This window comes from Amycolatopsis sp. FDAARGOS 1241 (assembly GCF_016889705.1).
Taxonomy (GTDB): domain Bacteria; phylum Actinomycetota; class Actinomycetes; order Mycobacteriales; family Pseudonocardiaceae; genus Amycolatopsis.
The window spans coordinates 1,299,893-1,521,284 of the sequence record NZ_CP069526.1; the positions used below are offsets into that span (position 1 = coordinate 1,299,893).

226 protein-coding genes and 12 pseudogenes (2 of these 238 cut by a window edge) are annotated in these 221,392 nt (G+C 70.9%); 126 read left to right on the forward strand and 112 right to left on the reverse strand.

The window, feature by feature from the left end; genetic code table 11:
* Positions 1-945 carry the 5' portion of a lytic transglycosylase domain-containing protein gene (locus tag I6J71_RS06350; protein WP_204093863.1) on the reverse strand. 294 nt of this gene lie to the left of the window's left edge, so the window shows 945 of its 1,239 coding nt (coding positions 1-945); it begins with the start codon at positions 943-945; the stop codon falls past the left edge of the window.
* Positions 946-1,090: 145 nt separating this feature from the next.
* Positions 1,091-1,588, reverse strand: a complete 498-nt coding sequence (locus tag I6J71_RS06355; RefSeq protein WP_204093864.1) for a GNAT family N-acetyltransferase — start codon at positions 1,586-1,588, stop codon at positions 1,091-1,093.
* Positions 1,589-1,647: 59 nt separating this feature from the next.
* Between I6J71_RS06355 and I6J71_RS06360 the strand changes: the two genes are divergently transcribed.
* Positions 1,648-2,232: a TetR/AcrR family transcriptional regulator gene (locus tag I6J71_RS06360; protein ID WP_204093865.1), complete on the forward strand. Its 585-nt coding sequence runs from the start codon at positions 1,648-1,650 to the stop codon at positions 2,230-2,232.
* A gap of 155 nt (positions 2,233-2,387) precedes the next feature.
* On the opposite strand, the gene I6J71_RS06365 is transcribed toward I6J71_RS06360, so the two are convergent.
* A complete protein-coding gene (locus I6J71_RS06365; protein WP_204093866.1) occupies positions 2,388-3,353 on the reverse strand; it encodes a helix-turn-helix domain-containing protein in 966 nt (321 codons plus the stop codon).
* Positions 3,354-3,405: 52 nt separating this feature from the next.
* On the opposite strand from I6J71_RS06365, the gene I6J71_RS06370 reads away from it, so the two are divergent.
* The 6 genes from I6J71_RS06370 (at position 3,406) to I6J71_RS06395 (ending at position 8,989) form a co-directional block, all read left to right on the forward strand.
* Complete coding sequence (locus I6J71_RS06370) at positions 3,406-3,801, forward strand: cupin domain-containing protein (protein WP_204093867.1); 396 nt, start codon at positions 3,406-3,408, stop codon at positions 3,799-3,801.
* Between the two features lie 52 nt (positions 3,802-3,853).
* The gene (locus tag I6J71_RS06375; protein ID WP_204093868.1) at positions 3,854-4,366 is read left to right on the forward strand and encodes a helix-turn-helix domain-containing protein; all 513 of its coding nucleotides are present in this window, start codon (positions 3,854-3,856) and stop codon (positions 4,364-4,366) included.
* Positions 4,367-4,507: 141 nt separating this feature from the next.
* Entirely contained in the window at positions 4,508-5,020 is a 513-nt protein-coding gene (locus tag I6J71_RS06380) for an SRPBCC family protein (RefSeq protein ID WP_204093869.1), read from the forward strand.
* A complete protein-coding gene (locus tag I6J71_RS06385) occupies positions 5,020-6,057 on the forward strand; it encodes an LLM class flavin-dependent oxidoreductase (protein ID WP_204093870.1) in 1,038 nt (345 codons plus the stop codon). The genes I6J71_RS06380 and I6J71_RS06385 overlap by 1 nt, the downstream gene beginning before the upstream one ends.
* On the forward strand, positions 6,057-8,363 hold the full coding sequence (locus I6J71_RS06390; protein WP_204093871.1) for a molybdopterin-dependent oxidoreductase: 2,307 nt from the start codon (positions 6,057-6,059) through the stop codon (positions 8,361-8,363). The genes I6J71_RS06385 and I6J71_RS06390 overlap by 1 nt, the downstream gene beginning before the upstream one ends.
* Positions 8,364-8,440: 77 nt before the next feature.
* Positions 8,441-8,989, forward strand: coding sequence for a dihydrofolate reductase family protein (locus tag I6J71_RS06395; RefSeq protein ID WP_204093872.1), 549 nt, complete (start codon positions 8,441-8,443; stop codon positions 8,987-8,989).
* Here the strand turns inward: I6J71_RS06395 and I6J71_RS06400 are convergent.
* Positions 8,982-10,508 carry an AMP-binding protein gene (locus tag I6J71_RS06400; RefSeq protein ID WP_204093873.1) on the reverse strand — a complete coding sequence of 509 codons (1,527 nt, stop codon included), beginning with the start codon at positions 10,506-10,508 and terminating at the stop codon, positions 8,982-8,984. The genes I6J71_RS06395 and I6J71_RS06400 overlap by 8 nt on opposite strands.
* Before the next feature lie 91 nt (positions 10,509-10,599).
* Positions 10,600-11,424 carry a response regulator transcription factor gene (locus I6J71_RS06405; RefSeq protein ID WP_204093874.1) on the reverse strand — a complete coding sequence of 275 codons (825 nt, stop codon included), beginning with the start codon at positions 11,422-11,424 and terminating at the stop codon, positions 10,600-10,602.
* A 105-nt stretch (positions 11,425-11,529) separates the two neighbouring features.
* Between I6J71_RS06405 and I6J71_RS06410 the strand changes: the two genes are divergently transcribed.
* Positions 11,530-12,363, forward strand: a complete 834-nt coding sequence (locus I6J71_RS06410) for a hypothetical protein (RefSeq protein WP_204093875.1) — start codon at positions 11,530-11,532, stop codon at positions 12,361-12,363.
* 205 nt (positions 12,364-12,568) lie between these two features.
* On the forward strand, positions 12,569-13,663 hold the full coding sequence (locus I6J71_RS06415) for a DNA alkylation repair protein (RefSeq protein ID WP_204093876.1): 1,095 nt from the start codon (positions 12,569-12,571) through the stop codon (positions 13,661-13,663).
* Between the two features lie 18 nt (positions 13,664-13,681).
* Here the strand turns inward: I6J71_RS06415 and I6J71_RS06420 are convergent, their stop codons facing one another.
* The 3 genes from I6J71_RS06420 to I6J71_RS06430 all read right to left on the reverse strand — a co-directional run bounded on the left by I6J71_RS06420 (position 13,682) and on the right by I6J71_RS06430 (position 15,748).
* A complete protein-coding gene (locus I6J71_RS06420; RefSeq protein WP_204093877.1) occupies positions 13,682-14,413 on the reverse strand; it encodes a pyrimidine reductase family protein in 732 nt (243 codons plus the stop codon).
* Complete coding sequence (folP, locus tag I6J71_RS06425) at positions 14,413-15,282, reverse strand: dihydropteroate synthase (RefSeq protein WP_204093878.1); 870 nt, start codon at positions 15,280-15,282, stop codon at positions 14,413-14,415. The genes I6J71_RS06420 and folP overlap by 1 nt, the downstream gene beginning before the upstream one ends.
* 166 nt (positions 15,283-15,448) lie before the next feature.
* The gene (locus tag I6J71_RS06430) at positions 15,449-15,748 is read right to left on the reverse strand and encodes a YciI family protein (protein WP_204096907.1); all 300 of its coding nucleotides are present in this window, start codon (positions 15,746-15,748) and stop codon (positions 15,449-15,451) included.
* A gap of 200 nt (positions 15,749-15,948) precedes the next feature.
* On the opposite strand from I6J71_RS06430, the gene I6J71_RS06435 reads away from it, so the two are divergent.
* Positions 15,949-16,857 (forward strand): hypothetical protein, encoded by a 909-nt coding sequence (locus I6J71_RS06435; protein WP_239154470.1) that lies wholly within the window; start codon positions 15,949-15,951, stop codon positions 16,855-16,857.
* On the opposite strand, the gene I6J71_RS06440 is transcribed toward I6J71_RS06435, so the two are convergent.
* Positions 16,833-17,396 (reverse strand): TetR family transcriptional regulator, encoded by a 564-nt coding sequence (locus I6J71_RS06440; RefSeq protein ID WP_204093879.1) that lies wholly within the window; start codon positions 17,394-17,396, stop codon positions 16,833-16,835. The genes I6J71_RS06435 and I6J71_RS06440 overlap by 25 nt on opposite strands.
* A gap of 72 nt (positions 17,397-17,468) precedes the next feature.
* Between I6J71_RS06440 and I6J71_RS47710 the strand changes: the two are divergent.
* A pseudogene (locus I6J71_RS47710) lies at positions 17,469-17,876 on the forward strand (SDR family NAD(P)-dependent oxidoreductase); the annotation flags it as partial.
* Positions 17,877-18,071: 195 nt separating this feature from the next.
* Here the strand turns inward: I6J71_RS47710 and I6J71_RS06450 are convergent.
* The gene (locus tag I6J71_RS06450) at positions 18,072-19,622 is read right to left on the reverse strand and encodes a helix-turn-helix domain-containing protein (protein WP_204093880.1); all 1,551 of its coding nucleotides are present in this window, start codon (positions 19,620-19,622) and stop codon (positions 18,072-18,074) included.
* 166 nt (positions 19,623-19,788) lie between these two features.
* On the opposite strand from I6J71_RS06450, the gene pucL reads away from it, so the two are divergent.
* The 9 genes and pseudogenes from pucL to I6J71_RS47715 form a co-directional block, all read left to right on the forward strand.
* Positions 19,789-20,679 carry a factor-independent urate hydroxylase gene (gene pucL, locus I6J71_RS06455; protein ID WP_204093881.1) on the forward strand — a complete coding sequence of 297 codons (891 nt, stop codon included), beginning with the start codon at positions 19,789-19,791 and terminating at the stop codon, positions 20,677-20,679.
* A 13-nt stretch (positions 20,680-20,692) separates the two neighbouring features.
* On the forward strand, positions 20,693-21,577 hold the full coding sequence (locus tag I6J71_RS06460; RefSeq protein ID WP_204093882.1) for a xanthine dehydrogenase family protein subunit M: 885 nt from the start codon (positions 20,693-20,695) through the stop codon (positions 21,575-21,577).
* The gene (locus tag I6J71_RS06465; RefSeq protein ID WP_204093883.1) at positions 21,568-22,038 is read left to right on the forward strand and encodes a (2Fe-2S)-binding protein; all 471 of its coding nucleotides are present in this window, start codon (positions 21,568-21,570) and stop codon (positions 22,036-22,038) included. Before I6J71_RS06460 ends, I6J71_RS06465 begins: the two co-directional genes overlap by 10 nt.
* Positions 22,035-24,344 carry a xanthine dehydrogenase subunit D gene (gene pucD / locus I6J71_RS06470; RefSeq protein WP_204093884.1) on the forward strand — a complete coding sequence of 770 codons (2,310 nt, stop codon included), beginning with the start codon at positions 22,035-22,037 and terminating at the stop codon, positions 24,342-24,344. The genes I6J71_RS06465 and pucD overlap by 4 nt, the downstream gene beginning before the upstream one ends.
* Before the next feature lie 33 nt (positions 24,345-24,377).
* Positions 24,378-24,866, forward strand: coding sequence for a nucleoside deaminase (locus tag I6J71_RS06475; RefSeq protein ID WP_204093885.1), 489 nt, complete (start codon positions 24,378-24,380; stop codon positions 24,864-24,866).
* 236 nt (positions 24,867-25,102) lie between these two features.
* Positions 25,103-26,545 (forward strand): NCS2 family permease, encoded by a 1,443-nt coding sequence (locus tag I6J71_RS06480; RefSeq protein WP_204093886.1) that lies wholly within the window; start codon positions 25,103-25,105, stop codon positions 26,543-26,545.
* A gap of 21 nt (positions 26,546-26,566) precedes the next feature.
* Entirely contained in the window at positions 26,567-26,947 is a 381-nt protein-coding gene (locus I6J71_RS06485) for a gamma-glutamylcyclotransferase (RefSeq protein ID WP_204093887.1), read from the forward strand.
* A gap of 8 nt (positions 26,948-26,955) precedes the next feature.
* Positions 26,956-27,303: pseudogene (locus I6J71_RS06490) on the forward strand (glycerate kinase); the annotation flags it as partial.
* 54 nt (positions 27,304-27,357) lie between these two features.
* A pseudogene (locus I6J71_RS47715) lies at positions 27,358-27,465 on the forward strand (IS5/IS1182 family transposase); the annotation flags it as partial.
* A 34-nt stretch (positions 27,466-27,499) separates the two neighbouring features.
* Here the strand turns inward: I6J71_RS47715 and I6J71_RS06495 are convergent.
* The 5 genes from I6J71_RS06495 to I6J71_RS06515 all read right to left on the reverse strand — a co-directional run bounded on the left by I6J71_RS06495 (position 27,500) and on the right by I6J71_RS06515 (position 30,099).
* Entirely contained in the window at positions 27,500-27,901 is a 402-nt protein-coding gene (locus I6J71_RS06495) for an NUDIX hydrolase (protein WP_370542088.1), read from the reverse strand.
* A complete protein-coding gene (locus I6J71_RS06500) occupies positions 27,898-28,623 on the reverse strand; it encodes an SDR family oxidoreductase (protein ID WP_204093889.1) in 726 nt (241 codons plus the stop codon). Before I6J71_RS06500 ends, I6J71_RS06495 begins: the two co-directional genes overlap by 4 nt.
* Positions 28,613-29,320 carry an RraA family protein gene (locus tag I6J71_RS06505; protein ID WP_204093890.1) on the reverse strand — a complete coding sequence of 236 codons (708 nt, stop codon included), beginning with the start codon at positions 29,318-29,320 and terminating at the stop codon, positions 28,613-28,615. Before I6J71_RS06505 ends, I6J71_RS06500 begins: the two co-directional genes overlap by 11 nt.
* A gap of 2 nt (positions 29,321-29,322) precedes the next feature.
* The gene (locus I6J71_RS06510) at positions 29,323-29,670 is read right to left on the reverse strand and encodes a VOC family protein (RefSeq protein ID WP_204093891.1); all 348 of its coding nucleotides are present in this window, start codon (positions 29,668-29,670) and stop codon (positions 29,323-29,325) included.
* 201 nt (positions 29,671-29,871) lie between these two features.
* Entirely contained in the window at positions 29,872-30,099 is a 228-nt protein-coding gene (locus I6J71_RS06515) for a hypothetical protein (RefSeq protein WP_204093892.1), read from the reverse strand.
* Between the two features lie 229 nt (positions 30,100-30,328).
* Between I6J71_RS06515 and I6J71_RS06520 the strand changes: the two genes are divergently transcribed.
* From I6J71_RS06520 to I6J71_RS06565, 10 genes are all read left to right on the forward strand, one after another.
* Complete coding sequence (locus tag I6J71_RS06520; RefSeq protein ID WP_204093893.1) at positions 30,329-31,477, forward strand: EfeM/EfeO family lipoprotein; 1,149 nt, start codon at positions 30,329-30,331, stop codon at positions 31,475-31,477.
* Entirely contained in the window at positions 31,474-32,703 is a 1,230-nt protein-coding gene (gene efeB / locus I6J71_RS06525; RefSeq protein WP_204093894.1) for an iron uptake transporter deferrochelatase/peroxidase subunit, read from the forward strand. Before I6J71_RS06520 ends, efeB begins: the two co-directional genes overlap by 4 nt.
* A gap of 57 nt (positions 32,704-32,760) precedes the next feature.
* Entirely contained in the window at positions 32,761-34,401 is a 1,641-nt protein-coding gene (locus I6J71_RS06530) for a phospholipase C (RefSeq protein ID WP_204093895.1), read from the forward strand.
* 194 nt (positions 34,402-34,595) lie between these two features.
* Positions 34,596-34,979, forward strand: a complete 384-nt coding sequence (locus tag I6J71_RS06535) for a hypothetical protein (RefSeq protein ID WP_204093896.1) — start codon at positions 34,596-34,598, stop codon at positions 34,977-34,979.
* A 40-nt stretch (positions 34,980-35,019) separates the two neighbouring features.
* Positions 35,020-35,742: a GNAT family N-acetyltransferase gene (locus I6J71_RS06540; RefSeq protein ID WP_239154471.1), complete on the forward strand. Its 723-nt coding sequence runs from the start codon at positions 35,020-35,022 to the stop codon at positions 35,740-35,742.
* 56 nt (positions 35,743-35,798) lie between these two features.
* On the forward strand, positions 35,799-36,215 hold the full coding sequence (locus tag I6J71_RS06545; protein ID WP_204093897.1) for an Lsr2 family protein: 417 nt from the start codon (positions 35,799-35,801) through the stop codon (positions 36,213-36,215).
* A 178-nt stretch (positions 36,216-36,393) separates the two neighbouring features.
* Positions 36,394-37,413 carry an iron ABC transporter permease gene (locus I6J71_RS06550; protein ID WP_204093898.1) on the forward strand — a complete coding sequence of 340 codons (1,020 nt, stop codon included), beginning with the start codon at positions 36,394-36,396 and terminating at the stop codon, positions 37,411-37,413.
* Entirely contained in the window at positions 37,410-38,450 is a 1,041-nt protein-coding gene (locus I6J71_RS06555) for an iron chelate uptake ABC transporter family permease subunit (protein ID WP_239154472.1), read from the forward strand. The genes I6J71_RS06550 and I6J71_RS06555 overlap by 4 nt, the downstream gene beginning before the upstream one ends.
* 13 nt (positions 38,451-38,463) lie before the next feature.
* Positions 38,464-39,285 carry an ABC transporter ATP-binding protein gene (locus I6J71_RS06560; RefSeq protein ID WP_204093899.1) on the forward strand — a complete coding sequence of 274 codons (822 nt, stop codon included), beginning with the start codon at positions 38,464-38,466 and terminating at the stop codon, positions 39,283-39,285.
* Positions 39,286-39,296: 11 nt separating this feature from the next.
* Positions 39,297-40,313 carry an ABC transporter substrate-binding protein gene (locus I6J71_RS06565; RefSeq protein WP_204093900.1) on the forward strand — a complete coding sequence of 339 codons (1,017 nt, stop codon included), beginning with the start codon at positions 39,297-39,299 and terminating at the stop codon, positions 40,311-40,313.
* A 57-nt stretch (positions 40,314-40,370) separates the two neighbouring features.
* Here I6J71_RS06565 and I6J71_RS49675 read toward each other — a convergent pair whose 3' ends face one another.
* Both I6J71_RS49675 and I6J71_RS50355 read right to left on the reverse strand, forming a co-directional pair.
* Positions 40,371-40,499, reverse strand: coding sequence for a hypothetical protein (locus I6J71_RS49675; RefSeq protein WP_255570783.1), 129 nt, complete (start codon positions 40,497-40,499; stop codon positions 40,371-40,373).
* Positions 40,500-40,812: 313 nt separating this feature from the next.
* A pseudogene (locus I6J71_RS50355) lies at positions 40,813-40,980 on the reverse strand (aldehyde dehydrogenase family protein); the annotation flags it as partial.
* A 177-nt stretch (positions 40,981-41,157) separates the two neighbouring features.
* On the opposite strand from I6J71_RS50355, the gene I6J71_RS06575 reads away from it, so the two are divergent.
* A complete protein-coding gene (locus I6J71_RS06575; protein ID WP_204093901.1) occupies positions 41,158-41,439 on the forward strand; it encodes a hypothetical protein in 282 nt (93 codons plus the stop codon).
* A 12-nt stretch (positions 41,440-41,451) separates the two neighbouring features.
* Here the strand turns inward: I6J71_RS06575 and I6J71_RS06580 are convergent, their stop codons facing one another.
* Positions 41,452-42,387: an MBL fold metallo-hydrolase gene (locus I6J71_RS06580; protein WP_204093902.1), complete on the reverse strand. Its 936-nt coding sequence runs from the start codon at positions 42,385-42,387 to the stop codon at positions 41,452-41,454.
* A 435-nt stretch (positions 42,388-42,822) separates the two neighbouring features.
* On the opposite strand from I6J71_RS06580, the gene I6J71_RS06585 reads away from it, so the two are divergent.
* The 4 genes from I6J71_RS06585 (at position 42,823) to I6J71_RS06600 (ending at position 44,859) form a co-directional block, all read left to right on the forward strand.
* Positions 42,823-42,972 carry a hypothetical protein gene (locus I6J71_RS06585; RefSeq protein WP_204093903.1) on the forward strand — a complete coding sequence of 50 codons (150 nt, stop codon included), beginning with the start codon at positions 42,823-42,825 and terminating at the stop codon, positions 42,970-42,972.
* A 48-nt stretch (positions 42,973-43,020) separates the two neighbouring features.
* Complete coding sequence (locus tag I6J71_RS50360) at positions 43,021-43,221, forward strand: hypothetical protein (protein ID WP_204096911.1); 201 nt, start codon at positions 43,021-43,023, stop codon at positions 43,219-43,221.
* The gene (locus I6J71_RS06595; RefSeq protein ID WP_204093904.1) at positions 43,179-43,565 is read left to right on the forward strand and encodes a hypothetical protein; all 387 of its coding nucleotides are present in this window, start codon (positions 43,179-43,181) and stop codon (positions 43,563-43,565) included. Before I6J71_RS50360 ends, I6J71_RS06595 begins: the two co-directional genes overlap by 43 nt.
* An 88-nt stretch (positions 43,566-43,653) precedes the next feature.
* Positions 43,654-44,859: a glycoside hydrolase family 2 TIM barrel-domain containing protein gene (locus tag I6J71_RS06600; RefSeq protein ID WP_204093905.1), complete on the forward strand. Its 1,206-nt coding sequence runs from the start codon at positions 43,654-43,656 to the stop codon at positions 44,857-44,859.
* A 4-nt stretch (positions 44,860-44,863) separates the two neighbouring features.
* On the opposite strand, the gene I6J71_RS06605 is transcribed toward I6J71_RS06600, so the two are convergent.
* Together I6J71_RS06605 and I6J71_RS06610 are read right to left on the reverse strand one after the other, a co-directional pair.
* Positions 44,864-45,289 (reverse strand): hypothetical protein, encoded by a 426-nt coding sequence (locus I6J71_RS06605; RefSeq protein ID WP_204093906.1) that lies wholly within the window; start codon positions 45,287-45,289, stop codon positions 44,864-44,866.
* A gap of 227 nt (positions 45,290-45,516) precedes the next feature.
* Complete coding sequence (locus tag I6J71_RS06610) at positions 45,517-45,732, reverse strand: hypothetical protein (RefSeq protein WP_204093907.1); 216 nt, start codon at positions 45,730-45,732, stop codon at positions 45,517-45,519.
* A gap of 87 nt (positions 45,733-45,819) precedes the next feature.
* Here I6J71_RS06610 and I6J71_RS06615 point away from each other — a divergent pair, with 87 nt between their 5' ends.
* A complete protein-coding gene (locus I6J71_RS06615) occupies positions 45,820-46,569 on the forward strand; it encodes an MBL fold metallo-hydrolase (RefSeq protein ID WP_370542089.1) in 750 nt (249 codons plus the stop codon).
* Here I6J71_RS06615 and I6J71_RS06620 read toward each other — a convergent pair.
* The 4 genes and pseudogenes from I6J71_RS06620 to I6J71_RS47725 all read right to left on the reverse strand — a co-directional run.
* A complete protein-coding gene (locus I6J71_RS06620) occupies positions 46,559-47,263 on the reverse strand; it encodes a ubiquinone/menaquinone biosynthesis methyltransferase (RefSeq protein WP_204093909.1) in 705 nt (234 codons plus the stop codon). The two genes, I6J71_RS06615 and I6J71_RS06620, sit on opposite strands and share 11 nt — an antisense overlap.
* A gap of 48 nt (positions 47,264-47,311) precedes the next feature.
* Entirely contained in the window at positions 47,312-48,208 is an 897-nt protein-coding gene (locus I6J71_RS06625; RefSeq protein WP_204093910.1) for an ROK family protein, read from the reverse strand.
* Positions 48,205-48,327: a hypothetical protein gene (locus I6J71_RS47720; protein WP_370542196.1), complete on the reverse strand. Its 123-nt coding sequence runs from the start codon at positions 48,325-48,327 to the stop codon at positions 48,205-48,207. The genes I6J71_RS06625 and I6J71_RS47720 overlap by 4 nt, the downstream gene beginning before the upstream one ends.
* Positions 48,328-48,565: 238 nt before the next feature.
* Positions 48,566-49,195: pseudogene (locus I6J71_RS47725) on the reverse strand (ATP-binding cassette domain-containing protein); the annotation flags it as partial.
* 110 nt (positions 49,196-49,305) lie between these two features.
* On the opposite strand from I6J71_RS47725, the gene I6J71_RS06635 reads away from it, so the two are divergent.
* Positions 49,306-50,040 (forward strand): MlrC C-terminal domain-containing protein, encoded by a 735-nt coding sequence (locus I6J71_RS06635; RefSeq protein ID WP_239154473.1) that lies wholly within the window; start codon positions 49,306-49,308, stop codon positions 50,038-50,040.
* Here I6J71_RS06635 and I6J71_RS06640 read toward each other — a convergent pair.
* Positions 49,922-50,413 carry a hypothetical protein gene (locus tag I6J71_RS06640; RefSeq protein ID WP_204093911.1) on the reverse strand — a complete coding sequence of 164 codons (492 nt, stop codon included), beginning with the start codon at positions 50,411-50,413 and terminating at the stop codon, positions 49,922-49,924. The two genes, I6J71_RS06635 and I6J71_RS06640, sit on opposite strands and share 119 nt — an antisense overlap.
* A 56-nt stretch (positions 50,414-50,469) precedes the next feature.
* On the opposite strand from I6J71_RS06640, the gene I6J71_RS06645 reads away from it, so the two are divergent.
* Positions 50,470-51,237 carry a metalloregulator ArsR/SmtB family transcription factor gene (locus tag I6J71_RS06645; RefSeq protein WP_239154474.1) on the forward strand — a complete coding sequence of 256 codons (768 nt, stop codon included), beginning with the start codon at positions 50,470-50,472 and terminating at the stop codon, positions 51,235-51,237.
* 14 nt (positions 51,238-51,251) lie between these two features.
* On the opposite strand, the gene I6J71_RS06650 is transcribed toward I6J71_RS06645, so the two are convergent.
* Genes I6J71_RS06650 through I6J71_RS06665 form a run of 4 tightly spaced genes read right to left on the reverse strand, consistent with a single transcriptional unit; the run spans position 51,252 to position 55,445 of the window.
* Complete coding sequence (locus I6J71_RS06650; protein ID WP_204093913.1) at positions 51,252-52,079, reverse strand: carbohydrate ABC transporter permease; 828 nt, start codon at positions 52,077-52,079, stop codon at positions 51,252-51,254.
* Positions 52,076-53,164: a carbohydrate ABC transporter permease gene (locus tag I6J71_RS06655; protein WP_204093914.1), complete on the reverse strand. Its 1,089-nt coding sequence runs from the start codon at positions 53,162-53,164 to the stop codon at positions 52,076-52,078. Before I6J71_RS06655 ends, I6J71_RS06650 begins: the two co-directional genes overlap by 4 nt.
* A gap of 10 nt (positions 53,165-53,174) precedes the next feature.
* Positions 53,175-54,416, reverse strand: a complete 1,242-nt coding sequence (locus I6J71_RS06660) for a sugar ABC transporter substrate-binding protein (protein ID WP_204093915.1) — start codon at positions 54,414-54,416, stop codon at positions 53,175-53,177.
* 27 nt (positions 54,417-54,443) lie between these two features.
* Complete coding sequence (locus I6J71_RS06665) at positions 54,444-55,445, reverse strand: LacI family DNA-binding transcriptional regulator (RefSeq protein WP_204093916.1); 1,002 nt, start codon at positions 55,443-55,445, stop codon at positions 54,444-54,446.
* 165 nt (positions 55,446-55,610) lie between these two features.
* Here I6J71_RS06665 and I6J71_RS06670 point away from each other — a divergent pair, with 165 nt between their 5' ends.
* Positions 55,611-57,626: a glycogen debranching N-terminal domain-containing protein gene (locus I6J71_RS06670; protein ID WP_204093917.1), complete on the forward strand. Its 2,016-nt coding sequence runs from the start codon at positions 55,611-55,613 to the stop codon at positions 57,624-57,626.
* Between the two features lie 632 nt (positions 57,627-58,258).
* On the opposite strand, the gene I6J71_RS06675 is transcribed toward I6J71_RS06670, so the two are convergent.
* Positions 58,259-58,900, reverse strand: coding sequence for a TetR/AcrR family transcriptional regulator (locus I6J71_RS06675; protein ID WP_204093918.1), 642 nt, complete (start codon positions 58,898-58,900; stop codon positions 58,259-58,261).
* A gap of 139 nt (positions 58,901-59,039) precedes the next feature.
* Here I6J71_RS06675 and I6J71_RS06680 point away from each other — a divergent pair, with 139 nt between their 5' ends.
* The 3 genes from I6J71_RS06680 (at position 59,040) to I6J71_RS06690 (ending at position 60,916) form a co-directional block, all read left to right on the forward strand.
* Positions 59,040-59,774, forward strand: a complete 735-nt coding sequence (locus I6J71_RS06680) for an SDR family NAD(P)-dependent oxidoreductase (protein WP_204096912.1) — start codon at positions 59,040-59,042, stop codon at positions 59,772-59,774.
* Positions 59,775-59,908: 134 nt separating this feature from the next.
* Positions 59,909-60,532 (forward strand): NADPH-dependent F420 reductase, encoded by a 624-nt coding sequence (locus tag I6J71_RS06685; protein ID WP_204093919.1) that lies wholly within the window; start codon positions 59,909-59,911, stop codon positions 60,530-60,532.
* A 222-nt stretch (positions 60,533-60,754) separates the two neighbouring features.
* On the forward strand, positions 60,755-60,916 hold the full coding sequence (locus tag I6J71_RS06690) for a hypothetical protein (protein ID WP_204093920.1): 162 nt from the start codon (positions 60,755-60,757) through the stop codon (positions 60,914-60,916).
* A gap of 1,068 nt (positions 60,917-61,984) precedes the next feature.
* On the opposite strand, the gene I6J71_RS06695 is transcribed toward I6J71_RS06690, so the two are convergent.
* Both I6J71_RS06695 and I6J71_RS06700 read right to left on the reverse strand, forming a co-directional pair.
* Positions 61,985-62,653 carry a membrane protein insertase YidC gene (locus I6J71_RS06695; RefSeq protein ID WP_204093921.1) on the reverse strand — a complete coding sequence of 223 codons (669 nt, stop codon included), beginning with the start codon at positions 62,651-62,653 and terminating at the stop codon, positions 61,985-61,987.
* Positions 62,654-62,746: 93 nt separating this feature from the next.
* Positions 62,747-63,034, reverse strand: a complete 288-nt coding sequence (locus I6J71_RS06700) for a DUF6412 domain-containing protein (RefSeq protein WP_204093922.1) — start codon at positions 63,032-63,034, stop codon at positions 62,747-62,749.
* Positions 63,035-63,262: 228 nt separating this feature from the next.
* On the opposite strand from I6J71_RS06700, the gene rho reads away from it, so the two are divergent.
* Positions 63,263-64,330, forward strand: coding sequence for a transcription termination factor Rho (rho, locus tag I6J71_RS06705; RefSeq protein ID WP_204093923.1), 1,068 nt, complete (start codon positions 63,263-63,265; stop codon positions 64,328-64,330).
* 1,622 nt (positions 64,331-65,952) lie between these two features.
* Complete coding sequence (locus I6J71_RS06710) at positions 65,953-66,360, forward strand: hypothetical protein (protein ID WP_204093924.1); 408 nt, start codon at positions 65,953-65,955, stop codon at positions 66,358-66,360.
* On the opposite strand, the gene I6J71_RS06715 is transcribed toward I6J71_RS06710, so the two are convergent.
* Positions 66,354-67,832 carry an alpha/beta hydrolase gene (locus tag I6J71_RS06715; protein WP_204093925.1) on the reverse strand — a complete coding sequence of 493 codons (1,479 nt, stop codon included), beginning with the start codon at positions 67,830-67,832 and terminating at the stop codon, positions 66,354-66,356. The genes I6J71_RS06710 and I6J71_RS06715 overlap by 7 nt on opposite strands.
* Positions 67,833-68,101: 269 nt before the next feature.
* Between I6J71_RS06715 and I6J71_RS06720 the strand changes: the two genes are divergently transcribed.
* Positions 68,102-69,628 carry an alpha/beta hydrolase domain-containing protein gene (locus I6J71_RS06720; RefSeq protein ID WP_204093926.1) on the forward strand — a complete coding sequence of 509 codons (1,527 nt, stop codon included), beginning with the start codon at positions 68,102-68,104 and terminating at the stop codon, positions 69,626-69,628.
* 172 nt (positions 69,629-69,800) lie between these two features.
* On the opposite strand, the gene I6J71_RS06725 is transcribed toward I6J71_RS06720, so the two are convergent.
* Positions 69,801-71,924 carry a DUF6351 family protein gene (locus I6J71_RS06725; protein ID WP_204093927.1) on the reverse strand — a complete coding sequence of 708 codons (2,124 nt, stop codon included), beginning with the start codon at positions 71,922-71,924 and terminating at the stop codon, positions 69,801-69,803.
* A gap of 254 nt (positions 71,925-72,178) precedes the next feature.
* On the opposite strand from I6J71_RS06725, the gene I6J71_RS06730 reads away from it, so the two are divergent.
* The 15 genes from I6J71_RS06730 to I6J71_RS47730 all read left to right on the forward strand — a co-directional run bounded on the left by I6J71_RS06730 (position 72,179) and on the right by I6J71_RS47730 (position 86,244).
* Entirely contained in the window at positions 72,179-72,988 is an 810-nt protein-coding gene (locus tag I6J71_RS06730; RefSeq protein ID WP_239154476.1) for an ABC transporter ATP-binding protein, read from the forward strand.
* Positions 72,981-73,688 carry an ABC transporter ATP-binding protein gene (locus tag I6J71_RS06735; RefSeq protein WP_204093928.1) on the forward strand — a complete coding sequence of 236 codons (708 nt, stop codon included), beginning with the start codon at positions 72,981-72,983 and terminating at the stop codon, positions 73,686-73,688. The genes I6J71_RS06730 and I6J71_RS06735 overlap by 8 nt, the downstream gene beginning before the upstream one ends.
* The gene (locus I6J71_RS06740) at positions 73,689-74,567 is read left to right on the forward strand and encodes a branched-chain amino acid ABC transporter permease (protein WP_204093929.1); all 879 of its coding nucleotides are present in this window, start codon (positions 73,689-73,691) and stop codon (positions 74,565-74,567) included.
* Positions 74,564-75,637: a branched-chain amino acid ABC transporter permease gene (locus I6J71_RS06745; protein ID WP_239154477.1), complete on the forward strand. Its 1,074-nt coding sequence runs from the start codon at positions 74,564-74,566 to the stop codon at positions 75,635-75,637. Before I6J71_RS06740 ends, I6J71_RS06745 begins: the two co-directional genes overlap by 4 nt.
* The gene (locus I6J71_RS06750; RefSeq protein ID WP_204093930.1) at positions 75,634-76,941 is read left to right on the forward strand and encodes an ABC transporter substrate-binding protein; all 1,308 of its coding nucleotides are present in this window, start codon (positions 75,634-75,636) and stop codon (positions 76,939-76,941) included. Before I6J71_RS06745 ends, I6J71_RS06750 begins: the two co-directional genes overlap by 4 nt.
* 22 nt (positions 76,942-76,963) lie before the next feature.
* Positions 76,964-77,560 carry a TetR/AcrR family transcriptional regulator gene (locus I6J71_RS06755; protein WP_239154478.1) on the forward strand — a complete coding sequence of 199 codons (597 nt, stop codon included), beginning with the start codon at positions 76,964-76,966 and terminating at the stop codon, positions 77,558-77,560.
* Positions 77,561-77,737: 177 nt separating this feature from the next.
* Complete coding sequence (gene asnB / locus I6J71_RS06760; RefSeq protein WP_204096916.1) at positions 77,738-79,576, forward strand: asparagine synthase (glutamine-hydrolyzing); 1,839 nt, start codon at positions 77,738-77,740, stop codon at positions 79,574-79,576.
* Between the two features lie 30 nt (positions 79,577-79,606).
* A complete protein-coding gene (locus I6J71_RS06765) occupies positions 79,607-80,089 on the forward strand; it encodes a MarR family winged helix-turn-helix transcriptional regulator (protein WP_204093931.1) in 483 nt (160 codons plus the stop codon).
* Between the two features lie 133 nt (positions 80,090-80,222).
* Entirely contained in the window at positions 80,223-82,010 is a 1,788-nt protein-coding gene (locus I6J71_RS06770; protein ID WP_204093932.1) for a feruloyl-CoA synthase, read from the forward strand.
* A gap of 40 nt (positions 82,011-82,050) precedes the next feature.
* The gene (locus I6J71_RS06775) at positions 82,051-82,533 is read left to right on the forward strand and encodes a MarR family winged helix-turn-helix transcriptional regulator (protein WP_204093933.1); all 483 of its coding nucleotides are present in this window, start codon (positions 82,051-82,053) and stop codon (positions 82,531-82,533) included.
* Positions 82,534-82,677: 144 nt separating this feature from the next.
* On the forward strand, positions 82,678-83,868 hold the full coding sequence (locus tag I6J71_RS06780) for an FAD-dependent monooxygenase (protein ID WP_204093934.1): 1,191 nt from the start codon (positions 82,678-82,680) through the stop codon (positions 83,866-83,868).
* A gap of 41 nt (positions 83,869-83,909) precedes the next feature.
* Positions 83,910-84,308 carry a MerR family transcriptional regulator gene (locus tag I6J71_RS06785; RefSeq protein WP_204093935.1) on the forward strand — a complete coding sequence of 133 codons (399 nt, stop codon included), beginning with the start codon at positions 83,910-83,912 and terminating at the stop codon, positions 84,306-84,308.
* Positions 84,305-84,631, forward strand: coding sequence for a thioredoxin (trxA, locus tag I6J71_RS06790; RefSeq protein WP_204093936.1), 327 nt, complete (start codon positions 84,305-84,307; stop codon positions 84,629-84,631). The genes I6J71_RS06785 and trxA overlap by 4 nt, the downstream gene beginning before the upstream one ends.
* A 53-nt stretch (positions 84,632-84,684) precedes the next feature.
* Complete coding sequence (locus tag I6J71_RS06795) at positions 84,685-85,341, forward strand: DUF998 domain-containing protein (RefSeq protein WP_204093937.1); 657 nt, start codon at positions 84,685-84,687, stop codon at positions 85,339-85,341.
* 150 nt (positions 85,342-85,491) lie between these two features.
* On the forward strand, positions 85,492-86,244 hold the full coding sequence (locus I6J71_RS47730) for a hypothetical protein (RefSeq protein WP_239154479.1): 753 nt from the start codon (positions 85,492-85,494) through the stop codon (positions 86,242-86,244).
* A 294-nt stretch (positions 86,245-86,538) separates the two neighbouring features.
* Here I6J71_RS47730 and I6J71_RS06805 read toward each other — a convergent pair whose 3' ends face one another.
* The 4 genes from I6J71_RS06805 to I6J71_RS06820 form a co-directional block, all read right to left on the reverse strand.
* Entirely contained in the window at positions 86,539-86,841 is a 303-nt protein-coding gene (locus tag I6J71_RS06805; RefSeq protein ID WP_204093938.1) for a hypothetical protein, read from the reverse strand.
* A gap of 39 nt (positions 86,842-86,880) precedes the next feature.
* A complete protein-coding gene (locus I6J71_RS47735) occupies positions 86,881-87,051 on the reverse strand; it encodes a hypothetical protein (protein WP_239154480.1) in 171 nt (56 codons plus the stop codon).
* Positions 87,052-87,545: 494 nt separating this feature from the next.
* The gene (locus I6J71_RS06815; protein WP_239154481.1) at positions 87,546-88,082 is read right to left on the reverse strand and encodes a hypothetical protein; all 537 of its coding nucleotides are present in this window, start codon (positions 88,080-88,082) and stop codon (positions 87,546-87,548) included.
* A 362-nt stretch (positions 88,083-88,444) separates the two neighbouring features.
* Positions 88,445-88,867, reverse strand: coding sequence for a hypothetical protein (locus tag I6J71_RS06820; protein ID WP_204093940.1), 423 nt, complete (start codon positions 88,865-88,867; stop codon positions 88,445-88,447).
* A 327-nt stretch (positions 88,868-89,194) separates the two neighbouring features.
* Between I6J71_RS06820 and I6J71_RS47740 the strand changes: the two genes are divergently transcribed.
* Entirely contained in the window at positions 89,195-89,827 is a 633-nt protein-coding gene (locus I6J71_RS47740; RefSeq protein WP_239154482.1) for a GNAT family N-acetyltransferase, read from the forward strand.
* A complete protein-coding gene (locus I6J71_RS06825) occupies positions 89,760-90,287 on the forward strand; it encodes a TetR family transcriptional regulator (protein WP_239154483.1) in 528 nt (175 codons plus the stop codon). Before I6J71_RS47740 ends, I6J71_RS06825 begins: the two co-directional genes overlap by 68 nt.
* On the opposite strand, the gene I6J71_RS06830 is transcribed toward I6J71_RS06825, so the two are convergent.
* Both I6J71_RS06830 and I6J71_RS06835 read right to left on the reverse strand, forming a co-directional pair.
* Positions 90,284-91,018, reverse strand: coding sequence for an enoyl-CoA hydratase-related protein (locus I6J71_RS06830; RefSeq protein WP_204093941.1), 735 nt, complete (start codon positions 91,016-91,018; stop codon positions 90,284-90,286). The two genes, I6J71_RS06825 and I6J71_RS06830, sit on opposite strands and share 4 nt — an antisense overlap.
* A gap of 376 nt (positions 91,019-91,394) precedes the next feature.
* Complete coding sequence (locus I6J71_RS06835) at positions 91,395-92,591, reverse strand: cysteine desulfurase-like protein (protein WP_204093942.1); 1,197 nt, start codon at positions 92,589-92,591, stop codon at positions 91,395-91,397.
* Positions 92,592-92,676: 85 nt separating this feature from the next.
* On the opposite strand from I6J71_RS06835, the gene I6J71_RS06840 reads away from it, so the two are divergent.
* The 7 genes and pseudogenes from I6J71_RS06840 (at position 92,677) to I6J71_RS47750 (ending at position 97,142) form a co-directional block, all read left to right on the forward strand.
* Positions 92,677-93,243 (forward strand): TetR/AcrR family transcriptional regulator, encoded by a 567-nt coding sequence (locus I6J71_RS06840; RefSeq protein WP_204093943.1) that lies wholly within the window; start codon positions 92,677-92,679, stop codon positions 93,241-93,243.
* An 11-nt stretch (positions 93,244-93,254) separates the two neighbouring features.
* Positions 93,255-93,884, forward strand: coding sequence for a peptide deformylase (locus I6J71_RS06845; protein WP_204093944.1), 630 nt, complete (start codon positions 93,255-93,257; stop codon positions 93,882-93,884).
* 320 nt (positions 93,885-94,204) lie between these two features.
* Positions 94,205-94,545 (forward strand): annotated as a pseudogene (locus I6J71_RS50365) (alcohol dehydrogenase catalytic domain-containing protein); the annotation flags it as partial.
* 201 nt (positions 94,546-94,746) lie between these two features.
* Complete coding sequence (locus I6J71_RS50370; protein ID WP_370542197.1) at positions 94,747-95,220, forward strand: zinc-binding dehydrogenase; 474 nt, start codon at positions 94,747-94,749, stop codon at positions 95,218-95,220.
* Positions 95,221-95,386: 166 nt separating this feature from the next.
* Positions 95,387-96,211, forward strand: a complete 825-nt coding sequence (locus tag I6J71_RS06855) for an isocitrate lyase/phosphoenolpyruvate mutase family protein (RefSeq protein ID WP_204093945.1) — start codon at positions 95,387-95,389, stop codon at positions 96,209-96,211.
* A gap of 200 nt (positions 96,212-96,411) precedes the next feature.
* Positions 96,412-96,816: pseudogene (locus tag I6J71_RS47745) on the forward strand (alpha/beta fold hydrolase); the annotation flags it as partial.
* A gap of 134 nt (positions 96,817-96,950) precedes the next feature.
* Positions 96,951-97,142, forward strand: a complete 192-nt coding sequence (locus I6J71_RS47750; RefSeq protein WP_239155651.1) for an alpha/beta fold hydrolase — start codon at positions 96,951-96,953, stop codon at positions 97,140-97,142.
* Positions 97,143-97,615: 473 nt separating this feature from the next.
* Here the strand turns inward: I6J71_RS47750 and I6J71_RS06865 are convergent.
* Both I6J71_RS06865 and I6J71_RS06870 read right to left on the reverse strand, forming a co-directional pair.
* Positions 97,616-98,506: pseudogene (locus I6J71_RS06865) on the reverse strand (DNA-3-methyladenine glycosylase); the annotation flags it as partial.
* Between the two features lie 1,059 nt (positions 98,507-99,565).
* Positions 99,566-100,120: pseudogene (locus I6J71_RS06870) on the reverse strand (bifunctional transcriptional activator/DNA repair enzyme AdaA); the annotation flags it as partial.
* Positions 100,121-100,402: 282 nt separating this feature from the next.
* Between I6J71_RS06870 and I6J71_RS06875 the strand changes: the two are divergent.
* The 3 genes from I6J71_RS06875 (at position 100,403) to I6J71_RS06885 (ending at position 103,621) form a co-directional block, all read left to right on the forward strand.
* On the forward strand, positions 100,403-100,777 hold the full coding sequence (locus tag I6J71_RS06875; RefSeq protein ID WP_204093946.1) for a peptidase inhibitor family I36 protein: 375 nt from the start codon (positions 100,403-100,405) through the stop codon (positions 100,775-100,777).
* A gap of 388 nt (positions 100,778-101,165) precedes the next feature.
* Complete coding sequence (locus tag I6J71_RS06880; protein WP_239154485.1) at positions 101,166-102,746, forward strand: alkaline phosphatase; 1,581 nt, start codon at positions 101,166-101,168, stop codon at positions 102,744-102,746.
* Positions 102,747-102,757: 11 nt separating this feature from the next.
* Entirely contained in the window at positions 102,758-103,621 is an 864-nt protein-coding gene (locus I6J71_RS06885) for a hypothetical protein (RefSeq protein ID WP_204093947.1), read from the forward strand.
* Positions 103,622-104,848: 1,227 nt separating this feature from the next.
* Here I6J71_RS06885 and I6J71_RS06890 read toward each other — a convergent pair.
* Both I6J71_RS06890 and I6J71_RS06895 read right to left on the reverse strand, forming a co-directional pair.
* Entirely contained in the window at positions 104,849-105,394 is a 546-nt protein-coding gene (locus I6J71_RS06890) for a DoxX family protein (protein ID WP_204093948.1), read from the reverse strand.
* 214 nt (positions 105,395-105,608) lie between these two features.
* Positions 105,609-106,718 (reverse strand): VanZ family protein, encoded by a 1,110-nt coding sequence (locus I6J71_RS06895; RefSeq protein ID WP_204093949.1) that lies wholly within the window; start codon positions 106,716-106,718, stop codon positions 105,609-105,611.
* A gap of 172 nt (positions 106,719-106,890) precedes the next feature.
* On the opposite strand from I6J71_RS06895, the gene I6J71_RS06900 reads away from it, so the two are divergent.
* The gene (locus I6J71_RS06900) at positions 106,891-107,310 is read left to right on the forward strand and encodes a DUF5709 domain-containing protein (RefSeq protein ID WP_204093950.1); all 420 of its coding nucleotides are present in this window, start codon (positions 106,891-106,893) and stop codon (positions 107,308-107,310) included.
* 416 nt (positions 107,311-107,726) lie between these two features.
* Here I6J71_RS06900 and I6J71_RS06905 read toward each other — a convergent pair whose 3' ends face one another.
* Together I6J71_RS06905 and I6J71_RS06910 are read right to left on the reverse strand one after the other, a co-directional pair.
* The gene (locus tag I6J71_RS06905) at positions 107,727-109,367 is read right to left on the reverse strand and encodes a hypothetical protein (protein WP_204093951.1); all 1,641 of its coding nucleotides are present in this window, start codon (positions 109,365-109,367) and stop codon (positions 107,727-107,729) included.
* Positions 109,368-109,421: 54 nt separating this feature from the next.
* Positions 109,422-110,891, reverse strand: a complete 1,470-nt coding sequence (locus I6J71_RS06910; RefSeq protein ID WP_204093952.1) for an aldehyde dehydrogenase — start codon at positions 110,889-110,891, stop codon at positions 109,422-109,424.
* A gap of 335 nt (positions 110,892-111,226) precedes the next feature.
* Between I6J71_RS06910 and I6J71_RS06915 the strand changes: the two genes are divergently transcribed.
* The 4 genes from I6J71_RS06915 to I6J71_RS06930 all read left to right on the forward strand — a co-directional run bounded on the left by I6J71_RS06915 (position 111,227) and on the right by I6J71_RS06930 (position 114,673).
* Positions 111,227-112,417, forward strand: a complete 1,191-nt coding sequence (locus I6J71_RS06915) for a S1C family serine protease (protein WP_204093953.1) — start codon at positions 111,227-111,229, stop codon at positions 112,415-112,417.
* 20 nt (positions 112,418-112,437) lie between these two features.
* Complete coding sequence (locus I6J71_RS06920) at positions 112,438-113,157, forward strand: SDR family NAD(P)-dependent oxidoreductase (RefSeq protein ID WP_204093954.1); 720 nt, start codon at positions 112,438-112,440, stop codon at positions 113,155-113,157.
* A gap of 260 nt (positions 113,158-113,417) precedes the next feature.
* Positions 113,418-113,957, forward strand: a complete 540-nt coding sequence (locus tag I6J71_RS06925) for a sigma-70 family RNA polymerase sigma factor (RefSeq protein ID WP_204093955.1) — start codon at positions 113,418-113,420, stop codon at positions 113,955-113,957.
* Positions 113,957-114,673 carry an anti-sigma factor gene (locus I6J71_RS06930; protein WP_204093956.1) on the forward strand — a complete coding sequence of 239 codons (717 nt, stop codon included), beginning with the start codon at positions 113,957-113,959 and terminating at the stop codon, positions 114,671-114,673. Before I6J71_RS06925 ends, I6J71_RS06930 begins: the two co-directional genes overlap by 1 nt.
* Positions 114,674-114,752: 79 nt before the next feature.
* Here the strand turns inward: I6J71_RS06930 and I6J71_RS06935 are convergent, their stop codons facing one another.
* Both I6J71_RS06935 and I6J71_RS06940 read right to left on the reverse strand, forming a co-directional pair.
* On the reverse strand, positions 114,753-115,424 hold the full coding sequence (locus tag I6J71_RS06935) for a S9 family peptidase (protein WP_204093957.1): 672 nt from the start codon (positions 115,422-115,424) through the stop codon (positions 114,753-114,755).
* Between the two features lie 7 nt (positions 115,425-115,431).
* Positions 115,432-116,853, reverse strand: a complete 1,422-nt coding sequence (locus I6J71_RS06940) for an FGGY-family carbohydrate kinase (RefSeq protein WP_204093958.1) — start codon at positions 116,851-116,853, stop codon at positions 115,432-115,434.
* 139 nt (positions 116,854-116,992) lie between these two features.
* Between I6J71_RS06940 and I6J71_RS06945 the strand changes: the two genes are divergently transcribed.
* Both I6J71_RS06945 and I6J71_RS06950 read left to right on the forward strand, forming a co-directional pair.
* Positions 116,993-117,436, forward strand: a complete 444-nt coding sequence (locus I6J71_RS06945; RefSeq protein WP_204093959.1) for a hypothetical protein — start codon at positions 116,993-116,995, stop codon at positions 117,434-117,436.
* 87 nt (positions 117,437-117,523) lie between these two features.
* Positions 117,524-118,339: a class I SAM-dependent methyltransferase gene (locus tag I6J71_RS06950; protein ID WP_204093960.1), complete on the forward strand. Its 816-nt coding sequence runs from the start codon at positions 117,524-117,526 to the stop codon at positions 118,337-118,339.
* On the opposite strand, the gene I6J71_RS06955 is transcribed toward I6J71_RS06950, so the two are convergent.
* The 4 genes from I6J71_RS06955 to I6J71_RS06970 all read right to left on the reverse strand — a co-directional run bounded on the left by I6J71_RS06955 (position 118,320) and on the right by I6J71_RS06970 (position 122,035).
* Positions 118,320-119,843: an FAD-dependent monooxygenase gene (locus I6J71_RS06955; protein ID WP_204093961.1), complete on the reverse strand. Its 1,524-nt coding sequence runs from the start codon at positions 119,841-119,843 to the stop codon at positions 118,320-118,322. The genes I6J71_RS06950 and I6J71_RS06955 overlap by 20 nt on opposite strands.
* Positions 119,844-119,851: 8 nt before the next feature.
* Entirely contained in the window at positions 119,852-120,475 is a 624-nt protein-coding gene (locus I6J71_RS06960; RefSeq protein ID WP_204093962.1) for a TetR family transcriptional regulator, read from the reverse strand.
* A gap of 763 nt (positions 120,476-121,238) precedes the next feature.
* The gene (locus I6J71_RS06965; protein WP_204093963.1) at positions 121,239-121,415 is read right to left on the reverse strand and encodes a CsbD family protein; all 177 of its coding nucleotides are present in this window, start codon (positions 121,413-121,415) and stop codon (positions 121,239-121,241) included.
* Between the two features lie 59 nt (positions 121,416-121,474).
* Positions 121,475-122,035, reverse strand: coding sequence for an NADPH-dependent FMN reductase (locus I6J71_RS06970; RefSeq protein WP_204093964.1), 561 nt, complete (start codon positions 122,033-122,035; stop codon positions 121,475-121,477).
* Positions 122,036-122,238: 203 nt separating this feature from the next.
* Here I6J71_RS06970 and I6J71_RS47755 point away from each other — a divergent pair, with 203 nt between their 5' ends.
* Entirely contained in the window at positions 122,239-122,877 is a 639-nt protein-coding gene (locus tag I6J71_RS47755; protein WP_239154486.1) for an amidohydrolase family protein, read from the forward strand.
* A complete protein-coding gene (locus I6J71_RS06975) occupies positions 122,762-123,718 on the forward strand; it encodes an amidohydrolase family protein (protein ID WP_239154487.1) in 957 nt (318 codons plus the stop codon). The genes I6J71_RS47755 and I6J71_RS06975 overlap by 116 nt, the downstream gene beginning before the upstream one ends.
* Here I6J71_RS06975 and I6J71_RS06980 read toward each other — a convergent pair whose 3' ends face one another.
* From I6J71_RS06980 to pdhA, 6 genes are all read right to left on the reverse strand, one after another.
* Complete coding sequence (locus tag I6J71_RS06980; protein ID WP_204093965.1) at positions 123,719-123,865, reverse strand: hypothetical protein; 147 nt, start codon at positions 123,863-123,865, stop codon at positions 123,719-123,721.
* A gap of 40 nt (positions 123,866-123,905) precedes the next feature.
* The gene (locus tag I6J71_RS06985; RefSeq protein WP_204093966.1) at positions 123,906-124,616 is read right to left on the reverse strand and encodes a DNA glycosylase AlkZ-like family protein; all 711 of its coding nucleotides are present in this window, start codon (positions 124,614-124,616) and stop codon (positions 123,906-123,908) included.
* Between the two features lie 231 nt (positions 124,617-124,847).
* Positions 124,848-125,012, reverse strand: a complete 165-nt coding sequence (locus I6J71_RS06990) for a molybdopterin-binding protein (RefSeq protein ID WP_204093967.1) — start codon at positions 125,010-125,012, stop codon at positions 124,848-124,850.
* Positions 125,013-125,086: 74 nt separating this feature from the next.
* Entirely contained in the window at positions 125,087-126,328 is a 1,242-nt protein-coding gene (locus I6J71_RS06995) for a dihydrolipoamide acetyltransferase family protein (RefSeq protein ID WP_204093968.1), read from the reverse strand.
* Complete coding sequence (locus I6J71_RS07000; RefSeq protein ID WP_239154488.1) at positions 126,328-127,356, reverse strand: alpha-ketoacid dehydrogenase subunit beta; 1,029 nt, start codon at positions 127,354-127,356, stop codon at positions 126,328-126,330. The genes I6J71_RS06995 and I6J71_RS07000 overlap by 1 nt, the downstream gene beginning before the upstream one ends.
* Positions 127,353-128,456, reverse strand: coding sequence for a pyruvate dehydrogenase (acetyl-transferring) E1 component subunit alpha (gene pdhA, locus I6J71_RS07005; RefSeq protein WP_204093969.1), 1,104 nt, complete (start codon positions 128,454-128,456; stop codon positions 127,353-127,355). The genes I6J71_RS07000 and pdhA overlap by 4 nt, the downstream gene beginning before the upstream one ends.
* 158 nt (positions 128,457-128,614) lie before the next feature.
* Between pdhA and I6J71_RS07010 the strand changes: the two genes are divergently transcribed.
* Entirely contained in the window at positions 128,615-129,067 is a 453-nt protein-coding gene (locus tag I6J71_RS07010) for an Lrp/AsnC family transcriptional regulator (protein WP_239154489.1), read from the forward strand.
* On the opposite strand, the gene I6J71_RS07015 is transcribed toward I6J71_RS07010, so the two are convergent.
* The 9 genes and pseudogenes from I6J71_RS07015 to I6J71_RS07055 form a co-directional block, all read right to left on the reverse strand.
* Positions 129,068-129,823: a helix-turn-helix transcriptional regulator gene (locus I6J71_RS07015; RefSeq protein ID WP_204093970.1), complete on the reverse strand. Its 756-nt coding sequence runs from the start codon at positions 129,821-129,823 to the stop codon at positions 129,068-129,070. It abuts the gene before it with no gap.
* A 243-nt stretch (positions 129,824-130,066) separates the two neighbouring features.
* Positions 130,067-131,038 carry a PHB depolymerase family esterase gene (locus tag I6J71_RS07020; protein ID WP_204093971.1) on the reverse strand — a complete coding sequence of 324 codons (972 nt, stop codon included), beginning with the start codon at positions 131,036-131,038 and terminating at the stop codon, positions 130,067-130,069.
* On the reverse strand, positions 131,039-131,821 hold the full coding sequence (locus tag I6J71_RS07025; RefSeq protein ID WP_204093972.1) for an amino acid ABC transporter ATP-binding protein: 783 nt from the start codon (positions 131,819-131,821) through the stop codon (positions 131,039-131,041).
* Positions 131,818-132,573 (reverse strand): amino acid ABC transporter permease, encoded by a 756-nt coding sequence (locus I6J71_RS07030; RefSeq protein WP_204093973.1) that lies wholly within the window; start codon positions 132,571-132,573, stop codon positions 131,818-131,820. Before I6J71_RS07030 ends, I6J71_RS07025 begins: the two co-directional genes overlap by 4 nt.
* Before the next feature lie 13 nt (positions 132,574-132,586).
* Positions 132,587-133,441 carry an ABC transporter substrate-binding protein gene (locus I6J71_RS07035; RefSeq protein WP_204093974.1) on the reverse strand — a complete coding sequence of 285 codons (855 nt, stop codon included), beginning with the start codon at positions 133,439-133,441 and terminating at the stop codon, positions 132,587-132,589.
* The gene (locus I6J71_RS07040) at positions 133,438-134,283 is read right to left on the reverse strand and encodes a creatininase family protein (RefSeq protein ID WP_204093975.1); all 846 of its coding nucleotides are present in this window, start codon (positions 134,281-134,283) and stop codon (positions 133,438-133,440) included. Before I6J71_RS07040 ends, I6J71_RS07035 begins: the two co-directional genes overlap by 4 nt.
* Positions 134,280-134,966: a FadR/GntR family transcriptional regulator gene (locus tag I6J71_RS07045; RefSeq protein WP_204093976.1), complete on the reverse strand. Its 687-nt coding sequence runs from the start codon at positions 134,964-134,966 to the stop codon at positions 134,280-134,282. Before I6J71_RS07045 ends, I6J71_RS07040 begins: the two co-directional genes overlap by 4 nt.
* 281 nt (positions 134,967-135,247) lie before the next feature.
* A complete protein-coding gene (locus tag I6J71_RS47760) occupies positions 135,248-135,595 on the reverse strand; it encodes a hypothetical protein (protein WP_239155281.1) in 348 nt (115 codons plus the stop codon).
* A gap of 156 nt (positions 135,596-135,751) precedes the next feature.
* Positions 135,752-136,210, reverse strand: a pseudogene (locus tag I6J71_RS07055) (FAD-dependent oxidoreductase); the annotation flags it as partial.
* An 893-nt stretch (positions 136,211-137,103) separates the two neighbouring features.
* Here I6J71_RS07055 and I6J71_RS07060 point away from each other — a divergent pair.
* Positions 137,104-137,244 (forward strand): hypothetical protein, encoded by a 141-nt coding sequence (locus tag I6J71_RS07060; protein ID WP_204093978.1) that lies wholly within the window; start codon positions 137,104-137,106, stop codon positions 137,242-137,244.
* Positions 137,245-137,524: 280 nt separating this feature from the next.
* On the opposite strand, the gene I6J71_RS07065 is transcribed toward I6J71_RS07060, so the two are convergent.
* Together I6J71_RS07065 and I6J71_RS50375 are read right to left on the reverse strand one after the other, a co-directional pair.
* On the reverse strand, positions 137,525-138,013 hold the full coding sequence (locus I6J71_RS07065; protein WP_239154490.1) for a GNAT family N-acetyltransferase: 489 nt from the start codon (positions 138,011-138,013) through the stop codon (positions 137,525-137,527).
* A 41-nt stretch (positions 138,014-138,054) separates the two neighbouring features.
* The gene (locus I6J71_RS50375; RefSeq protein WP_370542090.1) at positions 138,055-138,480 is read right to left on the reverse strand and encodes a VOC family protein; all 426 of its coding nucleotides are present in this window, start codon (positions 138,478-138,480) and stop codon (positions 138,055-138,057) included.
* Positions 138,481-138,930: 450 nt separating this feature from the next.
* Here I6J71_RS50375 and I6J71_RS50380 point away from each other — a divergent pair.
* The 5 genes and pseudogenes from I6J71_RS50380 to I6J71_RS07090 all read left to right on the forward strand — a co-directional run.
* Positions 138,931-139,041: pseudogene (locus tag I6J71_RS50380) on the forward strand (ATPase); the annotation flags it as partial.
* A gap of 64 nt (positions 139,042-139,105) precedes the next feature.
* Positions 139,106-139,333, forward strand: coding sequence for a hypothetical protein (locus I6J71_RS47765; protein ID WP_239154491.1), 228 nt, complete (start codon positions 139,106-139,108; stop codon positions 139,331-139,333).
* 82 nt (positions 139,334-139,415) lie between these two features.
* The gene (locus I6J71_RS07080) at positions 139,416-140,093 is read left to right on the forward strand and encodes a GNAT family N-acetyltransferase (RefSeq protein WP_204093979.1); all 678 of its coding nucleotides are present in this window, start codon (positions 139,416-139,418) and stop codon (positions 140,091-140,093) included.
* 14 nt (positions 140,094-140,107) lie between these two features.
* Positions 140,108-140,326, forward strand: coding sequence for a hypothetical protein (locus I6J71_RS07085; protein WP_204093980.1), 219 nt, complete (start codon positions 140,108-140,110; stop codon positions 140,324-140,326).
* A gap of 144 nt (positions 140,327-140,470) precedes the next feature.
* Positions 140,471-140,929, forward strand: coding sequence for a hypothetical protein (locus tag I6J71_RS07090; protein WP_204093981.1), 459 nt, complete (start codon positions 140,471-140,473; stop codon positions 140,927-140,929).
* Here I6J71_RS07090 and I6J71_RS07095 read toward each other — a convergent pair.
* Both I6J71_RS07095 and I6J71_RS07100 read right to left on the reverse strand, forming a co-directional pair.
* Positions 140,916-141,755, reverse strand: coding sequence for an alpha/beta fold hydrolase (locus I6J71_RS07095; RefSeq protein ID WP_204093982.1), 840 nt, complete (start codon positions 141,753-141,755; stop codon positions 140,916-140,918). The two genes, I6J71_RS07090 and I6J71_RS07095, sit on opposite strands and share 14 nt — an antisense overlap.
* 50 nt (positions 141,756-141,805) lie before the next feature.
* Complete coding sequence (locus I6J71_RS07100) at positions 141,806-142,510, reverse strand: SDR family oxidoreductase (RefSeq protein WP_204093983.1); 705 nt, start codon at positions 142,508-142,510, stop codon at positions 141,806-141,808.
* Positions 142,511-142,620: 110 nt separating this feature from the next.
* On the opposite strand from I6J71_RS07100, the gene I6J71_RS07105 reads away from it, so the two are divergent.
* Positions 142,621-143,472, forward strand: coding sequence for a LysR family transcriptional regulator (locus tag I6J71_RS07105; RefSeq protein ID WP_204093984.1), 852 nt, complete (start codon positions 142,621-142,623; stop codon positions 143,470-143,472).
* Positions 143,473-143,787: 315 nt separating this feature from the next.
* Here the strand turns inward: I6J71_RS07105 and I6J71_RS07110 are convergent, their stop codons facing one another.
* From I6J71_RS07110 to I6J71_RS07125, 4 genes are all read right to left on the reverse strand, one after another.
* Complete coding sequence (locus tag I6J71_RS07110) at positions 143,788-144,342, reverse strand: cysteine hydrolase family protein (RefSeq protein WP_204093985.1); 555 nt, start codon at positions 144,340-144,342, stop codon at positions 143,788-143,790.
* Positions 144,343-144,356: 14 nt separating this feature from the next.
* On the reverse strand, positions 144,357-145,784 hold the full coding sequence (locus tag I6J71_RS07115; RefSeq protein WP_239154492.1) for an MFS transporter: 1,428 nt from the start codon (positions 145,782-145,784) through the stop codon (positions 144,357-144,359).
* Entirely contained in the window at positions 145,777-146,223 is a 447-nt protein-coding gene (locus I6J71_RS07120) for a MarR family winged helix-turn-helix transcriptional regulator (protein ID WP_204093986.1), read from the reverse strand. The genes I6J71_RS07115 and I6J71_RS07120 overlap by 8 nt, the downstream gene beginning before the upstream one ends.
* A 619-nt stretch (positions 146,224-146,842) precedes the next feature.
* Positions 146,843-147,466: a TetR/AcrR family transcriptional regulator gene (locus I6J71_RS07125; RefSeq protein WP_204093987.1), complete on the reverse strand. Its 624-nt coding sequence runs from the start codon at positions 147,464-147,466 to the stop codon at positions 146,843-146,845.
* 199 nt (positions 147,467-147,665) lie between these two features.
* Between I6J71_RS07125 and I6J71_RS07130 the strand changes: the two genes are divergently transcribed.
* The 4 genes from I6J71_RS07130 (at position 147,666) to I6J71_RS07140 (ending at position 151,652) form a co-directional block, all read left to right on the forward strand.
* The gene (locus I6J71_RS07130) at positions 147,666-148,322 is read left to right on the forward strand and encodes an SDR family NAD(P)-dependent oxidoreductase (protein WP_239154493.1); all 657 of its coding nucleotides are present in this window, start codon (positions 147,666-147,668) and stop codon (positions 148,320-148,322) included.
* Positions 148,323-148,396: 74 nt separating this feature from the next.
* Positions 148,397-150,196, forward strand: coding sequence for an NAD(P)/FAD-dependent oxidoreductase (locus I6J71_RS07135; protein WP_204093988.1), 1,800 nt, complete (start codon positions 148,397-148,399; stop codon positions 150,194-150,196).
* Positions 150,193-150,777, forward strand: a complete 585-nt coding sequence (locus I6J71_RS47770) for an SMP-30/gluconolactonase/LRE family protein (RefSeq protein ID WP_239154494.1) — start codon at positions 150,193-150,195, stop codon at positions 150,775-150,777. Before I6J71_RS07135 ends, I6J71_RS47770 begins: the two co-directional genes overlap by 4 nt.
* Complete coding sequence (locus I6J71_RS07140; RefSeq protein ID WP_239154495.1) at positions 150,699-151,652, forward strand: hypothetical protein; 954 nt, start codon at positions 150,699-150,701, stop codon at positions 151,650-151,652. Before I6J71_RS47770 ends, I6J71_RS07140 begins: the two co-directional genes overlap by 79 nt.
* A 313-nt stretch (positions 151,653-151,965) precedes the next feature.
* Here the strand turns inward: I6J71_RS07140 and I6J71_RS50385 are convergent, their stop codons facing one another.
* The gene (locus tag I6J71_RS50385) at positions 151,966-152,268 is read right to left on the reverse strand and encodes a hypothetical protein (protein ID WP_204093989.1); all 303 of its coding nucleotides are present in this window, start codon (positions 152,266-152,268) and stop codon (positions 151,966-151,968) included.
* A gap of 422 nt (positions 152,269-152,690) precedes the next feature.
* On the opposite strand from I6J71_RS50385, the gene I6J71_RS07150 reads away from it, so the two are divergent.
* The 3 genes from I6J71_RS07150 (at position 152,691) to I6J71_RS07160 (ending at position 155,044) form a co-directional block, all read left to right on the forward strand.
* On the forward strand, positions 152,691-153,086 hold the full coding sequence (locus I6J71_RS07150; RefSeq protein WP_204093990.1) for a type II toxin-antitoxin system VapC family toxin: 396 nt from the start codon (positions 152,691-152,693) through the stop codon (positions 153,084-153,086).
* Positions 153,087-153,659: 573 nt separating this feature from the next.
* Positions 153,660-154,052 (forward strand): beta-ketoacyl synthase N-terminal-like domain-containing protein, encoded by a 393-nt coding sequence (locus I6J71_RS07155; RefSeq protein ID WP_370542091.1) that lies wholly within the window; start codon positions 153,660-153,662, stop codon positions 154,050-154,052.
* An 86-nt stretch (positions 154,053-154,138) separates the two neighbouring features.
* Entirely contained in the window at positions 154,139-155,044 is a 906-nt protein-coding gene (locus tag I6J71_RS07160; RefSeq protein WP_204093992.1) for a ribonuclease Z, read from the forward strand.
* 1 nt (position 155,045) lies between these two features.
* Here I6J71_RS07160 and I6J71_RS07165 read toward each other — a convergent pair whose 3' ends face one another.
* Positions 155,046-155,984, reverse strand: coding sequence for an RNA polymerase subunit sigma-70 (locus I6J71_RS07165; protein WP_204093993.1), 939 nt, complete (start codon positions 155,982-155,984; stop codon positions 155,046-155,048).
* Positions 155,985-156,047: 63 nt separating this feature from the next.
* Between I6J71_RS07165 and I6J71_RS07170 the strand changes: the two genes are divergently transcribed.
* On the forward strand, positions 156,048-156,389 hold the full coding sequence (locus I6J71_RS07170) for a VOC family protein (RefSeq protein ID WP_204093994.1): 342 nt from the start codon (positions 156,048-156,050) through the stop codon (positions 156,387-156,389).
* A 69-nt stretch (positions 156,390-156,458) separates the two neighbouring features.
* A complete protein-coding gene (locus tag I6J71_RS07175; protein ID WP_204093995.1) occupies positions 156,459-159,815 on the forward strand; it encodes a TM0106 family RecB-like putative nuclease in 3,357 nt (1,118 codons plus the stop codon).
* A gap of 2,709 nt (positions 159,816-162,524) precedes the next feature.
* On the opposite strand, the gene I6J71_RS07180 is transcribed toward I6J71_RS07175, so the two are convergent.
* Positions 162,525-163,283, reverse strand: a complete 759-nt coding sequence (locus tag I6J71_RS07180) for a DeoR/GlpR family DNA-binding transcription regulator (RefSeq protein WP_204093996.1) — start codon at positions 163,281-163,283, stop codon at positions 162,525-162,527.
* Between the two features lie 57 nt (positions 163,284-163,340).
* Here I6J71_RS07180 and I6J71_RS07185 point away from each other — a divergent pair, with 57 nt between their 5' ends.
* The 5 genes from I6J71_RS07185 (at position 163,341) to I6J71_RS07200 (ending at position 166,758) form a co-directional block, all read left to right on the forward strand.
* Complete coding sequence (locus I6J71_RS07185; protein WP_370542092.1) at positions 163,341-163,850, forward strand: TetR/AcrR family transcriptional regulator; 510 nt, start codon at positions 163,341-163,343, stop codon at positions 163,848-163,850.
* Positions 163,847-164,014: a hypothetical protein gene (locus tag I6J71_RS50390; protein WP_370542093.1), complete on the forward strand. Its 168-nt coding sequence runs from the start codon at positions 163,847-163,849 to the stop codon at positions 164,012-164,014. The genes I6J71_RS07185 and I6J71_RS50390 overlap by 4 nt, the downstream gene beginning before the upstream one ends.
* A complete protein-coding gene (locus tag I6J71_RS07190) occupies positions 164,011-164,772 on the forward strand; it encodes an NAD(P)/FAD-dependent oxidoreductase (protein ID WP_239154496.1) in 762 nt (253 codons plus the stop codon). Before I6J71_RS50390 ends, I6J71_RS07190 begins: the two co-directional genes overlap by 4 nt.
* A gap of 386 nt (positions 164,773-165,158) precedes the next feature.
* On the forward strand, positions 165,159-165,914 hold the full coding sequence (locus I6J71_RS07195; RefSeq protein WP_204093997.1) for a hypothetical protein: 756 nt from the start codon (positions 165,159-165,161) through the stop codon (positions 165,912-165,914).
* Positions 165,915-166,497: 583 nt separating this feature from the next.
* Positions 166,498-166,758, forward strand: coding sequence for a PLD nuclease N-terminal domain-containing protein (locus I6J71_RS07200; RefSeq protein ID WP_204093998.1), 261 nt, complete (start codon positions 166,498-166,500; stop codon positions 166,756-166,758).
* Positions 166,759-166,811: 53 nt separating this feature from the next.
* On the opposite strand, the gene I6J71_RS07205 is transcribed toward I6J71_RS07200, so the two are convergent.
* Positions 166,812-167,330, reverse strand: coding sequence for a lytic polysaccharide monooxygenase auxiliary activity family 9 protein (locus I6J71_RS07205; protein WP_204093999.1), 519 nt, complete (start codon positions 167,328-167,330; stop codon positions 166,812-166,814).
* 252 nt (positions 167,331-167,582) lie between these two features.
* Between I6J71_RS07205 and I6J71_RS07210 the strand changes: the two genes are divergently transcribed.
* The gene (locus tag I6J71_RS07210) at positions 167,583-168,944 is read left to right on the forward strand and encodes an NAD-dependent succinate-semialdehyde dehydrogenase (protein ID WP_204094000.1); all 1,362 of its coding nucleotides are present in this window, start codon (positions 167,583-167,585) and stop codon (positions 168,942-168,944) included.
* A 554-nt stretch (positions 168,945-169,498) separates the two neighbouring features.
* Here the strand turns inward: I6J71_RS07210 and I6J71_RS07215 are convergent.
* From I6J71_RS07215 to I6J71_RS07250, 8 genes are all read right to left on the reverse strand, one after another.
* The gene (locus I6J71_RS07215) at positions 169,499-170,092 is read right to left on the reverse strand and encodes a TetR/AcrR family transcriptional regulator (RefSeq protein WP_204094001.1); all 594 of its coding nucleotides are present in this window, start codon (positions 170,090-170,092) and stop codon (positions 169,499-169,501) included.
* A 5-nt stretch (positions 170,093-170,097) separates the two neighbouring features.
* The gene (locus I6J71_RS07220) at positions 170,098-170,955 is read right to left on the reverse strand and encodes an alpha/beta fold hydrolase (protein ID WP_204094002.1); all 858 of its coding nucleotides are present in this window, start codon (positions 170,953-170,955) and stop codon (positions 170,098-170,100) included.
* A gap of 102 nt (positions 170,956-171,057) precedes the next feature.
* Positions 171,058-172,251 carry an ornithine--oxo-acid transaminase gene (rocD, locus tag I6J71_RS07225; RefSeq protein WP_204094003.1) on the reverse strand — a complete coding sequence of 398 codons (1,194 nt, stop codon included), beginning with the start codon at positions 172,249-172,251 and terminating at the stop codon, positions 171,058-171,060.
* Positions 172,252-172,280: 29 nt separating this feature from the next.
* A complete protein-coding gene (locus tag I6J71_RS07230; protein ID WP_204094004.1) occupies positions 172,281-173,150 on the reverse strand; it encodes an amino acid ABC transporter permease in 870 nt (289 codons plus the stop codon).
* The gene (locus tag I6J71_RS07235) at positions 173,147-173,791 is read right to left on the reverse strand and encodes an amino acid ABC transporter permease (RefSeq protein WP_204094005.1); all 645 of its coding nucleotides are present in this window, start codon (positions 173,789-173,791) and stop codon (positions 173,147-173,149) included. Before I6J71_RS07235 ends, I6J71_RS07230 begins: the two co-directional genes overlap by 4 nt.
* Before the next feature lie 26 nt (positions 173,792-173,817).
* Positions 173,818-174,762: a transporter substrate-binding domain-containing protein gene (locus tag I6J71_RS07240; protein ID WP_204094006.1), complete on the reverse strand. Its 945-nt coding sequence runs from the start codon at positions 174,760-174,762 to the stop codon at positions 173,818-173,820.
* A 37-nt stretch (positions 174,763-174,799) separates the two neighbouring features.
* Positions 174,800-175,543, reverse strand: a complete 744-nt coding sequence (locus I6J71_RS07245) for an amino acid ABC transporter ATP-binding protein (RefSeq protein ID WP_204094007.1) — start codon at positions 175,541-175,543, stop codon at positions 174,800-174,802.
* Positions 175,540-176,676 carry a C45 family peptidase gene (locus tag I6J71_RS07250; protein WP_204094008.1) on the reverse strand — a complete coding sequence of 379 codons (1,137 nt, stop codon included), beginning with the start codon at positions 176,674-176,676 and terminating at the stop codon, positions 175,540-175,542. Before I6J71_RS07250 ends, I6J71_RS07245 begins: the two co-directional genes overlap by 4 nt.
* A 179-nt stretch (positions 176,677-176,855) precedes the next feature.
* On the opposite strand from I6J71_RS07250, the gene I6J71_RS07255 reads away from it, so the two are divergent.
* A complete protein-coding gene (locus I6J71_RS07255; RefSeq protein ID WP_204094009.1) occupies positions 176,856-177,689 on the forward strand; it encodes a PHB depolymerase family esterase in 834 nt (277 codons plus the stop codon).
* 101 nt (positions 177,690-177,790) lie between these two features.
* On the forward strand, positions 177,791-178,702 hold the full coding sequence (locus I6J71_RS07260) for a MurR/RpiR family transcriptional regulator (protein WP_204094010.1): 912 nt from the start codon (positions 177,791-177,793) through the stop codon (positions 178,700-178,702).
* A gap of 3 nt (positions 178,703-178,705) precedes the next feature.
* Here I6J71_RS07260 and I6J71_RS07265 read toward each other — a convergent pair whose 3' ends face one another.
* From I6J71_RS07265 to I6J71_RS07280, 4 genes are read right to left on the reverse strand one after another with little or no spacing between them, the layout of a single operon-like run.
* Complete coding sequence (locus tag I6J71_RS07265) at positions 178,706-179,584, reverse strand: GntR family transcriptional regulator (protein ID WP_204094011.1); 879 nt, start codon at positions 179,582-179,584, stop codon at positions 178,706-178,708.
* A gap of 9 nt (positions 179,585-179,593) precedes the next feature.
* Complete coding sequence (locus I6J71_RS07270) at positions 179,594-180,013, reverse strand: cupin domain-containing protein (protein ID WP_204094012.1); 420 nt, start codon at positions 180,011-180,013, stop codon at positions 179,594-179,596.
* Positions 180,010-181,371: an NAD-dependent succinate-semialdehyde dehydrogenase gene (locus tag I6J71_RS07275; RefSeq protein ID WP_204094013.1), complete on the reverse strand. Its 1,362-nt coding sequence runs from the start codon at positions 181,369-181,371 to the stop codon at positions 180,010-180,012. Before I6J71_RS07275 ends, I6J71_RS07270 begins: the two co-directional genes overlap by 4 nt.
* Complete coding sequence (locus I6J71_RS07280; protein WP_204094014.1) at positions 181,368-182,447, reverse strand: isocitrate/isopropylmalate dehydrogenase family protein; 1,080 nt, start codon at positions 182,445-182,447, stop codon at positions 181,368-181,370. The genes I6J71_RS07275 and I6J71_RS07280 overlap by 4 nt, the downstream gene beginning before the upstream one ends.
* 164 nt (positions 182,448-182,611) lie before the next feature.
* Between I6J71_RS07280 and I6J71_RS07285 the strand changes: the two genes are divergently transcribed.
* Positions 182,612-183,829: a copper resistance D family protein gene (locus tag I6J71_RS07285; RefSeq protein WP_204094015.1), complete on the forward strand. Its 1,218-nt coding sequence runs from the start codon at positions 182,612-182,614 to the stop codon at positions 183,827-183,829.
* 382 nt (positions 183,830-184,211) lie between these two features.
* On the opposite strand, the gene I6J71_RS07290 is transcribed toward I6J71_RS07285, so the two are convergent.
* The 4 genes from I6J71_RS07290 to I6J71_RS07305 all read right to left on the reverse strand — a co-directional run bounded on the left by I6J71_RS07290 (position 184,212) and on the right by I6J71_RS07305 (position 188,693).
* On the reverse strand, positions 184,212-184,829 hold the full coding sequence (locus I6J71_RS07290) for an ABC transporter ATP-binding protein (protein WP_204094016.1): 618 nt from the start codon (positions 184,827-184,829) through the stop codon (positions 184,212-184,214).
* Positions 184,826-185,491, reverse strand: coding sequence for an ABC transporter ATP-binding protein (locus tag I6J71_RS07295; RefSeq protein WP_239154497.1), 666 nt, complete (start codon positions 185,489-185,491; stop codon positions 184,826-184,828). Before I6J71_RS07295 ends, I6J71_RS07290 begins: the two co-directional genes overlap by 4 nt.
* Positions 185,478-188,090, reverse strand: a complete 2,613-nt coding sequence (locus I6J71_RS07300; RefSeq protein WP_204094017.1) for an ABC transporter permease — start codon at positions 188,088-188,090, stop codon at positions 185,478-185,480. The genes I6J71_RS07295 and I6J71_RS07300 overlap by 14 nt, the downstream gene beginning before the upstream one ends.
* A gap of 186 nt (positions 188,091-188,276) precedes the next feature.
* Positions 188,277-188,693 (reverse strand): Fur family transcriptional regulator, encoded by a 417-nt coding sequence (locus I6J71_RS07305; RefSeq protein WP_204094018.1) that lies wholly within the window; start codon positions 188,691-188,693, stop codon positions 188,277-188,279.
* A 161-nt stretch (positions 188,694-188,854) separates the two neighbouring features.
* Here I6J71_RS07305 and I6J71_RS07310 point away from each other — a divergent pair, with 161 nt between their 5' ends.
* Entirely contained in the window at positions 188,855-189,277 is a 423-nt protein-coding gene (locus I6J71_RS07310; RefSeq protein WP_204094019.1) for a Fur family transcriptional regulator, read from the forward strand.
* A 384-nt stretch (positions 189,278-189,661) separates the two neighbouring features.
* Here the strand turns inward: I6J71_RS07310 and I6J71_RS07315 are convergent, their stop codons facing one another.
* Positions 189,662-190,594 carry a GlxA family transcriptional regulator gene (locus tag I6J71_RS07315; protein ID WP_204094020.1) on the reverse strand — a complete coding sequence of 311 codons (933 nt, stop codon included), beginning with the start codon at positions 190,592-190,594 and terminating at the stop codon, positions 189,662-189,664.
* A gap of 117 nt (positions 190,595-190,711) precedes the next feature.
* Between I6J71_RS07315 and nthB the strand changes: the two genes are divergently transcribed.
* The 4 genes from nthB to I6J71_RS07335 all read left to right on the forward strand — a co-directional run bounded on the left by nthB (position 190,712) and on the right by I6J71_RS07335 (position 192,955).
* On the forward strand, positions 190,712-191,467 hold the full coding sequence (gene nthB, locus I6J71_RS07320) for a nitrile hydratase subunit beta (RefSeq protein WP_204094021.1): 756 nt from the start codon (positions 190,712-190,714) through the stop codon (positions 191,465-191,467).
* Positions 191,464-192,084 (forward strand): nitrile hydratase subunit alpha, encoded by a 621-nt coding sequence (gene nthA, locus I6J71_RS07325; RefSeq protein WP_204094022.1) that lies wholly within the window; start codon positions 191,464-191,466, stop codon positions 192,082-192,084. Before nthB ends, nthA begins: the two co-directional genes overlap by 4 nt.
* Positions 192,085-192,094: 10 nt before the next feature.
* Positions 192,095-192,427, forward strand: coding sequence for a nitrile hydratase accessory protein (locus tag I6J71_RS07330; protein ID WP_239154498.1), 333 nt, complete (start codon positions 192,095-192,097; stop codon positions 192,425-192,427).
* Between the two features lie 66 nt (positions 192,428-192,493).
* Positions 192,494-192,955 (forward strand): MarR family winged helix-turn-helix transcriptional regulator, encoded by a 462-nt coding sequence (locus I6J71_RS07335; protein WP_204094023.1) that lies wholly within the window; start codon positions 192,494-192,496, stop codon positions 192,953-192,955.
* A 360-nt stretch (positions 192,956-193,315) separates the two neighbouring features.
* Here I6J71_RS07335 and I6J71_RS07340 read toward each other — a convergent pair whose 3' ends face one another.
* Complete coding sequence (locus I6J71_RS07340; protein ID WP_204094024.1) at positions 193,316-194,926, reverse strand: DUF885 domain-containing protein; 1,611 nt, start codon at positions 194,924-194,926, stop codon at positions 193,316-193,318.
* A 114-nt stretch (positions 194,927-195,040) separates the two neighbouring features.
* On the opposite strand from I6J71_RS07340, the gene I6J71_RS07345 reads away from it, so the two are divergent.
* A complete protein-coding gene (locus I6J71_RS07345; RefSeq protein WP_204094025.1) occupies positions 195,041-195,982 on the forward strand; it encodes a GlxA family transcriptional regulator in 942 nt (313 codons plus the stop codon).
* On the opposite strand, the gene I6J71_RS07350 is transcribed toward I6J71_RS07345, so the two are convergent.
* The 5 genes from I6J71_RS07350 to I6J71_RS07370 all read right to left on the reverse strand — a co-directional run bounded on the left by I6J71_RS07350 (position 195,983) and on the right by I6J71_RS07370 (position 201,891).
* A complete protein-coding gene (locus I6J71_RS07350) occupies positions 195,983-197,350 on the reverse strand; it encodes an FAD-dependent oxidoreductase (protein ID WP_204094026.1) in 1,368 nt (455 codons plus the stop codon). It lies immediately after the preceding gene.
* A 196-nt stretch (positions 197,351-197,546) separates the two neighbouring features.
* Positions 197,547-198,950, reverse strand: a complete 1,404-nt coding sequence (locus I6J71_RS07355) for an MmgE/PrpD family protein (RefSeq protein ID WP_204094027.1) — start codon at positions 198,948-198,950, stop codon at positions 197,547-197,549.
* Positions 198,947-199,768: a cyclase family protein gene (locus tag I6J71_RS07360; RefSeq protein ID WP_204094028.1), complete on the reverse strand. Its 822-nt coding sequence runs from the start codon at positions 199,766-199,768 to the stop codon at positions 198,947-198,949. Before I6J71_RS07360 ends, I6J71_RS07355 begins: the two co-directional genes overlap by 4 nt.
* Positions 199,769-199,831: 63 nt before the next feature.
* Positions 199,832-200,707 carry a CoA ester lyase gene (locus I6J71_RS07365; RefSeq protein ID WP_204094029.1) on the reverse strand — a complete coding sequence of 292 codons (876 nt, stop codon included), beginning with the start codon at positions 200,705-200,707 and terminating at the stop codon, positions 199,832-199,834.
* Positions 200,704-201,891: a CaiB/BaiF CoA-transferase family protein gene (locus tag I6J71_RS07370; RefSeq protein ID WP_204094030.1), complete on the reverse strand. Its 1,188-nt coding sequence runs from the start codon at positions 201,889-201,891 to the stop codon at positions 200,704-200,706. Before I6J71_RS07370 ends, I6J71_RS07365 begins: the two co-directional genes overlap by 4 nt.
* A 440-nt stretch (positions 201,892-202,331) precedes the next feature.
* Here I6J71_RS07370 and I6J71_RS07375 point away from each other — a divergent pair.
* From I6J71_RS07375 to I6J71_RS07415, 9 genes and pseudogenes are all read left to right on the forward strand, one after another.
* Positions 202,332-203,285 (forward strand): annotated as a pseudogene (locus I6J71_RS07375) (ABC transporter substrate-binding protein); the annotation flags it as partial.
* A 113-nt stretch (positions 203,286-203,398) separates the two neighbouring features.
* On the forward strand, positions 203,399-204,421 hold the full coding sequence (locus I6J71_RS07380; protein WP_239154499.1) for a branched-chain amino acid ABC transporter permease: 1,023 nt from the start codon (positions 203,399-203,401) through the stop codon (positions 204,419-204,421).
* 76 nt (positions 204,422-204,497) lie between these two features.
* Entirely contained in the window at positions 204,498-205,544 is a 1,047-nt protein-coding gene (locus I6J71_RS07385; RefSeq protein ID WP_204094033.1) for a branched-chain amino acid ABC transporter permease, read from the forward strand.
* Complete coding sequence (locus I6J71_RS07390; protein WP_239154500.1) at positions 205,541-206,275, forward strand: ABC transporter ATP-binding protein; 735 nt, start codon at positions 205,541-205,543, stop codon at positions 206,273-206,275. The genes I6J71_RS07385 and I6J71_RS07390 overlap by 4 nt, the downstream gene beginning before the upstream one ends.
* Positions 206,262-206,963 carry an ABC transporter ATP-binding protein gene (locus tag I6J71_RS07395; RefSeq protein WP_204094035.1) on the forward strand — a complete coding sequence of 234 codons (702 nt, stop codon included), beginning with the start codon at positions 206,262-206,264 and terminating at the stop codon, positions 206,961-206,963. Before I6J71_RS07390 ends, I6J71_RS07395 begins: the two co-directional genes overlap by 14 nt.
* Positions 206,960-208,315, forward strand: coding sequence for an MmgE/PrpD family protein (locus I6J71_RS07400; protein ID WP_204094036.1), 1,356 nt, complete (start codon positions 206,960-206,962; stop codon positions 208,313-208,315). The genes I6J71_RS07395 and I6J71_RS07400 overlap by 4 nt, the downstream gene beginning before the upstream one ends.
* Positions 208,315-208,950: an aspartate/glutamate racemase family protein gene (locus I6J71_RS07405; protein ID WP_204094037.1), complete on the forward strand. Its 636-nt coding sequence runs from the start codon at positions 208,315-208,317 to the stop codon at positions 208,948-208,950. Before I6J71_RS07400 ends, I6J71_RS07405 begins: the two co-directional genes overlap by 1 nt.
* Positions 208,947-210,323: an FAD-binding protein gene (locus tag I6J71_RS07410; protein WP_204094038.1), complete on the forward strand. Its 1,377-nt coding sequence runs from the start codon at positions 208,947-208,949 to the stop codon at positions 210,321-210,323. The genes I6J71_RS07405 and I6J71_RS07410 overlap by 4 nt, the downstream gene beginning before the upstream one ends.
* A 31-nt stretch (positions 210,324-210,354) precedes the next feature.
* Complete coding sequence (locus I6J71_RS07415; RefSeq protein WP_204094039.1) at positions 210,355-211,824, forward strand: dihydroorotase family protein; 1,470 nt, start codon at positions 210,355-210,357, stop codon at positions 211,822-211,824.
* A gap of 472 nt (positions 211,825-212,296) precedes the next feature.
* Here I6J71_RS07415 and I6J71_RS07420 read toward each other — a convergent pair whose 3' ends face one another.
* Together I6J71_RS07420 and I6J71_RS07425 are read right to left on the reverse strand one after the other, a co-directional pair.
* Positions 212,297-213,124 (reverse strand): IclR family transcriptional regulator, encoded by an 828-nt coding sequence (locus I6J71_RS07420; RefSeq protein ID WP_204094040.1) that lies wholly within the window; start codon positions 213,122-213,124, stop codon positions 212,297-212,299.
* Entirely contained in the window at positions 213,121-214,173 is a 1,053-nt protein-coding gene (locus tag I6J71_RS07425) for an LLM class flavin-dependent oxidoreductase (protein ID WP_239154501.1), read from the reverse strand. The genes I6J71_RS07420 and I6J71_RS07425 overlap by 4 nt, the downstream gene beginning before the upstream one ends.
* 97 nt (positions 214,174-214,270) lie before the next feature.
* On the opposite strand from I6J71_RS07425, the gene I6J71_RS07430 reads away from it, so the two are divergent.
* The 3 genes from I6J71_RS07430 to I6J71_RS07440 all read left to right on the forward strand — a co-directional run bounded on the left by I6J71_RS07430 (position 214,271) and on the right by I6J71_RS07440 (position 216,432).
* Positions 214,271-215,047, forward strand: coding sequence for a hypothetical protein (locus I6J71_RS07430; protein ID WP_204094041.1), 777 nt, complete (start codon positions 214,271-214,273; stop codon positions 215,045-215,047).
* A gap of 286 nt (positions 215,048-215,333) precedes the next feature.
* Positions 215,334-215,510 carry a hypothetical protein gene (locus I6J71_RS07435; RefSeq protein ID WP_204094042.1) on the forward strand — a complete coding sequence of 59 codons (177 nt, stop codon included), beginning with the start codon at positions 215,334-215,336 and terminating at the stop codon, positions 215,508-215,510.
* Between the two features lie 241 nt (positions 215,511-215,751).
* Positions 215,752-216,432, forward strand: a complete 681-nt coding sequence (locus I6J71_RS07440; protein WP_204094043.1) for a TetR/AcrR family transcriptional regulator — start codon at positions 215,752-215,754, stop codon at positions 216,430-216,432.
* Positions 216,433-216,444: 12 nt separating this feature from the next.
* On the opposite strand, the gene I6J71_RS07445 is transcribed toward I6J71_RS07440, so the two are convergent.
* The 3 genes from I6J71_RS07445 to I6J71_RS07450 form a co-directional block, all read right to left on the reverse strand.
* The gene (locus tag I6J71_RS07445) at positions 216,445-216,702 is read right to left on the reverse strand and encodes a hypothetical protein (protein WP_204094044.1); all 258 of its coding nucleotides are present in this window, start codon (positions 216,700-216,702) and stop codon (positions 216,445-216,447) included.
* Positions 216,703-217,268: 566 nt separating this feature from the next.
* On the reverse strand, positions 217,269-217,397 hold the full coding sequence (locus I6J71_RS49685) for a hypothetical protein (RefSeq protein ID WP_255570792.1): 129 nt from the start codon (positions 217,395-217,397) through the stop codon (positions 217,269-217,271).
* 397 nt (positions 217,398-217,794) lie between these two features.
* Complete coding sequence (locus I6J71_RS07450; RefSeq protein WP_204094045.1) at positions 217,795-218,442, reverse strand: hypothetical protein; 648 nt, start codon at positions 218,440-218,442, stop codon at positions 217,795-217,797.
* A 70-nt stretch (positions 218,443-218,512) separates the two neighbouring features.
* Between I6J71_RS07450 and I6J71_RS07455 the strand changes: the two genes are divergently transcribed.
* Complete coding sequence (locus I6J71_RS07455; protein ID WP_204094046.1) at positions 218,513-219,118, forward strand: TetR/AcrR family transcriptional regulator; 606 nt, start codon at positions 218,513-218,515, stop codon at positions 219,116-219,118.
* Positions 219,119-219,211: 93 nt separating this feature from the next.
* On the opposite strand, the gene wrbA is transcribed toward I6J71_RS07455, so the two are convergent.
* The 5 genes from wrbA to I6J71_RS07480 all read right to left on the reverse strand — a co-directional run.
* Positions 219,212-219,829, reverse strand: a complete 618-nt coding sequence (wrbA, locus tag I6J71_RS07460) for an NAD(P)H:quinone oxidoreductase (protein WP_204094047.1) — start codon at positions 219,827-219,829, stop codon at positions 219,212-219,214.
* A 78-nt stretch (positions 219,830-219,907) separates the two neighbouring features.
* Complete coding sequence (locus I6J71_RS07465) at positions 219,908-220,162, reverse strand: hypothetical protein (RefSeq protein ID WP_204094048.1); 255 nt, start codon at positions 220,160-220,162, stop codon at positions 219,908-219,910.
* Positions 220,135-220,755, reverse strand: coding sequence for a hypothetical protein (locus I6J71_RS07470; RefSeq protein ID WP_204094049.1), 621 nt, complete (start codon positions 220,753-220,755; stop codon positions 220,135-220,137). The genes I6J71_RS07465 and I6J71_RS07470 overlap by 28 nt, the downstream gene beginning before the upstream one ends.
* Positions 220,752-221,348, reverse strand: coding sequence for an alpha/beta hydrolase (locus I6J71_RS07475; protein WP_204094050.1), 597 nt, complete (start codon positions 221,346-221,348; stop codon positions 220,752-220,754). The genes I6J71_RS07470 and I6J71_RS07475 overlap by 4 nt, the downstream gene beginning before the upstream one ends.
* Positions 221,273-221,392, reverse strand: partial view of an alpha/beta fold hydrolase gene (locus tag I6J71_RS07480; RefSeq protein WP_204094051.1) — the end only. Its footprint extends 600 nt past the window's final position; the window shows 120 of its 720 coding nt (coding positions 601-720); the start codon falls outside the window, past its right edge; its stop codon occupies positions 221,273-221,275. The genes I6J71_RS07475 and I6J71_RS07480 overlap by 76 nt, the downstream gene beginning before the upstream one ends.

The window sequence follows — 221,392 nt, forward strand, 5'->3', positions numbered from 1 at the left end:
CAGCTGTGTCGGTGAGCCCGGCGGGGTGACGATCGGCGCCGCCGGGGGAGCCACATCGCCGAGCGGGCTGCCGGCAGCGGCCGCGACGGCGCCGGGGCCGGGCGGGGCGCCGATGGGCACCTGGCTGTCGGGCAGACTCGACACGCCGCCGCGGTAGGCGGCCGCGTACGCCATCACTGTGTCCACATAGGACTGCGAGTTGTTGTAGCGGCGCACGGCCACGCGCTGCATCTGGTCCGTGGACAGGTCGAGCCCGCCGGAGCACAGGTAGCGGGCCGTGGCGAGCGTTTCGTCGTAGATGTTGTCCGGGTCGGACACGCCGTCGCCGTTGCCGTCGGACGCGTAACCGCGCCACGTGCCCGGGATGAACTGCGTCGCGCCGACCGCGCGGTCCCACAAGGGGTCGCCGTCGTACTTGCCGCCGTCGGTGTCGGGGATCGCGGCGAACGACCCGGAGCCGTCGAGCACCGGGCCGAGGATCGGTTCGAGCGTGTTGCCCTCCGCGTCGACAAAACCACCACGCGCGTGGTTCGACTCGACGCGCCCGATGGCGGCGATCAGCGCCCAGTCGAGGTGGCAGCCGGGCTGTTCGCGGGCCATGATGTCGGCCGCGTTCTTGTAGGCCTTGAGCATGCTGGCGGGAATCCCGAGCGGCCCGGACGGCGTCGCCGACCCGATGCCGGGGACGAAGCCCGGCACGGTGAGCGGCTGCGGCGTGGGTGGCTGCGGCAGGCTGCCGTCCACGGCGAGCGGCGGCAGCACGAGGTTCGGCGGTAGCCACGGCAACGCGACCTGCTGCTTCGCGTCGGCGGCGGGAGTGGGACCGGCGAGCGGTACCGGCAGTCCCGACGCGGCCACCGTCGGCAACACGACGAGCGCGCCTCCCGCGAGGGCGGCCACTGTGCTGCGCCGGACCGACCGCGGGCGTGGCCGGTGCTTCCCCATCGTGAGTCCCCGTTCCCCTCGGCCTGCTTCGTTCGTCAAGCTAGCTGATGCGGCCGCTTTTTTGTGAGGGGGTGAGTGAAATCTGTCCGAGACAGAGAAGTTTCGTCCATCCGGCATAAATCTTTGGTTGGTCCACTGTCCACTTTCACCGAGGTTTGACGCGGTCAGAGCCGTTTTCCCGGTGCTGGGCCGAATGGAGTAGCCGTGAAAAACAGCGGGCCAGCGGATCTTCACGATAGGCACCGAAAGCGGGGATCGGTTCGTACCCTTCCCGCTGGTAGAACCGGATCGCCTCCGGTTGGCGCGCCCCGGTTTCCAGTAGCAGCCTGGTGATGCCGTGCGCCGAAGCGTGGTCTTCGAGCGCGCGCAGCAACGCCGTGGAAACTCCCGTGCCGCGGGAGGTCGGGACCACGTACATGCGCTTGATCTCCGCTTCGCCCGGCCCGAGAAAACGCAGGCCGCCGCATCCGAGGGCGGCGCCGGCGCGGCGGGCGACGAGGAAAACGGACATCGAGCCGGCAGTCGGTGGTTCGCCCGCTTCGTGATCATTCGTCCCGTAACGGGCGTCCAGTTCGGCTCGCTGGGCCGCGCGCAACGCGACGGCCTCGGGTGCGTCCCAGTCTTCCTGCGCGATCTCGATCACCGGGACCCACCTTTCGGAACAGATGTTACGGTAACAGATGTTACGGAACGGAGGCCGCGATGCCAAGACCGCGCGACGTCGACGCCCAGCGCGCGCTGCTGTCGGGGGCCGTGTGGCAGGTCCTGGCGGCCGACGGCCTGCCCGCGCTCACGGTGCGGGCCGTCGCCGAGCGGGCGGGCTGCACGACCGGGCTGGTGATGCACGCGTTCCCGACGAAGCGGGCATTGCTGCTGCACGCGCGCGACCTGCTGCACGAGCGCACGGCCGAGCGCGCCGACGCCGCCGAGTCCACCGGCGGCCCGCCCGCGGCCGTCCTGCGGGACGTGCTCTGCCACGCCGCCACCCTCACCCCCGAGGCGGCCGACGAAGCGCGCGTCTGGGTGGGGTTCCTGGCCGCCGCGCTGGCGGATCCGGAGCTGGCCGCTCGGCACCGCGCGCACAACCGATCCTTCGTCGCCCGCCTCACGCGGCTCGTCGGCGCCTGCCGGCCCCGCTGGTCCCACGCCCGCCGCGAACGCACCGCGAAACGCCTCGTCGCGCTCGTCGAAGGCCTCAATGCACTGACCGCCGCCGATCCGGACACCTACCCCCCGGCCGCGCACCGCGAGGCCGTCAACGCGGCGGTGCGGGAACTCGAAGGCTGACCCCTCGCGCGGCCGGGCCGAAGGCGCGCGCGGGTTGGCGGACTCACCGCCGTCGCGCTCGGCGAGTCCCCGGTGTGCGCCTTGTCGCTGAGGTGCGAACGCGCCCGGAGTCGCGCCTGAGCGTGAGTTCCGCGTTGCCGGTGGAGTTTGTTCCCTCAGGCCGCCGGGCCGAACCGCCGGCGGTACGCCGACGGGCTCAGGCCCGTGTGTTTGCGCAGTTGGGCCCGGAGGTTGGCGGCCGTGCCGAAGCCGCTGTCGGTGGCGACGCGGTCGAGGCGCAGCTCGCCGCGTTCGAGGAGGCGGCACGCGAGCGTGATGCGTTCCGTGGTTAGCCAGGCCAGCGGCGTCGTGCCGAGTTCGGTGCGGAAGCGGCGGTGCAGGGTGGCCGCGCTGGTCGCCGCGCGGGCCGCCAGGTCGGCGACGGTCAGCGGGCGGCCCAGGTTGGCGCGGGCCCACTCCAGCACGGGCGCCAGCGACGCGTCGGCCACGACCGGTACCGGGCGTTCCACGAACTGCTGCTGCCCGCCGTCGCGGTGGCCGGGGAACACCAGGCGGCGGCTGACGGCGTTGGCGATCTCCGCGCCGTGGTCGCGGGCGATCACGTAGAGGCCCAGGTCGAGCGCCGCCGCGCTGCCGGCGGCGGTGAGGACGGCGCCCGCGTCGACGAACAGGACGTCGGGTTCCAGCCGCACGTCCGGGTAGCGGGCGGTGAACTCCGCCGCCCAGCGCCAGTGGGTCGTCGCGCGGCGACCGGCCAGCACGCCCGCCTCGGCGAGCGTGAACGCGCCCGTGCAGAAGCTCATCAACCGCGCCCCGCGCGCTTCGGCGCGGCGGATCGCGGCGAGCACCGCCGGGTCCGCCGGCACGTCCGGGTCCGGCCGGTTCGGCACGATCACGGTGTCCGCCGCGTCGACCGCCTCGAGTCCCGCGACGCCGGACAGCGTGAACATCCCCCGGTGCATGCCGACGCGCTCGTGCGGCGCGGCCAGCGAGAACTCGTACCACGGCCGCCCCAGCTCGGGTCGGCGCAGGCCGAACAGCTCGGTGGCCACGCCCATCTCGAACGGGTTCGAACCACCGTCCACGACCATCACCACGCGATGCGAGGATCCTTGCGACATGTGCTATTCCTAGCACTCCCACGCCGCCGGAGAACAGACGACGATCGACGGCATGACAAACCCCATCGCCCTGGACTCCGTGCTCGCCGGCTTCGACGCCGTGTGGAGCCCGCGCATCGTCGCGAACGTCAACGACTACGACATCCGGCTCGCCCGCTTCGGCGGCGAACACGTCTGGCACGTCCACGAGGACACCGACGAGTTCTTCCTCGTCCTCGACGGCGAGATCGAGATCGGCCTGCGCGAGCCCGCCGGCGAGCGCGTGGTCACCGTCGCGCGCGGTTCGGTGTTCGTGGTGCCGCGCGGGACGTTCCACAAGCCGTCGTCGAAGGGCGGCGCGGTCGTGCTGCTGGTCGAACCCTCCGGCACGCTCTCGGTCGGCGACGAGCACGACGAGGTTCCGGACCACGTGGACGTGACCGTCGGCCACCGCGTCGAAACCGCCTGATCAGCGCCGCCAACTGCTGAGTTTCAGTCTGAGACGGCGTACGCTGCGCAGCATGAAACGGACTTCGTTCGCGCAGTGGCCGTGCTCGATCGCGCGGACCATGGACCTGCTCGGGGACTGGTGGACGCCACTCGTGCTGCGCGACGCGTTCTACGGCGAAACGCGCTTCGACGAGTTCCAGCGGGCGCTCGGCATCGCGCGCAACACCCTCGCCGACCGGCTGCGGCGGCTGGTCGACGAGGGGCTGCTGGAGAAGGTCGCGTACCAGACCGAGCCGGTCCGCTACGACTACGTGCTCACCGAGAAGGGCAAGGACTTCTGGAGCGTGCTCGCCGCCATGACGGCGTGGGGGGACCGGTGGCTCTCCACCGAAGCCGGGCCGCCCATCACGACGCACCACGAGGCGTGCGGCCACGACACCCACGCCGAGGTCGTCTGCGCGCACTGCGGCGAACCCCTCACCGCCGAAGACACCCGGATGCGCCGCGGCCCCGGCTTCCCCGAGCGCATCGCGCACCGCCCGGACGTCGAGGCGCGGTTCGCCAAGCAGGAGGCGTCGCGCTGACGGGCTGCTCGCGTTGCCAGGCTGCTCGCGTTGCCAGGCTGCTCGCGTTGACAGGCTGCTCGCGTTGACAATGAGGGTCTAGTTACGAAACTATCGTGGTCAGAGGCACCTTGACGGTCAACACTGAGGAGGCGCACGACGATGGAGTGGACCGGCGCGCGATACGCGGACAAGCCCACGGCCGAGGCGACCACGTGGATCGACAGCGACCCCGAAGCGGTCTGGCCGTTCGTGGCCGACGTGCGGCTCATGCCCGAGCTGAGCGACGAGCTGCAGCGCGTCGAGTGGGCCGGTGACGCGTCCGGCCCGCGGGTCGGCGGCAGCTTCGTCGGCTACAGCAAGCACGAGGCGCTCGGTGAGTGGTCGACGACGTCGTTCATCGTCGAATGCGAGGAACCGCGCGTGTTCGCGTGGGCGGTGGCCGATCCGGAGACGCCGACGGCGACGTGGCGCTTCACGCTCGCGCCCGAGAACGGCGGCACGCGGCTCACGCAGTGGATGCAGTTGGGCCCGGCGCGCTCGGGGCTGTCGCTGGCGATCGACCGCATGCCGGACAAGGAGCAGAAGATCGTCTTCGTGCGCATGCGCGAGTTCGAGAACGCGATGACCGCGACCGTCGCGGCGATCAAGGACCGGGTCGAGGCGGTGCGGTGATGCGCACGGCGACCACGGTCGAGGGCTCCGCCGGCTGGCCGCAGACGCTGGAGTTCGTGCTGGAGGCCGAAAAGCTCGGCCTCGACGTGTGCTGGGTCGCCGAAGCGTGGGGGTCCGACGCGCCGACGGTGCTCGGGTTCCTCGCCGGGCGCACCACGCGGCTGCAGCTCGGCTCCGGGATCATGCAGGTCGGCGTCCGCACACCCGTCGCGGTCGCGCAGGCGGCGCTCACGCTCGCCGACCTGTCCGGCGGCCGGTTCTCGCTCGGCCTCGGCCCGTCCGGTCCGCAGGTGATCGAGGGACTGCACGGCGTGCCGTTCGCGAAGCCCCTGACGCGGCTGCGCGAGACGGTGCAGATCGTGCGCAGCGCGTTCGCCGGTGAGAAGATCTCGTTTTCCGGCAAGGCTTTCGACATCCCGCTGCCCGGCGAAGCGCGCCCGATGCGGTTGTCGGCCACACCGAACGAGGACATCCCGATCTACCTGGCGACGCTCTCGCCGAAGATGCTCGAGCTCACGGGCGAACTCGCCGACGGCTGGCTCGGCACCAGCTTCGTGCCCGAGGGCGCCGGCGCGTACTTCAGCCACCTCGACGCGGGCCTCGCGAAGTCCGGCCGGGAGCGCAAGGACCTCGACGTGTGCCAGGGTGCGGAGGTCGCGTTCGCCGCCGACGAGGACGAACTGCGCACCATGGTGGGCAGCCGTAAGAAGGAGCTCGCCTTTTCCCTGGGTGGTATGGGTTCCGCCTCCACCAACTTCTACAACGACGCCTACAGCCGCCAGGGGTGGGCCGAGGTCGCCGCCGAAATCCGCGACCGCTGGCAGTCCGGCGACCGCGACGGCGCCGCCGCGCTCGTCACCGACGAGATGGTCCTCGGCACCACGCTGATCGGCACCGAGGAGATGGTCCGCGAGCGCCTGCGAGTCTGGCGCGACGCCGGTGTCGACACCGTCCGCCTCTACCCGGCTGGCGACACCCTCGACGCCCTCGTCACCACACTCGGCCGGGCCCTCGACCTCGTCCGGGAGGTGGGCTGATGGCCGAGTGGCACACCACGGCGTGCAGCCTCTGCTACCTCAATTGCGGGCTGGAGGTGCAGCTCGACGGCCGCCGCATCACCCGTGTCCGCGGCGACAAGGCCCACCCGCGCTCGGGCGGCTACCTGTGCCAGAAGGCGCAACGGCTGACCTGGTACGGCGACCACGCCGATCGGCTGACCACGCCGTTGCGCCGCCGTGCGGACGGCACGCACGAGCCCGTTACCTGGGAGACGGCGCTGGCAGAGATCGCCGCGAAGCTGCGCGAGGTGCGCGACGCCGACACCGCGGCCGGACGACCGGGCTCTTTCGGCTACGTCGGCGGCGGCGGGCAGGGCAACCACTCCGGCGGCGCGTACGGCACGTCGCTCATGAAGTGGATGAACGCCGACCGCCACTTCAACGCGCTGTCGCAGGAGAAGACCGGCGACTTCTGGGTCAACGGGGCCCTGTTCGGATCCACGGCCGTGCACACCGCCGAGGACGTGGAGCACTGCGACCTCCTCGTGGTCCTCGGGTGCAACCCGTGGCAGGCCCACGGGTTCAGCAACGCGCGCCACGCGCTCAACACGATCAAGAACGACCCCGGCCGCCGGATGATCGTGATCGACCCGCGGCGCACGGAGACCGCGGAGATCGCCGACCTGCACCTGCCGCTGCGGCCGGGCACCGACGCGTTCCTGCTCGGCGCCATCCTCGCGCTGATCGTCGAGCGCGGCGGGGTGGACACCGGGTTCCTGGCCGCGCGCACCGAAGGTTTCGCCGAGGTCGCCGCGGCGCTCGCGAAGGTCCCGGTCGACGCGTGGCTCGCGCACGCGGAGGTGGCGCGTGAAGACGTCGAACGCGCCGTGGGCCTGATCCTCGCGGCGAAGGCGATGACCGTGCGCGTGGAGCTCGGCATCCAGCAGGGGCGCCACTCCACCCTCAACAGCTACCTCGAGAAGCTGCTGTACCTGCTCACCGGGAACTTCGGCCGGACGGGCACGAACAACCTCCACTCGTGGCTGATGCCGCTGTGGGGCGGATCGACCGGGCGGCGTTCGGAGCTCACCGGCTTCGAGTACATCGGCGGTCTGCTGCCGGCCAACACGATGGCCGAGGAGGTGCTGAGCGAGCACGACCACCGCGTGCGCGTGCTGTGGGTCGAGTCGTCGAACCCGGCCAACACGTTCGCCGGCACGCACGACGTCGAGCGCGCGATCCGCGCGGCCGAGCTGGCGGTGGTGGTCGACATCGCGTACACGGAGACGGCGGCGCTGGCCGACTACGTGCTGCCCGCCGCGTCGCAGCACGAGAAGTGGGAGTTCACGCTTTTCACCTTCGAGTGGCCGACGAACTACTTCCAGCTCCGGCGCCCGTTGTTCGACCCGTTGCCCGGCACGCTCGTCGAAGCGGAGATCTACACACGACTGTTCGCGGAGCTCGGCGTGCTCCCGTCCGACGAGGCGCTGGCCACCGTCGCGCGGGCGCCGCGGGCCGGGCTGCAGGCGCGGCTGAAGGAGCTCGTGGCGCAGCTGCCCGAACGGGCCGCGCTCCTGCCGGTGCTGCTGTACCGGACGCTGGGTCCGACGTTGCCGGACGGTGCCGCGGCCGTCGCCCCGTTGTGGGCCGGCGCGCACCGCGCCGCCGCGACGATGCCTGTCGCCGTCCAGCGGGCGCTCGGCACGACGGCTTCCGGGCCGGCGCTGGGAGAGGAGCTCTTCGACCGGATCCTGACGAGCCCGAGCGGCACGCCGTTCTCCACGCACACCCAGGACGAGATCTGGACCCTCCTGCGCCGCGACCGGATCCGGCTGGCGGTGCCGGCGCTGCTGGACTGGCTTGCCGAGCTCGATCCCGCCGCGGAACGGCCGGACCCGGCGTTCCCGTTGTCGCTCGTCAACGGGCAGCGTCGCGCCCACAACGCCAACCAGATCCTGCGCGATCCGCGCTGGCGGCGGACCGACCCGGACGGCGCGCTGCGCGCCCGGGCGGCTGAACTCGCCGCTATCGGGGCCGAACCCGGCGACTGGGTGGCGGTGGTGACGGCGGCCGGCCGCATCGTCGTCCGCGCCGAAGCCGACGACAACCTGCGCCCGGGTCAGGTCGCGCTGCCGCACGGCTACGGCATGGCGCACCCGGACGGCCAGGGCGACCGCGTCGTGAACGGCCCGCGCATCAACCTGCTCACGTCGTCGGCGGATCGCGATCCGATCGCGGGCACGCCGCACCACAAGGACGTGCCGGCCCGCCTGGAACCGGCGACCGACGCCGAACGGGCCCGCGCGCAGCGCGACAGCGAACGGGTGGCCGCCGTTCGCGTGTAGCCGCCATTCCGCGTAACCACCTGCCGGCGCGGCTCCACCTCGGGGATCATGGGTTGCCCCGAGGGAGGAGCCGCCCGATGCGCAAGGTCGTGTCCACGTTGTTCGTGTCGCTCGACGGTGTCGTTGAAGCGCCGGACCTGTGGTCGCTGTCGTACTGGACGCCGGAGCTGGAGCGGGCCGTCGGCACCGCCGTGGCCGACGCCGACGCGATGCTGCTGGGCCGCGTCACGTACGAGGGCTTCGCGCACGCGTGGCCCGGCCGGACGAACACGGACGACCCCGGCGCGCAGTTCCTGGACAGCGTCCGCAAGTACGTCGCGTCAACCACCCTCGCGACCGCCGGCCGGCACGACACCACGCTGTTGCAGGGCGATCTCCGCGCCGCGATCACGGACCTCAAGAACCAGCCCGGCGGCACGATCATGACCAGCGGCAGCACGACACTCGTCCGCTGGCTGCTCGCCCACGGCCTCGTCGACGAACTCACGCTCGTGCAGTACCCCGTGGTCGTCGGCGGCGGCCGCCGGTTGTTCCCGCTCGAAGGCCCGCCTCTGGACTTCGCCCTGGAACGCTCGACGGCCTTCGCCAACGGCGTGCTGCAGCTGGTCTACCGGCCGGTTAGTTGACCTGCCGCTCCTGGCCTTCCCAGAACGGCTTGCGCAGTTTGAACTTCTGGATCTTCCCGGTCGCCGTGCGGGGCAGCTCGGCGAGGAACTCCACGCGTTTCGGGCACTTGTAGCCGGCGAGGTGCTCTCGGCAGTGCGTGATCAGGTCCTCGGCGGTCACCTCGGTCCCGTCGGTGACCACGAGGGCCGTGACGAGCTCGCCCCACTTCTCGTCCGGGATGCCGATCACGGCGGCCTCGCGCACGGCCGGGTGGGAGTTGAGCGCGTCCTCCACCTCGATGGACGACACGTTCTCGCCGCCGCTGATGATCACGTCCTTCTTGCGGTCGGCGATGGCGAGGTAGCCGTCTTCGAACGAGCCGCCGTCGCCGGTGTGGAACCAGCCACCCTCCTGCACCCGGGCGGTTTCCTCGGGGTTGTTCCAGTAGCCCTCGAGGTTCATGTTCGACTGGACGAGCACCTCGCCGCCGGCGTCGACGGAGACGCGCACGCCCAGCGCCGGTGTGCCCGCGCGGCCCAGGTTCTTCGCCTGCTCGTGCGGGTCGAGATCCGCCCACTCCGACCGGAAGCGGTTGACGGTCAGCAGCGGCGAGGTCTCGGTGAGGCCGTAGATCTGGATGAACTCCCAGCCCAGCTCGGCGCGCACGCGCTCGATCGTGCGGGTCGGTGGCGGCGCGCCGGCCACGACGATCCGCACGCGGTCGCGCCCGGGGATTTCGCCGTCCCACTGCGCGGCGCCGTCGAGCGCTGCGGTGACGACGGCGGGCGCGGCGCACATGATCGTCACGCCGTGCTCCTGCACGCGGCGCAGGATCTCGGTGCCGTCGACCTTGCGCAGCACGATGTGCCGCCCGCCGAGGCCCGTGACCGCGTACGGCATGCCCCAGCCGTTGGCGTGGAACATCGGCAGCGTGTGCAGCAGCACGTCGTTGTCGTTCAGCGTGGTGTGCAGGCCGAAGACGGCTGCGTTGAGCCAGAGGTTGCGGTGCGTCAGCTGCACGCCCTTGGGCCGCGCCGTCGTGCCCGAGGTGTAGTTGAGCGTCGCGGTCGCCGATTCGTCGCCGGCCCACGGCTCGGGAGTGCCGTCGCCGCCCCAGATCTGCTCGTCGTGCTCGCCCAGGACGAACACGTGCTTGGCGGTCACGCTGTCCAGCAAGGGTTTCAGCTCGGGGTCGATCAGCACGACCTCGGCGCCGGAGTGCTCGACGATGTACCGCACTTCCGCGGGCGCGAGCCGGAAGTTCACCGGCACCAGGATCCGGCCCCAGGCCGAAACGCCGAAGAACGACGTGAGCAGCCGCGCGGAGTTGTGCGAGACGATCGCGACGCGGCCGCCGAAGGGCACGCCCAGCGCGTCGAGGTTCGCGGCCTGCGCGCGGGCCCGCCGCGCGAGTTCGCGGTAGGTGACTTCGCCCCAGGGGGCAGCGGGCTGGTCGGGTTCGTCCACCACCGCGATCCGGTCCGGGTACACCGTTTCCGCGCGGTCGAGGAAGTCGCGGACACCGAGGTCGTAGAACACGTGCCGATCCCTTCGCGTCGAACGGGCAGCGCCGCCCGTGCGGGGATGATCCCCCGCTGTCGGGGGCCCGGCCACCCCACAAAGAGGGTGGTCAGCCGAGGAGGCCGGCGGAGCGGGCCCGGTTCACCGCCTGGATCCGGTTGGACACGTCCAGCTTGTGCATCGCGTGCTTGAGGTACGACTTGACCGTGCTGGCCAGCAGGCCGAGCCGGTCGGCGATCTCGTCGTTGGTGCAGCCCTCGCTCACCAGCCGCAGCACGTCGACCTCGCGCGGGGTCAGCGCGATCCCCGGCGCGGCCGCGGTCGAGCTTGCGGGCTTGAGGCGTTCGCACACGGCGAGCAGCCGCGCACGGGCCTCGTCGTCGTGCATCGAGCCGGCGATGGCGAGGAGTTCGGCGTGCAGGTCGGCTTCGTCCGACGGCGCGGGCGGTGGTGCCGCGACCCGGCGCCGGACCTCTTCCTCCACCTCGATATCGCGCTCCAGCCGCGCGACGACGGAGGTCGCCGCGCGCAGCACGCGGTCGCCGAAGGTGATCGAGTCGCGCGTTGCCGCGTACAGCACCGCGCGCGTGGTCGCGCCGACGCGCACGGGCAGCGCGACCATCGCCCGCAGCTGCTCGGGGGCGACGGCGCGGTCGTACTTGTGGGTGATGCCCTGCGCGCTGAGGTAGTCGATGACCGTCGAGGGCCGGCCGAGCGCCACGGCCTTGCCGCCGAGCCCGGCGCCGGTGTCGACGTGCAGGTGCTGCAGCGAGCGCGTGGCCGTGCCGCGCAGCTGGTCGATGACCAGCGTGCGCGAACCCGCCGACACGGGGCCGCCCAGCGCGACCGGCAGCCCCGTCGCGCGCTGGAGCGCCTGCAGCGCGCCGGCGACCAGGGGGCCGGCCGCCAGCGCGAGCCTGCCCGGTGACGTCATGGCACCGTCCGCTTCATCCGACCTGCAAACCTCGTCCGACCTGCGATGAGGGTCAACCGTACGTGATGCGTCGCGTTCGGACTACCGGTGTGGTTCCGTGGTGCGGTGGCCGTACCGGATTTCGACACCGTCGCCGACGACCTGTACGCGGGGGAGCCCGCGGAGTTCGTCGCGTCGCGCACCGCCGCGGCGCGCGAGGCGAAGAAGGCGGGCGACGCCGAACTCGCCCGCCGGATCCAGGCGCTGCGCAAGCCGACGACGGCGGCGTTCTTCGTGAACCGCCTCGCCCGCGACGGCTCCTCGGCGCTGACGGAGCTGGCCGAACTGGGTGACCGGCTGCGGACGGCCCACGCCAACCTCGCCGGCGCCGAGCTGCGGGAGCTCGCGCAGCGGCGGACGGAGCTGGTACGCGGCGTGCTGCACGACGCGCCCGGCCTGAGCGACTCCGTGGCCCGCGAGGTGGAGGAGACGCTCGAGACCATGGTCGCCGACCCGGACGTCGCGCGGCTCGTGCTCGCCGGGCGGCTGACCTCGGTGGCGCACCAGGATGTCGACCAGTGGCTGTCGTGGCCCGCTCCCGCGGCCGGTGCGCCGAAGAAGAAGCCGGCGAAACCCCAGCCGGCGAAGGAGAAGCCGCGCAAAACCGACGAGAAGGCCGCGCGGGAGAAGTCCGAAAAGGACCGCCGGGACCGCGAACGGGAACGCGCGGAACGGGAGGAACACCAGCGCAAGGTCACGGCCGCCACGCGAGACCGGGCGGAGGCGTCGCGCGCGCTCGTGCGGGCCGAGCGCCTCGCCGAACAGGCCGACGCGCGCGTGACCGAGTTGCGCGAACGGCTGGCTGAGGCCGAAGACCGCGCCGCCCGGGCCGCCGAAGAGCTTTCGACAGCGCAGGCGGCGTTCGAGAAGGCCGACGAAGCGGTGAAAGCTCTCGACTAGAACGGGACTTCGGCGGGCGATAACCGTGAGCGCGGTCCGGGCGACTGGACCGCGACGTGGTCGGCCCCGGCGGTGAAATGTTCGTCGAGCCGCGCCCGGAGACCGGGCGGCGCGGATCCGCTCGACCGGATCGGCGTGCGCCCGGTTTTTGTCGGTGCTCTCCAGATACTGGGTGAAGCACACACAGCGATGAGGAGAAACCGGGATGCCGCTCGCGGATGAGATGCTCAGCGATCGTGTCGTCGCCAATCTGCTGACGGCGCTGGCGGCCGCGGCGCCCCGGTGCGGGTTCGACGAGCTCCGCCGCGTGCGGCTCGGCGGTCTCGGCCTGCGGCAACGCACCGACGCGGTGCGCGACGCGCTGCTGGCCGACCTACCCGGCGGCTACCGCGAGCTCGAGGAGGTCGTGCGGACAGCGCTGGGCGACGACTCGTTCACGGGCTGGCTGATCTGGCCCGTCTCGGAGGCCGCGTCCGCTCGGGCGCTGGAAGACGGCAGCCCGGCGGCGTTCGACGCGGCGCTCGACCTTCTGGCCGCCGTGACGCCGCGACTGACCGCCGAGTTCGCCATCCGGCCGCTGCTCGACGCCGACCTCGACCGCGCGCTGCCGCGAGTGCTGGCCTGGACGACGCACCCGTCCGAGCACGTCCGGCGGCTGGCGTCGGAGGGCACGCGCCCGCTGCTGCCCTGGGCGCGCCGGGTGGGCGCGGTGCTGGCGCGGCCGGGGGTCACCCTGCCGATCCTCGACGCGTTGCACCGTGATCCATCGGCGTACGTGCGGCGCTCGGTCGCCAGCCACCTCAACGACCTCAGCCGCGCGCGGCCCGATCTCGTCGTGGAGGCGGCCGGGCGCTGGTCCGCCGCCGCCGACAAGCCGACCGCCCGGCTCGTGCGCCACGGCCTGCGCACGCTGATCAAACAGGGCGACCCGGGTGCGCTGGCGCTGCTGGGCTTCGCGCCGCCGGTGGGGATCACTCTGGCGGACTTCGCGCTGTCGGCCGGCTTGGTGGCTGTCGGCGGCGAACTGGGCTTCTCCGGCGTGCTGCACAACACCGGTGACGCACCCGCCAACCTGGTCGTCGACTACGTCGTCCACCACCGCAAGGCCAACGGCACCACCACACCGAAGGTCTTCAAGCTCACCACCAAAACCCTCGCCCCGGGCGCTGCGCTGCCGCTCGAGCGCACCCATTCGTTCCGCCTCATCACGACCCGCGTCTACCACCCGGGCCCGCACAGCCTGGAGCTGCAGGTGAACGGAACTTCCCTGGGCAAGGCGGATTTCGAGCTGATGCCGTGACTCCGCTGTGGACAGTGCTCAGTGGACGAGGTAGCGGAGCATGAGCGTCCCGTCGTCTTCGAGCACCGACAGCAGCTCCAGCCGCGCGGGGTCGAAGTCTTCGCCGACGGCGGCGCGCGGCGCGTCGCCGGCCACGAGGAACGGGGCGATCGTGAGGCGCAGCTCGTCGACGACTCCGGCGGCGAGGAGCGACGCGAACAGGTGCGGGCCGCCCTCGCAGTCGATGCGGGTGAGGCCACGGCCGGCCAGCGTCGAGACCGCCGCGGGGAGGTCGACGGCGTCCGTGCCCGCCACCAGCACGTCGGCGCCCGCGGCCGTCCACGCGGCGCGCAGGTCCGGGTCGGTGGCGGCCGAGGTGATGACGATGGTCGGCACCAGTGCCTTGGTGATCACCGGGGCGTCCGCGCGCAGGGAGCGGCCCGTGGTGACGACGGCGACCGGCGGGATGGGCGCCAGGCCGTGGCGCCGGCGCCGGTCGGCGGAGCGGGCGTCGGGGCGCATGCCCTCGAACCCCTCGGCCACGGCGGTACCCGCGCCGACGAGCACGACATCGGCGAGGTCGTTGCCGAGCCGGTAGACCACGCGGTCGGCGGGCGTCGACAGCGAAGCCGAGCGGCCCTCGACGGTCACGGCGCCGTCGGCACTCGACACGAAGTTCACCGCGAGCCACCGGCCCGGCGTCCGATATGCGTACATCGCTTCCAGGTCCGTCTCGGCAAGTTCGCGCGTGCCCGGGAAGATCTCGTGCATCAGACGGACCGCACCACGTGTGCGGGCGGGCGGGTGCCGGCGATGCTGGCCACCATCTCCGCCACCTGCCGCGTTTCGAGCACCTGGTGGGCGCGGAACATCGCGGCGCCGTGCAGCGCGGCGACGGCCGTGGCCGCGAGCGTGCCGATCACGCGCTCGCCGACGGGCACGTCGAGCGTCTCGCCGATCACGTCCTTGTTCGACAGCGCCATCAGCACCGGCCAGCCGGTGTCGACGAGCGCCCGCGTGTGCCGCATCAGTTCGAGTGACTGGTAGGAGTTCTTGCCGAAGTCGATGCAGGGGTCGATCATGATCCCCTCGCGCGGCACGCCCGCGGCCACCGCGCGCTCAGCGAGCGCGGTGGTGCCTTCGATCACGGCGGCGACCACGTCGTCGTACTGCGGCTTCACCGCCTCGGTGCGCGGGGTGAGGCCGTTGGTGTGCGAGCAGATGTACCCGGCACCGTGCTGGGCCGCGACGTCCAGGATTTCGGGCTCGTAGGCGGCCCAGTTGTCGTTGACGATGTCGGCGCCGGCGCGGCAGACGGCGTCCGCGACCTCGGCGCGGTAGGTGTCGACGCTGATCACGAGGTCCGGGAACGTCTCGCGCGCCCACGCCACGGTGGGCGTCACGCGCGCGATTTCCTCGGCGGCGGTGACCTCGGGTCCCTTGCCGGCCGGCACACCGCCGATGTCGATGAGGTCCGCGCCCTGGGCGCACGCGCGGCGGATCGCCTCCTTCGCGCGGGTTTCCTCGAACGTCGCACCGTTGTCGTAGAACGAATCAGGGGTGCGGTTCACGATCGCCATCACCAGTGCTCGATCACTGGCGAGGCGGCGGCCTCGGAAGACGAGGTCGGGCGTCTGCATGGCTTCTCCCGTACCGGAACGTCGGTTGCCGCGATCATAGGCGAGCGACCGGCGTGGACACGGTGGCAGGCGGCGGCGGGCGACGGGACGGGGCAGCGGTGCTCGTGTGCGGCGGGCAGGTGGCGGGCGTCGATGCCGAGGGCCACCTGCTCCCGGACCGGCGGCTTCAGGAGGCGAGCGCCTCGTTGATGGCGTGGAATTCTTGGGCGGTGCGGGTGGCGGAGAATTCGATCACAGAGTAGTGCGCGAGGTGCTGGACGACGAGGGGATCACTGGCGAGCACCGCGTCCAGCTTGCCGCGCAGGCAGGGGCGGGTGAGGATGACCTGGTCGTGGTCTTCTCCGCCTTTTCCGGAAACAAGGAACAATCCGCGGGCGAAGTGGCCGCGCAGCCACTCCGCGTGTTCCGCCAGGGCGTAGTCGACTTCGTTTCGAGGCGCTGTGTAAGACAGCAGTGCTATGTACATAGGCTCAGGGTAGAACTCGTTCACCCGGCTCGCATCCTCCTGCCGAGTGGCACCGGACACCGTAAACCGGAGAATGGCAATGAGTTCTTTACAATCGCTTTTTTCGCTTTTTCCATGCAACCGACGTACGTAAATCTGCGTACGTGAGGTGTCGACACCGGCACGACGACGATTCGTTGTCGTGACCCCAAAATCGGGGCATGACTCAGATGGTGACGGCGGCGGTGAGCCGCATCTGGCGAGAGGGCCGTCGTGTGGAGCGCGCGGCGTACGTGGTGGGCACGGTGCTGTTCGCGAGCGGCGTGGTGAACGCGGTGGTACTGCTGGCGTCCGGCGGCACGTGGCTCGGGCCGGTGTCGCTGCGCAAGGCCGTCACGTTCGGGTTGTCGTTCGGTCTCACCCTGGCTTCGGTGGCGTGGGCGACTTCTCACCTTTCGGTGAAACCGCGGCTGAGAGCGATTCTGCTGGGCGCGTTTCTCGTGGCATGTGTCGGAGAAGTCGTGCTCGTGACGACGCAGGCGTGGCGCGGCGTGCCGTCGCACTTCAACTTCGAGACCGGCTTCGACACGGCCGTCTCGATGTCGCTGGCGGCCGGCGGCGGCGTGCTCGTGCTGACCGCGCTCGGCTTCACCGCGGCGGCTTTCCTCTCACCCGGCGCGACGGCGCCGAGCATGCGCCTGGCCGTGCGCTTCGGGTTGCTGGTGCTGATGGTCGCGCTCGCGACCGGCGCGGTCATGATCGCCCGCGGCGTCACCGAGGCTCGCGGCGGCGACGCGCAACTCGCGTACACGACGGCGGGCTCGCTGAAACCGCTGCACGCCGTCGCGATGCACGCGATCCTCGTGCTGCCCGGGCTCGCGTGGCTGCTGCGCTTCACCGATGTCCCGGAACGGTCGCGGCTGGCGATCGTCCGGGTGGCCGTCGCCGCGGACGCGGTGCTGACGGCCGTGATCGGAATCGAGGCGTTCGCGGGAATTCCGCCGTTCGGCGCGCCGCCGGGGTACCTCGCGCTCTCGGCCGCCGCGTTCGCCGTTCTCGCCGGCACGGGTGTGTTTTCGTTGACGCGAATGAAAAATCGGGCCGGCTATTTCAGTGCCAGCAATCCCTGAACCGCGTCGACGAGTGTCCGCCGCCGCGCCGCCCGCGCGGCGGGCACGTGCGGCCCCAGTTCCGGGTTCGTGCTGTGCCACGCTGCGGACAGCGCCTGGACCAACACGAGCAGCTGCACCGGCGAAAAGTGGCCCGAGATCTCCCCGGCGCGTTGCGCGCGCCCGATTTCGCGCAGTCGCACGTCGTTGACCTCGGTGATCGCCGCCAGGTGCTCGGAGCCCGACCGTTCGAGCCGGTGCCACGTCGACAGCCGCAGGTTCTCCGGGTGCTCCTCGAAGTAGTCGAACGCGCGCCCCAGGTAACCGGCGAGGTCGCTCGCGTCGAACGGCACCGCCTCGAAGAACGCGTTCGTCTGCTCGTCGAACACGGCGTCGAACAGGCCGTCCTTGCTGTCGAAGTAGGAGTAGATCATCGCCTTGTTGCACCCAGCCGCCGCGGCGATCCGGTCCACCCGCGCCCCGGCGATCCCGTAAGCGGCGAACTCGGCGGTCGCGGCTTCGAGGAGCCGCCGCTTGGTCTGTTCTGCGTCGCGAGCCATTCCGGCAGTTTACCAACCAACCAGTCGGTGAGTTGGCTCACGCCAACGTCGACGACGACGAAGGGAGCGGTCATGCCGGGAGTCGTCGTGATCGGAGCGGGCCCGGGGATCGGCCGCGCGGTGGCGCAGCGGTTCGCCCGCGAAGGGCTCGACGTCGCGCTGCTGGCCCGGACGCACCGCGAACTCGAAGTCGCGGCCGCGACCCACCTCGCGGACGCCGGTGACGAGCAAGCCCTGCGAGCGGCGCTCGTCGGCGTCGTCGGCGACCTGGGGTTACCGGATGCCGTCGTGTACAACGCCGCCGTGATCCGCGCGGACACCCCGGGTGAGCTGTCGGTGGACGAGCACCTCGCGTTGTGGCGCGTGAACGTCCTCGGCGCGTACGTCGCCGCTGTGCACCTGGCCCCCGCGATGGCCGAACGCGGCCACGGCACGTTCCTCGTCACCGGCGGCATGCCGGAGCCGAAGGCCGCCTACAGCAGTCTTTCGCTGGACAAGGCGGGGCTGCGCACGCTGGTGGTGCTCTTCGCCGAGCAGTACCCCGCGCTGCACTTCGCGACGGTCACGGTCGCCGGCACCGTCGCGCGCGGCACGGCGTTTCGACCCGGCCGGCATCGCGGAGCACTGCTGGCGGCTGCACACCCAGCGTGGTCCCGGCTCGGACCTGGAGGTGGTTCACGAACAGCTCCAGTCCTGGGTGAAGCACCCCGCCAGGTAGAGGTCCACCCGATCCGCGAACCGGCCCGGGTCGCGACCCGTCAGTTCCGAGATGCGCGAGATGCGGTACCGCAAGGTGTTCACGTGCAGGTGCAGCGCGCCGGACGTCTGGGTCCACGACCCGGAGTGCTCCAGGAACGCCTGCAGCGTCGCCATCAGTTCGGAGCCGTGGGCGGCGTCGTAGGCCAGCACGGGGCCGAGGACCTTCTCGCCGAACCAGTGGCGCAGGTCGGCCGGGACGGCGGCGAGCAGGAGGACGTGGGAGGCCACCTCGTCGCCCGCCAGGACGGTCGCGCGGCCCGGCGCGAGGGCGGCCAGGGTGCGGGCGTGGCGGGCCTCCTGGACGCCGGCGCGCAGGCCGGCGGCGTCGGGGGCGCAGCTGAGGCCGACGGAGAGCCGGGCTGCGCCCAGAGCCGGTTCGACGGCGCGGACGGACTCGCGCAGTTCATCCGCGAGGCGGCCGAGACGGTCCGGGGCGGGGAAGACCGCGTACGTTTCGCCGTCGACCGTGCCGACCAGCGTCGGCGGCGGGACGGCGGCCAGGAGTTCCTCCACCAGCACCTGCGTGAGGCCCGGACCGCCGCCCGAGAGCTCCGCGGACAGCGTCACCACCTGTGCTGCCGGTGGAAACCCCAGGGCGGCCAGGCGCGAGGACAGCTCGGCGGCGGACGCGTCGGCCGAAAGCGCCAGTCGCAGCAGGGGTTCGGCGGCGCGGTTCTCGATGCGCTTGGCCTCGTCGACGCGTGAGCGCTCCAGCCCGATCAGCGGTGCCAGCTCCAGGGCCAGCTCGCGGCGCGCGGGAGCCCATCGGCCGACATCGCCCTCGGCCACCAGGAACCAGCTGGCCACGCGGTGGCCCGACCGGCTCGCCGCCGCCAGCAGCGTCACGGGCCCGTCGTCGCCCGGGACGGTCAGCGGCAGCCGTTCGGCCCGCAGGAACCGGCGGGCCAGCGTCGCGCGCCGGGCGGCGGAAGGCGGCGAGCCCGAGCCGGCGATCAGCCGGCCCGTCGCGCTCAAAACCCAGCACTCGGCGTCCAGCTCGGCCGCGCCCGCGGCGACCAGCGCGGTCAGGCCCTCGCCGCCGGTCACGGCCGCGACGAGCCGCCGGTGCGAATCGTGCGCGGGAGCCGAGCGCTCGGCCGCCAGGCCCAGGATCACGCGTTCGGTCACCGTCGCGAAGGACACCGACACGGGCACCTCGAACAGCGGCAGCCCGACGCGGCGGCACGCCCGGACGAGGTGCCCGGGCACGGGCCCGCCGACCTCCGCGGTGCCGGCGCCGAGCGCGACCACGCCCGCGGCCGCGAGCGTGCCCACGAACTCCTCCCCTTCGGCGGGCCCGGGCAGCCAGCGGAGGCCGCACAGCACGATCTCGCCACCGTTGAGGTAGCGCGTCGGGTCCTGCAGCGTCGCCTGGAAGATGCGCCCGAACTCCCGCTCCAGCGAGTCGGCACCCGTCAGCAGCGTCAGCCCGAGCCCCGGCGTGTCCAGCAGCGCACCCAGCCGCACGCGGCACCTCCTTCCGGCCTCCAGTAGCGCACACGCGGGGCGCACCGTCGTTTGGAGGAACCTACGAAAAACGGCCGTCCGACCGCTGGTGGTTTCGGTGGATCTGCCGTGGTCCGCGCCACGGCACGGCGTGTGTACTGCTCGGCGAGCGAAGGGAAGGAAGACCATGGCGATCGTTCTGGGCGAGAACCGCTACGGCAAAGCCGAGAACGGGCTCGTGCGCGTCGACCGCGACGGCGACGAGCACCGGATCACCGACCTCGACGTCAGCGTTTCGCTGTCCGGCGACATGAGCGACACCCACCTCACCGGCGCCAACGACAAGGTGCTGGCCACCGACACGCAGAAGAACACCGTGTTCGCGTTCGCCCGCGACGGCATCGGCGAGATCGAGGACTTCGCGCTGCGGCTCGCGCGCCACTTCGTGACGTCGCAGGAGAGCATCGCCCGCGCCCGCGTGCGCGTCGCGTCCTTCCCGTGGCAGCGCCTGACGGTCGACGGGCAGCCGGCCCACCACTCGTTCGCCCGCGCCGGAGGCGGCACGCGCACCACGACCGTGCACCACGACGGCGAGCGCGCCTGGGTGGTCGGTGGCGTCGAGGACCTCACGGTGCTCAACACGACCGGCTCCGAGTTCTGGGGCTTCCCACGCGACGAGTACACGACGCTCGCCGAGACGAAGGACCGCATCCTCGCCACGGCCGTCACCGCGAGCTGGCGCTTCGGCACCGAAGACACCGAAGACACCGAAGACACCGACTGGGCCAGCGCGTACGACACCGCGCTCGCCGCGATGCTCGACGCGTTCGGCGGCACGCACAGCCTCTCGCTGCAGCAGACGCTGTACGCCATGGGCTCACGGGTGCTGGAGACCGTGCCCGAGATCGTGGAAGTACGCCTGTCGCTGCCGAACAAGGACCACTTCCTGGCCGATCTGTCGCCCTTCGGCCTCGACAACCCCGGTGAGGTGTTCTACGCCGCCGACCGCCCGTACGGGCTGATCGAGGGCACCGTGCTGCGCGACGACGCGCCGCCCGCCGGGCCGGCCTGGTCCTGAGACGGAGGACCACATGGAGTTCCTGCGCCCGGCCTCGCTCGCCGAGGCACTCGAAGCCAAGGCGGCGCACCCCGGCGCGGTGCCGATCGCGGGCGGCACCGACGTCATGGTGGAGATCAACTTCGACCACCGCCGCCCGGCCACACTGCTCGACCTCAACCGCGTGCCCGAGCTGTACGGCCACGACGTGGAAGAAGGCCGCATGCGCATCGCCGCCGCAACGCCGTACTCGCGGATCATCGCCGAACTCGGCGACCGGCTGCCGGGGCTCGCGATGGCGGCCCGCACGGTCGGCTCGCCGCAGATCCGCAACCGCGGCAGCGTCGGCGGCAACCTCGGCGCGGCCTCGCCGGCGGGTGATTCGCACCCGGCGCTGCTGGCGGCCGACGCCGAGGTGGAGATCGCGTCGGTACGCGGCATCCGGCGAGTCCGGGTGAAGGACTTCTACACGGGCGTGAAGCGCACTGTCCTCGAGCCCGACGAGCTGATCACCGCCGTGCACCTGGCGCCCGCGAGCGGCCCGCAGCAGTTCGGCAAAGTGGGTACCCGCAACGCGATGGTGATCGCGGTGTGCGCGTTCGGCCTGGCGGTGCACCCGGCCGAGCGGCGCGTGGGCACGGGAGTCGGCTCCGCCGCCCCGACCCCGCGCCGCGCCCTGGACGCCGAGGAGTTCCTCGCCGGGGAGCTGGCGGCCGACGGCCAGTGGGACCGCCCGCGCGCACTCGCCGATTCGGTGAAACGCCGCTTTTCCGAGCTGGTCGCGGCCGCGGCCGCCCCGATCGACGACGTCCGCGGCAGCGCGGACTACCGCCGCCGCGCCCTCGCCGTGCTCGCGTGGCGCACTTTGACCTGGGCGTGGACCGAATACTGCACTGGGAGGCGAACCGAATGCGCGTGAATGTGGTGGTGAACGGCGAACAGCGGCAGGCGGACGACGTCTGGGAAGGCGAGAGCCTGCTCTACGTGCTGCGTGAACGACTGGGGCTCGCCGGTTCGAAGAACGCGTGCGAGCAGGGCGAGTGCGGTTCGTGCACGGTGTACCTCGACGGCGTGCCCGCCTGCGCCTGCCTGGTCGCGGCGGGGCAGGCCGAGGGCCGCGGAGTGCGCACGGTGGAGGGCTTGGCCGACGGTGACCGGCTCGACCCTATCCAGGAGACCTTCGTGGAGTGCGGCGCCGTCCAATGTGGCTTCTGCACCCCGGGGCTCCTCGTGACCGCGCACGACCTCGTGGCCCGCACGAGCAACCCGAGCGACGCGGAGATCCGCGAGGCGCTGGCCGGGAACCTGTGCCGCTGCACCGGGTACGAGAAGGTCCTCGACGCGGTCCGGCTCGCCGTACAGCGGAAGGAGCACGCATGACGCGCCCGGCCCCCGCCCGCTCGCCGCAGGAGCTGGCCGACACCGTCAGCGGCGGTATCGGGACCAGCCCGCCGCGGCCCGACGGCACGCTCAAGGTGCGCGGCGAGTTCGCCTACTCCTCGGACCTGTGGCACGAGGACATGTTGTGGGGCGCCACCCTGCGCAGTCCCCACCCGCACGCGCGGATCGTGCGCCTCGACGTGTCCCGCGCGCTCGCGCAGCCGGGCGTCCACGCGGTGCTGACGCACGAGGACGTACCCGGTGAGAATCGCTACGGGCTGAAGTACCAGGACACGCCGGCTCTGGCCGAGGACCGCGTGCGTTACCAGGGTGAGCCGGTGGCTATCCTCGCCGCCGACCACCCGGAGATCGCGCGGCAGGCGCTCAAGCAGATCTTGGTCGAGTACGAGGTGCTCGAACCCGTCACCGACCCCGAGCGCGCCGCCCACGACGAAACGCTGCCGAAGCTGCACGCGGACGGGAACCTCGTGCGCTACCAGCGCATCGTGAAGGGCGATCCGGACGCCGAAGCTGACGTGGTCGTGTCCGGGGTGTACGAGATCGGCATGCAGGACCAGGCTTTCCTCGGCCCGGAGTCCGGCCTCGCCGTGCTCGACGACGACGGCGGCGTGGACCTCTACCTCGCCACGCAGTGGCTGCACGTCGACCAGAAGCAGACCGCGCGGGCGCTCGGCCTGCCGCCGGAGAAGGTGCGGCTGACGCTCAGCGGCGTCGGCGGTGCGTTCGGCGGGCGCGAGGACCTCTCGATGCAGATCCACTCGTGCCTGCTGGCGCTGCGGACGGGCCGGCCGGTGAAGATGGTCTACAACCGCGAGGAGTCGTTCTTCGGCCACGTGCACCGCCACCCGGCGAAGATGTACTACGAGCACGGCGCCACCCGCGACGGCGACCTCGTGTACGTCCGGGCCCGGCTCTACTTCGACGGCGGGGCCTACGCGTCGAAGACGCCCGTGGTGGTCGGCAACGGCACCACGCTCAGCGTCGGACCGTACAACGTGCCCAATGCGCACATCGAAGGCTGGGGCGTGTACAGCAACAACCCGCCGTGCGGCGCGATGCGCGGCCTCGGCGCGGTGCAGCCGACCTACGCGTACGAGTCCCAAATGGACAAACTCGCGGCCGCGCTCGGCATGGATGCCGTGGACCTGCGGATCCGCAACGCCCTGAGCGAGGGCTCAACCACCGTCACCGGCCAGGTCGTGGACTTCCCGGCGCCCGTCGCGGAACTGCTCCAGCGCCTCAAGGCGATGCCGCTGCCGCCGGAGCGCACCGCAGACGCCGACGTCCGCGACCTGCCGGGCGGAGCGTCCAACGTGACCCACGGCGAAGGCGTGGTGCGCGGCGTCGGATACGGCGTGACCATCAAGAACATCTCCTACGCCGAGGGCCTCGACGACTACTCGACCGCCCGGGTGCGGCTGCAGGTGCTCGGCGGCGAGCCCGTCGCGATGGTGCACACGGCCGCGGCCGAGGTGGGCCAGGGGCTCGTGACGCTGCAGCAGCAGATCGCGCGCACGGAGCTGGGCGTCGCGCGGGTCACCGTGCACCCGGCGGACACGAGTGTCGGCGACGCGGGGTCGAGCTCGGCGTCGCGCCAGACGTACGTGACCGGCGGCGCGGTGCGCAACGCCAGCCGCGCCGTGGCTGAGGCGGTGTACGCGCTGGCCGAACGCCGGCTGGGCCGCCCGGCCACAGGGATGTCGCTGGCCGGTGGCAAGATCATCGCCGGCGACGGCGAGGTCGTCGCGTCCCTTGTGGACCTGCTCGGTGCGGAGGTGGTGGAGGAGACGCGCGAGTTCCACCACCGCAAGACCTACCCGCTCGACCCCGAGACCGGCCAAGGTGATGCCCACGTGCAGTACGGCTTCTCCGCGCACCGCGCCGTCGTGGACGTCGACGTGGAGCTGGGGCTGGTGAAGGTCGTGCAGCTCGACTGCGCGCAGGACGTCGGCAAGGCGCTGAACCCCGAGGCCGTGCTGGGCCAGATCCAGGGCGGCTCCGCGCAGGGCCTCGGCCTGGCCGTGATGGAGGAGATCCAGGTGGTGGACGGGAAGGTGCGCAACCCGTCGTTCACCGACTACCTGATCCCGACCGTCCTCGACATGCCACCGATCCGCATCGAGGTGCTGGAACGGCCCGACCCGCACGCGCCCTACGGCGTCCGCGGTGTCGGTGAACCGCCCACGATCTCGTCGACGCCGGCGGTCGCCAACGCGATTCGCGCCGCGACGGGCCTCGAACTGCCCCGTGTCCCGATCCGCCCCGAACACCTCACTGGCACCTGAGCAGGTCACCGATCCGTCTGGAGCGCAAGCGAAATGACTCTTTCCCTCGACGCCGACCTCGAACGCGAATGGCTCCTCGAGAGCGTCCGCATCGCCACGCGCAACGTCGCGGACGGCGGTGGCCCGTTCGGCGCGCTGGTCGTGAAGGGCCGTGACACCGTCGCGACCGGCGTGAACCGCGTCACGGCCTCGCTCGACCCGACGGCCCACGCCGAGGTGGTCGCGATCCGCGCGGCCTGCCAGGCGCTCGGCACGTTCAAGCTCGAGGGCTGCGTGCTCGTGTCCTCGTGCGAACCATGCCCGATGTGCCTGGCGTCTTCGCTGTGGGCGCGCGTGGACCGGGTGATCTACGCGGCCGACCGCGATGACGCTGCCAAGGCCGGGTTCGACGACCGCGCGTTCTACGAACTGTTCGAAAACCCGCGCGAGACCTGGGACGTACCCGTGGCCCGGCTGTCGCTCAAGGACGGCTTCGCGCCGTTCGACGCCTGGCTGGGCCGGGCCGACCGCGTCGACTACTAGGGCTCACACCGGAAGCCCGCGCTCGGGCCCCTCGTGGTGCTGACCGGAGCACCACAAAAGAACACTGTGCTGTTCGTTGCCAATCCGACCACAGTCACGGCGGGAACGGTTGCCAGGCGGGTGACGTCCGGCTCCGTGCCCGCCTGCTTTTGGCCGGCTTGGCAACTCGTCCGGCTCGCTCGCCCCGCTTTTCCGCGAAGCGCGGCCGAGCACACCCACCGGCAAGGGGAGGACGTATGACCCAGGTACACATCGACGACGCTGTGACCCCGGCACCCGGACCCGCTCGGAAGTCCTTGATGGACCGCCTGTTCGAGCTCAGGGCCCGGCGGACGACCGTCGGGCGCGAGGTGCGCGGCGGACTCACCACGTTCGTCGCGATGGCCTACATCGTGCTGCTCAACCCGCTCATCCTCGGCGCCTCCGCCGACATGACCGGCGCGAAACTCAGCTCCGCGCAGGTCACCACGGCCACCGCGCTCGCGGCCGCGGTGATGACCATCCTCATGGGACTCGTCGGCAACGCGCCACTCGCGCTCGCCGCGGGGCTCGGCATCAACGGCATCGTGGCGTTCCAGATGGCGCCGGCGATGACGTGGGCCCAGGCCTTCGGGCTCGTGGTGCTCGAAGGCGTGTGCATCGTGCTCATGGCCGTGAGCGGGATCCGTGAGCGGATCATGAACGCGATCCCGGCGCCGCTCAAGCTGGCGATCACCGTCGGCATCGGGCTTTACATCGCGCTCGTCGGCCTGGTCAGCGCCGGCTTCGTGACGCGAACCCCGGACGCGGCCGAGTCCACCGTGCCCGTGCGGCTCGGGCTCGACGGGCACCTCGACGGCTGGCCGATCGCGGTGTTCTGCTTCGGTCTGCTGCTGATGACCGTGCTCACGTCCCGCAAGGTGCCCGGCGCGGTGCTGATCAGCATCGCGGTGTCCACTGTGCTCGGTGTGGTGCTGCACGACGGCTTCGGCGTGGGCGGCTGGGGCCTCACGACGCCGACGCTGCCCGGTCACGTGGTGGCGGCGCCGGACTTCGGCCTGCTCGGCCACGTGGACCTGTTCGGCGGCTTCGCCTCGGCGGGCGCGCTGACGGCCACGATCTTCCTGTTCACGCTCGTGCTCTCGGGCTTCTTCGACGCGATGGGCACGATCACGAGCGTCTCGGCCGAGGCCGGGCTGTCGAAGGACGGGCGCGTGCCGAAGATGGGCCGCATCCTGCTCGTCGACGGTGCGGGTGCGATCGCGGGCGGGCTCTCGGGTTCGTCGCCCAACACCGTGTTCCTCGAGTCGGCCGCCGGCGTGGGGGAGGGTGCGCGAACGGGCCTCGCGAGCGTGGTCACGGGCGTGCTGTTCGCCGCGACGCTGCTGTTCACGCCGATCGCCGGCATCGTCCCCACCCAGGCGGCGGCACCGGCACTGGTGGTGATCGGCGGGATGATGGTGGCGCAGTGCCGCACCATTCCGTGGCAGGACAGCGATTACACGATCCCGGTGTTCCTGACGGTCGCGCTGATCCCGTTCACGTACTCCATCACCAACGGGGTGGGTGCGGGCCTGATCGCGTTCGTGCTCATCAAGACGGTCAAGGGCAAGTGGCGCGAGGCCGGCTGGCTCCTCACGGTGCTGGCGCTCGTGTTCACCGTCTACTTCGGAATCGACGTCGTCAAGGCCGTGTTGTAGCTTCGTAGGGAAGGATCTGTGGTGGCACTGATGTTCCTCAACGGCGGCGCCATACGCGGCGAACCGCTGCACCACCTGCTCGACGGCGCGCCGCTCGTCGCCGCCACGGCCACGGCGCCGAAGTACCGCTTCTACTCCGTGGGCGGCCAGTGCCCGGCGCTGGTGCCGGTCGCCCACGGCGGCGCCGCCGTGGCGGGCGAGGTGTACGACCTGGCGCTCGACGCGTTGCGCGACCGCGTGCTGCCGGCCGAGCCACCCGAGCTGGAGCTGGGCGTGATCGAGCTGGCCGACGGGAGCTCCGCGTTCGCGATGCTGCTGCGGCGCCCGCAGACGTCCCACGTGCAACTGCGGGACATCACCGAGATCGGCGACTGGCGGGCCTACCGGGCGGCTGCTTCGTGACGGTGCTGATGGCGCCCGACAAGTTCAAGGGCTCGCTCACGGCCGCGCAGGTCGCCTCGGCCATCGCCGAGGGCCTGCGCGCCGCCGGCACGCCGGCGCGGGAGTTCCCGATCGCGGACGGCGGCGAGGGCACGGTGGCGGCCGCGGTCGCCACCGGCTTCCGCCGCGTCCCCGTCCGCGTGACCGGCCCCACCGGCCGGCGGATCACGGCGTTCTTCGCGCTCCGGGACGACGTGGCGGTGGTGGAGCTCGCGGAGGCGTCCGGCTTGCACCGGCTGCCCGGTGGGGTGCCGGCGCCGTTGACCGCGTCGAGCTACGGCACGGGGGAACTCATCGCGGCCGCCTCTGCCGCCGGCGTCCGGCGGATCGTGCCCGGCGTCGGTGGCAGTGGGTGCACGGATGGCGGGGTGCGGATGAAGTGCTGGAAGATCCTGCGGGACTACCGGCGCGCCGCCATCACGCTGGGCGACACGGTGTCCGGAATCGCACACTTGCACAACATCCTCCTCGCTGGCTGATCGCAACACCCAGCAACACCAACAACAGCATCAGTTACGAGACATCGCTTAGGCGAACAACCGCCGGACATGGGGAGACAACGGGAGCCCCGCGGCAGTCTCCGCTGTGGCCCACTTGAACGCGTCGTGTTCCGATGGGCTGAGGGTGACGGTGCCGCCGGGAGTCGGTTCGGTGGCGGTGTACACGCGGGCATGGATGGTCAGGGGGCGGCCGGAGAAGTCGGGCCAAGAAAGGCGCGCGTTCGCCGAGGAGGCGTACGCGCAGGCCCGTCTCTTCGGCGACCTCGCGCACGGCGGTGGCTTCCGGCGCCTCGCCGGGTTCGGCGGTGCCGCCCGGGAGTTCCCAGTGTTCGCCGAGAAAGGTGCCGGGGGTGCGGCGCAGGACGAGGACCGTGGCGCCGCGCGGGAGCCACGCGTAGGCGAGCAGTTTGGTCACGACAAGCCGCCGTCGCTCGTCAGGACGCGGCCCGTCAGCCAGCCGCCATCAGGGCCGCAGAGGAAGGAGACGAGGTTGGCGCAGTCGGCGGGGGTGCCGAGGCGGCCCAGGGGCGTGCGGTCGACGAGCGCGGCGCGTAGCGAATCGTCGAGCCACCCCGTGTCGGTCGGGCCGGGGTTGACGGAATTGGCCGTGATGCCGAGGGGGCCCAGTTCCCGGGCGGCGGCGATGACGAGCCGGTCCAAGGCGCCCTTGCTGGCGCCGTAGGGGACGTTGCCGGCCACGTGATCACTGGTCAGCGCGACGATCCGGCCCGCGCCGTGCGCACCGCGGTAGCGCGTGGCGAACTCGCGCATCAGCAGCCAGCTCGCGCGCGTGTTCACGGCGAAGTGGCGGTCGAAGCTGTCGAGGGACGTGTCGAGGAAGCCGGAGTCGACGGATTCGCAGTGGGCCAGCACCAGGGCCTGCACGTCTCCGAGTTGGGTCACCACGGAGGAGAAGAGAACGCGCGGCGCGGCGGGGTCCTCGAGGTTCGCCTCAACCTCGAACGAACCCGCCCCGGGGCGGGTTTCGTCAGCGCCCCAAGGCATCCGGTCGTCGTAGGCGCCCCAGTACGAGCAGGCCACGGTCCAGCCGTCGGCCACCAGACGAGCGGCGATCGCCGCCCCGATGCCCGCGCGGCGGCCGACGCCGGTGACGAGCGCGACGGGCCTACTCCTCAATGGCCCCACCCACGGCGCGCAGGTGTTCGCGGAACGTCAGCGCCGGGTTTTCCGCCCGCGCCCGCAGGAACTCGGCGAACCGCACTTGTTCACGCAACGTCGTGCCGCCGCGGATGAGGTCGGCTTGCCGCCGCTCGGTGTCGCGAATGGACTCCGCGAGCCGGAACACGTCGCCGGCCTCGGCGGCGGGCACGAACACCACGCCGTCGTCGTCGCCGAACACCAGGTCGGCGGGCGTGACCTCCCACGGGCCGACGCGCGCGGAGTCGAGCGCGTCGGCTGGTCGCGCGGTGAGCGACAGCGGTCCAGTCGGGATCGAGCCGAGGCTGAACACGGGCAGCCCGAGTGCCCGCAGGTCGGCGGAATCACGGTGCAGACCCCAGATCACGATGCCGGCCGCGCCTGCCGTCGCCGCCTCGATCGCCACGAGGTCGCCGACACAGCTCTCGTCGAGGCGCCCGCCGTTGTCGACCACGAGCACGTCGCCGGCTTCGGCGCTGCTCAGCGCTTCGAGGAACACGTCGACGCTGCCCACGTGCCGCGCCGGCAGCACCCGTCCGGCCACCCGGCCGCCGGGAACCGCCGAACGCGTGCCCGCCGGCGCGCACCGCACCTGCAGCCGCGCCCGGATGCACCCGTCGGTGAGGTGCGCGGTGGTCAGCGCCTCGAAGCGGCGGTGCAGTTCGTCGTTCTCCATCCTCAGGCCTTTCTCGCCGAGAGCTGGAACACGTTGCCGGACGGATCCTGCCCCATCGCGCCGAAGTCGCCGTACGAGGTTTCGCGTAGCGCTTCCACCGACGTGGCGCAATGCGCGAGCGCGCGGGCGTACGTGCCCGCGACATCGGCGATGTAGACGTACAGGAACGCCGGGAACTCGTCGAGCTCCGCCGACACCCCCGACACCAGCACGAGCGAGTCGCCGAGCCGGATCTCGGCCGGACCGTGCTCGGGCGTGGTGGCGGTGGCCGCGAAGACCGCGACCAGGAACGCCACGGCCGCCGCCGGGTCGGCGACGACCACCCGGGGCGTCACACTGCGGTAGCTCATCCGGCGAGCCAACCGCGTCGGCCGCGGCCGCGCAACGTGATTCGCAAGCCGGCCCGACCTCGAAATCGGCACCGCCACCGGACTCGCCCGCGCGGCCGAACGACTCCGCACCGGGCGCGCTGTGCTCCTCGACCTCACCGGCGACGGTGAACCCCCGCCCGGACGGGCGGACCCCGGTGCAGCACGACGTCGCCGCCGGACTCACGCATTCGGGCCCGCACAAGCGGAATCGCTGCGGCCGGGCCGAAGCAGGCAGCCGGCCAGTCCGTGCTCCGCGAGCGCGCGCACCACCCATTCCACGCGGAAACCGGCACGCGCTTCCCGGCGAATGCGTTTCTCCAGCAGCATTTCCGCTGCTTGCCCGAGGCCCTCGCCGGTCTGAAACGCGGGCTGCACGGCCGGGCACACGAGCCGCCCGTTCTCCCGCACGCCACCCTTTCCGAGAACCCGCCATACGTGGCGAAAAGGACTTAACGCCCAGCTGTGCTTTGGTGTGATTATCCCATTTCGTGAGTTTCTGGTTGAAGTCCTGGTGAATTCCAGGGCGGGGAGTGGTCTCGACCCCTGTTTCTTCACTTTCCGCACGCATAATTCCCTCTCGGTAGTCCGAACGAGTGGCAGGAGAGTGTGCGTGCCGGGGTCTGTACGTACCCGTTGGATGGTCGGGGCCGCCGGCGTGCTGGTGGTCGCGGCTGCCGTGGGAATCGCTTTCGCGGTCTGGCCCGACGGTGCCTCCGCTCAGGATCCGGAGATCCAGATCTCCCGCTCCGACTGTGGTCAGGGCTGGACGGACCCCAAGCCGGGCCCGCAAACCTTCCACCTTCACAACACCGGCGCGGTCACGTCCGAGGTCGACCTGATCGACCCCAGGACGGGCGTGATCTACGGCGAGGTCGAGGGACTCGGCACCGGCACGATCCGGCCGATGTCGGTAACGCTCGGTAACGGAACTTACGCCTTCCGATGCCTGCCGGAGGACTCCTCCGCGATCGTGGGGCCGGCCACGACGGTGGGTGGCGGCACCGAGCGCGGCCCGGGAGTCGCGCCCGTGACCCAGAACGACCTGCTGCAGCCGCTGAAGGTCTACCAAGCCAAGGTCATCCAGGGCCTCGACCAGCTGGTCACCGACGTCGGCGCGCTGAAGGACGCCGTGCACCGCGGCGACCGCACCGCGAGCGAGTCCACCTGGCTCACCGCGCACCTCACCTACGAGCGCCTCGGCGCCGCCTACGACGCGTTCGGCGATTCCGACGGCGCGATCAACGGGACCACCGCCGGCCTGCCCGGCGGTACCGGCGACCCGGGCTTCACCGGCTTCCACCGCCTCGAGTACGGCCTCTGGCACAACGACGACATGGGCTCGCTCGGCGCCGTCGCCGACAAACTGGCCACGGACGTGCAGGACCTGCGCACGGCGTTCCCCCACAGCCAGGTCGACGCAGGTGACCTCGGCCTGCGTGCCCACGAGATCGTCGAGAACTCCCTGCAGTTCGAACTCACCGCCGAGACCGACTACGGCAGCGGCACCAACCTCGCCACCGCACGGGCCAACCTCGACGGCGTGCAGACCGTGCTCGACGTCCTGCGCCCGGTGCTCGCCCCGCGCTACCCGGAACTGTCCGGAGTGGACAGCTGGCTGACACGCACCGAAGCGACGTTGGACGCCGCCCGCCACCCCGACGGTTCGTGGACCCCGGTGTCCGCGCTTTCCCAACCGCAGCGCGAAAAGATCGACGCCGACGTCAGCGAGCTCACCGAGCGGCTCGCCCCGATCGCGGCCATCGCCGAGCCCAGGAGGGTTTCGTGACCGCCAACCACCGAGAGCCGGCTGAGTCCTCGCGCCGCACCTTCCTGCGCCGCACCGTCGTGGGCGCGGGCCTCACGGCCGTGGCGGGCGCAGGCGCCGGCACGGTCGCCGCGAGCGCCGCGGGCCCCGATCCCGCCGCCGTGCCGTTCCACGGCGCCCACCAGGCCGCGATCGTGCGCCAGCCGCGCGCGCAGGCCGTCGTCGCGTCGTTCGACGTGACCGCCGAGAACAAGGGCGAGCTCACCGACCTGTTCAAGGAGATCACCGACCGGGCGCGGTTCCTCACCACCGGCGGCGCACCGGCGGCGCTGGGCATCACCGCGCCGCCCGCCGATTCCGGCGTGCTCGGCCCGGTCGTGCCGCCCGGCAACCTCGGCGTGGTGCTCGGCGTCGGCTCGTCGCTGTTCGACGACCGCTACGGCCTCGCGGCGAAGAAGCCCAAGAAGCTCAAGCCGATGACGATGTTCCCCAACGACGCCCTGGACGACGCCCAGTGCCACGGGGACCTGTCGCTCACGCTCTCGGCCGACTCCACCGACACCGTGCTCCACGCGTTGCGCGACATCAGCCGCGCCACCCGCGGCGGGATGCAGCTGCGCTGGAAGGTGAACGGATTCGCGTCGCAGCCGCGCCCGTCGGGCACCCCGCGCAACCTGATGGGCTTCAAGGACGGCATCGCGAACCCCGCGGAGTCCGAGTTCGACCACCTCGTGTGGCTGGCCGACGGCAGTGGTGAACCCGCGTGGACGAAGGGCGGCACGTACCAGGTGGTGCGGCTGATCCGGATGCTCGTCGAGTTCTGGGACCGCGTGTCGCTCACCGAGCAGGAGAACATGTTCGGCCGCCGGCGCGACACGGGTGCGCCGCTCGACGGCGCGAACGAGCAGGACGTGCCGCGCTACGCCGACGACCCCGTCGGCACCGTCATCCCCCTCACGAGCCACATCCGCCTGGCGAACCCGCGTAAGCCGGAGACGGATTCCAGCCGGATCCTGCGCCGCGCCGTCAACTACGACCGCGGCGTGGACAGCAACGGCAACCTGGACATGGGCCTGATCTTCACCTGCTACCAGCAGGACCTCGAGCGCCAGTTCGAGGCGGTCCAGAAGCGGCTCATCGACGAGCCGCTGGTTGATTACATCTCCCCGTTCGGTGGCGGTTACTTCCTGGCGCTGCCGGGGGTGACCGGTTCCGACGACCACTACGGCCGGGCGTTGCTCGCCTGACCGTGGCTTTCCCGAAGTTGCAGTTCCCACCAGATCACCGATCAGGAGGATTCCCCAGTGGACAAAGGAATCGGCAGACGGCGGCGCCACACGCGACGCCTGCTGGGCGCCGGTGCGCTCGCCTCGGCCGCGGCCCTGGCGATCGTCACCGGCTCCACGGCGACGTCGGCGGATGCGCAGCCGCTGCACGCCCTTCCCGCGTCGTGGATGCCGACGCTCACCCCGATCAAGCACGTCGTGGTGATCTTCGGCGAGAACATCTCGTTCGACCACTACTTCGGCACCTACCCGAACGCGACCAACGAGAACGGCACGCCGTTCAAGGCCGCGAAGAACACCCCGAAGGTCAACGGCCTCGACAAGAAGCTGCTGACGAACAACCCGAACGCCTACGACCCGAAGCGCCTCGGCCCCGACCAGGCGCTGACCTGCGACCAGAACCACAGCTACGGTGCTGAGCAGGCGGCGTTCAACGGCGGCAAGATGGACAAGTTCGTCGAGAAGACCGAGACCGACAAGTGCACGGGCCAGCCGATCCTCTTCGGCGAGCCGGGCCTGGTCATGGACTACTACGACGGCAACACCGTCACCGGCCTGTGGAACTACGCTCAGAACTACGCCATGAGCGACAACTCCTACAACACGGTGTTCGGCCCGTCCACCCCCGGCGCCGTCAACCTGATCTCGGGCCAGACACACGGGGTTCAGGCGGTCACGTCGGTCACGCACCAGCCGACGTCGGACTCGTACGTGGTCGCGTCGCCCGACGCCAACGGCGTCGGCACGGTCATCAACGACCCGGACCCCGCGTGGGACGACTGCGCGGACAAGAACCACACCGCCACCGAGAACCTCGCCTCGATGCAGGGCAAGAACATCGGTGACCTGCTCAACCAGCGCCACGTGACCTGGGGCTGGTTCCAGGGTGGGTTCAAGCCGACCGGCACCCAGAACGGGTTCGCGGTCTGCGGTGCCCAGCACACCAACGTCGGCGGCATCCCGGTGACGGACTACAGCCCGCACCACGAGCCGTTCCAGTACTACAAGTCGACGGCGAACCCGAAGCACCTCCCGCCGTCGTCGGTGCAGGCCATCGGTCAGACCGACCAGGCCAACCACCAGTACGACATGACCGACTTCGACGCTTCGCTGAAGGCCGGCTCGATGCCCGCCGTGAGCTTCCTCAAGGCCCCGGCCTACCAGGACGCCCACGCGGCCAACTCCGACCCGCTCGACGAGCAGCAGTTCGTGGTCAGCGAGATCAACAAGATCCAGCAGTCGCCGGAGTGGAAGTCCACGGCGATCGTCCTCGCCTACGACGACTCGGACGGCTGGTACGACCACCAGTCCTCGACCATCATCAACGGATCGCAGGACGCCGCACAGGACCAGTCGGTCTGCACGGGGACGAAGACCACCTTGGGCAAGTACGCCGACCGTTGCGGTTACGGCCCGCGCCTGCCGCTGCAGGTAATCTCGCCCTACAGCAAGGTGAACTTCGTGGACCACACCCGCACGGACCAGACCTCGGTGCTGCAGTTCGTCGAGGACAACTGGTTCACCGGCCGCATCGGCGACTCGTCGTTCGACTCGCGTGCCGGCGGTCTGTGGAACATGTTCAACTTCAAGCACCCGCAGGCGGACAAGGTCGCGCTCGACCCGAAGACGGGCGCCGTCGTGAAGAACGGGCACCACTGAAGTAGCTAGGCAGTTCGCTCGATCCGTTGGCCACCGGGTTTCCGAACCCGGTGGCCTTCGGTCGTTTCCGGGGTTTGCGCGGTAGTTCGGTCGTGTTCCGGCGCTCTCGAGCGCGGCCGCGGGAAGTCTCTCCCGGTACAGCACCTGGCCAGTTAACCAACCAACTGGTTAGATGGCGGACGGAGGTGGCTCCCATGCCAGGACCGTTCGTTTTCATCGCCACCAATCGCGTGCGCGAGGGCAAGCTGGAGGCCGAGAAGAGCCGCGTGCGGGGGTGGGTGCGGTTCATCGACGAGCGCGAGCCGCGCGTGATCGGGTTCCACGAGTACCTCAGCGAGGACGGCACGGAAGTCGAGTACGTGCAGATCCACCCGGACGCCGCGTCGTTCGAGCACCACCTCGGGGTGCTCACGGCGGAGGCGAACGAGTCCTACCGCGAGACGCTCGAGGCGACCACGGCCATCCGCGTCTACGGCGAGCCCACCCAGCCGATCCTGGACCTGCTCCACGCCCTCGCCGGTGAAGGCGTGCCGATCACCGTGTTCCCGCAGCACCTGGGCGGCTTTCAGCGCGGCTGAGCGCGATTCCCGGGGGGTATCCGCCCTGGCCGGTGTCGACGTGCCCGTCGCGGTCTTCCCGTGGCGCCCGAGCGGCGTCCAGCCCGCTCGGGGCCGCATTTCCCGCGCGATTTTCGCCCCGGAAGGACACAGTACGGAAAATGCCCCTTGCGCCAGGGGCACCGGCACTGGTCAAATCCCCGCCATGTCGACGTGGGCCGAAACGGAGCGGCTGCGGTTGCGCCCGTTGACGCCCGCGGACGCCGGAGCGCTCGTGGCACTCCTCGGTGATGCCGGGGTGATGCGCCACATCGACGACGGCCGGCCGGTGCCGTCCGAAGTCGTGGTGGGGCGGACGCTTCCGGGGTTCTTGGCGGAATACCGCGACCTGCCCGCGGGACACGGTTGTTTCGTCGCCGAGAATTCGGTGACGGGCCAATTCGCCGGCTGCTTCTCGGTGCGGCCGGCGACCACTCGCGCGCTCGAAGGCTGCGGCACGGAAGTCGGATACCGGTTGCTGCCGTCGGTGTGGGGGCGGGGATTCGCGACCGAAGGTCTGCGTGCGGTGGTCCGCAAGGCATTCGCGGAACTGGGCGCCGAGCGGGTCGTCGCTGCGACGATGGTGATCAACACCCGTTCCCGGCGGGTGCTGGAGAAGGTGGGCTTGAAGCTGGTGCGCACGTTCTTCCCCGAGTGGCCCGATTACCTGGAAGGCGCGGAACACGGCGCTGTCGCGTACGCGCTGACCGGACAGGAATGGGCGTCCAGCGCCGCGGCGCATTAGTCGACACGATAAGGTTCCCCCAGGCACGTCCTGTAGAAGGTGAAGGAACGCGAACCATGGCGCAGAAGGTTCACGTCGAGATGGTGGACGACATCGACGGCAGCATCGCCGATCAGACCGTCCCCTTCAGCCTCGACGGTGTGAATTACGAGATCGATCTGTCCGAAGACAACGCTGCCGCGCTCCGCGAAGAACTGGCGCGTTACGTGGCCGCTTCTCGTCGCGTCGGCGGCCGCAAGGTGCGGATGGCCGCCGGGCAGGCACCGCGGGCCACGTCGTCGGCCGCCGACCGGGAGCGCAACCGCCTCATGCGTGAATGGGCCGAGGAGAACGGCTTCAAGGTCTCCGACCGCGGCCGCCTCCCCGCCGAAATCGTGAAGGCGTTCGAGGAGCGCGAAGAGGAAATCGAGGTTGAAGAGGCCCCCGTCAAGCCGGTCCGCAAGCGCGCGCCGCGCAAGAAGGCCAACGCCTGAGCCGAGCTTCCACGAAAGGGGTCCGTCACCGCCGTGACGGACCCCTTCGGCGTTTCCGGGGGCACCACACACGGACGAACCGGCCGGCCGGTTCGGGTGACTTAGGTGACAGTCGAGTCCTCGCGCGCGAGAGGTAGGGTAGCCAAGCCTAATGTCCAGTGAGTGAAGGTAACCGACTGTGGCTGACCGAGCCCGCCCGAGAACGCTCTCCCTCACGGCGGGTCTCGCAGCGCTGCTGGTCGCGCTCGTGCTCGTCGTCGTGCTGAGCATCGCCGTGGGGTCGCGCGGGTTGTCGTTCGGCACGGTGCTCGACTCGCTGTTCCACTACGACGCCTCGAATCCCGATCACCTGGTGGTGCGCGAGCTGCGGCTGCCACGCACGCTCGCCGGCGTGCTCGCGGGTGTCGCACTGGGACTGTCCGGTGCGATCATCCAAGGCGCCACGCGAAACCCGCTCGCCGACCCGGGCCTGCTCGGCGTCAACGCGGGCGCCGCGCTGTTCGTGGTGCTCGGCATCAGCACGCTCGGTATCAGCAGCGTCACCGGATACGTCTGGTTCGGCTTCGCGGGCGCGGCCGCCGCCGCGGTTGTCGTCTACGGCATCAGCGCGCTCGGCCGGGTGGGGGCCACCCCAGTGAAACTCGCGCTGGCCGGCGCGGCGGTGACCGCGGCGCTGCAGTCGGTGACGAGCGGCCTGCTGCTCACCGACTCGACCACGTTCGACCAGTTCCGTTTCTGGCAGGTCGGTTCGCTGACCGGACGCGACGCCGCGACGATCTCGCAGGCCGTGCCCTTCGTCGTCGTCGGCGTGGTGCTCGCCCTGGTGTCCGCGCGGATGCTCAACGCGCTCGCGCTGGGCGAGGACACCGCCCGCGCGCTGGGCCAGAACGTGGCGCTGGCGCGGGCGGTCTGCGCGCTCGCGGTGGTCGTCCTCTGTGGATCGGCGACGGCCATCGCCGGCCCGATCGCGTTCGTCGGCCTGACCGTGCCCCACGTCGCGCGCCTGATCACCGGGCCCGACCACCGCTGGCTGCTGCCGTACTCGGCGTTGCTGGCGCCGCTGCTGCTGCTCATGTCCGACGTGGTCGGTCGTGTGGTCGCGCGGCCGGCGGAGGTGCAGGTGGGGGTGGTGACGGCGGTCATCGGCGCACCGGTGTTCATCGTGCTGGTGCGCCGCAGGAAGCTGGTGCAGGTGTGAGCACGCAGCTGCCCGACGCGCTGCGCGCCGTCAAAGCTGCCCGCCGCCAGGGTGCGGTGCGAGCGCGGCTCGTGTCCCTCGTGCTGTTCGTGGTGCTGGTGGTGGTCTTCGCGCTGTCACTGGCGGTCGGCGACTTCTCCGTGCCGCTGGGCGACTTGCCCGGCATCCTCTTCGGCGACGGCACGGGCGCCGGCGCCTACGTCGTCACGGACCTGCGCCTGCCGCGCGCGGTCGCCGGCGTGCTCGTGGGTGTCGCGTTCGGACTCGGCGGCGCGCTCTTCCAGCGCCTGCTGCGCAACCCGCTCGCGAGCCCCGACGTGATCGGTGTGACGCAGGGCGCGAGCGCCGCGGCGGTGATCTGCCTGGTGCTGTTCGGCGTGTCCGGTGCGGTGCTGTCGGCGGCGGCGTTCGCCGGCGCGCTGGTGACCGGCGTGGTGATCTACGTGCTGTCTCGCCGCGGCGGGGTGAACGGCTACCGGCTCGTGCTCATCGGCGTCGGGGTCGGCGCTGTGCTGGCGAGCGTCGTGTCCTACCTGATGACATGGGCCGACGTGACGCTCGCGCAGCAGGCCCTGGTGTGGCTCACCGGCAACCTCAACGGCACCAGCTGGGACAAGGCAGCGCCGCTCGCGCTCGCACTCGTCGTGCTGGGACCCGCCGCGCTGGCGCTCAGCCGCGCCCTCACGGGTCTGCAGCTCGGCGACGACACCGCGGCCGGGCTCGGCCTGCGCGTCGAGCGCATGCGCCTGCTGCTGCTCCTGGTCGCCACCGCGCTCGCCGCGTTCGCGACGGCGGTGGCCGGGCCCATCGCGTTCGTGGCTTTCGTGGCGAACCCGATCGCGACGCGGCTCGTGGGCGGAGCCCGCGTCGGCCTCGTCGCACCCGCCCTCACCGGGGCTCTCGTGACGCTGATCGGCGATTTCGCCGCCCAGCACCTGCTCGGCTCCCAGCTGCCGGTGGGTGTCGTGACCGGTGCCGTGGGCGCGCCGTATCTGCTGTGGCTGCTCGCCACGGCCAACCGGGCCGGCCGAGTCTGAGAAGGAACTGACCGTGACACAGACCGCACCGACGCTGCACACCGAAGGCCTCAAGCTCGGCTACGGGCCGCTCACTGTCGTGAAGGACCTCTCGGTCCGGATCCCGCAGGGCAAGGTCACCATGATCGTGGGGACCAACGCGTGCGGGAAGTCGACGTTGCTGCGCGGCCTCGCACGCCTGCTGGTACCCGCCGCGGGCGCGGTGTTCCTCGACGGCGAGCGCCTGCATTCGTTGCGCAGCAAGGATGTCGCGAAGGTGCTGGGCCTGCTGCCGCAGTCGCCGACCGCGCCCGAGGGCATCACGGTCGCCGACCTCGTCGGTCGCGGCCGCTACCCGCACCAGGGCGTGTTCCGCCGCTGGAACGCCGACGACGAGGAGGCGGTGGCGCGCGCGATGCTCGCCACCGACACGGTGGAGCTGGCGAGCCGGCCGGTCGACGAGCTCTCCGGCGGGCAGCGCCAGCGCGTGTGGATCGCGATGGCGCTCGCGCAGAGCACGCCGTTGCTGCTGCTCGACGAGCCGACGACGTTCCTCGACATCAGCCACCAGGTGGAGGTGCTCGACCTGATCGCGGACCTCAACCGCTCCGAGGGCACGACCGTCGTGATCGTGCTCCACGACCTCAACCTCGCGGCCCGCTACGGCGATCACCTCATCGCCATGAAGAACGGGTCGATCGCCGCCGAGGGCGCCCCCGGCGACATCCTCACCGCCGAGCTCGTCGAGGACGTGTTCGGCATGCCGTCCCGGATCATCACCGACCCCGTGTCCGGCACCCCCATGGTCGTCCCGATCGGCCGCCACCGCGCCGGTGCCCCCACCACCCAGCCCTAGGAAGGAACCCCATGTCCGGACGGACCGCCAGATGGACCAAGGTGGCCGGCCTCGTCGCCACCGCCGCGCTCCTGGGCGCCTGCAGCCAGCCCGCCAACACCACGACGTCGGGGGTCGGGGACAAGGACGTCGCCACTGGCGGCCGCCTGTTCGCCACCGCCGACACCGAGACCGCGAAGCTCAAGGCCGACGTCGGCCCGGGTGTCTTCCCGCGCACGGTGACCCACGCGCTGGGCCAGACGAAGATCGAGAAGCCGCCCACGCGGGTCGTCGTGCTCGACAGCGGTGAGCTGGACGACGTGCTCGCGCTCGGCGTCACGCCCGTCGGCATGGCCACCACCGCCGGCCAGACGGGCGTGCCCAGCTACCTCGCCGACAAGGCCAAGGGCATTCCGACGATCGGCGACACCAACAACCTGAACCTCGAGAAGATCGCGTCGCTGAAGCCGGACCTGATCCTCGGCAGCAAGCTGCGCGCGAACGACCTGTACTCGCAGCTGTCGAAGATCGGGCCGACGGTGTTCAGCATCCGCCCCGGCTTCCCGTGGAAGGAGAACTTCCTGCTGGTGGCCGCCGCGCTGGGCAAGGAGACCGCTGCCGTCGCAGCCCTCAACGCCTACCAGAAGAAGGCCGACGAGGTGAAGGCCGAGGTCAAAGGCGACCCCAAGATCTCCCTGCTGCGCTTCCACTCCACCGGCATCCGCATCTACGGCGATCTGTCGTTCATCGGCGTGATCTTCAAGGACGTGGGCCTGCAGCGCCCCGCCAACCAGCACATCAATGAGCTCGCCAAGCAGATCTCCCGGGAACGCATCGACGAAGCCGACGGCGACTGGATCTTCTACTCGAGCTACGGTGCGGGACCCAATGCCGACGAGAAGGCGGTGACCAGCAGTGGGCTGTGGGCATCGCTGAACGCCGTGAAGAACAAGAAGGCCATCCGCGTCGACGACGAGGTGTGGTTCCTCGGCCTCGGCCCGATCGGTGCCGACCGGGTCCTCGACGACCTGAAGAAGTTCCTTGCCTGAGCACAGGTCGGACGAGAAGGGGCGCCCTGGTTCTCCGCCGGGGCGCCCCCTTCCGCGTCAGGCCGTGAGGTACACCGTCTTGAACTGCTGGTAGTTCCCGAGCGCCTCCGGGCCGAGCTCGCGCCCGAGGTCGCCGGCCTTCGCGCCGCCGAAGGGCGCCACCGGCTGGCGCAGGTAGGTGTTCACGCCGATCGTGCCCGTCTCCAGCCGGCGCCCGACGTCGAGCCCGTGTTCCGGTCGGTGGTCCAGACCGTGCCTCCGAGCCCGAAGCCGGAGTCGTCGGCGATGGCCCGGCGTCGTCGACGTCGCCGTAGGGAATCACCGACAGCACCGGGCCGAAGATCTCCTCGCGGGAGATCGTGGCGGAGTTGTCCACCTCGGCGAAGATCGTCGGCTCCACGAACCAGCCGTCCACCGCGCCCGACGCCATGGCCGTGCGCACGTCGACGACCTCCGCGTAGCGGGCGCGCGGCGCGAGCACGCGTGTGCCGAGGAAACAGGTCTGGCCGTTGTTCATCATCGTGGCCATGCACAGGCCCTCGACGCTGCCGGCGAGGTCGGCGTCGTCGAGGGTGAGCGCCGCCGACTTGCCGCCCAGCTCCACTGGGTAACCGGTTTCGGCCCGGATGGCGGCGCTCGCGCTCGTCCTGCCGTTCTGCGCGCACACCGGGTCGCGAACTCCGAGCTGCGCTCAACCATCACCGGGGCGAAGCGGCCCAGCACGTCGGCGCGCCGGGCCGGGTCCCGACGGCCCAGCCCTGCGGGTCGCGCAAGGCGGTGCGGACCGCGGCCACGGCCTTGTCGACGTCGCCGGGCCCGGCTTCCGGGACCTGTCGGCGCGCGCGTGGAGCAGGGCCGGCGGCGCGGGCCGATCGGCGTCGGCGATTTCGCGCGGTACGACTTGCGCCGCCGCTACCAGCTGACGCTGCACGGGGACTTCCACTACTGCGTGATGACGTTCCCGCGCATGGCACTCGGGGTGCCGGAGCCGGCGCTCGAAGCGATGGTGGAGCACGCGTTCGCCACCGCCAGCGGCGTCGGGCAGGTGTTCGCTTCGTGCCTGCTCAGCACGTTGGAGCAGCACGGCGTGTCACCCTCGGGGCTGCGCCGGCGGATCACCGGCTGAAGGTCGCGGGGCCTACAGGCCGAGCCGCGCGTCGAGGTCGATCTTGCCGCCGACGGCGTCGAGGATCGCGCGGATCGCCTTGTCCCGCCGCAATCCGCCGCCGTGCTGGTCGGCGTGGGCGCGCATGAGGTTGCCGACGTGGCGCTCCGGGTTGGACCACGTGGGCCAGCGACGGCGCGCGATCGCGGCCAGGCCTTCGAAGTCGGTGGTGCCGGCCGGGGCGGTCGCGTCGAGCAGCCAGTTGAGGTAGGTGCGCAGCACGGCCACGGGGAAGCTGCCGGGGTGGCTGAGACCGCCGTGGCCGGGCACGAAGGTGCGGACCGTCGGGAACGTCTTGTCGAGCCAGTGCAGTGCGTCGAGCCAGCCGGGCACCGAGCCGTGGATCGCGAGCGGGGTCGAGCCGACGGACAGCAGATCGCCGGTGAACAGCGTGCCCGTCTTGGGCTCGAAGGCCACCAGGTCGCCGTCGGTGTGGGCGACGCCGGGGAACGGCACGACCTCCACGACCACGCCGCCGAGGTCGACCTCGCGCGGCGTGGTGACGGCGTGCACGGCCTCGGGTTTCGGCGCTTCGAGCGTGCCCCAGTTCGTGCACGTGAAGGTGTCCTCGTAGCGCTGCGGTCCCGCGCGCACCGCCGAGACGGCCGAGGCGGCGGCGAGGATGCGGCCGCCGTTGCGCAGCGCCACGCCGGCCCCGTTGTGGTGCGCGCCGTGCGCGTGGGTGAGCACGAGCGTCAGCGGCAGTTCGACGGTCGAGTACTTGCGCACGTCGTTGACCAGGTCGAGGGTGTCGCGCTCGGTGCCGCAGGTGTCGACGAGCAGAACCCCGGACCGGCCGCGGATCCAGCCGCAGTTCGACACGAGCCAGTCGCTCGGACTGCGGACATAGGCCACCACGCTCGGGTCGGAGTACCTGAGCGGGACGATGTTTCGCCTGATGGCGGGCATGTGATCCCCCTCGTGGGCTGCGCCGCCGTGATCCCGGACCACTGCATGGTAGTGGATCACCGACCCTTCGAATGGTATAGACCAGGTGGGCGTATGTCAGCAGGCAGTGGGCGCACCGTGTGCTACGTCGCACAGCCCTGTCGGCGCCCTCTGTGCGCCGACGGGGGTGACCCTACCTCCGCCGGGGCCTCGGCTCAGGTTGATGGCGAGGTCTGGGTGGTCTGGCCACTCGGTTCGCATTTGTCCGGTCGACGCGTTGACTCCACTGTGACCGTCCGGCTACATTGCGGAACCGTCCAAGTCGTTGGACTGCATTCACATCCATGAACGATGGAGTGGGTGTCGTGCGCCGCTGGTTGCCCGTGGTTCTCGCCGGGCTCTGGGTTTTTCCTTGGCACGGCGGTTTCTTCGTTCGCGGCTCCGGGCACCGGGCGGGTGCGGACCGACCTGGACGCCGGGTGGTGGTTCGTCCGCGCCGACGTGCCGGGTGCGCAACCACCCGGGTTCGCCGACGCGTCCTGGGAACGCACGAACGTGCCACCCACCTGGAACGCTCTCGCCGGCCAGGACGGCGGCGGCGACTAACTCCGCGGCGCCGGGTGGTACCGCAGGCACGTCACGCCGCCGCACACGGTGGCGGGCAAGCGGTTGTGGCTGCAGTTCGACGGCGTGAACACGGTCGCCGACGTGTGGATCAACGGCGTGCACCTCGGACAGCACCGCGGTGGCTACGCGACTTTCGCTTCGACGCGACGGACGCGCTGCGGCCCGGCCACGACAACGTGCTCGCGGTGCGGGTGGACAATTCGGCGGTCGCCGACGTCGCGCCGCTGAGCGCCGACTACACGTTCTTCGGCGGCATCTACCGCGACGTTTCGCTGGTCGCCCTCGACCCGTTGAGCGTGCGGATGGACGACTTCGGCGGCCCGGGCGTGTACCTGACGCAGCGGTTGGTGACGGCCGAAGCGGCTCAGGTCGACGTGGTCACCAAGGCACACAACGCTTCCGGCGGCTCGCGCTCCGTGCGCGTGCGCACGGTGCTCTCGGACGCGCGGGGCCGCGAGGTGAGCCGGGTGGTTTCTCCACCGGCGTCGATCTCGACGGACCTCGGCGTGTCGCAGCGGCTTTCGCTCTCGCGGCCGCACCGCTGGCAGGGCACGGCGGACCCGCACCTGTAGCACGTGCGGGTCGACGTGCTTGATGCGCACACGGGCCGCGTCACCGACTCCGTGACCCAGCCCCTCGGCCTGCGTTCGTCCACTGTGGATGCCGACACCGGGTTCTCCCTCAACGGGCAGCACGTCGCGCTGCACGGCGTCAACGGCCCACCAGGACCGGCTCGACGAGGGCTGGGCCGTCGCGGACCGGCGGCGCGACCAGGACTTGGACCTCATGGACGAGATGGGCGTGAACGCGCTGCGGACCGCGCACTACCAGCAGCCCCAGCACGGCTACGACCTCGCCGACCGGCGCGGGTACGTGGTGTGGGCGGAGATCCCGTTGGTCAACGGCGTCACCGACAGCGCCGAATTCCGCGCCAACGCGGTGCAGCAGTTGTCCGAGCTGATCCGGCAGAACTACAACCACCCGTCGATCGCGTTCTGGCGCACCGGCAACGAGCAGGCCAAGAACGACGAGGTCACCAACGGCCTCCTTGCGGACCCCGCCGCCCAGGTCGCTCGGGAAGACCCGATGCGGCTTTCCGTCTACGCCAACCACAAGGGCGGCCAGGACGCGGTGTCGAACCACGCGGACCTGTCGGCGCACAATAAGTACTACGGCTGGTACGACCTGTCCGCGCCCGGCTTCGGCCCCTGGACCGGCCAGCTGCACGCAGCGGATCCTGCGCGCCGCATCGTGATCAGCGAGTACGGCGCCGGCGGCAGCGTGTCCCAGCACGTGGAGAACTCGACGGTGAAGCCGCCGGTCATCGCGTCGCGCGCACCCGGAGGAGCACGAGACGCTGGTGCACGAGAACACTTGGCGCCAGATCGAATCCCGGCCCTACCTGTGGGGCACCTTCGTCTGGAACATGTTCGACTTCGCCTCCGACGGCCGCACCGAAGGCGACACCCGGGCCGCAACGACAAGGGCCTGGTCACCTACGACCGGAAGACCCGCAAGGACGCGTTCGACTGGTACAAGGCCAACTGGACGTCGAGGCCGTTCGTGTACCTGACCAGCCGCCGCTGGACCTCGCGCACCGACGCCGCGACGACGGTCAAGGCTTACGGCAACGGGGTCGTCTCGGTGTCGCTGACGCTCAACGGTGTTCCGGTGGGCGCCCGGGTTTCGGCCGACCACACCTACACCTGGCCGGTCACCCTGTCTCCCGGCGCGAACGTCGTGAAGGTGACGGGTGGGCGCGGCGGGCACATGTACGCCGACACGGTCACCTGGACTCTCACGACGCGAGCGCCGGCCGGAAGTCCGCCCGGTAACGGCTCGGTGCGGCCCCCACGTGGCGCGTGAAGTGCTACCGGAACGACACCGCCGGGCCTAAGCCGCAGCAGGTGGCGATCTCGGCGACCGGCAGGCCGGTGCGTTCGAGCAGTTGCTCGGCGCGCTGCGCAGGTCGAGCAGCCAGCGCAGCGGCGTGGTGCCCGTTTCGGCGACGAAGCGGCGCGCGAAGGTGCGTTCGGACATCGAGGCCCAGCCGGCGAGCTCGGTGACGGTCAAACGGCCGGCCCAGTTCGCGCAGGGCGCGTTCGCGGACGGCGGCGTGGGGTTCGTCGCCGAGTGGCGGCGTGGGGGCGGTGATGGACTGCGCCTGGCCGCCCGAGCGGAAGGGGGCCGTGACCATGGAGCGGGCGATCGCCGCGGCGGCGTCGGCGCCGCGGGTGAGGCGCACGAGGTGCAGGCACAGGTCGATGCCGGCGGCGACGCCCGCCGACGTCCACACGCCGTCGGCGCCCGCGCAGAGGACGCCGGGGTCGACCTGGGCGCGCGGGCGGCGACGGGAAGCTCGGCGGTGAACCGCCAGCGCGTCGAGGCGGGGCGGTCGTCGAGCAGGCCCGCGGCGCCGAGCACGAACGCGCCGAGGCGCAGGCCCGCGACTTGTGCGCCCGCCCGGTGCGCCGACCGCAACGCGGCCGGCCGCGCGGGCGACGGGCGCGCGTCGAGGACGGCCTAGCCGGGGACGAAGACCAGGTCGGCTGTGCGCAGCCAGGAAAACCCGCGCTTCGGCGTCAGCACGACGCCGCCGGTCAGCTGCACGGGATCCTTCGGCTCGGCGCACTTGCGCAGCTCGGCCGCGGCACCGCTGCGCGCGCCCCACACCTCGTCGACCACGGCCGTGTCGAAGAGGCGGGCACTGTCGAACAGAACGAGGGCGATCTTCTGCACGGCTCCAGGCTGACTGGCAGGGTCCCATCGACCAACGGCATCTCTGCCACTCACCGTTCCGAGGAAAGACGAGGCAGGATGAACGGCATGACCACTTTCACCCTGCGCCACCTCGGCGGCCCGACCTCCCTGATCACCTACGGCGGCGTGCGGCTGCTCACCGACCCGACGTTCGACGAGCCGGGCGAGCACCCCATCGGCAGCCGCGTGCTGGTCAAGACGACGGGGCCGGTGCTGGGGCCGGACGAGGTCGGCCCCGTCGACGCCGTCCTGCTGTCGCACGACCAGCACCCCGACAACCTCGACCGCGGCGGCCGCGAGTACCTCGCGACGGCGCCGCTCACCCTCACCACGCCGTCGGGTGCCGAACGCCTCGGCGGCACCGCGCAGGCCCTGCCGAACTGGTCGCACGTCGAGCTGGCCGGCGGTGTTCGCGTCACCGGCCTGCCGGCGCTCCACGGCCCTGAGGGCTCCGAAGCCAAGGTCGGCGAGGTCACGGGCTTCCTGCTGTCTGCCGACGGTCTGCCCACCGTCTACATCAGCGGCGACAACGCGTCGCTGGACCGCGTCCGCGAGATCGCCGGCCGCTTAGGCCCCGTGCCCATCGCCGTCCTCTTCGCCGGCGCCGCCCGCACGCCGCTGATCGACGCGTACCTCACCCTCGAGTCCACGGCCGCCGCCGAGGCCGCCGAAATCCTCTCGGCAACCGACGTCGTCCCGCTGCACTTCGAGGGCTGGGGCCACTTCACGCAGGGTCCGGGCACGCTGGAGGAGGCCTTCGCCGGCAAGCCGGCGCGCCTGCACCTGCTGAAGCCGGGTGCGGAAGTCAGTCTCTGACGCCCTCGCTCTTGTAGCCACGGTGCAACGCCACCACACCACCGGTGAGATCCCGCCACTCCACTCGCGTCCAGCCCGCGCGCTGCAGGTCGGCCGCCAGCTCCGGCTGCGTGGGCCACGCGAGGATGGAGTCGGCGAGGTAGCCGTACGCCGGCGCGTTGGTGCTGAGCACGCGGGCGATGTGTGGGGCCGCCTTCCGCAGGTACGCCTGGAAGGCGGCCTGCGTGAGCGCCGAGGCCGGGTGGCTGTACTCCGCGACGACCACGCGCCCGCCGGGCCGCACGACACGGTGCATCTCCGCGAGCGCCCGCACGCGGTCGTGCACGTTGCGCAGGCCGAACGAGATCGTCGCCGCGTCGAAGGCTCCATCGGGAAACGGCAGGTCGAGGGCATCACCCGGCACGAACTTCAACGACGGCACCCGGCGCCGGGCCACCGCGAGCATGCCGGGCGAGAAGTCGCAGCCCACGACCTCGACCCCGGACCGTGAAAGCGCCCGCGACGAAGTCCCGGTACCGCACGCGACGTCCAGCACCCGCTGTCCCGGGCGCAGGTCCAGCGCCCGCGCCATGGCTTTGGCCCACCGGCCCATCTGCCCGAACCACAGCACCGATCGCGTGCGGTCGTAGCCTTCGGCGACCTCGTCGAACATCGCCGACACCTGGTCGGCCTTCTTGTCCAGTTCTGCGCGCATGACAACCCCCGAAGTTCCACCTCCAGGGTAGCGCGCGGCCGCAAGTGTCTACTCAGGACGGAAGGAGCGCGCCAGCGCGACCGCACCGAGCGCGACGGCCTTCGCGCCGCCCCTCGCCGGCCGGACGTCCACCGGTGACCCCGACAGCAGCGGGTGCGCCAGCAGCGCCTCCTGTATCGGTTTCTCGAGCAGCGCCCACGAATTCGTCGCCGAACCGCCGACGACGGCCGTCGCGATGCCCAGCAAGCCGCACGCGTGCGTGATCGCCTCGCCGAGGTAGCGCCCGGCGTCCGTGAACACCGTCAGCGCCGCCTGGCCGCCCGCCAGCGCCGCCTCCGCCACCACCTCCGCGCGCACGGCCAAGCCGGTCGCGAGTGCGTAGCGGCGCGCCAGCGACCGCCCCGACGCGTAGGCCTCCAGGTGCCCGGTTTGCCCGCACGTGCACGGCGCGGGTCCGTAGTTGCCGACGTGCCCGATCTCGCCCGCCCCCGTGCCACCGCCGTGCAGCAAGGCGCCGTCGACGAACACGGCCCCGCCGACGCCCGTGCCCAGCGCCACCCCGAGCAGGTGCCGGTCCGAAGTGGACAGTTCGCCGAGCAGGAACGCGTTCACGTCGTTCTCCGTCACCACCGGCACGCCGCCCAGCCGCCCGGTGAGCCCGACATTGACGGCGGTGCCCGCCCAGCCCGTGAACGAGTCGCCCGTGACCACGATCGTCCCGGTCGCCGGCTCGACCACCCCCGCCGCGCCGACGCCCACCCCGGCCAGGGCAGAAGCGGGCGCCACCGACGTCACCAGTGCCGCCGCCCGGTCGAGGATCGCCTCGCCGCCGAGGTGCGCGCCCGAAACCGCCGACACCGACGCGACTTCACGCCCGTCGCCGTCGCACAAGACGACCAGCGCGTTCGACCCGCCGATGTCGACCCCGGCCCACAGCCCGTTCACGCAGCTGGGTCCACGTCGGGCACCGTGAACTCCAGCCGCCGGCCGCGTTGGACCGCCGGGTCCGCCACGGGGGAGGACAGCAGCAACGCCTTGGTGTACGGGTGTTCCGGGTCCCGCAAGACCTGCGCAGCCGGCCCCTTGCTCCACCAGCCCGCCCGCGCGCAGCACGGCCACGCGGTCGCACACGCGGTCCACCGCGGCCAGGTCGTGGCTCACGAACAGGCAGCCGAACCCGAACTCCGCGTGCAGCCGCTTGAACACGTCGAGCACCACGGCCTGCACCGCCACGTCGAGCGCACTCGTCGGTTCGTCGGCGATCAGCAGCTTCGGTCCCAGCACGAGCGCCCGCGCGAGGCTCACGCGCTGGCGCTGGCCGCCGGAGAGCTCACGACCGTAGCGCTCCAGCATCGATTCCGGCAGCTCGACGGCGTCGAGCAGCTCCCGCACGCGCCGCCGGCGTTCCGCGCGGCCGGATGAGGTGTGCATGACCAGCGGTTCGGCCACCGTCTGGCCCACCGTCATCCGTGGGTCCAGCGACGACGCGGAGTCTTGGAACACCGCGCCGATCTGCCGCCGCGCCGCCCGCGCCGCCCGCCCGGTCCCGCGCGGCAACGGACCACCGAGCACTTCCACCTGCCCCGACTTCGGCGTCACCAGACCCAGCGCGCAGTTGCCCAGCGTCGTCTTGCCCGAGCCCTCGCCGACCAGCCCCAGGATTTCGCCCGGTCCGACGCGCAGCGACACCGAGTCCACTGCCCGCTTCCCGCCGTACTCCACCACGACGTCCGTCAACGCCAGCACCGGCTTCTCCGGCGCCGCGACGGCCGCGTCGTGCACCCCGGCGCCCAGCCGCGGCACGGCTGCCAGCAGCTCCCGCGTGTACGCGGCCTGCGGCGCCGCGAACAGCTGCGCCGTCGGCGCCTCCTCCACCAGCCGACCGGACCGCAGCACGAGCACGCGGTCGGCGATGTCGGCCACCACCCCCATGTTGTGCGTGATCAGCAGTGTCGCCGTGCCCTCGGTGTCGCGGATGTCGCGCAGCAGGTCGGGGATCTGCTGCTGCAACCGACGAACCGCGGTGCCAGGCCGCTGTCGTGGTGACCGGCGACGACGAGACGGTGATCACCGACCAGGCGGCCAGGCTCGCCAAGTCCTATTGGGACGCACGGCGGGACTTCCGGTTCGTCGCGCCGACCGGCACCTTGGGGGAATGCCTGGCGCAGGCCGTGGCTTCGGAGGCGTGCCCGTTCTTCGTCAGCGATTCCGGCGACAACCCGACCGCCGGCGGGGCCGGCGACACGTCGTGGAGCCTCGACGTGCTGCTGCGGACGCCCGCCGTCGTCGGCTCGGAGTTGACCACGCTGTACGCCGCCATCGTCGATCAGTCCGCAGTGGACACCGCGGTGGCCGCGGGCGTCGGCGCCACCGTTTCCGTGGAGCTGGGCGGAAAGGTCGACTCCGGCCCGCACGGACCGGTGCCGGTCACCGCGCGCGTCGAGGCCATCGACGCCGACGACCCCGTGGCCGGCACCGCCGTGGTGTTCGGTGTCGGCGGCCTGCACGTGATCGTCACGGCGCGGCGCAAGCCCTACCACCTGGAGTCCGACTTCCTCGCACTCGGCCTGCGCCCGCGCGAAGCCGACGTGGTGATCGTGAAGATCGGCTACCTGGAGCCGGAGCTCTTCGCCATGGCGGGCGGCTGGCTGCTCGCTCTCACGCCCGGCGGCGTCGACCAGGACCTGCTCCGCCTCGGCCACGCCGGGATCGAGCGGCCGATGTTCCCCTTCGACGACGAGGTGGCGGAGCCGGCGCTGAAGCCCGAGCTGCTCTGAGCGCCAGCGCGGTCAGCGCGCCGTAGGCCAGGTGGTCGAGCCACTGCGGCCCGCGCGGCAGCGCGCGGATCGCGGACTTGCGCCGCCCGACGACCTCCAGGTCCAGCAGTGCGATGGCCGCGCCCGCGGCCATGCCGTCGCGCACGGACAGCGGGCGCCGGCGGTCGACGTAGGCGAGCGCGGCCGTCCAGCCCGCCGACACCAGCCCGTGGACCAGCGTGCCGCGCACGACGCCGGCCCGGCCACCGGGCAGCAGAGTGCCGGCCGCGCGCGTCGCCGCGAGTGGATCACGGTGCGTGAACAACGCGTGCAGGGTCGACGGCACCCCGCTGCCGGTCGCCGCCACCGCCCACGCCTTCACCGCGTCCCTCACCAGGTCAGTATGCCGCAGGACTTGACATGCAGGCATTTGCCTGCCTTACTGTGTGTGTGCAACCGGATCTGGACAAGGTGTTCAAGGCGCTGGCCGACCCGACCAGGCGGTACCTGCTGGACCAGCTGCACGAGGACAACGGGCAGACGCTCAACGAGCTGTGCGCCCGCCTGGACATGACGCGCCAGACGGTCACGCAGCACCTCGGAGTCCTCGAAGCGGCGAACCTGGTCAGCACGGTCCGCCGCGGGCGGGAGAAGCTGCACTACCTCAACCCCGTCCCGTTGCACGAGATGCAGGAACGCTGGGTGGACAAGTTCGAGCGCCCCCGGCTACGCGCCCTGAGTGCCGTCAAACGCCGAGCAGAGGAAACCATGACCGACAAGCCGAGTTACGTGTACGTCACCTACATCGAGAGCACCCCCGAGAAGGTCTGGCACGCGCTGACCGACGCGGAGCTGACCGGGCAGTTCTGGGGCCACCGGAACGTTTCGGACTGGCAGCCGGGCTCCCGCTGGGAGCACGTGCGCCTCGACGGTTCCGGCATCGCCGACGTCTACGGCGACGTGGTGGAGGCCGTCGCGCCCAAGCGGCTCGTGACCACCTGGTACGACAGCGGGAACCCGGACGTGCCGCCGTCGCGCGCCACGTTCGACATCGAGCAGTACAACGACATCGTGCGGCTCACCGTGACCCACGAGGACTTGCCCGACGACCAGGCGCGCCGCGACGTCGGCCGCGGCTGGCCCGCGGTGCTGGCAAACCTCAAGTCGCTGCTGGAGACCGGGCACGTGCTGCCGCAACAGCCGTGGACCATGCCCTGATCCTCGGGCCTTCGCTACTTGTCGACACCTTCGTACGTGCCGCGCGTGAAGCGCTTCGAGAAGACGAAGTAGACGATCGCCACCGGCAGCGTCATGAGCAGTGCCGCGGCGAGCTTGAGCGGGAACTGGTTGCCCTGCCCGAGCTCGCCGGACACGAGCGACGCGACGCCGGTGGTGAGCGTGTTCAGCGCCGGGTCCTGCCGCGACACGATGTAGTGGGGCAGCTCGTTCCACGAACCCTGGAACGACAGGATGGTCAGCGTGATCAGCGCTGGCTTCGACATCGGCAGCACCACGGACCAGAACGTGCGCAGCGGTCCGGCCCCGTCGATGCGCGCGGCCTCTTCGACGCTCAGCGGCACGCTCTCGAAGAACTGCTTCATGATGAACACGCCCGACGCGTCGGCCAGCAGCGGGATGATCATCGCCGAGTAGGTGTCGTACATGCCGAACTGGTTGAGCACCAGGAACTTCGGGATGAGCAGCACCACGCTCGGCACGGCCAGCACCGCGACGATCGCGCCGAACACGGCCGTGCGGCCGCGGAAGCGCAGCCGGGCCAGCGCGTAGCCGGCCATCGAGTCGAACACGACGCGGCCGACGGTGATCGTCACGGAGATGAAGATCGAGTTGAGCGCCCAACGCGGGAAGTCCTGCTGCGCGAGCGTTGAAAAGACGGCCACGGACCACTCGTGCGGCCACGGGGTGAGCGGGTGGGCTGTGGCGTCGGCGTCGGTCTTGAACGCCGTCGCCAGCTGGATGAGGAACGGGTAGATGTAGGCCACCGCGACCAGGACGAGCAGTGCGAACCCGACCCAGCGCAGATATCCGCGACGCTTCACCGCCGGCTCCTCCGTCCGTCCTTTTCACGCAATAGCCAGCGCTGCCCGAGCGTGAGCACCACGATCACCACGAACAGCAGGAACGCGATCGCCGAGCCCTGGCCCCACTCCTTGCCGATGAACGACGTCGAGTACGACAGGTAGGCCGGGGTGAGCGTGGTCTTGGCGGGATTGCCGCGGCTGAGCACGTAGACCTGGTCGAAGACCTGCCACGTGCCGATCAGCCCGAGCGTGAGCACGAGGAACAGCGTGGGCCGAAGCTGCGGCAGCGTCACGCGCCAGAACCGCTGCCACGGGTTGGCGCCGTCGATCAGCGCGGCCTCGTCGATGCCCGGCGGCAGGTTCTGCAGCGCCGCGTAGAACATGAGCATGAACCCGCCGGTGGTCGTCCAGACCACGAGCACGATGATCGAGCACATCGCCACGCTCGGACCCGAGAGCCAGTCCCACCAGGACAGTCCGAGGAACCCGTGTGAGGTCAGGGCTTGCGGGTTCTGCGGCACACCGAGCCCGTTGAGCGCGAGCTGGAAGATGCCGCGCGGGTCGGCGAACCAGCTGGGCCCGTTCACCCCGAACAGCTTCAGTGCGGCGTTGACCGTGCCCGTGCTGGAGAAGAGGAACAGGAACACCACCGAGATGGCCACGGAACTTGTGACGGTGGGGAAGTAGAACGCCGTGCGGAAGAACTGCTTGCCCTTGAGCTTGCGCTGGTGCAGCAGCATCGCCAGGCCCAGCGCGAGCGCCGTTTGCAGCGGCACCACGAACAGCACGAAGTAGGCGTTGTTGCGGATGCTCGTGGCGAAGTCGCGTTGCGTGAGCCCGGGTTCGGTGAGCAGCGCGGCGTAGTTGTCACCGCCGACGAAGTGCACCCGCGACGAGAACGGGCTGCCGTTGCCGGTCCAGTCGCTCACGCTCACCCACAGCGCCATGAGGATCGGCAGCACGAAGAACAGGCCGAGCACCACCAGCGTCGGGGCGAGGAACAGCCAGCCGACGCGCCCCTCGCGCCGGCTGGGGCCGGGTCCCCGCCGCGCCGGGGATGGCGGCGCGGCGGGGGTGGCCGGCGTGGTCAGCACCGTGGTCATGCCCGCTGCCTCACTGACCCAGCGCGGCGGCGGTGTTGGTCTGCAGCTGCTGCAGGATGTGCTTCGGGTCCGCGCCCGGCAGCTGCTGGATCTGGGCGTCGAAGTCGGTCAGGACCGGGTCCATCTTGGTCAGCGTCACCGGGCCGTGCGCGGAGTCGGCACCTTCGAGGAACGCCGCCTGCTGCGGGAACTGCTGCTGGTACTGCGTGCGCACCGACTGGCGCGAGGGCATCACGCCGAACGTCTTCGCGAACGCGAGCTCCTGCGCCGGCTGCATCAGCGCGTCGACGAGCTGCTTGGCCTGGTCCTGGAACTTGCTCTTGGCCGCGATGCCCCAGCACTGCGTGAACGACAGCGTGCCCGGGCCCGCCGGACCGGCGGGCAGCGGCACGACCTTGTACTTCACGTTGGGGTAGTCCTTCGACATCCCGCCGACCAGCCAGTTGCCGTCGACGCTCATCGCGGCCTTGCCCTGGCCGAACGCCTCACCCGAGTCGCCCGCGCCGATCTGCTTGGGGTACTTGGCGGCGCCGGAGGCGAGCAGGTCGCGCACGTACGTCAGCGCCTGCAGGTTCTGCGGCGAGTCGGCGGTGGCCTTCTTCTGGTCGGCGTCGAGGGGCCAGCCGCCGGCCTGCACGAGGAACGCGCCGACGCGGTCGCGGGTGTCGTTGAACACGAGCCCGGTGTGCCCGCCGGTGGTGAGCTTCTGCGCGACGGACTTGAGCTGGTCCCAGTTCTTCGGGATGTCGTTGTCGGTGAGGCCGGCCGCGGTCCACTGGTCGGTGTTGATCGCGAGCGCGAGCGTGGAGAAGTCCTTGGGGACGCAGTAGAGCTTGCCCTCCTTGGTGAACGTGGTGCGCAGCGTCGGGTAGAGATCGTCTTTGTAGGACACCGAATCCCCGTAGGGCAGCATTTCGTCGGCGTAGCCCTGGAACTTCGTGGCGTCCACGGCGAACACGTCGGGCGGGCTGCCCGCGGCGAAGCCCTGGCTCAGCTGCTGGGGCAGGTCGTTGGCGGCGATCACCTGCACCGACGAGCCGGCGGATCCCGCGGCCCACTTCGCCGTGGCGTCCTGCACCGCCTTGAGCTCGGCGCCGCCGCTGGCGGCGATCATGAGCTTGAGCTGGGCGGGCCCGGACTGCTGGGTCGCGGGTGCCGTCGAGTCGTCGAAACCGCCGCCGCACGCGGTGAGCGTGAGCAGCAGACCGGTGGCGGCAACGGCACCGGCGGCCCTGGGGAGGGGGTGACGCATCGATCCTCCTTGATCGTGCAGGGGTGGTCAGGTCGTGCGGAGCACGAGCCGGGGGGTGAGCAGGGTGGAGGTGGGTTCGGGGCCGGATGGGCCGCGCAGCCGCGCGCGCAGCAGGCGCACGCACTCGGCGGCGACCTCGGCGATCGGCTGGGCCACGGAACTCAGTCCGAGCACCGCCGCGGTCGGGGTGTCGTCGAAGCCGATCACGGACGCGTCCGCGCCCGGGCGCAGCCCGCGTTCGCGCAGTTCACCGACAACGCCGAGCGCGAGGGAGTCGCTGGCGCACACGAAAGCGGTGGGCGCGGTGGGTTCGTCGAGCAACCGGGCGGCCGCCGAGCGGCCGCCTTCGACGCCGTCGAACACTTGCGCCTGCGGCCGGTCGCCGAGCCCGGCGGCGGCGAGCCCGGCGTCCCAGCCGGCTCGCCGGTCGTCACCGGTCTCGGAGCCGGCGGGCCAGCCGACGAACGCGATGCGGCGGTGGCCCTGGCGCACGAGGTGCTCGGTGGCCAGGCGCGTGCCGCGGGCGCCGTCGACGTCGACCCAGCCGTGCGCGTCCTCCGCGCCCCAGGGCCGGCCGAAGGTCACGAACGGCAGGTCGCGCTCCTTGAGCCAGCGGGTGCGCACGTCGTTGTGGTGGGTGCCGGTGAGCACGAAACCGTCGACGCCGACGGAGGCGATGAGGTCTTCGTACGCCCGGGTTTCGGCCTCGTCGTCGGCGGCGCTGAAGAGCATGATCCGGTGGTCGTACTCCTCGGCCGTGGCCGTGAGGGAATGCAGGAACTGGTCCAGGACCACGCCGCTCACGCCGTTGCCGGCCGGGGCGATGCGCATGCCGATGATCTGCGAACGGGTGGTGCGCAGCTGGCGGGCGGCGGTGTGGGGACGGTAACCGAGCCGCTCGATGGCTTCGAGCACGCGTTCGCGGGTCTCGGGGCTCACGAGGTCGGGCGAGTTGATCACGTTCGACACGGTCTGCCGTGAGACGGCGGCCGCCTGCGCGACCGAGTTCAGCGTGGCCCGCTGAGCCATCTCGCCTCCCGCTTGTCCGGTTTTGTCCGGTGATTTGAACGTTCAACCTGGCGGCTACTCTGAACGTTGGGCACTGACCTGTCAAGACTTCGAATGAACTTGACACGAAGCTCGTTTGATCGATCAAATCGAGGAGCACCCCGACCCCACCGGAGGACGTTTCCCATGCAGCCGCTGCTCCATGACCTCGCGATCACCCTGCGCGCGCCGACCGTCGTCCTTTCGGGTCGCGACGGCCAGATCCGCGGCAATGGCACGCAGGGCCTGCTGCACGGCGACCTGCGTCTCGTGAGCGAAGCGGTGGTGACCGTCGACGGGCACGAGCCCGCGCCGATCGGCTTCGAGGAGCCGGCCGCGGACCGCGGGACGTTCACCGGGCTGGTGCGCCACCTCGGTGACCCCGGCCCGGATCCGACGGTGTGGCTGCGCCGCCACCGCCGGGTCACGGCGAGCGGGGTGGCGGAGGAGCTGGAGCTGGTGTTGTCGGCCGCCGACGCGGTGGAGTGCGTGGTCGAGCTCGCGCTGGCGGCCGACTTCGCGCCGATCGAGGTGATCAAGTCCGGCGGGGAGACTTCGCCGCTGGTGCCCGTGCGCGTCGACGGCGGGGTGCGGTGGGAGTCGGGTCCGGTCACGGCCGTGGTCGCCACCGACGGCGGAACCACTGTGGACGGTGCCGGGGTGGTGATCCGGTGGCGCGTGCGCCTCGAGGACCAGGTGGTGCTGCACTGGTCGCTGACCGCGGCGGACCCCGCGGCGCCGTTCGTGCCGGGCACGGCCGTGCGCTTGCCGGCGCCCGTGGTGGAGGCCGACGACCGGCGCTTCACCGCGCTGCTGAACCGTTCGCTCGCCGACCTCGACGCGCTGCTGCTGGCCGAACGCGAGCACCCGGCCGACGTGTTCGCCGGCGCCGGCGCACCGTGGTTCTTCACGTTGTTCGGCCGCGACAGCCTCTGGGCCGCGCGCCTCGCGTTGCCGTTGTCGCTGGAGCTGGCGGGCGGCACGCTGCGCACGCTGGCCCGCGCCCAGGGCGAGCGCCACGACCCCGCGACCGGCGAGGCGCCGGGCAAGATCCTGCACGAGCGCCGGCGCACCGGATTCGAGGTGCACGGCATGTCGCTGCCCGCGCGCTATTACGGCACGATCGACGCGACCGCGCTGTGGGTGTGCCTGCTGCATGACGCCTGGCGTTGGGGCCTGCCCGAGGCCGAGGTCCGCGAGCTGCTGCCGAACCTGCGCGCGGCGCTGTTCTGGATCACGGGCCTCGCCGACACCGACGGCGACGGGTTCGCCGAGTACCTCGACGAATCCGGCCGCGGCCTGGCCAACCAGGGCTGGAAGGACTCCGGCGACGCCGTGCGTTTCGCCGACGGGTCGATCGCCAAGCCGCCCGTCGCGCTCGCCGAGGTGCAGGGTTACCAGTACGAGGCCGCCATCCGCGCCGCCGAGCTCTTGACGGTGTTGGGCGAGCCGGTCGACGGCCTGGCCGAGTGGGCTTCGGGCTTGCGCTCGAGGTTTCGCGAGCGGTTCTGGGTGTCCACTGCAGACGGTCACTTCCCCGCCCTGGCTCTGGACGGCGGCAAACAGCCTGTGGACTCGCTGACGAGCAACATCGGCCACCTGCTCGGCACCGGATTCCTGGACGAGTCCGAAAGCGACGCGATCGGCGCGCTGCTGCTGGGCCCGTCGATGTCGGCGGGCTTCGGGTTGCGCACCATGTCCTCGACCGCGGGTGGCTTCTCACCCCTGAGCTACCACTGCGGCTCCGTCTGGCCTCACGACACCGCTGTCGTCGTCCGCGGCCTGCACCTCGCCGGCCAGTCGGCGCGCGCCGCCGAACTCGGCCTGCAGCTGGTCCACGCCGCCGGCGCGTTCGACAACCGCCTCCCGGAACTGTTCTCGGGCTACGGTGCCGCCGACGTGACGGCGCCCTTGCCGTACCCGGCTTCCTGCCGCCCGCAGGCTTGGGCGGCCGCCTCCGCGGTCACGCTGCTGGTGACCTTCCTGGGCCTGCACGTCGACGTCCCCGCCGGCGTCGTCACGCTCGACCCCCCGCGTCCCAGCCCGGTGGGCGCGCTGCGCGTGACCGGCCTGCCCCTCGCCGGCGGCACCCTCGACGTGACGATCACGGCCGACGGCACGACGACCGACGTGCGGCTGCCGCCAGGCCTGCGGCTCGGCTGAGCCAAGCCGTGCCGGCGCCCGCACGTACTTGCTCTCGCGGCCCGGCGCAGCTCCGGTCGCCCAGCGGTGGCTGTGCGCGACGTCCGGTGCGCGCGCCGGCCGCCGGAACCGAGCGGCTGCACTGCACCTGACCTCGACGCCCATTGGCGCCGGCACGGCCCGACTTTGCGCCGCTTGCCGGCATGGTCGCCTCGAGCGAGTACTCCGGCGGCATAGCGCACCGCACCCCACCTACGCAGCCCACGAACCACGCCTACGCAGCGCAAGGCAATTACGCAACGAGGATGCGCCGAGCCCCCCGATCCGAAGCTTCAACGCGGCCGTAGTCACACCCCCGCTTCGGGGTGCATACGCACCGCAACACGCCCCTGCGTCGACAAGATGGAGACGATCGTTCGGTCGTGACGTGTTTGGTGACCGCAATCGCCGTCAGCGGCGAGCGATGCGTCACAGGAGGAGCGGACGGCGGCGATGGTGCGGGGACAGCGAGCCCCCTGAGCCAAAGATCAACTCGTCCCGCACGCGGATTCCGGGGGACGCGCATAACGGTGGATCCCCGAGTCCTGGCAGCTACCGATCCGGCCTCGCCGAACTCGGTGCCGTCTTCCGGGTGACGAGGCGTGATCGGGCCGTCAGTGGCCTCCCGCCGGCACGGGAGCAGACCCGGTAGTTCCGCGGTCATCGCTGGGCTGCCGGGGAGATGACGCAGGGATGGCGTTGTCGATGAGGACGGAGGCGATGGCGGCGGCGGTGGGGAAGCATTCGCTGTCGAGGACTCGGGTGCGGGCGGAGGCGCCATCGATGAGCAGCGCCAGCTGTTCGCCGAGTTGCTCGGGGTTGGTGGCGCCTGCTTCGCGGGCGGTTTCGGCGAGCCGCGCGGCGATGGCTTTCTTGTAATCGCGTGCGCACTCGGATGCCGGGTGCCCAGGGTCGTGGAGTTCGACGGCCGCCCCGATGTAGGGGCACAGGGGGGTGGATGCCGGCACATCGAAGACAGCGAGGAGTCGTTCGCGGGGCGTGAGGTCGGTGCGGTCGAACACCCCGGGCAAGACGTCGGGATCGAAGCGGCGCAGGTATTCGGCGACCAGTTCGTCCTTGCCGGCGAAGTGCTGGTAGGCCGTGTGCTTCGACACCTGGGCCACCGCGCAGAGCTGGTCCATACCGGTGCGATTGATGCCCTGTTCGCGGAACAGTTGTTGTGACGCGCTGAGGATCCGCTCGCGTGCGCCCCTGCCCCGGCGGCGGCCTTGGGGCCCCTTCTCCAACTCCGTCATACATCCAGCATAGCCGAGTGGAGTACCGACCGGTGTACATAACTTGCCCGCCGGCCGATCGCCCGATACGTTAAGCACACAGGACGGTGTACATAACGCACCGGCTGGTTCGAACCCTCGGCGATTCGAAGGAGAGATCGTGGGAAAGCTCGACGGCAAGGTAGCGGTGATCACGGGTGGATCAACCGGCATGGCGCTGGCCGGCGCCAAACTGTTCGTGGACGAGGGAGCTCACGTCTTCATCCAGGCCCGGCGGCAGGACGCGCTGGACGACGCCGTCAAGCTGATCGGCCGGAACGTGACCGCCGTACAGGGTGACGCGGCCGAACTGGCCGACCTGGACCGCTTGTACGACACCGTCAAGCGGGACAAGGGCTCGATCGACGTGCTGTGGGCCAGCGCCGGGATGGGCGAACCCGCCGTCCTCGGCGAGATCACCGAGGAACAGTTCCATCGCGCCTTCTGGCTCAACGCACGCGGCACCCTGTTCACCGTGCAGAAGGCCCTGCCGCTGCTCAACGACGGTGCCTCGGTCTTCATGACCGGCTCCAATGCCTCACTCGGGGCCTTCCCCGGATGGAGTCTGTACGCCGGTAGCAAGGCCGTGCAGCAGGCATGGGCCCGCGTGTGGCTCAACGAGCTGAAGGACCGCAAGATCCGGGTGAACGTCCTGACCCCCGGCCAGGTCGCCACGGCCAAGCAGGAAGAACTGTTCGACGAGGCCACCAAGGCCGCGTTCGAATCCCTGATCCCGCGGGGAAAGATGGGCCGCCCCGAAGAGATCGCCACCGTCGCGCTGTTCCTCGCCTCCAACGACTCCAGCTACGTCAATGGCCTGGAACTGGTCACCGACGGCGGAACCACGGCGATCTGAGCGGAAAACCCGGTACGCGCGGGCACGCCCGCAAGAACACAGCCACCACGGGCGAAGAAACCGTTCTCGGACGCGGGCACCGCAACACGACGAAGTGTTGCGTGGCCGCGAGAAGAAGGAAGAGAGCACACCTCATGAGCAGCATCAGCTTCATCGGCACCGGGAACATGGCCCGCACCATCGGTACGCGGGCGGTAGCGGGCGGCAACACCGTCGAGATCATCGGCCGCGATGAGTCCAAGGCCGCCGATCTGGCCCAGGCTCTCGGCGGCGGCACCACGACGGGAAAGTGGGGTGCCGTCCCGGCCGGGGACATCGTCATCGCGGCCCTGTTGTACGACGCTGTCGTTCCGGCCATCGCCCAGTTCGGCGACGCCCTCGCAGGCAAGGTCATCGTCGAGATCAGCAACCCCTTCAACGCCACGTTCGACGGGCTGGCCCACAGCGAGGAGACCTCGATCGCGCAGGAAGTCGCCAAGGTGGCCCCGGCCGGCGCCAGCGTGGTGAAGGCCTTCAACACCATCTTCCGCAACGTCCTGGAGAAGGGCCGGCCCAACGTCTTCATCGCCGGCGACAATGCACAGGCCAAGGCGGACGTGGCGGCATTCGTCAAGAGCCTCGGGCTGCGCCCACTGGATGTCGGCGGCCTGAAAATGGCGCACTGGCTGGAAGGCGCAGGCGTAGTCACGGTGGGCCTCGCCGGCAACGCGGTCGGCCACTGGGACTTCGCCCTCGGCGTCAACGAGTTCTCCGGCTGAGCGCGACCGCGCTATCGCCGGCACTGTAGGCCTCATGAGGAGTGCGATCGCCGAGCGACCGGTGGGGTCGGGATGCGGTTGTAGATGTCGCGGAATCGGCTGGTCTCCATCGCCAGCGCCCCGCCGTCGTTCGGCGCCCGGTACAGGTGCTCGCAGTTCAGGGTGCCGAAGAAGCGTTCGATGACCCCGGTTGGTCTGCGGTGATCGGACGCGGGTGCGGACGTGGCGCAGCAGTGGGTCCTCGCCTGCGAACGCGGTCTGGTGGGTCTCGCCACGGAAGCAGGAGCCGTGGTCAGAGACGTCGGCGATCGGCGCCGGGACGACGTCGATGATTTCGCCGGTGGTTTCGTCGACCAGTTCGAGCTCACCACGCTTTGCCCGTAGGTCGCCGGGGCCGAGAACGCGTTCGGCCTCGGCGACGGCGGCGTCAAGGCACGCGAGGGCGTCGGTGCCGCGGCCGGTCGGGGTGATGGTGATGGCGAGGCAGTACTTGGTGGCGTAGTCGATGACGGCGCAGATGCGCCCGATGCCGCCGCCGGTGGCCTCGAAACCGCTGAAGTCGCCCTACCAGACCCGGTTGCGTTCGGTGGGCGGGTCGTGGAACACCTCGCGGCGCAGGGCGGCGCAAGACTTGCGATCGGCCCAAGAACCCGCGCGGCAGCAGCAACCCGCGCCGACGCGGCGCCCGCTCCACGGTCGAGGTCGACACTGAGAGTCCGTCGGCGCGCATCATCGCGGCGATCTTGCGCTGCTCCCACGCCGGCCAATCGGACGCGTACTTCGCTGCCGGCGCCTCGAGGGCGTCGACCGACGGTGTCGGCCACGGCCCCTTGACCGGCTCGTCCCCGGCCCGGAGCTTGGCGAGGCGGCGCCGGTAGGTGCGTTCCGGGATGCCGGCCAGCCGTGTGAACCTCGCGAGCGGCAGCTCGGCTGCCGCTCTCAGGGCCTCGAGGTCTGCGAAGGGATCTGGTCGACGTACTCCGAGCCCTCGCTGCCGGACCCGCAGCTGCACCGTCGCCTCAGCCGGCGCCAAGTTCAACTCCTGGATCTCGGCCCGCTGCCGACGCTCGACCAGGCTGCCCGGGCGCCGGCCTTGCCCGGCATACCGTCCTCCATTGCAGCTTTGCCCGCATCGACGAAGCGGTTGCGCCAGCGGTTGATCGACTCCGTCGACACCCCGTGCCGACGCGCAGCCTCCGCGACGCCAGCTCGTGCGCCAACACCGCGAGCACGAGCTGCAGCCGCGTCTCGACCGGCACCGGGTCGTTGCTCTTCCTGCTCACGATCGAAGTGCCTGTCACGGATCAGCCCAAAAACCCTGCCAGAAAGTCCGACGCACACCAACGGGGTCAGCGGCCGTAGTCACACTCGAGCTTCGGAGTGCATACGCACCGCAACACGCCCCTGCGCAGGACCGCATCACCCCACAACGCCCCCACCCCAACCACCCACTCACCCCCGATGCAACACCATCCGCTCCACCACACTCCACGTCGTCGTAGTCAGCACATACACCGACGCAGCCAAGGGAACAAAAGCGGTAACCAAAACCGTTCCATAAGGCAGGAGGCGGAGGAACCGAGCGCCCGGAGCACTGAAGTCGCGCTGACGGTCCTGCCACCGGATCGAGAACCACGCCACCACGGCGAGCAGGCCGGCCACCACGAACACCAACGGGGCCGCGGCGAGGCCGTGAGCCCCGAGCGAGAGGCCCAGCAGGGTACTGCCGAGCAGCGCGTTGGGGGCGCCGGCGATCACTGCGGCGCTGAAGAGGTGGTACATCACCCAGAAGAACGGCAGTTGCGCGACCATCGGCAGGCATCCGACGAACAGCGACGTCCCGGACTCCTGCTGCAGCCTCGCCATCTCGGCAGCCAGCGTGTCGCGGTCGTTGCCGTGCTTTTTCCGCAGCTTCTCGATTTCGGGCAGCAGCGCGGTGCGGGCCCGCTGCCCGCGGGCCGCGGCTCGGGCGAACGGCACGAGCAACAGCCGCACGGCCACGGTGAACAGCACGATCGCGACGGCGGCCGCGAACGAGCCGGTGACGGGTTCGGTCGCCGAAGCGAGCCAGTGGACGAGGTGGTACGCGCCTTCGACGGGCAGGTCGAGGAATCCGGGCATGACAGCACTCCGAGGGAAAGTCGATTCAGGGCAGGCGGAATCAGCTGCGCGAGTGCCCGAAGAAGACTTGTCCTGATCGGACTCAGCAGCGGGTCACGCAGCCGGGGAGTGCTGTCCGGGTGCGCGGGGCCGGCTTCGGCCGGGTGCGCCGGGATCGCGCAACCGCAGGAACGCCGCGCGGCGCGACCGCTGGTTCAACGCGGTGTGGCGGGCGCGCACGGGGATCGTCCACGTCGCAAGCTCACCGCGGTTCGCGTTGGCGACCACGATGACCACGAGCAGGCTCGCCGCCACCACGGAGGCGAACGTGAAGAACGCGGCCGGGCCGCCCTGTTCGACCAGGTGGACGGCGGGGAACGCGAGCAGCAGCAGTGCGTGCATGCGGCGTCCCCTTCCGGTGTGTGGCGCGTCCCCCTGTTCGGGCGCCAGTGTAGCCGAGTTCGAAAGGGTGTTGTGGCTTTCCCAGCCGGTGCGTTATGCTCACCGCGATCCCCATGGATGCCGGCTCAGCCGCCCGGGGGAGTTTTTCTCTCTTCACGCGAACCCGAGTGACTCGTGTTCGTTCTCGCGATCCGTCGATCGCAACTCACACCTGTTCAAGGAGTCATCATGTCCTACGTTGGAATTCTCGATGTCCGCGGCAAGACCGCCACGCTCGGCTACGGGCCGGGCGGGCCGACCGTCCCATTCGGACTGATCCGCAAGCACAGCCTGCGCCGGGGTGACGAAATCGTCGTCGAGGGCGAGCAGCTCGTCTCGGTCAACGGCGCCCCGCCGCCGCCGGACCGCCCCGAGTTCGAGCGGCTCACGCCCGTGCACCCCGATGAGCGGCTCGTGCTCGAAACGACCCGCCACCAGCTCACGACCCGCGTGCTCGACCTCGTCGCGCCCGTCGGCAAGGGGCAGCGCGCGCTGATCGTCGCACCGCCCCGCACGGGAAAGACGTCGGTGCTGCAGGCGATCGCCCAGGCGGTGGCGGTCAACCACCCCGAGGTGCACCTCATGGTCCTGCTCGCCGACGAGCGGCCCGAGGAGGTCACCGACATGCAGCGGTCGGTGCGCGGCGAGGTCGTCGCCTCGACCTTCGACCGCAAGCCCGCCGAGCACGTGGCCGTCGCCGAGCTCGTCGTCGAACGCGCGAAGCGCCTAGTCGAATCCGGCCGCGACGTCGTGCTGCTGCTCGACTCGCTCACGCGCCTCGGCCGCGCCTACAACCTCGCCGGCCGCGCTTCCGGCCGCATCCTGTCCGGCGGGGTGGACGCCGGCGCGCTGCACCCCATGAAGAAAATCCTGGGCGCTGCCCGCAACATCGAAGGCGGCGGCTCGCTCACCATCATCGCCACGGCCCTCGTCGGCACCGGTTCGCTCGCCGACACGGTGTTCTTCGAGGAGCTCAAGAGCACGGGCAACTCGGAGCTCCGCCTCGACCGCGCCCTCGCTGACAACCGCGTGTTTCCCGCCATTGACCTCTTCGCCTCCGGTACCCGCCGCGAAGAGCTGCTCCTCTCGCCGGCCGAACTGCAGGTCATGACGGAGGTCCGCCGCGCACTGGCCGCCCAGGACCCCAAGCGGGCCGCCGAGCAGTTCCTCGACCAGGTCCGCACCACGAAGTCCAACGCGGAGTTCGTGGTCCGCGTCGCGGCCTCCCTCGGCGCCCCGGCCGCCGCAGCCGCCTGACTCACGCCGCGCCGCGTATCCGAACCCCCACCCGCGCGTGTGATGAGTTCGGCGTGACCGCGCCACTGCCTCCTGGCCGACGGCCGCCGCAGCTCACCCGTTTCCGCACCCGCGATCTCGTGGGGCGTACGAAGTCCCGCCCGCTCGAACCGCCTTGAGCAGCCAACCTGCTGTTCACGCGCGAGCTCGCGCGCCGGCTGCCGGTCAGCGCTGCGTCGTTCCACCCGGGCACGCTGGCCGGCGACTTCTTCCGCGAGGGCGGCTTTCCCGCATGGGCGGTGCGCTCGCCGATCGGCCGCCGGCTCACCGTGACGCCGGAGCGGGCCGCCCAGCGATTGGTCCAACCGGCGACCGCAGCGCACCTGCCGAGCGGCGCGTACTTCGATCGCGGCGTCCCGAAGGAACCCACCGGTCAGGCCACAGACGACGCCCTCGCCCGCGGCCTGTGGCTCCGCGCCGCGGAGATCCTCAGCCACCGGAACGGTGACCAGCCAACGATCCGGTCCGGCACACCAGGGACCAGACCACCGATCTGCGGACGGAAGGAATTCGACAAGGAAAACATCCTCCGGAGACTCTGCCGAATGGTTGGCAGCTTTTGCAGCCGGCGAGGAGCGACGGGCTTCTTCCGTTACGCGGCAAGCGACTACGCGACTGCAACGCCACCTGCATGAGAGAACCACCCACTTAGTTGCATTGCCAACGGATACGACGCTGCAACTAAACAACGAAATGGGAACCACCCGCACCTCCCCCGCCCCGATCCTCAGCCTCCTCTACGGTACTCACTTTGTGTCAAGGTGCGCTTTCCAGCCTTGACACAAAGTGAGTACCGTAGAACGATTGGCTGTCGGGGTGTCGTTCCCATGGAATCGTTTCGCCCGTAGGGCGCCTTTCCTGTTGCGAAGACGACGCTTACCTCCGGTGAGAACACCCTTGCCTTCGGCAAGAAAAGACTTCGCCTACGGTGAAAAGGCTCACGAGAAGCTCCCCGAAGCCCAATTGTGACTACGGTTCGGGGCCTCTTGTCAAGGCGGGAAAGCGTACCTTGACAAGAGGCCCCGAACCGCGTTCTGGCTTCGTATCGGGGAGCGGGGCGGGGGTTGGTCGTTCACGTTCGTCCCAGCATCGGTGACCGTTGGGGAGGTGGTGGTCGGTCGCCGGCGGTGGTGTTCCGGTTCGAAGCGGAGGCGCGTAGGGGGTGGGTTGGGGTATTGGCTGCGGTTGGCTGGATGGTGGTCGGTCGCCGCTGGCGGTGTTCCGGTTCAGCGCGGGGTCGCCCAGAGGGCTGGGCCGGCGTGGTTTGCTGCGGTTGGGCGAAATGCCAGTCGGTCCGGGCTGCAGGAGATCAGTTGTTGGGCCGACGAGCTGCGGTCGCCGCGAACGCGATCCGGCCCAGCGGCGCGATGAACCGACCAGGCCAGGGACCGCGCCGACATCGAATCGAGCACCCCACCCACGATCGCCAACATCTCATCAGCCCTTACCCGACCACGGCCCCCTTTCAAAGCCCCACCGCCATCCATCCTCCCCCCCAACCAGACATTCCCGACCCACCAAGCCCGCCCCCTCCCCTTTCACTACTCTTCCCCTCGTCCACCAACGACACAGGAGGAAGCCGCGTGGCGGAATGGGCCGATTTGGTCGCGTTCATCAGGCACGAGTACGACGTGATCCGCGAGGAGCCCGAGGAGGTGCGTATCCGGATGGCGTTCGGGGACGACGCGGAGACGCGGGGGCGTGCGCAGGTGGTGGTGATCGCCCGGGAGGTGTTCGACCAACGTGAGGACTGGGTCCAGATCGCGACCCCGTTCGCTCGCGTGCCCGAGGTGGACCTGCTCGACGTGCTCACCGAGGTGGGTCACACGCTCGTCGTCGGGGGGATCGTGGTGATGGGGGAGCACCTGGTGCTGCGGCACTCGCTGCCGCTGGTGAACCTGGACATCAACGAGTTCACGGACCCGCTGGAGCTGGTCGCGGGTTCGGCGGAGCTCCTCGAGCAGCAGTTCACCGGACGCGACGACTACTGACCCGTCGCCCGGGGGCCTGCCGCGAACAGCGAGAGGCCCCCGGACCGCGCCCCGGACGGAGCCACCGCGGCGCAGTGCGTCCCCTGCCCCGGCAGCACGCCGTCGATCAGGAACCGGTCCGTTGTGGACACCACGCAGGGGCTGTTCTTGAAGTACGCACCGTGCCCCGCGCCGTCGTAGGTGAGCAGGCGCGCGCCGGTCTGGCGGGACACGTGCTGGGCCCATTCGTACGGCGTCGCCGGGTCGTAACGGCTGTTCAGCAGCAGGACCGGGGCCTGGCCGAGGAACCCGGGCCGGCGCTGCGGGTCGCGGACGGCGCCGGGCCAGCCGATGCAGCCGGTGGCCGACTTCCACGCCAGGGGCGAGAACCGGACGTCCGGCGCGATCGCCGCGAGCGAGTACCGGAACGTCTGCAGCTCGCCGAACCCGCTGATCGGCAGGTGCCAGTCGGAGCAGAAGATGCTGGCGAACGACGTGGGCACGGTGATGTCGCCGTACGCGGACTCCGCGGGTTTGCCGTCGCGCAGGCTGATCAGGTTCGTGGCCAGCTGATCCCACGACGGCCCGTAGAAGTTGCGCGTCACCATCCCCAGGAAGGCCACCGGGTCCAACGGGTCGTCCGGCGTGCTGAGCTGCCCGCGTTCGGCACGCGAGTACAGCGAAGCCATCAGTGCGTGCACGTCCTGGCCGTGCAGCGCGCACGAGGAAGTCGTGGCGCACCAGTGCGCGAACTGGTCGAACATCTCCTGCGTCGCCCGCGTCTGCGAGCTGAGGAACTCCCACGTGCTGCGCAGGGAATGGTCCATCGTCCCGTCCAGCACGACCGCGCGCACGCGATCCGGGTACCGCTCGGCGTACTCCTGACCCATGAGCGTGCCGTACGAAGTGCCGTAGTACGTCAGCCTGCTCTCGCCCAGCGCGGCGCGGATCGCGTCGATGTCGCGGGCGACGCTGGCGGTGTCGACGTGGTCGGCCAGCGGCCCGGTGGACTTCGCGCAGCTGTCGGCCAGCGCCCGGTTGCGCGCGGCGAGCTCCCTGAACTCACGGGGAGCCCGGGGCAGCTGATGCTCGGGCGCGGTCACGGCGTCGAGCCCGCACCGCACCGGGTTGCTGCGCCCGACGCCGCGCGGGTCGAACCCGACGGTGTCGAACCGCGCCGTGATGGCGGGCGACAGCGACCACCCGTCCTGCACCTCCGCCGCGCCCTCGCCGCCCGGCCCGCCGGGGTCCATGAGGACGGAACCGATGCGGTGCGCGGGATCGGTGGCCTTGCGCCGCGCGAGCGCGAGCCGGATCGTCCCGCCGCTCGGGTTCGCCCAATCGATCGGTACCGTGACCGTGCCGCAGTCGACGCCCGTGGCGTTCGGGCACGGCTTCCAGTCGATGCCCGCGGCACCGGCCGGCGCGGCGAGCAGGGCCGCGAGTGTGGGGACCGCCGCCGCGACGACGGTCAGCTTCCTGCCCAGGCCCATGGAGCCGCACCTTTCGCCGGCGGGTGAAGGTCAACCACGTGCCGGGGAATCTTGCCAGAAGATCACCGACCCGATTGGGTGAGGGTGCGGCGACGTCCCAAGTGGACCCCTAGGTACCCGAATTGCGTTCGGTGAGCGCCGTCGTACGTCCGGGCTAATGCGGTGAGCGCGACGAGTCAGAACCGAATCAGATTCTTGACAACGCTGACTAAGCGGGCGTTCACTGTCCGCGCCGGAAACAGGCTGTCACCCCTTGTGAAGGGAAGTACATGTCCGGAAACCGCACTCAACGCAGACTGCGCACCACCGTCCTCCTGGCACCCCTCACCCTGCTGCTGGCCGCGACCCCAGCGTTCACCCCGGCGTCGGCCGCGACAGCCGAGCCACCCACGACGTCGCCCGGAAACGGGCCGGCGACGATCACCGGTCCCGTCCCGTCGCACGCCAAGCCCGGCGACCCGTCGCACGACTACGTCTTCTACTCCACGCCGTTCGACCTGAGGAAGGCCGGTTACGAGGAGGAGGAGTTCTTCATCTCGGGCACCGCCACGCGGTACGACCCGAACCCGACCGTCGACGAGCAGAAGCAGGCCGCCACGCCCATCGGCACCACGCCGTACACCACGCGCATCGTGGTGCGCCGCCCGGTGAAGCCGGCGAAGTCGGCCGGCGTCGCGGTGGTCGACTGGCAGAACGTGACCGCCGGGCACGACATCGACACCGAGTGGGGCACGAGCGCCGACTACTACGTCCGCAACGGCTGGACGTGGGTGGGCGCCTCGGTGCAGCACGTCGGCGTGAACGGCGCCACCTCGGGCGCGACGGCGGGCCTCGGCCTCACCGAGTGGAGCCCGCAGCGCTACGGCTCTCTCGACGTCACCGACGGCGGCGCCGTGCTCGACGACTCGCAGTCGTTCGACATCTACACGCAGATCGCGCAGCTGCTGAAGGGCCGCGGCAAGAAAAACCCGTTGGCGGACCTCGGGATCGACCGCGTCTACGCGGGTGGCGCGTCGCAGTCGGGCCGCTACCTCGGCATCTACTACAACAGGATCCAGCCCCTGCGCCACGTCTACGACGGCTTCCTGTTCGCCCTCTCCGACGGCAACCTGCCGCCGCGCGCGGGCGTTGGCACCAAGGCCATCCGCGTGTTCACCGAGAACGACGTCTACCGCGGCGCGGGTGTTCCGGCCCAGCGCGTACCGGACACCGACTTCCTGCGCACGTGGGAGATCGCCGGCGGCTCGCACGTCCCGGCCTACTCCACCGGCACCGACCCGAACGACTTCCGCACCACGCTCGGCGCCATCCAGTCGCGCGAGTTCGGTGAGCAGGCGCCGTTCGACTGCACCAACCCCGGCCCCAGCCAGGTCGAGTCCTGGGCGGTCTTCCACGCCGCCTACGACGCCCTCGACAAGTGGGTCAGCCGCGGCCCCCCGCCCCGGCACGCGGAGCCCCTCGCGATCATCGACCCGGGCCCGCCCGCGACCCTCGCGCGCAACTCTCTCGGTCTCGCCCAGGGCGGCATCCGCTTGCCCGACGTCGACGTCCCGCTCGGCCTCAACGACGGCATCAACTCCCCCGCGAGCCTCGACAACCCCCTCAGCTCCTTCTGCGTCCTCTACGGCACCCACCGCGACTTCACCACCACCCAGGTGAAAGACCTCTACTACAACACCGACGACTACCGCCAACAGGTCACCGACGTCGCCACCCGCCTACAGCACCAGCACTTCCTCCTCCCCGAAGACGCGAAAACCCTGATCGAGCAAGCAAACAACCGCACGCTCTTCTAACCAACACACAATCCGCAGCCGGGTGAGCCCTTGTCAAGACCCGCTTTCGTCTTGACAAGGGCTCACCGGCCGTAGTCGCAATCACCCTTCGGGGGCGCGCGCAACCCAACGCTTACGCCACGCAACCCTCCCTACGCGACGCAGCTCCCTACGCCACGCTCCCTACGCCGCGCTACGACCGGTCCCCATAATCCCGCCAAACCCCACCAGCAGCCCTCTCGCCAACCCCATCCTTCCGATAATCACAAACCCCCTCCGGAAAGGCCTTTCTCAAGTCAGCCTTCTCCTCCGCGGTAAACCGAACGGGATAATCTCCGAAATCCACCGGCTTCAACCGGCACTTCAACACATCCATCGCCAACCCTTCCCCGGCAGCCATCCGCGTGTTCGACGCCACCGGGTACAACGCCCCGCACTGCCCCGAAGACGGATAAGTCAGCTTCTCCTGCACCCGCTGCGTCGCCGACACGTAACACCCGTCCGACAGCTCACGCGGCCGGTTGGCGATCACCTTCGCCGCCGCACTGCGACCGGAGCGATCCCGGTCGATCGCCGTCAGCCACCGGTCCATCGCGTCCAGCTCATACGCACTCGCGGCCGCCTGCTCCGCTCCCGTCGCGTGGTTCGCGATGATCACCTGGTTGGCCGCGGTCCCGGTGGCCTGCAACAACCGCTGCCGCACCACGAACGACCACTCCGACGTGTGGATGTCGTTGCCCGCGCCGGCGAAGTCCAGATCCGTGCGCTGGTCGATGATCGGCGTTGAAGCCAGGCCCTGCGAGGCCGAGTTGAAGATGTCGTCGCGGTACAACGCGTCCAGCGCCTTCGGGTCCGCCGCGCTGCGCGCCGCCACGGGCTTCCCGGTGTAGTCCAGCCCGCCGATCGAAGCGTTCAGCGAAACGAACTGCTCAGCCGAGATCTGCCCCGCCTGCAACGCTTTCAGCCCGTACTGCACGCCGACGTTGTCCAGCGTGTTGCGCACGAACCCCGTCTTCGGATCCCGGCCGAGCTGGTTCGCGAACTGCTCGTTCGAGTTGCAGATGACGCCGTGCGGGTTCGTCACCGGGTCCCATCGCACGGCCACGGGGATCGCCGAGTTGCAGCTGTCGGTGGCCGTCGCGCGGCTGGCGAAGGTCTGGTCCCACGAAACGCAGGTGGAGTAGGCGTTCCAGCCCGCCACCGCGAGTTTCTGCGCGTCCGTGAACGAAGAGTTCGCGAAGTACCGGTTCAGCAGCCGGCAGTCCGCCACCGGGCCCGCCGTGGTGATCGGGTCCGGAAAGGACACCCCGGGGATGATGCCGTCGACGATGCCGGGGTAGTTCTCCGCGATGTCGTACTGCTGGATCGCGCCGCCGGAGCCGCCCCAGCCGATGGTGTGCTGCACCGGGCCGTAGGTCTCGACGAAGTGCTCCTTCACCATCATCGCGGCTTCGGCCGAGATGATGGGGCTGCAGTTGTTGTCCAGCACGTTCAGGCTCGACGACGCGACCGCGTACCCCTGGCCGAGGAAGAGGTCGTTGAGCACGCCACCGGTGCCGGCGCCCTGGTGGTAGCCGGAGTTGCAGCCGCCGCCGAAGGTGTAGACCAGCTTGCCGTTCCAGCCCGGTGCCGCGGTGAACGGCGACGGCGTGGCCGGTCCGTCCGCCAGTGCCGCGATCTCGTACACGGCGCGGTCGATCGTCCCGCGCTCCACGCGCACGACGTACGGCACGCTGCGGCCACCGACGGTCGCCGTCGCGAGGTCGGCCGGACGGCTCGCCGGGTCGGCCAGCGCGGCGAACTTCCCCGCGGTGCTCTTGTACTGGTAGGTAACCTGGGTCGGCGCACTGCACAGCGGCATCGTCGCCGGCGGCAGCCCGAACGCCGTGGTCTCGCAGTAGAACGGCTTCTGCTGCCGGCCGGAGAACACCGGCCCGGTGATCGCGTGGTTGACCACGCGCACGCTCGCGCGGTCATCGTGACCGGCCGTGGCGACCAGGTCGGTAAAGCCGGTGCGCAGCCCGCTGACCAGCCCGAGCAGGCTGCCGTCGGGTTCGCTGTGGAACGCCTGCGTGACGTCGTGCCCGCCCGCGGAAACCCGCACTTCACGCGCGGATCTCGCGCCCGGCGGGGTGACTCTGACCAGGACCTGGCCTCCGCTCACCAGATCGGGACGGGGGTTCGAGACGGTCGTGATGCCCAGCCGCGACTGCTGGTGGGCGGGTGCCGCGACGGCTGCGGCCGCCGCGCCGGTGAGGAGGATCGGTACGGCCAATGCGGCCAGCACCGTGGTCGAGCGCCAAGTACGGTTGTTCACTTCGCACCTCGTTGCTCACGGCACCGCTCGGTGCGGTGCCACGCAAGAGCCGGGTATAGCACGCGTTCCTCGGCCAGAACAACATTCGGTTGACCACCGAACCGGCCGAGTTGATCACGGTTCCTCGGATCACCAAGAGGTCACTCAGAACTCAGCCCGATAACAGGTCTGGGCAACTCCGTGATCTGTCTGTACTGTTCGTCGCGTCCGAATCGGATTCTGCTTTGCCGGTATCACTGCAACGAGGCGGTGGGGTGAGCGTGGTCGAGGATCCTGTCCTGCTGCGGGCGGAGGGGCTCAACGTCTCCTTCGGCGGGCTCGAGGTGCTCAGGCGGGTTTCGCTGGAGGTGCGCGCCGGTTCCGTGCTCGGCGTGATCGGCCCGAACGGCGCGGGGAAGACCACGCTGTTCAACACGATCTGCGGGTTCGTCCGGCCCGACGCCGGCACGATCACCTTCGGCGGCCAAGAGCTCTCGCGCCCCCGGCCCGAACAGCTCACGCGCCACGGCATCGCCCGCACGTTGCAAGGTCTGGGTCTCTTCGCCGGATTGACGGTGCTGGACAACGTGGTCGCGGGCGCCACGCACCGCTCGCGCACCGGCTTCGTCGGCGCGCTGCTCGCGTCACCGTGGGCCGATCGCGACGAACGCCGGCTCGCCGCGCGGGCGCGGGAGGTGCTGCGCGAGCTGGGGATCGAGGGCGACGCGAACCGGATCTGCGCGGGATTGCCCTACGGCGTGCGCAAACGCGTCGCCCTCGCGCGCGCCCTGGTGAGCGAACCCCGGCTGCTGATGCTCGACGAACCCGCCGCCGGTCTGTCGGCGAGCGAGGTCGGTGAGCTCGCGGACATCGTGCGCGGCCTGGTGCCCGACACCACCGTGATGCTCGTGGAGCACCACATGGACTTCGTGATGAACCTGTGCGACCGGCTCGTGGTGCTCGACTTCGGCGAGGTCATCGCGCGCGGCACGCCGGCGCAGGTGCGCGCCGACCCGCAGGTGCAGCGGGCCTATCTGGGTGACCCCGTGGCGGCTGTCGCGGGAGAGGGCGGGGCGAATGCTTGACGTCAGCGGGCTGGTTGTCGACTACGGTCCGGTGCGGGCGCTGGACCACGTGGACCTGTTCGTCGAACGGGGTTCGATCACTGCGGTGCTCGGGGCCAACGGCGCGGGCAAGACCACGTTGCTGCGCGCGCTCTCGGGCCTGCACCGCCCGCGCGACGGCGCCGTGCGGCTCGACGGCCACGAGATCGGCCGGTTTTCCCCCGAGGACCTCGTGCGCCTCGGCGTCGCGCACGTGCCCGAGGGCCGCGGCGTGATCGCCGAGCTGACCGTGGAGGAGAACCTGCGCCTCGGCGGCCTGTGGCGGCGCGACCGGCGCCGGCTGCGCACCGGCACCGGGGAGATGTACGACCTGTTCCCGCCGCTGGCCGAGCGCCGCCACCAGCGGGTGGAAGCGCTTTCCGGCGGTGAGCGCCAGATGCTCGCGATCGGCCGCGCGCTGATGAGCCGGCCCGAGCTGCTCCTGCTCGACGAGCCGTCGCTGGGCCTCGCGCCGCGCGTCTCGGCGCGGATCGTGGCCGTGTTGCGCACTCTGCGGGAGGAGAACGGGCTCACGCTGCTGCTGGTGGAGCAGAACGCGGCGACCGCGCTCTCGGTCGCCGACCGCGCCGTTGTCCTGCACCTCGGCCACAAGGTCGCCGACGACACCGCCGAGACCCTCGCGGCCGACGACCGCGTGCGCCGCGCCTACCTGGAGGTGTGAATGGGCCGCTTCCTCGACCTCACTCTCGCCGGGCTCACCAGCGGGGCCGTGTACGCGGCCGTCGCGCTGGCGCTCGTGCTGATCTGGCGCTCCACGCGCATCGTGAACTTCGCGCAGGGCGGCATGTTGATGATCACCACGTTCATCGCCTACACGATCGTCTCACACGGCGGCTCGTACTGGCTCGCGCTGCTCGTGGCGATCGTCAGTGGACTCGTGCTCGGCGCCGTCGTGGAACGGGTGCTGGTGCGGCCGGTGGAGAAACGGCCGCCGCTCGACGCCGTCGTGGTGACTTTCGGTCTGCTCGTGCTGCTGCAGGGCGTGGCCGGGATGCTGTTCGGCGGCACGCCGCGCTCGTACCCGCCGGCGTTCGGCATCGCCGGTTTCAAGGCGGGTGACCGGCAGTTGCTGTTCGCGCCCAACGACCTGTGGATCGTGCTCGTGGTGCTCGCCGTGATGGCCGCGCTGGCGCTGGTGTTCCGCAAGACCTCGCTGGGCTTGCGGATGCGGGCATCGGCGTTCGCGCCGGAAGTGGCGCGGCTGCTGGGTGTGCGCGTCGGGCGGATGCTCACCGTCGGGTGGGCGCTGGCCGCCGCGGTCGGCGCGCTCGCGGGTGTGCTCATCGCGCCCAGTACGTTCGTCAGCCCGACGGCCTTCGACGCTGTGCTCGTCTTCGGCTTCACTGCGGCCGTGATCGGCGGGCTCGACAGCCCGCCTGGCGCGGTCGTCGGCGGGCTCGCACTCGGCGTCGTGCTCAGCTACGTCGCCGGATACCTCGGGTCCGACATCGTCACGTTCGCCTCGCTCGTCGTGCTCATCGGAGTGCTCATGGTGCGGCCGCAGGGCCTGTTCGGTTCGACGAAGGGACGCCGGGTATGACCGCGCTCGCCGCAGCGGCGCCGGTACGCTTCTGGCGCCGGTCCACAGTGGTCCGCCACCTCACGTGGTCGGTGGCCGGCCTGGTCGTGCTCTACTTCGTGTCCACCTCGCTCGACTCGTTCGCGAACCTGCAGCTGGCCCAGATCTGCTACACCGCCATCGCGACGGCGGGCCTGACCGTCCTCTCCGGACTGTCCGGTCAGATCTCCCTGGGCCACGGCGCGTTCGTCGCCGTCGGCGCCTACACCACGGCGCTGCTGCTGGAGCACCTCGAATGGTCGCTGCCGCTCGTGCTGCTCGGTTCGGTGGTCGTCGGCGGAGCACTGGGCTCGCTCGTCGGCGTGGCCGCGGCGCGGCTGCGCGGCCCGTACCTGGCGGGCGCGACGCTGGCGCTCGCCGTCGGCCTGCCGTCGCTGGCCGACTACCACGCCCTGCGCGATGTGCTCGGCGGCGCCAACGGCCTCATCGTCACCTCCGAGCCGCCGCCGCTGTCGCTCGGCGAGACGTTCCCGCTCGAACGCTGGCAGGCCTGGATCTGCGGGTTCTGCCTGGTGCTCACGTTGTTCCTGCTCGCCAACCTCACGCGCAGCAAGATCGGGCGCGACATGCGGCTGGTGCGCGAAGACGAGCAGGCGGCCGCGTTGTCGGGCGTGCACGTCGCCCGCACGCAGATCGTCACGTTCGGCATCAGCGCGGCGTTCGCGGGCCTCGCGGGCGGGCTCTTCGCGATCGTCAACAGTCTGGCCGCGCCCGGCGCGTTCACGCTCAGCCTTTCGCTGTCCCTGCTCACCGCGGCCGTGCTCGGCGGGCTCGGCAGCCTTGCCGGCGCGGTCTACGGCGCGGTGCTCGTGACCTTGCTGCCCAACTGGACCGCCGACCTCGCGCAGCACGCCGACCTCCCGCGGGCGATCTACGCGAACATCCCGCTCGTGCTCTACGGGCTGGTGCTGATCGTGGTGATCGTCGCGTTCCCCGGTGGCATCCAGTCCGGGGTCCGCAAACTCGGCGCCCTCGCCAGGGCGCGCCTGAACCGTCCACAAGAGCCGGACAACCACCAGGAGCCGAGATGAAGACCGTCCGCCGATCCGCCTCCGTCGCGGTCGCCCTGACCGCGGCGGTCGCGCTCACCGCCACCGCCTGTGCTTCGGGCGGCGACGCCGGGGAAGCCACGCCGGGTGTCACCGCCGACTCCGTGACCATCGGGTCCACGATCCCGCTCACGGGCACCGCCGCACCGGGCTACAGCGAGCAGGGTCCGGCCGCCAAGGCGTTCTTCGACTACGTCAACGCGAACGGTGGCATCAACGGCCGCAAGATCACGCTCAAGTACCTCGACGACGCCTACAACCCGGCCCAGACCGTCACGCTCACGAAGCAGCTGGTGCTGCAGGACAAGGTGTTCGCGGTCGTCGGCTCGCTCGGCACACCGACGCACACCAAGGTCGTCGACTTCCTGAACTCCTCCCGCGTGCCGGACCTGTTCGTCGCGTCCGGCTGCACCTGCTGGGACCAGCCGAAGAAGAACCCCTACACGTTCGGCTGGCAGCCGGACTACACGGTCGAGGGCAAGATCCTCGGTGACTACGTGAAGAAGAACTTCGCGGGCAAGAAGGTCGCGTACTTCTACCAGGACGACGACTTCGGCCGCGACGGCATGAAGGGTCTCGACAAGTACGTCGACCAGAGCCAGGTCGTGTCGCGCCAGCCGTACCAGCCGGGCAACACCGACGTGGCGGCGCAGGTGTCGGCGATCGCCGCATCGAAGGCCGACGTCGTAGTGCTCGAAGCGATCCCGGCCTACACGGCATTGTTCAAGCTGACGTCGCTGAAGCTCGGCTACTCGCCGACGCTGGTGGCCTCCAGCGTCGGTGCGGACCCGATCACGGTGTCCGGGCTGCTGGAGAACTTCGCCAAGCAGGCCGGCTCGTCGGTGAAGGGCCAGGACCTCATCGAGGGCCTGGTGACTTCGGCCTACCTCCCGCCGCTCGACGACACGAGCAACTCGTGGACCGCGCTGTTCAAGAAGATCCACGACCAGTACATCCCGAACGTCCCCTTCGACGGCAACGTCTACTACGCCATGGCCTACGCGTACACCTTCACGCAGGCGCTGGCGCGGGCCGGGCAGAACCCGACCCGGCAGGGGGTCATCGACGCGCTCGAGAAGGGCGGCCTGACGGGACCCGGCCTCGTGCCGTTCCGCTACGGCAAGGATTCACACGCCGGCTACACCGGCGGGCAGATCGCGACCGTCAAGGCGGGCAAGCAGGTGCCCTCCGGCTCCCCGCTCACCACGGACGACGGTGACGGCCCGATCACGGCCTATACCCAACCGCAACCTCAGGCTCCGGCCAACGGCATCCCCGCGGCGTGAGTTCGTCCGGCACAATCACGCCATGGCCATGACGGAGGCGACAGGGAGCAAGCGGGCGCAGGCGACGCGGGCGCTGCTGCTCGAAGCGGCGGGTGAGGTGTTCACCGCGGCGGGCTACGACCAGGCGAGCATGGCCGCGATCGCCGAGCGGGCGGGTGCCAGCATCGGCAGTCTGTACCACCACTTCGCCGCGAAGTCCGATTTGTACATAACCCTGTACACCGAGTACAACCGCCGCCAGCAACACCGGTCCGCCAAGGCCTTCCGCACGGCGCTGGCACAGGGTGAGGAGGACGCGCTCCGGCTTTACATCGCCGGAGCGCGCGCCTACCTCGAAGGCTGCTGGCAGGAGCGCAAACTCGCCCGGCTGTTCCTGTCGGGCAACGGGCCCGCGGGCTTCGGCCTGCTGACGCGCGAACGGTTCCGGGAGTGGCTCACGGCCAACGCCACGCTGGTCAACGGCCACACCCGGCCGTTGTCGGACATGCTGGTGCTCTCGCTCACCGCGATGTCCACGGAGGCCGGCCGCGAAGTCGCGGCCGCGCCGACGAAGGCCAAGGCGACGCTGATGATCGAGGAGGTCCTCGAGCTGATGGGCCGCCTCTACCCCAAGTCGTGACGCAGGTCACCCCGGCTGGGTGAACGCGCGGGCCAGCAGCGGAAACGCCGGCCGCCTGGTCGGATAGGAGCAGGTGTGTCCGGTTTGTCGGGGTGGCGTTCCGCATCGGTGAGGCAGTTTCATTCCCTATGAATGTTTCTCTACTGGCACGACGCGACGGCACGACGGGGGCTGGACATGTGCGGGATCACGGGATGGGTGGACTTCGGCCGCGACCTCGCGGCTGAACGCGAGACGGTGGCGGCCATGACGGCCACCATGGCGTGCCGCGGCCCGGACGCGAGCGGGCTCTGGTTCGACCGCCACGCGGCGTTCGGGCACCGGCGGCTGTCCATCATCGACCTGGAACTGGGCAAGCAGCCGATGACGGCCGACGCCGGCGGCACCGTCGCCCTGACCTACAGCGGTGAGGTCTACAACTTCGCCGAGCTGCGCGCGGAGCTGGAGACGCGCGGGCACCGCTTCACCACGCACAGCGACACCGAAGTGGTCCTGCGCGGTTACCTCGAGTGGGGCGCCGGCCTGGCCGAACACCTCAACGGCATGTACGCGTTCGCGATCTGGGACCCGCGCGAGGAGCGCTTGGTGCTGATCCGCGACCGGATGGGCATCAAGCCGCTGTACTACTCGCTCCTCGGCGACGGGCTGCTGTTCGGGTCCGAGCCCAAGGCGATCCTCGCGCACCCGGACGTGAAGCCGGTGCTGGACGCGGACGGCCTGCGCGAGCTGCTGGTGTTCACCAAGAACCCCGGCCAGGCCGTGTGGGCCGGCCTGCGCGAGGTCGAGCCGGGCACGGTCGTGACGCTCGACCGCACCGGGCTCAAGGTGCGCCGCTACTGGCAGCTGCAGCCGGATGAGCACACCGACGACATCGGGGTGACCGTGCACCAGGTGCGCGAGCTGCTCGACGACGTCGTCCGGCGTCAGCTCGTGGCCGACGTGCCGCGCTGCGTGCTGCTCTCCGGCGGCCTCGACTCCAGCGTGCTCACGGCGCTGTCGGCACAGCAGCTCGCAGATCAGGGCGAGCAGGTGCGCAGCTTCGCGGTGGACTTCGTGGGGCAGGAGGAGAACTTCGTGCCGGACGCGATGCGGTCCACTCCGGACGCACCGTACGTGCGCGACGTCCACGAGCACGTCGGCTCGCTGCACCAGGACATCGTGCTCGACTCGGCGGAACTCGCCGACCCGGCCGTGCGGCGCGCGGTGGTGCGCGCCCGCGACTTGCCCACCGGCCTGGGAGACCTGGACGGCTCGCTGTACCTGCTCTTCCGCGCGATCCGCGAACGCTCGACCGTGGCGCTTTCGGGCGAGTCGGCCGACGAGGTCTTCGGCGGCTACGCGTGGTTCCACGACCCGCAGGTGCAGCAGGCCGACACGTTCCCGTGGCTCGCGCGCCGGCTGGCCTCCGGTGCCCGGGGTTCGGTGGCGGGGATCTTCGACCCCGGGTTGCTGTCCACTTTGGATCTTCGTGCGCACCTGCGCGACTCCTACTCCGCCGCGGTCGCGGAGGCCGGCACGCGGCCGGGGGAGACCGAGCACGAACGCCGCATGCGCGTGATCGGTTACCTGCACCTCACGCGGTTCGTGCGGATCCTGCTCGACCGCAAGGACCGGCTCAGCATGGCCAACGGCCTCGAGGTGCGCGTGCCGTTCTGCGACCACCGGCTCGTGGAATACGTCTACAACACGCCGTGGACCACGAAGACCTTCGACGGCCGCGAGAAGAGCCTGCTGCGCGCCGCGGCTCGCGACGTGCTGCCCGCGTCGGTGGCCGAGCGGGTGAAGAGCCCGTACCCGTCCACGCAGGACCCGAAGTACCTCGAGGCGCTTCGCGAGCAGGCCGGCGACCTGCTCGCCTCGCCCGCGCACGGCGTGTTCGACCTGATCGACCGCCGCGCGCTGACGGAGCTGCTTGCCCGAGAGGACACCGGTGGATTCCTCCGCCCGCAGTTGGAGCGTGTGTTGTTCTTCGCGACCTGGTTCGATCTGTATTCACCGGAGCTGCGGGTCCGGTGAGGCGAACCGGGTGAGGGTGAGGAGCGGGCCATGGTGGGCGAACCTTCGGACGTCGACGCCGACGAGGCGTTCCAGTTCGTGCTGTCGCTGCACCGGCTGCTGCGCGAGCTGCACCGGGCGGCGCCGCCTGACGGCCTGCCACGCACGCAGCTGCTGGTGCTCGCCAAGCTGGCTCGCTCCGGACCCCTGCGGATCGGCACGCTCGCCGAGGAGGTCGGCTGCTCCCAGCCCACGGCCACCAAGGTCGTGCACGCCATGGAGGACTCCGGCCTCGTCGCGCGCGCGGCCGACACGAGCGACAAGCGCGCGAGCTACGTGCACCTGACCCAGCAGGGCCGGCGCCGGCTCGCCGCGGTGGTGCGCGACGAGTCGCGGGTGCTCATCGAGCGGTTCGGCGACCTCGAACAGGACGAGGTCGAGCTGCTGCTCAAGGCCGGTGCGGTGCTGCGGCGGCTCACCGAGAGTTCCGCGCCGGAGATCGACATTCGACAAAGTTCTGGCGATCCGCAGTAGTTACCGATCCGACCACAAGCAGGCGGACACCCGACTGGATGTGTGCCGACGGTTTCCGCCGTGACTGTGGTCGGACCGGTAACGAACAGCACAGTATGTGAGACGGCGCGGGTCTCGAGGAGGAGACGGCCGAATGTTCGCTGAACCCGATGTCGAACGCGAGGACCGGCCCGACGGGAGTGTCGTCTTCCGCTCCCGCGCGCCGTTGGGGCCGTACCCGCGCAGCGTGGCCGCGATGCTGCGTGACTGGGCCGAAGCCGATCCGGCCCACCCGCTCGTCGCCGAACGCGCGGGCGACGGCTGGGCGACGCTGACCTACGGCGAGGTCCGCGACCGCGCCGACGCGCTCGGCCAGGCGCTGCTCGACCGCGGCCTCGGGCCCCACCGGCCGCTGATGATCCTGTCCGGCAACTCCGTCGCGCACTTCGTGCTCACGCTCGGCGCACTGACGGCGGGCGTGCCGGTCGCGCCGATCAGCGTCGCGTACTCCTTGCTCAGCACCGATCACGCGCGGATCCGGGACATCGCGTCGCTGCTGCGACCGGGCCTGGTGTTCGCCGAGGCCGGCGGTCCGTTCGCCGCGGCTCTCGCGGCTGTAGAGGGACCCGGCGTGGTGCTCGCCTACGATGTCGACGCGGTGCCGGGGGCGGAATCGCTGGATGACCTCCTGGCCACGGCGCCGGGCCCGGAATTGGCGGCCGCGTACGCCGCGACCGGACCCGGAACACTCGCGAAGGTGCTCTTCACATCGGGGTCCACGGGCTCGCCGAAGGGGGTGCTGAACACCCACCGGATGCTGTGCTCCAACCAGCAGGCGATCCGGCAGGCGTGGCCGTTCCTCGCCGGCGAGCGCCCGGTGCTCGTCGACTGGCTGCCGTGGAGCCACACCTTCGGGGGCAACCACAACGTGGACCTGGTGCTGCGCAACGGCGGGACGCTGTATCTCGACGACGGCAAACCGGCGCCGCAGCTGTTCGGCCGCAGCCTGGAGAACCTGCGGTCGGTGCCGCCGACGCTGTACTTCAACGTCCCCGCGGGTTATGCACAGCTCGTGCCCGTGCTGGAGCGGGACCCCGAGTTCGCGCGCGTGTTTTTCTCGCGTTTGCGGCTGCTGTTCAACGCGGCGGCCGCGTTGCCGGCGGCCTTGCGCTCGCGGCTGGAAGCTGCCGCGGCGGCGGCCGGCGCCGATGTGCCGCTGACCGGCTCGTGGGGTGCGACCGAAACCGCGCCCGCGGTGACGAGCGCGCACTTCCCGTTCACCGACGCGCGGTGCATCGGCGTGCCGCTGCCGGGGCTCGCGGTCAAGCTGGCGCCCGTCGGCGAGGCGCACGAGATCCGGGTGCGCGGCGACGCCGTCACCCCGGGCTACCTGCACCGCCCGGACCTCACGGAGGCGGCGTTCGACGACGAAGGCTTCTACCGCACCGGCGACGCGGCCGTGCCCGCGTCCGGCGACCCCAACACCGGGCTGCTGTTCGGCGGCCGGATCGCGGAGGACTTCAAGCTCGACACCGGCACGTTCGTGCGCGTCGGGGCTCTGCGCACCGCGTTGCTCTCGGCCGTGCCGCTGCTCTCGGACGTGGTGCTCGCGGGGGAGAACCGCCAGTACATCGGAGCGCTCGCGTGGCTCAACCAGGCGGAAGCACGGCTCGCCGGCCCGCTCGACGAAGCCGACGGCTGCCTCGTGCACGCCGAGCTCGCCGGGCAGGTCGCGAAGCTGCTCGCGGCGATGAACTCAGTGGCCGGCTCGGCGGGACGCGTCGAGCGGCTCGTGGTGCTGGCCGAGCCGCCGGACCTCGACGCGGGCGAGATCACGGACAAGGGCTACCTCAACCAGCGCCGCGTGCTGGCCCGGCGCGCGGCGCTCGTCGAGCGTCTTTACGCTGATGAGCCGGACGTCGCCGTGATCGTGGCAGGCTGATCGGTTGGTGATACGTCAACAAATTGGGTAGAATCGCTCCATGACGGACCCACGCTGGCTCGACGAGCTGGAGCTGCACGTCTGGAAGAGCTACCACCTCCTCCAGCGGGCGCTGGGTGGCGCGATCGACCGGCAGCTCGTGCGCGACGCCGGGCTGTCCGGTGCGGACTACGCCCTGCTGGTGCCGCTGTCGGAGGCACCGGGCGACGTGCTGCGCATGCGTGACCTCGGCATGCAGATCAACTGGGACCGCAGCCGCCTCTCCCACCACGTGAGCCGCATGGAGAAGCGCGGCCTGCTCGTGCGGGAGGACTGCTCGGAAGACGCGCGCGGCGCCATGGTCCGCCTCACCCCGGCGGGCCGCGAGGCGATCGAAACGGCCGCGCCCGAGCACGTCGAGACCGTGCGGCGGTACTTCTTCGAGCAGATCGAGCCCGAGGAGCTCGAGGTCCTCGGCCGCGTCTTCGACCGCGTGCTCGCGCGCCTCAACGCCGACGACGAAGGCGGACCCTGCAGCCGCTGACGTCGCTCCCGCGGTCCGCTGACCACATGAGCGCCCCCGCTGACGGGCCCGCACCGCCGCCGTCAGCGCACCGTGCGGGCGTGGTCAGCGCCGAACCCCAGTCTTGGGTCATCGAACAGCCGAACCCGAGAAGGGAACAGCGAGATGACCACCAAGACCGTCCTCGTTTCCGGTGCCAGCGTCGCGGGACCGTCGGCCGCGTACTGGCTGCACCAGTACGGCTACTCCGTCACCGTCGTCGAGGCGGCGCCGCAGCTGCGGCCCGGCGGGCAGGCCGTGGACTTCCGCGGCGAGCAGATGAAGCTGATCGACGCGATGGGGCTCACCGACGACCTGCGCAAGTACGAGACGGGGATGGGCGACCAGCAGCTGCTGGACCCGGCGGGCCGTCCGGTGGCGACCATCCCGAGCAAGTTCATCAGCGGTGAGCTCGAGGTGTTCCGCGGCGACCTCGCCCGCATCCTCTACGACCGCACCACGGACTACACCGAATACGTCTTCGGCGACCGCGTGACGTCGCTGACCGAAACGGCCGACGGTGTCGAGGTGACGCTCCGGCACGGCGCGCCCCGCCGGTTCGACCTCGTGGTCGGCGCCGACGGTGTGCACTCCGGGGTCCGGACGGCCGCGTTCGGCGCCGAGTCGCGGTTCCGCACGGACCTCGGCTACCACGTCGCGGGCTTCACCGCGCCCAACCACCTCGGCCTGGACCACAGCGGCCTGATCTACAGCGAGCCCGGCCGCAGCGCGATGATCTACAGCAGCCGTGACGCCGAAACCGTGAACGTCGGCCTGTTCTTCCGCGGCGATCCGCGCGGCTACGGCCGCCCGGATCTCGAGCGGCAGCAGGAGATCCTCGCCGACGCCTACGCCGGTGCGGGCTGGGAGCTGCCCCGGCTGCTCGGCACCGTGCCCGCCGCGCCGGATCTGTACTTCGACTCCATCGGCCAGATCAAGCTCGACAAGTGGTCGAAGGGCCGCGTCGTGCTGCTCGGCGACGCCGCGTGGTGCGCGGGCCCCGGCGGCTCCGGCACCGGCTTGGCGATGATGGGCGCGCAGATCCTCGCCGGCGAGCTCGCGGCCGCGGGCGGCGACCACGTGACGGCGTTCGCGAACTACGAGCAGCGCCTGCGCAAGCCCGCGCACGTGGGCTACAAGAACGGCTCCGGTTCCGGCGGGTTCCTCGCGCCGGCGACGGAGAAGAACGTGCGCAGCCGCAACCGCATGTACCGCATGCTCGCCGGCCCGGTGTTCGGCAAGGTCTTCGACTACATGGGCTACCGGGCGGCCAACGCGGTCCGGTACCGCGAATACCCCGGCCGCGTCGCGAGCTGAGCGTTGCCTTGACGCACACGGCAAGGTCTACCGTCGCACGCATGCGGATCGGCGAGCTCGCCCGGCGGGCGGGGACGACACCACGGGCGCTGCGCTTCTACGAAGAACAAGGGCTGCTGCCGGCGGAGCGGTCGGCGAACGGGTACCGGGAGTACGACGAGGACGACCTGCGGCTGGTCACCGAGATCCAGACGCTGCGCACGGTCGGCTTCACCCTCGAAGACACCCGCCCGTTCGTCGACTGCCTGCGCGACGGCCACGAAACCGGCGACGCGTGCCCGGCGTCGGTCGAGGTCTACCGGCGCAAGCTCGCGGAGGTCGAAGACTGCCTGCGGCGCCTGGGCGCCGTGCGATCCGCGTTGCTGGACAAGCTCGCCGAAGCCTCCGCCCGGCCCGAAACCTGCCGGCTCGAACCGGCCATCACCGAGGAGCCCCAATGACGACCGACGCCACCTTCACCGCCGACGTCCTGGAGCAGGACAAGCTCGTGCTCGTCGACTTCTGGGCCGAGTGGTGCCCACCGTGCCGGATGATCGACCCGGTGCTGAAGGAGATCGCCTGGGAGCGCGCCGAGTCGTTGACCGTCCGCAAGATCAACACCGACGAGAACCCCGAAACAGCGCGGAAGTACCAGATCATGTCGCTGCCCACCCTGATGCTCTTCCGCGATGGTGAGCCGGTACGCTCCATCGTCGGTGCGCGGCCGAAGGCCCGGCTACTGGCGGACATCGACAGCGTTCTCGAATCGGCTGTCGCTAGGTGAACTCGCGACCGACCCGGTAAAAAGGGTGTGCACCGCTTTCCGGGGAGGTTTTCATGAACACGCTCGTGCGTTCGTTTCTCTTCCTCCGCCGCGCGGTCGGCGTGCTCGGGCTGGCGCTGCCGTTCGTCGTCGTCATCGGCAAGGAGCTGCTCGAGGGCGGCGGCCTGCTCGGCTCGCTGAGCGGCTACTACTACAGCGACTTGAGGAACGTCTTCGTGGGGACCCTGTGTGCGATCGGGGTGTTCCTGATCTCGTACCGGGGCTACGGCCGGATTGATGACATCGCCGGCAACGTCGCCGCGGTCGCCGCCATCGGGGCCGCGCTCTTCCCGACCTCGCCCACCGCGCCGACGCCGCTGGAACGCGCGATCGGCACCGTGCACCTCGTGTTCGCCGGGATCTTCTTCCTCACGCTCGCCTTCTTCTGCCTGTTCCTGTTCACCAAATCCGACGATCCGTCGCCCAGTTCGCGCAAAGCCGCGCGCAACACGGTCTACCGGGTGTGCGGTGCCGTGATGCTCGCCAGCTTGGCGCTGATCCTGATCAACGCCCTGTTCTTCGACGCCGCCACCGTCTCGCTGCACCCGGCGGTCTGGCTGGAGTCGCTGGCGGTCATCGCGTTCGGCGTCTCGTGGCTCGTCAAGGGTGAAGCGCTGCTGGCGGACCTCCCGCACGAGCGGGCGGGAGCGGTCCAGACCAATCCCGCGTAAGCTGAGAGCGAGTCCAAACCGGACGTCCCGTTTCAGCTCGGGCTTCGGTGCAGGCGGCGGTAGACGGCCGACACCTGTGCCGGCCAGCCGACTTCGGCTTGGTCTTCGCCGCCTCGACCAACCGAGGCGGCCGGCGACCGCGTCTACGCGGTGATCCGCGGCGTCGGGCTGTCCGACGACGGCACGGTCAAGGGCGGCATGTTGCCGCAGGAGCACGGGCAGCTGCCGGCGCTGCGCCGCGCGTACCGCGACGCGGGAGTCGAACCCGGTTCGGTCGGCTACCTGGAAGCGCACGGCGCGGCGACGTCCGTGGGCGACGACGTGGAGATCAACGCGCTGGGCGAGCTGCGCCGAGACGCCACCGAGCCTGCCTACCTGGGTGCCGCGAAGTCCGTGGTCGGGCACTCGTTCGGCACGGCTGGGATCGCGGGGCTGATCAAGTCGGTCCATCCGTCCACAAGGGACAGATTCTGCCGCAGCCGGACTTCGAACCGGCGGGGCGCCTCGCACGACGCGGCGGACGCCGTGACGAAGCTGGTCACGGCGTCAGTGGCGCCCGAATCCGAGATGACGGGGGAGCCGGCGCCCGAGACGTACGCCTGCGTCGTGGCGCCGGGAGCGGAGGAACCCGCACCCGACCTGCCGCTGCTGGAGCTGGCAAGGCGAGCCGTCACGGGCGCTGGGCTGCGGGCCCGCGTACGGGCGGAGGCCGCTGTGCGCGCCACCGCCGGCCTGCCTGATCCGGCGCCGCCCGCCCGGCGCGGTGGCTGGTCTGCTGGTCCGGCGCCGCCCGCGCGGCGCTTTGGCTGGTCTGTCTTGTCCGGAGCCGTCTGCCGTCTGATCCGGTGCCGATCTGTCTGGTCCGGAGCTGTCTGCCGTCTGATCCAGTGGCGTCCTGCCTAACCCGGAGCTGCCCGCCGCCTGGCCCGACGCCCAGTCACGGCCTGATGCAAAGCTGGTCACCAGGAGCGCAGCTCACCTGGGCGCGGCCCACCCTCCCTCGGGTGCCGTCCCCTGTCCAGTTTACTGGCCGGCGCCGACGCTTTCGGGGCGGAAGCCCCAGCTCAGCGCAGCTGTCCACAACCCGATCGGGTGGGGATGAACGGCCGCGCAGCCGCCCGGTCAGCGCACGCTGCTGTTCCACCGCGCGATCCGGATCGAGGGAGCGTCGCTTCACCGCTTCACCGCTTCACCGCTTCACCGCTCCACCGCCCGGCAATCGGCTTCACTGCAGCTGGCCGGCACCCGGCTGCCGGCTTCCGACGCGGCGCACAGGTCTTCGAAGCTGATCGCTCCCGACGCCAGCTTGCCGGCATCGACGAACACGTCCTCGATGTCCGCCTGGCGGCCGCTCTCGAGCGCTCCGCAGCTGTGGTAACGGCAGGCATCGGCACGAGCGTGACGGGCCGGCCCCGGAGCGCGCCGAACCGCCCGCGCAGCGCGGGAAGGCTGCAGCCCTTCGGCCGGTCCAGCGCGGCGATCCGCGGGACCCTTCTTCACGCAGGCACTTGAGCTGGTCGCGACGCCCTTCCGGCATGCTCACTCAGCCGCTTCGTCGGTGACCGGCGGCAGGCCCTGCATCTGGCGGTACCGGTCCATGATCGTGGTGATCGCCTGCAGCTTCTCCTCGCGCATGCCCGCGGCGCGCATCGCCACGGCCCGTACCCCGGCCGGGCGCATCGCTTCGAGGGCGCCCAGGTCGGGCCGCACGTTCCGACCAGGTCCTCGTCGAAGAAGTACGCCCCGGACACCTCGAAGAACTTCGCGAGGGCGGCCGGCGGCTCCTGCGACGGGTTGGTCCGCTTGCCCGTGCGCAGCTGCGAGAGATACACGGCGGCCGACCTTCAGATCGGACGATCGGGCCTTGAGCTCGGCCACGACCTCGTCGTTCGTCCAGTGCTTGCCCTGCAGCCGCAACCGTCCGGAACAGGTCGTCGAATCTCGCGGCCAGTGTCGGCCACTCGTCGTCACTGGACATGGCCGCCCCCTTCGGCCACCGCGATTGCTCTCAGCTAGTCCGACGAGCGCAGATCGGCTGACAGTTGATAATCAGAACCGACGTCCACCCGACTGTGTCCGGAATGAGTCAGCTGGCAGTTATCTCGACAACCCGTGGCTCAGCGGTTGGGCGTCGCACCGCTGCGGGGGCGGCGCTGGGGTGTCGCTTCGCCGGTCCGCCGGCCGGACCCGGGGGCAGGCCGGCGTCAGCGCACTGCCTCCGGGCCGGCGAGCTGCGCCCATTCGTCCGCCCAGCGCGCCGCGCGCTTGTGGTCGAGCACCCGCCGCGCGATCCAGAACGCGCCGGCGAGCACGCCGATCGCGCACAGCCACGTGAAGGTGCCCACGAGCACACCGTTGGTCACGGCGTCGGCGTGGGTCAGCGGCGCGGTGGTCTGCTTGCCGTTGTCGTCGAGCCAGATGGGCGCCTGCGCGCCGGGGTTGCCGGCTCCCGCGGGCACCGTGACGACGCCGGTCTGCGGCGAGCCGTTCGGCAGCTGCCAGGTGGCGTTCACGCGCGAGCTGTGCGCGATCGGGGCGCTGTCGCCCACCGACGCCGGCTTCGGCGCGGGCGCGAGCACGGTCGCGGTCACCTGGTGGCGCGTCTTCAGCTGCGCGTCGGACGCCGCGGTCTCGTGCGACACATCGGCCTTGCCGAGCATGATCACGAACGGGAGCGCGATGAGCGACACGAGCACCGCCAGGCCGATGAGGAGGCCCTCGATCCGGTCGGAGCGCCGCATCAGCGGATTGCGTGCGAACCCGACTCGTCGAAGGAATCGGGTGAAGAGAAGTGGTGGTCTGCCTGCCCGGGCCTTGTTCCGCATGTCCTCCATGGTCCTCCGCTGCGCTCGTGCGCGCTGTGTCCCGGACAACGTTTTCTATGGTTTTCCTGGGAAAACGGTGTGTTCCTCAGCACGCTCAAGGTTGTCGGGCCACGTGTGGGTGAACGCGATCACTTCGGACGGTGATCAACGGCCGAAGTTCCCCGGCCGTTGAATGCGCCTCGGTGAAACGACGTCCGGTTGGTCCGTTCAGTGGGCGGAATGCCGGCGTGATCGGCCGGTGATCGGACGGTGATCGGGCGACGGGGGCCCGCTCGGGCTCAGTCGACGAGCCGGACCGTGGCCGTCGTGCTGTAGGACTTGCGGCGCGTGATGCCGTGCTCGGCGACGATGCTCAGCTGGATCGAGCGGTCCGCCGGGGCCCAGTAGCCGGTGCGCACGAAGTAGCCGTCCATCGTGCAGAGGCGGTTGGCGGACTTGCGGGCGCTGATCGTCTCCCAGCCCCAGTGTCGTCCGCTGGCTTCGACGCCGTTGCGCCGGACCGACAGGCGCGGGTTCCCCACTTCGCGGCAGTAGGCGCTGCCCTCCGAGATGTAGAGGACGCCGTCGACCTTGTAGAAACGGTTGCCGTCAAGGAGCGCCACTTGCCCGGACAGGGTGATCGAGACGCGGGCGCCGTCGTGGCCGTCCATCGTCCAGTCGATGCAGAATTCCTTCGCCGGAGCTTCGATCGACTGGGTCATGACCTCGTCCCCTTTGCGGTTCGATTCGGAGGGTCGATTAGAAGATAGGGATTACCGGCGAGTCGGGAAGGTTTCGCGTAGGGTTTTCACCCGATGAGGCCCATGGTCCGACAGATTGTGTTTCATGCATGAATTCCCGTCATATTTCAGCGCACCGGGTGATAGCGGATACGAAAAGTGAATTCGCATTACCCGAAACCGGTCACGCGCCACCGGTTGGATTGGGCATTGTGGGTCTCGCTCGGGGCCGGCCGTGTCGGCAGCGTGAGCATTCTTATGACGCGCGTCATAGTGAGTCGATCAGGGCCGCCGTGCTACCCATGGCTCATGACGAGTGTCATAACGGTCGTCGAACCGGCCACCCTCGAAGCCGTCACGGCCCTGGTCCGGGCGTGCTCGCCCGAGAGCCTCGCGTGGCGGTTCACGCTGCCCGGACGCCCGGATCCCGAACGGATCCTGGTGCGCTACCGGCCGTTCCTGCTCGCCGGGGAAGCGCTCGTCGCGATGGCCGGCGACGCGCCCGTGGGACTGGTGAACCTCATGGTCGACGGCGAGCGGCGCGCCGAACTCGGGGTGCTCGTGGCCGACGCCTGGCACCGCCGGCGCATCGCCAGCACCCTGGTGCGGTACCTGTTCGACGATCCCCGGCACGCCGGCTGGACCGTCCACGCGACCGTGTTGGTCGGCAACAACCCGGCCCTGGGGCTGCTGCGCGCCCACGGTTTCCGTGGCGTCCCGTCGTTCGAGCGCGGCGAGCTCGAGTTCGAGCACGCTATTATGACCGATGTCATGGAGGAGGTCGCCGATGGCGGAATCGGAGAGGCCGGCGCGGGACCGGATGGTCTTCAGCGCCGCGCAGCTGGTGCGGACGCGGGGCGTCGGTGGCACGGGCATGCGCGACGTGGTGGAGCACGCGAAGGCGCCGCGGGGGTCGCTGCAGCACTACTTCCCCGGCGGTAAGGAGCAGCTCGTCGCCGAGGCCGTCGACTGGGCCGGCCGCTACGCCGGGCGCACCGTGCGGCGCACCGCCGAATCCCTCGAAGAAGCGACGCCCGGAAACCTCTTCGCCGCCCTGGTTTCCCGGTGGCGAGCGGAATTCACCGGCGCCGGTTACGACGCCGGTTGTCCGTTGGTCGCCACGGTCGCCGATTCCGCTGCGCTGAGCGAAAAGCTGCGCGAGAGCGCTGCCGCCGCGTTCGCGGAATGGCGCAAACCGCTCGTGGGCGCACTCGAAGACCTGGGGGTGCCGCCGGTTCGCGCGGGTTCGCTCGCCGTCTTGATGATCAGCGCGCTGGAGGGCGCCATCGTCCTCGCGCGGGCCGACCACTCCGTGGCGCCGCTCGACGCGGTGGTCGAGGAACTGCGGCCGCTGCTCGACGGCGCGGTGGACAAGCGCCGCCGCCGGACCGCGCAGCTCTAGCGGGGGCCGAGCTTCGCGCGCAGGTTCGCGACCGTCGCCGGGTCGTGCAGCAGCTTGGCGAAGTGCTGCGACTCCACCTCCATCCGGTCGCGCACGGTCGTGTCGGTGGTGTCGCGCAGCAGCTCGCGGCTCAGCGCCAGCGACAACGGCGGCTGAGCGGCCAGCGCGGCCGTGCGATCCGCGACGCGCGCCTCCAACGCCTCCGCATCCGGCAGCACCTCGTTGACGAGTCCGAGCCGGTGGGCCTCGGCGGCCGGCACGCGGTCGCCGAAGAGCAGCAGTTCCGCCGCGCGCTGCGGGCCGGCCAGGCGGGGCAGCACATAGCTGCTGCCGAACTCCGGCACCAGCCCCAGCGACGTGAACGGGAACTGCAGGTAGCTGCGCTCGGTCGCGTACACGAGGTCGCAGTGCAGCAGCAGTGTCGCGCCGATTCCGACGGCCGGCCCGTCGACGGCGGCGACGACCACCGAACGCGCGGCGAGCAACGCCTCCTGGAACCGCCGCACCGGGGTGTCGGGACCGCCCCCCGAGTCGGCGGCGAGGAAGTCACCGAGATCGTTGCCCGCGGTGAACGCGCCGCCCGCGCCGGAGAGGACGACGACGGGCGTCTCGGCCGTGTCGAGCACCTCCGCCAGCGCCGAGTACATGGCCTTGGTGAGCGCGTTGCGCTTGTCCGGGCGGTTGATCGTCACGGTGGTCACCGTGGCGCCGGCGACGACGTCGATGCTCATGCCCCGGAGAGTTCCACAACCGGACTCAGCGGGGCAACGCCACCTCGGCCGGCGCCCGCAGCGCGGCCTCCGACGCCGAACCCGGTTCGGGCGAGTGGGCGACCACGTACTGACCGGGACCGGTTCCCACCGCGAGCCGCTGCGAATCCGGCGTCGCGGGGCCGCCGCGGAGCAGCTCGCGCGACTGGGCGAGCTCAGCCGGCCGTCACTCGGGTTCCCTCACGACGTGCTGCGCAGCGAGCGGATCATCACGACCGCTTACCGCGACCAGCCGGCGGTGGGCGACCCGCCGTTCGCCGGGCGTCTGAGCGGGGAAGCCCACCCGTGGTTCACCCGGGACGGAAACCCGCCACGACCTCCGCGCGCGGCATCGCCGTCAGAGTTCAGCGACCGCGCTGACCAGCCGGTCGACTTCGGCCGCCGTCGTGTACGGAGCGATGCCCGCGCGGACGGCGCCGGCGTCGCCGAGGCCGAGGTGGCGTGAGCACTCGAGCGCGTAGAAGCTCGCGGCCGGAGCGTTGACGTGGTGGCGCGCGAGGTGCTCGTACACGGCCTTCGGCTCGGCGCCGTCGACGGAGAACAGCACGGTCGGGGTGCGCCGGCGGCCCGGCGCGCCGTAGCGGACGACTTTGCCCAGGCCGGCGAGCCCGGCGTCGAGGCGGTCGAGCAGCTCCCGCTCGTGCTGTTCGAGGGCTTCGAGCGACTTGCCGAGCCGTTCACGCCGGGTTCCCTCACCCGGGACGAGGTTCGCCAGGAAGTCGATCGCCGCGGTCGTACCGGCGAGCAGTTCGTACGGGAGCGTGCCGAGCTCGAACCGCTCCGGCACGGTGTCGCTGGAGGGCACGAGCTTGTCGGGGCGCAGCGTCTCCAGCAGTTCGGGCGCGGCGGCGAGCAAGCCGAGGTGCGGGCCCAGGAACTTGTACGCGGAGCAGGCGTAGAAGTCGGCGCCGAGCTCGGCCAGGTCGACGGGCGCGTGCGGGGTGAGGTGCACGCCGTCGACGTAGCTGAGCGCGCCGGCTTCGCGCGCGTTCGCCGTGATGGCGGGGACGTCGGGGCGCGTGCCGAGGAGGTTGGACGCCGCGGTGACGGCGACGAGCCGTGTCTTGTCCGTGAGCAGCTCGGTCACGGCCTCGACCGGCAGCTCGCCCGTCTGCGGGTCGAACTCGGCCCACCGGACGGTGACGCCACGGGCCTGCGCGGCCTGGACCCACGGGCGGATGTTCGCGTCGTGGTCCAGCTTGGTGACCACGACCTCGTCGCCCGGCTGCCAGGTCTTCGCGAGGGCGCGGGAGAAGTCGTAGGTCACCTGGGTCATGCTGCGCCCGAAGACGACGCCCGCCGGGTTCGCGCCAAGCAGGTCCGCCACTGCCTGGCGGGCGTCGCGGACGATGCCGTCGGCGCGGCGTTCGGCCGGTGTGACGGTGCCCCGGTTCGCGATCGCGGAACACAGCGTGGTGGCGACGGCCTCGCCCACCACGTCGGGCACCTGCGAGCCACCGGGCCCGTCGAAGTGCGCGGCTCCTTCTTCGAGGGCGGGGAAGTGCTTGCGGATCGCGTTCACGTCGTAGGCCACGCGGCCAGCATGCCAGGGCGGAGCGGGAGTCGTCGGTCGGCTTGTGCCGTTCGGCGGGTGAGACGACCGGTCATATACTGCGGAGATGCCTCGTCCCAGCGTCCGTGAGGTGATCGTCGACAGCGCGGTCACCGAGTTCCACCGCAACGGGTTCGCCGCGTGCTCCGTCGACACCATCACGCGGGCGGCCGGTGTGCCCAAGGGGTCGTTCTACAACCACTTCAAGAGCAAGGAAGACCTCGGCGCGGAAGTCGTCGCGCGATACGCGGCCTCCTCCGGCTGGCGGGACAGCCACGGTGAGCTCGGTCCGCTCGACACGTTGCGCGCCCGCTTCACAGTGATGCGCGACGTGCTCGAGGACAACGAATACACGCGCGGCTGCCTGATCGGCAACATGGGTGCCGAGCGCGCCGACCACAGCCCCGTCATCCGCGAGCAGGTGGGGGAGAGTCTGACGCACTGGTCGGACAGCATCGCGGAGTCCATCCGCGAAGCCCAGGCTGCCGGCGAGGTTCCCGCCGACCGCGACGCCGATCTCCTCGGCCGGTTCGTCCTGGACGCCTGGGAGGGTGCGATCATTCGCACCAAGGTGGCCAAGAGCGCCGCCCCGCTGGACGATTTCTTCGCCGTGGTCTTCGGCTCCCTGCTCTGAAAGGTGCGCCCTTGCTCGCCGACCTGGTCGAGACCCTGCTGGCCCAGCCCCTGCCCTGGCCCATCGTCCAAGCCGGCGACCCGGTCCTGCGCACTCCCGCGGCGCCCTACGAAGGGGAGCTGAGCGCTGCCGCGCTGGCGGGCTTGATCGAAGGCATGAAGGAGACCATGCACGCCGCGCCGGGCGTCGGTCTGGCCGCTCCGCAGGTGGGTCTGCCGGTGCAGCTGGCCGTGGTCGAGGACCGCGCCCACGAACGGCCGGTACCCGCCGAGGTGCTCGAGGCGCGCGGCATCGCGCCGTTGCCGTTCCGCGTCCTTGTCAACCCGCGCTACACCCCGCTGGGTGCCGAGCGCGCCGCGTTCTTCGAGGGCTGCCTGAGCGTGAGCGGTTGGCAGGCTGTGGTGGCCCGGCCGTTGCGCGTCCGCCTGCAGGCACTGGACGAAACGGGCGCCGCCGTCGACGAAGAGCTCTCCGGCTGGCCGGCCCGCATCGTCCAGCACGAAACCGACCACCTGGCCGGCATGCTCTACCTGGACCGCGCCGAGCTGCGGTCCCTGTCCACCCACCAGGCGGTTTCCCAGCGCTGGGCCCAGCCGACGGCCGAACTCGCCGCGAAGGAGCTGGGCTTCGACCTGCCCTGAGTCTCGCTGACGCCCGACGGGCGCTGCTGGCCGGCAGTCTTCAGTGGCCTTCGCCGAGTGCGTGATCCTGCCCGCTCGTTGCTTCGATGTGCGGCAGCGCCAGGCTTTGTCGACTGCCGATCAGCTCGAGTTGGGCGTTGTCGCGCGCTCGCTGCCGGGGCTCGGCCCGAGCCAGTCGCGTTGCCGACGCCACTGGTGGGATGCGCGTGCCGTGCCTCCGCCTTCTGCCCCGGCCGAACCTCCCGTCCGCCGGAAGACCTGCGGCAAACTCCCATCCCGTCGCATTGACACGATCTAAGACGACCGGTCATATTCGACCCATGACAACCTACCGCGCCCTCCAAGTCACCAACTCCCGCGAGTTCTTCCTCACCGACCGCGAGCTCACCGCTCCCGAACCCGGCCACGTCCGCCTCAAGGTCGAGTACTGCGGTGTCTGCCACTCCGACGTCCTCGCCGTCGAGGGGCTCCGTGCCGACCCCACCGCGCCGGTCGTGCCCGGGCACGAGATCGTCGGCGTGATCGACGCCGTCGGCGAGGGTGTGCGCGCGTGGCACGTCGGCGAACGGGTCTCGTCGGGTTCCTCGGCGGGCACTGCGGGGAGTGCGACTCCTGCCGCCGCGGGGACTTCGTCAACTGCACCGACCAGCCGCGCACCGGCACGGACATCGACGGGGGCTACGCCGAATACGCCTACGCCCGCAGGAGCGGCCTCGTCCGCGTCCCCGCCGGACTGTCCTCTTCGGACGCCGCGCCAGTGCAGTGCGCCGGCATCACCACCTACAGTGCGTTGCGCGACCTGAACGCCCGGCCGGGCTCGCTCGTCGCGATCCAGGGCATCGGCGGGCTGGGGCACCTGGGTGTGCAGTACGCGAAGGCGCTCGGCTACCGCGTCGCGGCCATCGCGCGCGGCACCGACAAGGCGGAACTCGTCGCGCAGCTCGGCGCGGACGAGTACGTCGACGGCACCGGCGTCGACCCCGGCCAGGCGCTGCAGAAGCTCGGCGGCGCTGCGGCCGTCGTCGCGACGGCCGCGAGCGGTTCGTCCATGTCGCCGCTGGTCGCGGGTCTCGCGCCACGCGGGAAGATGGTCGTCGTGGGTGCCGGACAGGATCCGATCTCCGTCGCCACGCCGGACCTCATCTTCGGCACGCACACCATCACCGGCAGCCTCACCGGCTCGGCGATCGAGAACGAGGACAGCCTCGCGTTCGCCGCCACCCGCGGAGTGCGGCCGATGAACGAGGTCGTCCCGTGGACCGACGCCCCGCAGGCCTACGAGCGCATGATGTCCGGCAAGGCCCGGTCCCGCGTCGTCCTCGACCTGGCGGCGTGACGCGCCGGTGGTGACCGGCGGCGAGTTCTGGGGCGTGAAGGGCCTCGGTCGGTACCCGCACCCGTGCTGATTCCGGCGGATTCGCGACGTCGTGGTGCGACCACCGGTTTTTGTCGGTACCCGCTGCTAGCGTCCTCCGCATCTGGTTCGAACTGGGAGGAATCACGTGGAATCGTTGCAGGACAAGGCAAAGGTGTTCAGAGCGCTGCACGGCGAGCCGATGGTGGTGCTGCCGAACGCCTGGGACGCGGGCAGCGCGGCGGTCATCGAACACGCCGGCGCCAAGGCCATCGCCACCACGAGTGGTGGTGTTTCGTGGGCACTCGGCCGCGGCGACGGCCAGGGGCTCACGCGCGCGGAGATGACGGAGGCCGTACGGCGGATCGCGTCGGCGGTGTCGGTGCCGGTGAGCGCCGATGTCGAAGGGGGTTATGGCCCGGGCCCGGCCGACGTCGCCACCACCGTCACGGAGATCATCGGCGCCGGCGCGGTGGGGGTGAACCTGGAGGACTCGCGCGCGGGCACGCTGTCGTTGTTCTCCTCAGCCGAGCAGGCCGCACGGTTGAAGGCAGCTCGCGAGGCCGCGGTGGCGGCGGGGTTGCCGGACCTGTGGCTCAACGCGCGCACGGATGTGTACCTCTTCGGCGTCGGCGAGCCTTCGGGACGGTTCGACGACGTCGTGACTCGCGCGCGGGCGTACGCGGAAGCCGGCGTGGACAGCATTTTCGTGCCCGGCTTGGTGGACCTCGCGGTGCTGCGCGAGCTCACGGCGGCGTCACCGATCCCGGTGGCCGTGATGGCGTGGCCGGGTGCGCCGTCGGTGTCGGAGTTCGCCGCGGCGGGCGTGCGGAGGGTGACTGTGGGAACGGCGCTGGCGCAGGGTGCGTACGCGGTCGCGCTGCGGGCAGCGCAGGAAATGCTCGGGGAGGGCAAGTACGACGAGCTGGGCGCGGGCGTCGACTTCGGCACGCTGAACGGCTTGTTCACGTGACGCACTTCGATCCGAGCGAGGTGAGCGCGATGTGACGAGCGCCGTGTCGCCGACCGTCGGGACGGCCGGCGGCGATACTGAACCGCGTGGAGGTCAGCGAGGAGACGGTCCAGGCGGACGACGCCTGTCGCATGTGGACAGCCGACCTCGGCGAAGGTGAGCCGCTCATCCTGTGTCACGGCGGCCCGGGACTGTGGGACATGTTCGGGGTCCTCGCGACGTCGTTGGCACCGCGGCTGCGCGTCATCCGCTGGGACCAGCGCGGCTGCGGCCGGTCCGAACGGCGCGGCCCGTACTCGCTCGCCCGCGCGGTGCTGGACCTCGACGCCGTGCGCCGCCACTACGGGCTCGATCGCGTGGCCGTCCTGGGTCACTCGTGGGGCGCGACCTTGGCGCTGCGCTACGCCCTCGCCCACCCGGCCCACGTGACGAAGCTCGTCTACGTGTCCGGCACCGGCCTCGGGCGGCGCCGGCACCCGGAGTACGAGCGAAACCTCGCCGCCCGCTTGGGCCCCACCTTGCCCCGCGTGATGGAACTCCGCGCCCGACCCCGCACGGCCGCCGCAGGCCGCGAACTCGCGGTCCTCCAGTGGTCCGCAAACTTCTCGGATCCACACACGGCCCTCACCCACGCCGAACAGATGGCCGACCCGTGGTTCCGCATCAACTACGACTTCAACGCCACCATCAACGCCGCCGAACGCGCTACCTCCGACGACGCAGACATCCTCGCGGCAGCGTGTGCCCTCCCCACCCCACCCTCATCCTCGACGGCGCCGACGACATCCGCCCCGCTGGGCTGTCGACTCCCTGGCCGCCGCTCTCCCGGCCTCCTCGGCGCGTGGTCTTGCCGGATGTCGGCCACGTGCCGTGGCTCGAAGCGCCGGCGCAGTTCGCCGCTGCCGTGCTGGACTTCCTCACCTCGCGGTGATGCGCGGACCCGCGCTGCGATCGTCGTCCGTCCGGGCCGGGGACGGGACCGGTGTTGGCACGCCGGGGTCCCTCACCGGAACGAACGCGGGGGCCGAATCTTTGGGGTTGCGCTGCAGCAGGCCGATCCGCAGGCAGTGAGTCCCTGGCCGCCGCTCTCCCGGCCTCTCGGCGCGCGGTCTTGCCGGATGTCGGCCACGTGCCGTGGCTCGAAGCGCCGGCGCAGTTCGCCGCTGCCGTGCTGGACTTCCTCACCTCGCGGTGATGCGCGGACCCGCGCTGCGATCGTCGTCCGTCCGGGCGGGGGACGGGACCGGTGTTGGCACGCCGGAGTCCGCCACCGCAACGGACGCGCGGGCCGAGGCTTGCGGACTGCTCAGCCGCGCGTGAGTCCTGCAGTGCTTACGGCGGGTGCGCTGGCGGAGCTGAGCGCGGCGGTGGTGACGCCGCGTCGGCGTTCCGCGCGGCGGGGCGTCAGGTCGGGAGGCGGTTGATCGCGTGGTCGCCCGTTGCCCAGAGGTACTGGACGGCGTATGCGCGCCACGGTTGCCAGCGCGTCGCGTGCTTGGTCAGGGCAGCGGGGGACGTGGGCAGGTCCAGGGACGCCGCCGCGAGCTTGACGCCGAGGTCGGTGGGGACGAAAGCGTCCGGGTCGCCGAGGGCGCGCATGGCGATGGTTTCTACCGTCCACGGGCCGAAGCCCGGCAGGGCGGACAGCTGCGCTCGCGCGCGGGACCAGTCGCCGCCCGGGGAGAGGTCGAGGGTGCCGGACGTCAGGAGGTCGACGAGGGCCAGCAGCGTCGTGCGGCGGGACTGCGGCATGGCGAGCGTCGCCGGGTCGAGTTCGGCCAGGTCCGCGGGGCTGGGGAACAGGAACTCCAGGCCGCCCTCGGGGTCGTCGATCGGTGTGCCGTGCGCGGCGACGAGGCGCGCGGCGTGCGTCCGCGCGGCGGCCGTCGACACCTGCTGGCCCAGCACGGCGCGCACGGCGAACTCCTCCGGCTCCGTCGTCCGCGGCACGCGGCGGCCCGGGCTCTTCGCCACGAGCGGCGCCAATGCCGGATCCTCGGCGAGCTGCGCGTCGACAGCCACGGGATCCGCGTCGAGGTCCAGCAACCGCCGGCACCGCGCGATGGCCGCCGCGAGGTCCCGCAGATCACTCAGACTCAGCCGGCAGGCGACGTGCTCGGGCGTCGGCCGCAGCGACACCACGCCGTGGCCGTGCGGGAGCCGCAGCGTCCGCCGGTACGCCCCATCCCGCCACTCCTCGACCCCCGGCACCGCCGTCGCCACCAGATGCCCGAACAAGTTGTCCGGACACAACGGCGCCCGGAACGCCAACCGCACCTCCACCACACCCGGCGCGCCCTGCTCACCTGCCGGAACACCACGCACCCCCACGCCCGGCCGCCCTCCCGGCGACACACCGCCCTCGTCGCGCCGGCCCATGACAGCTTCAGCCCTCGCAGCCACCCGAGCCCCCCGCCGTTCCGCCGGCGGCTTCGCCGCACCCCCGCCGCTCGACCTAGACGATGCGGCGGTAACCCGTTGACCTGTCGATGCCGGAGCGGTGCCCTCGCCGCTCGACTCCGGGGCTCTTGCCGGTGCCGCATCACCTCGTGCACCCCGCCGGCCCGTGGCCGATGCCGGAGCAGCGTCCTCGCCACTCGACGCTGACAGCGCGGCGGAAACTGGTCCATCCGCCGATGCCGGAGCGGTGCCCTCGCGGCTCGAGCGTCGGGCCTCCGCCAGCGCCGTGTCACTTCGCGCGCCCGGCCGGGCTGTCGCCGATGCCGGAGCAGCGTCCTCGCCGCTCGACTCTGCGGGTTCGGCAGTCACTAGTCCACCCGACTGCCCACCCGACGTTGGCGGATCGGTGTTGTCGCCGTTCGAACCTGGAGCCGTCGCCGGCGCCGCGTTACCCCGTGGGGCCTGCCGGCTTGTCGGCGCTGGCTGAGCAGTGCCCTCGCCGCTCGACTCTGAGGGTGCGGCGGTGACTTGTGCACCCGACGTTGGCGAAGCACCGTCGTCGCCGCTTGAACCTGCTGCCTGCGCTGCGCTGCCCCGTGCGGCCTGGCGGCTTGTCGCCGATAGCGGAGCAGCGCGCTCGCCGCTTGACGCTGGTGACGTGGCGGTGACCCATGCACCCGAATGCGCACCTGCCGCTGGCGAAGCAGCGTCGTCGCCGCTCGAACCTCGAGTCGCTGCCTGCGCCGCGTTATCTCCTGCACCCGGCTGGCCTGTCGGCGGCCTCGGAGCGGGGGCCTCATCGCCGGAACCCCCGGCCGCCGCCGCGTCGCCCCGCCGGCCCCGGCGCCCCGCCGGCGACGCACCGATCTCGTCACGCCACCCCTCGACCGCGCCGGAAGTACCCGCACTCGCCGAAGCGGTGACCCGACCCCGCACGGAACCCGAAGCACCAGCTCGCGACCTCAACTCGCTGGGCGTCAGCCCGAACACCGACCGCACCGTGTCGTTGAACGTGCGGATGCTCGAGAAGCCCGCGGCGTAGGCGATGTCGCCCATGGGCATCGCTGTGGTCTCGACCAGCAGGCGTGCCGTGGAGGCGCGTTGGGCGCGCGCGAGGGCGAGCGGGCCGGCCCCCAGCTCGGTGAACACCTGGCGTTCGAGCTGCCGCACGCTGTACCCCAGCCGCGCGGCCAACCCGGCCACGCCTTCGCGGTCGACGACCCCGTCGGAGATCAGGCGCACGGCGCGGGCGACGACGTCGGCGCGTTCGTTCCACTGCGGCGACCCCGGGGAGGCGTCCGGACGGCACCGCTTGCACGCGCGGAACCCGGCCGCCTGCGCGGCCGCCGCGCTGGGGTAGAAGCGCATGTTCTCGACCTTCGGCGGCACGACCGGGCAGCTCGGGCGGCAGTAGATGCCGGTGGTCACGACAGCCGTGTAGAACCACCCGTCGAAGCGGGCGTCCTTGGACTGCACGGCGCGGACGCAGCGTTCGGTGTCCTCATACACGCCCGCCAGTGTGCCCGGCGGCACCGACAAGAACCTCGCGAAAAAACGACATCACCCTGACGAGGACCGTTCCCGATCGCTGAAACACGAAAACCGGATACCCGGTGATGATCACCACCCAGGTGCTTGTGCGCCGTTCCAAGATCGCTATAGTTTTCCGCATTTGCGCGAATTCTGGGCTTGTGAATTGGGGAAGTGCTGTCGTGTTCCTGCACGTTCGAAGCCGGCCGTCGGCCGGATTTCTCCGTGGAAGGAAAAACGTAACTCGTCGGCGCCGCTTCGATGCTCGCCATCGCCCCGGCGACCAGCGCGGCCGGAACGGGCGCAGCCGGGCACTTCTGCCTGTTCGAGGGCGACAGCTGCAAGGGTCAGCACATCGAGTTCGCTTACCGCGCGGGCGCCATCGGCCTGTCCAAGACCAACTGGGCGGGCGACAACGGCTTCGTCGCCAATGGCACCAGCTCGATGCAGAACAACACCTCGCACACCGCGAAGCTGTTCGATTCTAACAACTGCACCGGCAAGCAGGGTAAGGAGGTCAAGCCCAACTCGGTCGACGCCGGGCCTGGCCAACAACGGTTTCGGCAACAAGGCGAGCTGTGTTCTGTTCGTCTGATCCTGAGAAAAATGGTATCCACGGAAAAGCAATTCCGGTGACACCATTCGTCGTGTCCGGCGAAGTGATCGACTGATCACCAGCAGTGAGCGGACCTCAGACTTCAACTCGAATTCACCGCGGTGATCGTTTACGGTCCGCCAAGGGACGCACTGCGCCGGATAACCTGCCCGACGCGAGGTCGAGCCGCGCCGGTGACGCAGCGTGAATGAAACGATTCATGCTGCACTGGAACGGCTCGTCACCGACGAACCGCCTGGCTACCATCCCGTCTTGATACGTTTCAACCCCGAATGGCGATGGCACGACTGGTGAAGCCGCCAGCGGGGAGTACACCCACGCGCCGCACCCGTGCGGCCGTCCACCCGTCCCGGCCGCCGGGGTGCCCGCACGCGCCCGAAAGTCGGGACCAGCCTGGATCGGAGCGACGTGGACAACCCGACGCGACGCAAGTTCCTCACCGTCACCGGTGCGGCGGCCGCGCTGGCGCTGGCCGGCACGCTGCCCGGCATCACCGCCTCCGGCGCCACCTCCGTGGACACCGACCGCGTGCCCGGCTACCCGTTCAAGCTCGGCATCGCCTCCGGCGACCCGCTGCCCGACGCCGTCGTGATCTGGACGCGTCTGGCGCCGAAGCCGCTGGACCCGTTCGGTGGCATGAACGACCGCCCGGTCTCGGTGCGCTGGGAGGTCGCCGAGGATGAGCGGTTCCGCCGGATCGTGCGCTCGGGAAACGCGATCGCGCGGCGCGAAGCGTCGCACAGCGTGCACGTGGACGTGCGCGGGCTGCGGCCGTGGCGGGAGTACTTCTACCGCTTCCGCGTCGGCGGGTACTCCAGCCCGGTCGGCCGTACGCGCACGAGCCCGGCCGCGCACCAGTCCGTCGGCGCCGTTTCGCTCGCCTACGCCAGCTGCCAGGCCTGGTACGAGGGCTTCTACACCGCGTACCGCGATATGGCCGCCTACGACCACGACGTGATCTTCCACCTCGGCGACTACATCTACGAGTACGGCGTCGGCGCCGACGGCGGGCTGCGCAAGCAGAACATGGCCGTCGAGTTCACGCGCGAGACCACGACGCTCGACGACTACCGCGGCCGCTACGCCCTCTACAAGACCGACCTCGACCTGCAGGCCGCGCACGCGTCCGCGCCGTGGATCATCACGATCGACGACCACGAGGTCGAGAACAACTGGGCCGGCGACATCTCCGAGAACAACGACCCCGTCGCGCAGTTCCTCGTGCGCCGCGCCAACGCGTTCCGCGCGTGGTGGGAGCACCAGCCCGTGCGCACCACGCAGCTGCCGAACGGGCCGGACGTCCGGATGTACCGCCGCTTCCAGTACGGCGATCTCGTCCGCTTCAACGTCCTCGACACCCGGCAGTACCGGGACGACCAGGCGGCGGGTGACGGTACGAAGGCGCCGAACCCCCAGTCGCTCGACCCGAACCGCACGATCACCGGTGCGGCGCAGGAGAAGTGGCTGCTCGACGGCATGGCCGAGCACTCCGCGCGCTGGGAGGTCCTCGCGCACCAGACGGCGATCGCGCAGCTCGACACCGCGGCCGGCGCGGCCGCGCTGGTGCCGATGGACACGTGGGACGGCTACGTCGCCTCCCGCAAGCGAGTCCTCGGCGGCGCGCAGGAGCGCAAGGTGCGCAACCTCGTCAGCATCGCCGGCGATCTGCACCGCAGCGTCGCGTCCGAGCTGCGGCCCGACTACGCCGACCCGAACTCGCCCGTGGTGGCGACGGAGTTCGTCGGCACGTCGATCACCTCCGGCCAGGACGGCATGGACCTCGACCCGGGCGGCCAGACCATCCTGGACGAGAACCCGCACGTGAAGTTCGGCAACTTCCAGCGCGGCTACGTGCGCTGCGACGTCACCCCGCGTGAATGGGTCTCCGACTACCGCGTTGTCGACAAGGTCTCGATCCCGAACGGCACGGTCACCACGCGCGCGAAGCTCACCGTCGAAGACCGCGTGCCCGCCATCAACGTCCACTGAGGAGTATTCCCATGCAGCGACGTCACCTCGTGGTGGCCGCAGCCGCCGGCGCCGCAGTGCTCGGCGTGGCGCTGGCGACCGCCGCGCAGAGCAGCCCGGCCACGAACGCCACGCAGATCAAGCTTTCCGCATCCCCGTCACAGGTTCAGGTCGTCGGCCTGCCGTGCCTGCCGAGCGCGCTCACGGTCGGCATGACCAGCACCGGCAACGGTTCCGTGTACGCGGACATGCAGCTGTCCGCGCCGAAACCGCTGGTTGTCGACCGGCGCGTCTTCTCGTCGTGGCTGCCCGCCGTGGAGCCGGACCAGCCCGTGACGGTGAAGGTCGGCGTCACGGTCCCGCGCGACGCTCGTCCCGGCCACTACACCGTGGGCCTTTCCGTGGACCACAACGAGTTGTCGGTGCCGGTCGACGTCCTTCCCCTGCCCGGCAAGGGCCCCGGCGACAACCTGCTCCTCGGCGAACAGGCGGTGCCCTCCTCCACGAACGGCAGCTTCTCCCCGTGCGGCGCGGTCGACGGCGACGCGAACGGCGACCACTGGTCTACCGGCACTGGCTGGAACGACGGCACGAAATCCGTCTTCCCCGACAACTACGCCGTCAACCTGCCCGCCGCCACGACCATCTCCCGCGTCGTCACCGACACCCTCGACTCCACCAAGTACCCGGCCCCCAAGTACGGCCTCCGCGACTTCGACGTTCAAGCCCACGTGTCGGGCGCCTGGGCCACCGTCGCCTCCGTCCGCGGCAATACGGTGGGCTCGGTGACATCGACCTTCGCCCCGGTCCAGGCGGACGGGGTGCAGGTCGTCGCCCTGGACTCGAACGACCACGCGTACTCGCGGATCGTCGAACTGCAGGCCTTCTCCAGCTGACGTCCGGTTCCCGGCTCTGCTGCCCGCGGAGCCGGGAACCGCCCGTGCCCCGAACCGTCGCATGACGGCGACGTGGATAACGTGCCCGCCGTCTCGCGACTGAACTTGCCTCTGGGGGCTCATGGCGGTCGACGGCAATGCCGCATACGGCCGAGCCGTCCACTGGCTCCGTTTGCCCGCTGGCTGGAGGGCTGGTGCCTCGCTCCGTGCGTGCTGTTCGGACCACACAGCCCCCGCCGCCAGTCGCTGATCAGTATCGCGGTGGGCATCCGCGGCCGGCGCTGGTCGGGGCGGGCGGGTAGCCGGCGGGCGATGCGGCCACTCCGCCACCGGCCCGCCACCTCAAGGCGCGGACCGTCTGTGGCCTGGACGGAGAGGCGTGGTGGGTCGTTTCGCAGGTCACGTGCCGCTGCGGGCGCTCACGCTGGTCACGGCGCAACCTGCGGCCGATCGGCTGCGCACTCCATCGCTGATTCAACCCATGCTCGACGATCGCCCGCACCACCGAATCCGCGGCCCGTGTGCCGGTTTTCGGCCGGCCGCGCCGACCGGCGGCCGGCTGACGGGCCGCATGAGGCTGTAGGTCCCACCCGGTTGCCGGTTGCGATGCCACGCGCGGGTGATCAACCGGGCGGGGCAGCTCAGCGGCGATCGCCCGCAGACGGATCTCGGGCTGGCCGGCCCGGCCGGCGATCGCGATCCGCTCGTGCCGGCTCAGCAACCGCGACAAGAGACTGTCGCAACCGCCGGCGCCGCAGCGGTCGCTCGCGCGCTGCAGCCCGCCAGCGCTTCGCAGTGCGATAGTTGATACCCACCCTCCGGGTGGCTTCGCCGGTCCCAGAGTTGCTTTCACCCGCAAGTAAACCGCCCGCTCCCCGGAGACGGTCCTGTCACACCGGTCAGAGCCCGAGATCTGCCACCCGACCCGCGGTCTCACTCCCGTCCGGGCATCAGCGCAACTCCTGAACAACTCGGGTATTGCGACCACCGCCAGACAGCTCCGCCGCTCGCCAGGGGAGCCCCCACCGCTCGCGAGACAGCCCCCACCGCTCCCCTGGGGGGCGTCCCGGTTCCATTTTACCGTTACTGGGCCCCGAAAAGGGGTAGGAACGAAATCTGTGGACAGCTGCCGTCAAGCGCGGCGAACTGTGGACAAGTCCGCAGGGTCGTTTGACAGCAGCCCTTGAATCCGTCCACCAGCGAGAGGAACCGCGGAGTCACGAGTGGTCAGAACGCCAAGCCGATCACGATCGAAGCGACGATCGCGAGCAGTAGGCCGACCAGGCCGTAGCGGAAGGGGTGGCGGCGCCACGGCGTGTTGACGTCCAGGGCGATCCGGCCCGAGCCCGCGAGGAGGATCGCGAGCGCCAGTACCGCCAACGTCAGTTCGAACTCGAAGCCCTTGCCGCTGCCCTCGAAGAACCCACCGTCCAGTTTGGAAACAACGACGCTCAAGCCGACGCCCAGCAATCCCGTTGCCGCAAGGGGCGTCAGGAAGCCGAGCACCAGGAGCCCGCTGCCGCCCACTTCAGTGAGGCCCGTGATCCACGACAGCAGGCCGAGGCCGCGCGTGAAGCCGTAGCCGTGGAGTACTTTGGCGAAGCTGTCGAGCCCCGGGCCGCCGAAGGCGCCGAAGACCTTGATGAGGCCGTGCGCTCCCATGGTCGCCGCGACGATCAGGCGCAGCAGCAGGAGCGCGACGTCGGCACCAACCTGTTCGTGACGAACCGAAGAAGTGGTGGCGGACAGGGAAATCCGTTCGGAATCGGTCATTCGTCCCGTCCTGCGAAAGTGTTCCGGTTGGCGATTTCCACCGTACCGAATTCACCGTGGCCGAACTCGGCTCAGCCGCCTCGCGATCGCCGTGGCCAGGGACATCGCCGTCGCCCGTGATCAACATCTCAGTAGATCGTCGATGCCGCCGGCGTTGCAGCAAGGGCACCCGAATCCCCTGTGGACACAAGTTTCCGGGTGCAGACCACGAGGATTACGCCGGGACGGGCTCCGGCTGGTTCTTGCGCCGGACGTCGGCCACGCGAAGGCCCGTCAGCAGGCCGGTGAGACCGCGGTGAGTGCGCGTGAAGATCGCGAACAGGCCGCTGACGAGGATCCACAGCGCCGTGAACGACGTCGCCTGCCCGCTCACCGTGCTGATTCCGACGGCGATGAAGTAGCCGCCCGAGCCGAACACGAAGCGCACCAGCATCTGCAGCACCGACGGCTTGTCGTCGTCCTTGTTCACGACGGTCAGGAGGACGGCGCGCTGGCCGACCGTCGCGCCGTTGCCGGCCAGAGGCACGAACAGCAGCAGGACCACGGCGGGGAGCCATTCGCCGAGGGTGGCATCGAGCAGGGAAGTCCCGCCGTTGCCGAGGACGGCGTTGAGGCTCTGCGGATCGCGCAGGTATGCGATCGCGCGGACCAGGACGTTGAGCGCGACGCCCAGCAACGTCACGGCGATCAGGTCCAGCAGCATGCCGAAGAGGCGCCGGCCGCTGCGGACCGGGCGTGGGGCCTTCGCGTCGAGGCGCACGTGCGGGCGGCCGAACACCGGGGCGACCACCGCGCCGACAGCCGCGCCGACCGTGTTGGACAGCAGATCACCGGTGTCGAACAGCCGGTACGGGCAGTCGACGAGGAACCACACGCCGGTGAGTTGCGTCGTCTCGATGAGCAGCGACGCGAGGAACCCGCTGGCGATCGCGACGGCCGTGTTCTTCCCGTACAGGCGCCGGAGGAAGACGCCCCACGGCGCGAAGAGCGCGACGTTGAACAGCACCTGGCGCAGCGCCGGGTTGTCGAGCAGCCCGGTGTGGAACTGCTTCATGTCGGACAGGAACTGCAGCGGGTTGAACACCGGGTGACGCAGTGATTCGTGGCTCGCGCAGTAGGCCGCGTCGACGACGGGTTGCGGCAGGAGCGTGTACGTGACGAGCGCGCAGCAGTAGACGAGGAACCCGAACGCCGCGATCGCGCGGCCCGGCCCGAACTCGCCGCGGCGCCGGTAGCTGAGCACGGCGTACGGCACCACCAGCACGAACGCCAGCCCGAACCCGACGAACAGGGCGATCAACGTCGGCCCGCTCCACTGTGTCACTGACCCCTCCACCTCCGTAGGCGCGGCCGAGGTTAGCGAGGCCCGATCGGACCAGCCGGACGAGGCATGCCGCCGGATCGGGTGGCCTCCGGTCGCGCTGCGTGAAGGCCGGTGGTCGTTCGGCCGGGGCCCGCGGTCGCAGTAATCTGCACGCAGGAGAGAGGAGGCGTTCGTGGACGACGACATCGAGGACAACGCCGACACCGGCTTGCTGGACCCCGAGGACACCCTTGAGGACGGTGACCCGTACGACGAGGGTTACTCGCCGCCGGAACGCCCGCTCGAGGTGCGCGAATGGGGCATGACCGCCGCCGAAGAGCTCGCCGGCGAGAGCTGGGAGGGCCGACTTGCCCGTGAACTCCCGGACGTCACCACCGACCTCGACGGCGACGACCTGGGCGACACGACGGACACCGACGGCGAACTCGTCGACGACGAAGTCGGCGACGCCCGCGCCGGCCGCCTGGTCGCCCAGGACGCCGGCTTCGGCCCGGACCTCGACGACGAGCTCTACGCCTCCGACGCGGGCATCGACGGGGGCGCCGCGTCGGCCGAAGAGGCCGCCGTGCACGTGATCACTCCGCGCGACTGAACCTTGTGGTGCGCGCGCTCTTCTGGGTCTTGGTGAGTGGCCTGCCGTGGAGACGGCGGTGATCGGGCGGGGGAGAAGGGGCGTTCACCGCTTGCGCGGATTCCGCGTCAGCGTTCGCCACGCGGCTCGCGGTGACTCTGCGCGGCCGCCGAGCGGTGGAAGGGGACGTTCACGGCTTCGCGCGGTCGGTGTAGCGGACGGTCTGCCCGCTACGGCGGCGGTGGTTGGTGCGGCGGCCAGGTGGTGAAGGCCTTCACGCCGGGGCCCGGGTGGAGCGCGGCTTCGGCTGGCTGGCCTCGGTTCGCGCCACGAGCCCGGAGTGAAGGGGCCCTTCATTCCTTGGCGAGATGAGTTGCGGTGCAGCGGGCGCGGCGCGTGGTGACTCTGCGCAGCGACTGCGTGCGTGAAGAGGATCTTCACGTCTGCCCGAAAGACTTCGCTGCAATGCCCTCCTCGACCCAGATGGAGGAGGGGAGGACGTAGGCGCGCAAGAGCTCCATGAGTTCGGGGTCGCCGTGCTGGTGGAGGGTGTGTTCGGCCAGGCGGCGGGCCGTGCCGGCCAGGAAGTCGGCGATTTGGACACGCGGATCGGTGCGGGAGTCGACGAAGTGGATCACCGGGGTGGGACCCAGGAGGGTCGCGACGCGGGCTCGGGTCAGTGAGGGCTGTTCGTCGTGGATGACGGTGGTCGCACGCCAGCGGCCGACGGTGTCGGCCAGGGCCGGCATGAGCGGGTCCAGGGGCGGGACCAGCGCGGGATCGGAGCGGAGGCGATCCCGAAGCGCGGTCAGGTGTGAGTAGGCCTGGGCGAGGAGTTCCGCGGCCGAGGACGGCACCGGATGCGCCGCCGGTGCACCGCTCGTGGGGGAGAGAGCTGTGAGTGGTCCTGTCGTGCCGTCTTGGGTTGTGGAGCGATTGGCGAGCGGTCCAGTCGTGTTGTCCTGAAGTTCGGGCACGTGGGCGAGTGGTCCTGTCGTGCCGTCCTGGGTGGCGGTGGGGTCGGCGGCCGGTCCCGCCGTGCTGTTTGGAACCTCGGGTCGGTGGGCGAGTGGTCCTGTCGTGCCGTCTTGGGTGGTGGAGCGATTGGCGAGCGGTCCAGTCGTGTTGTCCTGGAGTTCGGGCACGTGGGCGAGTGGTCCTGTCGTGCCGTCCTGGGTGGCGGTGGGGTCGGCGGCCGGTCCCGCCGTGCTGTTTGGAACCTCGGGTCGGTGGGCGAGTGGTCCTGTCGTGCCGTCTTGGGTGGTGGAGGAATCGGCCAGCGGTCCAGGCGTGTTGTCCTGAAGTTCGGGCACGTGGGCGAGGGGTCCTGTCGTGCCGTCTTGGGTTGTGGAGGAATCGGCCAGCGGTCCAGTCGTGCTGTCCTGGAGTTCGGGCACGTGGGCGAGCGTCGTGCCGCGCGCGGTGGCGGCGGGATCGGCGGCCGGTCCCGCCGTACTGACATCAACGTCAGACCCGCGACCGAGCGGTCCCGTCGTGCCGGCGGGGACCGTGGGGGAGTCAGCGAGCGGTCCCATCCCGTCGCGCGGTGTCGTGAAAAACGTGGCGAGCGGGGACAGCACGTCGTCCTGGCTGAAGAACTGCGTGGGGGTCACGCCGGGGCGCCGGGGGGACGTGTGGAGCAGCGCGGTGAACGATCGCAGGAATTCGGCCCACCGCCGCTCACCGGCGAAGCGCGGGCCGGCGTGGTGCAGGGCCTCGGCGCGGGCGTCGGGACGCCGTGCGAGGCACTCGGGATAAGGCACCCGGTCGACGAGCAAGTCGACGATCTTGCCGGTCAGGAACAGGGCCTTGTCGACCAGCAGCACCCCGGCCCGGTCGACCAGCGGGCCGGACGGACCCAGGAACCACACCAGCGCCGCGCGGTTCTTGGCCCGCAACAGGTGGTTCGCCTTGTACTCCACGGCCGGCGACCGGATGCGGGCCCGCAGTTCGGCCACGCAAGCCGAAGCCGACGACGGGTCCAGCCGCACCCCGGCGTGCGCGAACACCGCGGTGTTCGCGCCGACGAGGTTGTCGCCTTCCGAGCCGGACTCGTCGCAGGCGAGGGGGCCTGACACGGAACCGATCCTGCCAGACGGGGCAACCCCGTTTTCCACAGTGGACCGTACGGTTCACCCCAGCGTGAACGGATCCCGCGTCCCGCCGGTCAGTTCCACCCACACCGCCTTCTCCTCGAGGTACTCGTCCACCGCGTGCACGCCGTTCTCCCGCCCCAGACCGGAGTTCTTGAAGCCCCCGAACGGAACCGACGGCGCCACCACGCGGTATGCGTTGATCCACACGCTCCCCGCCCGGATCCGGCCCGCGACGCGGTGCGCGCGGTGCACATCTTTGGTCCACACCGCGCCCGCCAGGCCGTAGGGCGTGTCGTTGGCCAGCTTCACGGCTTCGTCCTCGTCGGTGAACGTCAGCGCCGCCAGCACCGGCCCGAAGACCTCCTCGCGGTACACCGTCGAGGCCGGGGTCACGCCGGTCAGCACCGTCGGCTGGACGAACAGTCCGCCCAGCCCGGCGTCCGCCGCACCGCCGTAGGCCACGGTCGCACCCTCCGCCCGCGCGGTCTCCAGGTACTGCAACACCTTCTCGTACTGCGGCTCGTTCGCCACCGGCCCCATCTCGGTCTCCGCCGCCGTCGGGTCGCCCAGCTTGATCCGCGCCGCGCGGTCGGCCACGAGCCGCACCAGCTCGTCGTGGACGTCCGCGTGCACGATCAGGCGCGAGCCCGCCATGCACGTCTGCCCGGTGGCGGCGAAGACACCCGCGACGATCCCGTTCGCGGCGGCTTCGAGGTCGGCGTCGGGGAACACGACCTGCGGCGACTTCCCGCCGAGCTCCAGCGTCACCTTCACGAGGTTGTCCGCGGCCGCGCGAGCGACCGCGCGCCCGGTGGCGGTCGAGCCGGTGAACGCCACCTTGTCCACGCCCGGGTGCCCGGCAAGCGCGGCGCCCGTTTCGCGCGAAAGCCCGGTGACGACGTTGACCACACCCGGCGGGAACCCGGCCTCGGTCACCAGCTCCGCGAAGCCGAGCGTCGACACGGGTGCGTGCTCCGAGGGCTTCACGACGACCGTGCAGCCCGCCGCCAGCGCGGGTGCGAGCTTCCACGTCATCAGCAGCAGCGGCGAGTTCCACGGCGTGATGGCCGCGACCACGCCGACGGGCTCCCGGCGCGTGTACACGAGGTAGTTGGGGTTGGGCGACGGGATCTGCCGGCCCTCGATCTTGTCGGCCAGTCCCGCGAAGTAGTGGTACCAGCCGCCGAGGGCGGTGAGCTGGCCGAGCATCTCGCGCAGCAGCTTGCCGGAGTCGTTGACCTCCAGGCGCGCGAGCCGTTCGGCGTTGGCGGCGATGAGGTCACCCAGCCGGCGCAGCAGCGCGGCGCGGGTGAAGCCCGTGGCCGAGCCCCATTCGCCTTCGAGGGCCGCGCGGGCCGCCTGCACGGCCGCGTCGACGTCTTCGGGGCCGCCGTCGGGCAGCACGGCCCAGGGTTCGCCGGTGTAGGGGTTGCGTGATTCGAACGTCTTGCCGCTGATCGCGTCGACGGCTCGGCCGCCGATGAGCATCTTGAAGTGTTCGGCCATGACCTCTCCTCGTCTCCCCTGGGACGGTACTTCCGCGCAGGCCGAGGGCGCCAGACCCGGCACATCTAGTCCACAAAGGACGATGTGACCACAGTCACGTGGAGGTGGCCGTCGGGAGGCGGTGAACGCATCGCGCTCCCGACGGCCGGGCGGTCGGGCGCCGGGGCGGTGATCCCAGTGCACGGCACCGGCGTGCGCCGACCTGGTGAGAGGAGCGGGCTGGGAAGATCACTTCGAGCCCAACCCACACCGCGGCGGGTCTGGCAGTACTGTCCCCGATCGTGTCGGGGAGAACCCGGCCGTCCCCGCGGCGATCCGAGCGGCAGGAACCGAAGATGAGCGACAACACCGGCGCCCCTCTCGGCGCGCCGTGGGCACAGCAGCCGTCCCTCGTTCCGCCGCCGCGGCCGCAGGAACCGCCGCCTGGTCCCGAAGAGCCGAAGAAGCGTCCGCTGCGCGCCGTGCTGCTCGCGGTGGGCCTGGTCGTGCTGCTGGGGCTGGTGGGGATCGCCGTCGGGCACTACGCGTGGGGTCCCAAGCCGCCACCCGCTCCGGCGAAGGTGGTCAGCGCGGCCCCGCCGCCGTTCGACGTCGCCGCGGCGCTCGCGAAGGTGAGCCCGGCCGTGGTGAACATCGATGTGGAGCTGGGTCTCGAGGGCGGCGGCGCCGCGGGCACCGGCATCGTCCTGAGCCCCGACGGGCTGGTGCTCACCAACAACCACGTCGTCGAGGGCGCCACCACCTCGATGCGCGTCACCGACGTCGGCAACGGCCGCGGCTACGACGCCACCGTGCTGGGTTACGACCGCGCTCACGACATCGCCCTGCTCAAGCTCGACGGCGCGAGCGGCCTCGCCGCGGCGACCCTCGGCGACTCGAACGCTACGCGCATCGGCGACGCGGTCGTCGCCGTCGGCAACGCAGGCGGCGTCGGCGGTCCGCCGAGCGCGTCACCCGGCAAGGTCACGAGACTCGGCCGGCAGGTGACCGCGGCCGACGAGGTCACCGGCGCCACCGAGACGCTGCACGACCTGATCCAGGTCGACGCCGACGTCCGGTCGGGCGACTCCGGCGGCCCGCTCGCCGACCCGCAGGGCCGCGTGATCGGCATCGACACCGCCGCGAACGCCGGGTACGTCTTCGACGAGGGCCTGCGCCCCCACGAGGGCTTCGCGATCCCGATCGCGCAGGCAACCGACATCGCGCAGCGCATCCGCGACGGTAAGGCGTCGGACACCGTCCACATCGGACCGAGTGCGTTCCTCGGCCTCACCGTGGTCGACGGAGGCAACGGCTCGGGCGCGCTCATCAAGTCCGTGGTGGCGGGCGGGCCCGCGGCCAAATTGGGGCTCAAGGCGAACCTGCTCGTGGTGGGCGTCGACGACAAACCGGTGACGTCGGCGACCGCGCTGGTCGCCGTGCTGGACACCCACCACCCCGGCGATCGGCTGCGCGTCACCGTGGCGGGCCAGGGCGGCAAGACGGCGACGGTGACCCTGATCCCGGTGAGCGGCCCGATCGGCTGATCGCCCGTAGGGTCGGGGACATGACTCTGCGGGATCACGTGGCCCTCGTCACCGGAGGCAGCGGCGGGATCGGCGGCGCGCTCGTCCGCCGGCTGGCCGCGGAGGGCTTGAAAGTTGCCGTGCACTATTCGGCGACGCGCGAGGCCGCCGAAGCGGTGGCGCGGGAGACGGGCGGGGTCGCGCTGCAGGCCGACCTCGCCGTGGCGTCGGCCGCTGAGGAACTCGTCGCAGCCGTTGAAACGAGTCTCGGGCCGGTGGACGTGCTCGTGGCCAACCACGGCCGTTCGCGGCGCCGTGAGCTGGACCGGGAGATCACCGCGGCCGACTGGGACGAGACGTTCGCCGTGAACACACGCGCGCCGTTCCTGCTGACGCAGGCCGTGCTCGGCGGCATGCGCGAACGCGGGTTCGGCCGGATCCTCTACACGTCCTCGGTCGCGGGCCTCACGGGTGGCGTGGTGGGTCCGGACTACGCGGCGTCGAAGGCCGCCCTCCACGGGCTCGTGCACCACCTGGCGCCGCGCGTGGCCGCCGACGGCGTGACGGTGAACGCGCTGGCCCCGGCGCTGATCGAGCGCACGGCCATGCTGCCCGGCGACCCGGGCGACCTCGCGAAAATGATCCCGGTGGGCCGGCTGGGGACGCCCGAGGAGATCGCCGACTTCGCCTTCGCCGTGCTCGGCAACGGCTACCTGACGAACCACGTGCTGCCCGTCGACGGTGGTCTGCACCCCTACTGAGGGCTGCTGAGGGCTGCTGAGGGGCCGCTGAGGGGCTACGGGGGAGGACGAACGGGCACGGTCCGTGTCCGAAGGTCTCGGTTGCCCGCCGTAATGGGAATCGTCCGTTCAGGGGAAGGTGTTGACTAGCGCCGGGTGTCCAACGGCCACTGTGGGTCGTGGTTCTGGCGGTACACCTCGTGCGGACGGCCCAATGCGCTGTCCTAAAGTTCTGCGCAACACGGCGAGCGTGATCGCCGGTTCGGGGAGGGTGGTCCGGAATGGCCGGGTTGAGGACCCGTCACCGCCAGCAGGTGGCCGACGAGGCGCTCGTCCGCTCGTTGTTCGAGGAGCACGGCAAGGCGATGCTCGCCTACGCCACGAGATTGCTCGGCGACCGCGCGGCCGCGGAGGACGTCGTGCAGGAGGCACTGGTGCGCGCGTGGCGCAACCCGGACAGCCTGCTCAACGGCAAGGGCTCGGTGCGTGGCTGGCTGCTGACCGTGGTGCGCAACCTGGTGATCGACAAGGTCCGCGCGCGTGACGCGCGCCCGGCCGAGGTCGCGGAGTCGCCGACGACCGTGCCGGTGGAGAACGACCACGCCGACCACGTCGTCGACTCCATGGTGGTGCTCTCGGCGCTCGAGGGCCTGTCGCCGGAGCACCGCGAGGTCCTCGAGCAGATGTACCTGCACGGCCGCACCGTGACGGAGGCCGCCGAGAAGCTGGGCATTCCGCCGGGGACGGTGAAATCCCGTTCGTACTACGGGTTGCGGGCGTTGCGCGAGAAGTTCCAGGACCAGCGCGTGGGGGCGGCGTGATGAGTGAGCTTTCCGAGCACGCGGACCTCGCCGGTTACGTCGCCGGTGAGGTGTCGGCGGAGGAGAAGCAGGCGATCGAGGCGCACCTCGCCGGCTGCGCGGACTGCCGCGCGGAGGTCGAATCGCTGCGCGAGATGCAGGAGTTCCTCGGCGAGGTGCCGCCGGAGGCGCTGCTCGACGGACCGCCCGACGGCGGCGACCTGCTGCTGCAGCGCACGCTGCGCCAGGTGCGTTCCGAGGCGCGCAGTTCGGCCGGGCGCGGTCGGTTCCTGGCCGCCACGGCTGCCGTGGTCGTCGCCGCGGCCGCAATGGGCGTCGGGGTCGTCGTCGGCAAGTCGGGCACTTCCTCCGGCCCGGCGGTCGCCGTTCCGCCGTTGCCCGCGCCGGTGCCTTCGTCGGCGTCCAGCACCGTGCCCGGCACGAAGTTCATCAGCGGCACGTCCGGCGACGCCCGGCTCACCGCGAGCATTGTGCCGGCCGCCGGCTGGGTGCGCGTCGAAGCCGCCGTCACGGGCATCCCGGCGGGGGAGAAGTGCCGGCTCATCGTCGTCAGCAAGAACGGCGACCGCGAAATCGCGGGCAGCTGGCTCGTCTCCCCCAAGGCGGTCCACGACGGTGCCGACCTGAACGGTTCGGCCCTCGTCGATCCCAACGAGGTGGCCTCGATCATGGTCGAGAATACCGAGGGTCACCGGTTCGTGGAAGCGAACGTCTGACCTTCGGCGCTTCCTGCCCGACCCCGTGGTGCGTTCGGGCAAACCGGGGACGGGGAGTCTGCTTCGGACGGTGTGCGCGCTAGGCGAACCGGGCGTTCAGCCAATTCCGGACGTGCTGCCACGGTTCGTCGCCCGGGTCGATGACGCGGAAGTGGTCCACGCCGGGGAGTTCGGTGTAGTCCACGGCGTCGCCGGCTTCCCGGGCGGCGGCGACGTAGGCGCGGCTGTGCTCGACGGGCACGCGGACGTCGGCATCGCCGTGGAGGATCAGCTGCGGGACGCCGAGCGGGACGGACGTGAGGGGTGAGGCCGCCGGGTCGGGTTCCGGGAGGAACAGGCTCGCGGCGCCTTCGCCCAGGCCTTCGGCGGCGCTGCGCGGCACGTCGGTGATCGGGGCGAGACCGACGACGGCGGAGAGGCCGGCGCTTGCCAGCAGCGCGAGGTGACCGCCTGCGGAGTGGCCGATCGCGACGGCCGGCCGCCCTTGCGTGGCGGGCACGGCGGCGAGGCCGGCCCGCACGTCGTCGAGCGTTTGTGGCCAGCCGCCGGTGTCGCCGTCGATGCGGCGGTACTCGAGGTTCGCGACGAGCCAGCCGGCGGCGGCGAGGTCGGCCGCGAGCGCATCCATGAGGTGCAGGTCGCGCTGGGCGCGCCACCAGCCGCCGTGCAGCAGGTGGATCGTGCCGCGGCCGGTTTCTCCGTGGACCTCGATGTACTGGCTCGGCTCGGCGCCGTAGCGGATCGTCCTCATGCGCCCATTACTTCAGCAGCGCGTGCACCTTCGCAAGGCCTTCGTGCGAAGCGCGGTACGCCTCGTACAGCCGTGTCAGGTCCTCTCGCGGCTCGAACACGCGCTCCACGGCCACGGTCGCAGCGGCCGCGGTTTCCACATCGGGGTGGCGTTTCACTCCGACGGCACCCAGCAGCGCGGCCCCGAGCGCGGCGCTGTCGTGGACCCGGAGGCGCTCGATCGGCCGGCCCAGCGCGTCGGCGTGCAGCTGCGTCCACAGGTCGCTGCGCGCGCCTCCGCCGGAAAACGTCAAGGACGGCAGGCGAAGGCCACACGCCTCCTCGACGCGTTCCAGCACGTGCCGCGCCGAGAACGCGACGCCGGTCAGGACCGCGCGCGACAGGTCCGCCTGTGTGGCCGACGCACTGAGGCCGAGGAAGCTGCCCCGGACGTCGGCGTCCCACAGCGGGGCGCGTTCGCCTTGGAGGTAGGGCGTGAAGACGATCCCGGGCCGGCCCTTTTGTGCGGATTCGAACACCTCGGGCACGGCCAGTCCCGACACCTGGCTCCACCACCGCACGGCGTCACCGGCGGCCTGCGTCGGTCCGGCGTGGACGGAGAGGTCGCCCCGGGGCGGGAAGGTGACGATGCCGGGCGCCGATGTGCTTTTGTGCGACGCGCCGGCCACGACCAGCGATGTCCCGCACGAGATCATGCCCCGGCCCGCCTCCGTCGTGCGCGTGCCGAACACAGCGCCGAACGCGTCCATCGTGCCGACGACCACGGGTGCGCCGAGTTCGGGCGACGTCCCGAGCACCGCCTCGGGCTCCAGCAGCTCAGGCAGCCGCCCCCCGAGCCCGTCGACGAGCTCGACGACTTCAGGCAAGTACCCGCGCGCGCCCGCGATCCGCACCCCCGACAGCTTGTCCGTCGCGACGCGGCCCGTGAGGCGCGCCCCGATGAAGTCCTTGGGGCTCAGGATCCACCGTGCCCGCGCCCATTCGTCCGGTCGGTGCCGCCGGAACCACGCCGCCCGCGCGCCGACGAACGACGCGTCCAGCGCCACCGGCCCGCCCCAGATGCGCAGCTTGTCCTCGGGGGTGAACCGCGCGTCCAGCGCACGCGCCACGTCCGCGCACCGCTGGTCCTGCCAGATCGCGGCGGGCGTCAACGGCGTGAGCTCCGCGTCGGCGAGCAGGTGCGTGTTGACCTGGCTCACGATCCCGGCCGCCTTGACCACGGCGCCGGGGAGTCCGGAAAGGACGGTGCGAATCGCCGTCACGCAGCCGTGCCACCAGTCCTCGGGATCCTGCTCCGCCCAGCCGGCCCGCGGCCGCGCGATCGGATAGGCGACGCTGTGCACGCCGCGCACCCGCCCGTCGTCCGTGAACGCGGCCACTTTCACCGCGGTCGTGCCGATGTCGATGCCCAGCAGCACCTCGTTCTCCATGGGAGAGATTTATCAAATCCCGCTGTGGTTGCCTCCATGAGAAACCCCACGCCCGGCCTGGCGTCGTGCGGTTCGATCAGCTTGTCCGGCCTCGGCTTGCTGCGGATCCGCGCTGCAGAGCCTTACTTGGCGGATCGCAGTGACGGCCCCCGGACTGTTCCGCGCCGTCGTGGCGCACATGACGTTGATGTTGATGGCCGGCCTCGACACGGTCGGCGCGGAGGCAGCGCGGGTGCTGATGGCGCGCGGGGTGTTCGCGGCGGTGGTTGGGTGGGGGCGGGGTCACCGGCGCGAGGAGGTGTTCCACGACCTCGCCCGGCCGATGTTCGACGCCGTGCCGGAAGCCCGGCGGGCGCCGGACGAAGGCGACCGCCGCACGAGAACGCGGGAGGGGTTCGACGGGATCCTCGGCCCGGTGGGGTTCGAACCCGTTGCGTGGGACCAGCTCGTGATCGAGTTCGACGCGCCGCCCGAGCAGGCGTGGGCAATGTGCTGCGAAACCCTGTACCCGGCCGACGCCCTGGCGACGCGCAGCCGGAGCGCCTCGAGGCCGAGTTCACGGAAGCGACGCGCGAACTGCTGACCCCCGAGGGGATCCTGCCCGCCGCCGTCTGCCTCAACCTGGTGCAAACGCACCTGGCGCAGTGACGATCCGCGCTAACGTCTCGGCATGACGTCCGCCGAGCAGTTCCTGCGCAGCTACCACGACCGCCGCCCGGGTGCGGCGTCCGGGCTGACGGAGCGCGGCCGCGTGGCCGGCGACGGGCGCACCCCGTACGAGGTGTTCGCCGATCGCGTCGACGGCGCGAAAGCCGTACTGGACCTCGGCTGCGGCGACGGAGCCCTGCTCGCCGTGCTCAAGGAACGTGGTGCCGAAAAGGCCGCCGGCATCGACCTGTCACCCGGCCACGTCGAGGCGGCCGGCCGCCGGCCCGCGCTGGCCGACGCCGACGTGCGGGTCGGCCGCGCGCAGGAGCTGCCGTTCGCCGACGGCGAGTTCGACACCGTCGTGTCGGTCATGGCGCTGATGCTCATGGCCGACGTCGACCGGGTCGTCGCGGAGGTCGTGCGCGTGCTGAAACCCGGCGGCACGCTGGCGCTCGGTCTCGGGGGCGGCGGTCTCGACGCGATGGAGATCTTCCTCAAAGTCGCGCGCCCCCTGTTCGCCGTCGTGCCCGAGGAACGCCGAGTGCCGAGCGTCGGCGATCCGCGCACGCGCACGCGCGAAGGACTCGACGAACTGCTCGGCCCGGCCGGCTTCGAACCCGTTTCGTGGGATCCGATCCTCGTCGACCTCGGCGGCACGCCCGACGAGGTTTGGCAGGCGTGCCGAGAGTCCTACTACCAGATGGCGACCCTGGACGAGACGCAGACGAAGGGCCTGCGCACCGCGTTCACCGTGGCCACCCGGAGCATGGTGAACGCCGACGGCCGGCTGGACGCGTCCGTGTGCGTCAACGTCGCCGTCACCCGGCTACGGTCGTGACGGGCGCGCCGAACCAGCTCTGCAACGCCTTCTCCAGGTCGGCGGTGTCCGGTTGCGCCTCGGACGACGCCCACGCCACGTAGCCGTCGGGCCGGATCAGCAGCGCGGTCGCGTCGAGGTCCTCAGTCGTGGCGACGGCGTCGACGCGATCCCGCCACGGCTCGGCCGCCGCGACGACCGATCCGTCTGCCGTCAGGTCGACCAGCACCGGCCGCGCCGCGCGGTACGCCTGCGCGACAGCTTCGGACGCGAGGTCCGGCGCCCACCGGCCGACGAGCGGGTGCGGGTCGTCGCCGTAGCGGAGGTCGGCGCCCGACAGGAGGTCCGCGAGGTGCTGCCGCACGTCCTGGTAGCCCAGGAGCTCGCCGAACAACTCGCGCAGCGCCGTGATCTCCGGGCCCGGCCCGGTCAGCACACCCTGCGCCTGCGTGTGCATCACCACGCGCCGGCTGATCGGCTGGCGTTCGGCGTCATAGGTGTCCAGCAGGCCCGCCGGCGCCCAGCCGCGCACCTCGGCCGCGAGCTTCCACGCGAGGTTCGCCGCGTCCTGCAGCCCCAGGTTCAGGCCGGGCCCGCCGATCGCCGAGTGCACGTGGGCGGCGTCGCCGACGAGCAGCACGCGGCCGTCGCGGAACCGCTCCGCGATGCGCGTGTTGCCGCCGGTGACGCGACGCAGCTGGTGCGGTCCGGGGCCGGGCGGGGCATCGATCGGCACGTCCACGCCGAGCACGCGGCGGATGCTCGTGCGGACTTCGTCGAGCGTGGGCGCCACGTCGTCCGGGAACCCGGCTTCACTGCGCTCCGACACCGCGATGCGCCGGGGCGCGTTCGGGAACGGTGCCCACACGAACAGGCCCGTCTCCGTGCGGAAGTGCTGGAACGGTGCGACGGTGCCGACCCCGTCGACGCGCAGCCCGCCCGACGCCGGGTCGACCAGGTCGTCCGGCACGCTCACGTCGACGGTGTAGGAGAGGACTTTGTCCCACGTGACACCGGGGAAATCAATGCCGGCGAGCTTGCGGACGGTGCTGCGGCCGCCGTCGGCGCCGACCAGGAACTGTGCGTCCACTGTGTACGGCCCTTGTGGACCTTCGATGGTGACCTGCACCGACTCGCCCTGGGTGAAGCCGGCGACTTCGTGCCCGCGCCGGATCTCCACGCCGAGCGAAAGAGCCCGTTCCTCCAAGGCCTTTTCCAGCTCGTACTGCTGGATCGGTAGCAGGTACAGCGGGTTCACGGGCAGCTGGCTGAGGTCGAGCGGGAAGGCGCCGAAGATGTACCGCGGCGTCGGAGCCGGTGCCGACTGTCCGGTGAGCGGCTCGTACAGGCCCCGGCGGTGCAGCAACGGGACGACTTGGCCGACGAGCCCGTTGGCGCGCGGCTCACCGCTGCGTTCGGTCAGCCGTTCCAGGACGATCGGCCGTACTCCGGCCAGTCTGAGCTCGCACGCCAGCATCAGCCCGTTGGGGCCGGCACCGGCGATCACGACGTCGGTCGCGGGCATGGTTCTCCTCAAAGTTCGACGGTCACCGCGCTGAACACCTCGCGCAGCACCTCGCGGAAGGAAACGGGTGGGTCCGCACGCGCCCAGTGGGCCATGGCCGCACGGATCGCCGCGCCCGCCGCGGTGGCGACGAGCAGGGGGTAGAGATCGTGGTCCGCGTCGGTCCCGGTGCGGTCGGCGACAGCCTGTGAGAGCGCGATTTCGGCCGCTACGTTGGCTTTCTGGAACTCGCCTTGCAGGGCCGGCTCGGCCATCATCAGCTGCACGCCCTGTGTCCACTCCGGATCCGGTGTGGACACAGGGCCTGTCTGGTCGGTCTGCTCGGTGTGATCGGCCTCGAACCGCGCCAACGCGGCCTGCGTGATGGCCTCCCAGATGGGCTCATCCGCCGGCCGCGCGCGCACCCGCTCGGCGATGCCGATCGCGCGGTCGTGGTGCCGGGCCGCGATGGCCTCGGCCTTGCTGGAGAAGTAGTTGTTCACCGTGCGCGGCGAGACGCCGGCTTCGTTCGCGATGTCCTCGATGGTCACGTTGTCCAGACCGCGCTCGACCGCGAGCCGGATCGCCGCCCACGAGATGGCGGTGCGCGTCTCCTGCCGGCGGCGCTCCCGCAGGCTCGGTCGTTCGGTCATTCCACGACGTTAGCGGAATTTTGCGTGCCGCGCAAAGAGTGCGTTTTACGCAAGATTGTAAGTGTCCACAGGGTCGGCGAGTGCGGTCGAATTGTGGACAACTCAGCTTTGACCAGACGTTTTGTCGGTGGTGGCCGATAGAATGGACTTGGGGTGGCCCCCTGGGAGGGTGGGGCTGTGTTGTCGGGCGGGGCTGTGTTGCCGGGTGGGGCTGTGTTGCCGGGTGGGGCTGTGTTGCCGGGTGGGGCTGTGTTGCCGGGTGGGGCTGTGTTGTCGGGTGGGGCTGTAGAGACCGGTCGTCCTGGGAGACGCCAGCCTTGGAAGAAGCCCGTTGTCAGATGCCGCCGCTGAGGGGACCCGCCTCCCGGGAAAGGTGCGCTTGGGAGAGCCTGCGCCCTGGATGACACGGACGACCAGTGCCGTCCGGGACCGTTCTTCGGGAATGACAGCCTGCGCTGAGTTACGGCCTGCCGTGGGTGACTGCCTGCGGCTAGGACATCGCGTGCGCTGGGAGATCGCGTGCCCCGGAGGCGGGGCCTGCGTGAGAAGCCCTGCCTGTGGAAGCTTGGCCGCGCAGAAAACCCGCGCCTCCGTAAAGCCCGTCCGCTTGGCAAACCCTCCCCTTGGAAGGCTCAGCCGCCCGAGAAACCCTTGCCCGTGAGAAACCTGTGCCCCCAACAATGCCTCGCCCCGAGAAACCCCTCCTGCTGCAAGCGCGAAAAAGCCCAGGACCACGATGGTCCTGGGCTTTCCCGGTCTGAGGTCAGTCGGAGGCGCCCTTGATGGCGTCCTTCACCTTGTCGGCGGCCTGTTTCAGGTTGCTCTTGCCCTGTTCGGCCTTGCCCTCGGCCTGCCACTGCTCGTTGTCGGTCGCGTTGCCGGCTGCTTCCTTGGCGCGGCCCTTGAGCTCTTCGGCCTTGTTCTCAGCCTTGTCGTTCATCGTGTCGCCTCCCTTCGCGCCCGTCGGCTACCCGGCGGGCGCGCGGCGAAACACGAGGATCAGGCAGCGCGCAGGGTCGCCAGCGCCTTGCTCCACGCCTCGACCTGGTCGAGCGTCGTGTTGAGGTAGTCGGTGTGCATCGCGGCCGGCTTGAACTCCGACATGTTCTCGAAGTCGGTGAACAGCGACAGCGCCACCTGGCTGGTGACGTGCGCGACCTGCAGGTTGCTGAGCACGAGGCGCAGCTGCTCCACGGCCCGGACGGCACCGACGGACCCGTAGCCGACGAAGCCGGCGGCCTTGTTGTTCCACTCGGCGCCCAGGAAGTCGATGGCGTTCTTCAGCGGGCCGGGGATGGCGTGGTTGTACTCCGCCGTCACGAAGACGTAGCCGTCGAACTCCGCGATCTTCTCGGCCCAGCGCTTGGTGTGCTCCTGCGCGTACTGGCCCATCGCCGGCGGCAGCGGCTCGTCGAGGTGCGGGAGCTCGAAGTCGAGGAGGTCGAGGAGTTCGTACTCGGCGGTGCCGCGCTGCTTCGCGATGTCGAGGGCCCACTTCGCCACGGCTTCGCCGTTGCGGCCCGGACGGGTGCTGCCGAGGATGATCGCAATCTTGGTCATGTCCGACTTTCCTGGTTCGAGGGGTTTGTCACCGCCGTGTTTCCGCTGCTCGAGGCTCGATCAGGCGGCGTTTGATGACACGTCCGCAATTATGCCCGAGAATGCGGACATGTCAACGAACAGGGGGTGGCGGGTCGATGCCACGGCCGGGTGAACCGGCAGTACCTTGTGTGTGTGCCCGCGCACACTCGCAGGAGTGAACCGTGACGACTTCCCAGGACAACTTCCCGCTCGTGATCAGGGGCGGACGCGTGCTCGACCCCGAAAGCGGCTTCGACGCCGTGGCCGACGTCGGGATCAGAGCCGGCTCGGTGAGTGTGGTCTCGACGACACCGCTCGAAGGCGAGCACGTGATCGACGCGACGGGCCTCGTCGTCGCTCCCGGGTTCGTCGACCTCCACAGCCACGGTCAGGCGATCCCCGAGCAACGGCTGCAAGCCCTCGACGGCGTGACCACCGCGCTCGAGCTGGAAGCCGGCGTCACGCCGGTCGCTCTCGCCTACGAGCGGGCCGCGGCGCAGGGCCGGCCGATCAACTACGGCGTCTCGACGTCGTGGGCGTTGTCGCGCATGGCCGTGCTCGCGGGCGCGCCACTCGACGGTTCCGCCGCGACCGTGCTGGCGCACCTCGGCGTGCCGGCTTGGCGGGCCGAGGCGTCGGCGGCCGAGCGGGCGCGGATCTTCGAGCACCTCTCGGCCGACCTGGCCGCGCGCGCTGGGCGTCGGCGTGCTCGCCGGGTACGCGCCGCACCTCGACCCGGCCGAGTTCGTCGCCGTGGCCGAGTTGGCCGCGGAAGCCGGCCGGCCGGTGTTCACGCACGCGCGGCCGCTCGTGGAGGCTGATCCGGACGTGCCCGTCGACGGCGCCGAAGAGATCGTGCGCGTCGCCGGGCAGACGGGCGTGCACCTGCACTACTGCCACGTGAACAGCACGTCGGGCCGGCAGGTCGACCGCGTGCTCGGGCTCGTGGAACGGTGCCGGCTGGAAGGCGCCGAGGTGACGACCGAGGCGTATCCCTACGGTGCCGGTTCGACGGCCATCGGGGCGGCCTTCCTCGCGCCGGAAGTGCTTGCGCGGCAAGGAATCCGGCCTGACTCGCTCGTGCTCGTCGGCACGGGAGAGCGCATCGCGGACGCCGCTCGCCTCGCCGAGGTGCGTGCGAGCGACCCTGGCGCGTTGGCCCTGCTGCACTTCCTCGACGAGGACGATCCCGCCGACCTCGCGCACCTTGAAAGCGCTCTGCTTTTCGACGGCGCCGCGGTCGCCAGTGACGCGATGCCGTTGACCTGGACAGGACCGCAGCCCGATCCGCTCACGTGGCCACTGCCGCCGGGCGCGCTCGGGCACCCGCGCGGGGCGGGCACGTTCGCGCGCGCCATCCGCCGTCTGTACCGGGAAACGGGCAAGCTGACGCTGGCCGACGCCGTGGCACGCTGCTCGCTGCTACCTGCGCAGGTGCTCGACGAGGCTGTGCCCGCGCTGCGGCGCAAGGGCCGCCTGCGCGCCGGCAGCGACGCCGACGTGGTGGTCTTCGACCCGGAGCGGATCACGGATCAGGCGTCCTATGTGGACGGGACGCGGCCGTCGGCGGGCGTCGTCCACGTGCTGGTGAACGGGTCGCCGGTCGTGCGAGACGGTGAGATCGTGCCGGATGCGCTACCGGGCAAGCCGGTGCGCGGCTGACTACGCGGTCTTGCGGTTGCGCAGGGCCACAGCAGTGCCGACGACGATCGCCGCGAGCACGAGGAACGGGATCGCGTACCCCGGCCGGTCGAGTGACAGGTTCCCGGAGAAGCCGACCAGCAGCGCGACGGTGAGCGGTGCCCACATGTGATCCGTCCTTCCCGTGAATGCTTGTTGACGCTAAGTTTTACGGTAGGGCAAAGCGGACACTCCACGCATGATCAAGTCGCGCAAGGAAAACGTCAATTTCGGGTAAGAGCTGTGCGCCACCGGTCGGGCACCGGCCCTGCGCAGTCGAACACGGGTCGCGCCGACGAACGTCGCGAGCTCGGTGATGGCGTGGCTGACCTCCTTTGCGGCGTTCGCCGGAGCACTGGGTTCGGAATAGACGCCCTCGATCTCGAGCACACCCTTGTCGGTTCAGCCGCGGCGCGACACGGCCGATCAGGCGGTCGCCGTGGAGGATCGGGAGCACGTAGTAGCCGTACTGGCGGTTGGCCCTCGGCACGTACATCTCCGTGCGGAAGGCGAAGTCCCACAGGCGTTCCGTACGGGCGCGGTCGCAGATGAGGTTGTCGAACGGCGACAGCAGGGTGGTGCGCGGGCTCCAGTCGCCCGGTGGTGTGCGGTCGGCGTGGACGTACCAGGGGATTGGGTCGTCTTCGAGGGTGACCTTGGTGACGCGCTCGTCGGCGACGAGCTTCGCGAACGCCGTGGTGAGGCCGGGGTAGCGCTCGCGGACGAAGTGCTGCTCGATGTCCTGCTCGCGGGCGACGCCGAGGGCGCGCCGCGCGTGGTCCGCACTTGCTTCGACCCACCTCCTCGTCGGGCAGCGGCGTCCGGTCCAGGTCGGCCGGCAAGCAGCGGGAAGCCAAGTCCCACAACCGTTTTCCACCATTGCGCGCCGCGACCATGATCTCGCCGCGGAACCAGAGGACTTCGACCATGCGCTCGACGTTCCGCCCGGTCGTCCAGCCGCCCGACACCCACGGGACGGCGGCGGCGCACGGTCGTGGAAGGGAACCGTAATCGGAGCGCGAGGGTGGGCTCGACTTCTGGGCTGGGCTGGGCTGGGGACACGAAAAACCCGGGCCCTCTTCACGCCGGGCCCGGGTCTCGTCACCAGGGCTCACTCGACCCCGAGCATGACCTCCGTCGACTTCACCAGCACGGTGACCGGCTTGCCGACCTCGAGCTCCAGCTCCTGGGCCGCATCCTTCGTGATCGACGCGACGACGGACTGACCGCCGTCGAGCTGCACTGTCACCACGGTCATCACCGAGCCGGGCTTCACGGCCGACACGGTCCCGGCGAGCCCAGCCCAGCCCAACCCGGGCCGCTCCGACGGGAACGGCCCGGGAGAGGCCGTTACAGGCCGCGCAGGAGCCGCAGCGGCGACTCGACGCAGTCGGCAACGAAGCGCAGGAAACCCCCCGCCGTGCCGCCGTCGCAGACGCGGTGGTCGAACGCCAGCGTGAGCTCGGTGATCTTGCGCGGTATCACCTGGCCGTCGACGATCCAGGGCCGGTCGATGATCCGCCCGACGCCCAGGATCGCGACCTCCGGGTGGTTGATGATCGCGGCCGAGCCGTCGACGCCGAACACGCCGTAGTTGTTGATCGTGAACGTTCCGCCGGTGAGCTCGCCCGGCGTCAGCGCGCCGGAGCGAGCGCGCTCGGTGCGTTCCGCGAGAGCGCCGGAAAGCTGTTCCACCGACAGCCCGTGCGCACCCGGGACGACCGGGACCACGAGGCCACGGTCGGTCTGCGCGGCGAAGCCGAGGTTGACCGCCGTGGGGATCACGATCTCGTCGCCGTCGAGGTGGGCGTTGAGTTCGGGGAAGCGGCGCAGGCCTTCGAGGGCGAACTTCGACAGCAGCGCGAGCAGGCTGATCTTCGGCGCGGTCGCGTCGGAGTTGAGAGCCGCGCGGGCTTCGAGCAGAGCCGTCGCGTCGACGTCGACCCACACGGTCGCCTCGGGTATCTCGCGGCGCGAGCGCGTCAGCTTGTCGGCGACGGTCTTGCGCACGCCGCGCAACGGGATCCGGCGCTGGTCAGGAGAAGCAGGAGAAGCAGGAGAAGCACTGGCGATGGCCCGTTCGACGTCAGCCCGGCTGATCAGCCCATCGGTACCCGAGCCCGTGAGCACTCGGATGTCCACTCCGGACTGCTTCGCCAGCTGCCGCACGAGCGGTGATACCACGCGCACCCGCTCGTCGGCCGGCCGCGGTGAAGGCGCCGTGGCCGGCCGACGGGCACCACATGCGCGACGGGTCCGCCGTGCCTGCGCGGTCCCGGTGCCGTAGCCGATGAGCACGTTGCCGCTGCCTCCCGAAGAAGGTGTCGGCGTCACCACCCCGGGCTCCACGAACGCCGGCGCTTCCTCGACCGTGATCAGCGGGCTGCCGACAGTCAGCGTGTCACCGGCCGCGCCGTGCAGCGTCACCACGCGGCCCGCGTACGGCACCGGCACCTCGACGCTCGCCTTGGCCGTCTCGACCTCCACCACCGTCTGATCCACGGTCACGGTGTCACCCACCGCAACGTGCCACGCGACGATCTCGGCTTCCGTCAGGCCCTCGCCCAGGTCGGGCAGCTTGAAGATGGCCATCAGTGCGCTCCGTCCGCGAGCGGCGCCGCGTCGTCCCACTGCAGGCGTTCGATCGCGTCCAGTACGCGGTCGACGTTCGGCAGGTGGTACTGCTCCAGGTTCGGCGCGGGGTAAGGGATGTCGAAACCGCCGACGCGCAGCACCGGTGCTTCGAGGTAGTGGAAGCAGGTCTCCGACAGCTGCGCCGCGACCTCGGCGCCGTAGCCGCAGAACCGGCTCGCCTCGTGCACCACGACCGCGCGGCCCGTGCGCCGCACCGACGCCGCGACCGTGTCGAGGTCGAACGGGGCGAGGCTGCGCAGATCGATGACCTCGGCGCTGTAGCCCTCTTCCTCCGCGGCCGCGGCCGCTTCCAGTGTGGTGCCGAGCGCGCCGCCGTAGGAGATCAGCGTGACGTCGGTGCCTGTCCGGCGAACGACGGCGCGGTCGAGAGCCGTCGCGCGGTGGTCGAGCGCGCCGGTTTCCTTCTCCCAGTACCGCCGTTTCGGCTCGAGGAAGAGCACTGGGTCCGGGCTGTCGATCGACTGGCGCAGCAGCGCGTACGCGTCGGCGGGCGTCGCCGGCGTGACGACACGCAGGCCAGGCGTGTGGGTGTAGTAGACCTCGGACGAGTCGCAGTGGTGCTCGACGCCGCCGATGCCGCCGCCGTAGGGGATGCGGATCACGAGGGGCACCTCGACCGCGCCGCGCGTGCGGTTGCGCAGCTTGGCGAGGTGGCTCGTGATCTGCTCGAACGCCGGGTAGGCGAACGCGTCGAACTGCATCTCGACCACGGGGCGCAGGCCGTTCATCGCCATGCCGATGGCCGTGCCCACGATGCCCGATTCGGCCAGCGGCGTGTCGAACACGCGGTCCTCGCCGAAGCGGGCGGCCAGCCCGTCGGTGACGCGGAAAACACCACCGAGCGTGCCGACGTCCTCGCCAAACACGAGCACGCGCTCGTCCTCGGCCAGCGCGTCGGCGAGGGCGCGGTTGAGCGCGCCCGCCATGGTCACAGTGTCCGAAGTGGACTCGAGGGTCGCGGTCATTCGTCGTCTCCGGAAGCGATCTCGGCGGTGAGCTCGCCGGCCTGGTGCCGCAACGCGGCGGTCGGCTCGGCGTAGACGTGGCGGAACAGGTCCGCGGGGTCGAGCTCGGTGTCGGTGTTCATGCGTTCGCGCAGCGCGGCGGCTTCGGCCTCGGCGCGTGCGGCGATCTCCTGGCGCGCGGCGTCGTCGAGCAGGCCGCGGCCGGTGAGGTAGTGCTCGAGCCGCGCGATCGGGTCGCGGGCGAGCCAGGTTTCGACCTCCGCGCGGTCGCGGTAGCGCGTGGCGTCGTCGGCGTTGGTGTGGGACTCGACGCGGTAGGTGATCGCCTCGACGAGCGTCGGCCCGCCACCGGCGGCGGCGCGGGCGACGGCCCGCTCCACCACGGCGTGCACGGCTGCGGCGTCGTTGCCGTCGACGAGCACCGACGGCATGCCGTAGCCGACACCCTTGTGCGCCAGCGAAGGCGCCGCGGTCTGCTTCGCGAGTGGCACGCTGATCGCGTACCCGTTGTTCTGCACCAGGAACACGACGGGCGCCTGCCACACCGCGGCGAAGTTCAGCGCCTCGTGCGTGTCGCCCTCGCTGGTCGCGCCGTCGCCGAGCAGCACGAGCGCGACGGTGTCCTCGCCCTTGACCTTCGCGGCATGCCCGAAGCCGACGGCGTGCAGCGTGTTCGTGGCCAGCGGCGTGCACTGGGGTGCGACGTGGGTGGTGTGGGGGTCGTAGCCGCAGTGCCAGTCGCCGCGCAGCAATGTGAGGACCTCGACCGGGTCGACGCCGCGCGCCACCACGGCCATCGAGTCCCGGTAGGTCGGGAAGAGCCAGTCCTGCGGGCGCAGCGCGAGGATCGAGCCGATCTCGCCGGCCTCCTGGCCGCGCGCCGACGGGTAGACGGCGAGGCGGCCCTGCTTGGTGAGCGCGGTGGCCTGGGTGTCGAAGCGACGGCCCGACACCATCGCGCGGTAGAGGCGCAGGAGGACGTCGTCGGCCGGCATGGCGAGGTCGGCGTCCGGGACGGGCGAGCCGTCGGCGGCGATGAGGCCCAGCGGCTCGTCGCTCGGGAGGAAGAACGACGCTGCGGTGCGTTCCGTGGTGGTCACCGGCTGCTCCGATCGACGTGGGTGGGGAGACGCCGGGAAGACGTCTAACGCCGATCTTCGCTCTCAGTCGATCAGGTATCCAGACAATGAGGGGAAGTGTGGAACAATGGTTCGCGTGGCTCGCATGGGCCGGATGATTGGCTTCGAGAGGTGCGGCGATGTCCGAGCCGGGTGGACGAATGGCGGCGGCGCTCGACGAGGTCGACCTCAAGCTCATCGCCGAGCTGAAGGCCGACGGGCGCGCGTCGATGCGCGCGCTGGCCGAACGTGTGCACATTTCGCGAGCGGGCTGTTACACCCGGGTGGAGCGGCTGCACCGCGAAGGCGTGATCACGGGGTACGCCGCGGTCACCGATCCGCGCCGGCTGGGGCAGGGGCTCGCGGCGTACGTGTACCTCAAAGTCACGCAGAACACCTGGCGCACGGTGAGGGCCGACCTCAAGAACATCCCCGAGATCGAGCACGGCGGGCTCGTCTCGGGGGACAACGACCTCATCCTGTTCGTACGCACGCGGGACGCCGACAGCTTGCGCGACCTGGTCTTCGAACGGCTGCAGGCGATGCCGGACGTGCTCTCGACGCACACCGTGCTGGTGTTCGACGAGCTGTGATCAGGACACGAGCGAGTCCAGCAGCCGGAGCCGCTCGGCCGACGGGGAGCCGGGCGCGGCACCGAAGAACAGGATGTGCTGGCCGGGCACGTCGGGCATGCGCAGATTCTCCTCGTTGAGGGTGAGCCGGCCGACGAGCGGGTGGTCGAATTCGCGGACCGAGTGGGAGCACTCGGCGACCGGGTGGGCGGCCCAGATCCAAGCGAACTCGGGGCTCTCGATGGACAGCTCGCCGACGAGCTCGGCCATCAGCGGGTCGTCGACCTGCTCGCCCACCGTCATCCGCAGGTACGCGGCGGAGTTCGTGGCCTGGTGCTCCCAGTCGACCACGAGGTCACGCATGGCCGGGTCGAGGAACATGCGCTTCGTGAGGTTGGGGCGCGCGTCCGGGTCGACTCCGAACAGCGCGAACCCGAGCCGGTTGCCGCCCAGCAGATCGGTGCGCCGCCCGAGGATCACCGCGGCGTGGTCGACGCTGCTCTCCACGATGGCCAGCAGCGACTCCCGCACCTGCTCCGGTCCCGGCTCCGTCTCGCGCTTGGCGCGCTGGGCGGGCCACGCGAGGCGCAGCAGGTGCATGCGTTCGCTCTCGTCCAGCCGCAGCGCGTTGGCGATCGCTTCGAGCACCGAGTCGGACAGCTGGTGGCTCTCGCCCTGCTCGATGCGCGTGTAGTAGTTCACGCTCATGCCGGCGAGCTGGGCGACCTCCTCGCGCGGCAGCCCGGGAACGCGGCGCGACGTGCTGTACGTCGGCACGCCCGCCTCCGCCGGGGTCAGCGCCGCGCGGCGCGCGCAGGAATTCTCCGAGCTCGGTGTTGCGGTGGTCGCGCATGTCCCCATGCTCCTCGGCCGGCGCGCCCGCCACCCTCCCCTGACGTGGGTAGCCGGCGGGCGCTGTGACGTGAATGTTCAACTCATCACGGTTATTTCGGCGGAGTGGTCTTGGACGTGGCCGTGCCCTGCCGGACGAGCGTCCGGCAGGGCACCTTGCAAGGGCGGTCAGCGGTGCCGCAACCCGGACCCCAGCGTGTGCGAGGTGAAGAACGCCCAGATCACGTCCTGCGCCTTGATCGTCTGCGTCGCCGAGCCGGGGCCGCTGTCCACGAGCTCGCCGGGCCAGGTGTGGCCGGCGCCGAGGATGCGGTAGTGGGTCACCGACGCGTTGACGGCGCAGTTCTGCCACGAGAACCCGATGACGTCGGAGCCGATGTCCGTGCTGACCGGGGTCGCGTCGCAGCGGTTGTGGTTCGCCCAGTTCTGGGCCCAGTCCATGAGGTTGGGGATCGGTTCGCTGTGGCTGGTGCCGCCGGTGTACTCGATGGTCGGGTCGGCGGTGCCGTGGAAGTCGACGATGGGGGCGGGCACGCTCGACGAGCAGCCGACCGTCGTGCCGGGGTAGAAGGCGCCCGCGATGGTGGCGAAGGCCGCGATGCGCATCGGCAGCTGGCAGGCCAGGAGCGAGACGAAGCCGGCACCGTTGGACTTGCCCGTGGCGAAGATGCGCAGCGGGTCCACGCACAGCGTGGCCTGCAGGTGGTCGAGCAGGTCGCTCACGAAGCGCACGTCGTCGACGCCGGCGGCGGCGTACGGGGCGCTCTGCCAGGCGCCCTGGTCGTCCTGGCCCTTGGCGCCGACCGGGTACACGGCGATCGTGTCGAGGCCGTCGATGCCGGAGAACTCTTCGATGTCGCTGCCGTCGCCCTTGCGGCCGTGGAACGCGAGCACCACGGGCTTCGGGTGGCCCGGCGAGTACGACGCAGGCAGGTGGATCAGGTAATCGCGGGACAGCCCGCCGGAGGTGATGGTCTGGGTGACCGTCTGCCCGAGCGGCAGCGAGTTCGACTGCGCCAGACAGCCCGTCGAGGGCATGGGGTGGTTGCGCGCGGACGGTTGGGCGGCCGCGGTCTGCGGCACCACCACCGCGGCCGTGAGCGCAAGCGCGGCGACAGCGGCGAGCTTGGCGAATCTCATTCAGAGCACCTCGTCGAGGAAGGACCGGAGCCGGTCACTGCGGGGGTTCTCGAAGAACTCGGTGGGGTGGGCGGCTTCCACGAGCCGCCCTTGGTCGAGGAACACGACCTGCTCGGCGACCTCACGGGCGAAGCGCATCTCGTGCGTCACCACGATCATGGTCATGCCGCGGGAAGCGAGATCGCGCATCACGGCGAGCACGCCCTTCACGAGCTCGGGGTCGAGTGCGGACGTCGCTTCGTCGAACAACATCACCTCGGGGTTCATCGCCAGCGACCGCGCGATGGCCACGCGCTGCTGCTGACCGCCCGAGAGCTGCGAGGGCCGGCGGTTCTCGTACGCCGCCAGCCCGACCGCGGCGAGGTTCGCCCGCGCGGTCTCCACGGCTTCGTCACGGGACACCCCGAGCACCTGCTGCGGGGCGAGCGTCACGTTGTCCAGCACGGTGTGGTGCGGGAACAGGTGGAAGTTCTGGAACACCATGCCGACGCGGGTGCGGATGCGGTCGACGTCCGCGCTCTTGTCGGTGATGGCCTCGTCGCCGATGAAGATGCGCCCGGCGGTGGGGATCTCCAGCAGGTTGGTGCAGCGCAGCAGCGTCGATTTGCCGGAACCCGACGGGCCGATCACGCACGTGGTCGTCCCGCCCGGCGCTTCGAGCACGATGTCGTGGAGCACCGGGGTGTGGCCGTAGCTCTTGTCGACGTGCTCGTAGCGGACCGTGGTTCCGGGGGTTTCGGTGGTGCCCGCGGCGTCGGCTGCCGCGGTGCTCGCCTGCGTCATGCGAGTGCCTCCTCGGTGCGCACGGCCTTGGGCGCGGTGCTCGCGGCGGGCCGGCCCTCGCGCATCCGCTTGTCCCATTTGTTGACCACATAGGTGAGCGGCACGGTGATCGCGAGGTAGAACAGGCCCGCGGCGACCAGCGGCGAGAGCGACGCGTTGTTGGTCGACGTGTCCTGGGCGATCGCGAACATCTCGCGCTGCCCCGCCGCCAGGCCCAGCAGGTAGACCAGCGCGGTGCTCTTGATGACGAGGATGAACTGGCCGGTGAGCGCCGGCAGCACCCGCCGGAAGCCGATCGGGATCACGATCAGCCGCATCGTCTTCGTGTGCGACAGGCCCAGGCTGCGCGAAGCTTCGACGATGCCCTTGTCGACGCTCTGGAAGCCCGAGCGGAAGATCTCCGCCATGTAAGCGCCTTCCATGAGCCCGATCGCCAGCGCCGCGTAGCCGTACGTCCAGTCACCGAACACCGTGAGCCCGGCGAGCGGCAGGCCCTGTCCGATGAGGTAGATGCTCAGGATGTGCGGCAGACCTCGCAGGATGTCGACGTACCAGCGACACGGCAGGCGCAGCACCCGGAACTTCGACATCAGGCCGCTGGCGAGGAAGATGCCGACCACGAGACCGATCGCGCTGGCGAGCACCGTGAGGAACAGGGTGTTCAGCAGCCCTTCCTTGAGCAGCGTGGGAAGCGTGCTGCCGATGAGGTCGAGGTCGAAGAACGTGTCCCAGATGTGTTTCAGGCCTTCCATGGCACCTGTCCTTTCAGGACCCGTCGGTGGTGACGCCGGGTCGCTGCTGCATGCCGGGGTAGGCGTTCAGCATGTCCTTCGGGATCGCGACGTGCTTCGGGTTCCACTTGTCGAACAGCTTCGTGTAGGTGCCATCGGCGATCACGGCCTTGAGCGCGTCGTCCAGCGCCTTCTTCAGCTCCGGACGGTCCTTCGCGACGGGGAACGCCGTCATGCCGCTGGTGATCGGCGGCGAAGCCTGGTAGTCCGGGTGCTTCTCCAGGAGGTCCAAAGTGGTCGCGACGCCGGTGAACAGGCCGTCGACCTGGCCGGCCGTCAACGCGTTGGAGCTGGCGGCGATGTTCGGGAACTCCTTGACCGTCACGGTCGGCACACGTTTCTTGACCAGCGGGATCAACTCGCTGCCACGCGTGATCGCGATCGTCTTGCCCGCCGAGGCGTCCACAGTAGCCAGTGGCGCGGACTTGCGCGAGATCAGCTGCGCCTGCCCGTAGTTCACCGCGGTGGTGAAGTCGGTGACCTCCTGGCGCGGCGGCGTGACGAGCGTGCCGAACGCGGCCGAATCGTACTTGTGGTTGCGGACGTTGGGCAGCATGCTCGCGAAGTCGGTGGCCGTGTACTCGGGCGTGAGGTTCATCTTCTTCGCCATCGCCTGCGTGAGCTCGATGAGGAAACCGGCGGGCTTGCCGCCGTCGATGAACGAGGTCGGCTTGTCGTCGGAGCGGAATGCGAGCTGCAGCTTGCCGGCGGCCGCGGTGTGCAGCGGGTTGGCGGCCTGGTTGTCGCCGCCACCGCAGGCGGCCAGCGTGAGACCGACCGCGATCGCGAGGGTGGCCACTCCGAAACGACGTCGGGTCGGGGCGGTCATGGGGTCTCCTGGGGAACGGTGGTGCGGACAGGGGCGGACTGGCGTTCCGGCAGGTCGATGAACTCCTGCAGGAAGCCGCTGATGCGCTCGACGGCGGTTTCCACCAGTCGAGCACCGATCGCGACGGACGCCTTAGTGCCGTCGCCGAGAGTGCCGGTCTTGCTGAGGTTGTCGTAGGTCTGCGGGAAGTGGATGCCCGGCCGCGAACGGCTGAGCTTGCCCGCCTGGTCGAGGTCGTCGAACGTGGCGCTGCCGCGCGTCAGGCGATCGGGCAGGACGAGGTCCGGGTCGGCGAACATCGCCTGCGACGTCTCGATTTCGCAGGAGTGGCCCCGGATCCGGCTCTCGGCGAACTCCGCCGTGAGGTCCGCGACCACGGGCGTGATGCCGCTCCACGCGAGGTGCAGGTCGGGCAGGTCCGTGCGCAGCCGGGTCACGGCGATCTCCACCGTCGCGTTGTTGCCGCCGTGGCCGGTGATCACGTAGACCTTGCGCCAGCCGTGCCGGTGCAGGCTCGTGACCAGCTCGACAATCACCTGCTGCAGGGTGATCGGCGACAGCGTGAGCGTGCCGGGGAAAGCCATGTGGTGTTCGGAAACGCCCACCGGGATCACCGGCGTGACCACGACCTTCGGCGACAGCCGCTGCGCGACGAGGTCGGCGACGACTTCGGCGCGGGTGGTGTCGGTGCGCTGCGCCAGGCCGTGGCCGTGCTGCTCGGTGGCGCCGAGCGGCACGATCGCCACGGGGGCGTACGGGCGCAGATCGTCGATCTCCGGCCAGGTCAGGTCGGCGAGGCGGTGCGAACGTGGTGCGATCGTCATCTTGTCTTTCCCGGTCATCCGGCCCGCCCCAGCTGGCGGGCCACGTCGGTGCGGAGCTGTTCGAGGTGGCGGCGCGTGCGCTCCTCCGCTTGCGCCGCGTCGCCGGCGCGCACGGCCTCGTAGATCGCGAGGTGCTCCTCGTAGTCGCGCTTGCGGTCTTCGATGAGGGCGCGCAGGGCTTTCTGCTCGCGGCCACGGGCGGTCAGCAGCGAATCGACGATCTCGAACAGCACCTGGTTGCCCGATCCGCCCGCGAGCTCGCGGTGGAAGTTCAGGTGGGGCCCCGGATCCGCGCGGTCGCGCTTGGCCGTGTCGAGCGCGAGTTCCAGGCGCTGCAGGCTTTCTTCGGTGCGATTGGTCGCGGAGAGGGCGGCGATGCCGGGCTCGATCGTCAGCCTCGCGGCCACGAGCTGCAGGATCAGCTCGTCCTTCATCGGCGCGGAGTTGGGGTTGGGCATCAGCGTGCGGTGGATGCCGTCGCCCACGTAGATGCCGGAGCCGTGGCGCATGCGCACCGCGTCGGTGGTTTGCAGGCGCCGCAAGGCTTCCCGGATGGTCGGGGTCGTCACGGAGAACCGCTCCGCCAGCACCCGCACGGTCGGCAGGGTGTCGCCGGGCGCCAGGCGCTCCTCGGCGATCAGCTGCAGCAGCCCTTCGACGAGCTGCTCGGACAGCCCGGGCTTGGGGTGCGCTTCGGTCATCGGTGACTCCGTTCTGCGAGTGAATTGACTAAATCACTTACTCAATTTGAAGTCAAGTTTTTGGTGTTTGCGCAGATCAGGGCGGTGTTGGCCCGTGAAACGGCCTCCGATGCCGGGCAGGGTCGGAGGCCGTAGGGATGGGTGGGGTCAACCGGAGAGGAGGTGGTCGGAGACCGTCCACAGGCGACTGGCGGTGCTGGGGTGAAGAGCGTTTGGGGGCGACGCCGGCAGGTTCGGGACGCGCGCTACTTCATAATCGGGGGGTGCCTCCGGATGGAAAATCACGCCGTGCGGACGGGTGGCGTGGCGAGGACCTCGTTGAAGGCTTCCGTGGAGGACGGGTGCGTGTAGACGGCGTCGCGCAGCTCGCTCGAGGTCACGTCGTGGCGCATGGCCAGCGTGAGCGTGTTGATCAGTTCCTGTGAGTCGACGCTCAGGAGTGCCGCGCCCAGCACGCGGTCGGTTCCGCGGTCGACGACGAACTTCATCAGCCCGCGCGTCTCGCCCACGATCTTCGCCCGCGGCATCCCCGCGATGTCCGCAACCGGCTTCTCGACGACCTTGACCGGCAGTCCGCGCTCGACCGCGTCGCGCTCGGTGAGCCCGACGCGCGAGAAGGTAGGCGTCATGAACACCGTGTACGGTACGAACGCGTGGTCCTTTGTGGACCGAACGTCGTTGCCGAGGAGCTGGTCCGCGACGATGCGGTTGTCGTCCAACGAGATGTAGGTGAACTGCGGTCCGCCGTCGACGTCGCCGATGGCGAAGATGTGCTGCTGGCTCGTGCGCGGGAACTCGTCGACCTCGACGGCGCCCGACGCGGTGGTGGGCACGCCCGCGCGGTCGAGACCCAGGCCCTCGGTGGCGGGCTGGCGCCCGGTCGCGGCGAGCACCTCGTCGGCGGCGAGCGTGTGCGTCACGCCGCCGGCTTAGTAGGTGATCTCGACGCCGCTGTCGATGTCACGCACCTGCGTGACGTGCGCGCCGAACACGAACTCGACGCCCGCCGCGCACAGGATGTCCGTTGCGGCCCCGGCGATGTCGTCGTCCTCGAGCGGCATGATGCGCGGGGCCGCGTCGGGCACCGTCACCGCACTGCCGAACTGGGCATACATCGACGCGAACTCCACGCCGACGTAACCGCCGCCGAGGATCGCCAAGCGCTGGGGCAGGTGGTCGAGGTCGATGAGTTCGGTGCTCGTGAGCAGGTGAGCGCTGTCCGCGAGGCCAGGGATCGGCGGGATCGTCGGGGTGGGCGCCGGTGTTGATCACGATCGTGTCGGCGGCGAGGTCGAGCACGTCGTCGCCCGCGGTGACGCGCACCGTCTTCGGGTCGAGGAACTCCGCGCGGCCGGTGACGACAGTGACGGAGTCGAGCGTGTCGAGGTTGGCGAAGTTGGCGCCGCGCAGCTTGGTCGTGAGCGCGCGGGTGGCGTCGACGGCCTTGCGGTGCCGTTCGGCCGGCGTGCCCGCGCCGGGGTTTCCGCGCCGGGGTTTCCGCGTGGTGGACGAGCGCCTTCGTCGGGACGCAACGGATGTTGATGCAGCTGCCGCCATACATCTCTGCGGACTGCTCGATCATGGCGACCCGCTTGCCGCGCCACCCCAGTAAGGCCGCCAGCGTCTTGCCGCCCGTGCCGAACCCGATGACCAGAAGGTCGAAGTGCATATCCTCCGTGCGCGCAGTTTCCGCAGGCAAGGCAGAGCCGACAACGCATGAACAGCTCAATTTTCGTCGATATCGGCTCACGGCCGGGGAAGCCGGCTCGTCCGGCCGGCGCGGCTCGAGGCCGGCGTCGACGTGCGGTGCCGGCCGGCCGGGCGGTGATCGTTCGGTCGGCTGCGGCAGGCCCGTGGTTCACTCGGCGCAGCACTCAGGAAGCGAGTCGACCATGCTGAGCATCACGGCACCGGGCGGGACTGTCCACGTTGGATACGTCGACGCGATCTTCGCTCGCACCCCTCCGGCCAGGCGAGGAGGAACCGCCCCGCGTCTGGGCGGAGCGTGGCATCGGCCTGCCGGACGCCGACGTGCCACCTTCGTCACCACCCTCGGCGAGGTGATGAAAACGTCACAGTTCCGGCATGCCCGCGGCTCCGGGGCCGGCCGGGCGGCGAGCAGATCTGGTCGGTCCCGGTGACCCGCAACGGCTTCACCTACGTCGCCGGTCCCTGGAACAACGCGGCGGGCCACCGCCCGGCGGAGACGTTCGGTGTGGCACCGGCGGACGTGCGGGGGTTGCGGATCCGGTTGGCTGCGCACTTGCACTTGGGCTGAGTGCCCGCCGCTGGTGCCAGGCGCACGCGGCGGCTCACGGTCGAGAAAGCGCCCGGGGGGATTCGGCCGGCGAGGCACTTGCGCGGGAGCTCAGCCGCGCGGTCGGCACGGCCGGGTGACCGGGCAGCTGCCCGCGGGTGATCTGGCCGGTAACGTTGCCACGGCTGGTGAAACGTCGCGCAATCGGCCATGGGTCCACCCGCGGCGCGTTCGGGGCGAGCTGTCGGCGGCGCTCGAGCTGCCGAGCGGGTGCGGATCAGCGCGGCGCGCCTGCGACGGGTCAGCCGCGTGGTTTGACCAGGTACACCGCGTGCCGGATGTGTGCGTCGAGCGGGCCGGCTTGGTCCGTCAGGCGGTAGCCGGCCCGTTCGTACATCGCGATGTTGCGCTTGCTCGCCGCGCCGGTGAAGAGTTCGGTGGTGCGGGCGGTGGCCGGGGCGTGGGTCTCGGCGTGGGCCAGCAGGAACCGCCCCAGGCCGCGCCCGGTGAGGTCCGGGGCGACCATCAGCCGGCCGACTTCCCAGGCCGTGCCTTCGAGGCGCGCGCGGACGGCGCCGACGAGCCGCGGGCCCTGGCGCACAACCCATACGCGCCACGTGCCGATCCACTCGCGGACCTCGTCGAGGGTCTCGTGCAGCGCCGGGATCTCGAGTGTGCTGTTGAGGATCGCCTCCTGGACCCAGCAGCAGCGCTGGAGCACGAGCAGTTCGGCAGCGTCGGCGGCGGTCGCGTCGAGGAGGCGGGCGCCGGGCACTTCGGGGATGTCCACCTCGCCTGTCTAGCGACCGGCGGCGCGTTCGGCAATCGAGTTCACGGGCGCGCGATCATCGTGAACCCCGTGCCGAACGGCTCCGTCACGGTGGCCATGCGGCCGTATGGGGTGTCGTCGATCGTGGTGACCGTGCCGCCCGCGGTGGTGAGTTTCTCGACCGATGCGTGCGTGTCGGCGACTTCGAAGGTGGTGGCCCAGGCGGACGCCGGCGGCGAACCGGCACCGAAGATGCCGCCGATCTCGTGGTCGTCGGGGCGGCGGAGGAAGGTGAAGTCGGCACCGGGGAGGTCGGGGTTGGCGTCGAGGGTGAAGCCGAAAACGCTGCGGTAGAACTCGCGCCCCCGTGGCCCCTTTGTGGTGACGAGGTCGTTGCGCACGAGCGTGCCGGGCTCATTGACGAGCCGCGCGCCCGGAAACGTGCGGCCCTGCCAGAGGCCGAAGCGCGCGCCGGTCGGGTCGGTCACCAGGGCGGCGCGACCGCGGCCGTAGACGTCGTGGGGTTCCTCAGCAGCGCGCCGCCGGCTGCGGTGACGCCGGCGGCCGTCGCGGCGCGGTGGCGAGGTGGACGGTCCAGCCGCATCCCGCGCCGCGGCACAGGCCCGCGACGGGCAGGCCACGCAAGAGGCAGTCGCCGCCGTCGAAGGTCCAGCTGAAGACGGCGCCGTAGAAGGCCTGCGCACGGGCGAGGTGGGCACGGCCTGGTCGAGCCAGGTCGGCGTGCCGAGGGGCTGGTTGGTGTCGACGGTGCTCATCACAGTCCTTTCGCCGGGTGCACCCGGACGCTAACCGGCCCACCGGCCGGTTCCTGACCTGAATATCCGGCTGCGCTGACGCGCGTGACGGGTGAGCTGGTACGGACCGGAACGGGCGTCGACCTGGTGCTGCGCCGCGTGTTCGCGGCGCCGATCGGCGACGTGTGGGCCGACGTCACGGACCCCCATCGCACGGCGTTGTGGTTCGGCACGTGGGAGGGCGAGGCCGCGCCCGGGCGGACGGTCCGCGTGCAGATGGCCTTCGAAGAGGCCGAGCCGTGGACCGAGATGCGCGTCGAAGCGTGTGACGCGCCCCGGCGCCTGGCCCTGACCGGGATTGCTGGACGCCGGCGGCTGGCCGCCGGAGCTCCTGCTGTCCGAAGTGGAGGGTGGCACCGAGCTGAGTCTCGTGCACCACCTCACGGACACCGGCGGCATCGGCGAGATCGGGCCCGGCTGGGAGTACTACCTCGACCTGCTGGTGGCCGCGCGCGACGGCACGCCGCGCCCGTCGTTCGACGACTACTACCCGGCTCAGAAGGAGCCGTACGAGGCGCTGCGCTGATCAGGATGTGGGACCGCTGGCGGCGCGCCGTGGCGGCGACGCATTCTGGGGTGTCGTTCGCTTCTAGGAAAGGGCAGGCTGGATGAGCCCGCTGGACAACCCGGTGCTGTCGTCGCTGTCGGGGCCGCACGCGCACTTCGCCGAGCAGAAGGGCCAAGTCCTGCGCTACCCGGTGGACGTCGCGCCGTTCCTGGCGCTGCCCGACGAGCCGGACGAGCACGTGTGGCGCGACATCGCCGACCTCGCCGGCCCGGGCGCCACGGTGGTCATCGCCGGCGAAGCGCTCACGCCACCTCCGGGCTGGACCGTGCACGGCGGCATCCCGGGCGTGCAGCTCGAGGGCACGAACCTCAGCGTCGCGCCCGAGCCCGAGGCGGTCCGCCTCACGGAAGCCGACGTGCCCGAGATGCTGGACCTCGTCGAGCGGACGCGGCCGGGCCCGTTCCTGCGTCGCACCATCGCGCTGGGCACCTACCTCGGCATCCGCCGCTCCGGCGCGCTCATCGCCATGGCCGGCGAACGCTTCCACCCGCCCGACTGGACGGAGATCAGCGCCGTGTGCACCGACCCGGCCTTCCGCGGCCAGGGCCTCGCCGCGCGGCTCGTGCGGGCCGTCGGGGCCGGGATCCGGGACCGGGGTGAACTGCCGTTCCTGCACGCCGCCGCGTCGAACGTCAACGCGATCCGCCTCTACGAAGCCCTGGGGTTCCGGCTTAACCGGAAGCTCGTGTTCACCGCTGTCGAGGTTCCGCGGGACTAGCCGCGCGTCTGACAATGCTTTCATCCAGGCGCGGGGATCACAGCGACGATGCCGCGCGCTACCAGCGTTCGGCCGTTTCCGTCGACGAGGTGGTGCACGGTGGTGCTCCAGCCGCCGCGGCAACGGTCGATCGCGTGGTCAGGCGGCTCGTTGTGCTGGACACCGCCGGCACCTCCGCCACGCCGGCCCGCATCGATGCCGGCAACACCCACTGGGCATCCGAGCGCATCTGAAGCAGCGCCACGACCGGCAGCATCCCAGCAACCAGCCGCGAGCTCTGTCAGACACGCCCCAGCCGTGCAAGTGGCGAAAATCCGGTGGAACACGGCGATCCAGCCGGTTCCGGGCGGCGAAACGCGAGGGCTAGCGTCGACGTCGTGAGCAAAGTGTTTCTGTCGATCCACGTGCTGGCGGCGATTCTGGCCGTCGGGCCCGTGGCGGTGGCCGCGAGCATGTTCCCCGCTGCGCTGAAGCGGGGTGATCGCGGCACGTTGGTGTTGTTGCACCGGATCTGCCGGGTTTACGCGTGGGTGTCGATCGCCGTGCCTGTGTTCGGGTTCGCGGTCGCCGGGACGATGAAGGTGACGGGCCAGACCTGGGTGCTGGTGTCGATCGGGCTGACCGCGGTGGCCGCCGTCGTGCTGGTGGCCTTCATGCTGCCGGGACAACGTGCGGCGCTGGCGGAACCGGCGGCCGATGGTGGCGGGGTCGCGGTCACGAAGGCCGACACCCGCGTCGCCGGGCGGCTGGCCATGACGACGGGGATCTTCAACCTGCTGTGGGTCGTCGTCACCGTGATCATGATCGTGCGGCCGGGCTCGTCTACCGGGGTGTGACGGTGCCCGCCAGCACCGCGGCGAACTCGGCGGCGTGCACAAGCGGGCCGACGTGCGACGCGGCCATCGACTGGACGTCGAAGGGGTTGCCGGGCGTGAGGGCGTCGGCCTCCTTGATGAACGCGTCCTGCAGCGCAAGCGGCATGCTTTCGTCCTGCGTGAAGCGCACGTACGTGTGCGGTACGCGGCCCCAGGTGGCGGCGTCGGGGCGGTCGTCGCCGCCGTCCAGGGTCTCGTCCGGGTCCAGGCCGGCGAGGAAGGACAGCAGCTCGGCGTCGGTGCCGTCGGCGAGCATGGCGCGCTTCAGCGCGGCGAAGTGCTGCGGATCGCTGCTGCGCCAGTTCATCCGCAGGACGCCGAGCTGCTGCGGGTCGCCGACCCGGACGGCCGCCGCTTCCGCCAGCGCGACCGGGAAGTACGCGGGGTTCTGGAGATAGTCGGCGGGGCCGCCGGTGACGCAGCACCACGCCGACGCGTACACGGTCCGCTCCAGCAGCTCCGGCACCGCGTTCGCGACGCTCGTCACCGCCATGCCACCGCGGCTGTGCCCGACGAGGACCACCGGGTCGTGCTCGCGCGCCCGCCGCACGACGTCCGTCACCGCGGCCACCGCGTCGGAGTACGTCACGGTGGCCAGCGGCGACGGCTCGATCGCGAAGGTGTCGAGGTCCTGCGCCTGGTACGCCGTCGAAAAGCCCGCTTCGCCGTGTCCGGGCAGGTCCACCGCGAGCGAGCGGTGGCCGAGCAACGCCAGTTCCCGTTGCAGGACGGAGAAGCAGCGGCTGGTGGCATTGGACCCGGGCACGAGCACGAACGTCGGTGACATGGCGGCGATTCTGCCCGAATCGGGCGGATCGCGGTGGCGATTTTCAGGGCTCAGGCGGCGGCGATGCTCGCGCCACCGTCGACGCGCAGGACCTGGCCGGTGATGAATCCCGCGTCTTCCGACAGCAGGAAGCAGATGGCGTGCGCGATCTCCGCCGGCCGGCCGAGGCGGCCGACGGGCAGCTGGTCGAGGAACCACGCCTCGCGCTCGGAGCCGGCCGGGGTGCCCTTGCGGAAGAGCTCGGTTTCCGTCGGGCCGGGGGCGACGGCGTTGACGGTGATGCCCCGGGCGGCGAGTTCACCCGCCCAGATACCGGTGGCGGCTTCGAGTGCGGCTTTGGACCCGCCGTACGACGTGCGGTGCGGGGTGCCGAGCGTGACAAGGCTCGTGACGTTGACGATCCGGCCCCGCCCGGCGGCGAGCATGCCGGGCAGCACGGCCTGCGTCACCTGCACCGCGGTGCGGAAATTGAGGTCGTAGGTGCGCGCGACGTCGTCGAGGTCGACGGAGCCGAGCGGCGCCAGCTTGGCGGTGCCGACGTTGTTCACCAGCCCGTCGACGGCACCGGCCGCGACGATCTCGTCGAGCGCCGCGGCGGTCGCGTCGACGTCGGCGAGGTCGGCGACGTGGAAGTCGCCGGGGAAGTCCGGCGGCGCGGTGCGCGCCAGGCCGATCGGGTGGTGGCCCTCCGCGGCCAGCCGGTCGGCGAGGGTCCGGCCGATGCCCTTGGACGCTCCGGTGATCAGCACTCGCATGGTCAATTGACTCCTCTCGATCTGCCCATGACGGTAATGTTCTGGGGGAGTCACAGAAAATGTCGTCGACGTTATGACGGCATGGCGTGGCGATCATGACCGGAGGTCCGATGACGACGATGCAGCAGCTCAGGGTGCTCCTGGCCGTGGCCGAGCACGGCGGGTTCACGGCCGCGGGTGAGCGCCTGGGCATGGCGCAACCGGCTGTCAGCCGCTCGATCGCCTCGCTCGAGAACGAGCTCGGGGCTCCGCTGCTGCTGCGGCTGCGCACGGGCGTCGCGCTCACGGAAGCCGGCGAACGCGCGGTGCGGCGGGCGCGCGAAGCCGTGCGGCAGGTCGACCTGCTGCGCGCCGAGGTCGCCGAAGTGGCCGGGCAGGTCACGGGCACCCTGCGGCTCGCGAGCGTGCCCACCGCCATGGGCACCCGGCTCCCGGCGCAGCTTCGCCTGTTCACCGAACGCCACCCGCTCGTCGCGGTGCGGTCGTTCGAGGGCAGCGACGAGGAGCTGCGTGACTGGCTCGACCAGGGTGTGGCCGACGTCGCCGTGGTCACACTGCCGGCGCCCGGGCTGCGGACCGTGCTGCTCGACCGCCACGAGATGCTCGCCGTGCTGCCTGTGGCGCACCTCCTGGCGGCCTGCGAGACGGTGACGTACGCGCAGCTCGCGAACGAGCCGTTCGTGCGTCCGACCGGTGGCTGCGCGCAGGTGTTCACGGCCGCCGCGCGCGAGGCCGGGGTGCGGCTGGAGGCGACGTTCGAGGCGCGCGAGATGTCCGCCGTGCTGGAGATGGTGCGGGCCGGGCTGGGCGTGAGCATCCTGCCGGCGGTGGGCGTGCCGCGGGTCGACGGCGTGGTGGTGCGGCCGCTGCTGCCCCGCACGATCCGGGAGGTGGCGCTGGCCGTGAGCGCGAGCGCGTCGCCCGCCGCGCGGGCCTTCCTGGCGCAGCTCGAAACCGCCTGAAGTCCACTGCCTGAAGTCCACTGTGGATGGTCGACTTGATTCAGCGCAGCTCGTCGAGCACGCCCTGGTCGGTGCGGGTGTGCACGCTCTCATCGCGCCGGCCGGACGGCGCGCGGCGGCCGGAGACGAACAGCGCCGGCACGGGCGCTCCAGCCCTCGGGCCGCCGGGCGACCTCGGGGATTGTGCGCGGTTTTCGTGTACGCGTTCCGCATCTTCGGTGGCGCGCTCGGTGAGGCGCACGTCGCGGCCGCGGGCGCCCCGCTCGTGTCGCTCAACGACGGCGCGCATAGCCGCGCCCACCCGTTCCCCCCAGCTCAGGCGGAGGCCAGTTCCCGGGCCCACTCCGCGCTGGTCGTGGTGCGGCCGCGGCGGGCGAAGACGTCCATGACCAGCGTTTCGTGCAGGGCGGGGTCGGGATCGATGCAGGCGTCGGAGAGGACGGTGACGTCGTAGTCGAGGTCGGCCGCCTGCAGCGTGGTGGACAGGACCACGCCGCTCGTGGCGATGCCGGCGAGGACGAGGTGCGTGATGTCCTGCGCGGCCAGGATCTGCTGGAGGTTGTTGCCGGCGAAGGCACTCACGCGGTTCTTGTAGACGACGATCTCGCCGTCGGCGGGGGCGACGTCGGGGTGGATGGCGCCGGCGGGGCCGTCCGCGGTGAAGACGCCGGCGGGCAGGGCGCCGAAGATCTTGTTGCGCGGGTGGGCGTCGACGTGGCCTCGCCGCAGCTGCACGGCGATGTGGATGACCGGCACGGCGGCGGCGTGCGCGATCCCGAGCGTCTCGACGGCGCGGGCCAGGTAGCCGTCGGCGACGCGGGACAGCGTGCTGACCTGGAGGTCCATCAAGAGCAAAGCGGTGCGGGACAAGGTGGCGCCTTTCGTCATTCGGTTTCGCGGGTGCGAAGCCGGCCGAGGGTGCGGTCGAAGACGGTGAGAACGAGGAACAGGACGCCGGTGCCGAGCATGAGCCACGCCAGCACGTGCATCCCGCCGGTGTCGGCGCGCTGGCCGAACGACGCGGCGGTGGTCGCCGAGGCGATCATCGAGCCGAGGTAGCCGAACGTGCGCAGCAACCCGGCCGACGACCCGATGTGCTCGGGGTTCGCTTGGTGGTAAAGGGAGTTCTGGAGGGCCAGGCTGTTCGTGCCCTGCGGGACGCCGAAGATCACGGCGAGCAGGACGAGTGTCCACAGCGGACTCTTCCCGGTGAGCGTGAGCATGAGCCCGCACGCCACGACCTGCCCGACAGCGCCCAGGAGCAGCTTGCCTCGCACGCCGTCGCGCCGTCCGGTGAGGATCGACACGCCGATCGACACCGCGAACATCGGGATCTGCACGAGGCCGGCGACGAACGGCGACAGGCCGTAGCCCTCCTCGGTCCACTGGGTGAAGCCGTACAGGAACGCGTACGAGACCGTGTACGCGACGACGGCGCGGGCGTACGTGGCGACCAGCGGCCGGTTGCCGCCGAGCACCCGCAGGTCGATGAACGGTGTGGTGGCCTTGAGTTCCCGCACTGCGAACGCGGCGCCGGCCGCGATGGCGATCGCGAGCAGGTACCACGTCGACAGGTGAAGGTTCATCAGAAACAGCAGCAGGGCAAGCAGCATCGCGGCGAACAGCGCCATGCCGGGCACGTCGAGCTGCTGCGCGAGCCGGCTCGCGGGTGTGGCACTCGATACCTGCTTGGGCAGCCACAAGCCCAGCAGCACGGCGGCGAGGGCGAGGGGCACGTTGATCGCGAACGTGGCGCGCCACCCGCCGACACCGATCAGCACGCCGCCGAGCAGCGGGCCGATCACCGCGATGGTCTGGCTGGTCACCGCGAGCGCCGTCAGCACGCCCGCCGGGCTGTCGCGCCCGGTGCGGCGCGCTTCGCTGCGCAGCAACGCCATCGCCGCCGGGTAACCCGCACACGTGCCGAACCCGAGCACCACCCGTGCGACGACCAGCACCGCCAGGTTCGGCGCCGTCGTCCCGATCACGCCGGCCACGCCGACGAGGCTGGTGGCGGCCAGGAACAGCCGCCGCGGGCCGAACAAGTCGATCAGCCGCCCCACCACGGGCTGCCCGAGCGCCGTCGCCAGGTACAGCGACGACACCAGCCACGCGGTTTCCGCCGGCGGCGCGCCGAGCGCCTGGCCGATCGAGATGAGCGCGACGGAGACGATCGTGGAGTTGACCGGGTTCAGGATCGCCCCGAGCATCATGGCCGGCAGCAGCCGCCGGTCGAAAACGGGCTTCGTGGTTTCCGTTCGTGCCGGCGTGGTGGCCTCCCGGTGTGGCGTGTCGGAGGCGGGGTCAGTCAACGGTCAGCTTCTGGAGGACGGCCATCGCCTCGAGCACGAGCTGCCGTTCGTCTTCGGTGCAGCGGTCCTGCAGGCGGGCAGTCAGCCATTCGCCACGGAGCTGGCGCCCCTCGTCCACGCGCCGGCGCCCCTCGGGCGTGACGGTGAGCCGCACCCGGCGGCCGTCGTTCGGATCCGGGGCGCGCGTGACCAGCCCGAGATCGGCGAGCGACGCGATGGTCGACGTCATCGACTGGTGCCGGACCCCCTCCGCCGCGGCGAGCTCACTGGCCGTTGCGCCCGGCGAGTCCGCGAGCCGCGTGAGGACCGACGCCTGGCTCAGCGTGATGTCCTCCGCCTCGGCGGCGCTCAGAATGCGCCTGCGCAGGCGGCTGATGGTGGTCCGGACCTCCTGCGCCGCCTGCACGGCCGAAGGCGCCAAGTTCGGGGTCTCGTTCACTTGCTTGACGGTAAACTACGCACCTAAAGCTGTACAGTTTAGGCTGCGTATATTACTTGCTGAAGCTGGCGGGTGCGGATGGCATGGCCGCTCGCGCACGTCGCACCGGCTGGTGGTGCTGCCTCGGGTTTTGGCGCGGCCTGGGCTTCGATCGACCCGGGCGGTCTGGTGGGAGAGGCCGCCTGCGCAGGCTCGATCGCGGGTCCCTTCGCCATGGCGGCGTGGCGGGAGTGGTGGCGCGGCCGATGTTCGTCCGGGTCGGGCGGCCTGGCGGACGCGGACTCCGGCCGGCCCTGTCACCGGAAGCTGCAGACTGACGGCGCAGGTCCGCGTTGGGTGGCCGATGTTTGGTGGCGCCGGGCAGTGTGGCGGGAGGGACGCCGTGCGGTGCGATGGTCGGGAACCTTGATGCGACGCGGCGTGTGGCCGACGTTGGTGCGCTTGATGTTCGGCCGGGCCCAGGCGGTCTGTGGCGACTTTCGGGCGGGCCCGGCGGCCGGCAACGGAGTGGCGGCGGGCGGGTAGCGCCGTCCGCTGCGTGTGGTGCGGGCGGGTTTCGAGTCGAGCGCGTGGTGGCGGTGTGGGTCGGGCGGGTGAGGCTGCGAGAGCGGGCAGCGGGTCAGGAGGTGAAGCTGCCTGCGGCGACCAGGAGGGCCTCGCGGATTGCGGACTCGTAGCCGGTGATGTCGGGGTTGTCGTGGGAGGCGTAGTGCTCGACGCCGACGCGGAGGGCGACGTTGAGCATCGCGGCTTGCACCGTGGTGACCAGGTCGGGCTCGGGCAAGCCGGCGCGGTGGGCGAGGGCTTCGGCGAAGACCGGCTCGGCCGCGCGGTGGGCTTCGAGCCACACCGCGCGCAAACCCGGTTCGGTCCGGGTCAGGCGGACGAGGCGGAGCATCGTGCGGGCGTCGTCGGCGGCTTCCGTGAGCGGTGTGCGCGCGATGGCCAGCAGGTCGGCCAGGCCCTGGTCCTTGCGCCACGACCGCAGCTGCCGGGCGGTGCTCTCGATCCCTCCGGTCAGCAGCGGCATGATGCAGCTCTCCTTGGTCGGGAAGTACCGCCACAGCGTGCGCGACGAAATCCCGGCCGCCTCGGCGATCTCTTCGCCCGACGTCCCGGCCACGCCCTGGGCGAGGAAGAGCCGCACGGCCGCCCGGGCGACCTCCAGCCGGGTCTCCGCCTTCCGCCGCTCCGTCAGCGGCGGCCGGCCCAGGCGCGCCGGCGTCTTCTGATCGTGGGGCATGTTTCCTCCTCGCCGAGTCCGACCAGTCTACTTACTGGCACTTGCTGACTAGATGGCTCTTACTGACAAAAAGTCGTACCCTTCACCCCATGGCACATACCGACGACTTGGCCGGCAGCAGCGTCATCGTCACCGGTGCGGGTTCGGGCATCGGACGCGCCGCCGCCTGCAGTTCGCCACCGCGGGTTCGAAGGTCGTGGTGGCCGACGTCGACGGGGACGCGGCCGCAGCGGTCGTGAAGGAGCTCGCCGCGAAGGGCTGCGCCGCGGTTGACGTGGTCGGTGACCTGAGTGACCCGGTGGTGGCCGACGAGGTGATCGCGACCGCGGTGAACACCTTCGGTGGTGTGGACGTCCTGGTGAACAACGCCGGCATCATGGACTCGATGTCCGCCGTCGCCGACGTAAGCGACGCCGAGTGGACCCGCGTGCTCGCGGTCAACCTCACCGCGCCCTTCCTGCTCACGCGCGCCGCCCTGCCGCACCTGCTCGCCCGCGGCAAGGGCGCGATCGTCAACACCGCGTCGCAGGCGTCGTTGCGCGGAAGCGCCGCCGGAGCCGCGTACACCTCGGCCAAGCACGGCTTGATCGGACTCACCCGCTCGATCGCCGTGATGTACCGCGACTCCGGCATCCGCGCCAACGCCATCGCGCCCGGCGGTACCAAGACCGGCATCACCGTCGATGCCGACCCCGCGGCCCACGGGCCACAGGTCCTGGCGCGGTACCTGCCCAACCTCGGCCGCGTCGCCGAAGCGGAGGAGCAGGCCGCGGCCATCGTCTTCCTCGCTTCCGACGCCGCGGCCAACATCAACGGCGTCGTGCTGCCCGTCGACAACGGCTGGGCCGCCGTCTGAGCGGCAGCGCGCTCCACCCGCCGCCGCCGGCTCGGCGGCAGGCGCATTCTCCGTGCACCAAGGAAAGGCAGGGCATGTCCATCACCGCCGGCGTCCCCAACGAGCTGGGCTTCGACCCGGAGGCGCTTCGCGCCAAGTACCGGCACGAACGGGATCGCCGCATCCGCCCCGACGGCCCCGGGCAGTACCAACCCGCCGAAGGCGCGTTCGCTGAAGACCCGTACGCCGAGGGCGACTTCGAGCGCGAGCCCCTGCAGGACACCGTCGACGCCGTCGTCATCGGCGGCGGGTTCGGCGGACTGCTCGCCGCGGCGCGGCTGCGGCAGGTCGGCGTCGAACGCATCCGGGTCGTCGAGAAGGGCGGCGACTTCGGCGGCACCTGGTACTGGAACCGCTACCCCGGCATCCACTGCGACATCGAGTCCTACGTCTACCTGCCCCTGCTCGAAGAGCTCGGCTACGTGCCCGAGTGGAAGTACGCGCCTGGCGAGGAGATCCGCCGGCACGCCCGCGCGATCGGCCGGCACTTCGGTCTGTACCGCGACGCCTGCTTCCAGACGGCCGTCACCGGGCTGGCGTGGGACGAGGAGGCCGTCGACTGGCTCGTGACCACCGATCGCGGCGACCGCATGCGGGCGCGCTACGTGGTGGTGTCCAACGGGACGCTGGACCGGCCCAAACTTCCCGGCATCCCCGGCATCGAGTCGTTCGGCGGGCACCTCTTCCACACCAGCCGATGGGACTTCGGCTACACGGGTGGTGACGCCGACGGTCGTCTGCACAAGCTGGCCGACAAGCGCGTCGCGCTGATCGGCACCGGTGCGACGGCGATCCAGGTCGTGCCCCACCTCGGCCGCGACGCACAGCAGCTGTTCGTCTTCCAGCGCACCCCATCCACCGTGGATGTTCGCGACAACCGGCGCACCGACCCTGAGTGGGCGGCCTCGCTGACGCCCGGCTGGCAGCGGCGCCGGATGAACAATTTCCTGGACATCGTTGCCGGCGGACCTGCCGTCACCGAGGACCTGGTGGCCGACGCCTGGACGGCCAGCGCGCACCTGCTGCACAACCTCACCCCCGTCGAGGTACGGGACGGGCTGACGCCCGAGGATCGCGAACGCCTCGACGAACTCGCCGACTTCCGGAAGATGAACGCGATCCGCGCTCGCGTCGCGGAGATCGTGCAGGACCCGGAGACGGCCCGGCTGCTCGAACCCTGGTACCGCTACACCTGCAAACGGCCGACCTTCAGCGACGAGTACCTGCAGACGTTCAACCGCCCCAATGTGACGCTCGTCGACACTGCGGACCACGGCGGTGTCGAACGGGTCACCGGGGACTCCCTCGTGGTCGGCGACCGCAAGTACGAAGTGGACTGCATCATCCTCGCCACCGGCTTCCAGGTCGGCCGGTCGGACGTGCTGACCGGCCGCCTGCCCGTGTACGGACGCGGCGGCACTGCCTTGCTGGCGCACTGGAAGCAGGGGCCGCGCACCCTCCACGGTTTCTACAGCGACGGCTTCCCCAACCTGTTCACCATGGGCTCGGTGCAGAACGCCGCCTCGGTGAACTTCACCCACATCCTGGACCAACAGGCGATCCACATCGCCGAGGTCGTCGCCCAGGCCGGCAAGCGCGGTGCCCGCTGGGTCGAGCCGAGCACCTCGGCCGTGGACGCGTGGGTCGCCAGTCTCGGCGAGAACTCGGAGGCGCTGTACAAGTTCCAGGCCGAGTGCACCCCGGGTTACTACAACAACGAGGGCAAACCTCGCCTGCGCGCCGGTTACGGCAAGGGCGCGGTGGCGTTTCACGCCTTGCTCGAGCACTGGCGTGACAACGGCGGCCTGGACGACGTCCTGGTTGACGCTGAGTGAGTGCGTTCAAGGGGTCCAACGGCATCACGTTCGGCTCCGACGGCCGGTTCTACGTCGCCGAGTTTCTCGGCGGGCGGATCAGCGCGGTGGAGCTCGCCACCGGTCCGGTCGACCTCGTGGTGCCGGCGGGTGGCGCGGTCCAGTCGCCCGATGACCTCGCGTTCGGCCCGGACGGCTCGATGTACATCACCGACCTCGTGCCGGGCCGGGTGTGGCGGCGCGACCCGGCCGGCGACTGCACGCTGGTCTCCGACTCGGTGACGATGCCCAACGACATCACCTGCGTCGGTGATCGGCTGTTCGTCAACGAGATGCGCGTCGGCGGGCGGTTGCTCGAGCTGTTTCCGAGCGGCGGGGGCCCGGTGGTGCTCGTCGAGGGCCTGGCGATGGGCAACGCGATGCAGCTCGGTTCGGACAGGTGCTTGTCTACCCGCACATGCTCATCGGCGCGGTCTTCCGGGTCCGACCGGACGGCGGTGAACCCGAGCTGGTCGCCGAGGACGTGGTCCAGCCGGTCGCGGTGCACTTCGACCGCGAGGGAACGCTTTTCGTCCTGTCGCGGGACGCCTCGGGGATCGTGACGCGCCTCGACCCGGCAGGCGGCCGGCAGCTCCTGACGACCGGGATCATGAGGGTGGACAACGCCGCGTTCGACGACGACAACCGGATGTACGTCTCGAGTTACGCCGGCGGTGGCATCGCCGAACTCCGCCCGGACGGCGAGATCCGGCAGATCGTGCCGCAGGGCCTCGTCGGCCCTTACGGCGTGACGGTCGACCTCGGCGGCGCGGTTTACGCGGCCGACCACTACCGCCTGGCTACGCCGGAGGGCAACGAGCTCACGCCGTACGCGCACGGGATCGTCGCCGACCGGGGACAGTTGCATGTGACCTCGCAGTACGGCGACGTACGCACGTATGACCCGGCGCCGCGCCGGCGCGCCGGCGAAATCGCGAGGCCGACCGGCATCGCGGTGCGCGACGACGGCGTTCTCGTGGTCGCCGAGGCGGACGCCGGCCGGGTCGTCGCGATCGCCGCCGACGACACTGTGGCCGATGGCTTCGACACTCCGGTCGACGTGGCCTTCGACGGGCAGAACCGGTGCTACGTCAGCGATGAAAGCGGTGTCGTCCACCGGATCGACGACGGGCAACCGCTCCCGGTCGTGGAGGGGCTGGAATTGCCGCAAGACCTCGCCGTCCGCGGCCCCGAGCTGCTCGTGGTCGAAACCGGACAGCGGCGGCTGCTGGCCGTCGACCTGGCCACCGGTGCTCTGCGCGTCGAGACGACCGACCTCGAACTCGATCTCCCGGAGCAGAGCCGGCGGGCGCTGTTCGCCGCCGGACTGCCGGGTTGCCCGCGCCCGTTCGCGGGGATCGCCGTCGGCCCGGACGGCGCCGTGCACGTTTCCACCAGCGGCAAGATCGTGCGCATACCGCAGCATCCGGCCACGTGACCCGGCCACGCGAGGGGACCCGAGGTGGAACACTCGTCTCAGCCGGCCGATCACGGCTTCGTCCCCAAGCTCGACGCCGATTGCCTCGGGACCGTCACCTCGAGTGGTCTCGCGAGATTGCCAGGGTCTTCGGAGTCGGGGCAAATCGAGGTGCGCACGCCACAACGTGGCCAGCACACCGTCCACAATGGTCATGACAGGATCCGGTCCAGCCGGGTAGAAGTCCATGCCCTCACGTTACCCACGAACATCGAACACCTGCACGATATCGATCGGGTGAACCAGGCGTGCGCGGCCGTACAGTCCGAATAGGTCAGAGCTGCACGGATCCGCCGCCTGCAGGCCAGCAGTTCGGGGACGATGTTGGAGATGCCGTTCGCCACGGCGCCTTGCTCACCACCACTGACTTCGCGATCGCCGTGTTCGGCAGGCCCTGCGCCGTCAGGCTGAGCGCCTCCAGCTCGCGCGCGGTCAGGTCGTCTAGGGAACCCCGGCTGTCCGGCAGCATCTGCGCCACGCGCACCGGCATTGCCGCACCTGTGTGGAGTTTGCCCGCGAGGGGAGCGCTGATGGTGCGCGACACGACGGACTGGCGCGGTGCCGCGGTCAACGCCACGAAGAAAACCTCTTCGGCCCCACGGAGCTGACGATCACCGTCGCCGGTTACCGGTGGGACTCCGCGTCGCCGTCCACGGGGCCACGACCGCTTGTTGCTCGGTGAGGGCGACGTCGGGGACCCGAAGAGGTGAACTCGCCGTCGCCGGCCCACTGCTGGCACTGCACTGTCATCAGCGCCTGCGGCGAGCGCCCGGTCATCGAGCTCGCGTGCTGCGCGAGCTCGTGCCCGAGGGGGGGTGATTCCCCGCCACTACCGCCACGTTGACGAGTTCCCTCAACTCCGATCGGAAGATCGGTCGCAGGCGGCCGTGCCGCTCACGCCGGTCGGCTGACGACGACGCACGGGCAGGCTCCGCCGGTCTTGCCGGTGGGGCGGGCCTGTGGCGTGTCGTACCCTGAGCGCGGGAGAGGAGCTCACCGATGGCGAAGTACGTGATCGGGCCGGACGTGGCTGTCCGGCTGGCCGAGGAGCGGGCGGAGGTACGCGACGAGCACCAGCTGCTCGCGCCGACGTTCATCCGGTCGCACGCGCTCTCCCTGCTCTACGCGCGCGTGCGGCGCGGGGAGCTGCCGAAGAAGGCCGCCGAGCGGCAGCTGGACTTCATCCGCGGGCTGCGGATCCGCCTGCTCGGCGACCGCGTGCTGCAGGCGACCGCGTGGAAGGTCGCCGAGGAGCTCGGCTGGGCCGACACGTACGCCGCCGAGTACGTGGCGCTGGCGCGGTTGCACGCCGACGCGTTGGTGACCCTCGACGAGGAGCTCGCCCGCGACGTGAAGGGTCTTGTGCCCGTCGCGGCGTTCGACGCACTGATCTGAAGCCCCTGGCCAAAAGGCTTGTTCCGCCACGGGTTTCCGGCCGGAACAGGCGTTTCGCCGTGCACGGTGAGGGGTCGTTACCGCTGTGGCCGCGTGCGCGCCCACGGCTGACTTCGCCTGCATTGTCGGGTGTTGCTCGAATTCTGCGGGAGTGGCAGTCGTAAACGTTACTTCGCCCGTCCGAACTCTCCTCGACGAGGCGGTGGCTGACGCACCGCCGGTGGACCCGGCGACGAAAACTTCCCGCTTCGAATCGGTGGTGGCCAACGCCGAGCCGGAGCCGGTCGTCGCAATGGACGATCAGGTCCACTGTGGAACGGGGTCGAATCGGCGAATGGTTGCTGCACGGTCGGGCGCTCGGTGCGGAGGCAGTCTACAGTGGACTAGCATGAGCCGGGCGAACGACGAGGCTGTCGCGATCGTCGGCGCCGCGTCGCCGGTGCAGTGGCACTTCGTGACCGGCGAGGTGCGCACGACGAGCGGGTTGCTGTCCGACAAGCCGGGCAGCAGCTACGGCACCGCGGGCGGCTGCACGACGCCGGCTTCTGTGGCATCGCGCCGCGCGGGGCGGCGATGGACCCGCAGCAGCGGCTCGTGCTGGAGACCGCGTGGGAAGCGCTGGAGTGCGCGAAGATCGACCCGACGACGCTGCGCGGCACGCCTGCCGGTGTGTTCATCGGCGCCGAGGCGCAGGCGTACGGGCCGCGGCTGCCTGATGCCCCCGACGGCCTCAACGAGCGCCTCTTGACCGGCAACGCCCTCAGCGTCGTGTCCGGCCGAGTCGCCTGCTCACCAGGTCTCGAAGTCCCGGCGCTGACGCTCGACAGCGCGCGCTCCGGTTCGCTCGTCGCACTGCACCTGGCCGTGCAGGCACTTCGCCGCGGTGAGGCCGCCGGGTCCCGGGTGGTCTGCGACCGGCCAATGTCGGAAACCGAAGATCGACTGATGCGGACCGTGTCCGCGTGAATTCGCAGCGCGATGTCGATCACGGCAGCCGCCCGGAATTCGACCGGGCGGCCGTCGGCGTTGCGGGGTGGAGAAGGATCGACGCCATGTCCCGACGCGAGCTCGTCGTGCTCGGCTCGGCGAGCCAGACACCGACCCGCCACCGCAACCACAACGGCTACCTCCTCCGCTTCGACACCGACGGCCTGCTCTTCGACCCGGGTGAGGGCACGCAGCGCCAGATGGCCCACGCCGGCGTGGCGGCCAACGAACTCACCCGCATCTGCGTCACCCACTTCCACGGCGACCACAGCCTCGGCCTGGCCGGCGTGCTGCAGCGCCTGTCGCTCGACGCCGTCGCTCACCCCGTGCGCTGCCATTACCCGGCGACGGGCCAGGTGTACTTCGACCGGCTGCGGCACTCGACCGTCTACCAGGAGCGAGTGGAGATCGTGCCCGCTCCCGTCGGCGAGGGCTGGCGGGACGGGCCGCTGACGGTGTTCCCGCTCGACCACCGCATCGACTGCTTCGGCTACCGGTACACCGAACCCGACGGCATCCGCATGCTCCCCGACCGCCTCGAGGCCGCCGGCGTTCGCGGTCCCGCCATCGGCCGCCTGAAGGTAGAGGGCTCGCTGGACATCGACGGCCGCACCGTGCACGTCGCGGACGTGAGCCGGCCGAAGCCCGGCCAGGTCGTCGCGTTCGTCATGGACACCCGGCTGTGCCGGGGTGCCGTCGACTGCGCCCGGTACGCGGACCTGCTGGTCGCCGAATCCACCTTCCGCGCCGCCGACGCCGAGCTCGCCACCCGCTACGGCCACCTCACCAGCACCGACGCCGGCCGGATCGCCGCGGAGGCGGGCGCCCGCAAGCTCGTGCTGACCCACTTCTCGCAGCGCTATCCCTACGAAGAAGCCGATGCGTTCGGGGAAGAAGCGGCGAAGGTGTTCGACGGTGAGATCGTCGTGGCGCGGGACTTCGACGTGATCCCGCTGCCGCGCCGCCGTTGAGTCACACCGAAGTCGGCAACCCGAACGACGGAAAATGCTCCGCGCCCAGGAACGACGTCAGCGCCGCGATCCGCGAGTCCCGCAGCGTGAGCACGGTGATGCCGAACGCCGTGAACGGGCCCGCGCCTTCGTGGCGGAGGTAGAACGCGACGGCGGGCTGGGCGTTCGCGGTGACGAGGCGGTAGCGCCACGAACCACAAGAGGTGAGCGGCACGCGAACGGCGAAGTCGCGCACGTCGGCCAGGCCGCGATACCACTCCGGGGCCGGTGGCATGGACCACGTGACGTCTTCGGTCAGCAGCGCCACGAGTGCGTCGGCGTCCCCATCGGCGAGGGCGTCCGCGAAGGCGGTGGCGATCGCGCGGACGTCGACGTCCGGGGCGGCGGGCACGCGCGAAGGGACCAGCCGGCGGGCGCGTTGCAAGGCGCTGTTCACCGAAGCCGTGCTCGTGTCCATCACCGAAGCGATCTCCGCGGCCGAGAAGCCGAGCACCTCGAACAGCAGCAGCGCCGCCCGCTGGTTACCCGGCAGGTGCTGCAGCGCGGCGACGAACGCCAGCTCCACGGCCTCGCGTTCCTCGTAGCGCGCTTCGGGCCCGGCGTCGGGGTAGGGGCCGATCCAGCGGACGTCCTCGTGCGCGTCACCACCCGGGCCGAAGTCCACGGGCAGCGCGCGGCGGCCGCGGGCGGCCACCAGGTCCAGACACGTGCGAGTGGTGACCGTGTAAAGCCACGACCGCAGTGAGCTGCGTCCTTCGAACCCGGCCAAGCCGCGCCACGCGCGCAGCAGTGCGTCCTGCAGGGCGTCGTCGGCGTCGTGGACCGAGCCGAGCATGCGGTAGCAGTGCGCGTGCAGCTCCCGCCGCAACGGCTCGACTGCGCGCGTGAAGGCGGCGTCGTCCCCGGCGCGCGCCAGGGTCAGCTCCGCGAGTTCGCCCACGAGCGATGATTCTGCCGCACCGCCGGAGTCTCCTCTGTGAAACCACCCATCGAAGGAGGACTCATGACCCCGGTCTGGTTCGACGTCTCGACCCCTGACGCCGCCCGCGCCCGCCGGTTCTACGGCGAGCTGTTCGGCTGGCCCGTGACCGCGATCGACGACACCTACGCGCTGATCGGCGACCCCGCCGCGCCCGGCGGCGGCATCGGGCAGGCCGGTCCGGACAGCCCGTACGTGGGGCTCGTCGTGTACTTCGACGTGCCGAGCCTTGAAGAAGCCCTCTCCAAGGCCGAGCAACTCGGCGGCAAGCGGACGCTCGACCCCGTCGGCCTGCCCGACGGGAACCGCATGGCGGTGTTCACCGACCCCGACGGGAATCCGGTCGGGTTGCGGCAGCGGGCGTGACGCGGGCCGTCGGCGTGTCGGTGGCCAGGTGGCCGGGGCACGCCGGCGGCCGTGTCAGACTCGCCTGCGATGTACACGCCGTCCGATCTCGCCGACCTGCTCGAGTGTGAACACCGGAGCATCCTCACCCAGGCGCTGGCGGCGGGGCTGCCCGGCGCGCCGCGGCCCGGTTCGGGACCCGATCAGCTGGCCGTGAAACACGGCCGGGCGCACGAAGAGGCGACGCTCGTCCGGTTGCGCTCCGATCGCCCGGTCGTCGAGATCGACGAGCGCGACCCGGCCGTCGCGGCCAAGGCGACGGAAGAAGCGCTGCGGGCGGGCGCGCCGGTCGTGTACCAGGCCGTGTTCCACGACGGCGAGTTCTCGGGCCGCGCCGACTTCCTGCTGCGCGACGACGAAGGCCGCTACGAGGTCTACGACACCAAGCTCGCCCGGCACGCGAAGCCTTCGGCCGTGGTGCAGCTGACCGCGTACGCCGACGCGCTGCGCCGGGCCGGGTGGCCGGCCGGGCCGAACATGCACCTGCTGCTGGGCGACGGCACCACGCGCACGCTGCGCGTCGACGACTTCCTGCCACTGCTCGACCGCCTGCGTGCGCGGCTTCGCAACCGCCCGGCGCGGCTGCCCGTGCAGCTGTGGGCCGACGAACGGCCGGCGTGCGGCGCGTGCGGCTTCGCGCAGTATTGTTCGACGGCGCGGGAAGCGGACCGCGACCTGTCGCTCGTCGCCGGAATGCGCGGCGACCAGCGGCGCAAGCTCGTGACGGCCGGGCTCGCCACGATCGACAAGCTCGCCGCCGCCGGTCCGGACGACCGGCCGCGCGACATGTCCGCGAGCACGTTCACCTCGTTGCGCGCGCAGGCCGCGATCCAGGTGCGCCAGGACGAAACGGGCGAGCTCGCCTACGAGGTGATCGACCCCGCGGCGCTCGCCGAACTGCCGCCCCCGAACCCGGGTGACGTGTTCTTCGACATGGAAGGGGACCCGTACGCGCTGGCGGGCACGGGGCTGGAGTACCTGTTCGGGGCCGTGACGCCGGACGGGGAGTTCGTGCCGTTCTGGGCGCACAACCGGGCGCAGGAGAAGAAGGCGTTCGAGGACTTCGTCGACTTCGCCGTCGCGCGGCTGGCCGAGCACCCCGGCGCACACGTCTACCACTACGCGCCGTACGAGGTCACGGCCATCAAGCGGCTCGCGGCCGTGCACGGCACCCGCGAGGAAGCTGTCGACGGGCTGTTGCGCAGCGGCGCGCTGGTGGACCTGTACGCGGTGGTGCGCAAGGCGTTGCGGGTCGGGCAGCGGTCGTACTCGATCAAGTACCTCGAGCCGCTCTACATGCCCGCCGCGCGCGAGGGCGACGTGAAGACTGCCGTCTCCAGCATCGAGGCCTACGAGGACTACCTCACGCTCACGGCCGCCGGCGAGCCCGAGCGGGCTGCCGAGGTGCTGCGCGGCATCGGCGACTACAACGAGTACGACTGCGTGTCCACGCTGCGGCTGCTGGAGTTCCTGCACCGCGTGCGCGAAGAAGCGGGCATCGAGCTCGCGACGCCGGAGCCGGAGTCCGAAGTGGACGCTCTGCTGCGCGAGACCGAGGAGGACGTCGCCGCCGAGCGCCGGGCCGAACGGGCGGCCGCACTGGCGGCGCTCGTGGACCCGTTGCTGGAGGGGCTGCCCGACGACCCGGCGGACTTCACGCCGGACGACCGGGCTCGCGTGCTGCTCGCCGCGTCCGTCGGCTACCACCGGCGTGAGACGAACCCCGCGTGGTGGGAGTTCTTCCGCCAGCTGGCCGCGCCGCTGGGTGACCTTGAGGTGGACACGACGTGTGCCGTGCCCGTCTCGATGTCGGTCGGTGAGTGGGTGCCGCCGTCGGGGCGGCTGCGCACCGCGAAGCGGACGCTCGTGCTCGCGTGCGACCCGGACCGTCCGCACCCCTTCGCGCCCGGTGACGACGTGCGGCTGCGTTACGGCGCGGACGCGCGGGACGCGAAGGTGGTGGCGTCGTCGGCGGTCGAGCTGACGCTGGAGGAGAGCAGCGCGCCCGACGCGACGTCGAACGACCGTCCCGCCGCGGTGCTGCCGGGTAGCCCCGTGCGGCCGGCGCCGAAGGACGAGGCCGTCGCGGACCTGGCGCGGCTGGTGGGCGAGACACTGCCGGAGCTTCCCCGGCACCCGGGCGTGGACCTGTTGCGCCGTTCGGAGCCGCGGCTGCGCGGCGGGGGCGCGTTGCCGGCGCCCGGTGAGGACCTCGTCGCGACGGTGATCGAGGCCGTCGACGCGCTCGACGGTTCGGTGCTGGCGGTGCAGGGCCCGCCGGGGGCCGGGAAGACGTACCTGGCGGGGAAGCTGATCGCGCACCTGGTGCGCTCGGGCAAGACGGTCGGGGTCACGTCGAACAGCCACAAGGCCGTGGAGAACGTGCTGTCGGCCGCGCTGGGCAACGCGCCTTCGCTGGCGTGCGCGAAGCGCGCGAAGCGCACGCCGGATCCTGCCGCGCCGTGGGAGCAGCCGAAGAACAACGACGCGCTCGTGCGCTGGCGTGAGGAGCACGACACCGGCCACCTCGTGGGCGGCACGGCCTGGACGTTCGCGAACGCCGCCGTGCGCGCCGAGCCGTTCGACGTGCTGGTGATCGACGAGGCGGGCCAGTTCGCGCTGGCCGACGCGCTGGCCGTGTCGATGTGCGCGAAGAACCTGGTGCTGCTGGGTGATCCGCAACAGCTGCCGCAGGTCGTGCAGGGCACGCACCCGGCAGGCGCCGAGGCGTCCGCGCTCGGGCACCTGATCGGCGAGGCCGACATCATCCCGCCGTCGTTGGGCTACTTCCTCGACCAGACGCGGCGGATGCACCCGGCGGTGTGCGCGCCGGTGTCGCGGCTGTCATACGCGGGGTTGCTGCACTCGCACCCGTCGGCGTCCCGCTCGATCGACGGCTTCGCCTCGGGCCTGTACCTGTCGTCGGTCGATCACCGGGGGAATACGACGCGATCGGTCGAGGAGGCGGCCGAAGTCGTGTCGGTGATCTCGTCGCTGCACGGGCGCTCGTGGCAGGGCCGTCGGCTTACCGACGAGGACTTCCTCGTGGTGGCTCCGTACAACCTGCAGGCCCGCGTCGTCACGCGCGCCCTGGCCGACGCCGGGTACGGCGAGGTGCGGGTGGGGACGGTCGACCGGTTCCAGGGTCAGGAAGCTCCGGTGGTGGTGACGACCATGACGTCGTCGTCCGCGGTCGATCTACCACGCGGGCTGGACTTCCTGCTGTCGCGCAACCGGCTGAACGTGGCGCTGTCCCGGGCGCAGTCCGTGGCCGTGCTCGTGTGCTCTCCGCACCTGCTCGAGGCCGACATCCGCACCGTCGACCAGATGCGGCTGGTGTCGGGGATGCTCGGGTTGCTGCAGGACGCGCTGCCCTGGCCCGGCTGAAGACGGGCGTGCCCCCGCGCCCGCCGCTGCGGAGGAGAACTCGCGCGGTCCGGGAACGGGGGCACTCGATCCCGCCCGCGCCGATGGGGGTCCGGCGGGTGCGAGCGGGAGGTTTGGGGTGAGGGCTGGATGCCCCCGCTCCCGCCGCGGCAGTGGGAGTCCGGCGGCAGGAGCAGGAGGCACATGAGCCCGCCCCGCGCTGCCGTGGGGGAGGGGCGCAGCGGGGCGGGGTGGTTCGGGGGTTGTCAGGACCGGTGCGGGGGTCGCCTCTCGGCGGGTGGCGCGACCCGGGGCCCTTGCGGGCTGTCCGGGAGGGCGATGGGTGGAGCCCGGGGACACCACCGCACCGGCAGTCACTTGTAACGCTGTCCGGCTGCGGATATTCCGTTGATCCACAGTGGACGTGGAAGGGGGTGCTCCCGCTCCCGGCTCCGCCGGCTGGGGGTCCGGCGGGCGAGAGCAGGAGCACTGGCGCCCGCCCCGCGCCGCGTGGGGGAGCGCTTGGCGGCGGGACGGGTGGCTTGTCGCGCCGGTACGGGGGTCGCCTCTCGGCGAGTGGCGCGACCCGGCGCCTCGCGGCTGTCCGGGAAGGCAAGGGGTGAGGCCCGGGGACCCCTCCGTACCGACACCCCGTACAACGCGCCGGGCCCGCAGATGTTCCGCCGCCGCGAAGTGACGTGGGTCGCGACCTTCTGCGTGAGCGATCGCTGACGCAGTTGACGGTACACCGCTGTACCCCGAAACGGCCGGAGTCCTTTTCGGACGCTCATCCTCGCAGCTACGGGCCGCGCTCCATCCTCGCCGAGTTTTTGTGTGGCCCCCTGGGCGCGGAAGGGGGACTACCAGGGGGCCTGGCCCGCCGCCCGGTCGGGGGAATGTCGAGGCGGAGCGGGTTGACGCAGACACTAGCGGTAGAAGTCGATCTAGGATCAGTCCACGAAACGGTGAACCAGGTGAAGGTTTCATTGACGCTTGGTGATCATCTCAGGTGAGCGGTCTGGTGGGGTTTGTCCACAGCCCTCGCGACTTGTGGACAGCTCGGCTCCTGCCGGCTCGCCCACCGGTTTTCGGCGGTGGCCGCCGGGAGGATGGAGACGGGGACGCCCCTTTGGGAGGCGGTTCCTAGCGGTCGTTGTGACACTGTTGGTCGTGGCCGGTGTCGGGTGACTGTGTCCTGTGTTCGTCGGGGCTGTCCCAGTCGGGGGTCGTGCGAGGGCGGTCGTTGAGCGCGGCCGCGACCGCGTCCAGGTGCTCAGCGGTGTGGGCGGCGAGTTCGGTGCCCTGGGGGAGGTACTGGCGGAGCGGCTCGTGGGTGTTCTTGTTGGCTGCGGTGCCACGGCGGGTGCGGGTCGCAGAAGTGGGCCGGCGTGCTGGTGGCCGGGGTGTACTGGCGGTGCAGGTGCCTCTCGCTGCCCCTGGTCCCGGGTCAACGACCGCCGCAACGGGTCAGGCAGTGTCGCGATCTTCGCGAGCCGAGCATCACCGACCAGCGTCGGGGTGTGGCCGTGGGGCGGGTGCAGCAGCATCAACCACCGGTGCCGTGACCACGGCAACAGCAGCCCGCCGGCGTTTCGCGGTCCGGTAGTGGATCCTGACCCACCGCGCTCTTCCCCGGTACCCACACCCGCTTCCACCAGCGCGAAACAGGCCGCCCATTCCCCGGGCACCCCTGACCAGACCCTCGAGATCCGCCCCCGACCTCGGTCGGGTTCCGATCTGGACACCCACGCACCCCCGGAACAAACGCAGGTGTTGCAACCACCCATGGACCGCCGGAGGGCGGGGGCTCGTCTCCGTCCGGGTTGGGGCCGGCAAAGGCTTGTGGCCCTGCTTGCAGGGTGGGCATGGTTCAGTTCCGTGATCGGGGGAGAGCCGTGCCCGCTGTGCGATCGTGTCTGATTCCTGTGGTGTGGTGATCGTCTGGCCCCGTGGCGGGATGAACGAGCTGCGTGAGCGTCTCGCGAGTGTGTCGGATCCGCGGATTCGGCGGCGTGCGCGGCTCTGGATGGGTCGGTTTTGGCGATCGCCGCGGCAGCGGTGGTGGCGGGAGGGCGGTCGTTCAACGCGTTGCGGGACTGGGCCGTCGATGCTCCGCAGCGGGGCGTGGCCGTGTTGAGTGCAATTCCGGTCAAGGCCGGTATGTGGCACCGGACGAGGTCACGGAGCGGCGCGTCGCGGGCTGTCTCGATGGTGACGCTCGTGACGGTGATCAGCAGCTGGCTGGCCTTAAGCAGCACGTTCGCGCGCACCGGCGCGTCGGAATGCACGTGCTCGCCGCCATCACCGACGAGAGGCCGCGGTGCTCGGCCAACGCCAGGCCCCTCGCGAGGGCGGGGCTTGTCTCCGTCCGGGTAGGGATGGGGCACAAGAAGCCTGGACGTCGGCTCGGTCCGGGTGCGCGTCGGCTCTGAGGCTCGCGCAATCCACCCGCCACGCAGGCCGTCGTGCTCGCCCGAACGCCGAGGTCACGTTCATTCGGAACGGCTCGCCGGCATCGCGAAAGGTTCGGGTGCGGCGGATCGAAAGGGCGGGAACCGGCCGGACTTCGGCTCGGTGCGCGAAGCGGCGCGTGGCAGGTGGTTCACCGGGCGGGGGTCGTCGTGTCAGGTGGAGCGAGTCGTTGGTCTCGCGGGGGCGCCGGGGCCGGCTTGCGAGCTGGCGAGGCACTCAACCGCGGTCGAGCCGCGCCACCGAGCCGGCCCCTTGAGCTCAAGCGACCCGGACGTCGACCCCGGCCTCGCGGAAGCGGCCCACCACGTCGGGCGGCGCCTCCTCATCGGTCACCAGCACATCCACGTCCTCGATGGCGCACACGGTCGCCAGCGCGGTGCGGGAGAACTTCACGCTCTCGGCCACCAGCACCGTTCGACGAGACGATCGGCGGGCCGCGCGCTTCACCGCCGCGTCTTGGAGATCGTGGGCGGTGACGCCGTCGTCGGGGGAGAGGCCGCAGCAGGTGAGGACGAGGGTGTCGAAGCGCAGGGCCGCGAGGGACGACTCCGTGATCGGGCCGACCATCGAGCCCTCGCCGAAGCGGGTGGTGCCGCCGGGGAGCAGGAGCGTGATCGAGGGGCTGGCGGACAGAACGGTGGCGCTCGGCAGCGACAGGGGCATCACCGTGAGCCGGCGCCCGGCGAGGGCGCGGGCGACCGCGAGGCCGCTGGTGCCGCTGTCGACGACCACGGCCTCGCCGTCGCGGACCAGCGAGGCGACCACTGCCGCGATCCGGTTCTTCGCGGCGGCCGCTTCGACCTCACGCAAGGAAAAGGGCAGCTCCTCGCCCCGCATCAGCAGGCTCACCGCGCCGCCCCGTACGCGGCGCAGCGTGCCCTGCTCGGCGAGCGCGTCGAGGTCGCGCCGGATCGTCACCTCGGACGTGTCCAGGGCGACGGCCAGTTCTCCGACGTCGACACGCCCGTCGCGCCGGAGCCGCTCGAGGATGCGTTCATGCCGGGGACTACCTCGCATGAGGCCGAACCTACCGCGCTTTCCTTCGAAAGGCAGCGACGTGTGCTGACTCTGGTCATGACCTCACCACGCAGCCGCCGGGAACGTCCCGCCAAGCCGGCCCTGACCCGCGCCGGGATCATCGCCGCCGCGGTCGCGGTCCTCCGGGCCGAGGGCTTGGCGGAGCTGGCCATGCGCCGGCTCGCGCAGGAGCTCGACACGGGTGCGGCGTCACTGTACGTGTACGTGCGCGACCCCGCCGAGCTCCACGCGGCCGTGCTCGACGAGCTGCTCGGCGAGATCGACCTGGACCTGAAGCACACCGGGTGGGCGCAGCGGCTCGAAGCCGTGCTCACGTCGCACGCCGCCGTGCTTTTCCGCTACCCCGGGCTCGCGCAATCGGCGCTCGTGGCCCGCCCCAGCGGCGAGAACTACCTGCGGCTCCTCGACACGCTGCTCGGGCTCCCGCCGAGGGCGACGTCCCGCGCGACCAAGCGGCCTGGGGCGTCGACCTGCTCCTGCAGCACGCCACCGCGACCGCCGCCGAGCACGCCGACGAGCGGCCCGACGAAGAGCGGCAGGCAGTGATCACGGCTGTTCGGGACGCGTCGCCCGACACACACCCGCATGTCGCCGCGGCCAAGGCCGAGCTCGTGTCCGGCGCTCCCGAAGAGCGCTTGTCCTGGGCGTTTCGCGCGCTCATCGCCGGCATCGTCCACGCCCCGCCACCGTTGAACGGAGAAGAACCGTGAACATCACCATCGTCGGTGCCGGACTGGGCGGGCTGATGCTCGCTTCGGTCCTGCGCCGCAACGGGCTCCACGCCACCGTGCTCGACCTCGACGCGTCACCGGCCGCGCGCCCAGGGCGGCACGCTGGACACCACGAAGAATCCGGCCAAGCCGCCCTGCGTGCCGCCGGCCTCTACGACCCGTTCCTCGACCTCGTGCACCCCGGCGGCGAGGCGCCGCGTGTGCTGGACCGGCACGGCACCGTCCGGCTGTCCGAAGAGGACGACGGCACCGGCTCGCGGCCCGACGTCGAGCAGGGTGAGCTGCGCGAGCTCTCGCCGTTGCCCGAGGGCACGATCCGCTGGGGCGCGAAGGTCGTGTCCGCGCGGCCACTGGATGGCGGTCGCCACCAGGTCCAGTTGGCGGACGGCTCGACGCTCGGCACCGACGTCCTCGTCGGCGCGGACGGCGCCTGGTCGCGCGTGCGCCAGCTGCTGTCGCCGGCGGTTCCCACGTACACGGGGATCTCGTTCGTCGAGCTCGACCTGCGTGCCGCCGACGAGCGGCACCCCGCGTGCGCGGCCCTGGTCGGCGGCGGGATGTTCATGGCGCTGGGCCCCGAAAAGGGCTTCTTCGCACACCGCGAGCCCGACGGCAGCCTCCACGTCTACGTCGCCCTGACCGTGCCCGAAACGTGGGCCGCCGGTGTCGACTTCTCGTCCGCCCGCGCCGTCGAGGAGGAGCTACTGGTCCGCTTCGCCGGCTGGGCCCGGAACTGACGGCGCTGGTCACCGAAGCCGACGGTGAGCTGGTGCCCCGCGCCATCCACGCGCTGTCTCGGCCACTCCTGGGACCGCGTGCCCGGCGTGACAATGGTCGGCGACGCGGCGCACCTCATGTCGCTCTTCGCCGGTGAGGGCGCCAACCTGGCGATGCGACGGCGCCGACCTCGCGTTCGCCCTGGCCGCCTGCGCCGGTGAGTCGAAAGCGCCCTGAGCAAGTACGAAGCCACGATGTTCACCCGCAGCGAGGAAGCCGCCCAGGGCTCCGCGGACAACCTCGCCGCCGCGTTCCGAACCGACGCGCCGGACGGACTGCTGGCGGTATTCCAAGGCCACTAAAAGATGTGGACTGGACCACTGCGCCCGGCACTACGCTCGGCGGCTTGTCGTTGCGGGGGAGTGGTCTGGTGCGCAGCCGCGGCCCGGTTGTCCTGCTCAGTGCCCTGGTCGTCGACTCGATGGGCACCGGGATGTTCCAACCCCTGTCGGTCCTGTTCTTCGCGAAGCTCACCATCGTGCCGCTGGCGCTGATCGGTGTGCTGCTCAGCCTGTCCACTGCCGTCACGCTCCCGGTTCCGCTGCTGGCCGGTCGCCTGGCGGACCGGACGGGGCCGCTGACGCTGGTGGTGGGAGTGCAATTCGCGCAAGGGGCCGGGTTTCTGCTCTACACCGCGGTGACCGGGCCGGTCGGCATCTTCCTCGCTTCGGCGCTGGTCGCGATCGGGGTGCGGTTCTTCTGGTCGTGCGTCTTCACCGCCGTGGCCGATTTTGCCGACGGCAGCGATGCACGCCGGGCCAAGGAAGAGTGGTTCGGCTGGGTCGCGACGACCCGCACGGCCGGCCTCGGCGTCGGCGGGCTCATCACGGCGGCCGCGGTCGGCATCGACACCCCGGTGGCCTGCCGCACGCTCGCCGTCGGCTCCGCGCTCTGCTTCCTGTGCGCGGGGGTCGCGATCGCGATCCGGGTGCGGGCGCCGAGGCGCGAAACCGCCGACGACCACGGCGGTTACCGCGGCATGCTCGGCGCGCGGCCGTTCCTCGCGCTCACCGGGCTGAACACGGTGTTCGCGCTGAGCAGCATGATGCCGGCACTCGGGCTGCCGGTGTTCGTGACGGTGGGGCTCGGCGGCCCGGCGTAGCCGGCGCCCGTGGTGCTGGTGGGCAACACGGTGTTCATCACGCTGCTGCGGGCGCCGGCGGTGCGGCTGGCGGCGCCGTTCCGGCGGACGCGCGTGCTGACCGCCGCGGCGGGGATGTGGGCTGGGTGGTGCGTGCTGTTCGCGCTGCTGGTGCCCGGGCAGCCGGGGTGGGTGCTGCCGGTTCTGCTCGTCGCCACGGTGCTGGTCTCGGCCGCCGAAGCCGTCCACGCACCCGTTTCCACGGCTCTGGCGAAAGAACTGTCGCCGACCGGGGCGCGGGGGCGCTGCCTCGCGGTGTACCAGTACTCGTTCACCGTGGCGGGGCTGGTGGCGCCGGCGTTCTTCACGTCGTTGTTCGAGGTCCGGTACTGGTTTGCCGTGGCTGGTGCTGGCGGTGGTGAACGCGCTGGCGGGCCTCGCGGTGCGCCTGCTGGAGCGCGTGGCTCATCCTTCCGCCGCCGCGGCTACCACTTAAGGGGTACGCCGGACGAGCCGTCGAGCCGATCCCCGCTGTGGCCGGTCCTCCCCATACTGGGCTCATCGCGTCCGAAGTGGACCGAACAGAACCAGGGAGAGAGGACCGATGAACTTCCCCACCGCGTTGGCCGCCGCCACCCAGCACGCCGCCGACGGGGCCAGTATCGCCGTGACCATCGGGATCGGTGTGGTGATCCTGCTTCCCGCGATCTTCTTCCTGGCCGCCCTCATCAGCATCCTCGGCAGCCCGCTCACCGGCGGCATGAAATTGGTCTGGGTCGTGTTCGCCTTCTGCGCGCCGTTCCTGGGGCCGCTGCTGTGGTTCATCGTCGGCCGCCGCAGCGCCGAGGCGGGCGCGTACCGCTAGGTCCACAGTGGAGGGATGCGGCGGACGGGCAGCGCGCCCGTCCGCCGCCTGCGTCAGCTCACCTGCAGGTCGATGCAGGAGTAGAACGCGTTGGCCGTGTCGGCGATGTTCCAGATGGCCAGCACGGTCTGGTGGCCCGTGCGGTTGCCCAGGTTCACCTGGTGCGACACGGTAGCCGGCGGCACCTGGTTGTTGCCGCTGAAGCTCGCGATGCGCGTGTTGCCGATGTAGTACTCGTAGGTGCTGGTCTTGTGCCGCGCGGTGAACGTCCAGTTGAACGTGACGGTGCGGCCCACCGGCGCCGCCCGCCATCCCTTGGTGTTGTCGTTCAGTTCGGCGAAGCGCGCGACTCCGCCGTTGCACGTGCGCTGTCCCCTCGGGCCTTCCACGCTCTGCGGTTCCCACTTGATGTCACCGCACGGCACCACGTTCTGCGCGCACTGAGCCTGCCGGCTCACCGGTGAGTTCACGTAGCCGTGTGCGCTCGCGGTGCCCACGGGACCCACCAGCACGATCACCGGTGCGACGGCGGCGCCGGCCAGAGCGGCCACGAGCTTGCGGTTCGTCTTCATACCTGGCTCCTTCGACAGGCGGGCCCGCTCCCACCGGTGGCCACGGGAAACGGGCACGGTCCAACGGCCGCGGTGGGAGGTGCGCGGGCGGGGAGAGGGTAGATATGGTCTAGACCATAACGAGATTCGGGCTTTTCGGTCAAGTGGTGGCAAACCATCTGGTGAAACGCGCTGGCTAGTGCATACTGTATGCAGTTTGTTAGTCTGGGGGCGTCCAGCCGCTTCGCCGACCCACGGAGGGCCAGCGCCGCCATGTACACAGTCACCGACCCGGCCACGGGTGAGCTGATCGAGCAGATCGAGAACACCACCGACGACCAGGTGCGCGACGCGATCGCCCGCGTCCACCGCGGGTACCTGTCGTGGCGGGAACGCCCGGTCGATGAACGGGCCGCGATCGTCGCGCGCGCCGCCGAACTGTTCGCCGAACGCTCCGACGAACTGGCTGCGATCATGACCCTCGAGATGGGCAAACGCGTCAACGAGGGCCGCGGCGAAGTCGGCATCGTCGTCGACATCTTCACTTACTACGCCGAACACGGCCCGGAGCTCATCGCCGACGAGCCACTGAAGATCCGCGGTGGTGACGCCGTGATCCGCAAGGAGCCGATCGGCGCGCTGCTCGGCGTGATGCCGTGGAACTTCCCGATGTACCAGGTGGCGCGCTTCGTGGCGCCGAACCTGGTGCTGGGCAACACGATCCTGCTCAAGCACGCGTCCATTTGCCCCCGCTCGGCCGTCGCCATCGAGGAGGTCCTGCGCGACGCGGGCGTGCCCGACGATGCGTACGTCAACGTATTCGCCTCGAGCAAGCAGGTGCCGTGGATCCTCGCGGACGACCGGATCGTCGGCGTATCCCTCACCGGCAGCGAGGCCGCGGGCGTCTCCGTGGCCGCCGAGGCCGGCCGCAACCTCAAGCGCTGCGTCCTCGAACTCGGCGGCTCCGACCCGTTGATCGTCCTCGACACCGACGACCTCGACGAAACCGTCACCACCGTCGCGACGGCCCGCATGCGCAACTGCGGCCAGTCCTGCAACGCGCCCAAACGGTTGATCGTGCTGGAGGAGCTCTACGACGAGTTCGTCGACAAGCTCACCAAGCGCGTAGCGGACTACTACCTCCCAGGTGACCCGGCCGACCCGGCGACGAAACTGCCGCCACTGGCGTCGATCGCCGCCGCCGACGAGGTCGCGGCCCAGGTGGCCACCGCCGTCCGTCAAGGCGCGACCCTGCGCACCGGCGGCCACCGCATCGAAGGCCCCGGCGCCTACCTCGAGGCCACGGTGCTGACGGACGTGACGCCGGAGATGGATGCGTATCGCGAGGAGATCTTCGGACCGGTCTTCCTCGTCTTCCCGGCCTCCTCCGACGACGAGGCCATCTCCATCGCCAACGACTCGCCCTTCGGCCTCGGCGCGAGCGTGTTCGGCACCGACCCCGCGCGCATGCGCCGCGTGGCGAACCGCCTGGAATCGGGGATGGTGTACTTCAACAAGTCCGGTGGGTCTCAGGCGGATTTGCCGTTCGGCGGGATCAAACGGTCGGGGATGGGCCGGGAGCTGGGACCGCTGGGAATTGAGGAATTCATGAACAAGAAGTCGATTCGCCTCTGACGTCGGCGAGTGGTCAGTGCTGGCGCTGTCGGGCTGTCTTGGGCGTCGGACAGCCCGACAGCGCTCGCGTTCTCGGCGAGCGCTGCGGGTGCGGTTGAGTTTCAGGGCCGTTCACGCGGGGTTGGAGTTGCGGTCGGCGGCGTCTTGACCACCCGTTCGATTTGACCGCTGCTGCTGGCAGGACCGTTGACCGCAGCTTCTGGCAGTATCGCTCATTGGGCCGCTGTTCCCGGTCTTGAGCCTTGAGGTGAAACGGCCGATCTCGTCTGCCTCGACGGCACCGCCGGGAAGATTTCGGAGCCCCGCGCTTCCGACAGCTGGCGATTCGGCTTCGAGCCCTGGTTTTCACGCGAATTGGGCTGCCGACGACCGATCGCGCCGCCTGCGTTCGTTGTGGCCCGTGGGTCGGGCGTGGTGCTTCGCGGCGGACGTGGATCCGCACTGGGCCGGGGTGGGGGCCAAGAGCGAGGCCGTGCAGCGCTCACAAATGACCCAGACCTCGGCGCAGTCGAAGCGAACCCCGTGCAAACCCAGCCGCAGTACGGGTGACGGGGTCAGTTCTTGCGCAGCAGCCCGCCCAGCCAGCCGGCCAGCACCGTCTGCGTCTCCGCGCGCACCGCGGTCGGGTCGTCGGCCGCGGCGATCATGCGGGCCGCCTCCATCACGGCGCTCAGGATGAGCTGGGCCAGGGTCCGGATGGGCGCGTCGACGATCAGGCCCTCCGCGTGGGCCCGCGACAGGGAAGTCACCAGCAGGCCCAAGCCGTGTTCGCCCTCGATTTCGCGCCAGACGTCCCAGCCGAGGACGGCGGGGGCGTCCGTGAGGGAGATGCGCTGCACCTCTTCGCGCAGGCACGCGTCCAGGAACACGCCGAGGGCCGTGGTCATGCCGGTCAGGGGATCGGTGCCCGAGGTCATCACCGCGGCGACCTCGGCGGTGAGTTCGATCTCGACCTCCTCCACGACCGCGCGGAACAGGCCCTGCTTGTCGCCGAAGTGGTGGTACAGGGCGCCACGGGTGACGCCGGCGGTGCGGGTGATCTCTTCGGCGGGCACGTCGTGGTAGCCGCGCGTCGCGAAGAGCACGCGGGCGGCGCTGACGAGAGCCGCGCGCGTGCTGTCGGAGCGTTCCTGCTGGGTGCGTCTCACCCGGCCTAATCTGCCATGACGCCCGCGAACTCCACGATGTGCCCGGCCAGCAGCTCCGGTTGGTCCTCCGAGACGAACGTGTACGAGTCCGCGATCTCGACGACCTTCGCGTTAGGCAGAACCTCCGCCAGGCGGTGCGCGAACCGGATCGGGAACAGCTTGTCCTCCGTCGCCCACGCCAGCAGCACGGGCGGTTCGAACGACCGCAGCTTCTCCGCTGCCGCCAGCGTGAGGCGCGGATCGACGGTGCGCAACAGCTTCCGCAGGTCGCGCCGCACGCCCGGCGACCGGCGCAGCCGCAGCAAGTAGGACTCCGCGACAACGGGATCGAGCGGCTTCTTCGTCACCCAGCCGAACAGCAGCGGCAACGGCCACAACGCCCGGATCCGCAGCAGTTGCCCCAGCACGGCCGTCGAGCCCGGCACGCGCGCGATCCGCGGCAGCGGCTTGAAGATCGGCGGGAAGAAGTACTCGAAGCTGTCCGACGGCGTCAGCACCACCCGCCCGACGCGCGACGGGTAGCGCGCCAGCAGCAGCTGCGTGATCGCGCCGCCGGTGTCGTTCGCGACCAGTGTGACGTCGTGCAGGTCGAGCGCATCGAGGAAATCGCCGAGCAGCGTCGACATGCCCGGGGCGCTGAGATCGGCGTCCGCGCGCATCGGGATCTCGTGCGCGCCCATCGGCAGATCCGGGGCCAGGCACCGGAAACCGGCCTCCGCGATGGTGGGCACGACCTTGCGCCACAGCTGTGCGTTCGTGAGCACCCCGTGCACGAAGACCACGGGTCGCCCCGTGCCGCGTTCGTGGTACCGCACCTCACCCTGCGGCAGGCGGATGAGGTGGTCCTGTCCGAGAGCTGTCATGCCGCAGACGATACATACATACTGTCTGTATGTAAATCGAGCCGGCAAAGAACTGGGCCCGCCGCACCCGAACCAGGGGTGCGGCGGGCCCAGGGGGATGGTTCAGGAGAGCTCGGCCGCCAGCTGCTCGACGCCCCAGCGGAGGTCCTCTTCGGACACCACCAGCGGCGGCGCCAGCCGGATCGTGCTGCCGTGTGCGTCCTTGGCCAGAACGCCGCGGCGCAGCAGGCCTTCGCACACATCACGCCCGGTGCGGCCGCGCACGTCGATGCCCGCCCACAACCCGCGCACACGCACCGCTTCGACCGACGCGGACGGCAAAGACGCCAGCAGCGACGCGAACACCTTGCCCAGCTCCTCGGCGCGCCGCTGCGGTTCGCCGGTCTTCAGCTTCCGCACCACGGCCGTCGCGACGGCGCAGGCGAGCGGGTTGCCGCCGAAAGTGCTGCCGTGCTCGCCCGGGCGGAACACGCCCAGCACGTCGCGACGCGACACCACCGCCGACACGGGCAGGATGCCGCCGCCCAACGCCTTGCCCAGCACGTACACATCCGGCACGACATCCTCGTGGTCGCACGCGAACGTGCGCCCGGTGCGCCCGAGCCCGGACTGGATCTCGTCGGCCATGAACAGCACGTTCGCGGAATCGCAGATCCGCCGGACGTCGGTGAGGTAACCGTCGGGCGGCAGCACCACACCGCCTTCGCCCTGGATCGGCTCGATCAGCACGGCGACGGTGTCGGCGTCGATCGCGGCCCGCAGCGCCGCCGCGTCCCCGAAGGGCACGCGCACGAACCCCGGCGTGAACGGCCCGTGGTCCGCGGTCGCTTCGGGGTCGTCGGAGAACCCGACGATCGTCACGGTGCGGCCGTGGAAGTTGCCGCCCGCCACCACGATCTTCGCGCGCCCGGCCGGCACGCCCTTCACGCGGTAGCCCCACTTGCGCGCCGTCTTGATCGCCGTCTCCACGGCTTCGGCGCCGGTGTTCATCGGCAGCACCATCTCCATGCCGCACAGCTCGGCGAGCTCCGCGGCGAAGGTGCCCATCTTGTCGTGGTGGAACGCGCGGCTGGTCAGCGTCAGCCGGTCGAGCTGCGCGTGGGCCACCGCCAGCAGCTCGTCGTCACCGTGGCCGAAGTTGAGGGCGCTGTAACCAGCCAGCAGGTCGAGGTAGCGCCGGCCTTCGACGTCGGTGACCCACGCGCCCTTGCCTTCGGTGAGCACCACGGGCAGCGGGTGGTAGTTGTGGGCCAGTGCGGCTTCGGCGCGTTCGATCTCTTCGCCGGTGATGGACATCTCGGGGAATCAGCTCCGCTCAGAAGGGGTCAGACGAGGGTTCGGGCGGGCTCGGCCGCCGGCTCGGGTTCCGGTTCCGTGGCCGCCGGGCCCGGACGACGGACCTTCTTCGGCCGGTCGAGCAGCTCGGCGAGCCGCGACAGCCCGAAGTTGATGACGATGTAGATGACGGCGGTGAAGGCGTAGGTCTGCAGGAAGTTGGCGTTGTACTCGCCGATCACCTGGCCATCGCGCAGCAGCTCCGGGTAGCCGACGACGTACCCGAGGCTCGATTCCTTCAGCGTGCGGATCACCTGCGTGACCAGCGCCGGCCGCAGCGACCGGAACACCTGGGGGAGCACGATGAGCTTCATCGTCTGCCCGCGGCGCAGGCCGATCGCCGCCGCGGCGTCGAACTGGCCGCGGTCCAGCGAGTTCACGCCGGCGCGGACGATCTCGGCGAACACCGAACCGGCGTGCAGCACGATCGGGATGGTCAGCACCCAGAACGGCGGCAGGTTCCAGCCGAACATGGGCAGGCCGATGAGGAAGAAGTACACGAGCAGGATCAGCGGGATCGCGCGGAACAGCTCGATCACGCCGGCGCTGGGCACCGAGATCCACTTGTGCGTGGACAGCCGGCCGAGGCCGATCAGCGTGCCGAACACCAGCGAGATCGCGGCGCCGGTGAGGCCGACCTCGAGCGTGGTCAGCAGGCCTTGCAGCAGGTACCGGATGTTCGACCACTCGATGAGCGGCTCCCACAGGCGCGCGGTGAGCTGCTGCACGTGGGCGAGCTGGGCGATGGCGCCGGCGACGATGCCGATCAGCGCGACGACGGCCACGATCGTGGCGATCCGCAGCCGCTTCTGCCCGCGGGGACCGAGTTCGTCGAAAAGGGCGGGGGTGGGCGAGGTCATCGTCGGATGCGAACCTTCCGTTCGACGACGCCGGTCAGCTGGCCGATCGTCAGGGTGATCAGGAGGTAGCCGATGACCGCGGCGATGAAGGTCGGCACCGGCTGGGCGAAGTCGAGGTTGAACTGGCGGGCCGAACCGGTGAGTTCCTGCACGCCGACGGCCGCGCCGAGCGCCGAGCCGAGGCACACGTTGATGAGGATGTTGCCCAGCGGCTGCACCATCGACCGGAACGCCTGCGGCAGCACGACCTGCCGCAGGATGCCCGAGAAGGTGAGGCCGATGGCGCGGGCGGCCTCGATCTGGCCGAGCGGCACGCCGGCGATGCCGGAGCGCACCGTTTCACAGATGTAGGCGCCGAAGTACAGGCCCAGCCCCAGCACGACCGACCCGAACAGCGGGACGGTCGCGCCGAGGTAGGGCAGGCCGAAGACCACCATGACCATCACGAGCAGCATCGGCGAGTTGCGCAGGCAGTGCACGTAGAACCCGGCGGCCGCCCGCAGCGGCCCGATCGGGCTGACGCGGCAGACACCCAGCAGGGTGCCGATCACCAGCGCCAGCGGAAACGCGATCGCGGCCAGCTCGAGGGTCGTCAGCAGACCGGCCAGCAGCTCGCCGAGGTGCGCGAAGAGCACGGACATGGGGTCTCCGATTCCAGGTTTCCGGGTCAGACGCCCGGGACGGAGCCGAGCTTCGGCGGGGCGGGCGGCGGGGTCTTCAGCAGCTTGCCGACGGTGCCCTGCCACAGCTTGGTCCAGGTGCCGTCCGCTTCGATCTTCTGCAGGAACTCGTCGACGACCTGCTTGAACACCGGGTCGTCCTTGGGCTCGCCGATGCCGAAGGGGTTCGACGAGAACGTCGAGTCGAGCAGCTTCACGTCGGAGCGCGTCTGGATCGCGCCGAGCAGCGAAGCGTTGTTCAGCGTGACGGCTTCGGCACGGCCCTGCTCCACCGCCGCGATGCACTGCGCGGTCGTGTCGAACAGCACCGGCTGCGCGGTGGGCACCTCGGTGACCAGAGCGGTCTTCGCCGCACCGGACTCCGTCGCCACCTTCTTGCCGGCCAGGTCCTTGGCGGTCTTGATGGTGGTGTTGTCGGCCTTCACCACGATGCCGCTGGCGGCCATGTAGTACGGGCCGGAGAAGTTCACCAGCTTGGCGCGCTCGGGCGTCATCGTGTACGTCTGGATCGCCACGTCGATCGTGTGGTTGCCGAGCAGGCCTTCCCGGGTGTCGGAGCCACCGCTCTGCATCTTCGCCGACGGCTTGCCCAGCAGGTACTTGGCGAGCAGGTCGGCCATGCCGGCGTCGAAGCCGGAGATCTTGCCGGTGGCCGGGTCCAGCTGCGAGAAGCCGAGCGTGTTGCGGCTGCCCGCCCACACCAGCTGGCCGCGCTGGCGGATCTTGTCCAGCATCGGCGAGTGCGGCAGGTTCTGGCCCACCGGGCCCGCCGCGACGGCTTCGTCCTGGCTGATCATCTTGGCGACGTCGGCGGCAGCCGGCTTGGCCGAAGCGCCACCCGGGGCCGTGGCCGGTGCGCTGCCGCAAGCGGCCAGCAGCGCACCCGTGACGAGCACCCCGCTCACAGCGGCGGCGACTCTGGTCAACTTCATTGTTTCTCCTTGTCGGGGTGGGGAATTCGAGGGCTGGTCAGTGCTGGAGCACTTTGGACAGGAAGTCCCGCGCCCGGGCGGTGCCGGTGCGGTCGAAGAACTCTTCGGGGGTGCCTTGTTCGGCGATGCGGCCTTCGCTCATGAAGACCACCCGGTGGGCCGCGCGGCGGGCGAAGCCCATCTCGTGCGTGACCACCACCATCGTGGTGCCTTCCTTGGCGAGCGAGGTCATCACGTCGAGGACCTCGTGCACCATCTCGGGGTCGAGCGCGCTGGTCGGTTCGTCGAACAGCACGATCTTGGGGTTCATCGCGAGAGCCCTGGCGATGGCCACGCGCTGCTGCTGGCCGCCGGAGAGCTCGGCGGGCAGTTTCTCGGCCTGGTCGGCCACCCCCACGCGGTCGAGCAGCCGACGAGCGGTCGCTTCGGCTTCTCGTTTGGCGATCCCGCGGACGCGGATCGGGCCCAGCGTCACGTTCTCGAGCACGGTCCGGTGCGCGAAGAGGTTGAACGACTGGAAGACCATGCCGACGTCGGCCCGCAACCGCGCCAGGTCCCGGCCTTCGGCGGGCAGGGGCTTGCCGTCGAGCGTGATCGTGCCGCTGTTGATCTTCTCGAGCCGGTTGATGCAGCGGCACAGCGTCGACTTGCCCGACCCCGACGGGCCGAGGATCACCACGACCTCGCCCTGGTGGATGTCGAGGTCGACGTCGTGCAGCACCTGCACGTCGCCGTAGCTCTTGTTGACACCGCGCAGGCTGGCGAGCACGGGTCCGGTCATCGGTGACCTCCGGGGCCGTCGTAGAGCTGCCAGGGCAGCAGTTCGTAGTCGTTCTCACAGGGGTTGCCGATCGCCACGCGGTACTCGCCGGTGGTCAGGTCGACGAGACTGGACGCGATCGTCTTGTACCGCTTGAGCGGCGGCACGCGGTCGTCCACGTGCGCGCAGACACCGTCGGGGTGTCCGATGTGGTCGCTCATCGTCTGCGCGACGATCTTGCGCACCTCGGCGGAGCCGGACGCGGTGCGCGCGGCCTTGAGTCCCCGCTCGATCACCTGCACACGGTAGAGCGAGTCGACCGGCGAGAGGCGGTAGACGTCCTTGATCGGACCGGGCACACCGTACTGGTAGTGGTTGCCGTGCACCAGGATCCCGTCGGCCGGAGTACCCCAGCCGTGCACGACCGGTGTGGTCTCGAGGTCGACGGCGACACCGCCGCGGTGGGTCACGAGCAAGTTGGTCGCGATGTGCTGCCGCACGTCGAAGGGCACCTGCAGAGCGGCTTTGAGGTGGTCGTTGTCGAGGATCATGCGGCGCAGCACGGGCTGCGGGAGGCCGAGTGGGGTGCCGAAGCGGCCGCCGAGACCGTTGGCGTTGAGCGCGATGCCGGCGGAGTTGGCGCCGTGACGGCCGATCTGGCCCGCCTCGACCTGCATGATGATCGTGGGCTTGGGCGGCTGGACGATCCGCACCAGCACCACCGAGTCCTGCGTGCCCTCGCGCCAGTCCCAGTTCTGTCCGCAGTAGACGTGGCCGTCGCCGGTGGCTTCCGGCAGCAGGGCGAAGGAGGAGCAGCCGTCGGCCGGGGTCTCGGTGGTCTCGGGGTTGAAGCCGCTCTCGCTGTTGCGGACGATCTCGCCGCGGGCGTTGAGGGCGAGGATCTCGTCTTCATGGACGCCGGCACCGTCGGCGATGGCGTCCATCTCCTCGAGCAGGTCGGGGGCGACGGCGGCGATCGGCTCGCGCCAGCGCCGGGCCGAGGTCTGCACGTCCGTCCACACCAGACCGGAGGAAGCCTCGAAAGCCTCTCGGTAGTAGGCGATGGATGTGCGGATCTCCGCCCGGGCGGCCTCACCGTAGGCGAGCCCCCGAGTTCGAGGATCGCCTTCGATCTCGACCAACCGGACAGCCATGAATACCTCTTTCGCGGTGCTGGCGGTTCGTTGAAGGTTTGCGCTACATTCACTGAGAACTTGTAGTGGCAGCTACGGATAAGATAGACCGTGCTACGAAGAAGTCAACACCTGTCGTCGTTACTACATGATTACGACGAACCAGGACGGTCCCACGCCATGCCAAGGAGATCCGCTCCATGACGAGCCCCCAAGCGACGCCCGACTCCGCGCGAGTCCTCGACCCGACCGAGTTCTACTACGGCGGGCCGACCCCGTTCTTCGCGCTGCAGAGCGACCAGCGCTTCTCGTACTGCCTCTACGTGCCCAGCGCGCACCGCACTTCGGAGACGCCGTTGCCCCTGCTGGTGCTGATGCACGGCACGCAACGCACCGCGGAGCGCTACCGCAACGACTACCGCGAGTGGGCGGAGCAGAACGACACCATCGTGCTGGCACCGCTGTTCCCCGCCGGCATCGCGCAGCCCGGTGACCTGCACGGGTTCAAGCGGCTCACCTTCGAAGGCATCCGGTACGACCAGATCCTGCTGGACATCATCGCCGAGGTCGCCGCGCGCTTCCGCGTGGACGCCGACCGCTTCTACCTGCACGGTTTCTCCGGTGGCGGGCAGTTCGCGCACCGCTTCGCCTACCTGCACGCCGACCGCCTGGCCGCGCTGTCCATCGGCGCCCCGGGCCGCGTCACGCGCATCAACCCCGAGGTCGACTGGTGGCTCGGCACCGCCAACGTCCGGGAGCTGTTCGGCACCGACGTGAAGCTGGAGGAGCTGCGGAAGCTGCCCGTGCAGATGATCGTGGGCGGCGAGGACACCGACACGTGGGAGATCGCCGAGCCCGGCATCGACGCGGGCGGTGACACCCGCATCGAGCGGCTGACCACGCTGCGGAAGAACTTCGAGAGCAACGGCATCGACGTGCGCTTCGACGTCGTGCCCGGGGTGGCGCACCGCGGGCTGCTGATCCAGCCCGTCGTGAAGGACTTCATCACCGGCGAGCTGGCGCGCCGGCCGTAGCGGCTGGGGTTCCCGGGGCACGGCCGCGCTCGCCGGCGGGAGCGCACCGTCGAGAGAGAGCTGCGGCAGCCTGCCCGTGAGCACGAGGACCGGAGGGGTGGATGACGGACGAGGAAGACGCACTGCGCGCCCGGATCGCGCGGTGCCTGCCGAAGATGTCGCGCGCGGAGCGGACCGTCGCGGAGTACCTGCGCGACCACGGCCGTGACGCGATCTTCGCGACCGCCGAGCAGATCGGCGACGCGACGGAGACGAGCGACGCGACCGTGGTGCGGACGGCGAAGTCACTGGGGTTCACCGGCTTGCTCGACCTGCGGCGCAGCCTGGCGCGCGAGGTCGTGCTGGAGACGAGCCCGTCGCACCGCGTCCTCCACAACGCCCCCGATGGCGTCGAACCCACCGGCGACGCCATCGTCGACCAGGTCTTCACCGAAGCGACGGAGCGCCTGGCCGCCACCTGGCGGCTGGTGCGCTCCGCCGACTTCACCCACGCGGTCGACCTGCTGGACGGTGCGCGTGAGGTGCTGAGCTTCGGGCTCGGTGGCTCGGGGCTCGTGGCGCGCTACCTGCGCATGCGCCTGGTCCGCATGGGCCGGCGCGCCCGCTCGACGGGCGCCACGGGCTTCCAGCTGGCCGACGACCTCATCGGCCTGGCTCCCGAAGACGTCGTCGTCCTGTACGTCCCGGCGCGGCTCCTGGGGGAGCTGGAAGTGCTGCTGGACCACGCGCACGCGGTCGGCGCGCGCGTGATCCTGGTGTCCAGCTCGCTCGGGCCGCTGTTCGGGTCCCAGGTGGACGTGGTGCTGACGGCGCCGAAGTCCGCCAGCAACTACACCGGCGAGATGCTGACCGCCGAAGTGCTGACCGACGCTTTGCTGCTGCGCTTGGCTTCCCGGGACGAAACCCGCGCCACGACGACCTCGGAGCTGCTGACTTCGTTGCGCTCGGACCTCATCACGGGTGAGGGCCGCGGCGCGCGCGGCCGGCTGCCGGGCTCGAACGGTGTCGCGTGAGCGTCAGCGCGGGTTGGCGGTCTTCTCTACGCTGACGGTGCTCAGGTGCCGCCGCAGGTACTCGGCGGCCTCGGCGATCTCGCCGGCCAGCAGCAAATCCGCGATCTCGACGTGCTCGCGGCACCGCACCGCCGCGCGGTCGCGCGGGAGCGTGCGCCGGTACTCGATGAGCCGGCGCAGGTTGTCGACGCGGCGCAGGGCGTCGATGAAGAACGTGTTGCGGCTGCAGTTCACCACGGCCTCGTGGAACGCGCGGTTGTGCCCGAACAGCTCGGTGCCGCTGACGGTGCGCGCGGCGCCCTCGGCGAGCTCCAGCTGCTGCGCGCGCACGACCTCGATGGCCGCCCGGTCCACGACGAAACCGGGCTCCAGCACCGCCGCCGGCTCCAGCACGAGCCGGAACCGGTAGCTGTCCTCATAGGACTCCTGCGACGTCAGCATGGGCTGGAACTCCCAGCCGTAGCCCGGCAGGCGCTCGATCCAGCCCTCGGCCGAGATGCGGCGCAGCACGCCCGTCACCTGGGCCGGGGTGAGGCCGTAGCGGCGCGCGAGCTCGCTCTCGCTCACCCGGTCCGGCAGCTCGCCGTCGAGGCGGTCCGAGGCGATGCGCAGATACTGCTCCTCGTCCTCGTCGTCCTCGGTCACGGTGAGTTCGTCGACCGGCCGGGCGACGGTGTGGCCGCCGCCGGGTTCGGCGACGGCCACCACCCCTTCGTCCGCCAGCAGCTTCAGTGCCGCCCGCACGGGCGAGCGTGACACGCGCAGGTGCGCGGCCAGCGTGCGTTCCACCAGCCGCGTGCCCGGCTCGGCCGCGGTCTCGCGGATGTAGCCCACGATGCGCGCCGCGACCTGCCGGGTGAGCGGGGTCGGGGTCTGTTCCACGGGTCCAGGCTAGCGCCGGTGTTCCGCGTCCACCCGGGTGGTCGCGCCGGTCGCGACGATGGTGCGCGTCGCCTCCACCGAGCCGTAGGTCCAGAGGATCCGCATCGGCTCGGTGGCCGACGCGTTGCGGAACCGGTGCGGCACGCCCGCGTCGACGTACGTCGTGTCCCAAGTGGACAGGCGGTGTTCGGTGCCGTCGATCTCGACGATCGCCTCCCCGGCCAGGATCACGACGCTCTCGGGGCAGTTGTGCGTGTGCAGCGGGATGCCGGCACCGCCGTCGAACATCGTCATGCCGTTCAGGAACACCTCGGCGCCGACGGTCTTGCTCACCAGCGGGATGGTCCGGGCGCCGCCGCCGCGGTCGGCCGGTGTCAGCTCGGCCGGGCGCAACACCACGGACGGGAACGGTTCTTTCGGGTCGCTCACCGGGTTTCTCCGATCCAGACGGTCTTCACGTTCACGAACTCGCGGATGCCGTCCGCGCCCAGCTCCCGGCCGTAACCGGACTTCTTGATGCCGCCGAACGGCAACCGCGGGTCCGAAGCGACCATGCTGTTGACGAACACCGCGCCGGCCTCGAGACCCTTCGCGAACCGCTGCGCCCGCTCCGGCGAGGCCGTCCACACGGCCGCGCCGAGGCCGAACTCGGTGTCGTTGGCCAGGGCGAGGGCCTCGTCGTCGCCCGAGACGCGCACGATCGCGGCCACCGGCCCGAACGTCTCCTCCTCGAACGCCGCCATGCCCGGCTTCACGTGGTCGAGCACCGTCGGCGCGTAGAAGTAGCCGGGGCCGGCCACGGGCTCGCCGCCCGTCCGGACGACACCGCCGGCCTCGACGGTGCGGCGCACCTGGTCGGCCAGCCCGTCGCGCAGGTCTTCGCGGGCGAGCGGCCCGACGGTGGTGTCCGCCTCGGCCGGGTCGCCGACGCGCAGCCGGGCGACGGCCGCGGTGAAGGCGTCGGCGAACTCGTCGGCCACGGACTCGTCCACGATGAAGCGCTTCGCGTTGACGCAGCTCTGCCCGGTGTTGAGGAAGCGGGCCTTCACCGCCGTCTCGGCCGCGGCGGCGACGTCGGCGTCGGCGAGGACCACGAACGGGTCCGAACCGCCGAGCTCCAGCACCTGCTTCTTGAGCGCGGCGCCGGCCTGGCTGGCCACGAGCGCGCCGACGCGCGTGGAGCCCGTGAGCGTGACGGCGGCGATCCGGTCGTCGGCGATGAGCCGCGCGACCTCGCCGACGTCCACCAGGAGCGACCGCACGAGCCCGGCCGGCGTGCCGGCCTTGCGGAACACGTCCTCGATGGCCAACGCGCAGCCCGGGACGTTGGTGGCGTGCTTGAGGATCGCGCCGTTGCCGGCGGCCAGCGCGGGGGCGGCGAAGCGGAAGAACTGCCAGAAGGGGTAGTTCCACGGCATCACGGCGAGCACCACGCCGAGCGGTTCGACGACCACACTGGCCTGCGCGAGCACCTGGTGCTCGGCCAGGTACTCGGCGGCGTGCTCGGCGTAGTGCACGCAGTTGAGCGCGCACTTCTCGATCTCGGCCTCGGATTCCGCGAGCGGCTTGCCCATCTCGGCTGTGATCAGCGTCGCGTACTCGGCCTTGCCGGCCCGCAGCACGGCCGCCAGCTCGCGCAGCAGCGCCACGCGTTCGGTGAGCGGTTTCTCGCGCCACTGAGCCTGCGCGGCCACCGCGCCATCCAGCGCGGCATCGACCTCTGCGGCGGTGTGCAGGTCGTATGTGGACAGTGGCTTCCCGGTGGCCGGGTTCACGGATTCGATCACCGGGCACCCACCGGAAGTCCGGTGACGGACTCGGCGACCGCGGCGGCGAACGCCTCCGTGCCGAGTGTGCCGCCGAGGTCGGCGGTGCGCGTGGCGGGGTCGTCGAGCACGGAGTCCACGGCGCGTGTCACGAGCTCGGCGCCGGACACGAGAGCGTCGTTCTCGTCGCGGCGGCCGCGCCAGTCGAGCAGCATCGCGGCCGACAGGATGAGCGACGCGGGATTGGCCACGCCCTGCCCCGCGATGTCGGGCGCCGAACCGTGCTGCGCCTGGCCAACGCAGATGTCGTGCCCGGCGTTGATCGAGCCACCGAGGCCGAGGCTGCCGGACAGCTCCGAGGCCTCGTCGGACAGGATGTCGCCGAACATGTTGGTGGTCACCAGCACGTCGAAGCGCTGCGGGTCGCGGATCAGCAGGGCCGAGGCGGCGTCCACGATCAGCTCCTCCAGCTCCACGTCGGGGAAGTCCTGGGCGACGGCGCGCACCTCGCGCAGGAACAGGCCGTCGGACAGCTTGAGCACGTTGGCCTTGTGCACGGCCGTCACCTTGCCGCGGCGGCCGCGCGCGAGCTCGAACGCCGCGCGCGCCACGCGGGCCGAGCCGCGCGCGGAGACCTTGCGCACCGACAGCGCGAGGTCCGGGTCGGGCATGAACTCGCCGGTGCCGGCGAACATGTTGCGGTCGGAGTAGAAGCCTTCGGTGTTCTCGCGCACAATCACGAGGTCCATCGGCTTGCGCAGCACGCTGAGGCCTTCGCGCGACCGGCACGGGCGTACGTTGGCGAACAGCTCGAACGTCGTCCGCAGCGCGGCAGACGGGTTGATCCCGCCCTGCTCCTTGGCCGGGTACTCGTAGTGCGACACCGGGCCGAGCAGCGTGCCGTCGACCTCGGGCACGCGCTCCAGCACCGACGCGGGCAGCGTCGTACCGTCGGTCGCGAGCGAGGCCAAGCCGATCTCGCGCACCTCGAAGCTCAGGCCGAGCCCGAGCCGCCGGTCGGCGGCGCCGAGCACGTCCAGGGTCGCCGCAGTGATCTCGGGACCGATGCCGTCACCGGGCAAGACGAGGACTTTCACGGTCACTCCTTCCGACTCTGGTATTTCATGCGAGCAATATACCATCAATGTAGTGGTCGCTTCAGTCTTCACATCTGTTGTAGGATCAGCTACCTTCGACCGCCAAGAGCCGACGTCCCCGCCGGTTCGGCTCACCTGCCCCCCGCTCGAGGAGATGGCTGCCGATGTCCTTTCTGCTCACCCAGGCCGTTTCCGCGGCCGAAGCGAACCCGACCCCCGAGGTGTGGCGGGTCATCACGAAGATGGCGTACTTCGCCGGACTGATCGGTTCGATCGGCGGCTGCATGCTTCTGCTGATCGTGCTTCGGCCCGTCTGGAGACGACCGTCCGTCGACCCCGCCGACCGCGCCGTGCTGCAGCGCCGCGCCGGCTTGTACCTCGCCCTCGTCGGCACGTGGTTCCTCATCGCCCTGTACTTCCAGCTCGCCGGCAAGGGTGCGCGCGTCAAGGGCAAGGAGATCCCGTACGGCCAGGCGCTTTCGCCCGCCGCGATCGGCAGGTTCATCTCCGTGCCCGGCAAGAAGGGCGACTGGATCTCCAGTGGTGCCGAGGCACTGATCCAGTATTCGCTGTGGGGCCTCGCGGCTCTCGTGCTGATGCTGCTGTTCTCGCCGAAGATGCGCGAACGGATCGGTGCCGTGGCACTGGCCTCGCTCGTCATCAACTTCGTCGCCTACCAGGTGACCCTGCTGCCGACGAACTGGGCCAAGGAGACCGGCGACGTCCTCGCCAACTCGCTGCTCGACCACCTGCACGTCTTCTCGATCTCGACCTGGGTCGGCGGCATCGCCGGGCTGGTGATCCTGGCGTTCTCCCGGCGCAAGCTCTCCCGCGGTGCCGGTGACACGTTCGCCCAGATCTGGACGCGGTTCTCGACGCTGGCGATGGTCGCCGTGGGTTGCATCCTGATCACCGGCCTGTACCTGGCCTACACGCTCGTCGGCAGTCCGTCGGAGCTGTTCACCACCAGCTTCGGGCGCTTCCTGGTCATCAAGGTGTCGCTGGTGGCCCTGATGATCTGCATTGGTGCGGCCAACGAGTTCGTGATGATGCCGCGGATCGCGCGGGCCCGGGCAGCCGGTGCGGAGGGCTCGGTGTTCAAGGTGGCGCTGAAGCAGTTCCCCGCGCTGGTGACGGTGGAGGTTGCACTGGCGATCGGCGTGCTGTTCGTGCTGTCGTTCCTGACCGGTTCGGCTCGCGCCGAGGCCGGCGACCCAGCCGACCCGACGCTGAGCGGCACCGTCGTGGGGATCGGTGTCGTGTTGGCGATCCTGATCGCGGTTTCGTTCGTCACCACGGCGAAGGTTTCGGATCGGTTGTCGCGGTCGGCGGTTCGCCCCGGCGAGGTTGAGCAGCGCGAAGCCGTCGCGGCGGAGAGTTAAGGAGCTGTCAGGGGGTTTCCCCTGGGTGTCAAAGGTTTGTCCGGGCCCATATCCGTTTCCGGCTGGTCGGGAGAGCGTGTGCTTCCGAGCGGTGAGTGGAGGCGGGTATGGGCACGGTTGTGTCTGCGGTGGCTTTGGTCGGCTTGGCGGCGGGTCGCGGGCGGCTCGTCGCGCTGGCGCGCGACGTTGCGCCCAGGTGGTGCAGGGGGCACCCCGATTTTGATTGTGACCGCGTGGAAGGCGGGGATCGAGGTGCCGGGCGGGGGCTGGGTGCGGGGTTGGTCTGGGTTGTCGGGTGGCGGTTTTGAGGCGTGGGGTTTTGTTGGGGTGTGGGCGGCGGCGTGGTTTTGGCGTCGGGTGGGGTGAGGGGACGGCCGGCTGCTCAATCGGCGCCGGTCAGGGCGAGGGTGCGGTCGGTGTGGGTGGCAAGCAGGGGGTCGTGGCTGGCGACCAGGACCGCGGCGCCCGCGTTGGCCGCGCTGCGTAGCGCGGTCAGTACCAGTTCGGCGTGGGCGCGGTCCTGGTGTGAGGTCGGTTCGTCGGCCAGGACGAGGGTGGGGGCGGTGGCCAGGGCGCGGCCCACGGCGGCGCGTTGCTGTTCGCCGCGGGAGATTTCGGTGGGCAGGCGGGCGGCGAGTTTCGCGAGGTCGAGGGTTTCGAGCAGCTTCGGCAGATCGGCGCCGGTACCCGTGCGAGCGGCGAAGGCGAGGTTGTCGGCGACGGTGAGCTCGTCGAAGAGCCCGATGGACTGGGGGACGAAACCCAGGTGCTGCCACGGCATCCGCGCCGGCGGCACGTCGGGCAGGGCGGGGCCTGGTGTCACGGTGCCGGTGTCGGGGGTTTCCCAGCCGCCGGCGATCACGAGGAGGGTGCTCTTGCCGGAGCCCGACGGGCCGGTCAGCGCGACGAGTTCGCCGGGCTGCAGGGAGAAACTCGTCGGGCGCAGCACGAGCGTGCCGCGGTAGGACTTGGACACGTCGGTCAGGGTCAGCACGGTCATCGGATCCGTCCGTCCACGAGTTCGAACACGTCGTCGGCCGCGGAGACCAGGGTCGGGTCGTGGGTGGCGACGACGACAGCGCGGCCGAGTGAGGCCAGGCGCCGCACGGCGTCGGCGACGAGGTGGGCTGAAGCGCGGTCGAGCTGGGCCGTCGGTTCGTCCGCGAGCAAGGCCGCGGGATCGCCCGCGGCGGCGAACGCCAGAGCCACGCGTTGCTGCTCGCCACCCGAGAGCGCGTTCGGCAAGCTGGCGCCGCGGTGTCCCAAGCCCAGCGCCTCGAGCAGTTCGCCGGACGCGGGCCCGCAGCCGCGCAGGCGGGCGGCGAGCTCCAAGTGCTCGTCGACAGTCAGGTAACCCAGCAGGTTGTCCACCGGGTTCTGGAAGACGTACCCCAGCCGTTTGCGCCGCAGGCCCCGGCGACCACGCGCGGACAACGCCGTCGCGTCCACTCCGGCCACTTCGACCGTGCCGCGCACCGGGCGTTCCAGGCAGGCGAGCACGCGCAGCAGCGTCGACTTCCCGGAACCCGAAGGGCCGACGAGCGCCGTGACCCGGGCGGGCGCGGCTGAAACGGAGACCCCCTGCAGGGCCACTACTTCGTGCGTCGCGGTGTGGTAGGTCTGGTGGAGGTCCACACAGGACAGCGCGTCAATTCGTGTCACGCAGCACCTCCGAGGCGCGGGCGCGCGACACGGCGCGCTGGGCGGCGAGCGTCGCGAGCACCGCGGCCAGCAGTGTCGCCGCCGCGAGGCGTGCGGTGAGCGACCACGGCGTGGCGATGAGGGTGCCCGGCACGGCCGCCGGGTCGAGGTCGTACCCCGCGCTCGTGAGCGCGACCGCGACGACCGCGAACCCGAGCCCCGCGGCGAAGCCGGCCGCGAGCAGGCCGCCGACTTCGTACAGCAACGCGCGCCAATGCGCCCACGCTCCGATGTCCATGCGCCGCAACAACAAGTACGCACTGCGCCGCGCCCGGGCCCGGGAATTCAGGTACAGCAGCAACCCCACGAGCACGATCGCGCCGGCGAGCACGGAAACGGCGGTGAGGAACAGGAACGTGTAGGTGATGGCCGTGTAGACGCCGTTGGCCGTGACCTCCCTGGCCTGGCTGAGCGTGCCGACGGGGACGTGCGCCGCCGACAGCGCGGGCACGACCTGCGCCGGGTCACCGCGCAGCCACAGCTGGTGGTGGAGGTTCTGACCGGCCAGCTGGTCCAGCACGTCGCGACGCACCAGCATCATCGGGAAGCCGGAGCTCTTGCCGGGCAGCTGCGCGACGCTCGTGATCGAGAACGGCACGGTGCGCTCGCCGATCTCGACGTTCGTCCGCCCGGACACGCCGGGGATCCCGGCCAGCACGCCCACGGCCGCGCCGGGTTCGGACAGCTGCGCCACCAGATCGTCGAGGGTCGGGCCGGGCAGTGCGTTGTCCCAGAACGCCGCGCCGGTGAAGGCGGCCGGGTCGACGCCGACCACGTTCACGGTCGTGTGACCGACGGTGCCGGAGTCGTAGCGGTCCACGTAGCTCGCCGCGAACCCGGGTGGGGCTTTTGCCGGCCCGGTCAGGTCCACGACCACGTCGGTGCCGACCACGAGCTGGCCCTCGGCGTGCAGCGTCCGGTCGACCGAGCCCGTGACCGTCGTCGCGTACACGGACAACGCGATGGGAATCGCCGTCGCGCCGATCAGCACGGCCGCCGCGGCGGGGGCCGACGCGATCCGCCGCCACGACAGGAAAGCGACCGCCCGCGAGAGCGACACCGGCCGCACACGCACCACCGAGACCCGCACGATCCGCGCGGCCAGCAGGGCCAGGCCGATCACCAGCAGCAGCGGCACCACGATCAGCCGTGGCGGGATCCGCGCGACGGACCCGGCCGCGCCCGCGTTGTCCTCCGCCACGCCGTCGAGCACGAAGTAGCAGACGAGCGCGGCGCCGAGTGGCAGCAGTTCCCACGGCCAGTGCCGCCGCCGGGTCGTGTGCGCGTCGAACAGTGCGGTGATGCGCCGCCCGCTCGCGAACGCGAGCATCGCGAGCGTCACGAACAACGCGGCGGCCGCACCGAGGATCGAACCGGCCAGCGCGCCGGGTGTCACGAGCGGGCTCGGCCCGAGCGTCGCCACGAGGTAGCGCGCGAGGAACCAGCCCGCGACGCCGCCGAGCACCACGACGGTGCCGACCTCCAGCACGGCCTTGCCCACGAGCGCGAGTGGTCCCACCCCGCGCGAGGACAGCACGGCCAGCTCGGCGCGTCGCCGGTCCACCCAGAACGATCCGGCCGCGGCGGCGATCACGAGCCCAGCCAGCGCGCCGACCGCGCCCATCGGCACCACCGTCGTCGCCAACGCGGACGTGACCTGGTCGGCGCGGTCGACCATGCCGCCGAGCGACGACGTGAACTCGGTGCTGCCGAAGCGGTGGAAGGTCTGGCCCAGCACGTCGACCGGGTTCTCGGTCCGGGCGCGCAGGTGCTCCAGCCCGGCCACGACAGCGGGCGCGCTCGCCGTCGTCATGCCGGTGGTGTCGACCGAGCTCTCGACCAGGTTCTGAACGCCGGACTCAGGCGTGGTGAAGCTGAAGAAGTCGTCCGTCGTCACCAGCGCGACCGGGAAGGTGCCGCTGTTGGACAGCGGGTCGCCGCGGTAGACGCCCGCGAGGCTGCACCAGTACGGCTGATCGGGAAGGGAGCGCAGGTCGCGGTAGATCCCGGCCACGCGCAACTGCCGCGTCGGCCCGCCCGTGAGCGGTCTGGCCCGGTCCCCGGGGGCTAGTGAGTTGCGCGAGCCGCCCGTGACGGTCACGAGGTCGCCCGCGTGCAGGTTCTTGATGTTCGCGAACTGGTCCGGGAGCCAGATCCCGGACCGCGTCCCGCGCTGCACCACCTGGATGTGGTCTTGGAAACCCGTGCGGGACACGAGGTTCAGCAGCGTTTGCTCGGGGTGGACCGGTGTGCCGGTCGCGGTCTCCACGGACGCGCCGGTGACCAAGGTCGACACGGGTGGCGACGCCTTCGACACGGCCGCGACGGCCTGGGTCGCCTGCTGCACCCGTGCGGCGTAGAGCGCTTTCCCGACTTGCTCGGGCGCCGCGGGGTTGCGTTGCGTACCTGGGAGATAGCCGCTCCACTGCGCGCCGACGGCCCACTCGCACGCGAGCGAGGCCTGCTGCTGCAGCGTCGCGTTGCCCGCGGCGGAAAGGAAGAGCGCGATGGCCGTGGCCGGCAGTGCGACGAGGATCGCGGCCGCCGCGACGGCGATCACGACCGCCGGTTGACGCCACCCCGTTTGCAGTGCCCGCGACCACGGCGTGGCCAACCCCCACCTCGGCATGCCCAGGAGTTTCACACAGCGCGGGAGACCGCCGGGTCACCGAGATCCTTTTGAGACAGCACGCTTTCCCACCGCAGCCGACCGGCGACGCGGTGTTGTGGAATCCCGGTGACCGGGTCAGTGCGTGGCCGGGTGGGGGAGCCCGTCGGGTGCGCAGTGGGAGCAGATGCCGGTGAGGATCGCTTCCTCCGTGGTGCAGACCGCGTCGAGGCGGCCGCAGTTGGTGCACAGCAGGTGGCCGTGCTCAGGTCCAGTCAGTTCATAGCGCTGCGCGACGCCGACGGTGTCGAAACGGCGGACGAGCCCCGCCGCGACGCCGGTGGCGAGCACGTCGTGGATCGCGCGGGTCGACGCGAACCGCAGGCGGTCGCGGACGTGGGGCAGCAGCTCGGCGACGGTCGTGTGCGGCTGCTCGGCGAGGGTTTCCAGCACTACCTGCCGGGCGGTGGTCACGCGAAGGCCGGCCCGGCGGAGCCGCTCGCCGGCATCGATCGACGCCGGCCCCGGCTGAGGAAGAGTGGAAGTCGTGGGCACCCCACCTTTGTAGACCCTAGAGTTGATGCAGTCAATTGTCGGAAGAAGTCAACTGTGTGGTTCGCTTTCGCGAATCGGCAGGTGACCGGCGTTGTCGAGGTCCGACTGTGAGCTACTCCACCTCAGAGTTGATGCAGTCAATTCTGAGGTACAGTTCCCGCATGGACGCGTTCGGGGTGCGGTTGCGCCGGAAAGGCCTGCGCAACACGCCGCAGCGGCGGGCGGTGCTCGCCGCCGTCGAGCGCTACCCGCACTCCACCGCGGCGGAAATCGCCGGCACCCTCGAGAGCGACGGCGCGGCCGGCGGCCTGTCCCGGCAGGGCCTCTACAACGTGCTGGAAGACCTCGTCTCCGCCGACCTGCTGCGGTCCCTCGAACCCGCCGGTTCGCCCGCTCGCTTCGAGCCGCAGACCCACGACAACCACCACCACCTCGTCTGCCGCACCTGCGGCGCAATCCAGGACGTGCCGTGCGCCGTCGGCGCCCCGCCCTGCCTCGACCCGGTGTCGGCACCGGGCTTCCGCGTCGACGCGGCCGAGGTGACGTGGTGGGGAACCTGCGACGCCTGCGCAGCGGCGGGCTGAGTCAAGCCTGGCTGCCGCCGTTCCTGCCGGGTGCGTGAGTGGTGCCGCGGGGCGTCGAGGTGGTGCTGCGGTGTCTGGCTGTGGGTCGTGGCGGCAGTGTTGTTTGCGAGGTGTGCGGTGGCCGGCTGAGCCGGGCCGGGTTGTCGCCGTTGCCGCTGGGCGGCTGCGTGGGGCCCCCGTGCGCCGAGGTGGTGCCGCGGTGTGTCGCCGTGGGCTGCGCTGGCGGAAGTGTTGCCCTGCGAGGTGTGCGGTGGCCTGCTGAACGGGGCCAGACTGCGGCCGTTCCTGCGGGGTGCCCACGCGGCGGGGCGGTGTCTGGACGTGGGTCGTGCTGCCGTGCGGAATCGATGCCGGGAGAAGTGCCGGCGGTCGCTTGGCCGAAGCTCAGTTTTCGCCGTCGCGTTGGGCCCGGAGGTGGCGCCGCAGCGTTTCGTCGCTGCCCAGGCCGCTGCGGCGGGCCGCGGCGGCGATCGTTTCGCCGCCCTCCACGAGGGCGATGGCGGCCTCGCGGCGGACCGCGGCGACGTAGGTGGCGGGCGTCTGGCCCGTGCCCTGTTTGAACAGCCGTGACAGGTGGCGCGTGCTGAGGCCGGCGCGCTGGGCCATGCTCGTGAGGCAGTGGTCGCCCGCGGGGTCGGCGGCGACCTCGTCGCACAGGTTTCGCACCACGTCGCGGCGGGGGCGCGGCGTGCGGGCCGGCACCGACAGCTGCGGCTGGGCCCCGCGGCGGCGCATGAACACGACGAGCTCGCGCGCGATCTCGTGCGCCAGGATGTCGCCGGCGTCTTCCTCCACGAGGGCGAGCGCGAGGTCGATGCCCGAGGTGACGCCGGCGGAGGTGAGCACGCGGCCGTCGCGCACGTAGATCGCTTCGGCGTCGACCTCGACGCTCGGGTAGCGGTCTTGCAGCGTGTCGGCGTGCCGCCAGTGCGTGGTGGCGCGGCGGCCGTCGAGCAGGCCCGCCGCGCCGAGCGCGAAGGCGCCCGCGCACACCGAGGTCACGCGCCGGGCGCCGCGGGCGAGGACCTGGACCGCGGTGAGGAGCTCGGCGTCCGCGCCGGGCTTCACGAGGCACTCGCCGCCGGGGACGAGCAGCGTGTCGACGCCGTACACCTCCGCTGCGGCCCGCTCGACGCCGAGGCGCAGGCCGCTCGACGTGGTGATGTCGCGCCCGTCGGGCGAGCACACCATGACTTCGTAGCCGGTGCCCAGCTCGGCCGCGACGTCGAACACCTCCAGTGGGCCGGTCACGTCGAGCAGCCGGACGCCGTCGAACACCAGCACGGCGACCGGCACGGACCGGTGCGGAACACTCATCCCGGGAATCTACGTCGGGAGCCCACCGGGAAGAAAGGGCTGGATGTGTGGGCCGCGTGTCCGGTTCCGAACCGCCGCCCGGTGTTAGCTTTTTTCCGGCGACGCAAGGTGGTGCGGATGAAGCTCCAACACGGCCTCGGCGGTCTCGAAGGCCTCGAAAGTTTCCCACTGGTGTTCGACAAACGCGTTTTCGCACAGGACTGGGAGAAGCGGATCTTCGGCATCCACACCGCGATGATGGGCCTGAGCTCGTCGCTGCGGGAGTCGGTGGCCGGCTACGACCTCGACGCGGTGCCGACGACCTTCCACACCACGTGGACGTGGGCGCACCTGCGCTCGGGTGCCGAGGCGATGCACCCGTTCGAGTACTTCAAGTACCGCTACTACGAGAAGTGGCTCGGCGGCATCACCGCCTATCTCGTCGAGCAGGGCTACGTCACCGAAGCCGAGCTGGACGCCGCCACGAGCCGCTTCCGCGCCGAGCCTGCGGCGCCGCTGCCGGACGACGGCGACCCGGCCGTCGACGACCAGGTGCTCGACTACCTGCGCCGCGGCGATTCCCCGCGGCGCGGCCCGGCCGAGCCCGTGTTCGCCGTCGGCGACGACGTCGTGGTGCGCAACCCGCCGGCCACCGACCACACGCGGCTGCCCGGGTACCTGCGCGGGCACCGCGGCCGCGTGCAGCGGGTGTTCGAGGGCAACTACTCCTACTTCGTCTCGACCGGTGGCGACGGGCTGGGGGAGCCCATGCCCGTCTACGTCGTGCGGTTCGAACCCCAGGAGCTGTGGGGCGAAGAGACCGAGCGCAACGCCGGTCCGCTCTACGCCGAGCTCTACCAGGTCTACCTGTCCGAAGCGAAGGGAAGCCGATGAGCGAGCTGTTCTCCTACCCCGCGGATCGCGAGGAGTCGAGCGCCGCGCGCGTGCGGGCGCTGGAAGGGCTGCTGATCGAAAAAGGCGTGCTCACCGGGTCCACTGTAGACAAGGTACTCGGCTACTTCGAATCGGAGATGACGCCGCTCAACGGCAAGAAGATCGTCGCCCGCGCGTGGGTCGACCCGGAGTTCGCGCGGCTGCTGGCCGAGGACACCCCGCGGGCCATCGCGCAGCTGGACCTGCCCGACGGCATGGCGGGCGCCGAAGGCGAGCACATCGCCGCCGTGCTGAACGAGCCCGGTGTGCACAACCTGGTGATCTGCTCGCTGTGCTCGTGCTTCCCGTGGCCGGTGCTGGGCCTGCCGCCGTACTGGTACAAGGACCCGGTCTTCCGCGCCCGCGCCGCGCGCGAGCCGCGGGTCGTGCTGGCCGAGCTGGGCCTGCCGCTGGACGACGACACCGAGGTGCGCGTCTGGGACTCCAGCGGGCACTCGCGGTGGTTCGTCGTGCCGTCGCGGCCGGAGGGCACCGAGGGCTGGAGCGAGGAGCAGCTCGCCCAGCTCGTGACGACCGAATCGATGATCGGCGTGGCCCTCGCGGGCCCGGCGGCGTGAGGGGCGAGCTGTGGCGATCGACATCACGGTCCTGGACTACGACGAGCAGGGGCACGTCAAGTTCCACTCGTCGTGCTCCACGGACCTCGGGCAGCCCGTGTTCGACGAGGAGTGGCAGCGGCGGGCGTTCGGCCTGGCCGTCGCGCTGTCGGAGTTCGGCCACTACGCGTGGGAGGACTTCCAGCGCGAACTCATCGCGTCGATCGGCTCGTGGCAGCAGGCGCCGGACGACGCGAAGGGCCGCTGGGAGTACTACGAGCACTGGGTCGCGGCGCTCGACACCGTCGTGCGCCGCCACGGCCTGCTCGAAGACGGGTATGTCAACCCCGAGGACCGCGTCTGACGCCTTAGACTCCCTCCTCACCGGGCCGGCGGGGACCGCCCGGCGACGACGCGGAGGAGGCGGCGAGTGGTCAGCCGGGCCGAGAAGAACGAAACGAACCCCGACCTGGGAGTTCTCGCCGGACGGTTGCTGTTCGCCGTGCAGCACGAACTGTTCACGTCCTTGGCCGCGCAGGGCTTCGCGGACCTCCACCCACGCCACGGCGCCGTGCTCGCGTACCTCGACACGGATGGTGTGCGGGCGACCGAGCTGTCCCGGCTCAGCGGTCAGCACAAGCAGGTCATCGGGACGATGATCGACGAGCTGGAGTCCCTGGGGTACGTGCAGCGGCGCCCGGATCCGGCCGATCGGCGGGCGAAGCTGGTGTGTCCGACGGAGCGTGGGCTGGCGGAGATGCGGGCTGCGGCGCGGATCATGCAGGCGATGCAGGACCGGCACGCGCGGCGGTTGGGGCGTGATGTTTATGGGGAGTTCAAGAAGGTGCTGATGGATGTGGTCGAGCATCAGCGGAAGCGGGTGGAGAGTTGAGGGTGGCTTTCTGGCCGGGCTGGGGTCTCGGGGCAGTTGGTGTGCTCGGGCGGCTCGTTGCGCTGGCGCGCAACGTTGCGCCCGGGCTGGTTGCGTAGGGCACCCCGATCGTTGATGGTCGCCGCGGTCTGGACCACGTGTCAAGGCGAGAAAGCGTACCTTGACACGTGGTCCAGACCGCGGAGAAGGCGGGGATCGAGTGCTGGGCGGGGACTGGGTGCGCTGGTGGGTTTTGTAGATCGGTGAGGCCAGGCTGGGTGTGTTGGTGGGCTTTGTAGGTTGGTGCCGGGGCTGGCTGCGTTGGTGGGCTTCGTAGGGCGGTGGCCGTAGTCGTTGCGCGGCCGTGGGTGTGGTGTGGGGTTAAGGGGTGCTGAGGGCGTCCTGGAGGGCGGCCAGGCCGACGGGGCCCACGGCTAGGGCGTCGTGGTGCCACTGACGTAGGGAGAAGTCCGGGTGGGAGGCGGCGGTGGCGCGTGCCTGGAGCCATGAGCGTTCGCCGAGTTTGTAGGCGATGGCCTGGCCCGGCCAGCCCAGGTAGCGGACGACTTCGGCGTGGACGCGGTGCTGGGCGGCGAGGCCGCGTTCGTGGAGGAAGCGGCAGGCTTTGTCGAAGTTCCAGCGGGAGCCGTCGGGCAGGGGCAGGTCGAGGTGGGCGCCGATGTCGATGACGACGCGGGCGGCGCGCATGGCGGAGCCCGCGAGCATGCCGAGGCGGGTGCCGCGGTCGGTGTACCAGCCGAGTTCGTCGGCGAGGCGCTCGGCGTAGAGGGCCCAGCCTTCGGCGTGGCCGCTGACGGAATGGACGCGCGCGAAGCGGCTCACCTGGTCGGCGGCGAGTTTGGCGGTGCCGATCTGCAGGTGGTGGCCCGGGACGCCCTCGTGGAACACCGTCGTCAGCTCCGACCAGACGGCGAAGCGGGTGCGGCCGCTGAGGGGCCACCAGGTGCGGCCCGGGCGGGAACCGTCTTCGCTGGGGCCGGTGTAGTACGGAGCGCCGGAACCGGAGCCGTGGGCGAGGGTGACGTCGATGACGCGCAGCGGCTCCGGGATGTCGAAGTGGGCGGCCGCGGCGTCCAGGGCGCGGTCGTGGGCGCCGCGCAGCCAGTCCACATAGGCCGGTTCACCGTCCACGAAGAACTCTTCGTCGAGGATGGCCATGGCTTCCAAGGCGGATACCCCGGGACGGATCGAAGCGGCTTCGGCGGCCAGTTCCTGTTCGATGCGCTCGAGTTCGGCCCAGCCCCACTCGTACGCCTCGCGGATGTCGAGGTCGGCGCCGAGGCTCAGCCGGGCGCCGGCGGCGTAGCGCTCATGGCCGACGCCTTCCACCTCCGTGGCGCGCGGGGCGTAGTCCGCACGGAGAAACCGGGCGAGATCGGTGTAGCCGCGGTCGGCGGCGTCGGCCGCGGAGCGCAGGTCGGTGGCGAGCGGGCCGTCGCCGTACTCGCGCACGAGCTTTTCGTGCGCGCCGGCGAAGCGCTCGGCTTGCCCGGCCGTCTCCAGCGCCTGGCGACGGGCCGCGACGAGGCCGCGGTCCAAACCGGTGCGCAGCGAGGTCTGCCACGCGGCCAGCATCGTCTCGATCCCGGCCAGCCGTACGGCGAGGATGTGCCAGTCGTCGTCGTTCTTGCGCGGCAGCATGTTCACGGTGTCGTGCAGGGAGGTCAGCACGCCGAACTGCGCCTTCACCGTGCGCAGCGGCTCGCCGAGGTCGTGCCACGCGAGCTGTGCCTCGAGCCGTTCCTTCAGGTGCGCGCCCGCGATCCGGTCCTCGGGGGACTCGGGTGCGAGCGTGGCCAGCGTCGCGAGTGTGCGGCGGGCCTGGTCGGCCCGCGCCTCGAAACCGTCGGGGGAGAAGTCGGTGAGCGCGGCCGGATCGGGGGTGGTGATCCCGCGCATGGTCGCCGTCACCGGATCCAGGGCGGCTTCGGCGGAAACGTGGTCGTCGGAGAGCTGGAAGATCGGCGTCACGGCGCCCACGCTATACCCGGCCCGGCGGCGTCGGCGTGAACTTCGATCGCCCGGCCGCGCGAACGGGACAAACCGCGCCGTGGCGAGAACACCGCTACCCGCTAGGATCCCGCCATGCACACGGTGGTCGTCCTCGCGCTGGACAAGGTCGTGCCGTTCGACCTGGCCACACCCATCGAGGTGTTCAACCGCACCCGCCTGCCCGACGGCCGCGCCGGTTACCGCGTGCGCGTCTGCGGGCCGACGCCGGTCGTCGACGCCGGCGCGTTCACCATCAAGCCGCAGCACGGGCTCGAAGCCCTCGCCGAAGCGGACACGATCATCGTCCCCGGCCGCGACGAGGTCGGCGAAGTGCCGGTCGAGGTGATCGACGCCCTGCGTGCGGCCGCGGCCACCGGCACCCGCCTCGCGTCGATCTGCTCCGGTGCGTTCGTGCTGGCGGCAACGGGCCTGCTCGACGGGAAACGCGCCACCACGCACTGGGCCGCCGCGCCGCAGCTGGCCGCACTGCACCCGGAGGTCGAGGTGGACCCGGACGTGCTCTACGTCGACAACGGGAACATCCTCACCTCGGCCGGCGCCGCGGCGGGCCTCGACCTGTGCCTGCACCTCATCCGCCGCGACCACGGCTCCGCGGTCGCGGCCGATGCCGCGCGCCTATCGGTCATGCCGCTGGAACGCGAGGGCGGCCAGGCGCAGTTCATCGTCCACGACCAGCCGCCCACGCCGCGCGGTTCGGTGCTCGAGCCGCTGCTGAGGTGGCTCGAAGACAACTGCGCGAAGGACCTGACCCTCGACGACATCGCCGCCCACGCCGGCATGAGCAGCCGCACGCTCAACCGCCGCTTCCGCGAACAGACCGGCACCAGCCCGCTGCAGTGGCTGCTGCGCGCCCGCATCCGCCAGGCGCAGTACCTGCTGGAAGTCACCGACCACGGCATCGACCGCATCGCGGGCCAGGTCGGGTTCGGCTCGCCGACGTCGTTCCGCGACCGCTTCAAGCGCGTGGTCGGCACCAGCCCGCAGGCCTACCGCGGCAGCTTCGCGCGAAAGTGATCAACGGACGATCGTGCCCAGCACGTCGTTGAACGCCTCCGTCGAGCTGGGGTGCGTGTAGATCGCGTCCCGGAGTTCGGCCGCGCGGATGCCGTGGCGCATCGCGAGGGCGACGGAGTTGATCAGCTCCTGCGCGTCGACGCTGAGCAGCGCGGCACCGAGGATCTCGTCGGTCTCGGCGTCGATCACGAACTTCATCAGCCCGCGAGTCTCCTCGACCACGTACGCCCGCGGCATGGCGACGATCTCCGCCACGGGCCGGCTCGCGATCTTGATCGCCCGCCCCTGGGTCCGCGCCTCATTCTCGGTGAGCCCGACTGTCGCGAGCGGCGGGGTCATGAACAGCGTGTGCGGCACGGCGACGCGGTCGGTCGTCGAGCGCTTGCCCTCGCCGATGAGCTGGTCGAGCACGATCCGGCTGTCATCCAGCGAGACGTAGGTGAACTGCGGCCCGCCGTTCACGTCGCCGAGCGCGAAGATGTGCGGTCGGCTGGTGCGCAGGAATTCGTCGACCACGATCGCGCCCCTGGCGTCGGTTTCGATACCCGCGGCCGCGAGGTCGAGGCTCGCCGTGGCCGGCCGGCGCCCGGCGGCCGCCAGGATCGCGTCGGCCTCGACCGTGTGCGCGGCGCCGCCCTGCTCGTAGGTGACGGTGCTGTCGCGCACCTCGGTGACGTGGGCGCCGGTGACGAGTTCGATGCCCTCCTCGAGGAGGATCTCACGCGCGGCCGCGGCCACGTCGTCGTCCTCTCGGCCGAGGATCTCCGGTGCGGCCTCGAACACCGTCACGTGCGAGCCGAACCGGTTGTAGATCGCGGCGAACTCGATGCCGAGGTAGCCCCCACCGATGATCGCGAACCGCTCGGGCAGCTGTGTGCGCTCGATGAGCTGGGTGCTCGTGAGCAGCCGCGGATTGCCCCGCAAGCCCGGGATGTCCGGCACCACCGGCTCCGACCCGGCGTTGACGAGGATCGTCTCGGCGGTCACCGTGAGGCGGTCCTCGCCCTCGCCGATGCCGACGCTGTGTTCGTCCACGAAGGACGCTCGGCCCGTGATCACCGTGATCGTGTCGGCACCGTTGAGCGAGTCGTGGTTGCCGGCGCGGAACAACGACGTCAGCGCCTGCACCCGGCCCACCGACTGTTCGTAGAACTCCTGCGCGGGATCGGTTGCCTGGCGGTTGCGTGAGTGGTGCACCAGGGCTTTCGTGGGCACGCAGCCCACGTTGGGGCAGGTGCCGCCGTACATCCGTTCCGACTGTTCCACGAGCACCACGCTCTTGCCGAGCTCACCCGGCTTCGCGGCGGTGACCTTGCCGCCCTTCCCGAACCCGATCACCAGAACGTCGGCGGTCAGCTGCTGGCCCATGGCCGTGTCCTCTCCGGTCTGCCGAGTCGCCCGCGGACGGGCCGGGGACCGGGTGTCCCCGCGGCTCTCGTCGGGACTCAACCGCCGGAGGGCCGCTGTCGATAGCCGGCGATTCAGCACGGTTGCGGATGGGTGCCATAAGCGCGCCTTGGGGAAGCGGCCGGGCACAGCTCGAACGCCGCGCCCGGCCGGGGTGTCAGGCGTGCAGCAGCCCGGTCAGCTCGGAGAGGTCGGCCAGGTTTGCGAGCCCGTAGGTGAGCTCGGTGATGCGGTCGGCGGTTGCCGAAGTGACCACCCGTGTGGCGTTGAGCCGGAACTTCGTGGCCAGCTCCTCGGCCGCCAGCGGGTTGTCCGGCCCGCCGCGGTTCACGTCCACGCGCTCCTCCACTTCGCTGCCGTCGCGCAGGCGAGCGCGCAGCACCGCGGGGAACTGGTGCGGGAAGATCTCGTCGCAGCGGGCGTCGGGCACACAGTGCACCTTCGCCGCCAGTGCGAGCCGCTCCGGGTTCGCCGCCGCCTCGTCGGTGAAGTCCTCGTGGAACACGCCGAGCCCGCCGCCGCCGAGGAACGCCGCCGCGACCGTGTACGGACCGGAGAACGCCGCGTGGTAACCGGACTTCGGGTGGACTTTGTCCTCGCGCGGCTCGCCGATGGTGCGCAGCACGGCCGTCGGCGCGCCGAGCTCGAGACGGTCGAGGTCGGCCGGGTCCACGCCGCGCGCCCGCAGCCGCCGCGCGGCGTCGATGCCCGCGTGGGTGAAGTGGTTGCACGGATAGGGCTTGAAGAAGATGCCCGGCAGCTCCCAGTTCGTGCCGAGGCCGTCGACAATCTCGTCGACGTGGGCCTGGTCGCCGCAGAAGGCCTGCAGGAAGCCGAACCGGCCCTCCAGCACGGTGGGCGGGCCGGTGATGCCGTGGCGCGCCATCCCGGCCGCCGAGACCGCCGCGTGCGCCGCCCAGCCGCAGTGCACGCGCTTGACGGTGCCGCCCGTGCGGTTGGCCTCCAGCAAGCCCGAGCCCATGCTGGCCGCGATGCCGAGCGCGTCGGCGATCCCGGCTTCGTCCACATCGGACAGCATTGCCGCCGAAGCCGCGGCGCCCAAAGCACCGCAGATAGCCGTGGCGTGCAGGCCGTGCTCGAAGAACACCGAGTTGCCGAGTTCCTCGTCGTAGCCGGCCATACCCAGGCGCACGGTGATCTCCACGCCGACGCCGATCGCGTCGAGCAGTTGCGCCCCGGTGGCGCCGCGGGATTCGGCGACGGCGAGCGCCGCCGGCACGACCGACGCGGACGGGTGCAGCACCGACGGCAGGTGCGTGTCGTCGAAGTCGAGGGAGTGCGCGAGCGTGCCGTTGAGCAGGGCCGCGCTCGGGTCGGGGAGCTTCGCGGCGAGCCCGATGGCCGTGGCCCGGCCGGACCCGCCCCACTCCTGCACCAGCGCGCCGACGGCCTTCGCCGGCCGCTCGGACGTGGCGGCGAGGCTGTTGCCCAGCACGTCGAGCACGCGCCGGGCGGCGTCGTCGCGCAGCTCCGGCGGAAGTCCCTTGGCCCGCACCGAAGCCGCGAACTCGGCGACGCGTTGCACGATCGTCTGCGTCATGCCGTCACCGCCGCGAGCGGGCGCACGGGCGACCCGGTTCCGCCGACGATGCGCAGGGGCGCCAGCAGGAACGCGAACTCCGCCAGCCCTTCTTCCGCCACGGCTTCCAGGTTCAGGTGCTCCATGATGAAGATCCCCGACTGCACCAGCAGGATCCGGTGCACCGGCAGCACGGCGTGGCCGGCACCGGCCGGGATCTGCTCGAACGCGGTCGTGTCCGAACCCGTCGCGACGACCTCGCGCGCCGCCAGCCACTCCGCGGCCGACGTGTCGGCGCCCGGCACCCCCGTTTCCTTGCCCAGGTATGCCGCCGTGTCACCGAAGTTGCGCGCCCAGCCGGTGCGGATGAGCGCGACGTCGCCGGGGCCGGGCTCGGTGCCCGCGCGCTTCGCGGCGGCGTCGAGGTCCTCGGCCGTGACGCCGTAACCCGGCTGCAGCGTCGGCACCCCGTGGACGGCGGCGACGTCGAGCAGCACCGCGCGCCGCAGCAGGCCGGGCAGGTGCTCGGCACCGTGCGTGCGGAACACCCCGCCTTGCTGGGCTTCGGCGGCGTCGACGCCGCCGTGCAACTCGCCGTCGTGGCTGACGTGCGAGAGCGCGTCGATGTGGGTGCCGACGTGCCCGCCGGTCACGATGATCTCATTGGCCGCCGAACCGCCGTCAGGGCGGCGCATGTCGCCGTGGCGGCGGATCAGGGTCATCCGGAACCCGGGATGGTTCGGCGAGCAGGGCATGCCGGTGAAGAACGGCTGACCGAGCTCGATCAGCCGGACCCCGCCGGAAACCGCCGCCAGCAACGGATCCTGGGTACGTGTCATGAGTGCGTGCCTTCCTCACTGTGCCGTTCGTTACTGATCCGACCACAGTCACGGCCGAAACCTTTACGTAGCAACGGTTACGTCGTTCTCCGGGGCCGGCCTGCTTTTGACCGGATCAGTGACCTGCTTTTCTCCCGACTCCGCGAGCGCGAGCACCCACCGGGCGCGGGCCACGATCGCGGCGTCGACGAACTGTCCGTGGTCATCGATCCAGGCGGCGTCGCCCGAGGACTCGAGGCGGCCGAGCAGTTCACTCGCCCACGCCGTCTCCGCCGGATCGGGGGCGCACACCTCGTGCACCACGGGAATCTGGGCGGGGTGGATCACCGATCGGCCGAAGAACCCGGCGCGCCGCCCCGCTTCGGTGCTCGCGCGCAACCCGTCGAGATCGCGCACGGCCGTCCACACGCTCTGCACCGGGCTCGGCAGCCCGGCCGCGCGGGCGGCCACGACGATTCTGGAGCGCGGCCACGTCAACGCGTCGCCGCCGGCCACGCGAAGGTCCGCCGCGAGATCCGCTTCACCGAGGGAAATCCCCGCGACGAGCGGGTGCGCGGTGGCCAGCGCGAGCGCGTTCTCCACGCCCAGCGCCGACTCGAGGATCGGGTACACCGGCACGCCGAGCGCGTCGGCGACCCGCCTCAGCTCGGCCGGGTCCTCGGCCTTGGGCACGCGCACCCCGGTGGGCTTCTCGGAAGCCGCGGCCAGCGCGGCGACGTCCGCTTCGCCGGTCGGCGTGGCCGGCGCGTTGACGCGGACGACGAATTCGGCTCCTTCCGCCAGCGTCTTCAGCACCGTGCGCCGCGCGTCTTCCTTGGCCGCCACCGAGACGGCGTCCTCCAGGTCCACGATCACCGCGTCGGCCGGCCCCGCGAGCGCTTTCGCGATGCGCTCGGGCCGGTCGCCGGGGACGTAGAGCCAGGAGCGGATCACGGTCACTTGATCACGCCCTTTTCGCGCAGCCGTGCCAGTTCCGGCTCGCCGAAGCCGTAGCGGCCGAGGACTTCGGCCGTGTGGGCGCCCAGCGGGGCACCGGCGGAGGTGATCGAGCCGGGCGTCTCCGACAGCCGGAACAGCACGTTCTGCATCTTCACCGGGCCGAGCTCCGCGTCGTCGACGGTCGTGATGCTGCCGAGCGCGGCGAACTGCGGGTCGGTCATCACGTCGGCCGCGGTGTAGATCGGGGCGACGGCGGCCTGCGCTTCTTCGAACGCCTTGACCACGTCGTCGCGATCGCGCTCGGCGATCCACGAGCCGACGGCTTCGTCGAGCTCGTCGGCGTGCTTCGCGCGTTCCGCGCCGCTGGCGAACCACGGTTCGTCGACGAGCTCGGGACGCCCGACCAGCCGCATCACGCGCTCCGCGATCGACTGCGCGCTCGTGGAGATCGCGACCCAGCTCCCGTCCCGCGTGCGGTAGGTGTTGCGCGGCGCGTTGTTCGTCGACCGGTTGCCGGTGCGCGGCTGCAGCGTGCCGAGCTGGTCGTAGGCGATGATCTGCGGCCCCAGCAGGGTGAGGATCGGCTCGATGATGGCGAGGTCCACCACCTGCCCGCGGCCCGTCTGCTCGCGTGCCCGCAGCGCGGTCATCACGGCGAACGCGGTGGTCAGCGCTGCGATGCCGTCGGCGAGGCCGAACGGCGGCAGCGTCGGCGGGCCGTCGGGCTCGCCCGTGATCGCGGCGAATCCGCTCATGGCCTCGGCGAGCGTGCCGAAGCCGGGACGCTTGGCGTACGGGCCGACCTGCCCGAACCCGGTCACGCGCGTGAGCACGAGGCCCGGGTTGATCTTGCTCAGCTCGTCGTAGCCCAGGCCCCAGCGCTCGAGCGTGCCCGGCCGGAAGTTCTCGACGACCACGTCGGCGTCGGCCACCAGCTTGCGGAACACCTCCTGGCCCTCGGGTGACCCCAGGTAGAGCGTGATCGCCTTCTTGCCGCGGCCGAGGATCTTCCACCACAGGCCGACCCCGTCGCGCTGCGCGCCGTGGCTGCGGACCGGGTCGCCGTTCGGGTGCTCGATCTTGATCACTTCGGCGCCGTAGTCGCCCAGCAGCGTCGCGGCCAGCGGGCCGGCGAACAGGGTGGCGGTGTCGAGTACCCGGATCCCGGACAAAGCGCCCGTCATGGGGCCTACCTGCCTTTCTCGTCCGGCGCGCGAGCCTGGGGCCATCGTTTCGCCGGGAGGAACAAGAGTCAATGCGATGTTTCCAGCCCGTGTCGTGGACTGGTTCTCAAGTTCGCACTGATCACGGCGTTCCGTCAAGTTATGCGCAGATATTGACCAGACCGCGAGGCCAGTGTCACGATGTCCGGCAACATTCCTGGCGTTTCTCCAAGCGGAACGCCGACCCTTCCAGCGGGAAGAGGCTTCCATTGGGAAGAGGTGACATGTCCGCGCGAATGCTCATCGCCGTGCTCAGCGCGTGCGCCCTGTTCGCGGCCGCCGGGTGCGGGGGTTCGGCCCCGGCGGGGGCGGGCGGTGCGGCCGCGGGACGCGACGTGGGCCCGGTGAAGATCGCCGCGCTCCACCCCGTCAGCGGGTCGAACGCCGTCGACGGCCTCCAGATGCGCCGAGGTGCGCAAATGGCGGTCGACGCGATCAACGCGGCCGGCGGCATCAAGTCGCTCGGCGGCCGCAAGGTCGAGCTCATCACGGGCGACACTCAGGGCAAGGCCGACATCGGGCAGAGCGAGGCCCAGCGGCTCATCTCCGCCGGCGCGGTCGCCGTCGTCGGCACCTACCAGAGTGCGGTGAGCACCAACGTCGCCGTGGTCGCGGAACGCAACCGGGTCCCGTTCGTCATGGACGTGACCGCGTCGGACGCGATCTTCAAACACGGTTACCGGTACTCGTTCCGCGTTCAGCCCGGCAGCCAGGCCATCGCCACGGCCGCCGCCCAGTACCTCAAGGAGGTTTCGGAGCAGGCCGGGAAACCGGTCCACAAGGTCGCGTTCCTGCACGAGCAGAGCGACTTCGGCAGCGGCGCGGCCGACGCGTTCACCGCCGCCGCGCAGAAGCTCGGCATCGCGGTCGGGCCGAACATCAGTTACGACGCCACCACGGTCAGCGACCTCACGGCGCAGATCACGCAGGTCAAGGCCTCAGGCGCCGACGTGCTGGCTGTCGCGGGCTACTACCGCGACAGCTTGCTGGCGGCGAAGGCCATCGAGTCGGTGAAACCGGCGCTCGACGCCGTGTGGGGCGTCTCCAATGGCGCCTACGACCAGCCGAAGTTCGTCACCGATGCGGGCAAGCTGGGCGATCTGTACTTCAGCACCAACTACCACTACGACGCCACCAACGCGGAAACCCTCGCGTTGCGCGCCCAGTACCAGCGCCAGTTCGGTGACCCGATGCGCACCGGCGCGGTGCTGTCCTACGACGCGGTCCAGGTCATCGCCGCGGCGGTCGAGAAGGCCTCGAGCACCGACCCCGAGAAGGTCCGCGACGCGATCGCCGCATCCCAGGTCGCACCCCTGACCGTGGGTCACGGACCCATCTCCTTCGCCCCGAACGGAGACAACCGCAACGCGTTCCCCGTCCTCATGCAGGTGCAGGACGGGCAGGTCAAGCAGGTCTTTCCCCCGGACAAAGCCGAATCCCGGCCCGACTACACGGTGACATGGCGGCCATGAGCGATCTCGACACCTCCCCCGGGGCGGCACTCGCCCCCGAATTCTCCCCTCCGGACGACAACAAAGCCCAGCAGCGCAAGGCTTTCCTCAGCCGCGCCGGCGTGGTCGGCGCGCTCGTCGTGGTCGCGATCCTCGTCGCGCTGCTGATGTCGGGCTCCGCGCTCGTGGTGTGGCAGTCGGTGGTCACCGGCATTCTCACCGGCGGGCTCTACGGCCTCATCGCGATGGGGCTGACGCTGATCTTCGGCGTGCTCGACATCGTCAACTTCGCGCACGGCGCACTGCTGGCCGTCGCGATGTTCATCTCCTTCGGCATGGTGCAGGCGACCGGCATGCACCCCTACCTCACGCTGGTCGTGGCGGTGCCCGCGCTGTTCCTCGTCGGTGCCGCCGTGCACCGCGGGTTGCTGTCGGGCAACGCCGGCAAGACGCTGGAGAACCAGCTGCTCATCACGCTCGGGCTCTCGCTCCTGCTGGAGAACGGGCTGCTGATGTTCTTCGGTGCCGAGCCGAAGACCATCGATCTGCCGGGCGACTTCCAGTTCCCACTGCTGGGCGCGGTCGTCGCGGGTTCGCGGCTCTACGCGTTCGTCGGTGCGATCCTGCTCGGCGCCGCGCTGTTCTGGCTGTTGCGCCGCACCCGGCTCGGCACGGCGATCCGAGCCGTCGCCGCCCACGGCCCGGGAGCGGAGCTTGTGGGCATCAACGTGCGGCGGATCCACACGCTGACGTTCGCCATCGGCACAGCGTGCGCCGGGGCCGCGGCCGCGCTGGCGGGACCACTGGTGACCGTGACGCCCACGCTCGGCGAGCAGTTCAACATCACCGCCTTTGTCGTGGTCGTGCTCGGCGGGATGGGCAACGTCGTCGGCGCCCTCGTCGGCGGCCTGCTGATCGGGCTGGTCGAGCAGCTCACCACGATCTACCTCGGCGGCCAGAGCTCCCTGCTCGGCGTGTTCGTGGTGTTCGTGCTGGTGCTGTTCCTCCGTCCGCAGGGCCTGTTCGGGAGGCGCGCGTGAGGGAGCTTGTGACCGAACCATTGACCACAGCGTGCGGCGCTCAGGTCGCCGCGCCGAGCGCCGGCGAGGTGCGCGCATGAGTACGATCACGATTGCCGGACCGGCGGTGAAGGACACCGCCAAGGCGCCGCCGCTGCGGCCGCAGAACCGGCAGTACCTCATCCTCGCGATCCTCGTGCTCGTCGCGATCCCGCTGCCGCTGATCCTGCCGGCGGCGCAGGGCGCGGTCGCTGTGCGCATCCTGATCTTCCTGCTCATGGCGGTGGGCTGGAACATCATGAGCGGCTTCGGCGGGATGTTCAGTTTCGGCCACGCCGCGTACTTCGGGCTCGGCGCCTACACCAGCGCGTACCTGCTGGTGAAGCACAACGTGTCGCCGTGGCTCGGCATGCTCGCCGGCATGGTGGTGGCCGCCGCGGTGGCCGTGCTCGTGGGGTACTTCTCGTTCCGCTACAAGCTGCAGGGCGCGTACTTCGCGCTGGCGACGTTCGCGTTCGCCGAGATGCTGCGGCTGATCGTCACGAGCAGTGCGTTCGCCAACAAGGCAGTGGGCTTCAGCGTGCCGCTGATCCAGGGCTCGTCGCTGTCGCTGATCCAGTTCCCGGCCGATTCGCCCGCCTACTTCTGGGTGGCGCTCGTGCTGGCCGGGGCCGCGGTCGCGATCAGCATCGCCTTCCTGCACTCGCGCACCGGTCGCTACGTCACCGCCATCCGCGACGACGAGCTGGCGGCCGCGTCGCTGGGCGCGCCGGTGATGCGGCACAAGCTGGCGACCGTGGCGCTCTCGGCCGCGATCACGGCCGTGGCGGGCGCCTTCTACACGCAGTACTACCTGTTCGTGAACCCTGACCTCGGGTTCGGTTCCGCGATCTCGATCCAGGCGATCGTGCCCGTCGTGATCGGCGGGATCGGCACGATCTGGGGCCCGGTGGTGGGCGCGATCATCGTCGGCTCGCTCACGGACGTCACGGCGACGCTGCTGCGCACACCACCCGGGTTCCTCGGGTTCCTGCAGGGCCGCAGCGGGCTCGACGTGGTGCTCTACGCCGTGCTGCTGATCCTCATCGTGCGGCTGCTGCCGAAGGGCATTGTCGGAACGCTGGCGGCGAGGTGGCGGCGATGAGCATCGTGCAGGTCGACGGCGTCGGCAAGGCGTTCCGCGGGCTGCGGGCGCTGTCCGATGTGGACTTCGAGGTCGCCGAGGGGGAGATCCTCGGGGTGATCGGGCCCAACGGCGCGGGCAAGACCACGTTGTTCAACGTGATCTCCGGCGCGCTCGCGCCCGACAGCGGCCGCGTGCACCTGGCCGGCGCCGATGTGACGGGCCGGTCGCCGGACCGCATCGCGCGCGCCGGGATGGTGCGCACGTTCCAGCTGATGCGGCCGTTTTCGAGCATGACCGTGCTGGAGAACGTGAGCCTGGCCGCGCAGCACCACCGGTTCGGCGCCAGGAAGCTGCGGGCGCACGCGCTGGACGTCGTCGAGCGCGTGGGCCTCGGGCCGTGGGCGCACCGCCCGGCGCCCGACCTGCCGACGGCGGGACTCAAACGCCTGGAGCTCGCGCGCACGCTCGCGATGCGGCCGAAGGTGCTGCTGCTCGACGAGGTGCTCGCCGGTCTCGTGCCCGCCGAGCGTGAACCCGTGCTGGACCTGCTCGCCACGCTACGCGAGCAGAAGGGCGTGACGCTGGTGTTCATCGAGCACATCATGGCCGCGGTGATGCGGCTGGCCGACCGCGTGCTGGTGCTCGACCAGGGCCGGGTGCTCGCCGTCGGGTCGCCGGAAGCGGTCACCAGCGACCCGCGGGTCATCGACGCCTACCTCGGGGAGGAGCCGACCCGTGCTGAAGCTTGACAACGTGTGTGCCGGTTACGGGCGCATGCGCATCCTCCACGACGTGGACCTGGAGCTGCGCGAAGGCGAGATCGTCGCGCTCGTCGGGGCCAACGGCGCCGGCAAGACCACGACGTTGCGCAGCATCTGCGGCCAGCTGAAACCGATGTCGGGCAGCATCACGCTCGACGGCGCGCCGACCGCGGGCCGGCGCCCGGACCAGCTCGTGCGCGACGGCCTCGTGCACGTGCCCGAGGACCGGGCGCTGTTCGGCACGCTCACCGTGGAGGAGAACCTCCGCATGGGCGCGTGGACGCGTACTTCTGCGCAGGCCGCCGAGTCGCTGAACGAGGTCTACGAGCTGTTCCCGGTGCTCGCCGAGCGCCGCACCACGGTCGCGCAGACGTTCAGCGGCGGACAGCAGCAGATGCTCGCCATCGGCCGGGCGCTCATGGCCGGGCCGCGGCTGCTGATGCTCGACGAACCGTCGACCGGGCTGTCGCCGAAGCTCACGTGGACGATGCTGGAAGCCGTGCAGCGGATCCGCGACACCGGCGTGGCGGTGCTGCTGGTGGAGCAGAACGCCAAGCAGGCGCTGGCGATCGCGGACCGCGCGTACGTGCTCGAGAGCGGAGCTACTGTGCTGGCAGGGACCGGCGCCGAGCTCGCGGGCGACAACCGGGTCAGGAAGGCGTACTTGGGACTGTGAGGACCGAACAGGCAGCGGAAGCCACGGCGGCACTCGGTGCGTGGGTGTCCGAAGTGGACGTCACGGCCGTGCCGGAAGCCGTGCTGGACCGGCTCGCCCTCGTGCTGCTCGACGTGCTCGGGGTGACCGCAGTCGGGGCCACGCTGCCCGAACAGCGGGCGCTCGTCGCGGCGTGGCGCGCGCCCGGCGGCCCGGCCCCGCTGATCGGGGGCGGCCGGCTCGCCGCCACCGATTCCGCCGCGTGGCTGAACGCCATGGCCCTCGTGTCGCTCGAACTCGACGAGGGCAACAAGTACGCCAAGGGCCACCCCGCGGCGCACGGCTTCCCGGCCGTGCTGGCGCTGGGGGCCGAGCTGGACAGCACGGGCGCCGACACCGCGGCCGCGCTGCTGGCGGCGTACGAGGTCGCGTCGCGCTTCGGTCGTGCGACCACGTTGCAGGCGGGCGCGCACCCGCACGGCAGCTGGGGCGTGCCTGGCGCCGCGGCCGGGTGCGCGCGGTTGCTCGGGCTGGCACCGGGCGCGGCCGCGGCGGCCATCGACACCGCGGCCGGCATGGCGATCGCCGGCCACTTCGACTCGGCGACGCAGGGCAACCCGGTGCGCAACGCGTGGCTGGGCGCTTCGGCGACGTCCGGGCTCGCCGCCGCGCGGATGGCGGCGGCGGGCGTGGCGCGTGTCACCGGCACGGCCGCGCTCTCGCTCGGCACCCTGCTCGGCTCGTTCGACGCGGCCGAGCTGACCGCGGACCTCGGGGTGCGCTGGGACATCACGCGCGGCTACTTCAAGCGCCACGCGTCCTGCTCGTTCACGCACCCGGCGGCCGACGCCGTGCTGGACCTGCGGGGCGAGCCGGGGTTCCGCACCGAAGGCATCACCAAGATCGTGGTGGAGAGCCACGTCCTGGGCGCCGGACTGTCGGGAGTGGACTGGTCGAACCGGCTCTCGGCGATGTTCTCCACGCCGTTCGTGGTGGCGACGGCCGCGCTCGCCGGCGAGGTCGGCCCGGCCAGCGTGATCGACGACCCGGCGGTGCGCGCGCTGGCGCGCCGGGTGCGGCTCGTCGAGGCGCCCGACCTCACCGCGCGCCTGCCCGACGAACGCGCCACCCGCGTGCAAGTGTCCTTCGACGACGGCGCGACGCTCACGCGTGAGGTGCCCAACCCCGTCGGCGACGCCGACCACCACCCGCTGACCGAGCGCGACGTGCTCGGCCTGCTCACCACGTGGCTGCCGCGGCAGCCCGCACTCGTGGCCCGGGCCGCCGCGCTCGGCCGCGAATTGCCCGGCCTGCCCCGCGTCGGCGCGGCGCTGCGCGAGCTGGCCGACGAGAACGAGAAGGAGCTGAACTGATGCGTGCCCTCGCGGTGACGCCCATCCACCTGCCGCCCGAAGAGGTTTCCCGGCGCCAGGCCCGCTACGACCGGCTCGCGCCGCCGGGCTTGCAGATCGAGCTGCGCAACGTCGGGCCGGCCGCGCCGGCCACTTTGGACACCGACGCGTCCGTGCGCGACTCTGAACGGGAAGTCGCCGCTTTGCTGAAGGAGGCCGCCGACGGGTTCGACCTCGCGTTCCCCGACTGCGTGCTGGACCCGGCCGTCCCGGACGCCGTCGCGGAGCCTTCGCGGCCGGTGCACGGCATCCTCAAGCTGTCGGCGACCTACCTGGCCGCGAAGGGCGTGCGGTTCGGCGCGGTGGTGCGCAACGAGGCGATCAAGGCCGAGTTCGAACGCCGCATCAGCGCGTTCGGGCTCGACGCGTACTTCGCCGGCGTCCGCGTGCTGGACCTGCCGTTCTCCGCCATCGCCGAAACCGAGGTGTGGAACCGGGCGCTGGGCGAGGCGGTGGCCGAACTCGCCGCGCTCGGCGCGACGGCGGTGATCAACGGCTGCTCGGCCGTCGACGTCGAGGAAGCCGACCTGCCCGCGCGCGTCGTCGACCCCACGGAGCTGGCGATGCGGCTGCTGACGGTCGAGGTGGGTTCGTGAGCGACGGACCCGACCTCGTCGTCGCGGGCGCGGGAGGCGGGCTCGCGGGCGCGCTGCGTGCGGCTGAGCTGGGCCTGAGCGTGCTCGTGGTCGAGGCGAGCGAGCACTTCCGGCGCGGCAACAACACGTCGATGTCCACCGCGATGTTCCCCGGCGCCGGTTCGCGCTGGCAGGCCGAGGCGGGTGTCGAGGACTCGCCGGAGCAGTTCGTCGCCGACATCATGGCGAAGACCGGGGGCGAGGCCGACCCGCGGCTGGCCCGGACCCTGGCGGAGGTGAGCGCGCCGCTCGCGGAGTGGCTCGCCGATTCAGCCGGGCTGCCGCTTGCTTTGGTCACGGACTTCAACTACCCGGGCCACACGGTGACGCGGTGCCACTCGATCCCGGGACGCCACGGCTCGGGTGTGGTCGACCACCTGGCGCGGCGCGTGACCGAACACGAGAACATCGAGCTGCTCGCGCCGGCGAAGCTGGTCGAGGCGCTGTCCGATGAGGACGGAGTGCGCGCGGTTGTCGTGCGCTACCCGGACGGGGTCGAGGAGCAGATCCCGACACGGGCCGTGCTGCTGGCCACCAACGGCTTCGGTGCCGACAAGGACCTCGTCGCCCGGTACCTGCCGGAGATCGCGGGCGCGCTGTACCAGGGCAGCGACCAGTCGCTGGGCGACGCGTTGCGCATCGGCGAACAGCTCGGTGCAGCAACGGGGTTCCTCGACGCGTACCAGGGCCACGGCGCTGTCGCGGCCAATGCCGGCACGCTCGTCGGCTGGGCGACGATCATCCACGGCGCGATCCTCGTCGACCTCGGCGGCCGCCGCTTCGGCGACGAGACGCGCGGCTATTCGGAGTACGCCGCGGAGCTCGCGGCGCGGCCCGGGTCGACCGGCTGGATCGTGCTCGACGAGACGATCTTCGAACAGTGCCAGCCGTTCCAGGACTTCCGGGACACCGTCGAGTCGGGTGCGCTCGTGTGGGCCGACGACGCCGCGGGCCTGGCGGCGGTGACCGGGCTGCCGGCGGACGCGTTGGCCGACGAGCTCGCCGCGGCCGCCGCCATCGCGCGCGGCGAGCGCGCCGACGAGTTCGGCCGCAAGAACTGGGAGCGGCCGCTTTCGGGCCGGTACGCCGCCGTGCGCGTGGTGCCTGCGCTGTTCCACACCCAGGGCGGTTTGCTGGTCGACGAGAACGCGGCCGTTGTGGACACTTCCGGCAACCGGATCCCCGGCCTGTACGCGGCCGGCGGCGCGGCCGCGAGCATCTCGGGGCACGGCGCCGCGGGGTACCTGCCGGGCAACGGGTTGCTGCCCGCGTTCGGCCTCGCGTACCTGGCCGCCGGCGACGTCGCGCGGCGGTCAGCTACGCGCGACAACTGACTTTCCCTTACACCGCAAGCAGAGGAGAAGAATGGCAACCACGGAACTGCTCGTGAAGAACGTCCGCGTCATCCGGCCCGAGGACCCCGAGGGCACTCAGCCGGAACGCGTGGACATCGCCGTGGCCGACGGCACCATCACGCGGGTGGCGCCGGACCTGCCCGAGGACGACGCCGCCCGCGTGGTCGACGGCCGCGGCCTGCTGGCGTTCCCCGGTGTCGTCGACGCACACCAGCACTGGGGCATCTACAACGAGCTCGCCACCGACACCCGCACCGAAAGCCGCGCGAGCGCGCAGGGCGGCGTCACCACCTCGCTGACGTACATGCGCACGGGCCAGTACTACCTCAACAAGGGTGGCAGCTACCGCGACTTCTTCCCCGAGGTGCTGTCGGCCGCCGAGGGCAATGCGTACGTCGACTACGCCTTCCACCTCGCGCCGATGAGCTCGGAGCACATCTCGGAGATCCCGTACCTCGTCGAGGAACACGGCGTCACGTCGTTCAAGATCTTCATGTTCTACGGCAGCCACGGCCTGCACGGGCGCTCCACCAGCCAGAGCGACTTCCTGATGATCCCGCCGGACGAGCGCTACGACATCGCGCACTTCGAGTTCGTGATGCGCGGCGTGCAGAACGCGCGCGAGATCCTCACGGAGTACGCGCCGCACCTGTCGCTCTCGCTGCACTGCGAGACGGCCGAGATCATGACCGCGTACACGAAGCTGGTCGAACAGGACAAGTCGCTGACGGGCCTGCGCGCGTACAGCGCTTCGCGGCCGCCGCACTCCGAGGGCCTCGCGGTGACCATCGCGTCGTACCTCGCGCACGAGACGGGGCTGCCGAACATCAATCTGCTGCACCTGTCTTCGGAGAAGGCCCTCTCGGCGGCGCTGACGATGGCTTCGGCGTTCCCGCACATCGACTTCCGCCGCGAGGTGACGATCGGCCACCTGCTCGCGGACGTCGACACCGCATCCGGCATCGGCGGCAAGGTGAACCCGCCGCTGCGCGAACGCGAGGACGTCGAGGCCCTCTGGCGCCACGTCCTGGCCGGCGAGGTCGACTGGATCGTGAGCGACCACGCGTGCTGCCGCGACGAACTCAAGTTCGGCGCCGACCGGGACGACGTCTTCCTCGCCAAGTCCGGCTTCGGCGGCGCCGAATACCTCCTGCCGGGCCTCGTGGGCGAAGGCACCAAGCGCGGCTTGTCGTTGCAGCGCATCGCCCAGCTCACTGCCACCAACCCCGCCCGCCGCTACGGCCTGACCCGCAAGGGCACCATCGCCGAAGGCTACGACGCCGACTTCGCCCTCGTCGACCCGGACGTCCGCTGGACCGTCCACGCCGCCGACTCGGAGTCCACCCAGGAGTACACCCCGTTCGAAGGCTTCGACATGACCGCCAAAGTCACCGACACCTTCGTCCGCGGCCACCACGTCTACACCGACGGCAAAATCACCGGCGACCCCATCGGCCGCTACGTAAAGCGCGGCCGCTGATCCCCTTCGCTGTGCTTGGTGGGTGGGCCCTCCGTCACCGTTCGAGGAGGACCCACCCACCACCCACGCAACAGACCCCCACCTACGAATCCGCCACAAAACCACGCAACGACGATGCCCCCCAGCCCGCCCGCCACCTCGCCCGGCGACGCACCACGCGTACGACACCGCCGGCAAACTACGCAACGACGATCCCCCCGCCGCTGCCAGGCACCTCGCCCGGCGACGCACCACGCGTACGACACCGCCGGCAAACTACGCAATAAGGATGCGCCCAGCCCCTGCCCAGCACCTCGATCCGAAGCCTCCACACGGCCGCCGACCCCGTGTCAAGGCACGCTTTCCCGCCTTGACACGGGGTCAGCGGCCGTAGTCACACTCGCGCTTCGGGGTGCATACGCCACGCGACACGCCCCCGCGCAGGACCGCATCACCACCGAACACCAACCGCGCCCCGCGCAGGACCGCACCTTCACCGTCCCCCAACATCCCCAGACTCACGCAACCAAGCCCAACTATCCCGAATCTCCCCCGCAGCATCCCGAACCAACCCCCGATACCGCGCCACCGCCTCGGGCGTGAACCGATACTGCGGCCCGCAGATACTGATCGACCCGTGCACCTCCCCATCCGGCCCGAACAACGGCGCCGCCACCGACCCGGCCCCGGGCTGACGCTCCCCAAGAGACACCGCCACCCCCTCTCGGGCCGTCTCCGTCAACGCCCCCCGCAGCTCATCCGCGGTCGTGATCGTCTTCTCCGTCAACGCCGGCAAGTCGCGAGCCAGCAAGGCCTCCCGCCGATCACCCGGCAGGAACGCCAGGATCACCTTCCCCGAAGAACCCGCGTGCAACGGGAACCGCCGCCCGATCTCGACGGTCATCTTGATCTCGCGCGGGCTTTCGAACTGGTCGAGGTACACCCGTTCATCACCGACCAAGCCGGACAGCGTCGTCGTCTCGCCGGTTTCATCGCGCAGCCGCCTCAGCACCGGTGTGGCGACCGTGCGCGCGTCGAAGCGGCGCAGCGCGCTCGCGCCCAGCGCCACCGCGGCCGGGCCGAGGCGGTAGCCCGACACGCCCGGGTCGGTGGCCAGCATCTCGCGCGACACCAGCGACTGCAGGATCCGGTGCACCACGGCCTTGGCCAGGCCGAGCTCCCGGCTGATCGCGCTGACCCCCAGGTACCGGGGTCCGCCGGTGAACAGCAGGAGGACGTCGGCGACCCGGGCGGCCGCTTCGGTGCCGGAGCTGTCGGGCGAAGCGGCGGGCTTGCGTCCGGCTGTACTGTGGGTGCTCAAACCGGTGGTCCTCGGGATTCTGCTGGTGTTCCGCTAGTGGGAACGTGGGTGAACCGGGCTTTGTCGCCTACTTTACCGTTTCCGAGTAGGTTTCGGAGCCCGGCTGTTCCGGTCAGCGATACGGAAGCACCCGCGCGAGCGCGGCCAGGTCCTGGCCCGCCGGGATGAGCACGACGTGCTCCGCGCCGGCGGCTTCCAGCGCCGCCGGCCGCGCCGCCGCGTCCGCCGGCGTGCCGACCACGGCCAACTGGTCGACCCAATCGTCCGGCAACGCCGCGGCGAATCCCTCCCGCGATGCCGTTCGCGCGCGCAGCTCGGCGAACTCGCGAGCGAACGGCAACGGCGCCAGGTGCGGCGCCCAGTCCGGCTCGCCGATCGCCGCCAGCGCCGGCCGCGCCAGGGCCCGGGCGCGCGGGGGAGTCGTCCACCGCGGCGACGTTGTAGGCCACCAGCTCGTGGTCCGTCCCGACGATCTCGCGCACGGCCCGCAGATACTCGGGCGTCACGGGTTCGGCCAGGATCGTCCCGTCGGCCACCTCGCGCGCCACCGCGAGCGACCTTGGCCCGCGCACCCCGGCGAACAGCGGCGGCACGACGGCCGGCGGGCTCTGCAACCGCACGTCCCGCAACCGGACCACCGCACCGTCGAAGGTCACGAAAGCGCCGCCGAGGATCGCCCGCACGGTCGTGAAATATTCGCGCAGCAGCGTCAACGGGCTCGCCGGCCACGCCCCTGCCTGCCGCAGCCACTCCGGCATCCCGTGCCCGATCCCGACGAGCAGCCGCCCGGGGAACAGCCCGGCGAGCGTCGCGAGGTCGAGGCACGCGAACGCCGGGTTCCGCGCGCCGGCCGGCAACACCCCCACGCCGATGCGGATGCGCTCCGTTTTCGCGAGTGCCACCGCCGCCTGCGCGATACTGCCACGGAAGAAGCAGTCCTCGACCACCCACAGCTCGGCGAACCCGAGCCGCTTCGCCTGCCGCACGTAGGCCACGAACTCCCCGAACCCGAGGTCCGGTCGCGCGACGACGCACACCGCCGGTGCCATGGCTCCTTTATGCCCGTCGTCCACAATGGATGGCCGAACGGTCGCTCACCCGACCCCGACCCTTGACGCCAAGATCAACTCCGGGAAAGTTCATCGGGTGAGCGGAAAAGCACTGTGTGTGGTGATCTCGTTCGCGCTCGCCGTCTTGGGCGTGGTCGCGGTGGCGCCCGCGGCCACGGCCGCACCCGGGCGCATCCCTGTTGTCCTCTTCCCGGCCTTCCGCCTGACCAAGCTCCAGGTCACGGTCCACGGTCAGGCCACCCACCCGGCGTGCCCGCGGTCGGGCTCCTTCGTGGACTACTACGGCAACGATCACCCGAGCACCGCGTTCAGCCAGGTCTGCCAGGACGAGCTGCTGACCCTGCGCTACAGCGGCGACCCGTTCGTGCCGATGACCGAGCGTTTCTCCGAGCAGCCGGGTGTCGACGTGCGGGTGCTCGACTACGGCAAGACCACCAGTGCGCCGTTCTACGAACCGCTGTACCGCACTCTCGACGCCCACGGGTACCAGCGCGACCGCGACATCCGCGTCGCCGGTTACGACGCGCGCCGCACCCCTGACCTCGGCGGGTTCGTCGAGCGCACCATCGACCTGATCGAGCAGAACTCACGCGCCAACGGCAATCACCCCGTGCGGCTCGTCGGCCATTCCAACGGGCCGCTTTACGCGCAGTACCTGCTCACGCACACGAGCCGCGCGTGGTGCGCCCGCTACATCCAGGGCTTCACCTCGATCGCCGGCAACCTACGCGGCCAGCGGCTGTTGTACGCGACGGTGTTCACCGGCCTGAACATCCTCGACTTCACGAATCCCACGACGCCGGCGAACGCTCGCAGCAGCGCCGGGATGTACCTCACCGCGCCGACGACGTAACTGAGCACCGCCGACCCGAGGGTGTTCGGCGATCGCGAAACCGTGGTCGTCGACGAGTCCACCGGCCGTTCCTACACCCCGGTCGACTATCCGCGCTTGTTTGCCGACGCCCGTCTGCCCGTCGCGGCAGCGCTGGCGAAGTACTACACCGACTTCGTGAAGTTCACCGATCCCGCGCACTTCCCGGACGTCGACGTGACCGCCGAAAAGCTCGGGAGTGCCGACGGTTGTCGGAGCGCGTCTGCCGAACCTCACTGCCGGCCAGGTTGCCGGGGGACCCGCCACGATGATCACGCGCGACGGCGACGGCAACCAGGAGGACCTCACCAACGAGGCCAGCCGGGTGTGGGCGGGGATGGCGTGCTGCTCGTACCGGCTCAACGACAACCCCGGCGTGGATCATTTTTCGTTGCCCGGCAATGAGGGCGTGCTGAACCGGTTGCTCGCCGATCTCGGCGCGTGAGAGAGCCCGCGGAGGGCTCTCCGGTCAGGACGGCTCTTCGGCCGGTGGCTCGTCGGGCCAGTCGAGGCCGGCTTCGGTGATCAAGGTTTCGAAGATCGGCGTTTCCGGGTGGCTCATGGTTCCCCCTGCTGTTCCCCTCGTTGCTCCAGGCGGCTCGACCACTCCCCGTGATCGATCGATACCTAAAGTAACAGGTACAGAAGTGTAGCGGATATCCCCGGCGGCGCTACACTTCCCGCCGATGACGACTCCGGGCTCCCCGCGCAAGGCCGACGGGCGGGCGGCGCGCTGGGCCGGCCAGCGGGAACGGCGCCGCCGGGAGTTCGTGGAGGCGGGGCTGCGGGCGATCGCGCGGCACGGGCCTGGTGTGTCGACGGAACAGATCGCCGAGGAGGCGGGTGTCGCGCGTACGCGACTGTACAAGCACTTCGCCGGCGCCACCGACCTGCAACGCGCCATCGCCGAACGAGCGGGTGAGCTGATCACCACGGAATTCACCCCGTTGTGGGACCCACCGGGCGCGCCGAGGCAGATGATCGAGCACGCGATCGGCGCGCACACGCGCTGGCTCGCCGACCACGCCAACCTCTACCGCTACCTCACCCGCCACTCGCTGTCGGGCCACTCCGGCACGCGCGACGTCGTCGCCGACGTGAAGACCGCGATCGCCCGGCAGCTGACCACGCTGTTCGAGCGCTACCTCGCCCGGTTCGGCTTGGACACGCGGCCCGCGGAGGCGATCGCGTACGGGGTCGTCGGGCTCGTCGAGTCGAGCACGGCCCGCTGGCTCGAAAACCCCCGCGATCTCGGCGAAGCCGAACTGGCCACGCTGCTGGCCCGCTGGACCTGGCACATCCTCGACGACACCCTGCGCACGGGCGGCGTCGAGCTGGATCCCGGCAAACCCCTGCCCTCCGCGTGAGTCCACTGTGGATCAGGGCGTGACGAGGCCGGCGAAGGCGGCGCGCACGTCGGCGGCCGACGCCTCCACCTGCAGGTCCGAGGGTGGGCCGAGGTCGGTGGACGGGTACGACGTGTAGTGCATGGTCCGGGGGCAGCTCGTGCCGCCGATCTCGATTTTAGTGTCGGAGACGAGCCGCCCGGTGCGCAGCTCGTAGGCCTTCACCGGGATGGCGACCTTGGGGAACGTCACCTCGTGCGGGAATTCGGGGCACGTCTTGTTCTCGTGCATGTCCGGACCGCGATGCCGTCCTCGGGTTCACCGGCGCAGACGACGAGGACGGACTGAGTCGCGTCGTCGGTGCGCCACTCGGCGGGCAGGCGGCCGGTGAAGTCACCACCGCCGGTGAACAGCGCGCGGTTGGTGCCCTTGCCGTACCGCGCGGCGCCGCTGTAGCGGCCGGTTCGGTGCCGTACCGGGAGCGCTGCAGCAGGGCGCGGACGTTGGCCAGTTCGCGCGCCAGTGTGGCTTTTCTGAGGCCGTCGGTGGCCTTGGCGGTCCCGGCGCTGTGCGGGTACTGGTCGAGCGCCTGCTGGTACCGGGTTCGGAGTGCTGCCAGTCGCCTGCGGCCGGCAGGAGATCGCAAGCGACGAGTGCCCCCGGGCGGACGCGCGCGAGCACCGCGGTGGTGCGCGCGTCGTTGCCTCGCTGCATCCGCAGCCAGTCGGTGTCCGCGGCGATGTCGCACGGTTACTGGCCGGGCAGCGCGCGCAGGAACCGTTCCAGGACGACGTCGGCCATGCGGACGTGGCCGGGCAGCTCCACGCGGACAGGCGTCAGCGCGTCGAACCGGGTCTTCACTGCCCGGCGTTGCCCGGCAGGCCGCCGGTGAGGTCCCGGCTCGCTTCGTCGAGGCGGCAGGCTTGCGCGGTCGCGTCGCCGGCCGCGGTCGCGGAGGCGTTGACCAGCCGGTGGCCGAACCACACGCGATCGAGCGCTTCGTGGCCCGCGCGCAGTCCGCGGCGGCTTTCGCAACGCTCACCTCGCTCGCGATCGCCGTGGCGTCCACGCCGACCAGTGCCGCCACCAGCAGCACCGGTACCGCGGCCGCCCCCGCGGCCGGCCACTGCCACCACGGGCCGCCACCCCGTCCCGGCCCGCCGGCGATGACCCACCCGCGCACGACGGAGCTCGCCCACCACACCAGCACCCCGATTTCGAACCACCGGTCCGGAACGTCGTCGCCGGCAGCACCGCCAAGATCGTCGTGCCCACCGCGTTCAGCGCGGTGCGCAGCCGCGGCCCGAGCAGGAGGTACCCCACGCCCAGGAACGACGCATTGCCCACCGCCACGGCCCGCGGACTGGAAGCTGCTGCCCGGCCTCAGGTGCCTCGTCCATCCGGCCCCACTCCCACCACTCGGTTTCCGCCGCCGAGTGTGGTCCGGACGTCCAGGAGGGTCCCGGTCTCGCGGCGGTGGTCAGCCCTTCGGCAACCGCTTCCGCCACTCCAGCTCGACCTTGATCCGCTCCTCCGGCGATCCTCCCACTCGACGCGCAGATCGTGCGCCTCCAGAACCGACACGACCTCGCGCCCCACCTCCGCCGTGCCGACGGCCGCTTCGGTCAGCGGTTCGTAGGACAGCAGCAGCGCTTCGCCCTCCGCGACGTGCGCGGTGTCCTGTTCGTGGAAGAACTCGAAACCCCGGTCCTCGGGGCCGGCCTCGTCGCCGATCTCCGCGAAGCCGCAGTTCTGGCAACACGCGAAGCCGGCGCGGGCGACGATGGCGCGGCGCTCGAGCGCGGAGAACGCGGTCAGCAGGCGGTCCGGGTCGGTGACCGCCGGCCACGACTCCTGCTCCGCGAGCCGCTGCGCCCACAGGCGCGCGACGACGGCGCGAGCGTCCTCGAAGGACACGTCCGGCTCGAGGTACTCCGTGATCGCGACCGCGACGTCCTCGGCCGACGTGAAACCGCCGTGGACGAGCGGGCGGGCGAACTCCGCGGCTTCGGCGGACAGGTCGTTGCTCATGCCCGTCAGGGTGCCAGGGGCTGCCGACAACACCGGCTACGCTGGGAGAACGCGCGGCGAGGAGCGAAGGATGGCAGTGGAGAAGACGACCCGGACCTACCGGATGAGCCGGCGGGCCGAGGCGATGGAGGACACGCGCCGCCGGCTCACCGAGACGATCGTCCAGCTGCACGAGTCGATCGGGCCTGCGCGCACGACGATCGCGGCCATCGCCGAGCTCGCGGGCGTGCAGCGGCACACCGTCTACCGGTACTTCCCCACCGAAGACGACCAGATCGCCGCCTGCTCCGCGCACTTCTGGACCGACCACCCGTGGCCGAGCCTCGACTCGTGGGCGGCGGTCGCCGAACCCGCCGACCGCCTCGCCCGGGCCCTGCGCGAGCTCTACCGCTTCTACTCGGGTGTGGAGCCGATGCTCGTCAACTGCCTGCGCGACGCCGTCGAGATGCCCTCGGTCGAGCGTGCGCTCGCCGGCCTGGGGGAATTCCTCGACTCCGCCACGAAGATCCTCTCCGCCGGTTGGGCTCCGGAGCGCGGCCGCCGGAAGTTCCTGGTCGCCGCCATCCGGCACGCGCTGGCGTTCGGCACGTGGCGATCCCTCGCCCGCGACAGCGGCCTCAGCGGGACCGACGCCGCCCGGCTGATGAGCTCGTTCGTCGAAGCCGCGCAGAGATGAGGAGGGACGGGTCGCCGCCGTCCCTCCTCTGAGGACTCAAGAACTGCGGACTTGAAACCGCCGATTCAAAGCCATGGACTCGAAGCCGTGGGTTCAAGCGGCCGCGCGGCCGGCCAGCAGGTCCCGCGTGACGGTGGCGACTCGCCGCCCGGCGAACCGGGCCGACGCCTTCGTGTCGTCGCTGATCGGGATCGTGCCCTGCCCGTCGGCGTGCGACGGCCCGTACGGCGTGCCGGTGGCGAACTGCACCGGGTCGGTGTAGCCCGGGGTCACCAGGATGCCGCCGAAGTGGTGCACCGTGTTGTACAGCGCCAGCAGCGTCGACTCGCGGCCGCCGTGTGCCGTCGCGGTCGAGGTGAACCCGGAGTACACCTTGTCCGCCAGCAGGCCCTGCGCCCACTGGCCGCCCAGCGTGTCGAGGAACTGCTTGAGCTGAGCCGACACGTTGCCGAACCGCGTGGGCGAGCCGAAGACCACCGCGTCGGCCCACAGCACGTCGTCGGTCGTCGCCACCGGTTCGGCGCGCACGGCGTCGTGGTGCGCCTGCCACGCCGGGTTCGACGCGATCGCCTCCGGCGGGGCGAGCTCGGCCACGCGCCGCACGCGCACCTCGGCGCCCGCGTCCTCGGCGCCGGCGGCGTATTCCTGCGCGAGCGCGTGAACCGTGCCCGTCGAGCTGTAGTAGATGATGGCGACCTTCGGCGCAGTCACGTTCGGCACTCCCTCATTTCACGGCACGTCGACGTGCCATGGAACCGTAGGCAGTGCGCGCGGCGGCTGTCAATGATTTCAGTGCACACGTACGGTTGACGAATTTTCCCCGGGCCGCGGCAGCAGACAGCCGGGCTTGCGCAGACCGAGCCGGCTGCCCGCGGACAGGCACGTGGTGAACCAGTACGTCTCGTCGTCGTAACCGATTCCCTTGTGGACGCTGATCGCGCCGGACCGGGCCATCTCACAGGGGTTGTTCAGCGTGCACTGCGCGCCTTCGCGGTTGCTGGTGTTGTTGATCCCGATCACCTGCCCGGTCGCGATGTCGACCACCGGCGACCCCGACGTGCCCGGGACCGTCGCGCACTCCGGCGCGTACCGCAGCACGTCGGTCGTCGAGTACCCGGACTCGAGCACGCGGTAGACGAGCCCGTCCAGCCGGCATGAGTACTTCTGTTCCAGCGCCCCGGAAACGACCTCGATCGCGGTCCCCGCGCCGGTCGTTGCGTCGCCAGCGGCAGCGGCCGCACCTGGTAGTCGCGATCGAGGCCGGCGTACGTGCGGTCGAGCCGGTAGAGCGTGACGTCCGTGCCGGTCATGCCCACGTACAAGGCTTTCGTGGCGACGACGACGGCCGCCGGTGCGCCCGCGGCGTCGAGCAGGTGAACGGGGGTGTTCGTCGGCCGGTCGGCCAGCACCTCACCCGGCACGGGACGGGTGCCGGCGAAGCAGTGGCCGTTGGTGAGCACGGGCGCCGGGTCGCCGGGTCGCGACGCGGGTGAGCGCACGAGGAAGCCCGAACAGCCGCCGGTGGTCGCCGTGCCCGCGAACGTGGTCGAAGCCGCCGACGCCGTGCCCGCCGTGGTGAGTGCGGCGGCCGCCACCGCGAGCAAGACGAGTGCGCGGCTCAGGAGTGGTGCGTTCATCGGCATGCTCCGTTCTGCGTGCGGCGGGTGTGGAAGAAGTCGATCGCCTGCTGCGCGCACGGCAGGTCGGGCAAGGAGCCGTGGACGTCGTCGTCGATGGTGAGCAACCCGCCGCCGACCTGCTTGTGCATGGCCACTGCCCACACGTACGGCGTGGTGTCCTCCTGGAGGTGACCGGACAGCTGCAGCGGGCTGTGACCCGGGGTGAGCTGCCACGGCTTCGCCACCCAGGGCCAGCTGCCGCAGAAGAGGGCGGTGTCGGCCCGGTACCCGCTGACGGGGTCGGTCTGCACCCGGCGCTGGACGTCGGCCCAGATCTCGTTCGCGTTGTGGCTCCCGGTGCCGTCGTTGCACATCACGGCGTTGTACTGCAGGACGTTGAACGGGTCGAACCCGGCGTCCGCGCCGAAGAGCCGCTGGGTGGCCGCCCGAGCCGGGGCCCCTTGCGGAGTGTCACCTTCCTGCAGTTCGGCGAGGGACGTCGCCGCGTCGGTGAACCCCTCGACCGAAGAGATCATCAGGTCGCCGACCGAGCGGCCGTTGTAGTAGGTGTCGCCGGCCTTCCGCGGGTTCTTCGCGAGTTCGTCGCGCAAGGCCAACAACTTCGCGCGCACCGCGGCGGTAGTGGTGCCGAAGT

Bases quoted from the DNA above. Each gene is read 5' to 3' on its own strand.
- I6J71_RS06775 (WP_204093933.1), top strand. From the start codon at position 82,051: ATGACGGACCCACGCTGGCTCGACGAGCTGGAGCTGCACGTCTGGAAG.
- I6J71_RS06745 (WP_239154477.1), top strand. From the start codon at position 74,564: ATGACCGCGCTCGCCGCAGCGGCGCCGGTACGCTTCTGGCGCCGGTCC.
- asnB (WP_204096916.1), top strand. From the start codon at position 77,738: ATGTGCGGGATCACGGGATGGGTGGACTTCGGCCGCGACCTCGCGGCT.
- I6J71_RS07180 (WP_204093996.1), bottom strand. From the start codon at position 163,283: ATGCGAGGTAGTCCCCGGCATGAACGCATCCTCGAGCGGCTCCGGCGC.
- I6J71_RS07255 (WP_204094009.1), top strand. From the start codon at position 176,856: ATGACGAGCCCCCAAGCGACGCCCGACTCCGCGCGAGTCCTCGACCCG.
- I6J71_RS06740 (WP_204093929.1), top strand. From the start codon at position 73,689: ATGGGCCGCTTCCTCGACCTCACTCTCGCCGGGCTCACCAGCGGGGCC.
- I6J71_RS07080 (WP_204093979.1), top strand. From the start codon at position 139,416: ATGAGCCCGCTGGACAACCCGGTGCTGTCGTCGCTGTCGGGGCCGCAC.
- pucD (WP_204093884.1), top strand. From the start codon at position 22,035: ATGACGCGCCCGGCCCCCGCCCGCTCGCCGCAGGAGCTGGCCGACACC.
- I6J71_RS06665 (WP_204093916.1), bottom strand. From the start codon at position 55,445: ATGGCTCAGCGGGCCACGCTGAACTCGGTCGCGCAGGCGGCCGCCGTC.
- pucL (WP_204093881.1), top strand. From the start codon at position 19,789: ATGGCGATCGTTCTGGGCGAGAACCGCTACGGCAAAGCCGAGAACGGG.
- I6J71_RS06780 (WP_204093934.1), top strand. From the start codon at position 82,678: ATGACCACCAAGACCGTCCTCGTTTCCGGTGCCAGCGTCGCGGGACCG.
- I6J71_RS06675 (WP_204093918.1), bottom strand. From the start codon at position 58,900: ATGACGGAGTTGGAGAAGGGGCCCCAAGGCCGCCGCCGGGGCAGGGGC.
- I6J71_RS07200 (WP_204093998.1), top strand. From the start codon at position 166,498: ATGAACTTCCCCACCGCGTTGGCCGCCGCCACCCAGCACGCCGCCGAC.
- I6J71_RS07405 (WP_204094037.1), top strand. From the start codon at position 208,315: ATGCGTGCCCTCGCGGTGACGCCCATCCACCTGCCGCCCGAAGAGGTT.
- I6J71_RS06480 (WP_204093886.1), top strand. From the start codon at position 25,103: ATGACCCAGGTACACATCGACGACGCTGTGACCCCGGCACCCGGACCC.
- I6J71_RS06430 (WP_204096907.1), bottom strand. From the start codon at position 15,748: ATGTACATAGCACTGCTGTCTTACACAGCGCCTCGAAACGAAGTCGAC.
- I6J71_RS06520 (WP_204093893.1), top strand. From the start codon at position 30,329: ATGGTCGGGGCCGCCGGCGTGCTGGTGGTCGCGGCTGCCGTGGGAATC.
- I6J71_RS06735 (WP_204093928.1), top strand. From the start codon at position 72,981: ATGCTTGACGTCAGCGGGCTGGTTGTCGACTACGGTCCGGTGCGGGCG.
- I6J71_RS06750 (WP_204093930.1), top strand. From the start codon at position 75,634: ATGAAGACCGTCCGCCGATCCGCCTCCGTCGCGGTCGCCCTGACCGCG.
- I6J71_RS07040 (WP_204093975.1), bottom strand. From the start codon at position 134,283: ATGACCGGGAAAGACAAGATGACGATCGCACCACGTTCGCACCGCCTC.
- I6J71_RS07425 (WP_239154501.1), bottom strand. From the start codon at position 214,173: ATGGCACCGGCGGTGTGCGTCGTCGCGCGACCGGACCTCGGGTTCGGG.
- I6J71_RS07385 (WP_204094033.1), top strand. From the start codon at position 204,498: ATGAGTACGATCACGATTGCCGGACCGGCGGTGAAGGACACCGCCAAG.
- I6J71_RS06580 (WP_204093902.1), bottom strand. From the start codon at position 42,387: ATGCCCGCCATCAGGCGAAACATCGTCCCGCTCAGGTACTCCGACCCG.
- I6J71_RS06670 (WP_204093917.1), top strand. From the start codon at position 55,611: ATGCAGCCGCTGCTCCATGACCTCGCGATCACCCTGCGCGCGCCGACC.
- I6J71_RS07240 (WP_204094006.1), bottom strand. From the start codon at position 174,762: ATGAAGTTGACCAGAGTCGCCGCCGCTGTGAGCGGGGTGCTCGTCACG.
- I6J71_RS07160 (WP_204093992.1), top strand. From the start codon at position 154,139: ATGTCCCGACGCGAGCTCGTCGTGCTCGGCTCGGCGAGCCAGACACCG.
- I6J71_RS06825 (WP_239154483.1), top strand. From the start codon at position 89,760: ATGCGCGACGTGGTGGAGCACGCGAAGGCGCCGCGGGGGTCGCTGCAG.
- I6J71_RS07370 (WP_204094030.1), bottom strand. From the start codon at position 201,891: ATGACGGGCGCTTTGTCCGGGATCCGGGTACTCGACACCGCCACCCTG.
- I6J71_RS07435 (WP_204094042.1), top strand. From the start codon at position 215,334: ATGATCACGCGCGACGGCGACGGCAACCAGGAGGACCTCACCAACGAG.
- nthA (WP_204094022.1), top strand. From the start codon at position 191,464: ATGAGCGAGCTGTTCTCCTACCCCGCGGATCGCGAGGAGTCGAGCGCC.
- I6J71_RS07440 (WP_204094043.1), top strand. From the start codon at position 215,752: ATGACGACTCCGGGCTCCCCGCGCAAGGCCGACGGGCGGGCGGCGCGC.
- I6J71_RS07235 (WP_204094005.1), bottom strand. From the start codon at position 173,791: ATGTCCGTGCTCTTCGCGCACCTCGGCGAGCTGCTGGCCGGTCTGCTG.
- I6J71_RS07390 (WP_239154500.1), top strand. From the start codon at position 205,541: ATGAGCATCGTGCAGGTCGACGGCGTCGGCAAGGCGTTCCGCGGGCTG.
- I6J71_RS06475 (WP_204093885.1), top strand. From the start codon at position 24,378: ATGACTCTTTCCCTCGACGCCGACCTCGAACGCGAATGGCTCCTCGAG.
- I6J71_RS06600 (WP_204093905.1), top strand. From the start codon at position 43,654: ATGCCGACACCGGGTTCTCCCTCAACGGGCAGCACGTCGCGCTGCACG.
- I6J71_RS06615 (WP_370542089.1), top strand. From the start codon at position 45,820: ATGACCACTTTCACCCTGCGCCACCTCGGCGGCCCGACCTCCCTGATC.
- I6J71_RS06415 (WP_204093876.1), top strand. From the start codon at position 12,569: ATGCCGCTCGCGGATGAGATGCTCAGCGATCGTGTCGTCGCCAATCTG.
- I6J71_RS06385 (WP_204093870.1), top strand. From the start codon at position 5,020: ATGCGCACGGCGACCACGGTCGAGGGCTCCGCCGGCTGGCCGCAGACG.
- I6J71_RS07445 (WP_204094044.1), bottom strand. From the start codon at position 216,702: ATGCACGAGAACAAGACGTGCCCCGAATTCCCGCACGAGGTGACGTTC.
- I6J71_RS07250 (WP_204094008.1), bottom strand. From the start codon at position 176,676: ATGGCTGTCCGGTTGGTCGAGATCGAAGGCGATCCTCGAACTCGGGGG.
- I6J71_RS07170 (WP_204093994.1), top strand. From the start codon at position 156,048: ATGACCCCGGTCTGGTTCGACGTCTCGACCCCTGACGCCGCCCGCGCC.
- I6J71_RS06885 (WP_204093947.1), top strand. From the start codon at position 102,758: ATGCAGCGACGTCACCTCGTGGTGGCCGCAGCCGCCGGCGCCGCAGTG.
- I6J71_RS07030 (WP_204093973.1), bottom strand. From the start codon at position 132,573: ATGGAAGGCCTGAAACACATCTGGGACACGTTCTTCGACCTCGACCTC.
- I6J71_RS06755 (WP_239154478.1), top strand. From the start codon at position 76,964: ATGGCCATGACGGAGGCGACAGGGAGCAAGCGGGCGCAGGCGACGCGG.
- I6J71_RS06545 (WP_204093897.1), top strand. From the start codon at position 35,799: ATGGCGCAGAAGGTTCACGTCGAGATGGTGGACGACATCGACGGCAGC.
- I6J71_RS07230 (WP_204094004.1), bottom strand. From the start codon at position 173,150: ATGACCTCGCCCACCCCCGCCCTTTTCGACGAACTCGGTCCCCGCGGG.
- I6J71_RS07205 (WP_204093999.1), bottom strand. From the start codon at position 167,330: ATGAAGACGAACCGCAAGCTCGTGGCCGCTCTGGCCGGCGCCGCCGTC.
- I6J71_RS07220 (WP_204094002.1), bottom strand. From the start codon at position 170,955: ATGACAGCTCTCGGACAGGACCACCTCATCCGCCTGCCGCAGGGTGAG.
- I6J71_RS06925 (WP_204093955.1), top strand. From the start codon at position 113,418: ATGGCCGGGTTGAGGACCCGTCACCGCCAGCAGGTGGCCGACGAGGCG.
- I6J71_RS06420 (WP_204093877.1), bottom strand. From the start codon at position 14,413: ATGCACGAGATCTTCCCGGGCACGCGCGAACTTGCCGAGACGGACCTG.
- I6J71_RS06840 (WP_204093943.1), top strand. From the start codon at position 92,677: ATGCCTCGTCCCAGCGTCCGTGAGGTGATCGTCGACAGCGCGGTCACC.
- I6J71_RS07175 (WP_204093995.1), top strand. From the start codon at position 156,459: ATGTACACGCCGTCCGATCTCGCCGACCTGCTCGAGTGTGAACACCGG.
- I6J71_RS07035 (WP_204093974.1), bottom strand. From the start codon at position 133,441: ATGACCGCCCCGACCCGACGTCGTTTCGGAGTGGCCACCCTCGCGATC.
- I6J71_RS06965 (WP_204093963.1), bottom strand. From the start codon at position 121,415: ATGAACGACAAGGCTGAGAACAAGGCCGAAGAGCTCAAGGGCCGCGCC.
- I6J71_RS06770 (WP_204093932.1), top strand. From the start codon at position 80,223: ATGTTCGCTGAACCCGATGTCGAACGCGAGGACCGGCCCGACGGGAGT.
- I6J71_RS07095 (WP_204093982.1), bottom strand. From the start codon at position 141,755: ATGTCACCGACGTTCGTGCTCGTGCCCGGGTCCAATGCCACCAGCCGC.
- I6J71_RS06765 (WP_204093931.1), top strand. From the start codon at position 79,607: ATGGTGGGCGAACCTTCGGACGTCGACGCCGACGAGGCGTTCCAGTTC.
- I6J71_RS06960 (WP_204093962.1), bottom strand. From the start codon at position 120,475: ATGACCGAACGACCGAGCCTGCGGGAGCGCCGCCGGCAGGAGACGCGC.
- I6J71_RS06915 (WP_204093953.1), top strand. From the start codon at position 111,227: ATGAGCGACAACACCGGCGCCCCTCTCGGCGCGCCGTGGGCACAGCAG.
- I6J71_RS07105 (WP_204093984.1), top strand. From the start codon at position 142,621: ATGACGACGATGCAGCAGCTCAGGGTGCTCCTGGCCGTGGCCGAGCAC.
- I6J71_RS06995 (WP_204093968.1), bottom strand. From the start codon at position 126,328: ATGGCCATCTTCAAGCTGCCCGACCTGGGCGAGGGCCTGACGGAAGCC.
- I6J71_RS06795 (WP_204093937.1), top strand. From the start codon at position 84,685: ATGAACACGCTCGTGCGTTCGTTTCTCTTCCTCCGCCGCGCGGTCGGC.
- I6J71_RS06940 (WP_204093958.1), bottom strand. From the start codon at position 116,853: ATGGAGAACGAGGTGCTGCTGGGCATCGACATCGGCACGACCGCGGTG.
- I6J71_RS07155 (WP_370542091.1), top strand. From the start codon at position 153,660: ATGGACCCGCAGCAGCGGCTCGTGCTGGAGACCGCGTGGGAAGCGCTG.
- I6J71_RS06700 (WP_204093922.1), bottom strand. From the start codon at position 63,034: ATGCACGCACTGCTGCTGCTCGCGTTCCCCGCCGTCCACCTGGTCGAA.
- I6J71_RS06695 (WP_204093921.1), bottom strand. From the start codon at position 62,653: ATGCCCGGATTCCTCGACCTGCCCGTCGAAGGCGCGTACCACCTCGTC.
- I6J71_RS07045 (WP_204093976.1), bottom strand. From the start codon at position 134,966: ATGACCGAAGCGCACCCCAAGCCCGGGCTGTCCGAGCAGCTCGTCGAA.
- I6J71_RS06970 (WP_204093964.1), bottom strand. From the start codon at position 122,035: ATGACCAAGATTGCGATCATCCTCGGCAGCACCCGTCCGGGCCGCAAC.
- I6J71_RS06380 (WP_204093869.1), top strand. From the start codon at position 4,508: ATGGAGTGGACCGGCGCGCGATACGCGGACAAGCCCACGGCCGAGGCG.
- I6J71_RS06820 (WP_204093940.1), bottom strand. From the start codon at position 88,867: ATGACCCAGTCGATCGAAGCTCCGGCGAAGGAATTCTGCATCGACTGG.
- rho (WP_204093923.1), top strand. From the start codon at position 63,263: ATGTCCTACGTTGGAATTCTCGATGTCCGCGGCAAGACCGCCACGCTC.
- I6J71_RS06930 (WP_204093956.1), top strand. From the start codon at position 113,957: ATGAGTGAGCTTTCCGAGCACGCGGACCTCGCCGGTTACGTCGCCGGT.
- I6J71_RS06465 (WP_204093883.1), top strand. From the start codon at position 21,568: ATGCGCGTGAATGTGGTGGTGAACGGCGAACAGCGGCAGGCGGACGAC.
- I6J71_RS06370 (WP_204093867.1), top strand. From the start codon at position 3,406: ATGACAAACCCCATCGCCCTGGACTCCGTGCTCGCCGGCTTCGACGCC.
- I6J71_RS07000 (WP_239154488.1), bottom strand. From the start codon at position 127,356: ATGACCGCGACCCTCGAGTCCACTTCGGACACTGTGACCATGGCGGGC.
- I6J71_RS06435 (WP_239154470.1), top strand. From the start codon at position 15,949: ATGACTCAGATGGTGACGGCGGCGGTGAGCCGCATCTGGCGAGAGGGC.
- I6J71_RS07260 (WP_204094010.1), top strand. From the start codon at position 177,791: ATGACGGACGAGGAAGACGCACTGCGCGCCCGGATCGCGCGGTGCCTG.
- I6J71_RS06395 (WP_204093872.1), top strand. From the start codon at position 8,441: ATGCGCAAGGTCGTGTCCACGTTGTTCGTGTCGCTCGACGGTGTCGTT.
- I6J71_RS06910 (WP_204093952.1), bottom strand. From the start codon at position 110,891: ATGGCCGAACACTTCAAGATGCTCATCGGCGGCCGAGCCGTCGACGCG.
- I6J71_RS07025 (WP_204093972.1), bottom strand. From the start codon at position 131,821: ATGACGCAGGCGAGCACCGCGGCAGCCGACGCCGCGGGCACCACCGAA.
- I6J71_RS06980 (WP_204093965.1), bottom strand. From the start codon at position 123,865: ATGTGGGCACCGCTCACCGTCGCGCTGCTGGTCGGCTTCTCCGGGAAC.
- I6J71_RS06720 (WP_204093926.1), top strand. From the start codon at position 68,102: ATGTCCGGAAACCGCACTCAACGCAGACTGCGCACCACCGTCCTCCTG.
- I6J71_RS07245 (WP_204094007.1), bottom strand. From the start codon at position 175,543: ATGACCGGACCCGTGCTCGCCAGCCTGCGCGGTGTCAACAAGAGCTAC.
- I6J71_RS07360 (WP_204094028.1), bottom strand. From the start codon at position 199,768: ATGACACGTACCCAGGATCCGTTGCTGGCGGCGGTTTCCGGCGGGGTC.
- I6J71_RS07450 (WP_204094045.1), bottom strand. From the start codon at position 218,442: ATGAGCAACGACCTGTCCGCCGAAGCCGCGGAGTTCGCCCGCCCGCTC.
- I6J71_RS06565 (WP_204093900.1), top strand. From the start codon at position 39,297: ATGTCCGGACGGACCGCCAGATGGACCAAGGTGGCCGGCCTCGTCGCC.
- I6J71_RS06375 (WP_204093868.1), top strand. From the start codon at position 3,854: ATGAAACGGACTTCGTTCGCGCAGTGGCCGTGCTCGATCGCGCGGACC.
- I6J71_RS06715 (WP_204093925.1), bottom strand. From the start codon at position 67,832: ATGGGCCTGGGCAGGAAGCTGACCGTCGTCGCGGCGGCGGTCCCCACA.
- I6J71_RS06440 (WP_204093879.1), bottom strand. From the start codon at position 17,396: ATGGCTCGCGACGCAGAACAGACCAAGCGGCGGCTCCTCGAAGCCGCG.
- I6J71_RS07355 (WP_204094027.1), bottom strand. From the start codon at position 198,950: ATGACGCAGACGATCGTGCAACGCGTCGCCGAGTTCGCGGCTTCGGTG.
- I6J71_RS07085 (WP_204093980.1), top strand. From the start codon at position 140,108: ATGCTTTCATCCAGGCGCGGGGATCACAGCGACGATGCCGCGCGCTAC.
- I6J71_RS06785 (WP_204093935.1), top strand. From the start codon at position 83,910: ATGCGGATCGGCGAGCTCGCCCGGCGGGCGGGGACGACACCACGGGCG.
- I6J71_RS07125 (WP_204093987.1), bottom strand. From the start codon at position 147,466: ATGCCCCACGATCAGAAGACGCCGGCGCGCCTGGGCCGGCCGCCGCTG.
- I6J71_RS06460 (WP_204093882.1), top strand. From the start codon at position 20,693: ATGGAGTTCCTGCGCCCGGCCTCGCTCGCCGAGGCACTCGAAGCCAAG.
- I6J71_RS47760 (WP_239155281.1), bottom strand. From the start codon at position 135,595: ATGACGCCTACCTTCTCGCGCGTCGGGCTCACCGAGCGCGACGCGGTC.
- I6J71_RS06660 (WP_204093915.1), bottom strand. From the start codon at position 54,416: ATGCGTCACCCCCTCCCCAGGGCCGCCGGTGCCGTTGCCGCCACCGGT.
- I6J71_RS06685 (WP_204093919.1), top strand. From the start codon at position 59,909: ATGAGCAGCATCAGCTTCATCGGCACCGGGAACATGGCCCGCACCATC.
- folP (WP_204093878.1), bottom strand. From the start codon at position 15,282: ATGCAGACGCCCGACCTCGTCTTCCGAGGCCGCCGCCTCGCCAGTGAT.
- I6J71_RS06365 (WP_204093866.1), bottom strand. From the start codon at position 3,353: ATGTCGCAAGGATCCTCGCATCGCGTGGTGATGGTCGTGGACGGTGGT.
- I6J71_RS07150 (WP_204093990.1), top strand. From the start codon at position 152,691: ATGGCGAAGTACGTGATCGGGCCGGACGTGGCTGTCCGGCTGGCCGAG.
- I6J71_RS06920 (WP_204093954.1), top strand. From the start codon at position 112,438: ATGACTCTGCGGGATCACGTGGCCCTCGTCACCGGAGGCAGCGGCGGG.
- I6J71_RS06950 (WP_204093960.1), top strand. From the start codon at position 117,524: ATGACGTCCGCCGAGCAGTTCCTGCGCAGCTACCACGACCGCCGCCCG.
- I6J71_RS07210 (WP_204094000.1), top strand. From the start codon at position 167,583: ATGTACACAGTCACCGACCCGGCCACGGGTGAGCTGATCGAGCAGATC.
- I6J71_RS06875 (WP_204093946.1), top strand. From the start codon at position 100,403: ATGCTCGCCATCGCCCCGGCGACCAGCGCGGCCGGAACGGGCGCAGCC.
- I6J71_RS07455 (WP_204094046.1), top strand. From the start codon at position 218,513: ATGGCAGTGGAGAAGACGACCCGGACCTACCGGATGAGCCGGCGGGCC.
- I6J71_RS06815 (WP_239154481.1), bottom strand. From the start codon at position 88,082: ATGCGGCGCTCCGACCGGATCGAGGGCCTCCTCATCGGCCTGGCGGTG.
- I6J71_RS06620 (WP_204093909.1), bottom strand. From the start codon at position 47,263: ATGCGCGCAGAACTGGACAAGAAGGCCGACCAGGTGTCGGCGATGTTC.
- I6J71_RS06505 (WP_204093890.1), bottom strand. From the start codon at position 29,320: ATGGAGAACGACGAACTGCACCGCCGCTTCGAGGCGCTGACCACCGCG.
- I6J71_RS06830 (WP_204093941.1), bottom strand. From the start codon at position 91,018: ATGAGCATCGACGTCGTCGCCGGCGCCACGGTGACCACCGTGACGATC.
- I6J71_RS07010 (WP_239154489.1), top strand. From the start codon at position 128,615: ATGTCCGAGCCGGGTGGACGAATGGCGGCGGCGCTCGACGAGGTCGAC.
- I6J71_RS07290 (WP_204094016.1), bottom strand. From the start codon at position 184,829: ATGACCGTGCTGACCCTGACCGACGTGTCCAAGTCCTACCGCGGCACG.
- I6J71_RS06390 (WP_204093871.1), top strand. From the start codon at position 6,057: ATGGCCGAGTGGCACACCACGGCGTGCAGCCTCTGCTACCTCAATTGC.
- I6J71_RS47740 (WP_239154482.1), top strand. From the start codon at position 89,195: ATGACGAGTGTCATAACGGTCGTCGAACCGGCCACCCTCGAAGCCGTC.
- I6J71_RS07470 (WP_204094049.1), bottom strand. From the start codon at position 220,755: ATGAACGCACCACTCCTGAGCCGCGCACTCGTCTTGCTCGCGGTGGCG.
- I6J71_RS06360 (WP_204093865.1), top strand. From the start codon at position 1,648: ATGCCAAGACCGCGCGACGTCGACGCCCAGCGCGCGCTGCTGTCGGGG.
- I6J71_RS07135 (WP_204093988.1), top strand. From the start codon at position 148,397: ATGTCCATCACCGCCGGCGTCCCCAACGAGCTGGGCTTCGACCCGGAG.
- I6J71_RS07285 (WP_204094015.1), top strand. From the start codon at position 182,612: ATGTCCTTTCTGCTCACCCAGGCCGTTTCCGCGGCCGAAGCGAACCCG.
- I6J71_RS07100 (WP_204093983.1), bottom strand. From the start codon at position 142,510: ATGCGAGTGCTGATCACCGGAGCGTCCAAGGGCATCGGCCGGACCCTC.
- trxA (WP_204093936.1), top strand. From the start codon at position 84,305: ATGACGACCGACGCCACCTTCACCGCCGACGTCCTGGAGCAGGACAAG.
- I6J71_RS06655 (WP_204093914.1), bottom strand. From the start codon at position 53,164: ATGACCACGGTGCTGACCACGCCGGCCACCCCCGCCGCGCCGCCATCC.
- I6J71_RS07380 (WP_239154499.1), top strand. From the start codon at position 203,399: ATGAGCGATCTCGACACCTCCCCCGGGGCGGCACTCGCCCCCGAATTC.
- I6J71_RS06535 (WP_204093896.1), top strand. From the start codon at position 34,596: ATGCCAGGACCGTTCGTTTTCATCGCCACCAATCGCGTGCGCGAGGGC.
- I6J71_RS07315 (WP_204094020.1), bottom strand. From the start codon at position 190,594: ATGAGTGTTCCGCACCGGTCCGTGCCGGTCGCCGTGCTGGTGTTCGAC.
- I6J71_RS07310 (WP_204094019.1), top strand. From the start codon at position 188,855: ATGGACGCGTTCGGGGTGCGGTTGCGCCGGAAAGGCCTGCGCAACACG.
- I6J71_RS06985 (WP_204093966.1), bottom strand. From the start codon at position 124,616: ATGGTGGAAAACGGTTGTGGGACTTGGCTTCCCGCTGCTTGCCGGCCG.
- I6J71_RS06955 (WP_204093961.1), bottom strand. From the start codon at position 119,843: ATGCCCGCGACCGACGTCGTGATCGCCGGTGCCGGCCCCAACGGGCTG.
- I6J71_RS07020 (WP_204093971.1), bottom strand. From the start codon at position 131,038: ATGAGATTCGCCAAGCTCGCCGCTGTCGCCGCGCTTGCGCTCACGGCC.
- rocD (WP_204094003.1), bottom strand. From the start codon at position 172,251: ATGTCCATCACCGGCGAAGAGATCGAACGCGCCGAAGCCGCACTGGCC.
- I6J71_RS06405 (WP_204093874.1), bottom strand. From the start codon at position 11,424: ATGACGTCACCGGGCAGGCTCGCGCTGGCGGCCGGCCCCCTGGTCGCC.
- I6J71_RS07185 (WP_370542092.1), top strand. From the start codon at position 163,341: ATGACCTCACCACGCAGCCGCCGGGAACGTCCCGCCAAGCCGGCCCTG.
- nthB (WP_204094021.1), top strand. From the start codon at position 190,712: ATGAAGCTCCAACACGGCCTCGGCGGTCTCGAAGGCCTCGAAAGTTTC.
- I6J71_RS06935 (WP_204093957.1), bottom strand. From the start codon at position 115,424: ATGAGGACGATCCGCTACGGCGCCGAGCCGAGCCAGTACATCGAGGTC.
- I6J71_RS07345 (WP_204094025.1), top strand. From the start codon at position 195,041: ATGCACACGGTGGTCGTCCTCGCGCTGGACAAGGTCGTGCCGTTCGAC.
- I6J71_RS07415 (WP_204094039.1), top strand. From the start codon at position 210,355: ATGGCAACCACGGAACTGCTCGTGAAGAACGTCCGCGTCATCCGGCCC.
- I6J71_RS07350 (WP_204094026.1), bottom strand. From the start codon at position 197,350: ATGGGCCAGCAGCTGACCGCCGACGTTCTGGTGATCGGGTTCGGGAAG.
- I6J71_RS06510 (WP_204093891.1), bottom strand. From the start codon at position 29,670: ATGAGCTACCGCAGTGTGACGCCCCGGGTGGTCGTCGCCGACCCGGCG.
- I6J71_RS06890 (WP_204093948.1), bottom strand. From the start codon at position 105,394: ATGACCGATTCCGAACGGATTTCCCTGTCCGCCACCACTTCTTCGGTT.